Below are 230,686 nucleotides of genomic sequence, written 5' to 3' on the forward strand. Positions count from 1 at the left end.
CTTTGCTACATCGTCTTTTTTCTGTCCTTTTACGGTTTCGGCAAATTCTAATAAGCGTTCAGTAGCATCGTCTCGTTTGTCAAAAAGTACATCTTCCACGTGTTCCAGTAAATCCTTCGGAATTTCGTCATACACTTCCAACATGGTTGGATTTACGATTCCCATATTCATTCCGTGTTGAATCGCGTGATATAAAAATGCTGCGTTAATGGCTTCACGCACAATATTGTTTCCTCTAAACGAAAATGATACGTTACTTACGCCACCAGAAACGCTGGCATAAGGTAGATTTTCTTTAATCCATTTTGTAGCATTAAAAAAGTCTAAAGCATTTAAACGATGCTCTTCCATTCCGGTTGCAACAGGAAAAATATTAGGATCGAAAATGATGTCTTCTGGTGGAAATTGAACTTGATTTACCAAAATATCGTAAGAGCGTTTACAGATTTCAATCCTACGCTCGTAGGTATCGGCTTGACCATCTTCATCAAACGCCATGACAATCACAGCTGCACCATAACGTTTGATAAGTTTTGCTTGATGTATAAAAGTCGCTTCGCCTTCTTTTAAACTGATAGAATTTACAACCGATTTACCTTGTACGACTTGCAAACCAGCTTCGATAATGTCCCATTTTGAGCTATCGATCATAATGGGCAAGCGTGCAATATCTGGCTCTGATGCGATAAGATTTAAGAAGGTTACCATTGCGTGTTTCCCGTCAAGCATACCTTCATCCATATTGACATCTATGATTTGCGCGCCGCCTTCCACTTGGTCTCTCGCAACATCTAATGCTTCGGCATAGTTTTCTTCTTTTATTAATCGTAAAAATTTACGAGAACCAGTAACGTTAGTACGCTCACCAACGTTTATAAAATTACTTTCAGGCGTTATTATTAATGGTTCTAGACCTGATAATTTAAGATATCGGTTTTTGTTCTCTTTCATACATTAAAAGTTCTCGACTGCGCTCGAACCGACAGTTCTAGGTTTATATTTTGAAGCAACTTCGGCAATCGCTTTTATATGTTCTGGTGTTGTTCCGCAACAACCACCAATGATGTTTATTAAATCATCTTTTAGATAGTTTTCTATAAGCTGTTGCATTTGTTTGGCAGTTTGGTCATACTCGCCAAAAGCATTTGGTAATCCTGCGTTTGGATGTGCTGATGTATAAAAATCGGTTTCGTGAGATAAGCGTTTTAAATACGGTTGTAATTGGTCTGCACCAAGCGCACAATTAAAACCAACACTTAATAACGGAATATGTGATATTGAAATTAAAAATGCCTCAACGGTTTGCCCAGATAATGTTCTACCAGAAGCATCGGTAATGGTTCCTGATACCATAACCGGAATATCAATATTACGTTCTTCCTTAACTTCTTGAATGGCGAATAATGCTGCTTTGGCATTTAGTGTATCAAAAATAGTTTCGACTAACAAAATATCGCTTCCGCCATCAATTAAAGCTTCAACTTGTTGTTTGTAAGCAATGCGTAATTCGTCAAAGGTTACTGCGCGATATTCTGGTCTGTTTACATCTGGACTTAAGCTTGCGGTACGGTTTGTTGGACCGATGCTTCCTGCTACAAAACGTGGTTTTTCAGGATTGGCTTTTGTAAATTCTTCGGCAACTTGTTTGGCTATTTTAGCGGATTCAAAATTTAATTCGTAGACTAAATCTTCCATATGGTAATCTGCCATACCAATAGTTGTTCCAGAAAAGGTGTTAGTTTCTACAATATCTGCACCAGCTTCAAAATACTTTCTATGTACTTCGGCAATAGCTTCTGGTTGTGTTAGCGATAATAAATCGTTATTTCCTTTTAATGGATGTTTAAAATCTTTGAATCTTGAACCACGAAAATCGTCTTCAGTAAAATTATAACGCTGCAACATGGTTCCCATTGCGCCATCAAGGACAAGAATACGTTTGCGGATTTCTTCCACTACATCAGCCATTTTTTAATTAATTTAATTGGTTAGACAGTTTAATTACATCGGAAAGCAATCCTCTTGCCGTCACGGCCTTTCCTGCTCCAGCACCTTGGATAACCAAAGGGTTTTCGCCATAGGATTCGGTAAAGATTTCAAAAATAGAATCTGCTCCTCGTAACTGACCAATAGCAGATTGCTTCTTTTCAGAAACCAATTTCACTTCCAGAGTTTGGTTTACAACATCCAATTCTCCCACATATCGTAACACATCATCATTAGACAGAGTAGATATTCGGTTTTGAAAAGGATCATCTAATTCCTTAACACGTGTCTTAAACTGATGCAAGGTGGTCTTTCCGTTAAGCTTTTTGGGTACTAAAGATTCTACACTCACTTGATTGAATTCGGCTTTTAAATTAAGTTCACGTGCCAAAATCAATAGTTTTCTGGCTACATCGTTACCGGATAAATCTTCTCTGGCATCAGGTTCTGTTAGTCCGAGATTTGACGCTTCTTTCAGAACTTTGGAAAATGGTTTGGCCTTTTCAGAAAACTCATTAAAAATATAACTTAATGATCCAGAAAACACACCACGAATTTTGGTGATTTTTTCTCCCGAACCATAAAGGTTTTTAATGGTTTCAATAATGGGCAATCCTGCACCAACGTTTGTTTCATAAAGAAAGGACTTATTATGCTTCTTTAAGGTGTTTCGAAGTGTTTTATAAAAATCATAATGCAGCGTATTCGCTACCTTATTTGCTGAAACAATATGAAAGCCGTTTTCAACCAAAGGCACATAATTTTTTACAAAATCTGTACTTGCGGTCGCATCAATCGCAATCAGGTTTTGAAATTGGTGAGAATTTACAAAGTTTATAATTTCATCTAACTTATAAGGCACTGAAAACTTTTGAAAGTCACAATCCCAAGTAGGCGTTAATCCATCTTCATTGTAAAAGGCTAATTCTGAATTTGCAACCACAGGAATCCTTATAGCAACCTGCTGTTGATCCAATTGTTTTTTGGCCGCTTGTATCTGTTGTATCAAGGTACTTCCAACATTTCCAATACCAAAAACAACAAGATTTATGGTTTTACTGTTTGACATAATCTTTGGTTTTAGAAATTGCTGAAAATGCTTGGTTTAAATCATTTATTAAATCATTGGCATCTTCAATACCACATGATAAACGGATTAAGGAATCCTTAATACCAGCCTGTAATCGTTTTTCTCTGGGAATAGAGGCATGTGTCATTTGTGGTGGATGGCACAACAAACTTTTAACGCCTCCCAAACTCTCTGCCAATTTAAAATAACTGGTGTGTGTTACAAATTGATTGGCGGCTTCCTGTGTATCATTTTTCAATGTAAAAGATACAATGCCTCCAAATAAACCATTTTGTTGGCGCTTGGCTATATCATGGTTTTTATGGGTAACCAATCCTGGAAAATAGACATCCTGAACAGCGTGATGATTAGACAAAAATGCGGCCACTGCAAAAGCATTTTCACATTGCTTTTTATAGCGTAATTCCAATGTCTCAATTCCGCGAATAGTGAGAAAACAGTCCCAAGGTCCTAAAACAGCACCTGATGCATTCTGTATAAACTTGATTTTTTCTGACAGTTCTTTTGTTTTTGTCACCACCAATCCTGCCACCAAATCAGAATGGCCGCCTATATATTTAGTACCACTGTGGATGATAATATCAGCACCTAAGGATATTGGCTTTTGAGCTATAGGACTTGCAAAGGTATTGTCAACAACCAAATAAGCCCCAACACTTTTAGCAATAATACCAATAGTTTGAATGTCGGATACTTTTAAGGTTGGATTTGTTGGCGACTCAATCCAGACCAATTTGGTTTTACTGCTAATGAGATTGGCCACATTTTCAGCATCTGTAGTATCTACATAGTGTACTTTTACGCCTAATTTTTCATAGACATGTGTAAACAAACGATATGCTCCACCATAAATATCATCAACGGCTATAATTTCGTCACCTGCAGATAAGAGTTTCAATACAGCATCAATGGCTGCCAACCCAGTTGAAAAGGCAAAACCAGAATGGCCGCCTTCAAGGTTTGCCACGACATCTTCCAACACTTTTCGGGTTGGATTATTGCTTCGGGCATAATCAAAGCCCTTGTTTACACCAGGTGCTTCCTGTATAAACGTTGATGTTTGGTACACAGGTACCGAAATGGCTCCAGTAAGCGGATCGCTTGGAATGGAATGAATAATTTTTGTTGCACTCATTTTTCTAATTTTTTTGAGTTAATAAATGATTAAAACAAAAGTCAAATGCGTCTTCACAGACGTACCTAATAGAAAAATGTTAAAAAGAAATTTACGAATTACCGATAGGTAATTACGTTTGAGTTATCTATCCAATGTTTTATAAATGAATAAAACATCAAGTAGAATGTAGCACCTTCTTTGCATGGAACAAAGGGTTGCTAAGGCTTCACAGGGTCTATTCCCTCCACCTTTCTTGATAACATTTCAGTAAGTTTTTGAACTTTGTGAGCACAAATATTGCAACACAAAATTTTAAAAACCAAATTATTTTACAAAAAAAATGAAATGAGGTTGGGTTTTATTTTATTTTTTTACTTTTGCCAAACAATTAATTAGAGGAAAAATTTGTCTGATTGCAACCTCATTAAAAAATGCTAAAGCAGTACTTTTTTCACTTCTTTAGCCAGCGTGCAGTTTCACTTTTTTTCCGTATTTTCAACAATATTTAAAATTAGGATTTATGCCATATTTATTTACTTCAGAAAGTGTTTCTGAAGGCCACCCAGATAAAGTAGCCGATCAGATTAGTGATGCCCTAATCGATCATTTTTTAGCATTTGATAAAGACTCAAAAGTAGCCTGTGAAACCTTGGTTACAACTGGTCAGGTTGTGTTGGCCGGAGAGGTTAAATCTAATACGTATTTGGATGTCCAAAAAATAGCTCGTGATACTATTAATAAAATAGGTTACACCAAAGGGGCTTATATGTTTGATGGCAATTCGTGTGGTGTGTTTTCTGCTATTCACGAACAGTCTGAAGATATTAATCGTGGAGTAGATCGTGAAAGCAAAGAAGAGCAAGGTGCTGGCGACCAAGGTATGATGTTTGGTTATGCAACGCGCGAAACAGAAAACTACATGCCCTTAGCATTAGATTTGGCTCACAGAATTCTAATTGAATTGGCCGAACTACGCAGAGAAAACAAAGATATTACGTATTTAAGACCAGATTCTAAAAGCCAGGTAACGATTGAGTACAGTGATGATAATATTCCGCAACGTATAGACTCAATTGTAGTATCTACGCAACATGACGATTTTGGAACTGATGACGAGATGCTAGCTAAAATTCGCAAGGATATTGTTGAAATTTTAATTCCAAGAGTGGTTGCAAAACTTCCTGAACAAATACAAGCTTTATTTAATACAGAAATAACATACCATATAAACCCAACTGGAAAGTTTGTTATTGGAGGACCACATGGAGACACAGGTTTAACTGGACGAAAAATAATTGTTGACACTTATGGTGGTAAAGGTGCTCATGGTGGTGGCGCTTTTTCTGGAAAAGACCCAAGTAAGGTAGATAGAAGTGCAGCCTACGCGACCAGACATATTGCAAAAAACTTGGTAGCTGCTGGTGTTTGTGACGAAGTTTTAGTTCAGGTAAGTTATGCTATTGGTGTTGTAGAGCCTATGGGAATTTTTATAGATACATATGGCACGTGCCCTTTTAATATGACTGATGGTGAAATTGCTGAAAAAGTTTCTGAAATTTTTGATATGCGACCATCTGCCATCGAGGAAAGATTAAAATTACGCCAACCGATGTATAGCGAAACAGCTGCTTATGGACATATGGGACGTAACAATGAAACGGTTAGTAAAACGTTTGAGCAACCTAATGGTGACCCAATTACACTAGATGTAGAACTCTTTACTTGGGAAAAACTAGATTATGTTGATAAGGTTCGAAAAGCCTTCGATATTATGTAATGTATTAGAATAAAAAAGCCTCACAATTGTGAGGCTTCTTGTTTTATAAGTTATAAATAACCCTAAAGGTTACAAATCGTGGTTGTATAAAATATTCTGTAGCACTAACCGATAAACCACCAGCATTGGTATTCGCTTGAGACTGCGTATTTAATAAGTTAGTTGCTTTTAACTCAAACTCCCAATTAGCATCTGGATCTTTACGATATGCTAAAGATGCATCCCAAAAATCGAAACTGTTTAGAGTTCTATCTGGATCACTTAAACTTGTATATTGATATTCAGATCTTAAAGTTAATGACTTCCAAAGTAAAATGTCTATCTCTGCACGAGGAGTTCCCGTATAAAAGCGAGTAGTTTGGCTACCTTGATCGTTATTTTGAATTCTGTAATCATACCCTATTTCAAAGTTAGGTGCCTCTTTAAAATTAGAGCGTAATTCTAGTCCGTAATTTTGAGTAAAGCTTTCGTTAACAGAACGCGTAAGATTATCAGGATCGTTACTTGTTGAAATAAATTGATTAAACTTTCCGTATGTGAAACTTGCATTAGCAGATGCTCTTAATTTACCAAACGATCGCTGAAAACGTCCAAAAGCATTAAAAGTTTCATCTGCAAAATTAGAATTAAAAGGCGAGCTAACCCTTACAACACTATTTTCCTGGAAAGTAGAAGCTGTACGTATTCTATCAATATTTTTAGTATAACTAATTCGTGCAAAAACATTGGTGTAATTAAACATGTTAAAACTGAAATAGTTTAAACTTAAATTATGTGCTAATGCGCTTTCCAATTCTTGGTTTCCAGTAAAGAATGCATTATAATTATTTAAAACTAAACCTTCGGCTAATTGGTTAACATCTGTAAATTGTGTTACCATACGATAATCAAACGTAATTTGCTCACTTTTCTTAAGCTGAATTCTTGCATTAAAATCTGGTAATAGTCTTACAAAATTATCTGTAAAACTCACACCAAACTGATTATTTCTAGCACTGTACGTGTGCGCCGTAAATCCAGGGGTAAGTGTAAAAATGCCTAATTTTACACGATAATGTACACCAAGATAAACATCTGAAAATGTATAATCTATATCGTTTTCTGGGCTATTATTATTAGGTTGATTGTTAAATTCTGAACCATTATCTAAAGTTTGAAAAATACGTGAATTAAATTTTTGATTACTATAAATCGTTCCTAATGTGAAATTTATATTACTCTTGTCGTTTAATATATTCCAATAATCCACCTTGGCATCTATTTGATTTGTTTTAACACGACGTTCTTGATTAACCACATAATTAACTTGATTTGGATCTAAGCCTAAAAAGTTTCCGGCATTTTCGTAAGAATCCTTGTCTTCAATTAAAGCATTATAAAATGGGTCTTCATCAGACCATAAATGTTGTGCTTCAAATGCAAAAATATTAGTGTCATCAAGTGTGTAATAATAGTTAAAGCGTTGATTAATGCTAAACGGATTTATATTTTCATTTTGATTTGTATTTCCTAAAACAGAAGAGAAAAACTTTTGCTCTTGCGTTTCTTGAGACATACGCCCTAAAATTTCGTAATCCAATTGGTTATTAGCATTCTTTTTATAAGTTGTAGCTAATTTAATGGCACCTAAATCACTGCGTTGTGTTGTTCTGCTTTCGGTTTGTTCATCTGGTATGTCCAGTTCTGGATCTGTATAAACAATACTGTTATTTTCCTGCAGCTCAATTTTATTACCAGTATAAATTGCAAAACCAGTAATATCTAATTTATCATTAGGTGAGTAGCTAAAGTTAGCAGCACCAAATCTTGAGTTAATTTCTTTTGCTCTATCATTTTGCAGATTTAAAAATCCTAAGCCATTATTACCTAAACTAATATTAGTACCGTTATTTTGACTTGGCGCTCTATTGAAACCACCTCCGAAATTAAAATAATCTCGTCTAGAGAAAGCAATTTCACCTAAATTGTTGGCATCAGTAATGACATTGACGCTCATTTTTTTACTGTAATAAAATAATTTAGCTTGAGCGAGATATAAAGCCTGATCGGCAGCAGAAACACCACCACCTCCAGTTACATTACCAAACCAGAAATTATCTTTACCTTCTTTAAGCTTAATATTCAAGGCAATATTATCTTGATTGTTTTGAACACCACTTAACTGACCAACTTCGGCATAGTTTTTTAAAACCTGAACTTTATCAACAGCATTTGCCGGTATGTTTTTAGTAGCGAGTTTTGAATCGCCATCAAAGAAATCTTTGCCTTCAACCATAACCTTGTTAACCACTTTACCTTCTACTTCCACTTGTCCATCTGCATTAATTTCAACACCAGGCAGGTTTTTTAGAACATCTTCTAATTTTCGTTCTGTTCCTGTATTAAAAGAATCGGCATTATAGATTAGCGTATCGCCTTTAACGGTTACTGGCATTTCATATATTAACTCCACCTCATCTAAAGTATTATCGTTCTCTAAAACGAAGTCTCTAGTAACGCTTTCTTCTTTTGTTTCAACTGTAACTTCAGCGGTTTTCATACCAATATAACTAACCTGAACTTTATAACTGGTATTTTTTTCTAATGATAATTTATAGCGTCCTTGGTCGTTTGTAATACCGTAAGAATCTAACTTATTAGTTTCTTGATTTATGGCAATAACATTTGCGAGTTCTAAAGGGTTGCCTATGCTATCCTTAACTACGCCTTCAATTTTAATTTGACCATAAGTAGAAATCCCAATTAAAAGAATGATTGCTGTTAATACGTGTTTCATTTAGTTTAAAATTTGGTTTGGTTGTCTTTTTTTATTTAGAGCAAATTATTATCTGCCTCGTCTACCGCTATACATATCGCGCATTTCGGCCATTTTTGTTGTTATAATTTCCTGATACTCCATTTTGGTAACCTCTTTACCTTTATCTGGAGCTTCTATTTTATTTTTTTCTGTTGGGTTTATTACAATTTTTGAACATAACATAGTGGTATTTCCTGCATTTACTTCTAGAATTAAACCAGGTAAACCCCAATATTCTAGTGGTCCATGGCTTACAGGTATTTGAGGTGTGTACCATGCCTCTATTTGCGTCATGTTTACTTCTTGAATTTTGGAAGTATCCCCATCTGCTACTTCATTATTACTTTCATTTTTATCTTCTTCTTTATTTTGATTTCTTAATTTATCCCAAGAAAAATCATACCATGATAATTGCTCACTAGGAACCACGGCTACTGCTCTCATGCACATGTATTCACCTATTTGTTTTGTGTCTGCTGTCATATTCCATTCTAACTTTAGCAATTGGTCTTTAACTAAAAACTGTTTGCCATAAAACTCTTGATCTTGCAATAAGGTGTTAGTTTTTACATTTTTATATTGTTTTCCTGGAGTAAAATTTTTACCCCAAGAGTCTGTAGCTCCAGAAATGGCATCTAGCTTTTCATCTTCTTTAAACAAAGACTCTTCAACACTAAAGGTTAAAATATAAGTTTTCTCCAATCTGTTTTTTAAGCGTTCTTGAACTTGTTTTTTTTGTGCCTCGCTCAATCTGGATCCCCATCTACCTAAATCTAGGGTAGATTTTGAGAAATAATATGCTTGTCCTTGAAAATCTTGTGCAAACAATCCTGTATATAGAAAAAAAAGTCCAAATATTGATGATAAAATGACTCGTTTAGTTTTCATGATGGTTTATTTTTGTTTAATTTTTTGTATTCAAAATTAAACAAAATAATTATTAAGCTGACATGAGATTAAATCTTTTAAGTAAATTTTAATACTTTACTAGATATCAATTAATTAACGCCCTCTACCTCCACCGCGATTACGACCTCCATACATTTCACGCATTTCTGCCATTTTATCTTTTACAATTTGGTTATATTCCGCCCTCGTTACTTCTTTTCCTTTAGAAGGTTTTTTTATCTCGTCTTTTTCGTCTGGATTCAAAACTATTTTTGAGCACAACATGGTTGTTCTTCCTGCACTTACTTCTAAAATTAAACCTGGTAAGCCCCAGTACTCACCTGGGCCATTATTAACTGGAATCTGTGGTGTATACCAAGCTGTAACTGTTATGGTTTCAGGCACTTCAATTTCGGACATAGGATCATCAGATTTTTCGGCTGTATCTGTAGAATCTTGTTTCTTCTCATCATCTTCTTTTTTCTCTTTTCTACGCATATTGCTCCAATCAAACTCATCAACCTTTTTTACTGCTGTGGCTTTAAAACACATATACTGTCCAATTTGCTTGGTTTCTGTTCCCATTTCCCATTTTAATTCTGGAAGCGAATCTTTGACTAAAAACTGCTTACCAAAAAATTCCTGATCTTGAAGCATTTGCTTCTCCTTAATGTTTTTGTATTGTGCTCCACCAGTAAAACTACTCATCATTCCAAATCCTCTCCCTCCACCTCCAGGCGCTTCTAGTTTTTCATCTTCTTTGTACATAGATTCAGATTGCGTGAATGTTAGAATATATTGCTTTTCTAAAAAGCTTTTCATGCGTTCCTGAATTTGCTTCTTTTGCTGCTCACTCAATTGTCTTCCTCCCCAATTGTCCAAATCCATGGTAGTTTTAGTTTGGTAATAGGCTTTTCCTTGAAAGTCTTTTTGTGCAAAAGAAAATAAAGTAATCAATAAGAAAAATGCAATTAAAGGCATTTTTGTAGTTTGTAGTTTCATTGTATAGCGTCTTAAAAAGTTATAATCGAAATTTACGATTAATTCCTATATGACTAACAAACACTTGAAACGTTTAACCTTTGACTGTTAAAATTTTCACAAAAAATTAACCTCCAATACGAATCTCAACATTTTGCCCGCCATCGTCACTCCAAGACGAACGCATACGTTCTTCCATTTCTTTCATTTTCTTTTCCATAATTTTGTCGTATTCTTCTTGAGTGACTTTTTTACCCTTTGTTGGTTCTTCAATTTTTATTTTTTTGTCTGGATTTAATACAATCTTACTACAAATCATAGTTGTTGTACCATCGTTCACCTCTAATATTAAACCAGGTAAACCATGATAGTTTTCAGGCCCATTATTTACTGGAATAGAAGGTGCATACCAAGCCGTAACAGTTATTTCTTTCATTTCTGGCTCTTTGTTTTCATCTGGGCGTAAATCTTTATCGCCATTTATACTTATACCACTCTGTACAACCTCAACCTCTCTTTTCATAGTAGCCTTATAACACTCATAGTCGCCTATGAATTTTGTTTCCCCTGTCATTTCCCAATCTAGTTTCTCAAGTGAATCTTGAATTAAAAATAACTTACTAAAAGATTCATGCTGATTGGTATATCGATTTTCCTTTAAATTCTTAAATAACACATCTGATCCACCAGTATTAATCATCATAATTTCTACACCTGCTGGCTGTGGCGATTCTAAAGGTTCATCCTCTTTATAAATGGACGTTTCCTTATTGAAATTTAGAATATACGTTTTCTGAAATTGCTTTTTAAGCATCTCCAACATAAGCGTGTGTTGGTCTGAACTCATTTGAGTACTATCCAATTGAATATCTACTTTACGAGACGTTTTATAGGTTGCTTCTCCTTGAAAGTTTTGTGCAAATGCAAATTGAAGTGCCAAAATAAATAGTAAAAATGTTATTATTTTTTTCATGATTGTATGTTTTTAAGTTTCACTATCACAAATATGATATGTAAATTAAACAATAACAGTTAATGAGTGTTAACGTGTGTTAACCGATTAGCAATACTAGTTTTTTACCTATACATTTGAATTATGAATGACATGCGTTATAAATGGATTTTAAACACCATTGTGGTTGTTATTTTATGTACAATAGCTATTCAAGTATATTGGAACTACAAGAACTATTTGACCAACAAGCAACAGCTTATTAATGATGTTCAAATAAGCTTAGACAATGCTATTGATACCTATTATGCTAACATTGCGCACCATAATACGCTTGCTTTTGCATTTGAAACGGACAACATGTCTGACATAATACTTAAGCAACAAAAAATTGATAGTATTGTTCAGAATATCGATCTGATCACTAAAAATATTTCAGAAGATGATTCTTTAAGAATTCAAATTATGGAAGATATTTCTGTTATAAGTGATAATGACTCCATAAAGGGCAATATTATAAAACAGTGGACACCATCACAATTGGAAGTAAGAGCTACAAACCACACACATTTAGATTCACTAACCGAAGACTCTTTTAAATTATTGACCTCCAAAGTCATCTATTCTATGACAAATGAAAGTTTAAAAATTGATAGATTAGACTCGCTTATAGGGCTAGAGCTCGGCAGAAAAAACCTGAATGTAGATTACGCTTTGTTGTTTAAATCTCCGTTTGACACTTTACAATCTAAAAATTACAATGCACTTAAAAACAACCATTTAAAAACTGCTTCAAAATCAGCTTATTTACCGAAAGGCAGTTTACTTGAAATTCGTTTTACCAATAGTACTGCAATAATTTTAAAGCGCATTTTATCCGGTCTTTTCTTGTCGCTTTTGTTGGTTTTAGGCGTTATTGGATGTTTATTTTATTTACTTAAAGTCATCAAGCACCAAAAGCAATTGGCAGAAGTTAAAAACGATTTGATAAGCAACATTACACATGAATTTAAAACGCCAATTGCCACAATTGGTGTAGCTTTAGAGAGTATCAAGAATTTTAATATTATAAATGATAAAGAAAAGACAAAGAGCTATTTAGATATGTCTGAAGAGCAATTAAAAAAGCTAAATACCATGGTAGAAAAGCTTTTAGAAACAGCCTCGTTAGATAGCGATAATTTAGAACTTAAAAAGGAATCTGTTAATGTCTCTGAATTAATTGAAAAATTAGTTTACAAACATCAATTGCAATTACAATCCAAAACTTTAGAGCTAACAGACTTTAAGTCTGATGTCTCGGGCAGCATAGATGTTTTTCATTTTGAAAATGCCATTAACAATATAATTGACAATGCCATTAAATACGGTGGAGACACCATTAAAGTTAGCCTATCTGAAAACAGCATTGGCCTTACAGTTATGGTTTCTGATAATGAAAACAGTCTAACAGAAGCGCAAAAACATAGAATATTTGAAAAGTTCTATCGCATACCCAAGGGCAATACCCATGACATAAAAGGCTTTGGTATTGGTTTGTATTATACCAAAAAAATAATTGAAAATCATGGTGGTATTATTTCTTTAGAATTAGGAAATAATCAAAAAACCTTTAAAATAACTTTACCTAATGGCTAAAAAAACAACCATTTTATTAGCCGAAGACGAACCTGCCTTAGGCCAAATAATTAAAGAAAGTTTAGAAACACGTGATTTTAAGGTCTTACTTTGTGTAAATGGTGAAGATGCTTTTAAAATCTACAACCAAGAACATCCAGAACTTTTGGTTCTAGATGTTATGATGCCAAAAAAAGATGGTTTTACTTTGGCTAAAGAAATACGTGCCATAGATCATACCATTCCAATTATTTTTTTAACAGCCAAATCGCAAACACATGATGTTGTTGAAGGGTTTACCATAGGTGGTAATGACTATCTTAAAAAACCCTTTAGCATGGAAGAATTGATTGTTAGAATTCATAATTTATTAAACCGTTCTGCATTAGAGCAAACCAAGGAAAGCTATCAAATAGGTAATTATATGTTCGATTTTCCAAAGCAAACACTTTCCTATAAATCTGAAAACCCCATTCAATTAACGCACAGAGAAACACATTTACTATTTCATTTAATAGAAAACAAGAACCATGTTTTAGATCGTTCAGTTATACTAAACAAGCTTTGGGGAAGCGACGATTTTTTTAATGCTAGAAGCATGGATGTTTTTATTACCAAACTCCGCAAAAAACTTAAAAAAGATGAAAGCGTTCAAATATTAAATGTTCGTGGGTTTGGATATAAATTAATCTGTTGATTTCTGGATTGATTTTTGTACTTTTCAATTTCGTATGAAATGGGCATTTTACTTTTTATTTTTCTTTTCGGTGCATCTATACTCACAAGATAGCCTTAAGGCTGTTTTAGTTGAATCTTCACCATTAAAGGTACAGTCTATAATTGGAACCGATAATTTTGATGCTCAATACTATATAAACAATAATGTATTTTACAAAAAAATTGATTCTAAAACTATAAATTTTAGCGCTATTCAATTAGGAGAAATTGCATCTACCGATATTTATAATCCGCTTAAAATGATACTATTTTATAAGGATTTTAATACTGTAATTGTTTTAGACAACCGACTGGCAGATATATACAAAATAGACTTTAACGTTAGACAGCCTTACCGTAACGTTAGCCATGTTTCTGTCGGGAATGATAATACCATATGGACATTTAATCAAGATTTACAACAATTACAATTGTATGATTATTTAAACAATCAAATTAGAGCTACAGCATTGCCTGTAGTTTCAAATGTTTTGCATTTGGCCAGTAATTACAATTATGCTTGGTTACTTACTGAAAATTATATTTACAAGTACAGTTATTTTGGCAGTATGTTGTATAAAATAAAAAATGATGGCTACACAGTAGCTGAAGAACGCAATGACGATGTTATATTAAAAAAGGATAACAAGCTGTACTTTCTTAAAGACAAAACCGAAGAAATCATACCAATCATTCTACCGGAATTGTTAATAAATCAGTTTTTTGTAACGGGTGAAACCTTGTATATTTACGATTCTGAAACCCTTTACAAATTCCAACTAAAAAACTATTAAAACTATGCATGTTGCAGTAGCGGGAAATATAGGCGCTGGAAAAACAACGCTAACAAAATTATTGGCAAAACATTATAAATGGGAACCTCAACTGGAAGATGTTGTAGACAACCCATACCTTGATGATTTTTACAATCAAATGGAACGTTGGAGTTTCAACCTACAAGTCTATTTTTTAAATAGTCGTTTCAGGCAAGTCAATCAAATTAGACAAAGTGGTAAAGATATTATTCAAGATCGTACCATTTATGAAGACGCACATATTTTTGCGCCCAATTTGCATGCCATGGGCTTAATGACTAATCGGGATTTTGAAAATTATCGCTCATTATTTGACTTAATGGAGTCATTTGTTCAAGGACCAGATTTATTAATCTATTTGCGTAGCTCAATACCTAATTTAGTCAATCAAATTCACAAGCGCGGACGCGATTACGAAAACTCTATTAGTATAGATTACTTAAGTCGTTTAAACGAACGTTACGAAGCTTGGATACACGGTTATGATAAAGGCAAACTCTTAATTATAGATGTTGACAATATGGATTTTGTTTCTAACCCTGAAGATTTAGGAACTATTGTCAATAAAATTGAAGCTGAAATTCATGGCTTATTTTAAAACATTAGAACCAATTCAATACTAAAAAACCACGCATGATGCGTGGTTTTTTTAAATCTATTTAAAAGAACAAATTATTTATTCTTTTACTATTTCTTCTTCAACTTCTTTTGTGTTATCAATAACTTTTTCCTTGAACTGGGTAGCCTCACCTTTAAGTTTATCTACTTTAGCTTGCACTTCTTCAGGAGTTCCTGAAATAACAGATTCTTTAACTTGTGATTCACCATTTACAACAGTTGTAGTTTTTACCACTGCTTTAGCTACGCTTTCATTTAAGATATTCATTTCAACCAATACTTTCTTGACCTCTTGACCCTCTACAACTTCAATTTCATTTTCATTCATGGCAACGCCTTCTTCAATATTGTGACCTCCCAATATTGGAGCAATTACCAATCCTACTAAACAAGTTAGTTTAATTAAAATATTCATAGATGGCCCAGAAGTATCTTTAAATGGATCTCCAACTGTGTCACCAGTTACAGCCGCTTTGTGGGCATCTGAACCTTTATAAGTCATTTCTCCATTGATTTCAACACCAGCTTCAAAAGATTTTTTAGCATTATCCCATGCGCCACCTGCGTTGTTTTGGAAAATAGCCCACATAACACCAGACACACAAACACCAGCCATATAACCTCCCAGTGGTTCAGCACCAAATACCAATCCGATGATGATAGGAGTGATAATTGTAATTAAACCTGGTAAGATCATTTCTTTTAATGCCGCTTTGGTTGAAATATCAACACATTTTGCATATTCAGGTGTTCCTGTTCCTTCCATAATACCTGGAATCTCTCTAAACTGGCGACGTACTTCCTGAACCATTTCCATAGCCGCTTTACCAACCGATTGCATAGCCAAAGCCGAGAAGATTACCGGAATCATTCCTCCAACAAATAACATGGCCAATACATCGGCTCTAAAAATATTGATACCGTCAATTCCTGTAAAAGTTACATAGGCTGCAAATAAGGCTAAAGCCGTTAAGGCAGCAGAAGCAATCGCAAAACCTTTACCAACAGCAGCTGTAGTGTTTCCAACTGAGTCTAAAATATCTGTACGCTCACGAACGTGAGGCTCTAATTCACTCATTTCAGCAACACCTCCAGCGTTATCAGCAATTGGACCAAAAGCATCTATAGCCAATTGCATAGCAGTTGTTGCCATCATAGCAGAAGCAGCTAAAGCTACACCGTAAAAACCTGCTAATTCATAAGAACCATAAATAGCAGCAGCAAATAACACCACTGACAAAAATGTTGATTTCATACCTACAGCCAAACCTGCAATAATATTTGTTGCAGCTCCCGTAGAACTATTTTTAACTATATCTAAAACTGGTTTCTTACCTAAACTTGTATAGAATGCCGTTACCATAGAAATTAACGCACCAACAGCTAAACCAATACAAGCTGACCAAAACACATTTATTGAAGGAATGGCTTTATAACCTTCTCCAAAGAACTTCATATTCATTGTTTCTGGTAACATCATATCTATTAAGAACCAACTAGCAATTAATGTGATAATAATTGATACCCAGTTACCCATATCCAATGCTTTTTGAACTTGTGGTTCTTTTGCATCATTACTTGAAATTTTAACCAAGAATGTGCCCAGTATAGAAGCCAAGATACCAACACCAGCAATAACGATTGGCAATAAAATTGGACCCATATTGTTAAACGAATCTGTAAAAGGTGCATTTAACGACATATCTTTAATCAAATAGTTTCCAAGAACCATTGCAGCTAAAACAGTCGCCACATAAGACCCAAATAAATCGGCTCCCATACCTGCAACATCACCTACATTATCACCTACGTTATCTGCAATAGTAGCTGGGTTACGAGGATCATCTTCCGGGATACCTGCTTCAACTTTACCAACCAAATCAGCACCAACATCAGCAGCTTTTGTATAAATACCACCACCAACACGAGCAAATAAAGCAATAGACTCTGCACCTAAAGAGAAACCTGCAAGTGCTTCAAGAGCCATTGTCATATCGTTATAGAATGATGAACCACCATCTACAAACATTTTTACAAATACGAAAAAGAACAAACTCAATCCTAACACGGCCAAGCTAGCTACACCAAGTCCCATAACGGTTCCACCGCCAAATGACACTTTTAATGCTTGAGGCAAGCTTGTTTTAGCAGCTTCTGCAGTTCTAGCGTTGGCCTCAGTTGCGATTCGCATACCAATATTTCCAGCTAAAGCCGATGCAAACGCACCAACAATAAAAGCTACAATAATTATCCAATGGGTTGTATCAACCAACATTGAAATAACACCTAGTGCTATAGCTGCAATTACAACGAATATCAATAATAAGCGATATTCAGCGCCTAAAAACGCTAAAGCCCCTTCTTTAATGGCTTTAGATATACCTTGCATTTTTTCACTTCCGGCTGCCTGCTTTTTTACCCAAGCCATTTTCACCATCATAAACAGAAGACCAAGTACTGCCATTGCAATTGGCACAAAAATCATGTTTGATTCCATATTAATTAGTTTATATTTTTAATAATTAGCAGGGCAAAAGTAGTGAAATGGATTTTAATAGAAAAACCCTACTAAATGTATTGTTTAGTAGGGTTTTAAATTCACTATTTTTTATAAACTATATGGTAAAATCACCATTGGTTTTATGCTCGCTATTCTCATAACGCTCAACACATTTGTTGAATATCTCATAAGCTTCTTTAGCATTTCCCCATCCGCCAACATCTACTTTCTTTTTTTCTAAATCTTTATAAACCTGAAAAAAATGTGTGATTTCCTTTTTTCTATGTGGATTTAAATCTTCAATATCTGCATAACTGTTCCATATAGGGTCACTTACAGGAACACATACCAATTTTTCATCTGGTCCTTTTTCATCAGCCATATGGAAAACACCAATAGGTTTCACTTCCATCACGCACATAGGAAATGTAGGTTCAGTTCCCATAACCAAAACATCCAAAGGATCTCCATCCAATGCTAGGGTTTCTGGAATAAAACCATAATCTCCAGGATACATCATTGATGAAAACAACATACGATCAAAACGTATTTTATTGAGTTCAAAATCGTATTCATATTTGTTACGGCTACCCTTTGGTATTTCAATCAGTACATCAAACGTAGTTTTTCCTGTATTTATCATTATTATTTTTTTGGACTGCAAAGGTACGGAAGAGTTTAGGTTTGGGCAATAGATAAATAACTTTAAAATTATATTATCAACTTTACTAATTCTAATAATCTGCAGAAAGGCGTTTAATTGTTAAAATAAAAAACCTCATCTCATTTTTTTATATCTTGTTGTTTCATTCAAAAAATAATCAAACCAAACAGCATGAGATATTTAGTAACGGTCCTCATTATTATATTCAGCTTTTCAACTCTGCAATCACAAACCCAACCTTGGCAAGGTAAATTTGAACCCATTGATAATATGATTGCGCCACCAAACAGTTATCGTACAGCGAGTGGTGCACCAGGAAAAGCCTATTGGCAACAACGTGCTGATTACAAAATTAAAGCCACTTTAGACGAAAAAAACAATGTTCTTTCTGGAGAGGAAATTATTACCTACCACAATAATTCTCCAGACGACTTAAATTATCTTTGGATTCAACTAGAACAGAACGTCAATAGAAAAGAAAATCCAGATTTTGGCGAAGCGTTTGGTGGCATTAGTGATAATATGAGTACGCGACAAATGCAATTTCTAACTCGTACCATCGATTTTCCAGCAGGCTATACCATAGAGTATATTAAAAATAGTTCTGGTGAGAACATGAAGGCTTTGGTTAATAATACCATGATGAAAGTCATGTTAGACAAACCTTTAAAATCTGGGGAATCTATGAGTTTATCATTGGCTTGGTCCTATCCTATTACAGATAGAAGTATGTTTTTACTCTCGCGTGAGGGCTATGAGTATTTTCCTGAAGATGACAACACTGTATATCTTATAGCCCATTGGTTTCCAAGAATGGCAGTTTATAATGACACCGAAGGCTGGCAAAACCAACAGTTTCAAAGACTAGGAGAATTTGCTTTAGAATTTGGCAATTACGAAGTTGAAATTACAGTGCCTGAAGATCATATTGTAGCCTCAACAGGACAACTTCAAAATAGCGAATCGGTTCTAACCAAAACACAAAGAAAGCGCTTGGAACAAGCTGAAAATACGTTTGACAAACCCGTCATGATTGTTACAGAAGATGAAGCCAGAGCTAATGAAAAGTCTAAAGCCACAAAGCTTAAAACCTGGAAATATACTGCTAAAAATGTTCGTGATTTTGCCTTTGCATCATCCAGGAAATTTATTTGGGATGCTCAAGCCGTTCAACTGGAAACTAACAAGGTTATGGCCATGTCATTTTATCCCAAAGAAGGTTTACCTGTTTGGAGCGAAGAATCTACTAAAGCCGTTAAAGCTGCTTTGGAAGTCTATTCTGAAGCCACATTTGAATACCCTTATCCTGTGGCTATTTCAGTCAACACCTCGAATATTGGAATGGAATTCCCCATGATTAGCTTTAACGGTGGTAGACCACGCAACGGTAAAATGAGTGACAATGCTAAATCGGGAATGATTGGGACCATAATTCACGAAGTCGGTCACAATTGGTTCCCAATGATTGTCAGCTCTGATGAACGCAAATGGATGTGGATGGACGAAGGGTTAAATACTTTTTTGCATCAACGTACAGTTGCAGAACGTTATCCTGAATTTCATAGTACAGAGCCAAAAGACATTGTGCCTTTTATGCAAGGTGACAAGAATATTTTACGCCCTATTATGACTACTTCAGATAATGAGTTACTTACACAATTTGGAGCAAATTTTTACCAAAAACCGACAGTTGGGTTACAAATGTTACGCAATTCTATAATTGGACAAGAACTCTTTGATCAAGCATTTAAAGAATATGCCAATCGTTGGAAATACAAACACCCAAACCCAGGTGATTTATTCAGAACTTTGGAAGATGCCACAGCAGCTGATTTAGATTGGTTTTTTAGAGGATGGTTCTTTACAACAGACCATGTGGACATGGAATTAACCGATGTAAAATGGTACAAAGTGTATGAAGAAGATTTAAACATTGAAGACCAACAGAAAAAAGTAAAAATTGCAGCAACTGGAGAAGGTACTGAACAGAAAGCTAAAGATTTCTCAAGTGGTCCAGATATGATTAAACTTTCTGACACACCAGACCAGGCTTATGGTGGGTTTTTATCGCGTTTAGATGAAGACGAATTACGCAAACAAGTTTCTGGTAAGAACATTTACGAAGTAACTGTGAAAAATGTTGGCGGTTTGGTTATGCCTGTTAGAATAGAATGGATTTATAAAGATGGTAGTAAGGAAACTGATATGCTTCCAGCAGATATTTGGCGTAGAAATGAATATCAAATAACCAAAACATTCATTAAGGACAAAGAAGTTGAGAAAGTAAATTTAGATCCAAACTTTGAATTTGCCGACACCAATATGGCTAACAATAGTTTCCCTAAAGTTGAAGAAGCATCTCAATTTGACACTTTTAAAGAAGGAAAACAAAATTAGAATTCAAATCCAAAACTGCCTGTGATTCCAAAATCTCGGGCATTTGGGTTATCTAAATAATTTCCTCTAAAATTAAAGTCAATTCTAAAGATTTTAAAAATATTACCTATACCGAAGCTGTATTCGTAATAAATTTCATTATTTGGAGCTACCAAAGGAATGTTTGCAGGAGCACTTAATGCAATGTTTTCATCAGAAAGGCTTCCCCAAACTCCTCGAATACTAACAATTTCTCTCCAATCTAATTTTCGCAATAATGGTATTCTAGAAAACAAACGACCATTAAAATTATGCTCTAAAAACAACGCCAGATACGTATCAGTTACAAACTCATAAAAATCCAATTGCGAAAACGATTTGTAAATTGAAAAATACGATTGGTTACCAGGAACAACACTCAATAAACCAAGAGGTACTTCTCCAAAAGTCTTACCGGCTTCAATTGTAGAACGTAAACGTCCGAAGCCACCTATTTGCCATGGTTGAATATATGAAAACTGCAATTTTGTATATTCAAAATCACTATTCAACAAATCTTTTCTACCCACACTCAACTGCGCAAATATTGACGCGTAATTATCGTTAGCATTAGTACGCTCTACACCATGACCTGTCATCTTTCTGTTTGGAAAATACGATAGTGCCAACGTATTTTCCAGCTGTTTAATTTCAGATGAAACACCTGTTGGTGAATCTGGATCAACGTAATCTAAACTAAAGGTTGGTGACGCAGAGGACAAGGTTCTATAATCAGCGCCATATCTAATCAAGAAATTTTTAACCGGTTCAATTTCTAACGCAATGGTAGTTAAAAATATGTTACTTAACTTATCGTTTGGAGCTGTTGTAAATACTGCATTCGACGCCAGGCTTCTACCTAAAACATCTTGTGAGGTTGTTAAACTTGCTCCTATTTGTTCAATATCACGCCTATGCCCTGCGGATATAATAAGCCTGTTTCTTTTGTTCAATAGCCATTTTGCTGAAAGACCATATTTAAATTTATTGTCTTTAAACCCATAAGCTAGAAACCCTTGCACACGCCATAAATCATTTCGCCCAAAATAGGTTCTCCCTCCTGTGCGAAGCCTTAATCCTTCAACATCATTGTAACCAAAAGTTGATAAAATAGGCCCATAGTCAAAATTCCATTTGTCAATCTCCACATATCCTGAAGCTAAAATAGAACCATAATTATAGAGTCGTTTAAACTTTGCAACGGTTTTCAAAGTGTCTAGCATTTTATAGACTCCGCGTTCATCTTTACTCAAGGATTCCATTCTATTTTCATCCCAAAAGGCATCATCACGATTATACGCATCTTCGTTATAATTAAAAACTTCCTCTTTATAGAATTTTTCGTCTTTTAATTCATTAAACACATAGTTGTCATACAAAGTAGTTCGCTTTCCGTAAATACCTCGAGACTTTTCCTTCTTATTAAAGGTAAAATCAGACATGAAATAATCGCGTTTAATTAAAAAGAGGGTGTCATTTACAACTTCAAATTCTTGTTCAATATAAATTTCCTTAACCCAATTAATATTGGCACTTTTAGAAGCCTGCATATTAATTTCTTTGAGCGCATAAGTTGAATCGTTTACCCAGAAATCACCTTTAAATGTCAATTCATTTTTTCGCCTTGGGTAGTATATAATATTATAGCACCATTTGTTATCAATAAAAGCACTATCGGCCAACACGTAATTATAGGTGTTAATCCCTGTTGTTGAAATTGGACTTACAAAACTCTTGTCGAAAAACTTAAGGTAATTGTCGTAGACATCGTATTCTGAATAAAGATCTTTAATAAAATCAATAATAGACTCGTTGTTGCTAAAACCTGAATTTTTATTACCCTTAAGCTCAACTTTTTCTTTATTTAAAATATTATCACCATATACTTTGGCAACTTCTTCATTAATGAATATAGGCAAATAGGTTTTTCCTGTTACTTTGGAGGTATCTACCTGTTCAAAAACAAACTCCATACCCTTAAAGAGTTTACCATTAATCAAAGCGCTATCAATTGTATTTAAATCGAATTCAACTTTCTCATATCTGTCATAAGCATATTGGTTAAACTGTCGTAAACCGTTTTGACGTTTACGTTCCCATACTTTTTGCATGATAGCTATTGCTGGGTTCTCCTCTGCTTTTTTTGATTGTTTTCCAGTAACAATAACAACTTCACTTAAGGCCGCTGCTTCCTCTTTAATTACAAACTTTAAATTGTAGTTTACTTTCTTTTCTAAAGGCACTTCAATAGTTTCATACCCTACAAAAGAGACAATTAAGGTTTTCCATGTACTGTCTGATTCTAAATAGAAACGCCCTTCTTCGTTTGTAATGGTGCCCTCAAAAGACCCTTTAAATATAATATTGGCAAAGGCAACAGGCTCATCATTTTCATCATACACATAACCGCTAACTTTTGTTTGAGCAAAAGCTGAAACCAAAGTCAGGAAAAAACAAGTTATAAGTAGATTAAATTTCATATTGACAAAAAAACTTCATCAACAATGCTGCCAATGAAGTTTATAAACGTAAGAAATATTTTTTTATTTGTATAAAACCTTCTTAACTGCCTTAACAACATCGTTGCTATTAGGTAGCCATTCTTCCAATAAAACTGGTGAATAAGGCGCAGGCGTATCTGCTGTATTTATCTTTACAATAGGTGCATCTAAATAATCAAAAGCTTTAGATTGTACTTGGTAAGTAATCTCGGTAGCAACGTTACCAAATGGCCAAGCTTCTTCTAAAATTACTAATCTATTGGTTTTTTTAACCGAATTTAAAATGGCGTCATGATCCATTGGTCTTACTGTTCGTAAATCAATAATTTCGCATGATATCCCTTCTTTTTCCAATTCTTCAGCCGCTTTGTATGCTTCTTTAATAATTTTTCCAAAAGATACAATGGTTACATCTGAACCCTCACGCTTAATATCTGCTACTCCTAAAGGTATGGTATATTCTCCTTCTGGCACTTCGCCTTTATCTCCATACATTTGCTCACTCTCCATAAAAATAACAGGATCATCATCACGAATAGCCGATTTTAAAAGCCCTTTGGCATCATAAGGGTTTGAAGGCACAACTACTTTTAAACCAGGCGTATTGGCATACCAACTTTCAAAAGCCTGTGAGTGAGTTGCTGCCAACTGACCTGCAGAGGCTGTTGGACCTCGAAACACAATAGGACATTTAAACTGACCACCAGACATCTGTCTAATTTTGGCAGCATTATTAATAATTTGATCAATACCAACCAAAGAGAAATTAAAGGTCATAAACTCAACAATTGGTCTGTTGCCAGTCATGGTTGAACCTACAGCTATTCCTGCAAAACCTAATTCAGCAATTGGTGTATCAATAACTCGTTTAGGCCCAAACTCATCTAACATACCTTTACTCGCTTTGTAAGCCCCATTATATTCAGCTACTTCTTCTCCCATTAAATAAATGCTGTCATCGCGTCGCATTTCTTCGCTCATGGCTTCACAAACCGCTTCTCTAAATTGTAATGTCTTCATATTCTATTCATAATTAGGAAGAGCAAAAATAGGAAATATTAATAATAAATTTGCATAAAAAACAACTGTATATTTTGCAGTAACAACCATATATCCTACCTTTATTTTTCAACATTATCACTATGCCTAACCATAAATTATTAGTACTTACAATTTTGTTGGTTTCAGTTTTAAGTTTTTCACAAAACCCCATATTATGTCCCCAATTATCTGATACATTTAAAATTTCTGAATCAATTAATATTCCAACAATAACTGAAAATGATGATGGCACAATTATGCTCATTAGCCCTCAACAATATATTACAGATATTTTTGGCAACTATATCATTTATGGTTTTGAGAGAAGTTTCCCTACTGCAGACTCAGAACCATTGTCTCAATATTATACTATATTCTTTGAAAACAAAGATTTAATTGTCGACTTATACAACAATGTCCCTTCAGATATATTTGAATTTATCTATGATGATGAAACGGTTCCAACAAAAATACCAATTGACCAAAATATAATTGACAACCTCGATGGTAAAACTTTTTATTTAAAATCCAGGTGCTTTACTGGCGCAGGTGGATTAACTTGTGAAAACACTGAAGAAGAAATCCCAGAGGACATAATTATTTTATTAGAATTTAACTATGATAGCAGTACAGAATTACTAAACGTTTCTTCTCCTGAAATCACACCATGTGGTAATAGTTTTAATATTGATTATACCGGTAAAACACATTATCAAATTTCAATTTGGAACTCGGTGCCAGGAATTATAAATGAAAGTTATGACACTCCTTACCCAGATTGTCATGATTTTGAGGGTTCATTATACAGAATTCTTGGCGTGACGTGTGATGCTAATCTTTATGAATTTATGAACTATAGCTATAACAACGATGAGCTCACACTATCAAAAGATACAGGTTTGGAGGCAATGGAATATTTAAAATTTGAAGACTACAGCCTATCTGTACCTTCAAATAGTTTAGATAACATTCAATTAATTACCTCTGTAAACAATGAACAAATTTATTTTAAGAATTTGAAAGATTCCTTTTATCAATTTGAGATTTTTGATTTGTCTGGTAAAAATTATATTAATTCTACAATTTATGGCAAAGACAAAATATTAATAAATCAATTGCCTGACGGCCTATATTTTATCAGACTTAACAATTACAAGAACAAAAGAGTCTTTAAGTTCATTAAAAAATAACCCTACTCCATTCTTTAATTATCATTTTAAGAATTAAATACTATGCGTGCATAGTAAAAAATCGGAATAAAATAATTACCTTCGTAACCTCAAAAAAATATACTTTTTACTAAAAATTATAGATATGAAAATATTAGTGTGTATTAGTCACGTTCCTGATACGACTTCCAAAATTAATTTTGCTGATGGTGACACAAAATTTGACACCAATGGTGTACAATTTGTAATTAATCCTAATGATGAATTTGGCTTAACGCGAGCTATGTGGTTTAAAGAGAAACAAGGGGCTAATGTTACTGTTGTTAATGTAGGTGGTGCCGAGACTGAACCAACATTGCGGAAGGCTTTAGCTATTGGTGCAGATAGCGCTATTAGAGTCAATACTGAAGCCAAGGATGGCTTTCAAGTAGCTAAAGAACTAGCAAAAGTTGTGCAAGATGGTGGCTACGATTTAGTTATTGCAGGTCGTGAGTCTATTGATTACAATGGTGGAATGGTTCCTGGAATGCTTGCAGGCTTAACCAATGCAAACTTTGTAAATAATTGTATTAGTTTAGAAGTTGAAGGCACTAATGCCAAAGCTGTTAGAGAAATTGATGGTGGTAAAGAAACCATATCAACAAGCTTACCATTAATTATTGGTGGACAAAAAGGTTTAGTTGAAGAAAGTGACTTGCGTATTCCTAATATGCGAGGTATTATGATGGCGCGTCAAAAACCGTTACAAGTAACAGAACCAACAGGAGCAAATGCTGAAACTACATCAGTTAAGTTTGAAAAACCAGCTCCAAAAGGTGCTGTAAAATTAGTTGATGCCGATAATGTAGGAGAACTTGTAAACTTACTTCACAACGAAGCAAAAGTTATTTAATTAACGCTTAAAAAAAAGAAAACATGTCAGTTTTAGTATATACAGAATCAGAAGAAGGAAAATTTAAAAAAACTGCTTTAGAGGTAGCCTCTTACGCAAAGGCTGTTGCGGACCAAATGGGCACAACAGTAACCGCCATTACTTTTAATGCCAATGACACTAGTGTTCTAGGTAATCATGGTGTTGAAAAAGTATTACAGGTTAATAATAGTTCATTAGACAAGTTTAATGCCAATGCCTATGCAAGTGTTATAGCTCAAGCAGCTAAACAAGAAGGTGCAAAAGTTGTCGTTATTAGCTCAAGCGCAGACAGTAAATATTTAGCACCTCTTTTAGCTATAGATTTAGATGCAGGTTATGCTTCAAATGTTGTTGAAGCGCCTTCAAGCACATCGCCTTTTACAGTAAAACGTACTGCTTTTACAAACAAGGCTTTTAACAATACAACAATCGATACCGATGTAAAAATAGTTGGTGTTTCTAAAAATGCTTTTGGCGTTCATGAAAGTTCAGCTTCGGCTTCAGCTGAAGAATTTTCTGCCAACGTTCCAGAAATGGGCGTGCAAGTAGAATCCGTTGATAAAGTTACGGGTAAAGTTACAATAGCAGATGCAGAAATTGTTGTTTCTGGAGGTCGTGGTTTAAAAGGTCCTGAAAATTGGGGAATGATTGAAGAGTTGGCAGACGTTTTAGGTGCTGCTACTGCATGCTCAAAACCTGTAAGCGATTTAGGTTGGAGACCACATAGCGAACACGTTGGACAAACAGGAAAACCAGTTGCTTCTAACTTATATATAGCTGTTGGTATATCGGGTGCCATACAACATTTAGCAGGTATTAACGCTTCAAAAACCAAGGTTGTTATCAATACAGATCCTGAAGCTCCTTTCTTTAAAGCTGCAGATTATGGTATAGTGGGTGACGCTTTTGAGGTTGTTCCTAAATTGATTGAGAAATTAAAAGAATTTAAAGCTCAACAGTAATTTATTTTTTATAAATTGTAATTATATAAAGGGCTGTTTTAATTGGGTTTTACAAGGTTAATTAATATTTTAATGTTGTAAATTTAAAATAACAAATCTGTCTATTTTTATTTATAGAAGTTGTTAAAGTCCTAATTAAAACAGTTCTTTGTGTTTTATAAACTATGAGTTTAGTTCGACTAAATATAAAGGGAATATCATATAGCCAGACACAAAATGGCGCCTATGCTTTAATTTTAAACGAAGTGGATGGCGATAGAAAACTACCTATTGTTATTGGCGCTTTTGAAGCACAGTCCATTGCCATAGCATTAGAAAAAGAAATACGCCCTCCAAGACCCCTTACACACGACCTATTCAAAAATTTTGCAGATCGATTTGATATTGTTGTTAAGCAGGTCATTATCCACAAATTGGTTGATGGTGTATTTTACTCTAGTATAATTTGTGAACGTGATAAAATTGAAGAGATCATTGATGCCAGAACTAGTGATGCCATTGCATTAGCCTTAAGGTTTCAAGCACCAATATTTACCTATAAAAACATTTTAGATAAAGCAGGAATCTATTTAAAAATCAACCCAACTAAAGAAGAAGATGCTGAAGACGATAGTGTTTTGGTTAACGATTTAATTGCTGAAGAATTAGAGGCTGGCACTACTCAAGATGACTTAAAAGACAAAACATTGGAAGAACTACATAACATGTTAGACGAAGCTGTTTCTAACGAAGATTATGAAAAGGCCGCCAAATTGCGTGATGAAATTTCAAAACGCTAAACACACAAACAAATGAAACATTTTTTATTAGCTTTTACAGCTATTTTTTTTGGAATTACAATTAGTAATGCACAAAGCATTGAAAAAAAATGGCAGTTTCAGTCTGTAGAAAACGATTCCATATCTAATCTTTTTGAATTATCAAAGTCTGATGTTTTTATTTTAAACAAAGGTGATTTTAAGTACAATATTGAATCTAGAAACCTTGAAGCTTCAGGAGATTATATTCATCAAAATAATCTTTTGGTATTTTATTACAACCAACCAAACGATACCATTAGACGTTATAAAATAACCGAGCTCACAGACTCTACTTTAGTCTTCAATGAAAATAATACCCGTTATAGTTTTAAGTCTGTTCGTGAAATAGTAAAAGATGAATCTACTATATTAACCAATAGCGATCAAGATACTATAATACCGAGTCAAGGTTTTTCTTTTAACAGTCTTTGGCGAGGCATATTGGGTATGGTTTGTCTGATTTTTATTGCCTTTTTATTTAGTAGTAACAGACGTGCCGTAAATTGGAAAACGGTTGGTATAGGATTAGTTTTTCAACTTTTAATAGCAATAGGGGTTTTAAAGGTACCTTTTGTACAGGCTATTTTTAAATATTTAGGCAAGGCTTTTAATAAGGTTCTGACTTTTACTGAAGCTGGCACCGAATTCTTATTTAGTTCATTCATTTCTAATGAGATAGAAAGTCCCTTAATAAATTTTGCAATTACTATTTTACCGACAATTATATTCTTTTCTGCTTTAACATCTGTTTTATTTTATTTAGGGATTATTCAAAAAATAGTAAAAGCCATGGGATGGCTTCTTACAAAGCTATTAGGAATTTCTGGAGCCGAAAGTTTAAGCGTGGCTGGAAACATCTTTTTGGGGCAAACCGAGGCTCCATTAATGATTAAAGCCTATTTACAAAAAATGAATAAGTCTGAAATGCTTTTGGTTATGATTGGCGGTATGGCGACTGTAGCAGGAGGTGTATTGGCAGCTTATATACAGTTTTTAGGAGGTGATGATATGATATTAAGAGAATATTTCGCAAAGCATTTATTAGCTGCATCAGTCATGGCGGCTCCAGGCGCTATTGTTATTTCTAAAATACTCTATCCGCAAACCGAAGAAATTAACACTGATGTTACAATATCAAAGCAAAAAATAGGATCTAACATATTAGATTCTATCGCAATTGGTACCACTGAAGGATTTAAGCTAGCAGTGAATGTTGCCGCAATGTTACTAGTATTTGTTGCCTTTATTGCATTAATAAACTATGGATTAACCAAATTAGGAACAATAGGCAATATTAATGAATGGGTAAGTATTAACTCCCCTTATCCAGCTTTATCTCTTGAAGCTATTCTCGGAACAATTTTTGCTCCATTAATGTGGCTAATTGGAGTCGCAACAGATGATATAATGATGATGGGCCAACTATTAGGTATTAAATTAGCTGCAAGTGAATTCGTAGGTTATATACAGTTAGGTGAATTAAAAAATATAGCTAACACTACACATTTAAACTATGAAAAGTCCATTATTATGGCAACTTATATGCTTTGCGGATTTGCAAACTTCGCTTCAATAGGTATTCAAATTGGAGGCATTGGCTCTTTAGCACCAGGTCAGCGTAAAACGTTGTCAGAATTTGGTATGAAAGCTTTAATTGGCGGTACTATTGCGTCTTTAATTTCTGCAACTATTGCCGGTATGATAATTGGATAATTACATCAACAATTCGTTAATAACTTTTTATATAATTTAAGGGTTAAATCATTTTGGTTTGACCCTTTTTTCTATTTTTATTTCCCATAAAATCCGATTGAAGATGAAGCAATATCACGACCTTGTTAAGCATGTTTTAGAAAATGGAAATGAAAAAGCAGATCGTACTGGTACTGGAACAAAAAGTGTTTTCGGCTACCAGATGCGTTTTGATTTAAGTGAAGGTTTCCCTATGGTAACCACTAAAAAATTACATTTAAAATCTATTATTTATGAATTATTGTGGTTTTTAAAAGGTGATACCAACATCAATTACTTAACAGAAAACGGTGTTAGAATTTGGAATGAATGGGCTGACGAGAACGGTAATTTAGGCCCTGTTTATGGTCATCAGTGGCGCAATTGGAATAGCGACGATATAGATCAAATAAAAGATGTTATCCAAACACTAAAAACAAATCCTGATAGCCGTCGTATGTTGGTTTCAGCATGGAACCCTTCAGTACTGCCAAACACATCTAAATCGTTTTCAGAAAATGTGGCAAACGGGAAAGCAGCCTTACCACCTTGTCACGCATTTTTTCAGTTTTACGTGGCAGATGGCAAATTATCATGTCAATTATACCAACGTAGTGCCGATATTTTTTTAGGTGTGCCTTTCAATATTGCTTCTTATGCCTTATTTACTATGATGATGGCTCAAGTTTGTGGTTACGAAGCTGGTGAATTCATCCACACGTTTGGCGATGCACATATTTACAGCAATCATTACGAACAATTGGAACTACAACTGTCTCGCGACCCAAGACCATTGCCAAAAATGATTTTAAATCCTGAAGTAAAAGATATTTTTGATTTCACGTTTGAGGATTTTACATTAGTAGATTACAATCCACATCCACATATTAAAGGGGTTGTTGCAGTATAGTTTAGCTATTGTTTTTAATTTCCTAGAATAAAAAAGCTAAATTTACATAAGATAAGTATTTAGATATGTTCGGAAGAAAGAAAAACAAACCACAAGTAGATCCAACTGAATTAGAATTACTAAAAAATGCCCAACGACGCTTAAAACAGAAGAAAGGTGTATACACCCATTTCATTTTGTTTATTATAGGTTCTGTTTGTTTAATTATTGCTAATTTAGTTATAGGTATTGGCGAAACGGTTACCATATTTAATACCCATTGGTTTGCAACAGCAATTTCCGTTTGGTTTTTATTATTTCTTTATCACGCTTTTAAAGTATTTGTTACCGATTCGTTTATGGGAAAGCAATGGCAAGACGAACAATTAAATACATTAATTGCCAAACAAAAAGCTAAAATTGCCGAATTGCAAAAACAAGTCGAAAAAGATTATCCCTTACCTAATATAAAATCAACAGGTAAGCCATCAAAAAAATCGAATATTACACTTATTGTAGCTGCTGGCGAAGATAACGCCATAGGCAAAGACAACGATTTGATTTGGCATTTAAGTGACGACCTTAAACGCTTTAAAAGCCTTACCAACGGTCACCATATTATTATGGGTCGTAAAACCTTTGAAAGCTTCCCTAAACCGTTACCTAACAGAACGCATATTGTTATAACACGACAAGATAATTATCAAGTACCAAGTGGTGTAATTGTCGTCAACAATTTAGAAGATGCTTTCGATGCTGCCCGAAGCGATAGTAATCCTTATGTTATTGGTGGTGGTGAAATCTATAAACAAGCCATGCCTTACGCTGATAAAATAGAATTGACACGTGTACACCAAAGTTTTGAAAATGCCGACACTTTTTTCCCTGAAATAGATGAAAGTGTTTGGAAAGAAACACAAAAAACATTTCATGATAAAGATGAAAAACACCAATACGCGTTTTCATTTATTACCTATTCACGAAGCTAAAAAAGCTTAATTCGTTACAATTTAGTACATTAGTCTTATTAGAATCCCAAATCTAAGCGTTATGAAACGATTCCGTTTTAATTTTTTAGCTTTAGCATTAACGGTTACAATGCTCTTATTTTCATGCCAATCCATGAATAATTTAACCATGAGCGTTACAGAACCTGCTCCAGTTTATGTTCCAACATCAATACAAAACATTGGTATTTTAAACCGAAGTTTGGCTTCAATAAAGAACAAACCGTTAGACGATATAGACCAAATACTTTCTATTGAAGGTAAGAATTTAGATACTGAAGGTGCAAAATATACCATTCAAAGTATAAAAGAAACCTTTGAAAAAGATAGTCAGTATAACACTGTTGAAATTATAACCTCTGAAAAAATTGAGAATCCTGGTTTAGGTATTTTCCCAAGTGCTTTACCTTGGGAAACGGTTGACATGCTTTGCAAAGAAAATCAACTAGATGCTATTGTTACTTTATCTTTTTACGATACTGATGCTAAAGTATCCTATAAAACTAGAACTGTAGAACAATTAAATGCTTTTGGTATAAAAATACCAATGATAGAGCACGAAGCTACTATTTCGACTCATATTAAAGCTGGATTTAGAATTTATGACAACATCAATAAAGTTGTTCGTGATGAAATAGCATTAGATCGCTGGATAACTTCAGTGGGCAAAGGCATTAACCCAACTAAAGCCATTGAAGCAATAATAGGCAGAAAAGAGTCTTTACTGCAAGCCAGTACTGTTATTGGCCAAGATTATGTATACAGAACCTACCCGTTTAAAATTCGAGTTACTAGGCAATATTATGTAAAAGGCACAGACAATTTTGAAATAGGAAAAAGACGCGCTCAAACAGGTGATTGGGATGGTGCAGCAGAATTATGGGAACAGGAACTTAACAATCCTAAAAGAAAAATTTCAGGTCGCGCTTGTTATAACATGGCCATCATTAATGAAATTAATGGTGATCTGGAAACAGCTATGACATGGGCTTCAAAAGCCTACACTGATTACGAGGACAAAAATGCATTACGTTATTTAAACATCCTTAAAAACAGAAAAAACAAAAACGATTTGCTCGAACAACAATCTCAATAAATTAATGGTTAGATGGTTCAGTATATTAATGATTGTCCTCATTCCAAAAAACGGAATTTCTCAATCATTAATGAACATTCCAATTGAAAACGGTAATATTCATGTTACCACTTATGGAGTTGGCGATCCTATACTTATTATAAATGGTGGCCCAGGTATGAATAGTGAAGGGTTCACTTCGTTAGCCAAAGAAATTGCCAAAACCAATCTAGTTATTTTATACGATCAACGCGGAACTGGAAAATCTACAATTTCTGAAATCAATTCTGAATCCATTACAATGGAATTAATGGTTTCTGACATCGAAGCTATTCGACAGTATTTTGGATTTAAAAATTGGATAGTTTTAGGACATTCTTTTGGTGGTATGCTTGCCTCCTACTATCTGAAAAAACATCCAGAAAGAATAAAAGGTTTAGTTCTATCTGGTTCAGGCGGCTTTAACTTAAATATTACTAGAAATTTAAATTTACTATCTCGACTCACCGAAAAAGAACGCGATTCGTTTAATTATTGGAATAGACTAATTAGTCAAGGAGACACAACATATCGGGCTCGTTATAATCGCGGGAAGCACTTAGCACCTGCTTATGTTTATAATAGAAAGTACGTTCCGGTAATTGCAGAACGCTTAACCCAAAGCAACCGAACCATAAATCGTTTAGTTTGGCAAAATATGCGTGCCGTTGATTTTGATTGTAGTGATGCCTATAGAAGCTTTAAAAATCCGGTTTTAATCATTCAGGGTAAGCAAGATGTCATGGGAGATACTATTGCTAAAGAAGCGCATAAATTACTCGAGAATTCTGAATTGGTGTTTTTGGATGAATGTGTACATTATGGTTGGCTGGAACAGCCTGAAGTATATTACAGAAAGATTAATAGTTTTTTAGATAAACTTTAAAGTACTTTACCAATATGTATCAAATAATAACTAAAATTGCCTTAAATAACTCAACTCTAACTTATGATTCAAAAAGAAGTCTCATTATCTAACGAATTCAAAACCCAAACCACAAAAGCAATTACATCAATAATTATTTTTGCTTTTGTTTATTTATTAACTTTTTTTTTAGCAATTGGATTAACCGTACTTTGTGTTTATGGTGCAATTTCACTTGTAGCCGCTCACCCTAGATTTTTTACTTTGGCACTAGGTGTTGGATTAGCAAGTATTGGCTTTCTTGTTCTCTTCTTTTTGCTCAAATTTCTATTCAAAAAAAACAAAAAAGACAGAGGCCATTTGTTAGAAATTAAAAAGGTGGATCAGCCTCATCTTTTTGAAATGATAGATGAAATTGTAAATGAAGTAGGCACTCAATTTCCGAAAAAAGTTTACTTATCACACGAGGTTAATGCTTCCGTATTTTATGACTCTAATTTTTGGAGTATGATTCTTCCTGTGAAAAAGAATTTGATGATAGGCTTAGGGCTGGTAAATTGTATATCAAGAAATGAGTTAAAAGCTATTCTTTCGCATGAATTTGGTCATTTTAGTCAAAAAACAATGAAAGTTGGAAGTTTTGTTTACAATGTCAATCAAATTATTCATAACATGCTTTATGAAAATGAATCTTATGACAAAATGATTCAGAGTTGGGCTAACGCAAGTGGCTACTTTACGGTTTTTGTAATAATTGCAGTAAAAATTGTTGAAGGTATTCAATGGTTATTAAAGCTGATGTATGAGTTTGTAAATAAAAATTATTTAGGCTTATCGCGTGAAATGGAGTTTCATGCAGATGAAATTGCCGCAAATGTAACTGGCAACGAACCTTTAGAGAATTCTTTGTTGCGTATGAATCTTTCTGATTATTCTTTCAATTCAGTTTTAAGCTTTTATGAAGGAAAAATTGAGCAATGCTTAAAAAGTAAAAACGTATTTTTAGATCAATGGTTTGTTCTAAATTTCATATCAAAAGAAGATAATATTGAAATAAAAAACAGACTTCCTAATGTGACTATAGAAGAGCTTAATAAATTTAACAAATCTAAACTTGTCATAAAAGATCAATGGGCTTCGCATCCAAGTACAGAAGACAGGGTTGAAAGATTAAAAAAATTAAATCTTAAAAAAACGACTAATAACGATCAACTAGCAAACGAAATTTTTCAGAATTTAAATGCATTACAAGAAAAATTAACCGATATATTATTTTCGAACGTCATGTATAGTAAAGAACCCGATTTTACTACGCATGAAAATTTTAAAATCGAATTCAAAGAAAAATTCTTAGAAAATACATTCCCTAAAATATTCAATCAATACTATGACAATAAAAGCCCAATACAGTTTGAAGTTAGTAATGTTTCTTTAAGCAATAACCAGATTCACTTTAGAAATCTATTTAGTGATGAGAAAGTAAATTTAGTTTACCAGTCAATAGCATTACAAAATGACATAGCTACCATTAATCAAATATCAAATAATGGTTTAAAATTAAAAACTTTTGATTATGACGGTAAAAAATATTCAAAAAAAGAAGGGGCTAAATTGAGTATAAGTCTTAAAAAAGAATTAGAAACAATTAATGAAGAAATTGAACAAAATGACAAGCAAATTTTCCAGTATTTTTTAAACGCTGAAAGTGATAATTCGGGAGAGATTACCAAACTGGAAAAACTGTATAAAAATCTATTAGAGTTTGATAATTATTACGACGAAAAAATTTCAGTATATAATGAGTTAATGTCTAAATTAGATTTTATTAATTACAATACACCTTTTGATAAGATCAAAACGAACTTTGTTAACATAAAGCCTTTAGAAAATAAACTAAAAGCAAGCATTAAAGAATTATTAGAGCAGAATAAATACAATAACAATTTAAAGCTTGAAGTAAAAGAATGTTTTAATTCATTTACAGAAAAAGAATTAAAGTATTTTTTAGGAGAGCGTTATATTGACGAGAATTTGGAAATATTATTCACCTCACTTAATAATTACTATTTCCTTTTGTCTGAAGGATTCTTGATTAACAAAAGAGAATTACTTAACTATCAGGCATCATTAATTAAAGAATAGTTTTTAATTCCTATTTTTGCAAAAACAAAATTTGAAACACATGAATGCATATATATTTCCAGGTCAAGGCGCTCAATTTACAGGTATGGGACTTGATCTTTACGAAAACTCACCTTTAGCTCAAGAATTATTTGAAAAAGCTAATGAAATATTGGAGTTTTCAATTACCGACACTATGTTTGAAGGTTCAGCTGAAGACTTAAAGGAAACTAAAGTTACGCAACCTGCTATCTTTTTACATTCGGTTATTTTAGCCAAAACATTAGGCGATAGCTTTAAACCCGATATGGTTGCTGGTCACTCATTAGGTGAATTTTCTGCATTGGTTGCCAATGGCACTCTAAATTTTGAAGATGGTTTAAAATTGGTTTCACAACGTGCTATCGCCATGCAAAAAGCCTGCGAATTGCAACCAAGTACCATGGCTGCTGTTTTGGGCTTAGATGACGATATCGTTGAAAAAATCTGTGCAACAACTGAAGGCACTGTTGTTGCAGCAAACTATAACTGCCCAGGTCAATTAGTAATTTCGGGTGAAATTGAAGCTATAAATAAAGCTTGTGAATCATTAAAAGCTGAAGGCGCGCGTCGTGCATTGGTTTTACCAGTTGGTGGTGCATTTCACTCACCACTTATGGAACCAGCTCGTGAAGAACTGGCAGCAGCTATTGAGAGCACAACATTCAGCAAGCCAAACTGTCCAATATATCAGAATGTAACGGCTAACGCTGTTAATGATGAATCTGCAATAAAAGCTAACTTAATCTCTCAATTAACTGCTCCTGTAAAATGGACGCAATCTGTACAACAAATGATTGCTGATGGTGCTACTTTATTTACCGAAGTTGGCCCAGGAAATGTACTACAAGGATTAGTGCGAAAAATTAATCGCGAAGCCCAAACCGCATCAGCTACCTTTCAAACTGAAGCTTAATGAAACTATCTCGTACAGCTTTTATTTTCGTATTGATTGTTTTTAATATTGCAATCGATCAAATCTCTAAAGTTATTGTCAGAGCTAATGTTACTCCTAAAAGCGAAACCGAAATAATAGGTGATTATTTTACGTTACATAATGTTGAAAACACAGGAGCCTTTTTAGGCATGGGTAGTGATTTCAATCCAACCTTAAAGCTCATCTTACTTTTATTGGTTCCAATTGTTGTATTGGGTTATGTGTTATACTATATTCTAAAAAATAAAAACTTAGATAGGTATTCCCTTATCGGGTTTTGTTGTGTAATTGGTGGTGGTATTGCCAATGTTTATGATAGAATTGTATACAAATCAGTAACCGATTTTTTCCATATTGATTTAGGAGGTGTATTTAGAACAGGCATCTTCAATGTAGCCGATATGTCTGTCATGTTTGGCATGGGACTACTACTCTATGGTAGTTTTAAAAACACTAAAAAAGAAAAAGCCTCGAATTAATCGAGGCTTTATTATATTTTATCTTGCCAATTCGCAAGCTTCACAATCTTTTATTTCGCCATAATAGGTTTCTCTATACTTGTGTAAGGTTTTAAAAGGAATACTTAAAAATTGCTTTTTAATGTAAGTCACTTTAGTTAATAATTCACCCATTTTAGGTGTGAATCTTTTTTCGGTTTGCGTTTCGCGTTTTACTGTAATCAATTTCATAATATCATTTATCATTTGATGCAAAGTAACAAAGGATAAGACGCTTATCCAAAAAACAAACACTAAACCTTTGTTAATCAAACAATTAATATAAATCTGTTAACGATATATAGATATAGCTAAAAGATTCGTAATGATTAAGGCGAATCGTTAACAGTCTTAAAACGCTATTTTTTATAGATTTTCCCAGACTTCATAACAAAAATAACATTTTCGGTTGTCTCTATAGAATCTATAGGATTTTCATTGGTTGCGATAATATCGGCAAAAAAACCAGCTTTTAATTGACCGATTTCGTTTTCCATATTTAAGATTTCGGCATTGGTTATAGTAGCACTTTGCAGCGCTTTCATTTCTGGCATTCCTGCTTCAACCATGTAACCAAACTCTTTGGCATTCTCACCATGTAGAAATACTCCAGCGTCTGTTCCAAAAGCAATACCAACACCTTTTTTATAAGCCCTTCCAAATGTATCTTGAATTTTAGGCCCAATATCTAATGCTTTACCCACAACGACATCAGGATAATAACCTGGTATTTTAGCCTTTTCAGTAACCGATTTTCCTGCAGTAATGGTAGGCACCAAATAGGCATCATGTTCTATCATAAGCCGCATGGTTTCTTCGCTCATTAAGGTACCGTGTTCTATGGTTTTTACACCACCTAATACTGCACGTTGCATACCTTCATCACCATGCGCATGAGCAGCCACATGAAAGCCATAATCTTGAGCAGTTTCACAGATAGCCTTTATCTCTTCGATAGTAAACTGTGGGTTTTGACCACTTTTGGCGACACTCAACACACCTCCAGTTGCTGTTATTTTAATTAAGTCAGCGCCATTTTTGTATCGTTGTCTTACAGCCTTTTTGGCATCGTCAATACCATTTACAACACCGTCTTTTGGGCCTGGGTTTTCCATAAGCTCTTTTTTTATACCATTTGTTGGATCAGCATGACCGCCAGTCGTTGCTAACGCTTTTTCTGCGGTAAAAATACGTGGACCTTCTACCTTACCAGAGTTAATAGCATTGCGAAGAGATACATTAACCCCAGAACCTCCCAAGTCACGTACCGTTGTAAAACCGGCCATTAATGTTCGCTTTGCAAAATCCAAAGAATTAAAAGCTATATCTGCATCATTTAAAGTAAATCTTTCGAGATAACGTTTAGGATTGGTTTCACCTTCAATATGAACGTGCATATCAATAAAACCTGGCATAACTGTTTTACCCTTCAGGTCAACAACAATATCTTTAGACGAAGAAGGTTCTGTATAACCGTCTTCAACAGATATAATTTTATCTCCTGAAACGATAATGGTTTTAGACTCTAAAACTTGTCCGTTTTTAGTGTCAATCAATTTTCCACAATGCAAATAGGTATTCTGACCTATTAAAACGGAAGTGAATAATAGGGTTGTAAAATAAATAAGCTTTTTCATTATGTTGGTTTTATAAATTTCTAATCTGCTTTTCCCATAACCAAGCAGATTTCATGGCTTCATCAAGGGTAGATTGGGCTTTCCACCCTAATTGAGTGTTGGCTTTGGTTGTATCGGCAAAAGCTTGGGTAACATCACCTGCTCGTCTAGGAGCTATTTTATAATTTAAGGATAATCCTGATACCCGTTCAAAAGACTTTATTACTTCTAAAACCGAACTACCAACTCCTGTTCCCACATTAAAGGTTTCGTAATTAGCTTCATTTTCATTTGAAAGTAATCGTTTCAAGGCAACAACATGGGCCTTTGCCAAATCGACCACATGAATATAATCACGAATACACGTGCCATCTGGAGTTGAATAATCGTTCCCAAAAACCGACAAGTATTCTCGCAGTCCTGCGGCGGTCTGTGTAATAAAAGGTACCAAATTTTGAGGCACACCAATTGGCAATTCACCTATTTTGGCAGTTGGATGCGCACCTATAGGATTAAAGTATCGCAAGGAAATTGCTTTTAAATCAGGAGTTACCTTACAGGTGTCTTGAATAATTTCCTCTCCTATTTGCTTGGTATTTCCATAAGGGGATTCTGCTGGTTTTACTGGAGCATTTTCAGTTATCGGCATTACATCGGCTTGACCATAAACCGTGCATGATGAACTGAAAATAAAGTTTGACACTGGTAAATGGCTTAACTCTTGCAGCACATAAACCAACGTATTAATGTTGTTTTCATAATACAATAATGGTTTTTGGACAGATTCGCCTACAGCTTTGCTAGCCGCAAAGTGGATAATGCCTTTAATATCTTGATGTATTTTAAAAAAATCCTGAACTTTATATTTCTCTTTTAAGTCTAGTTTTTCAAAAATTGGTTGTTGGCCAGTTATTGCTGTAATCCCATCAAGAACATCTAGTGACGAATTTGATAGATCATCAATTACAACAACCTCAAAACCTTCGTTTTGGAGTTCTACAACCGTGTGAGAACCTATAAACCCTAGTCCTCCAGTTACCAAAATTTTATCCATTAATAAATTCTAAAACTTTCGAGGTGATGAATGCTATTTGCTCATCATCCAATTCTGTATGCATTGGCAAAGAAATGACATCCTTTACTAGCTGATTAGTTACAGTAAAGTCAGGTTCATTGTAACGTTCATCTTGGTAAGCCTTTTGCTTATGCAATGGTATTGGATAATAAACACCACAAGGAATATCATTAGCATTTAAAAATTTAACCAAGCCATCACGATCAACTCGGTTTAATTTTAAGGTATACTGATGAAATACATGACAGTTACAGTTGTTACAATTTCCAGAACAGTCATTGCTCTTTCGGTATGGTGTTTCAATTTTTGGATGATTTTTAAAGGCTTCATCATATTTTGAAGCCGCTTCTTGTCGCGCTTTGTTGTAAGCATCTAAATGAGGTAGTTTCGCATCTAACACAGCTGCTTGAATAGAATCTAACCGAGAATTCACGCCAACCACATCATGATGATATCGTTCATACATACCATGATTAACAATCCCTCTAATAGTATGAGCTAAATTGTCATCATTAGTAAAAATGGCACCTCCATCTCCATAACAACCTAAATTTTTTGATGGAAAAAATGATGTTGATGACACATGACCAATGGTTCCTGTTTTTGCTTTTTTACCATTACTATAGGTATAATCGGCTCCTATACCTTGAGCATTATCTTCAATAACATATAAATTGTACTCGTTAGCAATATCCATTATGGCTTCCATATTGGCTGCTTGACCAAATAAATGCACAGGGACAATAGCTTTGGTTTTAGGTGTGATAGCCTTTTTTATAGCTTCAACACTAATGTTAAAATCATCTGGATTAACATCAACCAAAACAGGTGTTAGCTGAAGCAAAGCAATAACCTCAACAGTGGCAGCAAAGGTAAAATCGGCTGTTATAACTTCATCTCCAGGTTTCAAACCCAATCCCATCATGGCTATTTGTAAGGCATCGGTACCATTTGCACAAGGGATAACATGCTTAACGCCTAAATAATTTTCTAAATTTTTTTGAAATTGATGAACCATGGGCCCATTAACGAATGCTGTGGTTTCTATTACTTCCTGAATAGATGGATTTACAACATCTTTTATACGATTATATTGACCTTTAAGGTCAACCATTTGGATTTTTCTCATAAGTTTCAAAATTACAAAATTAGCTGTTGCCAACCAATGAAAGATAGTTGATAAAAATCAATTTTATAAAGAAAATATTTTAAAGAAATGTATTTTAGCAATAAAGTACAGAATTTGAATATCATTTATAACATTGCAATTGGCCTAACAGAACTTTTATTGAAGTTCATTGCTTTATTTAACGCAAAAATTAAGCTTGGTGTGGATGGCCGTTCGCAAACATTTTCAATTTTAAAAAATGCTATTCTTTCTTCAGATTATTGTATTTGGTTTCACTGTGCTTCTCTAGGTGAGTACGAACAAGGTCTACCTGTTTTTAAAGACATTAAAAAGCTCTATAAAAATCACAAAATAGTTTTAACGTTTTTTTCCCCTTCAGGATATGAAATTCGTAAAAACACCGATGTTGCTGATGTTGTAGTTTATCTTCCTATTGATACGAAACAAAATGCCAAACGTTTTTTAGATATAGTTAACCCAAAATTAACCGTTTTTGTAAAGTATGACATTTGGCCCAACTATTTAAACGAGCTTAAAAAAAGGCAACAACGGGCGATTTTAATTTCGGCCCTATTTCGGGAAAACCAATCATATTTTAAATGGTATGGTAATTTTATGCGTAACAAACTATTTGCCTTTGAACATATTTTTACTCAAGATTTAAAATCTAAAGAACTACTTAAAAAAATCAATTACCATAACACAACTGTATCTGGTGATACACGTTTTGACCGTGTAGCCAGTCAGCTTGATCAAGACAATACTTTAGATTTTATTTCAAAATTTAAAAACAACCAACTCTGTTTTGTGGCAGGAAGCACCTGGCCAGAAGACGAAAAAATACTTGTTGATTATATAAATACCACTACCGAAAACATAAAATTCATTATAACACCTCATAATATAAAAACCGTCCATATTCAAAAACTAAAAGACAGTATTCTTAAAAAGTCTATTCTTTTTTCGGAAAAAGAAAGTGTTTACCTCCCTAACTTTCAGGTATTAATTATTGACACCATAGGTCTGCTTTCAAAAATATACAGTTATGCCAATATAGCTTATGTAGGTGGCGCTATGGGCTCTACCGGTTTACATAATATACTGGAACCAGCAGTTTTTGGCATACCGATAATAATTGGAAATAATCATGAAAAATTCCCCGAAGCCAATCTCATGATAAAAAATGCTGGTGTTCTAGAAATTGAAAACACAGAAGACTTTAAATTGATAATGAGCCGTTTAACACAAGACCAAGAGTTTTTGACTACATTGGGTGAAAAAAATTCAAATTTTATTAAAAAAAACACTGGAGCCGTAATCCAAATAACCAATTACTTACGTATATAGAACCGAAAGCGAAAAAGACAGATGTTAAAAAATGTTAAATTTTTTAATCTCAATTAAAAATTTGTTTTTAAATTCGCAACTATATAATTAACACTAAAACTTAAACAAATGAAAAAATTATTCTTAAGCATAGCAATGTTATTAGCTTTGAGTATTGCTTTAACTTCTTGTAGAGACGAAAAGAAAGCTGATTCTGCTGAAGAAGCTGTTGAGAACGCAGTAGACGCTACTGAAGACGCAATGGACGAAGCTGCTGATGACGCAGAAGGCGCTATGGAAGAAGCTGGAGAAGCTATTGACGATGCAGTTGATGCTGCTGGTGAGGCTGTAGACGATGCTGCAGATGCAGTTGAAGATGCTGCAAACGATGCTGCTGACGCAGTTGACGAAGCTGTTGATGATGCTGCTGAAGCCACAAACAAAGCTGTTGATAAAGCTGCTGCTAAAGTAAAAGGAGAAGACGAATAAAACCAACTTTTCCCGAAAACAAATAAAAAAGGTCTTGATTAAAATCAAGACCTTTTTTATTACATCTTATTTTATTTAGGTTACCAAAACCACTATTTGCATTCTCTTAATATGACATATAGTGTCGTAAATTATGACATGACCAAATAATATATTTGCTTCATAATTACGGACACAAAAAAGTATGTTCAAAAAAACTGATAATTTAAAACCCAGTAAACTTAAATCGAAGCTCAAGGTCAACAGATCAAATATATCTCGTATTGAAAGCGCATTACATGATTTAGGCCAACTTAATATTGAAAAGCAAAACGACTCTATCAGTAAAACCGAATACTACTTAAGGAAATCAAAAATCATTAAAAAGCTTTATTCTTCTGATTTATGATTATTAAAGAGAAATTACTCATTTTGGAATATCGGTTACTTGCAGATCTTCCAGTAGACACTACAAAAATAAAAGCCATAAAAGAGTTAAAAACGGCCTTAATGCATATTGATTTCAATACCGAAAGCATTCCTTTTAATGACGTAAAGCGGTTGATAAAACTATTTGAATCACTTCTCGATAGAAAGCTAACCAAACCTGAAAACATAATTATCAAATCTCTAATTGAAGACTAATATATCTTAAGAAATAAAATTGCACCAAACAAAAAAAGCCTTTATCACTTAGATAAAGGCTTTTGTACTGAAGGCGGGACTTGAACCCGCACGGCCATAATGGCCATTGGATTTTAAGTCCAACGTGTCTACCAATTCCACCACTTCAGCATCTTGGAATATTTTCAAGAAAGTTTTCAGAGCGAAAGACGGGATTTGAACCCGCGACCCTCACCTTGGCAAGGTGATGCTCTACCCCTGAGCTACTTTCGCAGTCTTTTAATGAACGTACAATCTCTCGATTGCGGATGCAAATTTAAAATATTTCTAGGAAAAGCAAAGCCTTTTTTAAAAAATAATATAATTTATTTTAAGCCTGTTTTTTCTTTACCAGCATACGCTTTATTTCATTAAGTTTCATAAGTGCTTCAACAGGAGTTAGTGTATTGATATCAATATGAAGAATTTCTTCTTTTATATTTTCAAGCAACGGATCGTCTAAATTAAAGAAACTCAATTGCATCTCGTCATCTTTCAATGATTTCACTTTATCAGTCAACTCTTCACTAGAATGCGATTTTTCTAATTTCTTTAATATCTTATTGGCTCTGTGAATAACTTGCTGTGGCATTCCAGCCATTTTTGCTACATGAATACCAAAACTGTGCTCACTTCCGCCCTCAACCAGTTTCCGTAAAAAAAGTACGTTATCTTTTAATTCTTTAACCGAAACATTAAAGTTTTTAATGCGTTCAAACGTTTCCGTCATTTCATTGAGTTCATGATAATGTGTGGCAAATAAGGTTTTAGCTTTAGCCGGATGCTCATGAAGATATTCACTAATGGCCCACGCTATGGAAATTCCGTCATATGTACTAGTACCACGACCAATTTCATCAAGCAAAACCAAGCTACGTTCAGAAATATTGTTTAGAATAGATGCCGTCTCATTCATCTCCACCATAAAGGTCGATTCGCCCATAGAAATATTGTCACTAGCACCTACACGAGTAAAAATTTTATCAATCAATCCTATTTTTGCTGATTTAGCAGGTACAAAGCTGCCCGTTTGCGCTAATAATACTATAAGGGCTGTTTGACGTAAAATAGCCGATTTACCAGACATGTTAGGCCCAGTAATCATGATCATTTGCTGCTTATCACGGTCTAAATATACATCGTTGGCAATATAAGCCTCACTAGGCGGCAACTGTTTCTCGATAACAGGATGACGACCATCTTTGATATCTAAATCATGTGAATCATCAATTATTGGGTAGACATAATTATTGTCATTAGCCAATTGAGCAAAACCACATAAGCAATCTAATTGCCCTATTAAATGGGCATTTTGCTGAACGGGTTTGATGTATTGGGTCATCCATTGAATCAATTCCGAAAACAATTGCTGTTCAATGGTTAAAATACGTTCTTCGGCACCCAAAATTTTGGCTTCGTATTCTTTAAGTTCTTCTGTAATATAGCGCTCTGCATTGACCAAAGTTTGCTTACGAATCCATTCTTGAGGTACTTTATCCTTATGTGCATTTCGCACCTCGATATAGTAACCAAATACATTGTTGGAAGCTATCTTTAAAGATGTGATGCCTGTTCGCTCACTTTCGCGCTCTAACATCCTATCTAAATAATCTTTTCCTGAAGTAGATAAGGCACGTAGGTCATCCAACTCTTTAGAAAAGCCTTCCGCCACTGTATTTCCTTTCAACACATTTACTGGTGGGTCTTCGTTTAAAGTTTCCTTAATTTTTTCACGAAGCACATCACAAGTCTGCAAGGTATCACCTATAATATTTAAAGCTTCATTGTCGGTATTTGAAGCCAAAGCTTTAATAGGAACAATAGCTTCCAAAGAATTTTTAAGTTGAATAACCTCTCTAGGGTTTACTTTCGCTGTCGCAATTTTGGAAATCAATCGTTCCAGATCACCAATACGCTTTGTATAATTTTGAACTTTTTGAAGAACCGTTGTATTCTTACTCAAAAAGTCAACAACCTCGTGACGTTGTTTGATTTTCTTGACATCCTTAAGTGGTAAAGCCAACCAGCGTTTGAGCATGCGTCCACCCATAGGTGAAATGGTTTTATCAATAACATTCAGCAAGGTTACTGCATTGTTATTGGTAGAATGGTAGAGCTCTAAATTCCGAATGGTAAACTTATCCATCCACACATAGTCATCTTCAGCAATGCGGCTAATAGACGTGATATGCTGCAACTTATGATGTTGCGTTTCACCTAAATAATGCAGAATAGCACCTGAAGCAATAATACCTTCATACAAATCTTCAATACCATACCCTTTTAGCGTTTTAGTATTGAAATGTTTGATAAGAGTTTCATGGGCATAATCGGTTTGATAGACCCAATCTTCCAAATAAAAGGTGTGAAAATCCTGACCGAAAGTTTCATTGAAATGCATCCGCTTTTGCTTGGAAACCAGTATTTCACTCGGGCTAAAATTCTGAAGTAACTTATCAATATATTCAGCATTTCCTTGTGATGTAAGAAATTCACCAGTAGAAATATCCAAAAAAGAAATCCCAATAAAAGTTTTACCAAAATAAACCGAACATAAAAAATTATTGGACTTTGATTTTAGAACTTCATCATTCAAAGCGACTCCAGGCGTTACCAATTCAGTTACACCACGTTTTACAATGGTTTTGGTTTGCTTTGGGTCTTCCAACTGGTCACAAATAGCCACGCGTTCACCAGCTTTAACCAATTTTGGCAAATAGGTATTTAAGGAATGGTGTGGAAAACCTGCCAATTCGGTTTCGCTCTCACTACCTGCTCCACGTTTGGTGAGAATAATATCCAATATTTTGGCTGTACGCACAGCATCTTCACCAAAAGTTTCATAAAAATCGCCTACACGAAACAGCAACAGAGCATCAGGGTACTTGGCCTTGATGGCATTGTACTGCTTCATTAATGGTGTTTCCTTCTTTCCTTTTTTTGCCAATGTTTAACTGATTTTTATATGTTACTTTTGCATAAAATGTAGGATTGCTAAAGTACTTATTAATTTAAGGTTTTTAAAACATGAAACTTATAAGTTATCTACAATTATCATAAGAAATTAACATGCGTAAATTAAAAAATAGTGAGCTAGACAGATTGAGCGTTGATGAGTTTAAAAACACCGAAAAGACACCTATAATTATTGTTTTGGACAATATCCGGAGTTTAAACAACATCGGATCGGTGTTTAGAACTAGTGATGCGTTTTTAATTGAAAAAATTTACCTCTGTGGTATTACTGCCAAACCACCTCATAAAGATATTCATAAAACAGCCTTGGGCAGTACCGAAACAGTGGCTTGGGAATATGTTGAAAACACCATAGAATTAGTTAAAAAACTTCAAGCTGAAAACATAACTGTTTGTTCTATTGAACAAGCCGAACACGCCATGATGCTTAACGACTTTAAACCAGATTCTTATCAAAAATACGCTCTAGTATTTGGCAATGAGGTTAAGGGTGTTCAACAAGATGTGGTTACGACAAGTGATGTGGTTTTGGAAATTCCGCAGTTTGGCACCAAGCACTCCTTAAATATTTCTGTTAGCTGTGGTTTAGTGGTTTGGGATGTATTTAGCAAACTACAAAGTTTGTCATCGTGAACCTGATTTAGAATCTTAGGCACTGCTTTTTTTCAATATTAAAATAAAATAGGAAAGGCAATAGATTCTTGTTTGGATGAGAGTCAAATCTTTATTTATTCTTTTTTATAAAAAATTTATTGTTTTTCAATAAATATTTGTCGTTATTTGCTTTATTATTTTAAATTATTTAAGTATGAAAACAAATACAGATCGCATTCTTTCCATCATGAAATTCTTGTTTTGGTTGGTATTTATTGGTTTATGCATTAAAACAGGTGCCATAATTTTGTCATTTATTATCAGTTTGTTTTCCCATTCGGAAGCAGCAGACGATTTATACTTGGGGCTTAATTTAGCGGAACTTTATCAAAATCATTTTTGGTATTTCATTTGTTTGGTGTCACTTATTATTGGTCTCTCAGCGATGAAAACATACATTGCCTTTTTGGTGACCAAAATTTTCACAAAAATTAATTTCGACACGCCTTTTAATAATACTACCGCTCATTTATTAACTAAAATTAGCCATGTGGCTTTAGGCGCTGGCATTTTAGCTTTGATTGCAAATGCTTACAATATGTATTTATTTAAGCGCAATTTAATTGATTTATCAGCGCAATCTTTTGTTGAGGGCAGTCGAGAGTTTTTGTTCTTGGCAGGTATTATTTTTATCATTGCTCAAATTTTTAAAAAAGGAGTCGATTTACAATCTGAAAACGAATTAACCATTTAAGCCATGCCAATCATTGTAAATTTAGACGTCATGATGGCGAAACGAAAAATGTCCCTTAATGAACTCTCGGAAAGCGTTGGTGTAACACTCTCCAATCTTTCCATACTCAAAACGGGTAAAGCCAAGGCGGTCCGTTTTAGTACTTTAGAAGCCATTTGTAAAGCTTTGGACTGCCAACCTGGTGATATTTTGGAATTTGAAGAGTAATAAAACTATTAAAAGTTAGTTTTGTTATTAATTCATCAAAAAATCATCAATTTAAATCTTCATTTATAATGGATAAATCAATTTCAATTCTTATCATTTTCTTTATTTTATTTGGATGCCATAAAGGTGCCAATAATGAATTGATGATTGACCTAGAAACAATTAAAAATGACTTCAAAGGGGAAACATATGATTTGATTGGAAATGAATTATTACCCGATACACTCAATATTCAATTTAGAGACTCAACGTTTCACTCATTTACATACGATTTAAGAATGCCTCCATGGAGGGTATCAGAATTTGAAAACAACTATTTCTTAATCCTAAACAGAAGACCAATTGCTTTAAAAAGAATATCTGAAGGACACTATAAAGGCCTGTCATTTATTTATGGCGATGAGAAATTAGTTTTAAAAAAGAGACAGATTAAATTTTCGAAAGAACAAATCCTTGGTGCTTGGATTGAAGAAAAATGGTTCGATACAAAGGTTTCAGATTTCCCACCTTTACCAAATTTATTAAACGATTCTATTTTAAGCTGGCCTCCATCCTACAAGATATCGTCTGACTCTATTATGAGCAACAAGTATTTATTGACGAAATCAGAAATAGACATAAACAACACGAATGAATTTATTTCAATGCATTTAGAAAACCCAACAAATCAAGGTTTTGAAAGCCTATGGAAAATAAAAAGTATAAGTGATAGCATAATGATTATTGATAGATATAGACAACCTTATTTTGATTCTAAATATGAATGGGAACATAATGTAAAATTATTCAGGAAAACCCGAACTAAAACTTAACTTATTCCAAAATAATTTATCAGCCTAGCAATATTTAAATTTGAAAACAATTAACAACTAATGGATTCCTGCCTACGCAGGAATGACAATTATGAGTAAGAAGCTCAAAAAACCTTGGCCAACCAAAGCAGTTATGGAGCAAATCTATGAGCAGCATCCTTGGGGCGGCAAAGACCATGATTTTTACTCGGGCGAGGGTTCACACAATACGCAAATAGTTAAACCGTATATAGATTGCGTCACAACATTTTTACAAAACCATAAAAATCCTTTAACAGTATGCCATTTAGGTTGCGGTGATTTTAATATCGGTATGCAATTAGTGCCTTTTACCAAAAGCTATGTGGGTGTTGACATTGTTGAAGCTCTCATTAAAAGAAATCAAAAGCTGTATCAGAATGACCTTATAAGCTTTGCTTGTCTGGATATTTCTAAAGATGAACTCCCTCAAGCGGATTGCATTATTTTAAGGCAAGTGTTACAGCATCTCTCCAATGCTGAAATACAAGATATTCTTTTTAAGTTAACAACTTACCAATACATTATACTCACCGAACACCTTCCAATGGGTGACTTTACTTCAAACCAAGATATCATTTCTGGGCAAGGCATTAGGTTGAAACACAACAGTGGTGTTGATATCACGCAACCGCCTTTTAATTTTAAAGTTAAATCCCAACAAATTCTGAACGAAATTGTTTTAGAAAACCAAAAAGGTAGAATAATGACGACACTTTTTAATTTAAAATAGAATGGCTGATTTAAAAGGATTAATATGTCATACTTTTTAAGACAGTCTTAAAAACAATAAAGTATGCATAAAAACCAAAGTAATAAAAATCACTTCAACCTCACAGGCACCCAAACCTGTTCTTCATTAATTGTGTTTTGCGGATTGTAGCTTTCAGGTAACTTTTCAAAATGTGGTCTGTTGTCCAGTTCATATTTAGAATTAGGTAACCAATCGGTTAAAATAGTTTGCCAGAGTTTAGGGAAATCAGCCAAGCTTCCTTTATAATCAACCACTAAAAAGTCACCGCCTTTTAAAATAAAGGGTTGCATATCTTCAGGAATGTGGTTATGATTTTCAACTTCAACAGCTACCCATTTATTAAATGTGGTTTGTGGTGTTATCTTGTTAAAATCTTGGTCAGCATAATCTTGAATAGAAAAACTATGCGTACCTACTCTATTTATAATCTCTTGTCGTCTAGGCATAAACTGTCTTGCCAACTTACCTATTTCCATAGGCATAGTCTGCAAAGCCACTTTTGCTTTCATGCCAATAACTAAAATATCGTTTTGGGTGATAATGTTATACGCCATTACAAATTTCATTTAAAATCCACAGGTAGTCTTCACGGTTTTTCACAAAATCCTTATCCGAAATGTCAATGGTTTTCACATTTAAATCCGTTTGATTTTTTAGGAATTCCAGATACCCAGCATTAATTTTATCCAAATAGTCATTATCAATATTCTGCTCATAATCACGACCGCGTTTTTTAATGTTTTCCTGTAACCGTTCCGTGTTTTGATAGAGATACACATATAGCTCGGGCTTGGCTATATCTTTATACATCAAATAAAACAAACGTCGGTACAATCTAAATTCGTCTTCGGGTAAAGTAATCTTTGAGAAAATTAAAGATTTATAAATGTCATAATCGCTCACCATGAAATCCTTAAACAAATCCAATTGCGATAAATCATCTGAAATCTGCTGGTATCTATCAGCCAAAAAACTCATTTCCAAAGTAAAGGCATAACGTTTGGCGTCTTCATAAAACTTCGGTAAAAACGGATTGTCGGCAAAACGCTCTAAAATCAGTTTAGCATTAAAATCGGTTGCGATTTTAGTTGCCAAACTGGTTTTTCCGGCACCTATATTCCCTTCGATTGCGATATAATTGAATTGCGACAGATTAATTTGCTTGCCTGGGTTTTTCAACCAAATATTTACAGGCTCTAAAACGCTGGCGTCTTCACACTGTTTGAGTAATTCAGCAATGCTGACTTTCAAAACAGGATGTTCTCCTTTAGGAGCAATTTCATATAGTGGTTGTAATACAAATTTTCGGTTGGGTATTTGCGGATGCGGAACGGTTAGGGTTTTACTGTGAATAACCTCATCATTAAACAACAATATATCCAAGTCAATAATTCGTGATTCATAACCACCCGATTTTGTGCGATTACGACCCAATTGAGATTCAATTTTTAAAAGACTGTCCAAAACGTCTTGAGCTGAAAGTTCCGTTACCACTACCAAACAGGTATTTAGAAAATCAGGTCCGTCAAAACCCAAAGCCGGTGTGTTGTACACTTTGGCAATCAGCTTTATATTTCCAATATGTTTAAAAATAGCATCTACAGCCAATTGCAGATTTTTCAATCGGTCACCTTGATTGCTTCCCAGAGATATGTAAACGGTATTTGTAGTATCCATAATAGCGCATGCCAAAATAACTAAAAGAAAATTTAATAGTTTATATTTACAAAGCCTATTTATCCACAATTTTAAATGACCGTAAAAGACAAACTTCTCGCACATCGTATTTACTTACTATTGGCAGCTTTGTTTATTACGTCGCTAGTAGTTTCCAATCTCATTTTTCAGAAATTTTTTTATTGGTATCCTGTAGATATTGAAGTTTTTGATACCAAACTTTTTGAAATTTCGGTGGGTATTCTACCCTATCCCATTACCTTTTTAATTACCGATTTAATTAGTGAGATTTATGGAAAAAAAGCAGCTAACCAAGTCGTGGTTACTGGAATTTTTGCTTCTGTGTTTTCTATGGCTATTGTTTACACGGCCAATGCTGTTCCTGCCACACCTTGGTCACCCGTAACTGATGATTTATTCACAACTGTTTTTGGCAGCACAGCTATTGCGGTTATGGCTAGTATGATGGCGTATTTATTTGCACAGTTTATAGATATTCAAATCTATCATTTTTGGAAAGGTCTCACCAAAGGCAAGCATTTATGGTTACGGAATAACTTTTCAACCTTTTTCTCACAGTTCGTTGACACCTGTACAATTTTGCTTTTGCTATGCTCGTTCGGTATTATAGCTTGGGATAAATTCACAGGGTTATTGATAGCTGGTGTACTTTTTAAGGTTATGATTGCCGCTTTAGATACGCCTTTTTTGTATCTGGGTGTGTTTTTATTCAGAAGGCGTTTTAAGCTGAAGGTGAACGAAGAAATTCATTTACCCTAATTACTAAAGTTTTATTAAAATTTTGGTTTCTGGCAACCTTTAGGTTATTCTGTACGTATATATCTACAACTAATCACATTAATACATTTTATGAAAAAAGTATTCAAAATTATTGGAATTACTTTACTTATTATATTTCTACTTCTTTTGGCTTTGCCGTTTGCTTTTCAATCCCAGATAGAACGAATTGTACAGCGTTATGCAGATGAAAATCTGAATGCCAAGGTATCGTTTAGTTCGGTTAACTTAAGTTTTATTAAAAGTTTTCCGAATGCGCAAGTAGATATTAACGATTTGAAAATTACCAATTTTAAACCTTTTGAAGGCGAGACTTTGGTGACTTCAAAATCCATTGCCTTGTCTTTACCTATAAAGGAAGTTTTTAAAAATTCAGGTGATGAACCGCTTACCATCAATACTATTGATTTAGACGAAACACTTCTGACGCTTAAAACTAACAAATTAGGTGATGTTAATTATGATATTTTAAAGGAATCGAAAGAAGATGAAGACGAAAATAATAACACCTCGAAAGGTTTCACATTTGATGTGCAAGATTACGCTATTAAAAACAGTGCTTTAACTTATATTGATGAAACATCGAACACCACATTCTTTATTACGGAGTTTAATCACAAAGGCAAGGGTACTTTTTCTGGTAATGTTTCTGAATTAGACACCGAAACCGATGCCAGATTGAGCCTAACGGTAGACAGCACCAACTACCTCAACAATAACACACTAAAACTAGACGCCTTAATTGGTCTGGATTTAGAAAATAACAAATACACCTTTAAGGAAAACAAAGGCTATATTAACGAGCTGCTATTGGAATTTGATGGCTTTGTTCAACAGGTTGAAAACGGTCAGCAATTTGATTTGACCTTTCAAAACCCAGGGGCTTCATTTAAAGATTTTCTAGCTGTTATTCCATCTAGTTATTCCAAAAGCATTGCAGATGTAGAAACGCAAGGCGACTTTAAAGTCAACGGTGTTATTAGAGGTCTGCTTTCTGATGATACCATTCCGGAATTGGATATTAGCATGGCATCTAACAATGCTTCATTTAAATACCCTGATTTACCAAAACGGGTTGAAAATATTTCAATCGATGCCGCATTAAAAAACACTTCTGGTAATCCCGACGAAACCTTTGTAAACATCAATAGGTTTAATTTCAAGATTGATGCAGATGAATTTAAATCGTCAGCAACGCTAAAGAATATTACGGAAAATATGCTGGTAAATGCCGATATTGATGGTACACTTAACCTCGCTAACATTACCAAAGCCTATCCTATTGAACTCGAAAAGGAATTGAGCGGTATACTTAAAGCTAAATTAAATACCGAGTTTGATATGAATGCCATTGAGACCAATGCTTATGGCAGAATAAAAAACAACGGAACGGCCAGTATTACCAATTTTGTGTTCTCTTCTGAAGATATTGTAAATCCTATCCATATAAAATCGGCTCAAATGAGTTTTAATCCCGGAACCGTATCCCTGAATTCTTTTGATGCCATTTCAGGAAATAGCAATATTGCTGCCACAGGAACCATTACTAATTTATTGGGCTTTCTGTTAAGTGACAAGAACCTTCAAGGAAACTTTAATGTGAATTCCAAACAATTTTTGATTAGTGATTTTATGGTAGCGGATGAAGATTCTAATGCATCCAACAAAACAACTTCTGAAGAAGAATCACTTAAAATTCCAGCCTTTTTGGATTGTACCATTAACGCCAATGCACAAACTGTGGTTTATGACAATCTCAACCTAAAAAATGTTAAAGGCAAACTTGTTATAAAAGACCAAACAGCCAGTTTGCAAAATATGACTTCCGATATTTTTGATGGTAAAATGACTATTGCTGGTGATGTAAATACCAAAGAGAAAACGCCTACATTTAATTTAAATTTGGGAGCAGATGGTTTTGATATCGCTCAATCTTTCACCGATTTAGATTTATTGCAAGCTTTAGCTCCAATAGCCAAGGTCTTTGATGGCAAGTTAAATTCAACCATCAACCTACAAGGTGCATTGAATGAATCCTTTTCTCCAGATTTGCAAACCGTTTCGGGTAATGCCTTTGCAGAGTTATTGACTACCCAATTCAATTCCGAAAATAGTGCAGTTTTAAAAGCATTGGAAGACAAGGTAAACTTTGTTGATTTTGACAAATTAACTCTAAAGGATCTGAAAACGTCTTTAACTTTTGAGGATGGTGGTGTAAACGTAAAACCATTCTATCTAAAATATCAAGACATTGATATTGCCATAGGCGGAAACCATAGATTTGATAAAACCATGGATTACGATGTGGTATTTAATGTACCCGCAAAATATTTAGGCAGTGATGTAAACAGACTAATTGGACAAATAAACGACCCTGAAGTTAACAAGATTACGATTCCGGTTACTGCCAACCTTACGGGATCTTTTACCAATCCGCAGGTTAAAACAGATTTAAGTTCGGGAGTTTCCAACTTAATGAAACAATTAGTAGAAATACAAAAACAGAAATTGTTGAATCAAGGCGAAGATACTGTTAAGGATATTTTGGGAGATATTATGACTGGTAATTCTGGGAATACTACTCCCAATGACTCAACTAGCGCACAAAGTGGCACAACAGAAACAACCACACCAAATACTGAACAAACCATAAAGAACATACTTGGCGGCTTAATAAATAAGAATAAACAAAAGAAAGATACTGTTAATTTAAAATAATAGTGTTACCTTTGTCATCCTTAAAATTTAAAACGAATTATGTTAAGAATAGAAATTAAAGAAGGGGAAAATATAGAACGTGCATTAAAACGTTACAAGCGTAAGCATAGAAACGTAAAGGTTATGCAGAATTTAAGAGACAAGCAATTTTTCACAAAACCTTCTGTTAAACGTAGACGTGAAATTCAAAAAGCAGCTTACATTCAAAGTTTAAGAGACGCTGAAGACATATAGGCTTATTAAAATATATATCAAAAAAACACGCATTAAAGCGTGTTTTTTATTTTATATCATTTTGATTGCTACAACCAACCCTTCATTAGAACGGATATTAAAAACCGTTTCATCTTCAAATATTAAATACTGTCCTTTTATACCAACCAATTTCCCAGTATAAGTTTTTGCTTTTGTAATATTTAAGCTTTTTGGTTTTTCAGGGTATTTTTCAACAGGAAAACTCAAGTTAGTTTCCATATTACTAGCTATATAATAATCGATAGCTTCTTCTGGGATATAGGGTTTTAAACGCTCGCGCCATTCAACCAAATTTTCATCTTGAATGTCATTCTTTAACATACTACGCCAATTGGTTTTATCGCTAACGTGGTCTTTAAGTGCAACCTCTGTTATTCCTGCTAGATACCTATTGGGAACCTCAACAATTTCAATAGCTTCGTGAGCACCTTGGTCAATCCACCTGGTTGGCACTTGACTCTTTCTGGTAACACCAACTTTTACATTGCTACTATTGGCCAGGTATACTATATGGGGTTGCAACTGTACTTTCTTTTCATATTCCAAATCACGGTCTTCCTTACCTAAATGTGCTGTGCTTAATTCAGGACGCATAATCCAATCGGCTGCTTGTGGAATATCATAAAAACAACTTTTGCAAAAGCCCTGTCTGTAAATAGGTTTGTTTAAACCACAGTTTAAACATTGATAACCAATAAATTCAATTTCAATTGTTTTATCCAACAGTTGATTTATATTTATAAAATCGTTTTCAAACACCAAATAGTACTGAATAGGCTCGGCTAATTCAGTTTCCATTTTTGTCAAAACACCTTGGTAGGTCATAAAAAAAAGTATTATTTTTAGTTTTTTAAATATACAGCAAATATGCCAATTCCTATAGTAAATTCTATTGCTTCATGGTTTTTAAAAAAACGGTTTCACCAAATCGATTTATTTTTAAAATATCCTAATGAGGTTCAAGAAGAATTACTTACAAACTTATTAATTAAGGCAAAGGATACCGAAATTGGCAAGACATACGATTTTGAGTCCATAACTAACTATCAAACATTTGCAGATAGAGTACCCATCTCAACATACGAAGATTACCACCAACTCATAGAACGCTCGCGGTTAGGTGAAAACAATATTTTTTGGCCACAGCCTATTAGATGGTTTGCAAAATCCAGTGGTACTACCAATGCCAAAAGCAAGTTTATTCCTGTAAGTGAAGACTCTTTGGAAGATTGCCATTATGCTGCTAGTAAAGATTTACTTTGTATGTATTTGAATAATAATGAAAATTCGCAATTATTTACTGGAAAAAGTTTGCGACTTGGCGGTAGTAAAGAACTCTATAAGGAAAACGGAACCGTTTTTGGCGATTTATCAGCAATTTTGATTGACAATATGCCATTTTGGGCCGAATTTAGTAGCACGCCAAGCAACAAGGTTTCCCTAATGAGTAACTGGGAAGAAAAGATGCAAGCCATTGTTGATGAAACTATTCAAGAGAATGTAACAAGTCTTGCTGGTGTACCATCTTGGATGCTTGTATTGCTTAATAATGTTTTGGAAACCACAGGAAAAAAGAACTTATTTGATGTTTGGCCAAACCTAGAAGTCTATTTCCATGGCGGTGTAAGTTTTTTACCTTACGTAGATCAGTACAAAAATATACTGCCTAAACCGGACTTTAGGTATTATGAAATTTACAATGCTTCTGAAGGTTTTTTTGCCATTCAAGATCAAAATAAATCGAGTGAATTATTACTGATGTTGGATTATGGCATTTTTTACGAATTTATCCCGATGGATACTTATGGTACAGTAAACGAAAAAGTTATTCCTTTAAGTGAGGTTGAAATTAATACAAACTATGCCGTAATTATTACCACTAATGCTGGCTTGTGGCGGTATAAGATTGGTGACACTATTCGTTTCACATCAATAAGCCCTTACCGCATTAAAGTTTCAGGCCGTACAAAACATCATATCAATGCATTTGGTGAAGAACTCATTATAGAAAATGCTGAAGATGCCTTAAAGAAAGTTTGTAAGAAGACCAAAGCAGAAATTGTAGACTACACAGCAGCGCCAATATTTATGAGTGGCAAAGAAAAAGGAGCACATGAGTGGTTAATAGAATTCAAAACACCACCAAATGATATTGACTACTTTAATGAATTGCTTGACAATGCACTAAAGGCACTAAATTCTGATTACGAGGCCAAACGCTATAACAACATGACCTTAAACAAACCTACTATTCACATAGCCCGTGAAAGACTTTTTTACGATTGGTTAAAAGAGAACAATAAGTTAGGTGGTCAACATAAAGTACCAAGACTATCAAATTCCAGGGATTATTTAAACGCCCTCTTAAAATTGAATTCTTAATGTGGATAATCGAATAAATTTGCAAGAAATTTTCGATAAACGAGTTTATTTGAGTCTTCATCTAAAATCATCACCCGTCGTTTTTTTCTTACATAAAAAATCATAGTTTTACAGAGCTATTAATCAAAACTAGATAATTTTTCATAATGTTAAATTATTAATTAACATCCATTAAAACGATGAAATTAACCACTCCTATTGAGAGTGGTTTTTTTTGTATTATTAACTTTATAAAAATGAAAAAGCCTTTCAAAGAAAGGCTTGTAGTAATCTCATATTCTTTTTTATTAAGAAACTGCTTTTAACTTCTTTAATGTAGTCTTGGTAATCTTTTCTTCGGCATATACTTTAGTTACCTTAAGTTCTTTTTCATTACTTCCTGGCATTTCAAACATGGCATCGGTTAAAATTTCCTCACATAATGATCGTAATCCACGAGCACCTAATTTATATTCTATAGCTTTATCAACTATAAAATCTAATGCCCCATCGGTAATGCTAAATTCAATATCATCCATTTCAAACAACTTTTTATACTGTTTAATAATAGCATTTTTGGGCTCTGTTAAGATAGCTCGAAGTGTTTTGGCGTCTAACGGATCCATGTATGTTAATACAGGCAGTCTACCAATAATTTCAGGAATCAAACCAAAATCCTTTAAGTCTTTTGGAATAATATATTGCAACAAATTGGCTTGATCCACACGTTCATCTGACATGGATGCGCTATACCCAACAGCTTGCATGTTTAAGCGTTTTGATATGACTTTTTCAATACCATCAAAAGCTCCTCCAGCAATAAACAATATGTTTTCGGTATTGACTTCAATAAACTTTTGGTCTGGGTGCTTTCTACCTCCTTTTGGCGGTACATTTACGGTAGTTCCTTCCAGTAATTTTAGCAAAGCCTGTTGCACACCTTCTCCAGACACATCTCGTGTGATTGAAGGGTTATCGCTCTTTCTTGCTATTTTATCTATCTCATCAATAAATACAATACCTTTTTCAGCTTTCTCTAAATTATAGTCGGCTGCTTGCAATAAACGTGTTAAGATACTTTCAACATCTTCACCAACATAACCAGCTTCCGTTAGAACTGTGGCATCAACAATAGCTAAAGGCACATTTAACATTTTAGCAATTGTTTTAGCCATTAAGGTTTTACCTGTTCCGGTTTGACCAACCATAATGATATTACTTTTTTGAATTTCAATATCATCATCTGATGGTGCTTGTAATAAACGTTTGTAATGATTGTAAACAGCAACAGACATCACCTTCTTGGTTGTCTCCTGCCCAATGATATACTCATCTAAAAACGATTTGATTTTTTGTGGCTTACGCAGCATTAATTCTGCCGAAAGATCACTGTTATCAGATTGTTTAGACTCTTCTAAAACAATACCATGAGCTTGTTCGATACACTTATCACAAATGTGTGCATCTAAACCTGCAATTAACAGATTGGTTTCTGGCTTTTTCCTACCACAAAATGAACATTCTAAATCTTCTTTTGCCATAATATAGCTTTCTATTCTTGTTATTAACGATTAACTACGTACCAATATTTCGTCAATCATTCCGTATTCCTTAGCCTTATCAGCCTTCATCCAGTAATCACGATCACTATCGGCATATACTTTGTCGTAATCCTGACCTGAATGCTTACTTATTATTTTATACAATTCTTCTTTCAAAATAAGGATTTCTCTAGCCGTAATTTCAATATCACTGGCTTGACCTTGTGCACCACCTAACGGTTGGTGAATCATTACTCGCGAATGTGTTAAGCCACTTCTTTTTCCTTTTTCTCCCGCACATAACAATACAGCTCCCATAGAAGCTGCCATTCCTGTACAAATAGTCGCTACATCTGGCTTAATAAACTGCATCGTATCATAAATGCCCAATCCGGCATATACACTTCCTCCTGGTGAATTAATATAAATCTGTATATCTTTAGAGGAATCTGTACTCTCCAAAAACAGTAATTGAGCTTGTATAATGTTTGCCACCTGATCGTTTATTCCAGTCCCTAGAAAGATTATACGATCCATCATTAAACGTGAAAACACATCAAAAATAGCGATGTTCATTTGGCGTTCTTCTATAATATTAGGTGTTAAATTAGTAGGATACATACTACTTATAATCTTGTTATAATATGTACTACTAATACCTTGATCTTTTATTGCGAATTTTTCGAATTCTTTTGCGTAATCCATAGTTGTTTTTAAATTTTTTTGTAAAAAATTAGGCGCTGATTTTTTGTGTTTCAGCGCCTAAATATAAGGATTTATTCTTTATAAGTCTGTAACTTATTTATCGCCATAAACTTCTTTAACGAAGTCGTCATAAGTGATTTCTTTAGTTTTAATATTGGCTTTCTCTTTATAAAGCGCCAATAATCTCTGACTAATAATTTGTTCAGACATTCGACGTGCTTCTTCTTGGTTTGACAATACACGTGCAGCAATATCTTCTAATTCTTTATCTGAAGGATTCATCTGACCAAATTGTGCCATTTGTGCTTTAATCATGTTTTTAGCATGATCTTTAATATCGTCCATAGTTACCTTAATGTCATTATCAGTAATTAATTTACCTTCAATTAATTGGTAACGTAAGCTTTTTTCAGATTTTTCGTATTCTTCTTTAGCCTGGTCTTCAGTCAACTCATTTTCACCAGCTGTTTGCATCCATTTTTGTAAAAAGGCAGTTGGCAAATCAAATTTGGTGTTATCTACTAAATATTCAGTAACATCATTCAACAATTTCTGATCAGATTGCTGCGTGAATTGCTTTTCAGCATCTTCTTTAATCTTTTCTTTTAATTCTGTTACAGAAGTAACGTTTCCTTTGCCAAATAATTTATCGAATAACTCTTGGTCTAAATCAGCCAACTCACGTGTGTTTATTTCTGTAATCTCAAAAGTTACTGGAATATCTAAACCGTGAACATCATCATGGGTTAATTTTAAAGCATGCATTAATTCATGTTCATCATCGTAGAGCCCTTTGGTTTTTAACTCAATGACATCACCTACTTTAGAACCAATGAATTTTTTTTCAGTGGCCTTACCTTTAAATTTGTCTAAAGTTAAGGTTACTGTGTTTTCAATTTCACGTTCTTCATTCTTAAATACACCTGTAATTTCACTCTCTTTAGCTACTTCTTTTTCAGAAATTAGCTTACCATATTGCTTCTGGATGTTTTCAACTTGATCGTTGATCATTTTATCTCCAGCTACAATATTATAATGTATAAAAGCTTTTTTTGGCTTTAAATTTACCTCGAATTCTGGTGCTAAACCTAATTCGAATTCAAAAGATAATTTATCAGCATCCCAATCCAAATCATCTTGTGGCTTTGGTAATGGATTTCCTAAAACGTCTAGCTTTTCTTCAGTTAAATATTTGTTTAACGCATCTTGAAGTAATTTATTTACCTCATCAACCAATACAGCTTTACCATATTGTTTCTTAACCATTCCCATTGGTACATGTCCTTTTCTAAATCCTGGAATGTTAGCTGTTTTACGATAATCAGACAAGATTTTTTCAACTTTGTCGTTATAATCTTCTTTAGCAATATCTACTTTTACTACAGCATTCAATGCATCAATGTTTTCTCTTGTAATATTCATTTTCTAACTATAAAAATTGGAGTGCAAAAGTAGTACTTTTTTACACTCCAACAAAGTATTTTAACGTATTGTATTTCAGTCTATTTTCTCGTCTCCTAAAACCGAATAAAATATAGATTGCAATATGGTTAAAAGGATACTAAATAGCAAAGCAGTCCAGAAACTACTCACTGTAAATCCACCAACTAAATTATCGGCAAGAAGAATGATGCAGGCATTAATAACAAAAAGGAATAAGCCTAATGTTAAAATTGTTGCAGGCAGAGTGAACAAAACCAGTAATGGTTTTACAAAAATATTGAGTAACCCCAAAACAGCTGCTACAATTACAGCAGTCGTATAGCTGTCGACCGAAACCCCTGATAGAAATTTGGACAATAGCACTACTGCTACTGCCGTGAGTAAGACCTTTAGAATAATTCTCATGGTATATTGTTTTTTGTTTCTAAAAAGGTACGAATTATTTTAATTCAGAAATGACATTACAGCACTATAAAAATCTTCGGGATTTTCTGCATGCAACCAATGCCCAGCATTTGCAATGGTTACGATTTTGGAATTAGGGAAATGACCGCTAATAATTGCTTCATCTTGATGACCAATATATTCTGATTTGTCTCCTCGTAAAAACAATGTATCTCCTTCAAACTTAGTGTGAATTGGAAGTGATTCACCAACTTCAGCCACATGCTCCTTTAGCACCTCTAAATTCATACGAAGGGCTAATAGACCTTTTTCTTTCCAATACAAGTTTTTAAGCAAAAATTGGCGTGTTCCAAAATCTGAAACAAATAGCGCTAATTGCTTATCCGCTGCTCCTCTGCTTTTTAGCAACGAAAAATTTAAGCTGCTTAACCCATTCAAAATAGTTTCATGATGAATAGGATAATAACGTGGTGAAATATCTGCAACCATTAACTTGTTAACCATTTTAGGATATTGCGTAGCAAACAACATAGCTGTTTTTCCTCCCATGGAGTGACCTAAAAGTACAATATTATCTAGATTTTTATCATCCAAATAGAACTTTAAATCTGCTACCATATCCTCATAACTGAAATTTTCATCGTGAAAACTTCTTCCATGATTCCGCTGGTCAACCAAATGAACTTCATAACCCTGTTCGCTAAATTGTTGGCCAAGTGTTTTCCAATTATCACCCATTCCCAGAAATCCATGTAAGATTATGAATGGCTTCCCTGTTCCTAAAACATTAGCATGTAAAAGCATTATTTTAATTTTTGTAAATACATTTGAACAACATTTTCAGCTCCCAAATAAAGGCTTTCAGCGATTAAGGCGTGACCAATTGAAACCTCTAATAAATTTGGAATATTCTGTTTGAAAAAAGCAATATTCTCCAAAGACAAGTCATGGCCTGCGTTGACACCAATATCCAGACTGTCAGCCAAAATAGCACATTCTGTGTAGGGTTGAATTGCTTTTTTATTCCCTAAACTATACTGATGCGCAAAGGCTTCTGTGTATAGCTCTATTCTATCGGTTCCGGTTTCTTTGGCTCCTTCAATTTGTTTTAAAACAGGATCCACAAAAATGGATGTACGAATTCCATTACTTTTAAATTCCTTAATGGTTTCCTGCAAAAAGCCTTTGTTTACAATAGTATCCCAACCTGCGTTACTGGTAATAGCATCAATAGCATCTGGTACTAAAGTAACTTGTGTTGGTTTTATCTCTAAAACCATCTCAACAAATTTTTCAATAGGATTCCCTTCAATATTATATTCGGTGTAGACTTCAGGTTTTAAATCGTAAGCATCTTGATAACGTATATGACGTTCGTCTGGTCTTGGGTGAATTGTCACCCCTTCTGCACCAAAACGTTGTACATCTTGCGCAAACCTTACTACATTAGGCTCGTTTCCGCCTCTTGAATTTCTTAAGGTCGCTATCTTATTTATATTAACACTTAATTTGGTCATTTTTTAGTTTTTTGAAATACAAAAATACAAACTCATTAAGGCTTAATGTAGTATTTTTTAATTAATTTGCAAGTTCAATTTATCTATTAAAATGAATCTTTCAGATTACATCATAAACGACATAAAACCTTTAAAAAACACTGATTTGGTTGGAGACATTCAAGGATTGTTCAATCAGTTAACCTATTCGCATATTCCTATTAAAAATGAATACAACGCCTATTTAGGTTGTATATCTGAAACCGATGCCCATTGTTTTGATGGAGGAAAACCCATTAATGAATATGCACACGCTATAGAAGGTTTTTTTGTTCGCGAGAATACCAACTGGTTGGATGTGCTTGAAGCTTTCGCCATGAATTCTGCTAATATAATGCCTGTTTTGAGTTCTAAAAATGTTTATTTAGGGTATTACGAACTAAACGATATTATAGGGCTTTTTAATGAAACGCCATTTTTTGCAGAAGCTGGAGGCATATTAATTGTTGAAAAAGGTTTAGTTGATTATTCATTTAGCGAGGTATGTCAAATTGTCGAATCTAATGACGGAAAACTTTTAGGTGCTTTCATTTCAAAAATAGAAAACGACATGGTCCAAATTACCTTAAAAATTGGAAACACCGGATTAAATGATATTATGCAAACCTTTAGGCGTTACAGTTATAATGTGGTATCTGGACATGAAGAGGACAGCTATTTACAAAGCCTGAAGGAGCGCTCGGAATATTTGAATAAATATTTAAACATGTAATATGAAAATAGCCGTTTTTGGTCAATCTTTCCATAAAAGCAATGAAGAATCCCTTCATATGCTATTAGACTGTTTAAAAACGAAAAATGTTACCGTTTTTATTGAACGCCATTTTTTTAACACCACCAAAAACCTTTTTAATAATCTATTAGATGTTGGGAACTTTAGTACGTTTGATATTTTAGATTCCAGCTTTGATTTGCTTATTAGTATTGGTGGTGACGGCACTATTCTTCGGGCCATTACATTTGTTAGAGATTTAGAAATACCTATAATAGGGATCAACACAGGTCGTTTAGGATTTTTGGCCACCATTCAGAATGACGATATTGCCACAGCTATTGAAGCTATCCTTAACAATGAATACAAAATATCTGAACGCAATCTCTTGTCAATATCAACTGACCCTGAACATGAAGATTTTAATATTCTAGATTTTGCTTTAAATGAAATAGCTGTTAGTCGTAAAAACACCACATCTATGATTACAGTTGAAACCCGATTAAATGGCGAATACCTCACATCGTATTGGAGTGATGGTTTAATAATTTCAACGCCAACTGGATCAACAGGGTATTCATTAAGTTGTGGCGGACCTGTTATAACACCCGACACCAATAGCTTTGTAATTACTCCTATTGCTCCACATAATTTAAGTGCAAGGCCATTGGTAATCACCGACTCAACCGAAATTCAATTAAAAGTTAGTGGTAGAGAAGACAACTTTTTAGTCTCATTGGATTCCAGAATTGCAACACTTTCCAACGACACCATTGTAACTATTAAAAAAGCACCATTTACTATAAAAATGGTTGAATTACTTAACGAAAGCTTTTTAGACACACTTCGGAAAAAGTTACTTTGGGGAGAAGACAAACGTAATTAGACAATAATTTTGATTAAAAACAGTTTAAATCGCATACAATTCGATTCAAATTGTTATAGGCTAATCTTATTTATTATATTTGCAAACTTTTGAACATTTATGAGGTATTTAACCGTATTAATATTATTTTTTTCAGGAACTGTTTTTAGTCTGGCGCAGACTTATGAAGTTGGTGTTTTACTAGGTGGAAGCAATTTTATTGGTGATGTTGGGGCAACTAATTATATAGCGCCAAGCAAGCCTGCATTTGGAGCACTTTTTAAGTGGAATAGAAGTTCTAGACATTCATTTAGATTCTCACTTATGTATACAGAACTGGAAGGAAAAGACTCTAAATCTGACGATCCAAGACGTGTTGAACGCAATTATAGTTTTACTAACCAGATTATAGAAGGGTCATTAGGTTTGGAATTCACATTTTTTGAATGGGATTTGCACGATGAAAAAATTCATGCAACACCTTACCTGTACACAGGTATAACAGCCGCATATCATGACAACTTTTTCTTTTCGAGACAAGGTATTTTAAAATCCGAAAACACCTCGAGTATTGCCTATGGAATCCCAATGGTTTTGGGCTTTAAAACCAATGTTATAGGCAACATTATTATAGCAGCAGAAATTGGTGCTAGATATACATTTTCTGATGAATTGGATGGTAGTGTTCCAGATTCTAAGGACCGCCAAGATGCTTTAAGTTTTGGAAATATAAACAATAACGATTGGTATATGTTTACAGGTATAACCCTGACCTATACCTTTGGTGACAAACCTTGTTTTTGCGTTTTTTAGTGAGTTTATTAAAACAAATACATACCGACTATTTACCAAAACATATTGCCATTATTATGGATGGCAACGGTCGTTGGGCTAAACAAAAAGGGCTCTTAAGAACTGTAGGGCATGAAAATGGCACTAAATCCGTTCGTCAAACTGTTGAAGCTTCTGCCGAATTAGGCATTAAAAACTTAACGCTCTATGCTTTTTCAACAGAAAACTGGAACAGACCTAAATTAGAAGTTCAAACCTTAATGAAATTATTGGTTTCCTCGCTTAAAAAAGAAATTAAAACCTTACAAAAAAACGATATTAAACTAAACGCCATTGGGTGCTTAAATGAACTTCCTCAAAAAGCACAAAAGGAGTTGTTAGAGGTTATTGAGAAAACAAAAAACAATAATCGTATGTGCTTAACCCTTGCATTAAGTTATGGTTCCAGAGAAGAATTGATAAATACCGTTAAAAAAATAAGTATTAAAGTTAAAAATAATATAATTTCGCCCGAAAATATTGATGAATCGGTTATAAATGAGCATCTTTACACGCAAAATTTACCAGACGTTGATTTGCTTATTAGAACAAGTGGCGAACAGCGAATAAGTAATTTCCTTTTATGGCAAATTGCTTATGCGGAATTATATTTTACAAAGGTACTTTGGCCAGATTTTACCAAGGAGCATTTGTATGAAGCTATTATAGAATATCAAAAAAGAGAACGACGATTTGGGAAGACAAGTGAACAAATTAACTAATTTAACATCATTGAAAACATATATAGGTCTACTTATTACTTTTGTAGTATTATTTTCAACTTTAAATATTCAAGCACAGACCATAACTAATCCTGATGCCAAAAAATACGTTCTTGGTGATATTACTGTTTCTGGAAGTACACACTTTAGTGCACAGACTATTGTTACATACTCTGGACTGAGAAAAGGACAAGAAGTTTTTATTCCAGGTGAAGAAATTAGTAATGCTATTAAAAAACTTTGGAAATCCAATTTATTTAATGACATCAACATTTATTTAGTCAAAACTGAAGGTGATATCGCATACCTTGAAATAAGGCTTTTTGATTTACCCGAATTACATGACATTAAAATTAATGGTGTAAAAAAATCAAAAAGGAAAGAAATTATTGAGGAGAATAATTTAGCTGCCGGTGTTAAAGTAACCGAGAATCTGGTTACTACTACCAAAAACTATTTAACCAATAAATACAAAAAAGATGGTTTTGTAAACACTAAAGTTTATATAAATACCATTGAACGTAATGATACTATTGGCGGTAGACCGCAAATAGATATGGTAGTTAATATAGACAAAGGCAAAAAAGTAAAAGTTAAAGAAATTAACTTTATTGGAAACGACGTAATCCCTTCAAAAAAATTAAGAAGGGCTATGAAAAACACGAAACAAAAAAGTATTACCCATCTCTTTAAGCGTTCAAAATATATAGAGGCTGATTACAAAGAGGACCTTGTTAGTGTTATTGATAAATATAAAGAAAACGGATATCGCGATGCGCGTATTATATCCGATTCCCTCTCTCATATCGATAAAAAGAATGTTGCCTTAAACATACGTGTTGAGGAAGGTGAACAGTACCGTTTTGGCGACATTACATTTATTGGTAATACAGTTTATACAGACCAACAATTACGTAACATTTTGCGTATAAACAAAGGTGATATTTATAATGGTGTATTATTAGAAAAACGTATAGCCGACGATTCTAGCCCAGATGCACAAGACATTACAAACGCCTACCAAAACAACGGATACTTATTCTCAACTATAAATCCTGTTGAAGTCAATACAGATGGCAATGTAATAGATATGGAAATTCGTATTACCGAAGGAAAACCTGTTTACTTTAACACTGTTTCTGTTTCTGGTAACGATGTTACCAACGACCATGTTATTTATCGTGAACTACATACGCGACCAGGTCAATTATACAGTAAGGAAAATGTGGTTAGAACCATTCGTGAACTAAGCCAATTAGGTTTTTTCGATCCTGAACAAATAGCAACAAACTTTTCTAATCCAAATCCAAATGAAGGTACAATTGATTTAGATTATGGTTTAGTAGAAACAGGTTCAAGCCAAATTGAATTGCAAGGTGGTTATGGTGGCGGTGGCTTTATTGGTACTTTAGGTTTGTCTTTCAACAACTTCTCACTTAAAAATATTTTTAATCTTGACGCATACAAACCTGTTCCTCGAGGTGATGGTCAAAAACTATCCTTGCGTTTGCAGGTAAGCCAGTTTTTTAGAACCTATAGTTTTTCGTTTGTTGAACCATGGTTAGGAGGTAAAAAACCGGTTCAATTCTCTACATCGTTCTCTCATTCTCAACAGTTTTTGTATGACCCTACCACTGGTAGAGCAGATAAAGACAAACGTTTCAATATTACTGGCGTAACGGTTGGATGGGCTAAACGTTTAACTAAACCCGATAACTTTTTTACATTATCACAAGCTTTATCGTTTCAGCATTATAATTTAAAAAATTATAACACGGGCTTATTTACATTTGGCGATGGTTATTCCAACAATCTTGCTTATACTATTGGTTTGAGTAGAAATAATACCTACACAGACCCTATTTTTCCAATGGGAGGTTCTAGCTGGAACGTTACTGCAAAATTATCACCACCGTATTCATTGTTTAATGGTGTGGATTACAAAGCTTTAATCGATGAACGTAACGAGCTTGTTGATATTCAAAATGATCCAGAAAACACATTAGTTATCAGAAATAGAGCTTCTGAAGGTATTTCTGAAATAGATCAAGAACGCTATAAATGGTTAGAGTTTTATAAAATTAAACTTAAAGGGGATTGGTACACCAGAGTTGTAGATAAGCTTGTATTGAAATCGGCTTTGGAGTTTGGATTTTTAGGAGCCTATAACCAATATAGAGGTGTTATTCCTTTTGAAAGATTCTTTTTAGGTGGTGATGGTTTAGGAAACTTTAGTTTAGATGGCCGAGAGGCCATAGCACTCCGTGGATATCCTAATCAATCTTTACAACCTATATTAGACAATGGACGCGTAACTAATGATGGTGGAACTATATACAACAAGTTCTCTTTAGAGTTACGCTACCCAATAAGTTTAAAACAACAAGCTAAAATATATGTATTAGGATTTATGGAAGGTGGTGTATCTTATTTAGAATTTCAAGATTACAATCCTTTCTCACTATATAGATCATCTGGTGCAGGTTTAAGAATTTTTATGCCAGCATTCGGGTTGTTGGGTATTGATTTTGGTTACGGATTTGATCCATTACCAGGTCAAAATAAACCAAATGGTTGGGAGACACATTTTATAATTGGACAGCAATTTTAATTTTGGCACGATATTTTCTGTTAACAGATTAATTATTTAAATCTTGAATTAAATTATTTAAAATTAATTTTCCTTAATTTTGAGTGATTAATTCAAAATGAACAGAATAATTATAAAGCTCTGTCGTTTTAGAATTTATGTGTCAATAAATTATAAAAAATGAAACAGATGAAATTAAAAGTTCTTTTTTTAGTGACTATTGCTTGTATGCTTAGTGTAGCTAGCTACTCACAACGAGGTGTGAGAATTGGCTATATAGATACTGAATATATTTTAGAAAATATTCCTGAGTATCAAGAGGCAACAGCACAATTAGCATCTAAAGTTCAAAAATGGAAAGGTGAAATTGAAACGCAGTTAAGTGGTATTGAACAAAAGCGCAAAGATTTAAGTAATGAAAAAGCACTTTTAACAAAAGAACTAATAGAAGAGCGTGAAGAGGATATTGCTTTTGAAGAAAAAGAAATATTAGATTATCAGCAAAAACGTTTTGGTCCCAATGGGGATTTAATGATTCAGAAAAAACAACTGATTCAACCTATACAAGATCAAATTTTTGCAGCGGTTCAAGATATTGCAGAAAAGCAAAAGTATGATTTTGTTTTCGACAAATCCGCCGACGTTGTAATGCTGTATTCAGCAGATCGTTACGATTTTAGCGAGCAGGTAATACGCAGTATAACCAGAAGTGCCAAGCGTACACAAGCTACTAATAAAAAAGAGCGTAAAGCTGCTGAAGAAGAAGATGTGGTTGTTGAAATAAATGAGGAACTTGAAGCTAAACAAGCAGCGGACGATGCCAGAAAAAAAGCCGTTTTAGATGAGCGTGAAGCAAGAAAGTTAGCGGCTCAAAAACGTAGAGACAGCATAATAGCAGCGCGAGAAGCAGCAAGGCAGGAAAAATTGAACGCTAGAAATAAAGATACTGAAGCGGTAGATGATATACAGCAGCAATCCAGTGACGAGGCTGAAAGCACAGAAGCAACAACTGAAGAGGAAGCGAAAACACCAGAACAGATTGCAGAAGAACGCAGACAAGCTAAAATAGCAGATCGTGAACGTAGAAAACAAGAATTAGAAGAACGAAAAAGACAAATTTTAGAAGATAGGCAAAGAGCGAAAGAAGAGCGAGAAGCTCAAAGAAACAATAATAATAACGAAGAAGACGAACAACCTACCGACGATGACGAAGGAGGCAATTAATTAACAATTATAATACATATTAACACTTTTTGAAAATGAAACAATTTAAAACCCTTTTATTTGCTGCAGCACTATTTATTGGAGCCACAAGTTTTACACAAGCCCAAAGCAAAGTAGCACATATTAACACTCAAGAATTAATCCAAGCCATGCCAGAAATGGCTACAGCTCAAGCTGAAATGGAAAAATTGGGGAAAACTTACGAAGCTGATATTAAAGCTATGGCTACAGAGTACCAAAACAAAATGAAGCAGTATGAAGCTGAAGCTCCTACAAAAACGGATGAGGAAAACCAAAAGCGTTTAGTAGAGGTACAAACTATGCAACAAAATATTCAGCAGTATCAAGGGCAAGCACAACAAGAAATGCAGAAAAAAGAAATAGACTTGTTAAAGCCTATTACAGAAAAAGCTAAAGCTGCTATTTTAAAGGTTGCAAGAGCTCAAGGATTTGATTATGTATTAGATTCTACTCAAGGTGGAGGCGTTATCATGGCAGACGGTAAAAATCTTCTAGATGATGTTAAAAAAGAAATGGGAATCTAATTCTTTTAAAAATATATAATTAAAAGCCACTTCTATAAAGTGGCTTTTTTTATTTTTGAAATTATGAGTAATAAACCTATTGGCATTTTCGATTCTGGTGTTGGTGGCACTTCCATTTGGCAAGAACTTCATTTTAGGCTTCCACATGAAAACACCATTTATATAGCCGATAGCAAACATGCGCCCTATGGCACCAAATCTAAAAATGAAATAATAGATTTAAGTATTAAAAACACCCAACTCCTTATACAAAAAGGGTGTAAAATCATAGTAGTTGCATGTAATACAGCCACAACAAATGCCATAAAAACGCTTCGAAACACTTTTGATATTCCATTTATAGGTATAGAACCCGCTATTAAACCTGCAGCTCTTAATACACAAACAAAGGCTATTGGTATTCTTGCAACAAAGGGCACGCTTTCAAGCGAACTATTTCATCAAACTACCGATTTGTATAGTAATGGTATTCAAGTTATAGAACAAGAAGGCGAAGGTATTGTACCTTTAATAGAATCTGGGCAATTAGACTCAGATGAGATGAGAACGCTTTTAAATGCGTACATGCAACCTATGATTGATGCCAATATTGATTATCTGGTCTTAGGTTGTACACATTATCCGTATTTAATTCCTCAATTATTAGATATTCTCCCTAAACACATTAAAATAATTGATTCTGGAGCTGCTGTTGCCAAGCAAACACAAATGGTACTTGAGCAACACAAACTTTTAAATACGAGTTTACAGAAACCCGAATTAAAATTTTATTCCAATGCAAATCCTGAAGTTATGGCTTCACTTTTAGGAGGTAAGTATCAGGTTGAAAAACTAGATTTTTAGTGGTCCTTAAACCAGCTTGAATACTTTACGTAATTATTGGCAATTCTATCAATCTCACCAGAAACCAATTCTGGACTAATGTTCTTTACCTTTTTTGCTGGCACACCAGCATAAATTGAACCGGCTTCAACATGTGTGTTTTGAGTTACAACCGCACCGGCAGCTATAATACTGTTACTCTCAACAACGCAATCGTCCATAACAATGCTTCCCATACCAATTAATACATTATCATGTATAGTACAACCGTGTACAATGGCATTGTGACCTATAGACACATTATTACCTATTGTAGTTGGCGACTTTTGGTACGTAGCGTGAATAACAGCACCATCTTGAACATTAACCTTATTTCCCATTTTTATAAAATGGACATCACCTCTTATTACGGCATTAAACCATACACTACATTGCGTTCCCATCGTAACCTCGCCAACAATTGTAGCATTTTCAGCTACATAACAGTCTTCTGGTATTTCAGGATGTTTTCCGTTTACAGGTTTTATTATAGGCATATAAAATTAAATTTTTGTTGAGATTTCTCACTAGTTCGAAATGACATATTACTTAAAAAAAGATAATAAATCAGATTTTTTTGAAGCCGATACCATAAGCTGTTTTCCATTACTTAAAACCACGCTTCCGCCTTTTCCCTTTAAATATTTTACAACCTCATTTACATTAACCAAATAGGACTTATGTATTCTGGCAAAATTACCATCGTTTAAAGCGTCTTCAAAGTATTTAAGTGTTTTACTCACTAGCTTCTTTTTGTTACTATTTAGATATATTTCGGTGTAGTTATCATCGGCTTTACAATATAGAATATCTGCTGTATTAATAACCTCAAAGCCGTCTTGTTGCGGAATAGTTATTTTACCCGAAACACTATTGGTTTTAGGCACCAAAACCTGGTCTTGCAGTGCATCTTCCTTACTTTTAATTTCTGTAACATAATCTACAGCCTTAATGAGTTCATCTATAGAAATAGGTTTCATTAAATAATAAGAAGCATGAGCGTTTAAGGCTTCCATGGCGTAATGGTTATATGCTGTTACAAAAACCGTTTCAAAATTAATATCGCCTACTTTTTCCAATAAATCAAATGCATTACCATAAGGCATTTCCACATCTAAAAACACCAAATCCAGATCATTATTACGAATAAGAACCAATGCTTGTTCTATATTTTCTGCTTCACCCAATACATTTACGTTTGGGCAGTATTTTGAAAGATAATTCTTTAAAATATCACGACTGGTTTGCTCGTCTTCTACTATAATGGCGTTTAGTTTCATATTAATCTTTTTTTAAAGTTACGACCACTTGGGTTCCTGTATCGCCTTCGGTTTGGTAATCCTCAATAAACACATCAACTTTATCTTTATGCATGTTATTCAAGATAGATACGCGCTTTTTAATATTGCTCATCCCTTTTGAATTGTGCTTCTTTTGGTTATCTGTTTTAGAAGCTTTAGAACGTGCTCTTCCAATGCCATCATCAATAATGGTTATGGTGATTTCAGAAGCACTCTTTTTGGCAACTGTTATTTCTAATTTACCTTTTTCAGTTTTATAACGTAAGCCATGCCAAACCGCGTTTTCTATATAAGGCTGTAATAGCATAGGTGGAATTTGATAAGCCGAAACATTAACATCTTCATTAACCGTTATGTGATAATCAAACTTATCTTGAAAACGAAAATGCTCTAATTTGGTATACAACTGTAACAATTCTAATTCTTTTTCTAGCGGAATAAAATCTTCTTCGCTGTTTTCTAAAACCGCTCGCATAAGAAATGAAAAATCTGACAAATATTTATTCGCCGTACGCTCATCGCTTGAAGCAATAAAACTATTAACCGAATTAAGCGCATTAAAAATGAAATGCGGATTCATTTGGCTTCGCAACGATTTTAGGGCTAGTAAATTATTGGCCAATCGTTGCTGTTTGATGTATTTATACATAAAATAAGCCGTTACCAACAACAATATTAAACCACCAATTAGCGAATAAATAACCAACTGTTGCCGTTTATTGCGTTCGGTTGTAAGTTGGTATTTACTTTGTGATAATTGCCTATCGGTTTCTAAACTGGTTATTCTATTCTGCTGATTACTTATATCACGACTCAATTTAGCAGCTCTAACAATTTCTTGTTCCTTTTTAACGTATAATGCTTCAACCAACTCGGTATACTCCTTATACGTTTCTAAAGCTTTGTTATAATCGCCAGCACTACTGTAAACTTCAGATAGCTTACGTTTGGCATCTTTTTCAACAACTAAATCATTCTTGGTATTCGCTTCTTCTATACTTTTTTCCAAATAGGTAATAGCATTGTCATAATCCTTTTTTAAATAATAAGCGTTACCAATTTTATAGTTTTGTTTTTGGACCGTTAAAGCACTTTCTATTCCAATTACAGAATCGAGTTCAATATCTTTAATATCCTTGATGGCTTCTTTACGTAATTCAATTTCATCTGTAAAATCACTTTTTTTGTTCTTGAAATCGGCGACTTTAACTTTTTCTTCTAAAGCCCGTTTTTCATTTTCTTGAGAAGCCAGGTTTAACGAGCTTTCATAAAAACCTTCTGCTGCATCCTGTTCGCCTTGCGCATCATAAGTTTGGGCTATTTTAGAATTTAGATCGGTAACTTTTGGTTTTATTAAATGCTCTGTTGCAATGTCTAACCCTTTTTTATAATTGTCTAGTGCTTTATCAAATTCTTTTATACTATAATTAGTATCACCTAAACCTTCGTGCAGGACAACTTTTTGCCAGTTAGAAAGGCCATCCTTAGGAATATTTTTATAAACCGAAATACTCTCTTGATAATTTTTATTTAAAGCATAGGCATGACCTAATTTTAGTTGCACATCATTAGAGTTTACGCTCTGCAAGCTTATACGGTAATTTGTTACAGCAATGTCATATTGATTCCAATGCAAATAAATATCGCCTAGTGTTTCATAGACTTCAGCATTTTCTTTTCCTGAACGGCTTTCTGCCAAAGCATCGGTAACAAATTGAATACTTTTTTCTAAATCGGTTTTTTTATAAACTAACGCCGAGTCTATCAACGAATTAAATGCTATATCTGGCTCATCATTAACTTTCGCTCTGTTAGAATAGCGATAAGGGCGAACCTCAACACGTATACGTTCCTGATTTTTAATAGTATAGTAAACCGTTTCAAAATCCTTATGTTTTATAACAAGTTCATCACCATACTTTACCTTTATTCTAAACTCACCAGCACCATTTGTAGTTGTATAGGCGCCACCATTTACTTCTATGTTAGCATTTGAAACTGGTTTTTGCAATTCACTATCATAAATAAACCCTCTTACGGTAAACGCAGGATCTCCACCTAGTTTCTGCCCAAGAATTATTTGGCTACTAATAACCAATATTAAAATAAATGCTCTTTGTATAAAAGTTGTCATCAGCAAATTTATAATTGTATAAACATACACACTTTAGACCTTATAATAAAATGCCTTATATAGATTTTCAACCTAAAACCGTTTAAAATTAATGCGTTTACACAATCAAAAATCCGGTTTACTCATTCAAACCATTCACTTACTCATTGTTGATTTTTTAATAGGAAAGTTGTTCGTTTTTTTACAGCATACTATTCCAACCCTTATTCATTAATCTAAATTATTATTTATGAAAACTATTTTAAAAGTGCTTATTATTTGTGCATGTATGGTTGGAATACTGACTAGTAAAGCAAACCCAAACGTTAAGACTGAAAAACTTAAAAGTTTAAAGTCAATTACTAAAACTAAAAAGCAAACCATTAAAGTGGCTTTACTTTTAGACACCAGTAATAGTATGGATGGTTTGATTGATCAAGCTAAAGCACAACTCTGGGAAATTGTTAATGAGTTATCCTATGCTAAATGCGAAGAAGTTAGACCTAATTTACAAATTGCTCTATATGAATATGGCAATGACAATTTAAACAGCCTAGAAGGTTATATTAGACAAATTATTCCATTTACTTCAGATTTAGATGAGATTTCCAAAGCCTTATTTTCTCTGACTACTAATGGCGGTAATGAGTTTTGTGGTCATGTAATAGACACCTCTATAAAGCAATTAAATTGGGGAACAAACCAAAATGATTTAAAACTAATTTTTATTGCTGGAAACGAACCTTTCACGCAAGGTCCAGTAAGCTATAAAGATGCCATTACCAATGCTTTGGAAAAAGATGTTAGTGTCAACACTATTTTCTGTGGCGATTATAACCAAGGTATATCCAGTTATTGGAAAGAGGGCGCCGATTTGGCTAAAGGAAATTATATGGCCATAAATCATAATCAAGCTACTGTGCATATTGCATCACCTTATGACGATAAAATATTAAACCTCAACAAGCAATTAAACCAAACCTATATTGCTTATGGAAAATCTGGAAGACAAAAAATGGCTTTACAGGTAGAACAAGACAGCAATGCCAGAGGTTATAGCGAAGCAAATGCGGTTAGTAGAACAGTAAGTAAAAGCTCACATTTATACAATAATGCTACATGGGATTTAGTAGATGCCGAAAAAGAAGGTGTTTTTAATTATGACACATTCAAACAAACCGATTTGCCAATCGAGCTTCAAGGAAAATCAAAAAAAGAAATTAAAGCATATTTAGCTGAAAAACGCCAAGAACGTGAAACCATACAAAATGAGATTCAAGAGCTTAACCTAAAGCGTAAAATGTTTATAGCTGAACAATCTCGTGACAAAGAAAACCTATTAGAGAATGCTATGATTGAAGCTGTAAAAAAACAAGCTTCACTGAAAAATTATCAATGGGAATAATTGCTGAAAAAGAAACAAGCGCCTTAATTATAAGGCGCTTGTTTTATATGAAATATGCTCTTGATTAATTAACCGCAGGGCAGTTACAGTGGTAACGTTCCTTTCTACAGCTAAAGTTATAACCTAATGTAATTTGATGAAAACCACCATTTGTAAATGTTACAGAATTAGCTTGGTAGGCATACGTATATGCAAACATAAAATTGTTAAAGTTAACACCTACTAAAGGAGATACATATTGTAATTTTTGTGTGGTTACACTTCCTCCATCTACATATTCAGCACCATCTAAACTTCTTCGGTAAGATAATCCAGCCCAAAGTTTTCCAAAATCCATTTCTTTGTAAACTTTGGCATTAACATCAAAAAATGATTCTTGAGTCCCATCTCTATATTGAAACATGACCGATGGCTCATAACTCCATTCACTACCTTGCTTACCAAAAACAATACCTGTTAAAAATAAAAAGCGTCTTAAATTACTTGTAATTTCAATATCATTATTAATTCCATCATTCTTTAATAAATTCTTTACGGCAGCATGTGCATAGAAATTATATAAGAAATAAGAAAAGCCAAAATCCATATTAAAATTTGTAGAACTTTGCTCAATACCAGCAATAATTCTATCTGGTAATTCATTTAAAAATGCTGTTTCATCCAATTTATATTGAATGGCTCCTACACTCAATCCAAACGATAACATATTTAAATCGGTCTCACTACGTGAAAACATTAAATGATGCGCATAGGTAACGTAAGCACCGTTTTGAGAGTGATACCCATTTTTGTCGGCATAAAAAATGGCCCCAATTCCAGAATTAGATTCTCCAATTCGGCCATTGCCACTAATTGTTAATAATTTTGGGGCATCCTCATCACCAAACCATTGTTGTCTACCTGTCATTCTAATCTTAGCACAATTTGCAGCACCAGCCATTGATGGAAATAACAAGTAATAATTATCAGTCAGATAATCTGTGTAGATAGGAAGTCCTTCCTGTGAATTTGCTTGTTGAAAAAACAAGGCAACTAAAGCTATTAAAAAAAACCTTTTTATTCTCATAGTATGTATTTCAAGGTAGATAGGCACGCTAAAAATCTTATTCCTTACCCTATATAAACTCTGATTTTATAATAAAATTATAAATCTGCGACCAAATATATAAAATTTACTTTTTATCACTCAATTTATATAGTTAAAGCTTGCAAAATATCAAATTAAAAAGGATTAAAAAAATCCTTTTTAAAATAGTTTAAATAGATTGTGTAAATAGTTGAACTCTCTAGTAATCTTTTAGTATTTTTGCACAAAGTATTTAGCTATGAAAACCTATACTGTTTCTATTCAAGAAACCTCAAATAATACCATAATTAAATTTGAGCTCAATGCGTTTATTACCAACCACCAAAGCTTTGAATTTAATAATATAGACGAAGCAAAAAACTCGCCTTTAGCACAACAATTATTCTATTTACCTTTTGTAAAAAAAGTATATATCTCCAGTAATTTTGTTGCAATTGAACGCTATAACATTGTAGAATGGAAAGATGTTCAGGAAGAAGTGGCACAACAAATTGAAGACTACCTAAATAATAATGGCATTGTTATAACCGAAGCGGAATCCGTTAAAAAAGTACCTGTAACGTTATATGCCGAAAGCACTCCAAACCCATCGGTTTTAAAGTTTGTAGCTAATAAAAAACTAGTAACGGCGACATACGAATTTAATTCTATTGAAGAGGCTAAACTTTCGCCACTTGCAACAGAATTGTTTCATTTCCCGTTTGTTAAAAGTGTTTTTATTGAAGACAATTATTTATCTGTCAGCAAATATGATATTGCTGAATGGGATACCGTAACCATGGAAGTTCGCGAACATATTAGAAACTTTATTGCACAAGGAAAAGACATCGTTGACCCTCAAGCTCAACAAATCTTAAAAAAAACATCCGAAGAACTCGACAAAACTTTTGAAGCGTACGACGATATATCAAAAGAAATCATAAACATTTTAGAAGAATACGTAAAACCTGCTGTAGCAAGTGATGGTGGAAATATTATGTTTCAATCTTACGACCCCAACGACAAATCTGTAAAAGTTGTGCTTCAAGGTGCCTGTAGCGGTTGTCCTTCATCAACATTTACATTAAAGAATGGTATTGAAAACATGTTAAAGGAAATGCTAAAAGGTAAAGTTGAAACTGTTGAAGCCATAAACGGTTAACTCGCTTTTCTTTATTATTTTTCATATCTTATTGCTATTATTTAATCTTAAAAAAATTAAAACTATGGCAGTATTAAAAGTTATTGAAATTTTATCTAATTCTGATAAAAGCTGGGAGGATGCCACCAGAAAAGCAGTGAAAGAAGCATCAAAAACCATAAATAATATTAAATCGGTTTACGTAAAAGAACAAAGCGCTATTGTCAATGGTGATGATGTAACCGAATTTAGAGTTAATCTTAAAATTACATTCGAAGTCAAATAATTAATTCCAAACGCTCTTGAATGAGCGTTTTTTATTATGAAATATCTTGTAATCATACTAATAATACTAGTAGCAATTGAACATTTTTATTTTATGTATTTAGAAATGTTTTTATGGACAAAACCTAAAGGTATTAAGGCTTTTGGATTGAAATCTAAAGATTTTGCTGAAGAAACTAAAGTGCTGGCTGCCAATCAAGGATTATATAATGGCTTCTTGGCCGTTGGTTTAATATTTTCTATTCTTATTAAAAGTAAAATCGTTTGTATATTTTTTTTGAGCTGCATTGTTATTGCAGGCATCTATGGTGCTTTTTCAACACAAAAAATTAAACTTTTTTATATTCAATCTGTACCTGCAATAATTACATTACTCTCCATAATATTTTACAATTTTATTTTTTAAAATAGAAATCAATTTAGTTTCTATTCTCTTTATTACCTTTGTTAATCAATTAATTAACCAAAAATATAAATATGGAAAATCTTGATTTAGAAAAATGGACTGAAGTAGCCATGGATTTCATTACTACATACGGCTTAAAAGTTATTGGCGCAATAGTTATTTGGATTATTGGTTCTTGGCTTATAAAAAAGATCATTGGAGCTACTAGAAAAATAATGGCCAAAGCCAATTATGATGAAAGTCTTCAAAAATTCTTACTAAACTTATGCACTTGGGCCCTAAAAATTTTATTAATAATAACCCTTCTTGGAACTCTAGGTGTTCCTACTACTTCATTTGCCGCTGTAATTGCTGCAGCTGGCTTAGCTGTTGGTTTAGCTCTGCAAGGCTCTTTAGGTAATTTTGCGGGTGGTGTTTTATTAATGATTTTCAAGCCTATTAAAATTGGTGATTTAATTGAGGCTCAAGGCGAAATAGGTGTTGTAAAAGAAATTGAAATTTTTACAACTAAACTTACTGGTTTATCTAATAAAGAAATTATTATTCCAAATGGTGCTTTATCTAATGGTAACATTGTAAATTATACTACAGAAGGTACAAGACGTGTAGATTTGGTATTTGGTGTGGGTTATGATTCTGATATTAAGAAAACAAAAGAAGTACTTATGAATGTCTTAACATCACATCCTAAAGTACTAAAAGAGCCTACTCCTGCTGTAACGGTAATGGAATTAGCAGATAGCTCAATTAATTTTGCAACAAGACCTTGGTGTAAAACCGAAGACTATTGGGATGTTTACTTTGATGTTACAGAACAAACAAAAGAAGCGCTTGATGCTGCTGGTATAGAAATACCTTATCCACATCAAGTAGAAATTCACAAAGAATAATTGTTATTATCACGATTTAGGCTTTGGCTTTAAAGCCACAAAATCTTTTAAATAATACGGTTCAAAATAAGCGACATCTTCGATGTCGTTTTTTTTGTATTTATTATAAGCTATTGCACTTATTTCGTTTGCGGATGGCAGTTTCCCCTCTACAAAAAAGGCATTGTCGTGTTTGATAATCTCTTTGGCTTTTTCTACACCGTTTCCAATAAAGTACACATGAGATTCCTTTAAATAATTTAGATAAATTTCTTCAGTTAAAACTTCGGCTCTTGTATTACGAATGGTATTGTAATCTGCTTGATAAACTGCCGAATACACTTCCATGCGTCTAGCATCCAATAACGGAATAATAATGCCTTCTTTAATAACTACCTGATGAGCTAAAGATTCTAAAGTAGGAACTGCTATTAAAGGTATTCCTAAAGCAAAACACAAGCCTTTAGCCGCAGAAACTCCTATGCGCAATCCAGTGTATGAACCTGGGCCTTTACTAACAGCTATGGCTGCTAAATCAGATTTTAGAATATTATTTTCTTGAAGAATTTGTTCAATAAACACATGTAATCTTTCGGCGTGAGAGTAATTGTTATTATAATCTTCTAGTAATGCAAAAGTCTCTCCTTCTTTTGAAAGAGAGACTGAACAATTTGTTGTTGCTGTTTCTATACTTAATAGTATTGACACGTACTTATTGGGTTATAGGTTTTCCTAAATAGAAATCTAACACTTTTGTTTTAAACACAAAATCATATTTCGCATTTATTAAACGTGATTGAGCATTTATGAGCTGAATTCTAGATTGTTCTAAATTAAAAGAATTCATATCACCAAGTGAATAGCGCTCTTGAGAATTTTCAAAGGCCAATTTTTGAGCTGCCACTGATTTTTTAGCAGCTTCGTAGGCCTTTAAAGCCGCCTGTGCATCTGTAAAAGCTCTTTGTATATTACTTTCCAAATCTAGTTTAGCTTGTTCTAAATTCAACTTAGCATTATCCTCACGAATTTGCGCTTGTGCAACAGCTGTTTTGTTTTGAAATTGAGAAAAAATTGGAACCCTTAAACTCAAACCAAAGCTTTGTGATTTATTATCGTTTAACTGATCAACAAATGATGCTTCGTCATCTCTTAAGTTGGTATAAAACACATTTGTACCAAATCCATAATTAAATGACACAATAGGAAGGAAGCCGCTTTTTGAAATTTCAGTACTCAACTCTGCACTTTCAATGTCCTTTTCAGCCACCTTAATTTCATAACGATTATCAAATGCATAATCTAAAATCTGATTAATGTCATTATACATTAATGCTGCAGACGGGCTATCAATCTCAATAATTTCAACTTCAAATCCTTCATAAGGTAATTGCAATAACTGAGATAAAGATAAAATAGCCAAATTATAGTTGTTTTCAGCTACTGTTAGATTCTGCTCATCGCTACTTAAAGTAGCCTCCACGTCATAAACATTTACTCTGGGTTGTGAGCCCGCATCCACCAACTCTTTAGTTTGCTCAAGCTGTTTTTTAGTGAATTCTAATTGAGCACGCGCAACTTCTAAATTCTCTTTATTGAACAATACGTTTAGATATGAATTTACTACGTTTAAAGAAATATTATCTCTAATTCTATTTAACTCCAATTGGTTACGCTCTAGAGTTAATTGGGATTGCTTATACAAGTTTGTTAACCTAAAACCGTTAAAAATAGTTTGATTTACATTAATCCCTAGACTGGTACTATTAGCTGTTCGATCAACAAATTGTCCAGGAAATATTTCTTGGTTTCCTAATGTTAAACCTTGTCTTCCACTAAAATCTAATGAAGGTAATCTGCTTCCGTTTCTAGCAATTACATCTTGCTCATTAATTAACAAGGTATTCTCACCTTGTTGCACTGAAATGTTATTTTCTATAGCGTAATTCACACACTCTTCTAATGTCCATACTTTTTGTTCTTGGGCAAAAGAGTTTAGGCAGGATGATACTATAGTAACAAAAAATATTACAATTCTTATGTTATTCATCTTCATTATCTTTTGATGCTTTATTCCACACTTTAATTTTATCGCCTTCACTTACACCTTCTTTTATTTCAATGTTTATACCATCTGAAATTCCAGTTTCAACATATTTCTCTTCGTAAGTGCCATCTTCTTTTAATATCTCTACATAAGGTTTTTCGGTGATTCTGTTAAATTGTAACAATGACTCTTTTACAACCAAAATACTGTCTTTGCTTTCTAAATCTATTTCAGCATTTGCACTATATCCTGCTCTTATTTTAGTTGACTGTTCTACCTGAACATCAGCCTTAATGGTAAATTGCACTGCTCCATTCTCTTCAATTCCTTTTGGTGCTACAAAGGTTAATTTAGCAGGAAACTCTTGTTGGTTGATAGCGCCTAAAACCACAATAATTTCTTTCCCTTCTTCTAGCTTTCCAACTTCGGCCTCATCAACTTTTCCTTCGAAAATCATTTTACTCATATCTGCAACAGTAGCAATAGTTGTTCCTGCATTAAAGTTGTTACTTTCAATTACTTGGTCTCCTTCACGAATTGGAATTTCTAAAACTGTTCCAGGTATTTGCGCAACGATGTTTGTATTTGCTGAACTGCCACCAGATAATGATCCTTGCTTAATTATTTGAAAGTCATTTTGAGCTTGTCTCAAAGTTTCTTTGGCTTGATTAAACGACAGTTCACTATTTTCAAAATCTTGTTTTGAAATCACGCCTTTTTCAAATAATGCTTTATTTCTATCGTAAAGTATTTTGGCATTATCATAAGACAATTGTGCTGTGTTAATACGGCTACGAGCACTAACTAAAGTCTGCTCGTTTGGTACCACACGAATTTTTGCAATAAGATCTCCTTTCTTTACAATATCACCTTCTTCCACTAAAATTTTGTCGACTATTCCAGAAATTTGAGGCTTTAATTCAATTTCTTCTTCAGGATTTAATTTTCCTGTGGCTACCACTTTGGTATTAATAGATGTGTAAAAAGGTTCTTCTACTTTAAACTCTTCAATTTCTTTGGAATTTGAGTCTTTAAAATATTTTATTACCCATACAAATAGCACTAAAAGTACTATACCAATGATTATTTTTACTGTTTTGTTCATTTTAAAATTATGATTGATTATTCTATTCTTCTCTTAAGGCTTCTATTGGTTTAATACTCGTCGCTTTAAACGCAGGTATTAAACCTATTAATGTTCCTAGTATTACCAATATGACAACGGCTACAAAAACAACAGCTATTGATACGGATGCATTTACAATTGTAGCGTCGTCTCCTTGACCAAAAGCCGAATCTAAAGCAATTAAAATCCAGCCACCACTTATTATTCCAAAGAAACCAGCAATTAGTGTTAAGCTAACGGCTTCTACAACAATTTGTCTTTTAATCTCAAACGGTGTAGCACCTAGAGCCCGTCTAACACCAATTTCTTTAGTTCGCTCTTTAACGGTAATAAGAAGGATGTTTCCAATGGCAAAAACTCCTGCAATAAGTGTTGCAATACCAACAAACCAAGTTAAAAATTGCATGCCTGTTAAAAATCCTGTCATTTTAGCAAACTCATTTCCTAGGTTAAAACTGCCAAAAGCACGTTTGTCCTTTGGGTGAATCTTATTTAAGTTTTTAAGCATTAATTTGGAGTCTTCTTCAATTTGCCTAATATCATATTCAGGTTTTCCAGTAATCATCATCCATCCAATTTGGTCACCCTGATTGTAGATTTGCTGAAACGTTGTAAACGGAATATGAATCTCGGTTCGTGGTCCCATATTAATATTGGAATCTTCAAACAAACCAATAACCATGAAGTTCATGCCATTAATTTGAATTAACTCTCCTATAGCTTCTTCGTCTTTTTCAAAAACCTGTTTGTAAATACTTTCAGAAATTACGGCGACCTTTTTATTATTATCAATATCATTTTGATTGATAAATCGGCCATGCATTAAGTTTACTTTCTGTACTTTATCTAACAATGGATAATCTCCATTAATACCAAAAGTCCCTGACAATTCGCGTCGCACTACTAAAGCTTGGTTTTGATTTCTTGGGATGACAAATTCAATGCCTTCAATATTTTCCTCTATTTTTTTGGCATCAGTTAATGACAATCTAACACGCTTACCTTCTTGAAAACCTTTAAAAGGTTTACTTGTACTTTGCCCCCAAATGAAAACACTATTTGTTGCAAAACTTCCAAAAAGCCTATTAAATGAATTTTCTAAACCACGTGCAGAACCCAATAAAGCTATCAGTAACAAAATTCCCCACCAAACACCTACCATAGTTAATATGGAACGCAATTTGTTTTTGCTAAGACTATCAAATACTTCTTGCCAAGTATCTCTTTCAAATAAAAACTTAAACATACTAATCGTCTCTTAAGGCTACTATTGGTTTAATACGCGAGGCTTTTTTAGCTGGTAAATATCCTGCAATTCCTCCCGCTACAATTAAGGTTATGGTAGCACTAACAATAAGTGTAGTACTAACTCCAGGGTCTTTAATAAAATAGGTTTCCAGCATAGGTTCGGCTAATTTTAAGACACCAACTCCCATTAACAATCCTACATATCCTGCTATTGCTGTAATTAAAATTGACTCCAATAAAATAATGGATACTATGGACCGTGGTGATGCACCCAATGCCTTACGAATACCAAGCTCTTTTGTTCTGTCTTTTACAATAAATATCATGATATTGCTAATACCAACTATTCCAGCTATTAAAGTTCCAAATCCTATTACTAAAATTATAATTCCTAAAGCAAATGTCATTTGCCCGACTGCTTTAGTTCCTTCAGCCATATTTTGAATACGAATGGCTCTTTGATCATCATCAGCAACATCAAAACGATCTTTCATTTTATCGGTAATAAGTCGACCAAAGGAAATGGCCTCATCAAAGTTCATTTCAGGGTTATAAGTCAGGTTTATTTGATCAACATAATCATTGTTACCATAAATGCGTTGAGCAGTTGACACAGGCATATAGATTAAACGTTCTTCATTATCGCCTCCATCATCTGTAAAAATACCTACGACCTTAAATTGAATGCCATTCATATTAAGATACTTACCAAGAGCTGTTGTTTTTAAGAATAAATCTTCTTCTACTAAACGACCGATTACTACAACTTTGGTTTCATTATCAATATCCAATTGATTGATATAGCGACCTTCCTTCATTAAGGTTTTCTCAAGGTACTGATGGTCGGGATGCACTGCTCGCACCGAATAATTGTCCTTTTCGTTTCTGAAAGAAGCTGTTACATTTCGGTAAATTCGCGAGGTAATATACTGTACATCGTCTCCAAAATCTTCCTTTAAATAGTCGTAATCTTCATTCTTAAATTGAATACGCCTACCAGCCTGAAGCCCTTTATGTGCTTTTGTAGTCCGCCCGGAATAAATAAAAATAGAATTGTTTGCATCGTCAACAAATGCATCGGCAAACGTATTTTCTAAACCTTTAGCCAAGCCAAACAATATGGCAAACAATAATATGGCAAATGCAACAGTAAAACCAGACAGTAAACTTCTAGTTCTGTTTTTATTAATACTTTGAAATATTTCCCGCCAAAGGTCTCTATCAAACATACTGCTCTGCTCTAACTTGATCTACTTTAACATCTTCCATTATCACACCATCTTTTAGGCGCACAATACGTTTGCACATATTAGCGATATCTTCTTCGTGGGTTACAATTAAAAGTGTCTTCCCTTCATCATTTAACTGTTGTAGGAAAGCCATAATATCGTAGGAGGTTTTGGTATCTAATGCTCCTGTAGGCTCATCGGCCAAAAGTAATTTAGGATTTGCAGCCAGAGCACGGGCTATAGCCACACGCTGCTTTTGCCCACCAGACAATTCACTGGGATGATGGTCTGCCCAATCGCGCAGTCCAACTTTTTCTAAATGAAAAAGAGATTTTTCTTGTCGCTCTTTACGTTTTAACCCTTGATAATATAGTGGCAAGGACACATTTTCTTGAGCCGTTTTATAATTGATAAGGTTAAACGATTGAAAAATAAATCCTAAAAATTTATTTCTGTAAATAGCTGCTTTCTTTTCAGTTAGGTTCTTAATGGTAACACCATCTAAAATATATTCACCTTCATCGGCCTCATCAAGCATTCCAATAATATTCAGTAAGGTTGATTTACCAGATCCTGATGATCCCATAATGGCAACCATTTCGCCTTCTTCTACTGAAAGATCTATTCCTTTTAAAACATGTAAACTTCTATCGCCAATTGGATAAGACTTGTGCAGTTTTTTTATGGTTAGCATAATTTACTTTTGGTTTATTTCCCTTTTTGTTATTAGTTAGACTACTTAAAGGAAAAAATGTTACAACAAAAGTAAATATTAATTAAGGTCTGCCTTTTTTAGCCTTGTTAAACTTTTTATAAATTAAGAAGCCCAAACCGCCTATAAGTATGTAAGGCACAGCCATTAAGTAAATAATTCCATCGTTTATTCCTTTAGCTACACCTTGACCTTCTTCGCTTTCTAAAACGGCTCGACACATAGCGCATTGTGCTTCAGCAGGTGTGCTGAAAAGAAATACGATAAATACTATAAAGAGAAGTTTTTTCAATACTTTAATAATAAGGTGAAATCATGATATAGACTACAACACCAGAAATAGCTACAAATAACCATAACGGAAATGTGTATCGTGCTATTTTTTTATGTCTTTCTATATCGTTTGTAATGGCTCTAACATAGGTTATTAAAACAAACGGTATAATTATAATGGACATTAAAATATGAGAAATTAATACCGAAAAATATATATAACGCATAATACCATCGCCTCCATATTGTGTTGAATCGCTAGTCATGTGATAGGCCACATACATTACCAAAAACAAAACTGACAAAATAATGGCAAACTTCATTAACTTTTCATGTAACTTACGCTTCCCGTTGATAATAGAAATAAATCCGAGCACCAAAACCAAAGCGGTAATGGCATTAATTGTGGCATAAATTGGCGGTAAAAATACAGGTAATTCCATATCTAATCTTACACCAAATAAAGCGGCCACTACCAGTGGGATTACAATAGATAACACTACAATCCACTTATTATACTTTTTACTTTCTGCACTTACTTTATTCATTACTATTACTCTTTTAATAGTTTGGCAATGTCTTCTTTTAACATACTTATTTCTTCTTTCATGCCATCATCATCAACTTGCTCTGCTTCACTTATTATACCAGCATAAAAAATCTTTGGATTCCCAAACTCATCCTTTCTTGATCGAATGAACCCATTTTTATCTATCAGGGCAAAATTTCCAGAATGTTCAAAACCTACTTCTACACTTTCATCTCTCCCAACATAAATATTAAAACCTACATTGGCTAACTCATATATTTTTTCTTCCTCTCCTGTCATTAAATGCCAATTTGAATTCGTTATGCCGTATTTTTCAGCATAGGCTTTCAATACTTCTGGTGTATCAATTTCTGGAGTTATGGTAAATGATGCTACTCCAAAATCTTCGAAATCTTTAAACTCATCTTGAATTTCTACCAAATTTTTATTCATTCTAGGGCAAATAGTAGGACAGGTTGTAAAAAAGAATTCAACAACATACACTTTACCTAAATAGTCTTTATCTGTAATAATTTTACCATCCTGGTTTGTAAAACTAAATTCTGGCACTTTTTTTGGCGCACCATTTATATTTAAAAAAACTAAATCTGATGCTGTATTACTTTCTTCAACTGTACTTACATTTTGACTTCTACTATCATTACGAACGGTGTCCCTATTTGATATACGATCAACAATTCTAGGAATAAAAATTATTCCGAATACCAATACTATAAAGGCAATACCTACAAATGAATAGTTTTGTTTTTTACTCATTACTTTCGTTTAAATCGTTAGCTCTTCTAGATGTTGAATCAAAATTTCCTTTTCGCTTTTGTCTGTACTCTGTAAACAAAACACGTAAATCTTCTGAACCCATTTTATTCTTAATTACTGCAACTTCTATACAATTATAGGAATTTAAGCCATAAATGGGTTTGCCTTTTGCTTTTTCATTATCTGTTCTATCATCTATTCTTCCGCGTTGGTTTAAATCTGTGTCAATAATAAACACATTATCTGTGGATAAATTGGAATCTAATTCGAAATCTGTTTTTAACCCCTTATAGGTTTTAATAATCTCATTTTCATTTGCATAAACAAAATGCCAAAACCTTAAATCTTCATAAGTTGCAATTTCCCTATAAAGCTCTTCTGCATCTTTGTGGGCTTCTGAAGTTACAACAGCTACTATTTGAAATTTTTTAAAACCTTTAAATTTATCGTAAACAAGCTCCTTCAGATTGGATGCTGCTATAACTTTATCTAAAGGTTTTTTTCCCAAAAAAGCTAAAACGGTAATATGCCCTTCAAGTTGAATATTAGAGTCGTTTTCAGGCAACTCAACAACTTTTTCCTTAACAACATCTAATGTGTTATAATTGTCCTTTGATAGAGATAAAATTAAAACAAACATAACTGGAAGTAAGAACAATACACCAAGTATGACGTTTCTTTTTATGAGCTTTTTATTCATACTGCAAAAATAAAAAAAGGCGGTTTAAAAACCGCCTTAATCTCTTTATAATATTGTGTTAATTAAAAGTCTCTCTTAACAAATCCTGAAGAGTAAACACCTTCAATATACCCTCCTTCTTGTAGTAGTATAAATACTAAATAGCAGATTAAGAATACAGCAGTCCAAACTACCATACGTCTTAAAGCTTTGGTTTCATCACGCATATGCATAAAATCCCATGTAATGTAATAAGCCTTTACAATTGTAAGTATAATGAATATCCAGTTTAGCAACTTCATACTAAGAACTTGCGTCATTAAAGCTTCAGGTTTGTAAATACCCAACACAACCTCTACAGCCGTTACTATTGACAATAATATTAGTACGCCCCAAATTTTTTGAGTGTTTGATTTAAACTTAATTAAACCTCTTAATATTTCTAATTTATGTTCGTGTCCCATTTTTAAAAGTATTATCTCAAATTAAACTAGGTAGAAGAATGTAAATACAAATACCCAAACTAAATCTACAAAGTGCCAATAAAGACCGACCTTTTCAACCATTTCATAACTTTTACGTTTTTCGTAAGTTCCTAATATGACATTAAAGAAAATAATAATATTAATGACAACTCCAGAAAATACATGGAAACCGTGAAAACCAGTTATAAAGAAAAAGAAATCGGCAAATAATGGTGAACCATACTCATTCACATAAAGATTAGCACCTTCTACAACAGCTTTACCATTTTCTTTAATTTGTTTTAAAGATTCTGCTCGAGAAAGTACTGTTTTTTCGCCTTCTTCATTAATTATTTGAGTTCTAACCAACACATTTTCATGAGACTCTAAACCTTTTATAACTTCATCTACTGTATAAGTTGGCAAAGTTCCTTCATCTACAAACCATAATCCATTTTTGCGCTCATGGGCAGTTCTATCTTTGTGCTCAGCAACCACAAAATCACCAAGAGCAACACGATGACCATCGGTATCAACAAACTGTAAGATGTTTCCGCCTTTTGTCTGGACAGCACCATAATCGCCTTTTATAAACGTAGCCCACTCCCAAGCTTGAGAGCCAACGAAAATTAAACCGCCAATAATAGTTAAGAACATATACCAAGTTACTTTAGTCTTGTTCATTTTATGACCAGCATCAACAGCCAATACCATTGTTACCGACGACATAATAAGAATAAAGGTCATAAACGCCACATAAATCATTGGCAATTCTTGACCATGTAAAAAAGGTACGTGGGTAAAAACTTCATCTGCTATTGGCCAGGATTCAATAAATTTAAATCTTGAAAATCCGTAGGCTGCTAAAAACCCTGAAAACGTTAAGGCATCTGATACGATAAAAAACCACATCATCATTTTACCGTAACTTGCTTTTAGCGGTTCGTTTCCGCCTCCCCAAGTTTTACCTTCTGTTCCAGTATTTACAACTGTAGTACTCATATTTAAGGTTTAGTTTATAAAAGTTGCACAAAAATAATCAATTTATTTATCTAAAGAAATATAAAAACAAAAAGAGATACACCCAAAGTAAATCTACAAAGTGCCAAAAGGTTGCTGCCAGTTCAAAACCAAGCATTTTCGAAGTATTATACTTTTGTTTAAAATGATTATAAATTACCACTAACAAGCAGATTAGCCCAACAACCACGTGCAAAATATGCATTATCGCTATTAAATATATATAGGACATGGTTACATTACTTGTAGGTCCTGTAAAATTGTAACCTAAATCAATAATTTCCTGAAAACCTTTAAATTGATTGTAAATAAAAATTAACCCTAAAACAAAGGTTATAATTAACCACAATGAAGTTGTTTTGGCATCACCATTTTTTAAGCTTCTCTTTGCCAGTAAAAATGTTAAACTACTTATTATAATAACTACTGTACTTATAATAAAGGCCTGTGGCAATTCAAAATCTGAAAGCCAATCTGGCCTGCTACTACTAACAACAAAGGCACTGGTCCATCCAGCAAATGACATGATGAGTGAAATAATACCAAACCAAAGCATCATTTTTTTTGCTCTGTTATTTTTCTCTTCTTGGGTTCCTTGGGTTAAATCCATGGTTATCTAATAAATTTATCTAAAACGTAAACTATTTGAAGTAGCGTGATATATGAAACACTAGCCAACATTAATTGCTTGGCCGCTTGAACGGTCATTTTCTTGTAAAGCTGAATGGCATAATACAACATTCCTATGCCCAATAAACCAACGACAATAGCCGAAATAGGCGTTAAATATAAACGGCCTGTAATACCAAAAGCCGGAATTAACGATACTAACAAAGTCCAAACGGTATACATTATAGTTTGAACAGCTGTTGCTTTATCTTGTTTTCCTGTTGGCAACATAAAGAAGCCACCTTTTTTATAATCTTCAAATAAAAACCAACCTATTGCCCAAAAATGTGGGAATTGCCAAAAGAATTGAATAGCAAACAAGGTTCCTGGTTCGATACCAAAATCATCGGTTGCTGCAACCCAACCTAACATAAATGGAATGGCTCCTGGAATGGCACCCACAAAAACCGACAAAGGCGTTTTGGTTTTTAATGGTGTATACACACAGGTGTATAGAAAAATTGAAATAGCCCCAAACATAGCTGTTTGCGGATTAATTATATATAGAATGATTATTCCTAGAAGCGTAAAAACTGATGCAATAATAAAAGCCGTGGTTACAGACATACGACCTGCAGGGACTGGCCTATTTTTGGTTCTGTCCATTAAGGCATCTAAATCTTTTTCAATTATTTGGTTGAACGCGTTTGACGCTCCTACCATGAAATAACCACCAAAAGTCAAAAGCACCAACGTTTTAACTTCAATAGTTTCGGCTCCTAAAAGATAACCAGCTAAAGAAGAAAACACCACGCTTAATGCCAAACGCATCTTCGTGATTTCTTTAAAATCTGTTATCCATGAAACAGAAGTTACTGTCTGGTTTTTAGTAGTCAATTGCTCTTTTATTTATCGCAGTTTATTGCGACCGCAAAGATACCTTGAAAAGTGTAATACTACAAATCAAAATACCAATTAAATAAGTCCGTTCGAATACCAATGTTAAACCAAATTGTGTTACTACTTCTAGTAGCTGTGTTTTCAACTTCTGGGTTAAAATCCCTAAAGGTTACATCAGCAAAAAGTTTCAGATTAGTTGCTGGATTTATAAGATATCCTGCTTGTATGTTGGCAAACAAACTGGTTGTGTTGTTTCCTTGACCTACTGTTACGCCTGTATCAAAAGGTCTGTCGTTGTAATTTCTGTAAATATCACCTCCATAACTGAAATTATCAGTACCATCATTAAAATCTAAACCGCGTTCACCAACAATTAACTTGGCATTTCCAAACCAACGCTTATAATGATAGCGACCAATAACAACAAGTTCGCTAAAATTTGATCCCCAAAGATGCGCCATAGATTGGTTACTATGCCCATAATTCAATACAATGGTGTTGTGCGAGTATGTATACGGACGAACACGATTATACTCCAATTGCAACATTAGGTTCTTAACCTTGAAGGCATTGTAATATTTATACCCTAATTGGTAGCCAAATTTGTTTTTCCAGCTTTTTTCTCCACCAGAAACATCGCTAGTTGAAAATTCATCAACAATTAACTGCCCATAAATATTCATGTTATCGTTTAACTTAAATTTAGACGACAACCCTAGCAAGGCGTTACCAGCTCCTTGACCAGTTTCAAACTCAATAGCCCTAAAGAAAATTATTGGGTTTAAGTAGTTAACGTCAAAGCCACGATTATTGGCATTGTTCCAAATAACTGATTCAAACAATCCTACATTTAATCGTTTAGATACATTCCAACTCAAATAATGTGTAGCCATATATTTTGGTAAATACGCACCATCTTCTTCAACCTCTGGCCTAACATCACGAAGCCATGTCCAAGTGCTAGTGTATTTTATTTTCCAAAAATTGACGTTTAGTTTTAAAAATGGATAAGGCGTAGCCGCATCACTTATAAACAAAGACCTATAACCATCTCCAATAAAATTCTTGCCATGACCAAATTGTATATTCAAAAAATCGGCTGGTGTGTAAGACAAATATGCTTCAGCAACCGGATAATCGTAACCATTATCTTTAAAGGCTTTTGCAATTCCACGTCCTGGAATTATAGCAGCCTCATCAGCAGCTTTTATAGATTCGGCATACTGATTGTAATATTGCGCAAAACGTCCTTGGCTTTCAAAAAATGAAGTATAAAAACTAAATCGCTTGCCTAATCCGCCTTGAATATTAATCCCTCTAGTGTTATTATAGGTATTATTAAAATCGGCTTCGGTGTCTTTTCCCAATTCAAAATCAAAAATAGGGTCAATGGTAAACCAATACCCCTTACCTTCTACCCTAACCAAACGCTCGTTCCATAGTTTTCTTCCCGCAAACGAAGATTTGTCTTTCATTAAAGCCTGCTTTTGTGCTTCAAAATCATAATATTTAGCAATATCCTCATAAATAAACGGTTTAGAACCTGTATGGCTATTTGTGCCCACTAAATTTACACTACGTTCAAATTGTGCATAATAGCTATGTGTAAACGGAATATTTAATTGACTGGTATACTCGCGATTAGAAAAAGGCTTGAGGCTTTGGTTGACTTGGTCGTACTCTGTTTTTGCCCCTTGTTCCAATTCGGTCAGCTCATCATCTTCTGACAGATCTTTGGTTTTTACCGATTGGTCTATTAACGGAATTGGAATAGGCATAGAGTATTGCTTAAAAGTTGCATTACCATTATACGTAGCTGGCTCTATTTTAGGAAACTCATTAAAAACACGTCTAGTTTCATCTTTAAGCTCATTGTACATGGCGTCCACATAAATTACTCGAAACTCACCCTCTTTATCCACTTCAAACAATACAACCACCTCTCCTTTATAGTTGTTTTCTGAAACCACATCTGGAACCTTGAAATTATTAAAGATGTGTTTAAAAACTTGTGAATCGAAACATTGCTGTAAAGAATCTGTAGAAACTGTCAAGCAATCAGGAAAAACTGGTGGTTTCTCGTTAAATAAATTATTTTGTGCAACACTGGTGAAACCTATTAAAAAAAGTAATACGCAAAATGTTTTTTTAATCATGTAAAACGCGTTTATTCGTGCTGAAAGATACTATTTTTTTGATTAGCTACATAGCAAAAAGCCGTTATCATGATACTACAATAACGGCTTTAAAATATTGAAATTGTTTTATTTAATTCTTAATCTGAAAAATAATTGGAATGGTGTATAGTACATCAACTTTTTTATTTCCATGCTGACCAGGAATCATACTTGGTAATTTGTTAATTACCCTGTTGGCTTCTTTAGCCAAATTATCATGTGGAGCACTGGTTTCCAAAATTTCAATATCACCAAACTTGTTGATTTTGAAGTTTACATAAATTTTTTGAACGCCGGACAAACCTAGATTGGTTCCTTTTCGGGTATCAAATTTCTTCTGAATAAACTTACCCATTTTATCAGACATGCATTGCCTACGAGCATAATTTGAAACTGCTTCTTCACATCCAGGGAAAATAGGGACTTGTTCTACCAACATAATATTCAATGGATCCTCTGGCTTATCAACAGGGTTTATGTCATCTGGATTAAGAACCTTATCTGTTTTTGGAGTGTCTTCAGTGAATACTTGATCAGCAGTTTCTTGCGCTTCTGAATCATTATTTCTCACATCAAACTCTTCTGGATTTTTAGGTTCTTTTTTTGGAGTTTCAACAACCTTTTCAACAGGTTCCTTATAAATTTCATACTTATCCATTATGAATTCGGTTTGTGGTTCTTCAACCATTGTGAATTCTGGAATTACAATTTCGGATTTATAAAACTTCATTTCTAATAATCCGTAGGCACATAATAGACACAGAATTAATCCTACCTGAAAATAAAGGGCAGAGTTTTTTTGTAAATTTGCATCATGCTTGTGAGGTTTTTTCACGACTTTATCATTTTGCCGAATGATGTCGTGATTTTTCTTTGAAAAAATCATAATACTATAGTTTAAATTGTTAATATTATGATAAAAACACAATAAGCATACCAAAAAAGAAATCCCGTTACAGAAATTGTAACGGGATTTTATATGTAACCTTTTTAAGGTATTTTTAATCTTGTACCTGGAACTTAATTGGTAAGAAATATGGAACTCTTACAGCTTTACCTCTTTGCATTCCTGGTTTCATTTTTGGCAATAAGCCTACAACACGTTTAGCTTCTTTTTCTAAACTTGGGTGTGGCGCTCTAGATTGAATATCTACTATATTTCCATTTTTGTCAATCTTAAAGAACACATTAATTTTTTGAATACCAGATAATCCTAATTCTTGTGCTAGTTCTGTATTAAACTTTTTTGCAATAAACTTATTTATCTTTTCGTTCATACAAGCTTTTTTTGCATTGTTATCACCTTTTTCACATCCTGGAAAAACCGGAACGTTCTCGATAACTGCAAAAGGAACTTCTATGTCTTCTTCTACTTCTTCTACTTCTACTTCTTCTACTTCAACAATTTCTTCTTCCTGACTTGTCTCGGTAGATTCAATTACAGTTTCCTCAACTTCTTCTTCATCTTCCACAACTTCAATGACTTCTGGAGCTGCAGGAGGTGGTGGTGGTGGTGGAGGTGTAGCAATTTGTTCTGTAATTGGAACTTCTTCCTCTAGCTCTTCATCTAAATTTAACTTACCAATGTCGATTGCAGTTTTGTCGTAAGTTTTGAAGTTAATGGCATAATTTGTTAAAAAAAGCATTAACACTAATCCAATAGCAAAATACAGCGAACTGTTTCTTCCAACATTAGCTTTAGGGTTTTTTTTCGGTTCCATGAGTATAAATTTATTACTGTTCGCTAAAATAACCAATTAAATGGAAATTAAACAAATGATTAATATTTTTTAACGTCTCTTTTTATGTTAAATAATAAAACTAATACAGTTAGTAATACACCTAGTACATTTGCGGCTATATCTTCAACATCAAAATAACGTGTATTGGTAAATACTTTTTGAAATACTTCAATAATTATACCAAAAAGTATGGCGCTTACAGAAATATAAGCAATGGCTTTACTTTTTTGTACATTAAATTGTGTACTTAAAGTATAAAACCAAGTAAAGGTTAATAGCGCATAAGCACAAAAGTGAAATATTTTATCTCCAAAAGAAGGCGCAAACGACTCTATTCCGCCTAAATCAATAGTAATTAAGCTGAATATTAATAGTGCAATTGTATAAAGGGTTGAAAATAGTAATGCTTGTTTTTTAAGCACCAATAAGTTCTTTATATTCATCGGCAGACATTAAGCCATCTACATCAGAGGTGTCAGCGCATTTTACTTTTACCATCCAACCTTCACCATAAGGATCACTGTTTACTTTTTCTGGTTCATCCTCTAAAGCTTCATTAAATTCTATGATTTCTCCAGAAACTGGTAAAAACAAATCTGAAACTGTTTTAACAGCCTCTACAGTTCCAAAAACCTCATCAGCTTCTAATGTTTCATCAACTGTTTCAACTTCTACATAAACAATATCACCCAATTCACTTTGAGCAAAATCGGTAATACCAACTACGGCAACATCGCCTTCTAATCTCACCCATTCGTGATCTTTGGTGTATTTTAAATCTGATGGAATATTCATAATGTTTTTATTAAAAGAGTTTCGCAAATGTATTTAATAGGTTTCTAAAATCAAACAAATCATAATTAATTACCAAAATTATAACGCAAGGTTATTCCTGAACGAATAGTTGTTTGTGGAAATGCAGTAGAAATTGCATATTCTGCAAAAGCATAATCAAAATAAAATATACCTGTAAGATTTTTGCTAAACGCATAATCTGCAGTAAACTTTGTTGACCAAATTGTTTGCCCAGACGTAACCTGATTATTATTTAAGTCTAGATATCTAATTATAGTTAAATTGTCTCTAACAGCAACATCGGCTTTTAAATTTAAATCACTTACTATCATTTTTTTAGGTCCTGCAAGTTTAGATTTAATTCTAACATCCTTCACTCTGTAACCCAGACCCACAATATATTCTTTACCTTGAATCTCGGTCATTAAATTATTGTCGAAACTTAATGAAAGTAACCTGTCCTTCTTCATTTCCAATAGAATTTTTATGGAGTTTTTCATTTCCATATCAATCCTGAATAATGGACTAAACATTTCTGTTAAGTTTATATTACTATACAGTTTTTCATTTTTGAAGTTACCACCTTGGTCTAATTCAGTTGGGTTATCTGCATCGTAATCCAAATTGGTTCTGAATTGATTAATACTATAAGTTGATCTGTAACCATGAACTATTGAAAAGCGCTTAAATTTATCTTTAAACCATTTGAAGTTCATGAAGCCAGTATATTTTAAATCCCAATTTGGAATAGGGAAACTTCTGAAGGCAGAAAGCGAAATTTTATCAGAACTTTTTCCTGTATATGCCGATAAAAACGAGGGTAATAATACAGCTTGGTTATTTTTTCCAAAACCAACAGGGTAACCTTCAGCATCTACCGGAAAGTTTGTGGTTCCATAAAAATTTTCTGCCAATCTGTTAGCTATTGTTAGTCTGTTGTCTCTAAAAGTCTCAAAAGCTTTAGATTGAAATTCATCGCTTTTACTAAATGCTGTTTTAATTAATACGGTTGATATTAAAAAGTTTCCAAAAGTATTTGGCGTAAGCGACTCGTATTCTAAATCGTCACCTATTTGATTAACGCGATAATTCTCGGTATAATTTTGAGCATAGGTTCTGTTACCTACCAAATCAATTTTAAGATCTCTTGTTGGTTCTAAATTTGCCGAATAATCAAATTGCTCTATGTGGTTTGTTGTATACTGCTCATTAAAATCAGGATATAGAGTAAGCCACCCATTTCTTGCTGCTTTTTCGCGCACATCGCGTTGGCTACCAAATGTAAATCCAGCAGTAGGCTTTAAGGTACCTATAAACCCTGGAGATTGTAAATATCCTGGCAAATATGTACCGTTTGTTTCAGAATAATTTAAGGTTACACGTTTAATACTTGTTAAAATATCTACACCAACGTTTAATAATTTTGTACCCGTATCATTTTTAATCTTCTGTTGCTTATTCGGTTTTTCATCATCATTTTTACCAGCTTGTTGTTTCGCAGCAGCCTCTCTTGATAATGGTTGACTTTTAGCCGTTGCTGTACGCCTAACAGGTTTTTTCTTTAAACCAATATAATCGTACAACTTGTTCATATTTAAAGTTGTATTTAAATTATGTTGATTGGCGTTTGACACCACATTACCTAAATCATACGTTTGCCCATTTACCTCTAGTTCTCTAAACAAATCAGACCCTTTTTGCCATTGGAAATCTCCCGTGTAGGAATACGTGGCATCAATAAATGCAAACGTCGGTATTTTGTTAAGAGGTATTTGATAATTTACCCCTAGCTGTTGGAATTGGGTATTTGGATCACCAAAATCAAATAGGCCATCCCATATATCTAAAGTCGGGTCTTGTTCTCCATTAATAATGCCATCTTTAAAATAATTCCTGACGATGTTAACATTGGAAGCCGTAAAATTAAAACTCAATGATTTAGTTAAGTTATAATTTATAGCATATTGAAAATCGAATGTATAATTACGCTTATATAATTCCTCTAATCCAATATTAGCACCTCCTAAATCAATTTCCCTAAACTTCTGTCTGTTGTATTGTCTGTTAATGTTTGTATTAACAGTAAAACTTGCTGGCAAAGGATTAACATTAAAATCTTTTAGTAATTTCCAATATCTACTTCTAAATATCGAATCGTTATTCTTAAATGGTTCAATTACTAAAGGATCAAAATTGAATGCGTAATTAACACCTGTACGTAATATTTTATCTTCAGAACTCTCAATTTCAAAATCACGGTGCTCAACCTTATTGAATGAATAGTTGAAAGTTAAATTCTCGACGTCATAAAATTGCGGTTTAGACTCACCTGTTCTTATTTTTCTTACTCCAATAAAATTGATACTCTTTCTCTTGGTGTAATTTTCATTAACATTTAAAATGGAATCCTTGTTATTAGTATTATCTAATTGTGTTTGCAATTCAATATCGCGATAATACTCATCAAACTTTGGAGTTATTTTTTCTTCGCCTACACCGTAATTAAATGGAATTTGAAGACCCCATTTTTCTGGGAACAATTGTCCTACATTTACATTAGTAACAACATCATATTGCTGCACATCTTCTCGGCTACGTTGTTCTGGACCTTGTTCTATGGTTCCAAATCCAGAGGTGCTTTTTCGTCCTGCAGCACTTACGTTAACAAAATCGGCCACATTAGCATCTAAACTTAAAGTAGCAGCCCAACCTCCTTCACTGTCCATATCAGATAATCTCAATTCATTAAACCACAATACGGCACACTTATCCATGGTTGAACGGTTTTTTACACCAACCATTAAAACTCTTACATCCCCAAAGTTTGGGTTTCCAATTATACCCACACGATGATATTCGTCTCCCGAGCCAATTCCACTAGGTATAGGGTCGTATGCCATAACTGGATTTTCACTTATCTGTTCTCTAATTACATCGTAGAAAGTTGGATCTGTAGCTGTAATAGTTCCTTGAGCAATGGATTTAGACTTCATTTGCTGTAAGACTTCCAAAGGTAAGTTAATTTCGTTTTCAATAGGCCACAATTGCTCTCTTGATGTGCCTTGTGAAACCTTAAGCGGCACTAAAATTTCATAGTAGTTTTGGGTTAAATCGTTACCCAATCTAATAAAACCAAAAAGGTCATCGTCTGTTAAACCTGGAACATCACCAGGTTCTGCATGCATGAACATACGCAAGCGATTAAACTGACGCATATCTACATTTACATTCTTGAAAACGGCACGACCGTCTTCTGGTTCCAAATCACAGACATTAACCAATAATGATTGTTCATTTTGTCTAATAACCGTATTGTTATTGAATAATTCTTGAGGCTCAACTCCTGGAGGTGATTGATAAATATTATCATTCTGTATGGTTCCAATTACTCCAACTGTAAATTCGGTGTTATCCAGACTTGGGTCTCCACCATCTGAATCTAAAGTTTGAGAGTATCGTCTCCATTCACTTCTTACTAAATCTAATGTTCCAAATCTGAAAACTGTTTTTTCAGAAAACTCCTTAAGGTACATTCTGGCAAAACGAATTGAACGCAAGTCCGTTATCCCACCAATAGCATCACTATATTCTTCAACAGGAATTCTAAACTGATACCATTTTGGAACAACCGATTGCCCATTAGGTAACTGTCTAGTTTCATCTTCTTTTATATCAACAATGTAAGGGTTATTAAGGTTAAGTGTAGAAGGCGTTAAATCTAATTCATATTCAAAATAACTATCAATAGTATTCATAGTGTTATCTCTATTGATATCTTCTACATCGGGTTGTGTAGTAGAACCACGATTTGTATTTGAAAACGTATCGGGCGAGTTACCTTCAACACCATTGTATTGCAAATAACGTTCAAAAATATCCCCTTCTCTATTTAAGTAATACACATAGTTATCTGCCGCTGGATCTTCTAAACCGCTATAATCAACAAATTTTAATCTTTCATCGTTATCATTATATCCATCGTAACCAACATCTTGATTTGTACGCTCGTCACCAGTTGTATCAAAAGCATAAATAAGCGATTGGTCTTGAGGATAAACCGTATTCCAAGAAGGCGACTCTGGCAAGACACCTACCACATTACCATCGGCTGGCAACCCATTCTCATAAAGTTTTCGTCCATCCTTTATAATATCTTCTGAAATGTTACCAAGGTTAAATACTAATTTACCTCCTGGATTTGCCTGATTGTCTTGAAAAGGGTCTTGTAACCAAAATTCAATATACTCAACATTAGCCTGTTCAAAATCTGTTGATGTTAATTGTCTGGAAATACCTGCCCAGCTATCTTCAGGGTTTAATAGTGTATTAGTGCTTATATCTACACCTGTTGTTTGAAAGTTATATGGCCCTCTTCTATCTGGATAAAAAGTTAAATCCAATGTATTTAATACGGCTGTTTGCCCTTGGGCTATATCCTGTTGTGGGAATAGTTCATTGATAAAAACTCGACTGGTATACAAATCGGATATATCATCATCTGAAATTCCAGAAGGCGCTTGATTACCATAGAAAATAGGGTCAATAAAATACCAATTTAACAGAGCTCTGTTGTAACCTTGTTCAATTCCGTTTTGATCATCATTATTATTATTGATGTTTTTTGGTCTACTAGATAAAAACCAAGATTGAGGCGATTTTAAATCTATGTTGTTCTGCGACCCTTCAAAATCATCAACATAAGATGTAGCTTCATTGTTAAAATCTGTTCCACTTGGTGCTCCAGGCAATAAATATGCAAACTCACCTCTTAGAGCAACATTAGAAGGCACGTCGGTATCAATAGTTGGTATTTTGTTTGCTAAACGTGTTAAAAAAGGGACTTCGGTAGAATAGCTCCCATTAAAACCAAACATTTGATTGTTTATGGGCTCTTGGCTATAGATTGCCTTTTGGGTTATTGGTCTTTCCTTTAAATGTAACCATGTTCCTCCAATAACAAAATTTTCATTAAACGCATGCTCTACATTTATTCCTGTATAACGTTTTGTTTGCTGGCCAAAGACCGCGTTGTTTTCTGTAGAAACCTGAATGGGAGTATTAGATGATTTTAAAGCTTCATCTAAAATTTGAACTGTACCTAATTGATAATTAACGGTATAGTCGATACCTTCTACCAGAACACGTCCACCAGCTGTAACCGTAACCGAACCACGAGGCACATTAAATGCTCCAATTGGAATTCCGTCACCACCAGATGATTTGTATCTACCTTTTAATAAAAATTTATTTTTTTCAGCTTCTTCTAAAGCTGCTGTTTTTGTTTCCTTGTATAATATGTCGTAAACATATTTACTTTGGTTATCATTATAGCTTAAAGGGTTATTATAATCTTCACCTCCTAATGCTAACGTGTTAAATAAATACTCCCCAAATGGTTCAGCCTTTGTAAAAACAATTTTACCATTTGAAGGAACAACTGTTATACCTGGAACAAAATCAAAAAAACCATCTCCATTTTGTTGAGGGTCATTATTAAAGTTCAACCTATCAAAATTGAATAGCTTTAAAAGAGTTGTTTCTTGAATTGGGTTTCCGTTAAAATCTGGAAAAGGTGTACCATCAACAGGAGTTATAAAGTTCAATGGAGAAGCTTCGTTATAAAATATATTAATTACAAAGTCATCTCTTTCCAATTGGTATGCTCCTGTATCATAAATGTTTTTCATCATTAAATCCCAGATTGGTTGCTCAACATTAGTAACTGGGCTTTTTAACATTTTAAGAACCAGGGCATTATTTGTCACCATTGTAATACCGCTGTTATCATCTACATCGGTTGCATTAACTCCATCATTAGCAAATTCACCTACTTGATAAACCTGACCTCCAACTGTAAACTGGTAAGCTACCGCCAAAACCTCATCGTTATTCAAACGCTGATTTAAGGAAATATAACCTAATTGCGTATCTACGGTATACTCCTGCCCTTGCTGTAATTTTCTGGCATTTTCTAGTTTGGCATAATCTGAACCTTCATTAACTTGTGTTGACAAACTACCAAAACCTTGTTGGGCAGTAGCAATATCTCGTATCATTTCATTTAATACAGATCCTGAACCAATTGCCGTTGGATCAAAATCATTATTACCATTATCTGGATACGCATTTGGCCCTACATTAATAAATCCAGGCGGAATGGGATTTAAATAGATATTGTTCTCATTAGGATTGGGATTAGATTCACCCAAATCTTGTAAGGCTACAACATTCCTAACGTTTTCTGTTCTGTTTGCTCTATTGGTAACCCAAACCTCAATTCTTGTAATTTGAACATTGGTGTTTATAAACGGGTAGTTTTCAAGAACTCTATCGTAATTATCCCTAAAATAATGGCCTAAGAAAAAGTGCCTGTTTTCATCGTAATCTCTTGCAAAAAAATCAAATTCTTCAATAGTTCCACCGCCTTGTGCAACTACTGTACGCATATCAGATTTTTGCTCCGAAAAAACCCCTGTAATTGTTGTCTTTCCAAATTGAAGTTCTGTTTTTACACCAAATAAACTTTGCGCTCCAGTAATTAAAGAGCTATTTAAAGGCATACTTACATTACCGACTTCAATTTTTTGAATGATGTCATCTTCTGTTGGAGTATACTCCAATTTAATGATATTTTGAAAATCGAAAGTTGATTCCGTATCGTAATTTGCAGTTACTTGTAACCTAGTCCCTATTTTACCCAATAAACTCAAGCTAATACGCTGATCAAAATCAAACGTAAAACTACTTCGGTTTTGGGGCGAAAATGCAGGGTTATCTTGCTTTGTGTATAGTATTCCTAAATCTATTTCTACAGAACCTTGCGGTATAATTTCTATAGTATTACTACCAAAAATAGATTCAAAAAAACCTGAATTTACATAAAACTCTGGCAATAAATTTCTCTGTTCTTCTTCAGACCCTTCCTTTTTTCCATCAAAAGCATCTATTTGCTGCTTGTAATAGGATTTAATGTTTTCTTTTATAACCAGTTCTTGAAACTCTTCTGGAGTTAAAATAATAGGATAATTAATATTAAAGCTACCAACTGTTTCAGTATAAATATAACGATCTGTAATAGGGTCGTAAGTATATTTAGATTCGATACTATTGGGATTGGGCATTTGCATATTACCAAAACTAAACCCAGTAGCTGTAGAATCTTGGTCTGTAGCAGGCTCTTGAGACCATGCTAAAACAGAACACAGCAACATAAAAGCTGTAAATAGAAAATGTTTATTTATTTTAAATAAATTATGGTTGGTTGTATTCAAAATCTATTATAAATTTTTTAGCGCTAGTTTAATTATCGTTTCTACATCAGCTTCTGGTTGTTGCGATAGAATTTTATCGACCACGCGCTCTGACTGTTTCTTTAAAAACCCTAAAACTTCTAAAGCAGATAACGCTTCATCTTTGTTAGTATTGCTTTTAACAGTGGAATTTTCATCAATATCGTATACTTTCAAAATTTTATCTTTTAAATCCAAAATTACTCGTTGAGCGGTTTTCGCTCCAATTCCTTTGATGGATTGGATTAAAGCCACATCGCCTACTGCAATTCCTTCACGAACTTGTACTGGTGTTAGCGACGACAACATGGTTCGTGCCGTACTCGCACCAATACCGCTAACAGATATTAAAAGTCTGAAAATTTCACGCTCTTCGATTGAAGTGAAACCAAATAAAGTATGAGAATCTTCTTTTATTTGAAGATGTGTAAAAAGTTTTAAATTTTCTTGATCAGGAATTTGTGAAAAAGTATGTAACGAGATATTTAAATGATAGCCTACTCCACCACAATCAATAACTACATTTGTTGGTTTTTTTTCTACAAGTTTTCCTTGAATATGTGAAATCATTAAATAGGAATCTATTAACTCTCAAATGTAATAAAATTATTTACAAAACAAAGTTGTTTACAGTCCTATTCCTGCATTTAATTCTTGCTCTTTTTTTTCTTTTTGTTGTGCATCAATAACAGCAATAGCGGTCATGTTTACAATTTCATCTACACTGGCATCTAACTGTAGAATATGAACAGGTTTTCGCATACCCATCATAATTGGCCCAATAGAATCTGCTTTATTTAACTCTTTAAGCAATTTATAAGTGATATTGGCCGATTCTAAATTTGGAAAGATAAGTGTGTTTACTTTTCGTCCTGCTAATTTAGAAAATGGAAAAATATCTTGAAGCATTTCACTATTTAAGGCAAAGTCGGTTTGCAACTCTCCATCAACCAATAAATTTGGGTGTCTCTTATGCAAATATGTTACGGCCTCACCAACTTTTGTTGCTGTTTGATTTTTTGAAGATCCGAAATTTGAATATGAAATCATAGCCATTACAGGTTCCATACCAAACATCTTAACCACTCCTGCCGTCATTTGTGCAATCTTGGTTAAGTCGCTAGCAGAAGGATTAATATTAATAGACGTATCACTTAAAAACATAGGGCCACGTTGGGTCATCATTACATTAGTAGTTGCAACCCTAGTAGAACCAGGTGCCAAGCCTATTAACTCGAGCATAGGTTTAACCACTGATGGATAGCTTCGAGAATATCCAGATATCATCGCATCGGCATCACCTTCATTCACCATCATTGCTGCAAAATAATTACGCTCTCGCATAATTTTTTGAGCCGAATAACGTGTAACTCCTTTTCGCTTACGCTGATTCCAGTACACATCAGCATACTTGTTTTTGCGTTCGGTTTCTTCATCAGATTTAGGGTCGATAATTGGAACTTCAGCATCAAACTCGATTTCTTCCATTAATTTTTCAATAACATCTCGCCTACCCAATAATATGGGATGTGCAATTCCTTCATCATAAGCTATTTGAGCTGCTTTCAATACATCTAAATGATCTGCTTCGGCATAAACTACACGTTTAGGATTAATTCTTGCACGGTTTAAAAGTAATCTGACTATCTTATTATCTGAACCTGATCGCTCTAATAATTCATCTTCATACTTTTGCCAGTCGGTTATAGGTTGTTGTGCAACACCACTTTCCATTGCTGCTTTAGCAACAGCAGGTGGTACTTTAGCAATTAATCTTGGGTCAAATGGTTTTGGTATAATGTATTCTTTACCAAATGTTAATCGCGTTTCTCCGTAAGCTATATTAACTTGTTCAGGAACAGGATCTTTGGCCAAGTCTGCCAATGCCATTACAGCTGCCATTTTCATTTCCTCATTGATTTTTGTAGCACGCACATCTAAAGCGCCTCTAAAAATAAATGGAAACCCTAGTACATTATTTACTTGGTTAGGATGGTCACTTCGTCCTGTGGCCATTATAATATCATCTCTAGTATCAATTGCTAAATCATAAGCTATCTCCGGATTCGGGTTTGCCATGGCAAAAACAATAGGGTTAGCAGCCATTGTTTTAAGCATATCTGGCGTTACAATATCTGCCATAGATAAGCCAATAAAAACATCAGCGTCTTGCATGGCCTCTTCCAAAGTATCTATTTTTCTATCTGTAGCAAATTCCGCCTTTTCTTTAGTAAGGTTTTCTCTATCCTGCCTAATGACTCCCTTACTATCCAGCATCACCATATTTTTTCTTACGGCTCCACAAGCTTGGTATAATCGTGAACATGAAATGGCTGCAGCTCCTGCTCCACTAATCACTATTTTTACATCTTCAATATTTTTATTTGCCAATTCTAAAGCATTAATCAATGCTGCTGCAGAAATGATTGCTGTACCATGTTGGTCATCATGCATAACCGGAATATCTAATTCCTCTTTTAAACGACGTTCAATTTCAAAGGCTTCAGGTGCCTTAATATCTTCAAGGTTTATCCCACCAAACGTTGGTGCAATATTTTTAACAGTAGCGATAAACTCTTCAATATCTTCGGTATCAACCTCAATATCAAAAACATCAATATCAGCAAATATTTTAAACAATAAACCCTTACCTTCCATAACAGGTTTAGAAGCTTCTGGTCCAATATTACCCAATCCTAAAACTGCAGTACCATTTGAAATTACAGCAACTAAATTCCCCTTTGTAGTATATTTATAAACATTATTTTTGTCTTTTTCTATTTCAAGACATGGTTCTGCCACACCTGGCGAGTAGGCCAATGACAAATCTCTTTGACTAGCATATTTTTTTGTTGGAACTACTTTTATCTTTCCTGGTGTAGGCTTGGCATGATAAACCAAGGCCTCTCTTCTTCTGCTTTGCTTGCTCATAAATAGTTTTTTATATCACTTACAAATGTACTAAACCTAATGCTTAAATAACTATTGTTTTAAGAAATTGATATTGCGTTTCAACCCAGAAAACTTGGTGCGTTTTACTGCTGATTTTTTAAATACCTTTTTGAATGTGTCTTCGGTAATCTCTTCCCAATCTTTTTTAGTCATTCCCAAAAGTTCGGGATGAGGGTTGAATAAAGGTTCGTTATGTGGTTTTGAGAATCTATTCCATGGACAAACATCCTGACACACATCGCAACCAAACATCCAGTTATCCATTTTACCTTTAAATTCCATAGGGATATTGTCTTTTAATTCAATGGTTAAATAGGAAATGCATTTACTGCCATCTACTACATAAGGTTCAATAATGGCTTCTGTTGGACATGCATCAATACAAGCTGTGCATGTTCCACAATGGTCTGTTGTAGGCATATCATAATCCAACTCTAAATCAATAATCAATTCGGCTATAAAATAAAAGGATCCAACTTGTTGAGTTAAAAGATTACTGTGCTTACCAATCCAGCCCAATCCAGATTTTGCAGCCCATGCCTTATCCAATACTGGAGCTGAATCTACAAAAGCGCGACCATTTACTGCCCCTATTTCATCTTGGATAAAATGAAGTAGGGATTTTAACTTATCCTTAATGACGAAATGATAATCTGTTCCGTAAGCGTACTTGGACAATTTAAAACTTTTAGAGGTTTGCGTGTCTGAAGGGAAGTAATTTAATAACAGCGACACGACGCTTTTAGATCCCTCTACTAATTTGGTTGGATCGATGCGCTTATCAAAATGGTTTTCCATATATCGCATGTCGCCATGCCTGTTATGGTTTAACCAGTTTTCCAACCGAGGTGCCTCTTCTTCTAAAAATTCTGCTTTACTAACACCACAAGACAAAAATCCTAGGCGTTTGGCTTCGGTTTTAATTAGTTGTGTAAATTTAGTTTTGTTGTCAATCATTTAATGATATTCTGAAAACAATGCAGAATGACAAGCTGTGTTAAAACAAACCGCCTTGAGTTGGCCCTTTAACTTTACCTAAATGCTTGTACGCCTGTTCAGTTACTTCGCGTCCTCTAGGAGTTCGCATGATAAATCCTTGTTGAATTAAAAAAGGTTCGTAAACTTCTTCAATGGTTTCAGCACTTTCGCTAACGGCTGTAGCTAATGTTGTAATACCTACAGGTCCTCCTTTAAATTTGTCGATGATGGTCGATAGAATTTTATTATCCATTTCATCCAAACCATGAGCATCCACATTTAAGGCTTCCAAAGCAAAACGAGAAATTTTAATGTCAATTTTTCCATCACCTTTAATTTGTGCAAAGTCACGAACGCGGCGCAATAAGGCATTAGCTATACGTGGTGTACCACGACTACGCCCTGCAATTTCAACCGCTGCTTCCATGGTAATCGGGACATTTAGAATACTAGCACTTCGTTGAACAATGGTAGTCAACAATTCAGTGTTGTAATACTGCAACCGACTTTGGATACCAAAACGTGCACGCATAGGAGCTGTAAGCAATCCCGAACGTGTTGTAGCACCAACTAGTGTAAAGGGATTTAAATTAATTTGAACTGTTCTAGCATTAGGTCCAGACTCAATCATAATATCGATCTTGTAGTCTTCCATGGCAGAATACAAATACTCTTCTACAATTGGGCTTAATCTATGAATTTCGTCAATAAACAAAACATCGCGATCTTCAAGATTAGTGAGTAATCCAGCCAAATCTCCTGGTTTATCCAAAACGGGGCCAGATGTTACTTTGATACCAACGTTTAATTCACTTGCTAAAATATGCGCTAAAGTTGTTTTTCCCAGTCCTGGAGGGCCATGAAATAAGGTATGGTCTAAAGCCTCCTCACGACCATTAGCAGCTTGAACAAAAATTTGAAGATTTTCTAAAACTTGTTCTTGACCTGTAAAATCATCAAAAGATAATGGTCTTAATTTTTTTTCTACGTCAAGTTCTTCAGGAGAAAAATGCTCGTTAGTTGGATCTAAATTTTCGTTCATACAAAACAAATATAAAGAAAAAGCCTCTCTAAAAATAGAAAGGCTTTTTAATATTATAGTATAATTACACTAATGTTGTAATTCTTCTTCTCCTTCTTTTAACGGAACGTTTTGAGGCACAAAATCTTCATCATGACCGGGTTTGCTATAATCGTAAGACCAACGGTAAACATGAGGAATTTCTCCCTCCCAGTTACCGTGAATATGCTTAACAGGTGCTGTCCATTCTAATGTTGTAGATTTCCATGGGTTTTGAACTGTTTTCTCTCCAGTAAAAATACTAGCAAAGAAATTATATAGATAAACCAATTGGAAAACTCCTCCTACCAAAGCAAAAATGGTAATAATAACATTTACATCTGCTAAATCATCAAATAATGGGAAGTTAGAGTTAGTATAATAACGTCTTGGTAAGCCGGCCATGCCTATAAAGTGCATAGGGAAGAATACACCATATGCACAAATTGCAGTTACCCAGAAGTGAATATAACCCAATTTCTTGTTCAACATACGACCAAACATTTTAGGGAACCAATGATAAATACCCGCAAACATTCCATACAATGCAGATATACCCATCACTAAATGGAAGTGAGCTACAACGAAATACGTATCATGTACATTAATATCTAAAGCACTATCACCTAAAATAATACCTGTTAAACCACCTGTAATGAATGTTGAAACAAAACCAATAGAGAATAACATGGCTGGGTTCATTTGTAAGTTTCCTTTCCAAATTGTCGTTATCCAGTTAAAGGCCTTAACGGCAGATGGTATAGCAATTAATAAGGTTGTGAATGTAAATACAGATCCTAAAAATGGATTCATCCCCGAAACGAACATGTGGTGACCCCAAACTATTGTAGATAAAAACGCAATAGCTAAAATAGACATAATCATGGCGCGATAACCAAATATAGGTTTACGTGAATTTGATGCCATAATTTCAGACACTAATCCCATTGCTGGTAATATTACAATATATACTTCAGGGTGTCCTAAAAACCAGAATAAATGCTCAAATAATACTGGTGAACCACCTTGGTAATGTAATACTTCACCTTGTATAAATATATCGGATAAGAAGAATGATGTTCCAAAACTTCTATCCATTATTAACAATAATGCTGCCGATAATAATACTGGGAATGATACAACACCAATAATAGCTGTTACAAAAAACGCCCAAATAGTTAAAGGTAGGCGTGTCATTGACATTCCTTTTGTACGTAAATTTATTACAGTTACAATATAGTTCAGAGAACCTAATAATGATGACGCGATAAATATGGCCATTGATACCAACCATAAAGTCATACCCATTCCTGAACCACCTTGAGCCATTGGCAAGGCAGATAGCGGCGGATAAATTGTCCATCCAGCTGCAGCTGGACCAGCTTCAACAAATAATGAGATTACCATTATAACACTAGATAAAAAGAACAACCAATAAGAAACCATATTAAGGAATCCTGAAGCCATATCTCTTGCTCCAATTTGTAATGGAATTAATAAGTTACTAAACGTACCACTCAATCCTGCTGTTAATACAAAGAATACCATTATGGTACCATGTATGGTTACCAATGCTAGATAGATGTCAGCATCCATTACACCGTCAGGAGCCCATTTACCTAATAAAGCCTCAAATAACACATTTGGTTCTTCTGGCCATGCAATTTGCATTCTAAACATTAGAGACATTAAAACACCTATAACACCCATTATAGTACCTGTAATAAGATACTGCTTGGCAATCATTTTATGATCCTGACTAAAAATATATTTAGTCACGAATGTTTCTTTATGATGATGTCCGTGATCGTCGTGTTCGTGAGTATCTGCGTGTGTTGACATAATCTTCTATATACTTTTTAAAACCTATTTATAAATTACTTAATTAAAGAATTTTTGAATTCTTTTTGTTCAGCCATCCAAGCGTCATATTCTTCTTGAGTCTCAACTACTATTTTCATTTGCATATTGTAGTGTGATTTACCACAAATTTTATTACAAATCAAAAGATAATCAAACACATATGGCTCGAGTGCCTCTTCTCCATTGGCTACTAATTCTTTACTCTTCTCTTTACGAATGTTGTTAATGTTTGCAACTTTATCAACAATTGCTTCACGTTGTCTCATATCAGCAGTTGTAACTGTTGGCGTAAATCCAAATTGTGTAATCATACCAGGAACACAGTTCATTTGTGCTCTAAAGTGTGGCATGTAAGCAGAATGCAATACATCTTGCGAACGCATTTTAAACAATACAGGTCTGCCAACTGGTAAGTGTAATTCTGTAGTAATTACATCATCCTGCGCATTTGGATCTGATTCGTCAAGACCTAGTATGTTGGCATTGTCTAAATTAATTAAGCGTACATTAGCTTTTCCTAACGTATTATCATTTCCACCATAGCGTGCCTTCCAGTTAAACTGTTGTGCATATAATTCAACTACTAAAGGATCATCATCTTCGTTAACGTTCATAATAGTAGTCCAGGTAAACAATCCGTAAATAATTAAGCCTGCCAAAACAATAACAGGGATTATTGTCCAAATAGCCTCTAAAGTATTATTGTCGGCGTAGAACAATGCCTTTTTACCTTTTTCACCTCTGTATTTGTAAGCAAAATAATGTAATAAAAACTGTGTGATTGTTTGAACAATAAAAATGATGACCATAGATATGATCATTAAATTATCAATTCCAGGTCCATGTTCAGAAGCTGAATTTGACATTAACGGTAAATCACCCCAATTCACAAAACACACAATAGTAATTGCGTAAATGAAAATTAAAAATCCAATCATTAAATAAGCATTAAGCTTATTGTCTTGATCGTTTGCAACTTGACTATTTGATGCACCAACCTGGGCTAAATCAAATATTTTTATCATTTGCCAAATTGCAACGGCAATAAAAACTAAAATTATAACTGTTAAAAAAGCTGTCATTGTCTTTTCTCTTCTTTAATTAATTTTTAATAATGAAAATGCTCACTTTCTTTAATAAATGGATTTCCTTTAGCTAATAATGGTGCTTTAGTTAAGGCTGTAAATACAATAAATATAAACAGTCCTGCAAATAACATTATGGCACCTATTTCTGGTATTCCAATAAACCATCTATCACCAACCGTTGCAGGCATTATCATGTTGAACACATCAATATAATGTCCACATAGAATTACAATACCAGCCATTACAACAAACCAAGGAATACGCTTATAATCACTATTCATTAATACTAATAATGGGAATACAAAATTCATGACTACCATGCCAAGGAATGGTAATTTATAATCTGCAAAACGCGTCACAAAATACGTAACCTCTTCTGGAATGTTTGAATACCAAATAAGCATGAATTGAGAGAACCATAGATAGGTCCAGAAAATACTGATGGCAAACATGAATTTGGCTAAATCATGTAAGTGACTATCATTTACAAATGGTAATAAATCTTTAGACTTTAAGTACATTGTTATTAAAGCAATAACCGTAATACCACTTACAAACATACTAGCAAAAACATACCAACCGAATAAGGTACTAAACCAGTGTGGGTCAACACTCATAATCCAATCCCAAGACATCATAGATTCTGTATAGATATAGAATACTAAAAATCCTGCTGCAATTCTAAATGACTTCTTAAAGTTGCTATTATCATTTACATCGGCATTATCTTGCGCGATTGAAAACTTACGGGCAAAATGTCTATATAAACTCCATCCTGCAATAAATATTAAACCACGGATAATAAACCAAGGTAAGTTTAAGAAACTAGATTTACCAGCTACTAATTTATCATAATCTTGATGTTCAGGATTAGTCATGTTTTCATTCATCCAAACAAAAATGCTATTATGCCCCAAAAAATGTGAAGCTACAGCAATAGCCAAAACAATTAGTGCACCTGGTAACACATAAGCTGTTATACCTTCCATTACTCTAAATAATACAGGAGACCATCCTGCTTGCGCTGCAAATTGAATAGCATAAAATGCCAAAACACCTAACGCAATCATAAAGAAAAAGAATGCAGCTACATAAACAGCAGACCATGGTCTGTTTGCGATTTGGTGTTGTACATGTTCAACATGTTTAGTATGTTCATCAACAGTGTCGGCATGACCGCCTTCTGTATGAGCATCTTCTGAAGTATGTTCATCATGACTCGGAGCAGCATGAGCTACGTCTTCACCATGACCTCCACCATGATGTGAAGCTTCTTCTGCAAGCATGGTTTCAACCTCGTCAAAAGATTTATGCGATGTCATGAAACCATACACAACACCCAACGCTCCAATTATCATTAGTGCGATAGAAACGGTCTTTAATTTTTTTGAGAATGTGTACATATCTATATATAAACTTTATCTATCTTATTTTTCTAATTTAGCTTTTAGGTCTAACACATAAGCTGTTACTTGCCAACGTTCCTCTTCGTTTAATTGATTGGCGTATGAACCCATGGCATTTTTACCATAATAAATTGTATGGTATATACTTCCAGCTGTAATGGCTCTACCAACATCATCGTAACTAGGAATACCTAATATCTTTTCACGTTTTACTAAAGTACCTTGACCATCTCCCTTATTGCCATGACAGATACCACAGTAAATATCATATAACTCTTTTCCTCTTGCTAAATCTACTTTTGCTGAATCTAACGGACTCATTAAAGAATCTTTAGCAAAATTGTACCCTTCGGTAGTGTTAGCAATATCGAATGGAGTAAATCCTCTAGGTATGGTTCCTTCTGCAGGTAATTGTGCTTCCCAACCACTTCTAAATGCATCCGATTCTGCATAGGTTTCATATGGTACAGGTTCGTACATGTTAGGCATGAATTGATAGTTTGGTTTTGTATCTTTTTTACAGGATACAACAACTACTAATACTAATGCTATAACTACTATTTTAAATAAGCCTTTCATATTAATGTGCTTCTTCTTTATCAACTAAATTAACTTCAACAGCTCCAGTTTCTTTTAACAAACTTTCTAATTCTTGTTCATTGCCATGAACAGCAATTTCCATTAAGAAATGATCATCCGTTGTTCTTGGATCCGGATTTTCAGCTTTTTTAAATGGCCACATTCTACTACGCAGGTAAAATGTAATTACCATTAAATGCGCAGCAAAAAATACCGTTAACTCAAACATAATAGGAACAAAGGCTGGCATGTTTTCCAAATAACTAAAACTTGGTTTACCACCAATATTTTGAGGCCAATCTTCAATCATGATAAAATTCATCATAACGATAGCAACCGTTAAACCTATACATCCATAAATAAATGAGGCTATTGCTATACGAGTTGGCTCCAAGCCCATGGCTTTATCTAGCCCATGAACTGGAAATGGTGTATATATTTCCTCGATATGATGTTTTTCTGACTTAACCTTTTTAACGGCTGACATCAACACATCATCATCTGTATAAATAGCGTGAATTACTTTTGAAGCTTCCATATGCTACTTTCTAATTTTTTGATTCTTTATTATTCTCTCCTGATGTTCTTACATCTGAACCTGTTCCAACTAAACTATCGCCACGCTCTCTTATTTTCTTATAACGCTCTCCTGATGATTTTAAAATAGTCTTAACTTCAGCCTGCGCAATAACAGGGAATGTTCTAGCATATAATAAAAACAATACAAAGAAGAAACCGATAGTTCCAATGAAAATTCCAATATCCACAAATGTTGGTGAGAACATAGTCCAAGATGATGGTAAATAGTCTCTGTGTAATGAGGTCACGATAATAACGAAACGCTCGAACCACATTCCAATGTTTACAACAATAGAGATAAAGAATGAGAACATGATACTGGTACGTAGTTTCTTAAACCACATAAACTGTGGAGAGAATACGTTACAAGTCATCATAGCCCAATATGCCCACCAATAAGGGCCTGTTGCTCTGTTTAAGAATGCGTATTGTTCATATTCTACTCCAGAATACCAAGCAATAAACAACTCTGTAATATAAGCCACACCAACAATAGAACCTGTAATCATAATAACTATGTTCATCAATTCTATGTGCTGAACTGTTATATAATCTTCAAGACTACATACTTTTCTCATGATAATTAATAAGGTATTTACCATGGCAAAACCAGAGAAAATCGCACCAGCAACAAAGTAAGGTGGGAAAATAGTTGTATGCCAACCTGGTATAACAGACGTTGCGAAGTCAAACGATACAATGGTATGTACCGAAAGTACAAGAGGTGTAGCTAAACCAGCCAATACCAATGATACCTCTTCAAAACGTTGCCAATCTTTAGCTCGCCCTGACCAACCAAAACTCAACAAAGAATAAATTTTCTTTTGGAAAGGCTTTACAGCTCTATCTCGAATCATGGCAAAATCAGGTAATAAACCAGTCCACCAGAATACTAATGATACCGATAAATACGTTGAAATTGCAAATACGTCCCAAAGTAACGGTGAGTTAAAGTTTACCCATAGCGATCCAAATTGGTTTGGAATAGGTAATACCCAATATCCTAACCATGGACGACCCATGTGAATGATTGGGAACAAACCGGCTTGAACTACCGAGAAAATTGTCATTGCTTCTGCAGAACGGTTAATTGCCATTCTCCATTTTTGACGGAATAGTAATAGTACGGCAGAAATAAGTGTTCCTGCGTGACCAATACCAACCCACCAAACGAAGTTAGTAATATCCCAAGCCCAACCTACGGTTTTATTTAAACCCCAAGTTCCAATACCTGTTGAAATTGTATAAATAATACAGCCTATTCCCCAAAGGAAGGCTACAAGTGATATAGAAAATACAATCCACCAAGATTTGTTTGCTTTACCTTCAACAGGTGCTGCTACATCCACAGATACATCATGGTATGATTTTTCGCCTGTAACTAAAGGTCTTCTAATAGGTGCTTCGTAATGAGACGCCATAATCCTTTTATAATTGTTTCTTAATTAATTTATTATGCTTCGGTTGTATTTCTCACTTTTGTTTGATACATCACGTTTGGTTTTGTTCCAACATGTTCTAACAAGTGATACATACGGTTATCTTCTTTAAGGTGAGCCACCTTACTTTCTTTATCGTTAATGTCTCCAAAAATCATAGCTCCACTGCTACAAGCTGCAGAACATGCTGTTTGGAATTCTCCATCTTTAATTTCACGTCCATCTCGTTTGGCATCAAGAATTGTTTTTTGCGTCATTTGAATACACATTGAACATTTCTCCATTACACCACGAGAACGAACCGTTACATCTGGATTCAATACCATACGTCCTAAATCATCATTCATATGGTAATCAAACTCATCGTTCTGAGCATATAAGAACCAATTGAAACGACGTACTTTATACGGACAGTTATTTGCACAATAACGCGTACCTACACAACGGTTATAAGCCATGTGGTTTTGACCTTGACGACCATGTGAAGTTGCCGCAACTGGACAAACTGTTTCACAAGGTGCATGGTTACAGTGCTGACACATTACAGGTTGGAAAGCAACTTGTGGATTATCTGAAGGACTTTCCATTCTTTCAAATGTAGATAAAGATCCATCTCCTTCTCTGTCTCCAAAAACATAATTTCCTAAACCTAAACCATCAGCACTTTCTTTTTCTTTATTATCTCCTTCAAATGTTTCGTCGGACGAATAATATCTATCTATACGTAACCAGTGCATATCACGGCTACGACGTACTTCAGTTTTACCAACTACAGGCACATTATTTTCAGCATGACAAGCAATAACACATGCGCCACATCCTGTACAGGCATTTAAATCGATTGACAAGTTGAAATGATGACCAATTGAACGGTCAAACTCATCCCATAAATCAACCTCTGGCGACGTTACTGGTGTTTCTTCATGATTAAGAGAAACTACTGGAACTTTATTCCACCCGTGTTTATGATCCTCTTTATCGTATGTGTTAAATATTTCTAATGTGGTTTCCTTAATAATATCACCACGACCCATTAACGTATTATGCAACTGAACACATGCAAACTCATGCTCTCCAGGCAATACAGTTATATTGGCGTCTGATTGAACAGCATTAAACCCGTTATAGAATGGATAAGCATTTATACCGGTTTGCATTTCAGATTTTAACCCATCTTTACGACCATAGCCCAATGCTAACCCAACAGAACCTTTAGCTTGTCCTGGTTGAATAAGTGCAGGAATGGTAACCGAAACACCGTTTACAGTTAATTCAACTAAACTTCCGTTTAATCCACCATTAGCTACATTCCAGTTTTTAATTCCTAATTCATCAGCATCTGCTTGAGAAACTGTTAAATAGTTATCCCAAGTTGTTCTTGTGATTGGGTCTGGTAATTCTTGTAACCACGGATTATTGGCTTGTTGGCCATCTCCCATTGATACTTTAGTATACAATACTAACTCAAATTTTTGAGAGGCTTTAGCTCCTGCTAAAGTTCTTGCAGCAGCTCCAACACCAGATACAGTTGCAGTATCTTTTTCTGGATCAATATCGCCTTCTAAAACATCTAAATCATCAGATTCCGCAGTGTCATTCACAAAGAAACCATCGTGTAGCGCTTTGTTAAATGAGCTTCCTTGAAGAATATCTTCTGACCAGATTTGCTTAATGTAATCATTATAAGACTGGCTATTATTGGTCCATTTAAGTAAGCAATCTTGGAATTGTTTTGTATCAAATAACGGACGAATAGCTGGTTGCATTAAACTATAATGACCTGTTTTTATTTCAACATCACCCCAAGACTCCAAATAATGTGGTGCTGCAGCTATATATTGACATTTTGTTGATGTTTCATCAGCTTTCATAGAAAACGCAATAGATAATTCTGTTTTTTCTAATCCAGCAGCAAACTCATCTGTATTTGGTAAAGTGTATAATGGATTTACTCCACTCATAATAATAGCACCTACCTTCCCGGCATTCATATCTGCCACTAATCGAGCTACTTCATTATCATTACCTTGTCTTGTTTTTATAGTAGTTTCACTATCAAAAGCAGCACTATTTAGGTGTTCGTTAATACCTAAAACAACCGTTTGGGCATCAACATCTTGAATACCTGTAACAACAACTGCTTTACTTCCTGCTTTCTTTAATTCTGTTGCAGCTTGACTTACAGCTTGAGCGATATGCTCTGGTAAATCAACTGACACTGAACCACCAACAACTTCACTATATAATTTGGCTAAAGCTAATTTTTGTTGCGTTGGTGTCATTGGCACACGCTTATCAGCATTTGCACCAGTAAGTGACATATTAGATTCAAACTGAATATGACGAGACATTTTGCCGTGATCTGGCACTCTGTTTTTTGAGTATCCAGAATCAAAACCACCGCCTTGCCAGTCACCTAAAAAGTCTGCACTAACAGAGACAATTGTCATAGCCTTTGAAAAATCGTAATCGGCTAATCCTCTTTTATTATATCGTTTTTGGAATGCTTCCAAAGCAGCTGATTCTGAAACAGCATCATAAACTACATGGCGTACATTTCCATACTCTTCTCTAAAATCTGCTATTAAGTTTCTTGTAGATGGGCTTGCATACGTTTGTGTTAACAACACAATATCTTTACCAGAACCTTTTAAACTTTCAAGCACTCGAGTTGTTTCAACTTCAAAATCGCTCCAAGAAATGGCTTCACCCTCTCTCATTGGACCTTGCACTCTTAAACTATCGTACAACCCTAAAACAGAAGCATTAACTCTAGCATTTGCGCTACCGTGAGTAGCAGCTAAAGTATTGTTTTCAATTTTAATTGGACGACCCTCGCGAGTTTTAACTAAAACACTTGCAAAATCAAATCCGTCCGCAATAGTTGTAGCATAATAATTTGCTACTCCAGGCACAATCTCTTCAGGTTGCACTACATAAGGAATTGATTTAATAACTGGCCCTTCACAGGCAGCTAAAGATGCTGCAGCTGTACTAAAACCAACATATTTTAAGAAATCACGACGTGTTGTTTTAGAACTCTCTAATGAATCTTTATCTCCTAAAAATTCATCAGTAGGAATTTCTTCAACAAATTCGTTTTGTTTTAGCGTCTCAACAATAGAACTATTCTCGTTTAGCTCTTCAACACTTTTCCAGTATTTCTTGTTTGATGACATATTATATAATTGAATTACTTCTTATTAAATTAATAATGACACTTACCACATTCCAAACCACCCATTTGAGCAGCTGTTAATTGGTCTACACCATACTTTTTAGATAATTCAGCATGAATTTTCTCGTAGTATGCGTTGTCTTTAACGTTTACATTTGTTTCTCTGTGACAGTTAATACACCACCCCATTGTAAGTGGTGCATACTGATACATAATTTCCATTTCCTCTACTGGACCGTGACATGTTTGACACTCAATACCTGCAACAGAAACGTGTTGAGAGTGATTGAAATAGGCGAAATCTGGTAAATTGTGTATTCTTACCCATTTAACCGGCTGCGTTTCTCCTGTATATTTTTGCTCGGCATCATCCCATCCAACTGCAGCGTAAAGTTTTTTAATCTCTCCATCGTAAAATTCCTTGCTGTATTCTGCCGAAGCTGTTTCTGGAGCAACCTCATAAATAGATTTATGGCAATTCATACATACATTAAGCGAAGGAATACCTGAAGTTTTACTCACTCTTGCAGAAGAGTGACAATACTTACAATCTATACCATTATCGCCTGCGTGAATCTTGTGTGAATAATGAATAGGCTGAACAGGCTGATATCCTTGGTCAACACCTACTTGCATTAAATAACCATAAACAAAATAACCACTAGCCAACAATAAGAAAATAGCAGTAACCAATACCAAAAATTGGTTTTGCACAAATGCTTTCCATATTGGTGTGCCTTTTGTTTCAGAAATGTCTACGCCTTTAGCTTCAGCAAAACGGTTAAGCGTCTGTCTAACCAAGACTAGCGCCATGGCTAATAGTGCAAATAAAACGGCTAAAGCACCAAGAATCATTTTATTTGAAATTCCGCCTTCCTGGCTTCCACTTCCATCTTGACCTCCTGTTACCTGCGCTACTACTGGCTCGGGCACATCTTCAGCTGTATAAGCTAGTATATGACTTATATCTTCATCTGTCAACTGTGGCATAGCAGTCATAGCCGCTCCACCATATTCGTCATAAATTTTGTTTGCGTAAGCATCTCCAGACTTAATTACAGCAGCACTGTTTCTAATCCAAGCAGCAATCCACTCTCTATCCAAGCCTTGTTCATCTGAAAGTCTTTGCTCTACTTTACGCAGTGCAGGACCTGTCATCTTCTTGTCTAATTTATGACAAGCAGCACAGTTGGCATTAAATAAAGATTTTCCTTTTGCTGGATCGCCTTCTTGAGCAGAAAGTGAGGTTGAAAACGCTAGTAAAATAATTAAACTTAAACGGAGAATGTTTTTGCCTAATTTTCGGTGATTCACCTGTTTCATATTATTAGTTGAATTAACTTCTAAACTTTGGTATGATTTTTTCATTTAATAAAAGAAAAAAATACAATAATAAAATCTCACGCAAAAGTAACATTTAAAGTCGATTTTAGAAATGTTACAGAACTGTTAATTGCTAATTTAGAGAAATTCTAAATAATAAAATAGGCTGAGTTTTAGTTATTATAATTTACTTTTGTATTAAATACTATTGAAAATGAATTTATTGAAACCTAAAAATATGGTGTTTCTAGCCTCATGTCTAATTTTAACTATGCAAATTAGCTTTGCACAAGAGGGCAGTTTAAACATTAATCAAGACCCAAAAATTGACAAATTGCTGGCTGTTAAAACATCTATGAACACATCTGAAACAGATTCTGAACGCTATAAAATTCAAGTCTTTTCTGGAAATCGTCAAGCAGAAGCCGAAAAGGCAAAGTCTATAGTTAAAACCAAAATGAGCGAATTACCTGTAATTACTGTATTTGAAACTCCAAATTACAAAGTTTGGGTTGGAAATTTCAGAAGTCGCCTTGAGGCAGATAGGGCACTATTGAAAGTTCAAAAAGAGTTTAAAAGTGCTTTTGTTTTTAAACCCAAAAAAGAAAAAGATTAAAACAAAAAAAGCGACCAATTGGTCGCTTTTTTTTAAGTATGTTTTCAAAGCTTATTTTAACTTCTTTTTTACTTCTACTTCTTGGAATGCTTCAATTATATCGCCTTCTTTAATATCGTTATAATTTTTGATTTGCATACCACAATCGTATCCTTTAGAAACTTCTTTTACATCGTCTTTAAAACGTTTTAACGAAGCCAGTTCGCCTGTGTAAACCACAACACCATCACGAATTAAACGTACACCTGAATTTCTGTAAATCTTACCGTTTGTTACCATACAACCAGCGATACTTCCAATTTTAGATACCTTAAATATTTCTCTAATTTCAGCTGTACCAGTTATCTCTTCTTTTAATTCAGGAGACAACATCCCTTCCATAGCATCCTTAAGATCATTAATAGCATCATAGATAATAGAATACATTCTGATATCGATTTCTTCTTTATCTGCTATTTGGCGTGCATTACCCATTGGTCTTACGTTAAATCCGATAATAACAGCATCTGAAGCAGAGGCCAACAACACATCACTTTCTGTAATTGGACCAACACCTTTATGGATAATGTTTACTTGAATTTCTTCAGTAGATAACTTTTGGAACGAATCTGTTAAGGCTTCAACGGAACCGTCCACATCACCTTTCAATATAATATTCAATTCTTGGAAATCACCTAATGCAATACGACGACCAATTTCGTCTAAAGTAATATGACGTTGCGTTCTAACCGATTGCTCGCGCTGTAATTGTGTACGTTTGGTGGCAATACTTTTCGCTTCCCGTTCGTCCTCAAATACATTGAACTTATCTCCTGCTTGAGGCGCTCCATCAAGACCTAAAATTGAAACTGGTGTAGATGGGCCAGCAGCTTTTACTTCTTTACCGCGCTCATCGTGCATAGCTTTTACTTTACCACTGTTTTTACCAGCAAGTACGTAATCGCCAACTTTTAATGTTCCCGCCTGCACCAAAATTGTTGAAACATAACCTCTACCTTTATCTAAAAAGGCTTCGACTACGGTACCTTGTGCCAGTTTATCTGGATTAGCTTTAAGCTCTAATAATTCGGCTTCAAGCAATACTTTTTCTAATAATTCTTTAACACCATCACCTGTTTTTGCAGAAATATCGTGGGATTGAATTTTTCCTCCCCAATCTTCAACCAACAGGTTCATGTTAGCCAATCCTTCTTTAATTTTATCTGGATTTGCCGTTGGCCTATCTATTTTATTAATTGCAAAAACAATTGGTACTCCTGCTGCTTGAGCGTGAGAAATGGCTTCTTTAGTTTGCGGCATGATATCATCATCTGCTGCAATTACAATAATAGCTATATCGGTAACTTGAGCACCACGAGCACGCATTGCCGTAAAGGCTTCGTGACCTGGTGTATCTAAAAACGCTATTTTTTGTCCGTTTTCCAATTGTACCCCATAAGCCCCAATATGCTGTGTAATACCTCCTGACTCACCTGCTATTACATTCTCTTCACGAATATAATCTAGTAACGATGTTTTACCGTGATCTACGTGACCCATAACGGTTACAATTGGAGCACGTGGTTTTAAATCTTCAGGTTTATCTTCAACTTCTTCAATAGATTCTTCTATATCAGCAGTTACAAACTCTACCTCATAACCAAACTCTTCAGCAACAATAGATAATGTTTCAGCATCTAAACGTTGGTTCATGGTTACCATCATACCAAGAGACATACAAGCCGAAATAATTTCAGTAACCGAAACATTCATCATGGTAGCCACTTCGCTTGCGGTTACAAACTCGGTAACTTTAAGGATTTTACTTTCTGCAGCTTCTGCCTGTAAATCTTTTTCTGTTTGTTCTCTATGTTGGTCCCGTTTTTCACGACGGTATTTGGCACCTTTACCTTTATTGGACTTTCCTTGAAGCTTTTCTAAAGTTTCACGTACTTGTTTTTGTACTTCTTCTTCACTAGGTTCTTCTTTAACAACATTTCGTCTACCTTTACCTTTTCCTTTAAAACGATCGTTTCCTCCTCGATTACCTGCGTTACCTCCTGCTCCTGGAGCTCCTGCCTTACTAATTCTACGACGTCTTTTCTTGCCAGGCTCAGAATTTTTAGAATCTGCTTTCTTTTCTTCTTTCTTCTTTTTAGGTTTATTAAACTGACTTAAATCAATTTTGTCACCAGCAATTTTAGGCCCTGAAAGTTTTTGGTATTGCGTTTCTACTTTCTCATCAACATCTGCTACTTCAGAAGTTTCAGCTTCTTTAGCTTTAGATTTTTCAGTAGATGTTTTAGGCTTTTTTGCTGTTTCTTTTTTAGGCGAATCCTCAACTTTTGGTTTGGTTGCAGCAGTTTCTTTTACTTTAGGTTTTTCTTCTACAGCTTCAGCTTTAGGCTCAACAGGCTTAACCTCTTTAGTTTTAGGTGCTTTCTTCTTGTCTGCATCCAAATCTATTTTGCCAACCTGTTTAGGTCCTGAAAGGGTAGTTTTAGCCTTTACGACCTCTTCCTCTTTTATGGTTGCAGCTTCTTTTGCCTTGGCTTGTTCTTTCTCTTCTAATTCTTTTTCGCGTTGTATTCTTAAAGCTTCTTTTTCTTTTTGCTTAGCTTCACTAACCTCTTGCGACTTCGCCTTTTTATTGGCATCTGTTTCAAACTCATCGTGTAAAAGTTGATGAACCTCTTCAGATATCTTTGTAGTCGGTCGCTTCTCTATTTCAATGCCCTTGGAATCTAAATACTCCACAGCACGATCTAGAGAAATATTAAGCTCTCGTAATACTTTATTTAATCTAATTGTGTCAGCCATAAATTGCCTTTAATATAACCTAAATATATGTTAATCTTCAAATTCCTCTTTAAGAATTCTAATAACATCAATAATTGTTTCTTCTTCTAAATCTGTTCGTTTAACTAAATCCTGAACATCTTGTTCTAAAATACTTTTAGCAGTATCTAGACCTACCTTATTAAATTCTTCGATGATCCATGATTCTATTTCATCAGAGAATTCTCTTAATTCAACATCTTCTTCTGCGCCTTCTCTAAACACATCAATCTCGTAACCTGTTAGTTGGCCTGCCAATCGAATGTTATGTCCACCTCTACCAATGGCTTTACTTACCTCTTCTGGTTTTAAAATGGCTTCGGCACGTTTATTTTCTTCATCAATCTTTATTGATGTTACACGTGCTGGGCTTAATGCTCTGGTAATGTACAGCTGTAAGTTATTCGTATAATTAATTACATCTATGTTTTCGTTTCCTAATTCGCGGACGATACCGTGAATTCTAGATCCTTTCATCCCAACACATGCTCCTACAGGGTCAATTCTGTCATCATAAGAATCTACAGCTACTTTAGCTTTTTCCCCTGGAATTCGCACGACATTTTTAATGGTAATTAAGCCATCAAAAACTTCAGGGATTTCCTGCTCGAATAATTTTTCTAAAAATTCTGGAGCAGTTCTAGACATAATGATAGCTGGCTTGTTGCCTTTAAGCTCAACACTCTCAATAATACCGCGAACGTTATCACCTTTTCTAAAGAAATCTGAAGGAATTTGTTTCTCTTTTGGTAAGATTATCTCATTCCCTTCATCATCCAATAAAATGACTGCTCTATGACGTATATGATGAACCTCTGCAGTATATATGTCTCCAACTAAATCTTTAAACTGCTTATAAATGTTAGTATTATCGTGCTCATGAATTTTTGAAATTAAATTCTGGCGCAAGGCCAAGATTGAACGACGCCCTAAATCTATAAGTTTAACTTCTTCAGAAACATCTTCTCCTACTTCAAAATCTGGTTCAATTTTACGTGCTTCTGTTAAAGAAATCTCTTGGTTTGGATCTTCAACTTCACCATCAGCGACAACTATTCGGTTTCTCCATATTTCTAAATCTCCTTTATCTGGATTTATAATAATATCAAAATTATCATCATCACCAAACTTCTTCTTTAATGCATTTCTAAATACATCTTCTAAAATCGCCATTAACGTTACACGATCGATTAATTTATCGTCTTTGAATTCTGAAAAAGATTCAATTAACGCAAGATTTTCCATATCTCTATTTGAATTAAAATTTTATCATAACTTTTGCTTCCACTATCCTATCTATAGGAATATTAGCTTCTTTTTGAACCGTTACTTTTCCTTTACCTACTGGTTTTGGTTCGCGTGCTTTCCATTGCACTGTAATATCATTCTCGGTTGCCTTTACTAGGTTTCCCTTTACAACATCGTTTGACGTTTTTATCTCTAAATCCCTACCAATGTTTTTTACATACTGTCTTTTGTGCCTCAACGGTTCTGTTGCGCCAGCAGAAGCTACCTCTAGAGAAAAATCCAGTTCTTCTCGATCTAAATTATGCTCAATAGCTCTACTTACAAAAACGCAATCGTCTACCGTTACACCATTATCGCCATCTAAAATGACCTTAATAGCATTATCATTGCCAACAGATAAATCTATGAGAAATAAATCTTCACGTTCATCTAAAGCCTTTTCCAACAAATTTTCGACAGTTGTTCTAAACATTTTTTGGTATAAAAAGAGGGGACTTTCCGTCCCCTCATTTATTCTTTATTCTTTCAACGATGCAAATATACAATAATTAAATTGATTTGCATAATGATTAAAATATCAATTTTTATTCTTAATTTTAAACTGACTAATTAAACTAAAAACTCCTCTTAAATGAAAAGAATACTCGTTCCTACAGATTTTTCAAAACAAGCCGAAAATGCATTGCAAGTTGCTGCTCAATTAGCAAGAAAACATGATAGCGAAATTTATTTATTGCATATGCTGGAGCTGCCTTTGCACCAAGTAGATGCCTTAAGCAACCATAGCGAATTGCCTGAAGCTGTATTTTTCATGAAATTGGCACATAAAAAGTTTGAACAGACCATGAGCCAAGATTACCTAAAGGATGTTACTGTTCATGAAACTGTAGACTTTAATAATACACTTACTGGTATTTCAAACACCTGTAAAGAGCACAATATTGATTTGATTATCATGGGATCTCATGGTGCAAGCGGATTTAAAGAAATGTTTATTGGCTCGAACACCGAAAAAGTTGTAAGAACAGCAGAAGTTCCCGTATTAGTTATTAAGAACCACCATGATCAATTCAGAATAGATAATTTTGTTTTTGCTTCTGACTTTAAAAACGACAACAAAGAAACTTTTAAGCAAGCAGCTACTTTAGCTAAAGCTTTTGATGCAAAAATTCATTTATTATTTGTAAATACTGCCAGTAATTTTACAACAACGGCTACTGCAAAAGCACGTATTTTAGATTTTATAAAAGATGCTGACTTTGACAATTACACCATATCTATATACAATGATGAAACAGTAGAAAAAGGTATTTTGAATTTTTCACACATTATAGGAGCCGATTTAATTGGAATCAGTACTCATGGAAGACAGGGCATAGCACACTTCTTTAATGGCAGTATAAGTGAAGATTTAGTAAACCACGCCAAAAGACCAGTGGTTACTTTTAAAATCTAATTAACACAAGAGTAAAAAGTAAAAAAGTCTTTCAAATAACTTGAAAGACATTTTTGTTGGCCTACTAGGGCTTACCTCGACTTCGCTCGGTATAAACTTCTCGCCTAATTATTTTACTAAATAAAAAAATCCCGACTCAAATCATGAATCGGGAAGCAAAATTACTTGTTGGCCTACTAGGGCTCGAACCTAGACTCTTCTGGACCAAAACCAGACGTGTTGCCAGTTACACCATAGGCCATTGTGTAAATGAGGATGCAAATTTATAACAAAGTTTTGTTTGCACAAACATTTTTTAAATAAAATAATATCTAAAATACTTAACGTTTCCTTAAAACTAGTCTTCATTTGATAATTATTGTTAAATTCGCCTAGTCTAACAAACATCAATTTCATGGCACATATTAGCTTTAAAAAATGGAACAATTTATTAGCTTGGTTTTCATTTTTAGTTGCTTTAATCACATATAGTCTAACTGTTGAACCTACTGTAAGCTTCTGGGATGCAGGAGAGTACATATTAACCTCTTCAAAACTGCAAGTAGGGCATCCACCTGGAGCTCCATTATTTCAAATGTTTGGTGCCTTTTTCTCAACCTTCACTTTTGGGAATAATGAATTGATAGGTTATATGATGAATATGATGAGTGCCGTAGCCAGTGCATTTACCATTCTATTTATGTTTTGGACCATAAGCATGCTGTTGCAAAAATTGGTTGGCACTCCAAAAAACTTAAGTAGTACACAAAAAATTGCTGTTTTAGGAAGTGCCTTAGTAGGTAGTTTAGCATTTACATTTACCGATTCTTTTTGGTTTAATGCTGTTGAAACCGAAGTTTATGCCATGGCTACCTTAATCATGTCTGTGTTATTTTATTTAGCACTACGTTGGGAACGTGACATGGATAAACCTCGCGGCAACCGATGGTTAATATTAATAGCCTTTGTCATAGGGCTTTCCTTCGGTGTCCATTTTATGGGCTTGCTAACCATTCCAGCTATTGGATTAATTTATTATTTTAAAAATTACAAAGAGATTACCTTAAAGAATTTTATAATTGCTAACGTAGTTTCAGTTGCCATTTTATTATTCATCTTTAAATTGTTAGCACCTAATATCTTAAGGTATTTTAGTGCTATGGAAATTTTCTTTGTGAACTCTATTGGCCTGCCATTTAATTCTGGATCAATTATAGCTGGCCTCCTTTTGGTTGGTTTAGTTTATTTTGGATTAAAATATACACGTGAAAAACAATACAAACATTTAAACACAGGCATACTTTGCTTAACCTTTGTAATTATAGGATTTTCATCGTGGCTCATGCTGCCAATTCGTGCTAATGCAGATGTGGTTATTAATGAAAATGACCCTTCTGATGCTAGAGAATTATTGGCTTACTACAATCTTGAGCAGTATCCTGAAACGCATTTGTTTTATGGCCCACAGTTTACCGATCAATACTCTGGTTTAGATGAAAACGAACCTTATATAGATGACAAACCCAATTATGAAAAAGACGAAAAAACAGGCAAATATGTCATTATAAACGATTGGGAAAAAGCGAGACAAAACTATAATGCTAATCACGCCTCCATTTTACCGCGAATGTGGAGTGGTGAAAACGCTGAAAACTATATGATTTTTACTGGTTATTTAGATTTTAAATTAAAACCTGAATACCAAATGGAGAATGAACTTCGTGGTGCCATAAGTAATTTTAAAAACGAGGTTGCACGCGGCATGGTTGATTATGAAGACTACCATAATTTTTTATTGCAGTTTAGAGAATATATTGACGTTAAAAAGCCGTCTTTAGGAAACAACATAGCCTATATGATGGAATACCAATTAGGGTATATGTACTGGCGCTATTTTATGTGGAATTTTGTTGGGAGACAGAATGATGTACAAGGAAAACTTGACGATTTTAACGGCAATTGGTTGAGTGGTATAAACCTTATTGATGAGTGGCATTTAGGATTACCTCAAGACAATTTACCGAGTGATGTTAAAAATAACAAAGCCAGAAACACCTATTATTTCTTACCTTTAATTTTAGGCTTGATTGGCTTGTTCTTTTTATACAATAAAGACAGAAAACTATTTTGGGTTATGTTGGTGTTTTTCCTGTTTACAGGTTTAGCCATTCAAGTATATACCAACGTAAGACCATTTGAGCCACGCGAACGTGATTATTCTGTTGTAGGTTCCTTTTATGTGTTTGCCCTTTGGATAGGATTTGGTGTCTATGCCATAATTGATGCCTTAAAAGCTAAAATTCAATCTAAATTACTGGCTCCAGCCGTAACGGTTTTATGTTTGGTATTGGTTCCTGGAATTTTGGCTGCCAACAATTGGGACGATCATGATCGTTCAGGTAAATACACAGCAAAAGCTATGGCCAAAAAATATCTTGATTCTTGTGCCGAAAATGGCATTCTCTTTTCAATTGGTGATAATGACACCTTTGCATTGTGGTATGCCCAAGAAATTGAAGGATATAGAACAGATGTACGTGTTGTTAACACCAGCTTATTCCAAACCGATTGGTACATAGACCAAATGAAACGTAAAGCTTATGAGAGCGACCCCATACCTTCTAAATTAACCCATGAGCAATACCGCTATGGAACTAGAGATTACGTCATGAAAAAACTATATGTTTATGATGAAAAAGGCAGACCTAAACGCCTACTTAATAAGGATACCCTATTAATCGATGACTTTTTAGATTTTGTGACAAGCGATAATCCTAAAACAAAATTCAAATATATTTTACAGCAACAAGGTGAAGACCCCAGTTACTATCCCTCACAGTTAGTCAATTCTAATTATTTCCCAGTTGAATACGTGCAAATTCCAGTAAACAAAGAAAATGCTCTTAAATATGGTATTGTTAAAGAAAAAGACTCCGCAGATATTGTGGACTATATTACAATTAAGATTACTGATGGTGCCTTATACAAAAACCGTTTATTAATGTTGGACGTTGTTGCCAATAATGATTGGAAACGCCCTATTTATTTTACGGGTGGCGCATTTGGTAATGACGATTACATTTGGATGAAAGACTACTTACAACTTGATGGCATGACCTATAAACTGGTGCCCATTAAAACACCTGTAGATAAAGCCAATCCGTTTGATATGGGCCGTGTGGATAGTGACCTAATGTATAATAAGGTTGTAAATTGGGATTGGGGCAATAGTGGTAGTCCAGATATTTATTACGATACGGAAACACGTCGAAATTCAATTACCTATAGAGGTAATCTAGCGCGTTTAGTTGAACAGCTAATTAATGAAGAGAAGTTTGATAAAGCCGAAGAAATAGCTGACATTGCTATGGAGAAAATGCCTGTAGATTACTTTGGCTTCTACACATTGCTAGAACCTTATATTAGTGCTTACTATGAAGTTGATGCGAAAGAAAAGGCACAAAAGCTATTTAAAGATGTCGCTACCAAATATCAAGAGAATTTAACGTATTATAGCAAATTAGATCCATTGCAGCAACAACAGGTATTTGAAGAAATATATACCGACATTGAACGCTACAAAAGCATTGTAGATGTGCTTTTGGAATACGATCCTGATTTTGCAGAAGCAGAAGTGAAAACGTTTACCAGCTATCTAAATCTCTTCAGGCATTTCTATGGTGATGATGAACCAGAACCCGAAGAACCAGAACCACTTGATATTGATATTTTACAGACTGACACTACCATTGCTCCAGAAGAGTAACCTCACTCCTAAAAGCAATGCGCATTGTACCAGTTAAAACGCCAACAGTAGTAAAAAAACTCCTCCCAGATTATATTTGGGAGGTTTCTACTACTGATAAAGTAATTTACTTAACCTTTGACGATGGACCCACTCCAGAAATCACCAATTGGACACTTAATACATTAAAAGAATATAATGCTCAAGCTACGTTTTTTTGTATTGGCAACAACATTAAAAAGTATCCTGAAATATTCCATAATATACTTGATCAAGATCATGCCATTGGCAACCATTCCAATACACATTTAAAAGGTTGGCAAACCAATAAAAAAGAATATGTATCAGATATTCAAAACTGCCAAAACATAATAAATTCGGAAATTGAAGGAAGAAATTTAACAGAGCCCAAAATGTTTAGACCGCCTTATGGGCAAATTAAACCCAAACAAGGTAAAGCACTATTAGAATTAAATTATAAAATAATCATGTGGAATGTATTATCATTCGATTGGGACAACTCCATTAATCCAGAAACATGTTTAAACAATGTAACTGCTAAAACAGAACCAGGCAGTATCATTGTATTTCACGACAGCCTTAAAGCTTCTAAAAATTTGAAATACACACTCCCAAAAATTTTGGAATATTTTGGTAAAAAGGGATATTCGTTTAAATCTCTAAATATCTAAACGTACTCTTGAATAATACCTATTAAGGTATTGGCATCTTGTTCGCCACTATGGCGCCATTTCATTTCGCCGTTTTTGTAGATAATCAATGTTGGCAACCCTTTTACACGAAGCGCTTCGGCTAACTCCTTATTTTTATCAACATCAATTTTAATGACTTTGGCTTTATCGCCAAGGGCAGCTGCAACATCTCTTAAGACGGCATGCATAGCTGTTGACTGTTCATTCCATTCCGTGAAAAAATCCAACAAAACTGGAATGTTTACATCTATTAGTTCCCCAAATTTTGACATACATTAAAGTTTTAAGTCAAATGCTGTTATACAAATATAACATTTCCTTGCAATTAAGCATTATTTACACCCTTTTTAAGTTCAATAACGGTTATTTCGGGCCATATTCCTACACGCCCAGGAAATGCATGATAGCCGAATCCACGATTGACATTAATAAACCTACCGAATTCACTGTATAAACCTGCCCATTGCTTATACACATACTGCGAAGGACTCCATCTAAAGAAACCAGGGATTTCAATACCCATTTGTAAACCATGAGTATGGCCACTTAAGGTTAGATGGTAGTTGAAATCGTCTTGCTTGACTTTATATTCCCAATGGGAAGGATCATGTGTCATGAGGATTTTAAAATCATCTTTATTGACTTGGGAAGAAGCCTTATCTAGATTACCAGCTTGATTAAACCCTTTACCCCAATTCTCTACACCAATTAAAGCAAGTTTTTGACCATCTTTTTCTATGTAGCGATGTTCATCCAATAATAGATCAAAACCAATTTTGGGATGAATATCCTTAACCGCTTGAAAATTACTCACTTTATCTTCAGGTTTTTCCCATTTTACATAATCGCCATAATCATGATTACCTAGAATAGAATATTTTCCAAATGGCGCTTTTAGCTCTTTAAAAATATCTATCCAATCATTCATTTCTTCTGCTTTATTGTTTACAATATCACCAGTAAACAACATTAAATCAGATTGTTGTTCATTAATTAAATCGACACCATACTTTATCTTTTCCTTATTGGTAAAACTACCTGAATGGATATCAGAAATTTGAGTGATTTTAAATCCATCAAACGCATCTGGTAAATCATTAAAAGTCAATTGATATTTTAGAACTTTGTAATTATAACGCCCTTGCCAAATACCATATAGAAATGAAGCGAATGGAATAGCGGCAATACCAAGTGCAACTTTAGAAATAAATGCTCTTCTGCCAGCAAAATCATTGGTTTCTCCAGGAGATAAATATGAGAATGTTTTAACCAATACTCTAACAACATCTTCGCCAAAAAGTATTAGCATTAAAACTATTTTAGGAATTAAAAAAGTAATTAATAAACCTGATGCAAATTGAAAACCAACCGTCTGACCTGCGCTTCTTGGGGTTGAAAAAATTGTATAAGCAAAATTAATATAGACAGCTAAAGAAATAATTATCCAAATCCAACGAATTATACGACTTTTAGTAAGCGTTCTAATGGCTTGAAAGGCATAAATCTCAATAAGTAAAAATACTATAGAAAATATAATAATAGTAATTATCCAGCGCGACATACAGTTCTTTAATTAAAGTATTACAAATATACTCTCAATAAAATCATGAAATTTTAATATCGTGTTAATTTTTAATCTGGTTTAAGGTTTTAATTTTCAAGTCGTTAATTGAATTTGTTTTGGTTATAAATGTTATGATTTTTATTTGATTTGGAAGTAAATCAAAATAATTGTCGGAAAAGTGCCCCTTTTCATTACAATAAATAAACACATCTTTTTGAAGCGTTTTACTTGAGAGTTCTATTTCAAATCCTCTATCTGTTTTAGTAATTGTTTTTTGAATAGTTTGCGGTTTAAGTTTGAGATCTTTTGGTTTAGCAAAATAATGCAAGTTTGAATAACCATTACCTTCAATCCACAAAGTAGTTGATTCCTTATCAAAATCAATATCATTTAAATCCAAACTAAAAATTTGTTTACTTCGATTTCCAGGAACCTTATCATAAACCTGTTTATGTAAAATACGCTTACCATTAAAATCTATTAAACTAACATTAAGATTTAATGAAATATCTTCCAAACTATCATTTACAGCATAAGTTTTTAAAACATTGTTTTTAACTTTTGATGAAATCAAGACATTTTCAAAACTATGTTTAGCTTTATAATGCAAGGCTTTCCAATTGCCAAAAAAGTCAATACTAGACCACGATATAGCAGGCCAACAATCATTAAGTTGCCAATATAGGGTTCCCATATTGTATGGTTTTGCTCTTCGGTGAGCTTCAATGCCTTTTGTTATACCATAAGCCTGTAGCAGCTGGCTTATATAAACATAATCTTCAGTATTGTTGGGTACCGGAAAATCTCGAGCCATATACTCATCAATTAACTGAAAACCTCGTACATGTTTTTGATGGTTTTTAAAGCCTTCTGATGTAATATCAAGTGAATCATTCTGATTGATATAGTTAATCACTTCATAACTTGAAAAACTTTGAAAGCCAAACTCACTCATAAATCGTGGTACATGTTCTTCCAAATGCTCAAACGAATAGGCATCATGCCAAATCCACCAATCGTGCGCATCGCCTTCAAATTCATACTTTGGGTTTCCACGACCATATTTTGGAGAACTTTCCCAATAATCCGTATCTGAATATTGCCCGACTGTTCTTGGCAAAATAGAATCAAAAACCTTTAAATAATTATTCCAAATTTCATTTTTTTCAGCTTCACTTCTACCATTTTGCCAACCCCAACGATGCCAGCCTTCAGAGTTTTCATTATTACCACACCATAAGGCTATAGATGGATGATTACGTAAACGCTTAACATTATCAATCGCTTCTTGTTTTACATTTTCTATAAATGCGTTATCACCAGGATACATGGCACAAGCAAACATAAAATCTTGCCAGACCAAAATGCCTTTTTCATCACATAAATCGTAAAATATGTCATTTTCATAAATACCGCCTCCCCAAACACGCAGCATATTCATGTTGGCATTAACCACATCATTTAGCAATTTTTCATAATGATCCTCTGTGACTTGATTTTGAAAACTATTTTGTGGAATGTAATTGGCTCCTTTGGCGTATACAGGAACATCATTGACTTTAAAATAAAACGATTCGCCAACACTATCTTTTTCAGTAACGAGCTCAATAGTTCGTAATCCTATTTTTTTAGATATACTATCCAAAACCGTTTCCCCATCTTTTACCACAACTTTAATATCGTACAAATAGGGCTCGCCTAAATTATGAGGCCACCAGCGTTTTGGATTATTGATTTCGAAATTAATTTCTGATTTCTGATTTTTGGTTTCTAATCGTTCAATGAATAATGAATCATCTACATAAACGCTGTAGGTCAATTCTTTATCTAACAGTGTTTTATTTTGAAGTTGTATTTGAAGTTTGGCGTTTTCATCTGAAAGTTGGAGTTGATTTATATAAATATCCTCAATCTTAAAATCATCCCAAGCATTTAACGTAATTGGTCGCCAAATACCACTTGTTTTTAATTTTGGACCCCAATCCCAGCCATATTGAAATTGGGCTTTTCTAGTAAAAATCCGGTTACCTTCTGGTAAGGTGTAATTAAGATTTGCTTTAGCTTGTTCTTCATGCTTTGATGTGTTTTCAAAAACAATTCGCAATTCATTTTCTGCTTTCAAAAGTGATTTAATATCTACCAAAAACTTACGAAATGCGTTATTTGTTTTCAGAACTAAACTATCATTTAAAAACACCCTAGCATAAGAATCTAGTCCTTCAAAATTCAGCTCAATATGGTTTCTTTTTAATGTTTTAGCATCAACTTGAAAGTTTGTTTTATACTCCCAATCTGTTTTGGAAACCCATTGCACCTTATCTTCATTATTACCTATAAAAGGGTCTGGTATTTTACTATGGTCTAACAAATCTGAAAATACATTTCCTGGAACAGTTGCTGTTTCCCAAATAGAATCGGTTACGGCTTTAAACTGCCAATTATCGTGCAATTCTATGCTTGTTGGAACATTGTTTTTTTTGCTACAACCAAAACAACAAAGCACTATTAAAATGATGTAACTAAACCTCATCTTGAATTATTTTTAATATGCTATTTATTTTATCTACATCTGAAACAGTTTGTGCTGTATTTCCAAAGTATATAGAAGATTCGTCATTTATAACTTTTGATGCTGACGCATGGATTTCTTCAAAACCAGCTTTTTTAAATTGATATACATTTTCTGAATTTATACCACTCCCAACCAAAATTTTGATTTTATTTTTTGCTTGTTCTTTTAACTCCTTCAATAAGTTAATACCTTCCATAGCATTTGGTTTTTGCCCAGAAGTTAAAACACGCTCAACTCCTAATTGAATTAATTGTTCCAATGACTCTTGAGGGTTTGGTACGCAATCAAAGGCACGATGAAAGGTAAACTGCAAGGGTTTAGATAATTCAACGAGTTCTTGAGTTCGTTTTATGTCAATGGCATTATCAATATTCAAAACACCTGAAACAATTCCGTGACATCCCAAATCTTTACATATTTGAATATCTTGTTTTATAATTTCGAATTCAGCAGAAGTATAGTAAAAATTGCCACTACGAGGGCGAATCAATACAAACACAGGAATAGTTAAAGCTTCAACTACTTGTTTTATCAATCCATAACTTGGTGTGATACCTCCAACAGATAATTCGCTGCACAACTCAATACGATGTGCTCCTGTTTCTTGAGCATTTATTGCAGATTGATAGGAATTGGTACAGATTTCTAGAAGCATTTTAATTAATAATTATTTCATCTATAAATGTCCAAGCATTGTTTCCTGAACCTTGCTTCCCTTCTGGAATGATCCCGTAATTCGGAATTTTTAATTTTATAAATCGTGTTGAAATGTTCTTATCTAATGAAATATTTACTAAAACATCTTTCGTGTCTGGAATATGTAACGTTTCTGTTTCGTCATCAAATTCTATCTTAATTTCTTTAGGTGCATAAATCCATTGACCTTGTCCGTTATGAAATCGCGTTTCAATAGAGCTAATCTCTTTTGTTTCGCCTAAATCTATAGTAATTTCAATATCATCTCCCCAAAACCCTAACCATTCCTTATCACCATAACGACTATCACTTCCAGAAACACCATTTATTAATCCTTTTGCTCCACTACCTGAATAGGCTTTATGTGGCTCTTTATTAATGCTTATCTTCTTACCAACTGCTTTGTGAAGATTTATGGTTTCTGAAAAGTTACTACCTAATTTTTCGTCTTTATTAAATACTGCTGCTTTAATAATCATTGACATATTTATCTTGATAGGTTTGACGTAAACATTCGACTTGTTATTTGGTTCCGAACCATCAATGGTATAACGAATTTGCTTTCCTTGAGTTAAGGTATTTAATTGATATGATAAGTTTTCATCTGAAATCAATTTCCCTTCAACTTCATATAAATGATTGGCATAATTAATACCTAAAGCATCTAATCGTTTATTAAAATGCTCAACACGATTTACAAAATCTGAATAATTCTTTTGTTCAGGATTAGACCAAACCACCTCACTCATTGCCAACATACGTGGAAATGCCATATACTCGACTTGTTCTTGAGTTGGCATATATTCGGTCCAAATATTGCCTTGCGCACCTAATACAAACTTCGACTCTTCAGTAGAAAGTTCTTCTGGAATTGGATTGAAATTGTAAACTTTTTCCAATGGCAGATAACCACCAATTGCCAATGGCTCATTATCGTTTTCAGATTGGTAATAATCAAAATAACAATGTGATGTTGGCGTCATTACCACATTATGGCGCTGTTTAGCAGCTTCTACTGCGCCATTTATACCACGCCATGACATAACCGTTGCGTTTGGCGCCAAACCGCCTTCTAGAATTTCATCCCAGCCTATAATCTGCCTACCTTTAGAATTCAAATATTTTTCAATTCTCGTAATGAAATAGTTTTGCAATTCATGTTCATCTTTTAACCCTTCTTCCTTGATGCGTTGTTGACAATCTTTACAGGTTTTCCAATGTGTTTTTGGTGCTTCGTCGCCTCCAATATGTATATATTCACTTGGAAATAAAGTTATAACCTCATCCAATACATTTTCTAAAAATTGAAAAGTTTCGTCTTTCGTGCAATATACCTCTTCAAAAACGCCCCATTTTTTAGCCACTTCAACTTGTTCTCCAGTGCAACCTAATTCTGGATAGGCTGCAATAGCTGCTTGGCTATGTCCTGGCATTTCTATTTCTGGAATAATGGTAATATTACGGGTATTTGCATAAGCAACAATATCTTTTATCTCATTTTGTGTGTAAAACCCACCATACTTTTTACCATCAAATTGATGTGGTTGATCGCTGTAATGACCTACTAGAGTTTCATCTCTGTAAGCTGCTATTTCTTGAAGTTTTGGATATTTCTTAATCTCTATTCGCCAACCTTGGTCTTCGGTTAAATGCCAATGGAATGTGTTCATCTTTAGCATAGCTAACGCATCGATGTATTTTTTAATAAAAGCGACCGAATACATATGGCGACCAACATCTAAATGCATACCACGATATTTGAATCTGGGTTCATCTTCAATTTTAATGCATGGAATGCTTACTTCTTCTTTATTGAATGAACCATCTTCGAATGCGACTGGCAGTAGTTGTCTTATAGTTTGAATAGCATAAAAAGCACCTCTGTCTGTTTTGGCATGTATCTCAATATTTGAAGGTGTAATATGTAACTTATAACCCTCATCATTATTTATTGTTTCATCTTTTATTAGAGCAATCGCATTATTTTCTTTCAAAATAATACTGCTACTATGCTCAATAAATGACTTTAAAAAATTGGCAGAAATATTAAACGCTTTATCATATTCAATGCCTGTATTACTATTCAAAACAAACTGTCCTTCAACAGTTTCTTGATTTTGAGGAATTGGAATAATTTGCGATGTAACAATTTCATGAGGTTTGTTTTTACAATTGAAAATAACACCTATAAAAACAAAGTAAACGATTAATTTCTTGATTGGCATTTTAGTATATTAGATGCTTTAAATTTAGCAATCCTTTTTTTAATGAAACTTCATATCTCTTTCTTTTTTATTTTCGTTTTGCTAGCATCAAGCTGTCAGCAAGAAAAAACTATTGAGCCAGCTGAAAAAGATGGCAAACTTATTTCCTTTGTCAACCCTTTTATTGGAACAGGAGGTCATGGCCATACCTATCCTGGAGCAACCATGCCGTTTGGTATGATGCAATTATCACCAGACACACGTTTAGATGGTTGGGATGGCTGTTCTGGGTATCATTATTCAGACAATTACATCTATGGTTTTTCGCATACCCATTTAAGTGGAACGGGTGTTTCTGATTATGGTGATATTTTATTGATGCCAACCAATGAAATTAATTTCCATAATGGAGCAGATGGTAAAAAAGGGTATCGCGCACATTTTTCTCATGACAATGAAATTGCAGAACCTGGTTACTACAAAGTACATTTAGATTCAACAAATATTGATGTTGAGTTGACCGTTTCAAAACGTAGCGGAATGCATAAATACCGATTTCCATCTTCAGAAAATCAAGTGGTGATTTTGGATTTAGAACATCGGGATGAATTAATTGGGGGATCTGTTCAAATAATATCTGAAACAGAAGCTTTGGGTATGAGAAAATCTAAAGCTTGGGCTACTAATCAAATATTATTTTTTCATATAAAGTTTTCACATAAAATAAAAGATTGGAACAGAAGGTATGAAGTATATCCTACAAAAGAAAAATTTGTTTTTGACAACCCAAACAACGATCCTGTTTATATCAAAATTGGTATTTCAGCCGTTGATGAAGAAGGTGCACGAAAGAATTTAGAAACTGAAATAGTTAACAAAAGCTTTGAAGAAGTAAAACAAGAAGCCCAAGATGCCTGGGAAGCCCAACTCAACAAAATTGTAGTTGAAAGTACCAATACCGATTACAAAACCAATTTTTATAGCTCTTTATATCACACCATGATTGCTCCAAACTTATATCAAGATGTTGATGGTCGCTATCGTGGCATGGATTTGGAAATCCATCAAACTACAGATTTTGAGTATTACACCGTGTTCTCACTTTGGGACACCTATCGTGCGGCACATCCACTTTACACCATTATTGAAGAAGACCGAACCAATGATTTTATCAATACCTTTTTAGCCAAATATGAAGAAGGCGGCATTATGCCTATCTGGGATTTATCAGCTTGCTATACAGGTTGTATGATTGGGTATCATGCAGTACCAGTTATTGCTGATGCCTATTTAAAAGGCATTCGCGGTTATGATACTGAAAAAGCTTTTCAAGCCATGAAACATTCGGCAACACGAGATAAATTGGGTTTAAAAAGTTATAAGAAGTTTGGTTTTATTCCTGTTGAAGAGGAAAGCGAGTCGGTATCAAAAACTTTGGAATATGCTTATGACGACTGGACTATTGCACAAATGGCAAAAGCCATGAATAAAACTGACGACTATAAAACATATAGCGAACGCGCACAATATTACAAAAACGTGTTTGACCCAGAAACACAGTTTATGAGAGGTCGTTTTAGAAATACCTGGTTCTCTCCTTTTGACCCTTATGAAGTCAATTTCAATTATACAGAAGCCAACTCTTGGCAATACAGTTATTATGTACCACAGGATGTATCAGGATTTATAAATCTGTTAGGCGGAAAAGATAAATTGGAATCCCATTTAGATAAATTATTTACTGCTGAAGCAGAAACTTCAGGACGTGACCAAGCTGATATTACTGGATTAATTGGACAATATGCGCATGGCAACGAACCAAGTCATCACATGGCATATTTGTATAATTTCGTTGGAAAACCTCATAAAACCCAAGAAAAAGTCCATCAAATATTAACAGAATTGTATACCAACGAACCAGACGGTATTTCAGGTAATGAAGATTGCGGGCAAATGAGTGCCTGGTATGTGTTTTCATCATTGGGATTCTATCCGGTTACACCAGGAAGTAATCAGTATATTATTGGAACACCTTTGTTTGAAAAAGCGACTATTAATTTAGAAAATGGTAAGCAATTTACTGTGATAGCTGATAATTTGAGTGATACAAATATCTATATTGAATATGCTTATCTTAACGGAAAAGCTTTAGAACACTCCTACATTAGTCATAATGATATCATGAATGGTGGTCTTTTAGAATTTAAAATGACAGACAATCCTGCCATTTGGGGAAGTCGTGAAAATGAAGAACCTAAAACAAGTATTGATGAACACATTATTGTTCCAGTGCCATTTATTGCCAAAGGTGATGTGGCCTTTAAGGGTGAAACCAAAGTTGTTTTAGAAAACGTAGATAAGGAAGCTCAAATTTTATATCGATTAAATGATACCGAATTTGAGGTTTATAAAAACCCCATTACTATTTCAGAGCCAACGACTCTTGAAGTTTATGCTAAAGAAGGAACAAAAGAAAGTGCACGTATATCTACTAAATTCTATAAAATCGATCCAAACATCTCCATAAAGCTAGACACCGAATACGCTAACCAATATAATGGTGGTGGACAAAACGCTTTGATTGATGGCATCTACGGTACACAAGATTTTAGAACAGGAACTTGGCAAGGCTATTTTGATGAAGATTTAATAGCAACGGTTGATTTAGGAAGTTTAAAAACTATAAATCAGATTTCCGTTAATTTTCTTCAAGATCAAAAGTCTTGGATTTTTCTTCCTACCCATGTTGATTTTTTAATTTCAACAGATGGAAAAAGCTTTAAATCTATATATTCAAAAACTTTCAATGAGCCAAAACCTATAGAAGGTTCAAAAATTGAAACGCTGAACTTTGAATTAAATAATGAAAAAGCTCGTTATATAAAAATCATCGCCAAAAAATTAGGCAAACTCCCTAAGTGGCATTTAGGTTATGAACATGATGGTAGAAGCTGGTTGTTTGTTGATGAAATAACCATTAAGTAAGTAATTTAAGTTTTTTATATTTAAAAGGATTTTAAAACCAATTCATTATGGGAATGATTCACTATTATAATGTTGAAGATGGCGAATTTTTTGTTTTTGACGAATTTTTAATTTGTCAAATTGCTGAAGGCGTTAGTGTAACTCCTGGTCATTCAGAAATTTTAAACGAAGTCATTAAAAAGCATTTTCTTGGAAAGGATTTAGTTTATATTTCTAATCGTGTGAATTCCTATTCAGTAGATCCGCTAACTTACGTAGAAGTAGAACATATCCCTAATCTTATTGCCATAGCTATGGTTCCAGATGATGATGTTATGCGAAAAAATGCTGAATACGAACGTAACTTTTACGATAAACCTTACGAAATTTTCAACAACTTAAGTCAAGCAATAGAATGGTCCCACAGAATGATTAACGACCATGTTTTAGGTTAAAACAATATGTCAAATTTCAAAACCCTATTATTGAAATAGTCTTATGAAACGAAGAAACTTTATTAAAAATGCAGCATTATCAGGTGCAAGTGTTGCAGTTGGCAGTACGCTATTAAGTTGTGCTGAAAATGATAAAAACAAAAAAAAAGAAACCATAACACCTGTTGCTAATTCAAAAGTATCATTACCATTAGTAATTGCGACTTGGCATGTTATTGATGCTACTGCTAAAGCCATGGAAATTTTACAAGCAGGAGGAACTGCTTTAGATGCCGTTGAACAAGGTTGTATGGTGGAAGAAGCTAACGAAAAAGGGCAATCAGTTGGGAAAGGTGGTTTACCAGATCGTGAGGGCAATGTGACTTTAGACGCTTGTATTATGGATAAACATGGTAATTGTGGCTCTGTAGTTTATTTGCAAAACATAACCCATGCCGTTTCAGTAGCCCGAAAAGTTATGGAAGATACACCGCATGTGATGCTTGCTGGAAAAGGAGCTGAACAGTTTGCTTTAGAGCAAGGGTTCAAAAAGGAAAATTTATTAACGGAAGCTTCAAAAAAAGCATGGGAAGAATGGAAAGTAGAATCTAAATATAAACCCATCATCAATATTGAAAACCACGATACCATTGGCATGCTTGCCATTGATAAAAATGGTGATATTTCCGGAGCTTGTACAACGAGTGGTTTGGCCTATAAAATGGCAGGTCGTGTTGGAGATTCGCCAATAATTGGGTCTGGTCTATTTGTCGATAACGAAATAGGTGCTTGTGTTGCTACTGGATTGGGCGAAGAAGTAGTAAAAACTGTGGGTAGCTTTTTAGTGGTAGAATTGATGCGTCAAGGTAAAAGCCCTCAAGAAGCTTGTGAAGAAGCCATTGGCAGAATAGTAAATAAACCTAATAGTGATTACAAAAACTTTCAAGTTGGCTATATCGCTGTTAACAAAAAGGGAGAAACGGGAAGCTATTCCATTCACCAATGGTTTAGTATGACTAAATATCAAGATGGTGTGAATGAGCAAATTCAGTCAGATTTTTTTAATAAATCTTAAAACCATTTTATAGTCAAATCCACTATTTTTTGTTTCCAATTACTATATGGCGGTTTTAATAAATCAACTGCCCCAAAGGTATGTTGTTTTAATAGCGATCGTTGGTTGGTAAACTCCAAAAAACCAAAATAGCCATGGGATTTCCCAATGCCGCTATTGTTAGAGCCGCCAAATGGTAAATTATGATTTAAGTATTGTAATAAATTATGATTGATGCAGGTTCCTCCAGCACGTGTGTTGTCTAAAATATAATTGATATTCTTTTTCTTCTTGCTATATATATACAAGGCCAAAGGCTTTTCTTTTGAATTAATGTAGTCTACAGCTCCTTCAAGTGTCTTATACGTTTTCAAAGGTAAGATTGGACCAAAGATTTCTTCATTCATGAGTTTACTATCCTCATTCAAATCTGAAATCAACGTTGGTTCTATATAATTGTCTTCATCATTTGACTGACCTCCCGAGTCTATTCTGGCGTTTTTGGTTTTTGCCTCTTCCAGTCCTTCGTTCAGGCGACTGAAATGCTTTTTGTTTACAATTCTACTCAACGCTTTGGAGGACTCTGGTTTTTCAGAATAAAATGTGGTTATCTGTTTTTTGAAACTCGATATAAATGAATCTTTCATACGTTCATCAATCAGCACATAATCTGGTGCTATACAGGTTTGTCCTGCGTTCATAAATTTTCCAAAGATTAATTTACCTACAACTCTATCAATATCAACAGAATCATCAATAATTGTTGGGGACTTCCCTCCTAATTCCAAAGTCACCGAAGTGAGATGCTTTGAAGCTGCCTTCATCACAATTTTACCTACTGCTGGAGAACCTGTGAAGAAAATATGATTGAATGGTAATTCCAATAAAGCTTGTGACGTTTCCACTTCACCTTCAACTAACGCTATTTCGTTTTCATCAAACAAATCAGATACTATTCTAGCCATCAAGCTAGAAGTATTTTGTGTCATTTCCGAAGGCTTCAAGATAACTGTGTTACCTCCAGCAATTGCAGATACCAACGGCCCAAATGTTAAGTTTATAGGATAGTTCCAAGGCGAAATAATCAAACATACACCTTTAGGTTCGTTGATAATATAAGAACTGCTTCCCAACATGGCCAATGGTGTGTCTACCTGCTCTTTTTTTAACCAAGATTTTAACTGACTAGAAACATATTTTATCTCATCTATTACAGGATAAATTTCAGTTAAATCAACTTCCAATTGAGGTTTTTTAAAATCAGCATAAAGTGCATCTCGAATATCTTGCTTGTAAGTATACTCTAACGCATGTTTGAGTTTCTTAAGTTTTTTTATGCGTTCCTTATAAGTTGTATTGCCAATATTGAATTGGTTTGCTTTTTGTTTATCAAATAAACTTGCAAACTTATTTTCAGAATAGCTCATAAAATCATTAGGCCATAAATGGCTCGCCTTTTAAATCTTGTTCTTTAAATTTCTTTACCAACTCTAAAGCATCAGGGATGACATCACTACATAAAATAATTAACGACCCTTTTTCTGCATTTTTTACCGCATGGGTTATAGCCTCTCTTTCTGAAGGAATAATGGTAGTTTTCTTATTAGGGTCTTTCATTTGAATACCATCGTTCAAGAGTTTAATAAGTTCCTCTTCTGTACGTCCTCTTAATCGTTTGTCCTGACGGATAATGATTTCATCAAACATTTCTGCAGCGATACTCCCGACTTGATTAGTATCCTCATCACGCCTATCACCTACACCAGCAATAATACCCACCTTAACCGTAGCCTCTAATTCATCAGTAAATTTCTTTAATGCTAGCATACCAGCTGGATTGTGCGCATAATCAAGAAGAATGGTGAAATCTTTAAATTCGAATAAATTCAATCGCCCTGGTGTTTGCGAAGCAGAAGGAATAAAAGTTTCCAAAGCAGCTTTAATATCTTCAATGCTGATTCCTTGTACATGCGCTGCCAAAACTGCAGCTAGTACATTTTGAATCATAAAGGAAGCTTTACCTCCATAAGTCAATGGAATATTTTCGGCTCTCATAATACGCATTTTCCAAACACCCCTGCAAATAGTGACATAACCATTTTCATAAACAGCTGTAATTCCATTTAATCGTTGTAAAGCTTTTACTCTTGGATTGTTTTCGTCCATTGAGAACAAGGCCACGTTACACTCCACCGAACGACGCATATCGTAAACCAAATCATCATCGGCATTTAAAATAGCATAACCATCTGGTAAAACAGTTTCAGGAATTACGCCTTTAACTTTTGCCAACTGTTCAATGGTATGAATCCCTTTTAATCCCAAATGGTCTGCAGCTACGTTGGTCACAATTCCTACATCACATTTTTTAAAGCCCAAACCAGCACGTAATAAACCTCCTCTTGCACATTCCAAAACAGCGAAATTGACGGTTGGATCTTTTAAAACAAATTCTGCACTCGCTGGACCAGTACAATCGCCTTTCATCAACAAACGGTTTTGAATATAAACACCATCACTTGTGGTGTAGCCCACTCTGTATCCTTTCATTTTGGCAATGTGTGCCATTAAACGTGAGGTTGTAGTTTTCCCATTTGTTCCAGTAATGGCAACAATAGGAATGCGTCCTGTGTCGCCTTTTTGAGGAAATAATTTGTCAATCACAGGTGCCGCAACATTTCGAGGCAAACCAGATGTTGGAGCCAAGTGCATTCTAAATCCAGGTCCTGCATTAACCTCTAAAACGGCTCCACCAGTTTCCGATAGCGGTTGCGATATATCAGTCGTCATAATATCAATACCACATATATCCAAATCAATGATTTTTGAAATACGCTCTGCCATACTTACATTGGCAGGATGCACAATGTCGGTAACATCTTCAGCTGTTCCGCCTGTACTCAAATTGGCCGTGTCTTTCAGAATTAATCGTTCACCTTTAGCTATCACAGAATCTAAACTATAACCAGCATCCTTGATAATGGTTTTGGTCAAATCATTAACCGTAATTTGAGTAAGTACATTCTCATGTCCATAACCACGACGCGGATCTTTATTAACCTCATCTATCAATTCCTGGACGGTAGACTTGCCATCACCTGTCACATGAGCAGGTGTTCGCTTGGCTGCTGCAACCAATTTATTATTGATAACCAACAATCTATAATCTTCACCCACAATAAATTTTTCAACTATTATCGCTCCGCTTCTAGAACTTTCTTTGGCTTGCCTAAACGCTTCTAGAGCTTCCTCGTAGCTTTGAATATTCACAGTAATACCACGACCATGATTGCCATCAATAGGTTTTATAACCAATGGAAATCCTACATAGTCACAGGCTTCTTCTAGGCTACGTTCCCTACGAATAATATCGCCACGTGGCACTTCAACTTCAGCTTGTTCCAATAAATATTTGGTATCCTCTTTATCACAAGCCAACTCAACTCCTATACTACTGGTTTCACTAGTCACTGTCGCTTGGATACGTTTTTGATTCGCTCCGTAACCCAATTGGCACAGAGAATATTTATTTAAACGGATCCAAGGAATGCCTCTTGCTTCAGCTTCTTCAACAATAGAACCTGTACTAGGTCCTAGACGATCATCCTCACGTAATTCACGCATTTTCTGAATATCATCAGTCATATCATAATCTTCGCCTTCAATCAATGCTTCGCATATTCTAACAGCTGCCTTTGCGGCATAACGTCCAACCGATTCCTCCATATAAGCAAATACCACGCTATAAACACCTTCTTCGCCATATCCACGTGTACGACCAAATCCAACGTCCATGCCTGCCAAGGTCTGTATTTCCAAAGCAATATGCTCAATAATGTGACCCATCCAAGTCCCTTCTTCTACGCGTTGAAAAAAGCCTCCTGGTTCACCAACTGAACAACGATGCTCATACATGGTTGGGAACATGGTGGTGAGTCGTTCGTAAAATCCATCAATAGTATTAGAAGGCCTCTCTTCCATTTCTTCAAGATCAAGAACCATTACTATTAATTTATGACGACGTACAGACCAGTAATTTGGTCCTCTCATGGCATTTATTTCTCGTATTCTCATGTGGCTAGACTTGTTAATTTTTTAGTGAAAGATTATAAATATATACATTTTTCTAATAAAAAATTAGTTTATTTTTGCCCAATAATTTTGAACGTGATTAGATGAAGTTAATAAAGGGGACACTAATTCCAATTGGAGGAAATGAAGACAAAGGATATAGTGAAGATGATTATAACAAAGTTGATTATATTGAGGAAGGCATTCTATCGCATGTGGTCCGTGAAGCTGGAGGTGTAGATGCAAACATTGTCGTTATTCCTACTGCGTCAAGTATTCCTATTGAGGTTGGCAAAAATTACATTGAAGCTTTTAAAACACTGGGTTGTGATAACGTAACTGTTTTAGATATTAGAAATCAAAAAGATGCTGAAAAGCCTGAAGCTATTGCATCAATAAAATCAGCAAATTGCATCATGTTTTCTGGAGGCGACCAATCTAAAATCACTAAAAAAATAGGTGGTTCAACCATTCACAATATTATGTTGGATCGTTTTAAAAACGAAAAAGGTTTTGTAATTGCTGGAACAAGCGCTGGTGCCATGGCTATGGCAAAAGAAATGATTGCTGGCGGTAGCGCTTCCGAAGCTTTTGTAAAAGGCGCTGTAAAAATGAGTAATGGACTTGGTTTAATTCCGCAATTAACTATAGACACACATTTTATTCGTAGAGGCCGTTTTGGGCGTTTGGCTGAAGCTGTTGCCAAATATCCTAAATTGATTGGGATTGGATTAGCCGAGGACACAGGTTTAATCATTAAAAATAATGTTGTTCGTGTTATTGGTTCTGGAATGGTTATCGTTTTTGACCCAAGAAAATTGAAACACAATAACGAAAAAATCCTAAAAGGAGGTACGCCTATGTCTCTAACTAATTTAAAGACACATGTTTTGGCTAATGGTGACCGATTTAATGTAAAAAAGAAAAAAGTTAAAGTCTTACCTGTTGCAGAACCATTTATTTAGCTTTCTACTTTACAGAAATTTTATTTATATATAGATACTTCTTCAACACCAGAAGAAGATTTACTAGCGCGATACATCCCTTCTGTATTAAAAGGCATGGCTATGTTTCCTTTAGAATCTACAGCTATTAAACCACCATCACCTCCAATTTCAAGAATCCGCTTATTTATGACTTCGTTTGAGGCATCCTCTAATGACATTCCTCTATGCTCCATTAAACAAGACACATCATAAGCTACTACACCTCTAATAAAAAACTCACCACTACCAGTACAACTTACAGCACATGTTTTGTTATTGGCATAATTACCTGCACCAATCATTGGGCTGTCTCCAACACGGCCCCATTTTTTATTGGTCATACCACCTGTGGATGTGGCTGCTGCGATATTTCCTTCTTGGTCGCATGCTACCGCTCCAACAGTTCCAAATTTCGAATCTTTTTTTAATGAATGATCGAGTTGAAAGCTATCAGTATCTTTTATTTCTAACCATTGCTTGTGTCGTAAATCATCATAAAAATAATTAGCATCTTCCAATATATAATTTAGCTCTTTAGCAAATGTCATAGCGCCTTCACCAGCTAAAAACACATGCTCACTTTTTTCCATCACATCACGTGCTAAACTAATTGGATTTTTAATACCTGTTATCAAACTAACAGCTCCTGCATTTAGAGTCTGGCCATCCATTATTGAAGCATCCATTTCGTGAGTTTCTTCGGCTGTAAAGACACTACCCCTTCCTGCATTGAACAATGGTGAATCCTCTAGGTGTTTAACCGCTATTTCAACAGCATCAATGGCTGTTCCACCGTTTTGCAAAATATTATAACCAGTATCTAATGCTTGTTTTAAAGCTTCTCTGTATTTAGTTTCCAGCTCTGGTGTCATCATCCCCTTCACCAAAGTTCCTGCTCCGCCATGTATGGCTATTGAAAATGTTCCCATCTGTAATTTTTTGTGGTTGTGAAATTACAAATTGCAAACCAATTCGCATTCATGAAAGCATAACTTTTTGTAGCTTTGAGATTCTTACAAAAACAATTCTATGTCTGAACAAAAACGCCTTTTTCTTGTTGATGCCTACGCTCTTATTTTCAGAGGTTATTACGCTTTTATTAAAAATCCAAGAATAAACAGTAAAGGCATTGACACATCGGCCATTATGGGCTTTATGAATTCATTATTAGACGTCATTAAGCGTGAAAGACCGGATCATTTAGCCGTCTGTTTTGACAAAGGTGGTAGTACCGATCGATTGGAAATGTTCGAGGCCTATAAAGCCAATCGTGACGAAACTCCAGAAGCTATTAAAGTAGCCGTTCCTTACATTCAAGAAATTTTGAAAGCTATGCACATACCTATTATGGTAAAGGAAGGTTATGAAGCGGATGATGTTATAGGAACTTTATCAGTACAAGCAGAAAAGCAAGGATATCAAACGTTTATGGTCACACCAGATAAAGACTTTGCGCAATTGGTGACAGAAAATGTGTTTATGTACCGACCTAAATCCTTTGGTGGTGGTTATGAAACTTGGGGCATTGAAGAAGTCAAGAAAAAATTTGAAGTCGAAAGACCAGAGCAAGTTATCGACTTTTTAGGCATGATGGGTGATTCCAGTGATAACATTCCCGGATTACCTGGTGTAGGTGAAAAAACCGCCAAAAAGTTTATTCAGGCTTATGGCAGTATTGAAGGCTTGTTTGAAAACGTCCACGAACTAAAAGGTAAAATGAAGGAAAAGGTAGAGGCTAACCAAGAACTCGGTCTTCTGTCCAAAAAATTAGCGACTATCATGTTGGATGTTCCTGTGGTATTCGATGAAAAAGACTTTGAACTAAACACACCAGACATAGAGAAAGTAAAAGAAATATTTCAGGAGCTTGAGTTTAGACGTCTAACCGAGAATTTCCTTAAAACCTTCGCAACCGAAGGAGCTGTTACCACAACTGCTCCCGAAGTAGCCAAAACAGAGGAAAAACCCAAGCCAAAAGCTAAATCGACGGCTGGAGCTGGACAATTTTCACTGTTTAATTCAGATGGTGATACACCAACGGACACTACAACTTCTTACACCAGAAAAACTGCTGAAACCGCAAGTCATTTCTATCAAAGTGTCGCAACGGGTATGGCTACCAAGTTGTTCATTAAAAATTTAATGAGTCAAACCAGTGTCTGTTTTGATACCGAAACAACAAGCATCAATCCCATTGAAGCCGAATTGGTTGGTATTGCCTTTTCATGGGAAGCCGGCAAAGGTTTTTATGTGCCTTTTCCTGAAGACAAAACACAAGCTCAAGAACTCATAGAGCAATTGCGCCCGTTTTTTGAAAATGAAAATATTGAGAAAATTGGTCAGAATTTAAAATACGATATTAAGGTTTTGGCTAAATACAACCTTCAGGTTAAAGGCAAACTATTTGACACGATGTTAGCACATTATTTAATCAACCCTGATATGCGTCATAATATGGATGTACTGGCAGAAACCTATTTGAATTACACGCCTATCTCTATTGAAACACTAATTGGCAAGAAAGGTAAAAACCAATTGTCTATGCGTGACGTTCCTTTGGATAAACAGACTGAATATGCTGTAGAAGATGCCGATATTACCCTGCAATTAAAAGAACATTTTCAAAATGAATTAGGTGAGGCCAATACTCAAAAATTGTTTGATGAGATTGAAATTCCGCTTTTGCGCGTTTTGGCTTCTATGGAATTGGAAGGCATTAATCTGGATAAAGACTTTTTAGGTTCGCTTTCGGAGGCATTAACCAATGATATTGCTGCTCTAGAAAAAAGTATCTATCAAGCAGCTGGTGAAGAATTCAATATTGCATCACCTAAACAATTGGGTGTTATTTTGTTTGAAAAAATGAAACTGGTTGATAAGCCTAAAAAGACCAAAACAGGACAATATTCAACGGCTGAAGACGTCTTGAGCTATTTGGCAAAAGATCATGAAATTATTCAGAATATTTTAGATTTTAGAGGCTTATCGAAGCTAAAAAGCACCTATGTAGATGCACTGCCTCTACAGGTTGAACCAACAACCGGACGTGTACATACAGACTATATGCAAACGGTTGCAGCTACTGGTAGATTGAGTAGTAACAATCCGAATTTACAGAATATTCCCATTCGTACCGAACGCGGTCGTCAAGTACGGAAAGCCTTTATTCCACGAAACGAAGATTACACCCTACTAGCTGCCGATTATTCTCAAATAGAACTCCGCATTATTGCTGCTTTGAGTGAAGAAGAAACGATGATTGAAGCCTTTAAAAATGGTGAAGACATTCATGCTTCAACTGCTTCAAAAGTATTTAATGTGCCGCTTACTGAAGTGACTCGCGAACAACGCAGCAATGCTAAAACGGTTAACTTCGGAATTATTTATGGTGTATCAGCTTTTGGGTTGAGTAATCAGACCAATTTATCACGAAGTGAATCCAAAGAGTTGATAGACACTTATTACGAAACCTATCCGAAGCTTAAAAACTACATCAGTAAGCAAGTAGATTTTGCCAGAGACCATGGTTATGTACAAACTGTTTTGGGTCGTCGTCGCTATTTAAAGGATATTAATTCTAGAAATGCAGTAGTTCGTGGTGCTGCTGAACGCAACGCCGTAAATGCACCAATACAAGGTAGTGCAGCAGATATCATTAAAATAGCTATGATTAATATTCATAAGAAATTAACTGAAGGGAATTTTAAAACCAAAATGTTGTTACAAGTACATGACGAATTGGTTTTTGATGTGTACAAACCTGAACTGGATACCATTAAAACACTTATTAAAACCGAAATGGAAAATGCTTATAAATTATCCGTGCCTTTGGATGTTGACTTGGATATTGGTGATAATTGGTTAGAAGCGCATTAAAGTTTTGTAATTGCCTTTTCTAAAATATCTTTTATCTGAAGTTTTAAACTTTCAGGTTCAATTATTTTAGCATAATCGGAAAACACGATGTACCATCTTGAAAAGCCATGCTCAACATAAGATGTCATGAATGTCATTTCTACTTGATTTCCTTTTACTTTTTCAGAGACAAAACCATATTGCATTTTACTATTGTTTATATACCTTACGACACTTTTTTCAACAGAAATAATAACTTTTGTTTTTGGTGTATTTTCATACTGACTACGATATTCATCTAACGTAATGTGTTCTCTAGTAAAACTATGTTGAGTAGATTTTATAGCTAGCATTCTATCGGTTCTAAATTGTCTGTAATCACTTCTTAAATTACAAAAAGCTAATACATACCAAAATCCTGATTCGTGATAAATACCCACAGGTTCCACAAAACGTTCAGTAGGTGTTTCTCTATTCAACGCTTGGTATTTTAAAAACACCTGTCTTTTCTCTGCAATACATTCAAACAAGGTTTCAAGTGCGTTTGGTAAGCTATCATTAAATAATTTATGCGCAGGATCAACTAATATTTGTGATTCTAAAGCGGAAATCCAATCTTTTTCACGACCTCGCAACACTGATTTTAGCTTCATCATAGCAGACTCGTAGTAATTCCCTAATGATTTATCTACAAACTTCTGCATTAGTTTTTCGGCAGCCACAAAACTCCCTACCTCCTCTCTAGTAAACATAACAGGATGCAAACGGTATCCCTCCATAATTGAATAGCCCACACCTGCCTCACTTATAATTGGTACACCGGAAGCCTCAAGAGTTCGTATATCACGATAAATGGTACGTAGGCTCACCTCAAATCTATCGGCTAATTCTTTTGCCTTTACAATACGTTTAGATTGTAACTGAATAAGAATGGCTACAATTCTATCAAAACGTTTTACCGTGTCTAAACTCATAATGCTATAACATATTTCCCAAAGATATGATTTCAGGCTGAAGTATTTTTCGAATTTTAGCTTCAACATAATAACTATACTTTAAATACAAATAAACGTACAGCAAGTGACAACCGCTTGTCAATAGTCATTTTTAATTTTTTCTTTTTTACTACTGACATAAAGCTGTCACCACCACATATTAATTTTGGTTTCAAATAATAAAAATTACAATTATGGAATCAACAACAAACGCATTATTAGAACAAGTAATTACTCCCTCTCAATTATTAGCACATTGGCAAGGGCATAGAGGTTTAACCCGAAGAACTATTGAAGCTTTTCCAGAAGAAGATTTTTTTAATTACTCTATAGGAAGCATGCGCTCTTTTGCCGATATGGTAATGGAACTTTTAGGTATAGCTAGTCCAGGTATTAAAGAAATTGCTAGTGGAGAAATTCAGAAATTAATTGAACAAGTAGACCATGACAACAAAAAAGCAAAAATTCTTGAATTTTGGGATGAAGCTACTGATGAAATAAACACCTATTGGGCAAAGATAAAACCAGAGCAGTTTCAACAAAACATTAAGATCTTTGGTCAATATGAAGGTACGGTTTGGTCATCAATCTTTTATTTTATTGATAATGAAATCCATCATCGCGGACAAGCGTATGTATATTTGCGCGCTTTAGGTATTGAACCTCCATATTTTTATGAACGTTAATCAAACTAAAATGAAAACAGTTTTGGTATTTAAGACATCCATTACAAAAAAAAGAGAAGTCCGTTTTGTAAAGCCTTTTTTAAATAAACTGTTGACCAAAACCGATTATTGGAATTTTGACCTGGAGGATTGCGACAATATCCTTCGGGTTGAAACCCAAAACGCAAAAGCCATTTCTATCGCATCATTATTCCATCATTTAGGCTTTTATTGTGAAGAGTTACAATAATATATTATAAGGCCTTATAAACAGCTAACAAAAAATAGCCTTAGACTATTTGGTAATCAAATATATAATCGTAAATTTGCAAACTCTTTTTGGGAGAGGAATGTTTAATAAGAAAAAATTAATACGTGTGGACACATTAAGCTACAAAACGATTTCAGCAAACAAAGCTACTGTTAATAAAGAGTGGGTTTTGGTTGATGCTGAAGGTCAGACGCTTGGTCGTTTAGCTTCTAAAGTTGCAAAACTTTTAAGAGGTAAACACAAGCCAAACTTCACACCTCATGTTGATTGTGGCGATAACGTAATTGTTATCAATGCCGAGAAAATCAACTTAACTGGAAACAAATGGACAGATAAATCTTATATCCGTCACACAGGTTATCCAGGTGGTCAAAGAAGTTTATCTGCTACTGAATTGTTTGGAAAAGACCCAGCAAGATTAGTAGAAAAATCAGTTAAAGGAATGTTACCTAAAAACAAATTAGGTGCAGATCTATTCCGTAACCTTAACGTTGTTGTTGGTTCAGAACATGCTCATGAAGCGCAAAAGCCAAAAACAATTAATTTAAACGAATTTAATTAATGGAAGTAATTCACAAAATTGGCCGTAGAAAGACGGCTGTTGCTCGTGTATACGTTGCCAAAGGAAAAGGTAACATTACGGTGAACAAAAAAGACATGGCGGTTTATTTTCCTACTGCAACATTGCAGTACAAAGTAAACCAACCTTTAGCTATGACTAACAATGATAGCAACTTTGATATTACAGTAAATGTATATGGAGGTGGCATTACAGGTCAAGCTGAAGCTATCCGTTTGGCATTATCTCGTGCTATGTGCGAAGTTGATGCAGAAAACAGATCAATTTTAAAACCAGAAGGTTTATTAACAAGAGATCCAAGAATGGTTGAGCGTAAGAAATTCGGTCAGAAGAAAGCGCGTAAGAAATTCCAGTTCTCTAAACGTTAATATTATCCTCAACTTGATTGGGAATCTTATTAAAAGCTTTCCAATTAAGTTGAACTTAAAACAATTTTTTAACCCAGTTATTGTTGTCCATGACATTCCGAAAGTTATCGGAAGTCAGGATTTAGTTTAGCATCTAAATGGTTAAGGCGATTTAAAATAAAGACCACTTAATCATTGCTAATTCAACAGAACGTAAACTATTACAAAAATGGCAGTAGAAGTAAAAGAACTACTAGAAGCAGGTGTACACTTCGGACACTTGACACGTAAGTGGGACCCAAACATGGCTCCTTACGTTTATATGGAGCGTAACGGCATCCATATTATTAACCTTTACAAAACAGCAGCTAAAATGGAAGAGGCTGGAGCAGCATTAAGTAAAATTGCAGCTTCAGGTCGTAAAATTTTATTTGTAGCTACTAAAAAACAAGCAAAAGATATCGTTGCAGAAAAAGCTGGCGCTATCAACATGCCATACATCACAGAAAGATGGCCAGGTGGTATGTTAACCAACTTTGTTACTATTAGAAAAGCCGTTAAGAAAATGGCTGCTATTGATAGAATGAAAAAAGATGGTACGTTTAATTCTTTATCTAAAAAAGAGCGTTTACAAGTAGATCGTCAACGTGCAAAATTAGAAAAGAATTTAGGTTCTATTTCAGATATGACACGTTTACCAGGTGCTCTATTTGTTGTTGATATCAAGCGTGAGCATATTGCAATTAAAGAAGCTCAAAAATTAAACATTCCAATCTTTGCAATGGTTGACACAAACTCTGACCCACGTCAAGTTGATTTTGTTATTCCAGCAAACGACGATGCTTCTAAATCAATAGACAAAGTATTATCATACGTTGCAGATTCAATCGCTCAAGGATTATCTGAACGCAAAGCTGAAAAAGATGGTGCTAAAGCTGAAAAAGCTGCACCTAAAGCAAAAGCTGCTGCTAAAAAAGCAGTTGCTGCAACAGAAGAGGAAGAATAAACAAATAAACAAAACTATTAAAGTCGTTTAATACGTTTCTTCCTAAAGAAATAACATTATACGACTTTTTTAAATTAAAAAATATTATGGAAGCTATAAAAATAACAGCAGCAGAAGTAAATAAATTAAGACAAGCTACAGGAGCCGGAATGATGGACTGTAAAAAAGCTTTAGTTGAAGCTGAAGGTGATTTTGACAAAGCTATTGAAGTACTTCGTAAGAAGGGTCAGAAAGTAGCTGAAAAAAGAGCAGATAGAGACTCATCTGAAGGTGCTGCAATTGCTAAAATTAACGATGACAACACAGCTGGTGTTGCTATCGTTTTAGGTTGTGAAACAGATTTCGTTGGTAAAAACGAAAACTTTGTGGCATTAGCTAACGATTTAGCCGAAGCTGCATTAAATTACAACTCTAAAGAAGAATTTTTAGCAGCAGATTTCGGTGGCATGACCGTTGCTGAAAAATTAACTGAACAAACTGGCGTAATTGGAGAAAAGTTAGACATTACAGCTTTTGAAAAATTAGAAGCACCTTATGTTGGACAGTACGTTCACATCAACAAAATTGCTGCTTTAGTTGGTTTATCTTCAAAAGTTGATAATGCTGAAACTTTAGTTAAAGATGTCGCTATGCAAGTTGCATCAATGGGAGCAACTTCATTATCATACAAAGATTTTGATCCTGCTTACATTGCAGCAGAAACTGAAGCAAGAATTGCCGTTATTGAAAAAGAAAATATCGAATTAGGTCGTTTAGGAAAAACCCTAAAAAATGTACCGCAATATATTTCTATGGCACAATTAACTCCTGAAGTTTTAGCACAAGCTGAAGAAGCTGCTAAAGCCGAGTTAAAAGCTGAAGGTAAGCCAGAACAAATTTGGGATAGAATTCTTCCTGGTAAAATGGAGCGTTATATTTCTGATAACACGACATTAGACCAAGAGCAATGTCTTTTAGACCAAAAGTTCATTAAAGATGAAAAGCAAACTGTTGCGCAATATGTTGCATCTTATGGTAATGTTGAAATTACTGGGTTCAAACGTGCTACAGTAGGATAATTATTTATCATATAATTTACTAAAGCCTCTCATGAAATTGGGAGGCTTTTTTATTGCAATTCCGTTTAAAAAATCTCAATTCAAAAACAAAAAAATTGTGTAGTTTTGCTAAACGCTCAAAAGTAACCATGAAATACAAAAGAATACTCTTAAAACTTTCAGGAGAAGCCTTAATGGGAAATCGCCAATATGGTATAGATCCTGACCGTTTAGCTGAATATGCAAATGATATTAAAACCATAACAGATCAAGGCGTAGAAGTTGCCATTGTAATCGGTGGTGGTAATATTTTTAGAGGTGTTGCTGGTGCGAGCAATGGTATGGATCGTGTTCAAGGAGATCACATGGGTATGCTAGCAACTGTAATAAATGGTTTGGCTTTGCAAAGTGCATTGGAAAATGCAGGTGTACCAACCCGATTACAGACAGCCATAAAAATTAATGAAGTTGCCGAACCCTTTATACGTAGAAAGGCTATGCGCCATTTAGAAAAAGGCCGTGTGGTAATATTTGGAGGAGGAACTGGTAATCCATATTTTACAACCGATTCAGCTGCTGTATTGCGTGCCATAGAAATTGAAGCTGATGTTATTTTAAAAGGCACTCGTGTTGATGGCATTTATACATCAGATCCTGAAAAAGATGCCAACGCTATTAAATTTGACCACATAACCTTTGATGATGTGCTGCGCAAAGGTTTAAAAGTTATGGATACGACTGCTTTTACCTTAAGTCAAGAAAACGAATTACCCATTATTGTTTTTGATATGAATAAAAAAGGGAATTTGCTTAAAGTCGTATCTGGAGAAAACATAGGAACCAAAGTTAATTTATAATTGTGGCGTATTTTTTGAGTACGTTATTTTAAATTTAATTTTTAAGAAATGGAAGACATACAATTTATATTAGACACTGCTAAAGAAGCCATGGATGCTGCTATTAAGCATTTAGAAAAACAATTGGTCAATATACGAGCTGGTAAGGCAAGTCCAGCTATGTTGGGAAGCGTTATGGTTGACTATTACGGTTCTCAAACACCATTAAACCAAGTTGCCAATGTAAACACTCCTGACGGTAGAACTATTACTGTACAGCCTTGGGAAAAAGCCATGCTTCAAGAAATTGAACGAGGCATTATGCATGCTAATTTAGGATTCAACCCTATGAATAATGGTGAATCTATAATTATAAATGTTCCGCCTTTAACAGAGGAGCGCAGATCTTCTCTAGCCAAGCAAGCAAAAGCCGAAGCCGAAGATGCTAAAGTTGGTGTTAGAAATGCTAGAAAAGAGGCTAATCATGAAATTAAAAAACTAGAAGACGCTTCAGAAGATCTAAAAGGAAATGCAGAAATAGATGTTCAAACAATGACCGATAAATATGTTGAAAAAATTGATCATATTTTCGAGAACAAGGAAAAGGAAATTATGACCGTATAATTTTTAAAAGCAACTTTTTTTAGAAGTTGCTTTTTTTATATTCTCATCGTATATATTATCTATTAAGCATTCAACAAATACATAGGTTTTTGCTACCTTTGCCGTTCGTTTGAAACCTTATGTTTAAATTACTTACAAAGAATTTTTGGGACGTTGTTGCTAGACTAATTTTAAGAAATAAAATTGGTATTCTAGTTGTTATTTTAATAACCACTATTTTTTTTAGCAGACAATGGGACAACATGCGTTTCACCTATACTGAAGCCAATTTACTACCAGACGACCATCCTGTAACTGTAACGTATAACGAATTTTTTGAAATCTTTGGCGAAGAAGGCAACCTAGTGGTATTAGGTGTTAAGGATTCGTCGTTATTTACGGTTGAAAAACTTAATGCATGGAATAATTTTTCGGAGCAATTCAAAGCATTTGATGAAGTTGAAGCCGTAATTTCATTAAAAGATTTAAAAAAACTTAAAAAAGACACCGAAAAGGAACGTTTTGTTTTGGAGTCGTTTATAACCGATTCTGTTTCGAGCGCAGCTGAAATTTCAAAACTTAAGGAAGACTTATTTGAAAAATATCCGTTTTACGATAATTTTCTCTTTAACAAAGAGACACAAACCATTCGTACAGCCATTTATCTAAAGAAGGATATTGTTAACACCGCTGTTCGTAAAGACTTTGTGTTTAATGATTTAATTCCGCTTATTGAAGAATTTGAGAACACTTATAACTTGGATGTTCGTGCTTCTGGCATGCCGTATGTAAGAACCCTAAATGCTCAAAATATTGTTGACGAAATAGGTGTTTTTATTGGTGCTGCCTTATTGGTTACGTCTCTTATTTTCTTTTTCTTTTTCCGTTCGTTTAGGGCTACATTAATTTCCATGTTTGTGGTGTGTTTAGGTGTTATGTGGACCTTTGGCATTATAGGTTTATTGGAATATGAGATAACCGTTTTAACAGCTTTAATTCCGCCATTAATTATAGTAATTGGGATACCAAATTGTATTTTCTTAATTAATAAATATCAGCATGAGGTAAAACTTCATGGTAATAAAGTTAAGTCGTTACAACGTGTTATTACAAAAATTGGTAATGCCACATTAATGACCAATGTTACAACAGCTTCCGGTTTTGCTACGTTTATGCTAACTGAAAGCACATTGCTTAAAGAGTTTGGTTTAGTAGCATCCTTAAGTATTTTGGCCATATTTATATTATGTCTTCTTATTATTCCCATTATATACACGTTTTTGCCGTTTCCAAAAGATCGCCATTTAGAGCATTTAAATAAGCGATGGATAGGTGGTTTCGTCAATTGGATGGAACGCATGGTAAAACAAAGACGTATTACCATCTATATTGCTTCAATCGTGCTTTTGGTGGTAAGTATGATTGGAATGAACCAAATTAGAATTTCTGGTAGCCTTATTGAGGATATGTCTAAAACCTCTAGTTTTTTTGAAGACATTCGATTTTTTGAAGAAGAGTTCAATGGTATTATGCCTTTGGAAATTCTAGTGGATACTAAACGTAAAAAGGGCGTTACTAAATTATCAACTTTAAAACGTATGGATGAGTTAGAGGAACTTATAATAGAAACTCCAGAGTTATCCAAACCCATTTCTGTTGTTGGCCTTGTGAAATATGCCAAACAAGCCTACACTAATGGCAACCCAAAATACTACCAGTTACCTACCAGTCAGGAAAATTTATTTATCTCTTCTTACATAAAAAATTCAACTTCAGAGGTTGACTTGTTAAAGGATTTTGTTGATAGCACGGGCCAATATGCCCGAATTACCACATTTATGAAGGATGTAGGAACTGACAAAATGGAGCGTATTGAAGAGAACATACAGACCGAAATCGACAAAGTTTTTCCTGAAGAAAAATACGACATAACCATAACTGGCAAAGCTTTGGTTTTTCAAAAAGGGACCAAATATCTGGTTAAAAACCTAGCTATATCACTGACTTTAGCCATATTTTTGATATCCTTATTTATGGCCTATATGTTTCGTTCCTTTAGAATGATAATTATATCCCTAATCCCAAACTTACTTCCGCTGGTTATTACAGCTGGGCTTATGGGGTTTTTAGGTGTTCCTATAAAACCTTCAACAATTTTAGTATTTAGTATTGCCTTTGGTATCTCGGTTGATGATACCATTCATTTTCTAGCAAAATACAGACAAGAGCTACAAGCCAACCATTGGAAAATTAGAGTTTCCGTTTATGCGGCCTTACGTGAAACTGGTGTAAGTATGTTTTATACATCCATCGTTTTGTTTTTCGGTTTTTCGGTGTTTACAATATCCAGTTTTGGCGGCACAGTGGCATTAGGAGCTTTAGTTTCTGCCACCTTGTTATTTGCCATGTTATCTAACTTGTTATTGCTTCCTTCTTTGTTATTGTCATTAGAACGCAGTATCGCTAATAAACAAGTATTAAAAGAGCCAAGCATTAATATTATTCCTGACGATGATGATGACAATGATATAATTGAAAACAACTAAAAATTATATACTTTTGGCTTGAATAAATATTATGGTCAGGCTTGAAAGCCATTAGGCTTTTTTTATATTTGCAATCAAAATTTTAGTCACATGAAAACGTACACAGTTGCGGAATTGCTTGAGAAGAATCTTGTTTTACAAGAAGTAGAAGTTAAAGGTTGGGTTCGTACATTTAGAGCCAACAGATTTATTGCCTTAAATGATGGCTCTACTTTAAATAACATTCAATGTGTTGTAGATTTTGAAAATCTTGACGAGTCGGTTTTAAAACGTATCACAACCGGTGCTGCTGTTCATATTATAGGCGAGTTAACCGAAAGTCAAGGGAAAGGACAAAATGTAGAAATTCAGGTGTCTAAAATTGATGTTTTAGGTGATTCAGATCCTGAAACCTACCCTATTCAACCCAAAAAACATTCTTTTGAATTTTTAAGAGAAAATGCTCATTTGCGTACAAGAACCAATACGTTTAGCGCCGTTATGCGACTGCGCTCTTCGTTATCGTTTGCCATACACCAATATTTTAATGAGAATGGTTTCTACTACATGCATACGCCAATTATTACAGGTAGCGATGCCGAAGGTGCCGGTGAAATGTTTAGGGTAAGTGCATTGAATGCTAAAAATCCACCTTTAACAGAAGATGGTGAAGTAAATTATAAAGAAGACTTTTTTGGAAAGGAAACCAACTTAACAGTTTCAGGACAGTTGGAAGCCGAAACCTACGCTATGTCATTGGGTAAAGTCTATACATTTGGACCTACTTTTAGAGCCGAAAACTCAAACACATCACGACATTTAGCAGAGTTTTGGATGATTGAGCCTGAAGTAGCATTTATGGATTTGGATGGCAATATGGATTTGGCTGAAGATTTCATGAAGTATGTTTTAAAGTATGTATTAGAACATAATTCAGATGATTTAGCCTTTTTAGAAAAACGTCTTTTGGACGAGGAAAAAACTAAACCTCAAGCCGAGCGTTCTGAAATGAGCCTTATTGAAAAAATTAAATTTGTTGTCGACAACAATTTCAAGCGTGTAAGTTATACTGAAGCGATAGAAATTTTAAGAAATAGTAAACCTAACAAGAAGAAAAAATTCAAATATATAATTGAAGAATGGGGAGCCGATTTACAAAGTGAGCATGAACGCTATCTTGTTGAGAAACACTTTAAGTGCCCTGTGATTTTATTTGATTACCCAGCTAACATTAAAGCGTTTTACATGCGTTTAAATGAAGACGGAAAAACTGTTCGCGCCATGGATATCCTATTCCCAGGAATTGGTGAAATGGTAGGTGGCTCACAACGTGAAGAACGTTTGGATGTTTTAAAAGATAAAATGGCTGCTTTAGATATTGATGAACAAGAATTATGGTGGTATTTAGACTTGCGCAAGTATGGAACCGCTGTTCATTCTGGCTTTGGTTTAGGCTTTGAGCGTTTGGTTATGTTCGCCACAGGAATGGGTAATATTCGTGATGTGATTCCATATCCAAGAACACCGCAAAATGCTGATTTTTAACTTACAGTTGGCTTTTATTATCAGAATAAAAGTCAAAAAATCAAAATGTAAACAACGCGGTCAACAAAACCTGTGATGGTCTAATAACATAAAGGCTTTGTAAATTATAATATTCATTATTTTGAGTGTTTACATAATTTCTTGTGTTTAAAATATTATTCCAAGAGAGACTTATATCTATCGGGTGTTTTTCAAATGAGTATTGATATTTTATATTCATAATAACTGCATTCTGGCTATTTTGAAGATTATTGTAATAATGCTCTATAGCACCATTTAAATATTGTTTTTTATCTAAATAAAAAAATGCATTCACAGAATTGACCCAGTTTTCCACCCTATTAAAACTAAAATCTTGCGACTTAAGTTGAGAAGTATTGAACGTAGAATTTACTTTTATACCAAACCACTTTTCAGCATCAATATCTGCTTTAAACTCATACAATTGCCCGTAGGTTTTATATCGATCAAAAGCATTATTTACAATTTGGTCTTGTTCTACTAAATAAAAACTTCCGCCCCCGCTTAATGTAGTTTTCCAACTGTCTAAATACTTACTGAAATTAAATGAAATATTTTTCTGGATTTGATTATTGTTTTGTTCAATACTTTTAATGGCTAAACCACCTTCTGGAGACACTTGATAGTCAAAAATTAAATTATTTTTGTTTTTTATTATAGAAAAATTAAGTGAGCCAAATACTGCTTTTAAAGCATTTCTGTATCTAAGTCCAGTAGAAGCATTATATTGTGTTTGCCTGCTTAATATTGGATCATATCGCACTAAACTTCTATAATTTTTTAATATAAAACCGTTATGAAGATTTTCTGCTTCGCCAAACGAATTAGATATTTGACCTGATAATCGTACTTCCCAAAAAGGAGTAAGCTTTTTTGACACAAAAATACGGGGTTCAAAGGTCAGAGGTTTAGAAGAAATACTATATTCAGGTAATTTAAAGCTTCTAACAAACAAAGGAGTTTGTAATGTAATTTGCCAGATTTTATCTTTATACTCAAGCTTATTTGAAATGAAAAAGGTAGTACTTTTTAAAGAATAATTGTTACTGGTATTGGGAAATGTATTCGTTATTGTTGTAATTATTTCAGATTCAAACTGTTCTTTTCTAAAAGAAAGACCAACTGTTGGCGCAAGTGTAAACTTTCCTAGCTTTTTAGCTAACCCAACTGTATTATCAGTATAAAAAGCTCGGTATTCTAAATATTGATGTATTTGATCATAACTCTCACCATTGTTAAAGAAATCAACGAAAGTTCCAGGTGCTACTATTAGTTCTTGATTAGTACTTACATAACCTGTTTTCGAATTGAATTCGATTAATTGTTTCCCAATCGGCATTAAAATATGAAAATGATTTTTTAAGTTCCAATAGGGACTTGAAAGTTGTTGAGAAATCTCAGATGCGTTGTTATTTATTAAACCTTGACTACTATCCCAATATGATTGGGATGAAAGTTCATTTTTAAAATAATTTTTGCTCGTGTTCTTCTCTAATGTAATTTTAGAATCCAAGGAATGTAAATAATATTTATTATTTATACTTTCTAAATAATTTAGGCTATCTGAAGAACTTATATAGGTACTTTTTTGCGAGCCCATTTCCAAACGACTTCCATTGAGATAAGATAAATTAATTTTTAAATCCATTTCTTTTTTTAATCTTTCCAAATGGTTTATCGTACCGTAATGATCACTATTATCCAACCATCGTTCTGGAGTAAAAGGCGGTTTTTGTAATTGTTGCACTTCCAAAAGGCCTTTCTTTGAAGTGTTGAATTCAGGAAGCAGAGATTGTGATGAAGAAAAACTCTTAAAATTAGAAGCCAAATCTTCACCTGCATTATTGTACTGATAACTTACTAAAGTTTGTCGCTTTTTAGAAAGCAACAACGGAGTAATGGTTGTTTTAATTAAACCTGGCGAGAAACCTGCACCTAATTCAGCTTTACCACTTAAGCTCACATTATTTTTTAATTTTATATTGATGGAAGTGCGATCTGACCCCACCAAACTATCTAAAACTTTAATTGGTTGATGGTTCTCCAATACTTCTACACGAGCAACATCATCAGCAGAAATACTTTCATTGGCCAATTTATATTTTCCTTCCATTAAGTCTAGACCTTCAATATAGTATTTTTCTATAGGCTCACCCATATATGTAATTTGTCCAGATGGGAGCACATTCATTCCAGGCATTTTTTCAATTACATCTGCAATTGTACGATCGCTTTTATTTTTAAAAGCGGATACAGCGTATGCAAGTGTATCACCTCGCTGTCTTATTGGATCTGCTTTTAAAATCACCTCTCTTAATTCTTCTACTGATTCTTGTAATTTAATTTCAAAATGGGTTTTCTGTGCTTCAAGTATATTTTTCCATGTCATAAACCCAAGAGACTGTATCTCCATCTCCAACCCCTTTACAACAGAGTCTATTTGAATTGAAAAACCTCCTAATTCATCAGTGACTGTATAAGCAATAATTACTTGAGTGTTTGTTTTTTTTATTATTACTGTGGCCCTTTCTACAGGGTTGTCGGAACTATCTTTTACAATGCCTGATAGTTGTGTTTGGGAATTGCCAACAAAACCTAATATCCCCAAGATAATAAACAGCCATAATTTCATAGGTTATTCTCTTTCAAGGGGGTTATTTTCTTTTTCTAATATTTCGGCAAAAGATTCTATATACTTTTTATGGACTTCTGGTGAAATAGTTAGATTAGGGTTTTTTTGATAACAAAAAGGATCTCTCCTATAACGTAGTTCCGTTTCAAGAAATGTTTTTCTATCTGTATGAATATAGTATTTCAGATTAGTTTTGAATGCCGGTTTTGGGTCTAACTTTTCAAAGCCAATTAATTCAAAATGATAGTGGTTTTGAGTATCATACAATTCAATTATCAACCCAGGTAGACCGCTGAACTTGTATGGACCATCCGACACTGGTACTTCTGGTGTAAACCAACCAACATAATCTCTACCTGAAAAAATTGTTGTGGCTTTCTGTGCTTTATAACCATTTAAAGTTTTGGTTTCACCTATTAATTTCCAAGAGCACAATCTTTTAGGCTGCTCATAATAAAAAAAATCTTCTTTGATTTGACGGGTATAGTATATGAAATCTCTTTTGTAATCTTTTAACACTATATAGTGTAAATCGGTAACGGCATTTATAGATGTGTGTCCAGAATTACCGCGCACTGATGGCTTATTTTCCAAAGATTTGGATCGGCTGGAAAAAGCCGAAATATTTTCACCTATTAGCAAGACCATTACCTCACTTTTTGGAAATGAAGTTGCAGTAGAATCTAAAATATAAGTAAGTTTGTAAATTGCCTTATATTGGAAATTATCTTTCAAGTTTTGAGCATAAAGACTTATTGAAATAAAAGCAAAAAACCAAAAAAAAGTATTTTTCATAACATAATAGATTTCATATTATTTTAAAAAATTAGTTTAATGAGAAGAAATATATAAAACTACATAATTTAATATTAAAATAGATTTTGTAGGATTTTTTTTCAAACGAAAAACTATCTTCGTTATTCTGTTCACAGAGTAGATTGTTTTTTTTATTTTTATAAAAACCCAAATAACAGCATGCTAAAGCAGTATTTACAATTTAAATTATCACAAAAATTATCCCCTCAACAGATTCAGTTAATGAAACTGATTCAACTACCTACACAAGCTTTTGAGCAGCGTTTAAAACAAGAACTTGAGGAGAACCCAGCTTTAGAAGGTGGTAAAGAATCGCTAGACGATGATTTTGATGACAATTTTGATAATAGTACTGACGACTATGACGATAATGAGTCTATTAACTCTGAAGATATTAACGTTGATGAATATTTGAGTGATGATGAAATACCAGATTATCGCACCCAAGCTAATAATTATAGTGCCGACGATGATGAAAAGTCTGTACCTTATGCTGCCGGAACGTCGTTTACACAACATTTAATCAATCAGCTTAACACATTTCGTCTAGATGATGAAGAGCGTGATATTGCTGAATTTTTAGTAGGTAGTGTAGACGAAAGTGGTTATATACGTCGCGAAGTAAGTGACATTATGGACGACTTGGCATTTACGCAGAATGTTTATACAACAGAAGATAAAATTGAAGCGGTTTTTAAAATTGTACATCAGTTAGATCCTGCGGGTGTTGGTGCAAGAAATCTTCAAGAATGTTTAAGTATTCAATTACACCGAAAAGAAAAAACTGCAGATACTGAACTTGCTATACAAATTATTGATAATGCCTTTGAGCAATTTAGTAAAAAGCATTATAAAAAACTGCTTCAGAAATTTGATATAACAGAAACCCAATTAAAAGATGCCATACATGTTATTGAGCACTTAAATCCTAAACCAGGAGGTTCTTATGCGGGTAATAATCGTATAGTTGAACATGTTGTACCAGATTTTGCCATTAAAATTGTTGATGGTGAATTAGAACTAACCCTAAACGGAAGAAATGCTCCTGAGTTACATGTTTCCCGAGAGTATAATAACATGCTAAAGGGCTATAAAGATTCCAAAGAAAAGTCGAAGTCGCAGAAAGATGCCGTACAATTCATAAAGCAAAAATTAGATGCTGCCAAGTGGTTTATTGAAGCCATTAAGCAAAGACAACAAACTTTATTTGTAACCATGAGTGCCATTATGCACTACCAAAAAGACTATTTTTTAACTGGTGACGAGCGTAAATTAAGACCCATGATCCTCAAAGACATTGCCGATGAAATTGACATGGATGTCTCGACTGTTTCGCGTGTGGCTAATAGCAAGTATGTTGACACCCCTTATGGCACAAAACTCATTAAGGATTTCTTTTCAGAATCTATGACAAACGACCAAGGCGAAGAGGTTTCTACCCGAGAGATTAAAAAAATTCTTGAAACGGTTATAGAAGAAGAAAACAAGAAGAAACCGCTTACCGATGAGGCTCTAGCTAAAATTCTTAAAGAAAAAGGATACCCTATAGCAAGACGAACAGTGGCCAAATATAGAGAACAATTGGATATTCCAGTTGCCAGATTGCGTAAAAAAATATAATGCATCACATACTAAAAGGTATATCGTTTGTTTTTCACCCTATAATAATGCCGCTATTAGGTGTTGTATTTTACTTTTCTAAATCGCCACGCTATATTCCTTATCAAATAGTTCAAGCTAAACTTATTTCGTTATTTATTTTAACGGTTTTATTACCAATACTGTTATACTATTTACTTAAAACTTTAGGTAAAGCCACTTCCATTTATTTATCAAATACGAAGGAGCGTATTATTCCATTAATTTTAAATTCAGTTATAACTGTTTTGATTTTAATTCGTGTGCTCCCAAAAGATGAAATTATAGAACTTCATTACTTTTTTGTTGGTATTCTATTTTCAAACCTCACCTGTTTGTTTTTAGCTATTTTAAAGTTTAAAGCCAGTATACACATGATTGCTGTTGGTGGTATATTTATGTTTTTTGTGGCTTTAAGTATTCATTTTAGCATTAACATAAATGGAACATTGGCCTTAATGGCCATTATTATTGGAGCTGTTGCAACTTCGCGTTTAGATTTACTTGCACATGACTTTAAAGAGTTGTTAGTTGGCTTCTTTATTGGTGTATTACCACAACTTATTTTAGTGAATTATTGGTTACAGTAAATAAAATATTAAGCCTACTTTAAGCACATTCATATCGGTACTAAAGTTACTGCTACTATTTATATCTCCTAAAATAGGATTAAGTCCGTAATAAAAGTAAATATTCCATGTATTATATCCCGCACTTATAGTCAAGCCGTATTGAAAATCGCTAATGCTTTTAATGTTATTGTTTTTTATTGTTCCTAATTCGCCCTTATATTTAGAACTGCTAGCAAAAACATATTCAATGTTTAAACCTGCATAAATACGCCAAAATTTATATTCAGATTGAGTTGAGGTACGCCATCGGATTTGTATGGGCAAATTGACAGTATAAGTCGTGAATTTATTTTTAGTATATTCAATATCCTCTTCATCTAATAAGATATAATCGAAGTTCCCGTTAGCATCTTTAGTAATTAGAAGATTATTATTATAGGAATCTGCTGAAACGCCTAAACCAACACCAAATCCAAAGTTTCTTTTTTTATTTAACGGAATATCCCGAATATAACCCAAATGAAATCCGCTAGAAAATCCGCTTTGAGAAAGTCCGTTGGGCTTTTTACCTAGAATATTATAGGTGATGGCGGCGTAAAATTGGTCTTCCAAATATCGTGGGTCTTCAATTTTAGGAACCGTATCTTGTTCTTTTTGGGCCATTGATTGTTGGAACCAAAGCATTCCAACAAGGAATAAAAAAATATGCTTCATGATAGTAACTAACAAGATGAATTTAATAAAAAAAGACGTATTGATTTCTCAATACGTCTTTAAATTATAAAATTAAGAGTAAATTATTGGTTAAGGCTTGCTAAAGCATCGCCTTGTCTTGTTTTGTAATTAATTTTAAGGGCGTTTACTTTACGTAATTCCTGTTTAATATCGGAAACTAGCCCCATATTTGTTTCTTTATCCACACTTAAAACAGTGGTTAAAAACGGGACCTCTTCTTCACGTTTACTAGCACGTTCTGCCGCAATAAATGCTGCAATTTCAGACACATCGGCAAACTTATCATTTAATTGAATTCTAGCAACTGTACCCATATCTTTATAGGCACTACTAGGTTTACCTGCATAAATATACATTAACAAATTACGCTTGGCTAGCTTTTCAACCTGATCTGCAGCTGGTAACCTATTTTCAATTTTTAATGTGTTCTGACGCATAACTGTTGCAACCATAAAGAAGAATAACAGCATAAATACAATATCAGGCAATGATGCTGTAGAGATTGCCGGTAAATCGCCTCCTTTTTTCTTTTTAAATTTAGACATAAATTATACGTTTTTTATCTAATTAGACTTTCTTGGTTCTGCTTCAGAGAATTTCTGTGGAATTAAAAGCTTTATAGCTTCTAATTTATCCTTTAAGAACGCTTTCTCTTCAGGAGTTGTCCTAGCATCGTTATACTTCTTTTCCGCTTCAACGTAACTCATATTCAAGTTTGGATAATCTGCCACAAACTCTCTATTACGCAATTCGTTATAAGCTGCTATAATTTCGTTCTGAACCGCTATGTAAGTTTCATAACTTGTAAACCTATCATTTTGTAAAGAAATAATAGCTTTATCAAAATTATCTGAAGAACTTGGATTACGTTTTCCTTTACAACGTTTACATGCATCTTCACCTGTTCCTCCTCCGTTATCCAAAAAAGCAACAGCTTCCTTACGTAAATCTTTCAATTCAATAATTTTACCATCGTTGCCATTGGCTTTTAAAAGCAATTGGTTTTTTCCATTTACAGTTAATTGAAAAATGTTTCTTTGCTTGATAATAGGCGGTTCGGTTTCTTCTATTGGCGGCAACTTTCGGTTTAGACCAGAGTCTATTTCAATGGTAGTTGTTACCAAGAAGAATATTAGTAATAAGAAAGCAATGTCAGCCATTGAGCCAGCATTAACTTCCGGTGCTGATCGTTTTGCCATAATAGTTTATTTATTCATCATTTTTTTGACACCTGAAAACAACATAGCTCCTCCTGCAATAAGCACTAAAAAGTAAAACATATACAATCCAGCACCTACCATTTTAGAGCCGTTTGCAGATAAAACTTCTCCATCACGTAAAGGTGTTTCAACGCCTTGAGCAAAAGCGAAATAACAGATTAATGCCAATATAACGAAGGCTCCCACACCTACTAAAGTGTTTTTAAGCGTGGCAGTATTTGTAAACAGATTTTTTAAAACAAAAACCAATACAAACAACAGTGTAATCCCCATGATTATGTAAGCTACGATTGCCATTGGCTCAACAATGGCTGTATCGCCCATTTCAGCTGCTGCTTTAATAGCTTCATCACCTTCATTAATAATTCGAATTAAAAAGATAATTCCTGCAAGTCCTAAAACAGCTGCTACTATTTTTAAAATTTTGTGTAAATTCATAATTTAAAAATTATTGCTGTTAGTAATTACTTCTTGTTTCTAATCAATAAATCCATTAATGTTATAGAAGCGTCTTCCATATCATTTACGATACTATCAATTTTAGCAATAATATAGTTATAGAAAATTTGAAGAATAATAGCTACAATTAAACCAAATACGGTTGTTAAAAGAGCTACTTTAATACCACCAGCAACAAGTGATGGTTGCATATCTCCAGCAGCTTGAATTTTATCGAATGCTTGGATCATACCAATTACAGTTCCCATGAAGCCTAACATTGGTGCCAAAGCGATAAATAATGAAATCCAAGATACATTTTTCTCTAATTGACCCATTTGAACACCACCATAAGCAATAACCGCTTTTTCGGCAGCTTCGATACCTTCGTCTGTTCTATCTAATCCTTGGTAGAAAATAGAAGCAACAGGTCCTTTTGTATTTCTACAAACTTCTTTAGCTGCATCTACACCACCAGATTGCAGTGCATCTTCAACATCTTGAGTTAATTTTTTAGTATTTGTAGTAGAAAGGTTTAAAAAGATAATTCTCTCTATGGCTATGGCTAAACCAAGAATTAAACATAAAAGCACAATACCCATAAATCCTGGTCCACCTTCAATAAAACGTTTTTTAAGTTCTTGGTGAAATCCTAATTCCTCTGCAGCCGCATCATCAGCAGCATCATCTTGAATTGTAGTAACAACTGTACTTGCATTTGTGTTTGCATTTGTAGTTGCATTAGCTGTTCCGAATGCCATAAAACATAAAATGGCTAGGATAGAAAATAATCTTTTCATTGTTCTTGTTCTTAATTTTATTAGTTAAAGTGTTAAAGATATAAAAAAATTGTAATTAAAAAATTAAAATTACAGCAGAGAGGAAGGGATTCGAACCCTCGATACGCTTTTGGCGTATACACACTTTCCAGGCGTGCGCCTTCGACCACTCGGCCACCTCTCTGTAATTAATTTTATTACAGTGTGCCAAATAACAAAAAAACTAGCAAAGCTGAAAATTTTGTAAGTTAATTTATTGCCATTTTTTAGGTTAACTCTCCTCTTAACGATGTTTCAAAAACTGTTTTAAAGGTTTTGGAAGAAATTTCTTCGCCTAACAAATACATTAGTTTTGTAATAGCTGCTTCTGTGGTAATATCTTTTCCTGAAATTACGCCTATATTTTTTAGTTGAGAACTTGTTTCGTACTGCCCCATATTAACACTTCCACCAGAACACTGGGTTACATTTATAATATGAATATTATTTTTTATAGCTTCTTTTAAGGGTTGGATGAACCAATCTTCATTTGAGGCATTACCAGCACCGTATGTTTCTAATACTACGCCTTTAAGGTTGGGCGTCTTTAAAAGACTTTCTAAAATAGCTCCTGAAATTCCTGGAAACAACTTTATTAGAGCGATATTTGTATCAAATGCTTTATGGACTACTAATTTTTTTCTGGTATTAGGACTAAAAAGTGCTTCACTATTTAGTTTAATATGTACACCCGATTCGGCTAAATGTGGATAGTTTAGAGATTCAAAGGCTTCAAAATGTTCTGCATTGATTTTGGTAGTTCTGTTCCCTCGATATAATTTATATTCAAAATACAAACACACCTCTCTTATTACAGGCCTGTTTCTATATAGTAACGATGCCATTTGAATAGAAGTTATTAAATTCTCTTTAGCATCAGTTCGTAAATCTCCAATTGGTAATTGAGACCCTGTTAGTATAACAGGTTTGGCCAAATTTTCTAGCATAAAACTTAAAGCCGAAGCTGTGTAACTCATGGTATCACTACCATGCAACACCACAAAACCATCATAGTTGTTGTAGTTGTCTTCAATAATGGTGACTAATTGTACCCAATAATTTGGGTTCATATTAGAAGAGTCTATTGGCTCATCAAAAGCTACTGTTTCAATATTACAGGTAAGTAATTTTAATTCCGGAATACGCTTTAGAAGGTTGTTAAAATCAAATGATTTTAATGCACCAGTATTGGGATTCTTAACCATTCCAATAGTACCCCCTGTATAAATCAATAGAATGTTCGGGTTATTGCTTTCCATGAATTAAATATTAAAAACGTCTTTTGAGTTTTGAGTCGTAATTTCGGTAATTTTTTCTTGAGGTAACTGGTATAATTCTGAAAGTTTTTCCAAAACCTTAATAATATAACTGCTTTCATTTCGCTTTCCTCTGTAAGGCTTTGGAGCCAAATATGGCGAATCGGTTTCAAGAACAATATGCTTTAAATCTATTTCACTAATAAATTGGTCTATTTTTCCATTTTTAAAGGTAACTACTCCGCCAATGCCCAATTTCATATTGAAGGAAATAGCTCGTTTGGCTTGCTCTTTTGTTCCAGTAAAGCAGTGAAAAATTCCAAACAAGTCATCTGATTTTTCGGTTTTCAAAACTTCGAAAATCTCGTCAAAAGCATCGCGACAATGGATAACTATGGGCAATTTATATTTTTTAGCCAATTGAATTTGATGCTTAAATGCTTTCTTTTGAATCTCCAATGTTGATGTATCCCAATACAAGTCAATTCCAATCTCACCAATGGCAAAAAATGGTCTTTTAGCCAACATGGCTTCAACATGGGCTAATTCTTCTTTATAATTTTCTTTTACAGAAGTGGGATGTAAACCCATCATTAAAAAAACATGATTTGGATAGTGTTGCTCTAATTGCAACATGGAATCTGTATATGAAGAATCAATAGCTGGAATAAAAAAGCGCTTAACGTTATTATCTAAAGCACGCTTTATCATTTCGGATCTGTCCTCATCAAAAGCTTCGCTATATAAATGTGTATGGGTATCGGTAATTATCATGAGACAAAAATATATCTTTTTACATTACTATCTTTGCTATAAACTATTAGTTATGGAAAGCATTCAAGATTTTCTTCTCAATAAAGGCTACACCAAGGTTAAATTAAAGCTAACCAAAACCAACCATTTTGAAATTAAAGCTACCATTAATGGTATAAAGGGACGTTTTATTTTAGATACTGGCGCATCTAACTCTTGTGTTGGATTTGATGCCGTAGATAATTTTAAATTAAAGGCTAAAGACTCTGAAGTTAAAGCTGCTGGTGCTGGAGCCATTGATATGCTTACTCAAATTTCTAAAAGGAATAAGTTAAAAATAGGTAAATGGAAACATGACAAGGTTGCGCTTATTCTATTCAATTTGTCACATGTAAACACAGCACTTACCAATCATGATGCCGAACCTGTTGATGGTATTATTGGTGCGGATATTTTAAAGAAATCAAAGGCCATCATTGATTACGAAAAGAAATATTTGTATCTAAAAATGTAGTGCAATTCTTATAATTTGTTATTTTTATAGCACAATCCAAATCAGTCTTATATACATGACACCTTCCATAATTATTGCTGATGATCACCCACTGATGTTAAGAGGCTTGAATGACTTTCTAGAATCAAAAGGCTACAACATTATTGGAAGTGCCAGTGATGGTCAAGAAGCATACAACCTTATAATAAAGTTAAAGCCACAGATAGCCATTTTAGATATTAGAATGCCTTATAAAACAGGATTGGAAGTAGCAGAAGAGTGTCAAAAAAATAATATTGAAACCAAAATTATTTTAATAACCTTTGATAAAGGTGAAGCTCTTTACGATAGGGCTAAAGATTTAAATGTATATGGTTACATATTAAAAGAGTTTGCCATTGAAGAAATAGAAAAGTGCATTGAAAATGTTAAAAAAGGGAATCCTTACTTTAGTGATGAAATAGCCACTTACCTAACCGAATCTATTCCTTTAGCTAAACCTGTGGACATTAAAGGTTTAACTAAATCTGAATTAAAAATACTTAAGTATATATCAGATAATTATACTAGCCAAGATATTGCTAATACACTTAAAATATCTATTAGAACGGTGACAACCCACAGAAGCAATATCGTACACAAATTAAAACTAGAGAACCGCCCTTCATCTTTATTTCTTTGGGCTACAAAAAACAAAAACTTATTGTAAAAAATACGTACAAGTACGTATTTTTTAATACCTCATTATTATGTAATTTTACATTGCTATTAATCAAGTTCTATATTTAGGGAGAACTTAAAGGCTTTGAAGCAAATTGTTTTGAAGCCTTTTTTTATGAAAAAATACGTATAAGTACGTATTTTTTTTAGGTGTAATTCACCGTACATTTACACTGCTATTAATTATTACAGGGAATTGTTAGAAGCTCATTACTATTGAAAAGGTTTTGAGCTTCTTTTTTTATAAAAAATACGTATAAGTACGTATTTTTTATACAATAAATACATCATAAATTTACATTCCCAAAATTCATAGAAGAATGCCTGAACTACCAGAAGACAATTATATTATGGAAACAAATAGCAACAAAAACACGTTCTTTATAATTGGATTAGTAATAGTTGTGATTACTGTAATTTCAATAAATATTCTTGTTAGTTTTTTTTAGTTAGTTAGTTACAAGAAAAAAGCGCCAACTAAATAGTTGGCGCTTTTTATTTTTTTGTTTAAATGTTATAATTCCAACGCTTTTTTAATGTTGTTATCCATTAACAACTCGGTTGGATTTTCTAAAGCTTCCTTAACGGCAACTAAAAATCCTACAGATTCTTTACCATCAATAATTCTATGATCATAAGACAATGCCACATACATGATTGGTCTAATCTCAACCTTACCATCGATTGCAACTGGCCTTTCAACAATATTGTGCATACCTAAAATGCCACTCTGTGGAGGATTAATAATTGGAGTAGATAACATACTACCAAAAACACCACCATTAGAAATAGTAAATGTTCCTCCTGTCATTTCATCTACTGTAATTTGACCATCACGAGCACGAATGGCCAATCGTTTTACTTCGGCCTCCACACCTCTAAACGTTAATTTTTCAGCATTTCGAATAACAGGCACCATAAGTCCTTTTGGCCCAGAAACCGCAATAGAAACATCAACAAAATCATAACTAATCATTTCCTTACCGTCTATCATTGAATTCACTGCAGGATACATTTTTAACGCTCTAACAACAGCCAAAGTAAAGAATGACATAAAGCCTAAACTCACACCATGTTTTTCTTTGAACGCTTCTTTATATTCTTTACGTAAGGCAAAAATAGGAGACATATCTACCTCATTAAAAGTAGTCAACATTGCCGTTGTATTTTTAGCTTCCACTAAACGCTCTGCTACTTTACGTCGAAGCATAGACATTTTACTTCTTGATGTACCTCTTCCTTCTACATTTACTTCTTTGCCCATTGAAGGAACAGCTTTAACGGCATCTTCTTTAGTAATTCGGCCATCTTTACCTGTGCCAACAACATTTGATGCTGTTATATCTTTTTCAGCTAATATCTTCTTTGCAGCCGGACTAGCGGTGCCTGTCGCATAATTATTGCTCTTATTACTTACAACTGCAGTTTGAGTTGGTGCTTCTGAAGCCTTATCCTTATTATCTGAAGTAACAGAAGCTTGACCTTCTGGTTTTTCAGCACTAGTATCAATAAGACACACTACCTGACCTACAGCAACGGCATCACCTTCTTCAGCTTTTAATGTAATTGTCCCACTTGCTTCTGCCGGAAGTTCTAATGTAGCTTTATCGCTATCTACTTCTGCAATGGCCTGATCTTTTTCTACGTAATCACCATCTTCTACTAACCAAGTAGCAATTTCAACTTCTGTTATAGATTCCCCAGGTGAGGGAACTTTCATTTCTAAAATCATTCTGTTTCCTATTTTAGTATTCTTTTAATTATCGTTGGTTGTTTTTTGTTTTATCAAAAACATAATCTATCACCTCTTGATGTCTTTTTTTAGAACGCACTGCACTACCTGCTGCTGGTGCACTATATGCTCGTCTTGTAGCCGCTCTAAAAGTTTTGGTTTCATCCAAGTGCATAAGCATATGACTGTAAGCACCCATATTTCTTGGCTCTTCTTGTGCCCAAACTATATCATCGGCTCCTTTGTACTTGCTTAAAATATTTCGTATTTCGTCGATTGGCAATGGGAACAATTGCTCTATTCTCACCAAGGCCACATCATCACGCTCCAATTTTTCACGTTCTTCTAATAAATCATAGTAGAACTTACCTGTCATAAAAACTAATGTTTTTATTTTGGAAGCTTCAGCTTGCTTATCATCAATAAGCATTTGGAAACTTCCATTTGCAAACTCATCAACTGTTGAAATAACACGTGGATGCCTCAATAAACTTTTAGGCGTAAAAACAATAAGTGGTTTTCTAAAATTGGCCTTCATTTGTCTACGCAACAAATGATACATATTGGCTGGAGTTGTACAATCAGCAACATACATATTGTCTTTAGCGCACAACTGCAAATAGCGCTCCATACGTGCTGATGAATGCTCTGCTCCTTGTCCTTCATATCCATGAGGCAGTAGCATGACCAAACCATTCTGTAATTTCCACTTATCTTCTGCAGCAGAAATATATTGGTCCAACATGATTTGGGCGCCATTACTAAAGTCTCCAAACTGTGCTTCCCAAATAGTTAAGGTTTTAGGGCTAGCCATTGCATAACCGTAATCAAAACCTACTACACCGTATTCTGATAATAACGAATTATAGATAAAGAACTTACCCTGATTGTCACTTATATTGTTTAACAAAACAACTTCTTCTTCGCTATCTTCCACTTTAACAACTGCATGACGATGCGAAAATGTCCCACGTTCAACATCTTGACCTGAAATTCTAACATCGTGTCCTTCTTCTAAAAGTGTTCCATAAGCTAAATGTTCGGCCATGGCCCAATCTAGCTTATCTTCATCGAACATAGTGCGTCTAGACTCAACCAATCGTGATATTTTACGAATAAATTTTCTATCCTTTGGTAAAGTTGAAATAACATCCGCAATTTTAGACAAACCTTCTTTAGAATAGGTTGTATCTATTCTTTTCATCATTTCATCTTCTTGAACAGGTGTATAATTTTCCCATTCATTCTGCATAAATGCGGTTATAACGGTCTTATCCTCTTTTCTAGAGTCTTCTAAATTTTCTTCTAATTTTGCTTTGTAATTTTCTTCCAGTTGCTTTACAAAGGCTTGATCGACAATGCCTTCAGACATTAATCGAGCTGCATATATATCTCGTGGGTTTTGATGCTTAGCAATGGCCTTGTATAATAATGGCTGTGTAAAACGTGGTTCGTCACCTTCGTTATGACCATATTTTCTATACCCCAATAAGTCTATAAATACATCACGTTTAAATGTCATTCTAAAATCTAAGGCAAACAACATGGCATGTACAACAGCTTCGGCATCATCTGCATTAACATGTAAAACTGGTGAAAGGGTTACTTTACCAACATCTGTACAGTAGGTACTAGATCGAGCATCTAAATAGTTTGTGGTAAAACCTATTTGGTTGTTTACTACAATATGAATGGTTCCATTTGTTTTATAACCATCTAGCTGTGCCATTTGTACAACTTCATAAACTAATCCTTGACCAGCAATTGCAGCATCACCGTGAACAACAATTGGTAAAACCTGCGACGGATTTTCTGGGTACTTATCGTCTTGTTTAGCTCTAACGATACCTTCTACCACTGCTCCAACGGTTTCTAAATGAGAAGGATTTGGCGCTATGTTGAGATTGATTTTTTTACCTGAATCGGTAATACGATCACTGGTCCAGCCTAAATGGTATTTTACATCACCATCAAAAACCTCTTGTTCATAATCCTTACCATCAAACTCGCTAAAAATATCTTTTGCCGATTTCCCAAAAATATTTGTAAGCGTACTTAAACGACCTCTATGCGCCATACCCATTACAAACTCCTTAACATCATATTTTGACGCTTTCTCAATTAATGTATCTAGAGCAGGAATTAGAGTTTCACCACCTTCTAATGAAAATCGTTTTTGGCCTACATATTTAGTATGCAAAAAGGTTTCAAACGAAACCGCTTCGTTCAGTTTTTTCAGGATATGCTTTTTCTCATCAGCTGTAAAGTTTGGCTGATTGTCATTTATATTCAATTTATTTTGAATCCACTCAATCTCTTCTGGCTTTCTAATATACATGTACTCTACACCAATAGAATCACAATATATTTTTTCTAAATGGTCAATTATTACATTTAGACTTTGAGCACCAATTCCTAGAATTTCACCTGCATTAAAAACGGTTTCTAAATCGTTTTGCGATAATCCAAAATTTTCAATTTCAAGTGTTGGTGCATATTTTCTTCGGGCACGAACAGGATTTGTTTTGGTAAACAAATGTCCGCGAGTCCTGTAACCGTCTATTAATTTAAGAACCTGAAACTCCTTCTGAACGTGTTCTGGAATTTGTGTTGAAACACCCTCGACAATTTCGCCATCCATTCCATAATTCTCACTACCAAAATCATAACCTTGAAAAAAGGCTCTCCAACTTGGTTCAACAGAATCAGGATTTTCTAAATATTGTTCGTATAAATCAGCGAAATAGGCTGTATGAGCGGCGTTTAAAAAGGAATATTTATCCATAAAATAGGTTAAAACTAAATCGTTCTAATAAATTTGTACAAAAGTACAACTTTTAGGAAAATTAGGTATGCTTTTATTATTTTTATAACATTGATTTAAAATATTTAAAATGAAAAAGAAAACTCAAAGTAACCCATTAAAAAAAACAAGTATTTTTCTTGCGCTTTTTTTCGGATTGATATTTTCTGTACAGTCGCAAAGTAAAAGTGAATTTTGGCAACATGTTGCTTTTGGAGGTAGTGTTGGATTAAGTTTTGGCGATGGCTTTTTTGGTGGCACTATTGCACCAAGTGCTATCTACCGATTTAATCCAAGATTTGCCATGGGTATAGGTGCCAACTACACGTATAATGAAGAAAAGAACTTTTACAGATCATCAATTATTGGAGGTAGCTTAATCGGTTTATTCAACCCCATACCACAGTTACAACTTTCAGCAGAATTTGAACAATTAAATGTGAATAGGAATTATAATAACTCCACGCCTTTTTTAGACGAAAACTACTGGTACCCGGCTTTGTTTCTAGGTGTTGGTTATAATGCTGGGCCTGTAGCTATGGGAATACGCTTTGATGTTCTTTATAATAGAGACAAGAGTATTTATGCTAACTCTTGGGCGCCTTTTGTAAGGGTTTACTTTTAGTACTTGTTCCTAAACCAAACTTTTTGCCATTCGCGCTGAAGTATCATGAAGGCCACTTTTTCAGACATTTCTAGAGTATCAACACCATCCAGCGTTTTTATTTTCTTTTCTGAAACATCTATAATATATAGTAAATTAAGGTAATCCATAAATCGTTCTTGTATTAATTTATAGATCATTTCGTGCAATAATAATTTTAGGCTCGTAGGTAGAACATCTTCACAAAAGCTTAAATCTATATTAGCCAATGCCAAGTCCTTATTAAGTTGCTTAACCAACTGCTCATAAAGCTTAAGACCTTCGGCTTCAGCAACTAACTCATTAAATGTTTGCGGCAATTGCATTAAACAGATCGATCCATTAATTGTTCTCCAAAAGCTTTTAACACGACTTTTTTAGAATCTGAAATATTTAGATTGTCTAATACACTAAAAGCTTTATTAGTATATAACATAATTTCTTTTTTTGTGGCCGCAGCAGCACCAGAGGACTCAAAAATTGATTTTATGGTTTCTATTTTATCAGTTTGATCGTTAGGTTTTAAACTGTATAGATGTTCTATTTGTTTCTTATCGTCTTCTGAACCCAGTTCTTGGGTTTTTAAGTACAAAATGGTTTTCTTGTTTTCTATGATGTCTCCACCCATTTGCTTACCAAAGGTTTCAGGGTTTCCAAAAGCATCAAGGTAATCATCTTGCAGCTGGAAGGCTATGCCTAAATTTTTTCCGAACTCATAAATATTATTCTGGTCTTGCTTATTGGCTTTGGCAACAATTGCTCCCATTTTCATTGCAGCACCTACCAAAACAGCTGTTTTGTATTCAATCATTTTTAGATATTCAGGTATTACCACATCATCTCTAGTCTCAAAATCAACATCGTATTGCTGTCCTTCACAAACCTCCAAAGCTGTTTTACTAAACAATTTAGCCAATGACTGAAATATTTCACCTTCATAGTTTTCAAATAATTGGTAAGCCATGATAAGCATAGCATCTCCAGATAATATACCTGTGTTAATATCCCATTTTTCATGAACAGTTTCTTGTCCTCTGCGCAAAGGTGCATCGTCCATAATATCATCATGGACTAAAGAAAAATTATGAAACACTTCAATGCTTAAAGCCGCATCAAGTGCTTTTTTATAATCTTCATCAAAAACTTCTGCTGCCATTAAAGTTAAAACAGGCCTTAAACGCTTTCCTCCTAGTTTGAGAATATAATTTATGGGATTATATAAACTGGCTGGCTCTCGTGCCTTTAAAAACTCCTTTAAATGATTGGTAAAAGCCTCTTGATAAAATGAAATATTCTGCATTATGCAAAAGTAAAGTAATTGATAGGATTAAAACAACTTCTGGTTTGTAATGTTAAAAAATCATTAAAACTTTGGAAACTTTTTTTGTTTTTAAAGTTTCCTTAAGTACTTTTGCCAACAATTATGAAAGAAGATATTTTAAAAACAGCCGTTGATTTATTCTTAACCTATGGTTTTAAAAGTGTGACTATGGACGATATTGCCAATAATTTGGGCATATCTAAAAAAACCATTTATCAATACTTTGAAAACAAAACCATCTTGGTAGAAGAATCTGTTATGTACTTGTTCCAATTTATTTCAAGTGGTATAGAAGATATTAGGGACATGGAAAAAAACCCTATTGAGGAGATTTACGAGATCAAAAAATTCTTGATGCACAATCTTAAAGATGAAAAGTCATCACCACAATACCAGTTGGAAAAATATTATCCTAAAATATTTAAAGACATAAAAGAGAAGCAATATTGCGTTATGGATGATTGTGTGAGTTGCAATTTAGAAAGAGGAAAAAAAATCGGCTTGTATAGGGAGAACCTCAATGTAAACTTTATTTCTAAAATCTATTTTAATTGCATGATGTCATTAAAAGACAAAGGCCTTTTCCCTCTTGAGAATTTTTCAATGAAAACCCTTATGGATAACTATCTTGAATATCACTTGCGTGGTATTTGCACGCCTAAAGGTCTTGAACTGTTAAATGAATATTTAAAAGTCAATCAATCAAATTAAAACCCTACAGAAAAAAAACTATTCATGAAACACATTATTTATTTAATAGGTTTTCTTTTTACCTCATTAACATTTGGTCAGGAAAACTCATATAGCTTTACATTACAAGAAGCAATAGATTTTGCTCTTGAAAATAATAGAAATGCAAAAAATGCCATTCGCGATGTTGAAATTGCAGAAAAGGAAAAATGGGAAACCACTGCAACAGGTTTACCACAAATAAATGGTAATATAGATTATCAAAACTGGATTAAACAACAGATTTCGTTATTGCCTGGCGAAATTGCCGGTGGAGAACCAGGTACTTTTGTGCCGGTAACATTTGGAACACAACAAAGTATGGTTGCAGGTGCGACTTTAACACAATTACTTTTTGATGGCTCTTATCTAGTTGGACTTCAAGCAGCTAAAGTATATTTGTTAATCTCTGAAAACTCTAAAGTAAAAACAGATTTAGAAGTGAGAAAAGCTGTAATTAATGCCTATGGCAATGTATTACTTGCTGACGAAAGTTTAACAATTGTAGAAAACAATATAGCTGTTTTAGAAAAGAACCTTAATGAAACTACAAAAATTTATGAAAATGGGTTGGGCGAAGAAGAAAGTGTCGAGCAGCTTCAAATAACTTTATCGAGTTTAAAGAGCTACTTAAACAATAATATTCGCTTGAGAGATTTAGCCTATAAAATGTTCAATATTACATTAGGCCTAGATGTAAATTCCAACACCACTTTATCTGATGATTTGGAAACGTTAACCCTTCAAAATATTTCGCTTGATTTATTAAATACAGATGATAGTGTAGAAAACGCTATCGATTATCGTATAGCCTCAAATTATATGGAAACGCAAGAGCTTTTATTAAAACTTGAAAAAAGCGCATACTTACCACGTTTAAATGGTTTTGTATCTGCTGGCTACAATGGTTTTAGTGAAGAATTCACTTTTGCCAATAATAATCAAAATTGGTTTGGTCAAGCACAATTTGGTGTATCCATGAATATCCCAATCTTTAGTTCTGGATTAAGACGTGCTTCAGTGCAGCGTGCTAAAATTGAAGTGGCCAAAGCAGAAGAAGAGTTAACAGAAGTGGAACAACAGTTGCAATTTCAAATTGCAAGCGCCAAGAGTGATTATCAATTTGCCATAGAAGAATATGACAATAAAAAAGAGAATTTAGACCTTGCAGAACGTATCGAATCTAAAAACGAAACCAAGTTTTTTGAAGGTATTGCTTCCAGTTTTGACTTGAGACAAGCACAAACACAATTATATACTGCCCAGCAAGAATACTTGCAAGCCATGTTTAATGTCATTGCTAAAAAGGCAGAATTAGAAACCATATTAAACACCGTTAAATTTTAAGCTATTACAATACAAACAAACATGAAAAATATACTTTCACTAATATTAATTACTATTTTACTTGCTTCATGTGGAGGCGAAAAGAAAAAAACTGTAGAAGACGTCATTGCAACTCAAGATTTATCTCAAATTAGAGCTAAAAAAGACGAAATATCCAATAAGCAACTTGAACTTGCCGAACAAATAAAATTACTGGATGAAGAAATTTCAAAACTAGATACCAATAAAAAAGTATCTTTAATTACAACCTTTACAGCCAAAGAAGAAGTTTTTGATCATTATTTAGAACTTCAAGGTAACGTAACTACCAAAACCCTTTTGACTATAACACCTGAATACAATGGCATATTAACTCATGTTTATGTAAAAGAAGGTCAAAAAGTAAGTAAAGGACAGACACTTGCTAAAATTGATGATGGTGGTTTAAGCCAACAATTGGCCCAAATGCAAATACAAACCGAATTGGCTAAAACAACTTATGAACGCCAAAAGCGCTTATGGGATCAAAACATTGGTAGTGAAATTCAATATCTGCAAGCAAAATCCAATTACGAAGCTCAAGAAAAAGCCATCAGTCAACTAAACCAACAAATAGCCAAAACTGTTGTAAAAGCACCATTTTCTGGAACTATTGATGATATAATAACCGAAGAAGGAAACGTAGTTGCTGCCGGAACATCACCTTTAATGAGGTTAGTAAACCTTAACGACATGTACGTTGAAACTGAAGTACCCGAAAGCCATTTAACCACAGTTACAAAAGGCAAGAAAGTGTTGGTTGAGTTACCTGTTTTAGGAGAAACAATAGACACTAAAATTCGTCAAGCAAGTGATTTCATTAATCCAGCTAACCGAACTTTTAAAATTGAAGTTCCTGTTCCTAATAAGGATAAAACTATTAAGCCAAACTTGACTGCCAAGTTAAAAATCAACGATTACACTAATCCAAAAGCAATATTGATTCCTCAAAGTATTATTTCAGAAAATGCTCATGGCGAACAATATATTTATGTGGTCAAAGACAAAAAAGATAACATTGGAACTACCCAACGTGTCATTATTAAAACAGGTAAAACCCAAGGTGATTTTATCGAAATTTTGGACGGTTTAAAAGTTAATGATGAAATAATTCAAGAAGGTGCTCGTAGCGTTAAAGAAGGGCAATCTGTAGAAGTCATCAATCTTGAAGAAAACGAATAGAAATCCTCCTCTTTAAAAAGACTAAAGACATTTCCCATGACCGAACAACAAAAAAAAGTAAATAAAGAGTTTAGATTATCCTCTTGGGCCATAGAGAACAAAACCACTATGTATGTGTTGATTGTTCTCTTCTTATTACTTGGTATTAGTGCCTTTTTCAGTATGCCAAGAGAGAATTTCCCAGAGGTTAACGAAACCAAAATATATGTGAGTTCTATGTACTTTGGCAACACTGCTGAAGATATAGAAAAGTTAATCACTGATCCTTTAGAAGATAAGTTAAAAACCGTAAGTAATGTAGTAGAAATTACCTCAACATCTCAAGAGGATTTTTCTATGATTGTTGTGGAGTTTGATGAAAACATAACAGTTGATGCTGCGAAACAAAAGGTAAAAGATCAAATTGATACTGAAACATCTTCTGAAGATTGGCCAACCTTTAATGGAGCCAAAGTTGAGCCCAATGTTTTTGAGTTGAGCATGTCTGAAGAAATGCCAATCATGAACATTAATATTTCTGGGGACTATCCTGTAGATAAATTAAAGGAATACGGTGAATATCTTGAAGATGAAATTGAAAATCTACTGGAAATTAAGCAAGTAGATATTCGTGGGGCACAGGAAAAAGAAGTAGAAGTAGCCGTTGATATTTACAAAATGATGGCTGCCCAAGTGAGTTTTGATGATATTACAGGAGCCATTCAAGGTGGCAACATGACCATGTCCGCAGGTAATTTAATAACCAGTGGACAGCGACGTACCATCCGTATTTTAGGTGAAATAGAAAAGCCTTCAGATCTTAAGAATTTTGTAGTCAAATCTGAACATAATAACCCTATTTACCTAAAAGACATTGCCACTATTTCTTTTAAAGAAAAAGATAGAACCACCTACGCACGCGATTTTGGAAAACGTGTTGTCATGCTCGACGTAAAAAAGCGGGCTGGCATGAATATGGTTGATGCAACGACCCAAGTAAGAGAAATAGTAAAAAATGCCGAGGAGAATGTTTTTCCCAAAGACTTAAACATTTCAATTACCAACGATCAGTCCAACGTAACTATTACTATGGTTGACGACTTGGTTAACAACATTATTTTTGGGGTTATTCTAGTGGTAACGGTACTTATGTTCTTTTTAGGTTTCAAAAATGCACTTTTTGTTGGCTTTGCAATACCTATGTCTATGTTTATGTCCATATTTCTATTAAGTACTTTGGGTTACACTCTAAATGTTATGATTCTTTTTGGACTCATCATGGGACTAGGTATGCTAGTAGACAATGGAATTGTGGTAGTAGAAAATGTCTATAGACTTATGGATGAAGAAGGCATGAGTCGTATTCAAGCTGCCAAAAAAGGAATTGGCGAAATAGCATTTCCTATTATTATTTCCACTGCAACTACTGTAGCCGCATTTATCCCGCTTGGTTTGTGGCCAGGAATTATGGGAGAATTTATGATTCTTTTACCTATAACACTTTCAACAGTATTAGGTTCTTCATTGCTTGTCGCTATATTTTTCAACTCTGTTTTGGTTTCACAATTTATGAGTGTTGAGGATTTCAATATTACATTCAAGAAAAGAGTAACTACAACTATCATCATGGTAGTACTTGGAATATTGATTTTTGTATTTGGAGGAATTTACAAAGGCCTTGGAACACTTTTAATATTTGTGGCCATTATGCTATGGATATATAGACTCGTATTAAGAGGGTGGATAGATTTTTTCCAAACAAAAGTCCTTACACGATTGGAAAATTGGTATGAAAAACAATTACGCAGTGCTTTAACAGGTTGGAAAGGCTGGAAGCCTTATGTGTTAATTGTTGGAACTTTTCTGTTGCTTTTTATAGCATTTGGAGCTTTTGGATGGTCTTTGGGAATTCAACGTACCGAAGTACAATTTTTCCCAGATAACAAACCAAACCAAATTATAGTTTACATTGAATATCCTGAAGGTACTGATATTGAAAAAACTAATGAGATTACCAAGTCCATTGAAAAACGGGTCTATAATATTTTAAATGATGCTGTTTACATGGATGGCGACCATAATTTCATGGTAGAAAGTGCTGTATCACAAGTTGGTGAAGGTGCTGGAAATCCACAAACAGATATTGGCACAACCGAAATGCCTCACCGAGGAAAAATTACAGCTTCTATGAGGGAGTTTAAATTTAGACGTGGGCTAGACAGTCAAGATTTGCTTGAAAAAGTCCAAAAAGATTTGGTTGGCATCTATCCTGGAGTTTTAATTTCTGTTGAAAAAAATGCAGATGGACCACCTGTTGGACATCCAATTAATATAGAGCTTCAAGGTCAAGATTATGATGAATTAATCGTGACTGCGGAGAAAATGAGAAACTATATTAACTCAAAAAGTATTGCTGGTATAGATGAACTTAAAATAGATGTGAACAAAGACAAACCTGCAATGCAAGTTGTTATTGACAGAAAAAAAGCAGGAGAGCTAGGTGTCAATGCTTCTCAAGTAGGAAACCAGCTGCGTAACTCTATTTTTGGTGTAAAAGCAGGTATTTACAAAGAACATGGCGAGGATTACGATGTGTACGTAAGATTCAATGAAGAAAACAGATATAATACCAGTGCTTTATTCAATCAAAAAATCACCTTTAGAGACATGGCATCTGGGCAGATAAAAGAGATTCCTGTATCTGCTGTTGCCCAACAAACCAATAACTCTGGGTTTAGTTCTATAAAACATAAGAATACCAAAAGAGTCGTAACTGTTTATTCGGCTTTGGCTCCCGGTTACACTGATGCAACTGCGGTTGTTAGTAAAATTCAGCATGAAATGCAAAGCTTTACCGAGCTTCCAAATAATATTTCAATAGATTATACAGGACAAATAGAGGAACAGAATAAAGAAATGACTTTTCTGGTTAGCGCTTTTTTTATTGGTCTTTTCCTCATATTTTTCATCTTAATTTTTCAATTTAATTCTGTTTCCAAACCTGGCATCATCATGATAGCTATCTTTTTAAGCTTCATTGGAGTATTTGGAGGTATGGTTATATTTAAGCAACCCTTTGTTATTATGATGACCATGATGGGAATTATTTCTCTTGCTGGAATTGTGGTTAATAATGGTGTTGTACTTCTCGATTATGCACAACTATTAATTGACAGAAAAAAAGTAGATAATAATCTTGAAAAAGAAGATTACTTAAACAATGTTGATTTGTTTGAATCAATTGTTAAAGCTGGAAAAGCACGTTTGCGTCCAGTTCTTTTAACAGCCATTACTACTATTTTTGGTTTAATACCGCTAGCGATAGGGTTCAATATTAACTTCTTCACTTTAATGAGTGAATTTGACCCAAAAATTTATTTTGGTGGAGACAATGTTGTTTTCTGGAGTCCATTGGCATGGGCAGTAATATATGGCTTGTTTATAGCAACCTTCTTAACCTTAATTGTAGTTCCTATACTGTTTTTCCTAATCATGAAATTCAAAATGTGGTTAAATGTAAAACGCAAAGGTAATTTACAAATTGAAAGAGAATCATTATCCCTTAAATAAAGGATGGATTAATAGCAGAAAGAGCCTTAACAATTGTTGAGGCTTTTTCATTTAATAATCATTTAACTTCATTAAATTTGCAGCTCTAAATTTTGGTTATGTATAGAAGTCATAATTGTGGTGAATTAAGGTCATCACACATCAACAAAGAAGTTACATTAGCAGGATGGGTTCAAAAATCTCGTGATAAAGGGTTTATTGTTTGGGTAGACTTACGAGACCGGTATGGTATTACCCAATTGGTTTTTGACGAAGAACGCACATCAAAAGACATGATGGAAAAAGCCCAAGACTTAGGGCGTGAATTTGTTATCCAAGTCACTGGTAAAGTCATTGAACGAGCTTCAAAAAACCCTAACATGCCTACTGGTGACATTGAAATATTGGTTTCAGAATTAACCATTTTAAATGAGGCTAAACTTCCGCCTTTTACTATTGAAGACAAAACTGATGGCGGTGAAGATTTACGTATGAAATATCGCTATTTAGACATTCGCCGTAACCCAGTTAAAAACAGTTTGATTTTTAGACATAAAGTCACTCAAGAAGTCCGAAATTACTTATCGAAAGAAGGTTTTATTGAAGTAGAAACGCCTTATTTAATTAAATCTACTCCTGAAGGTGCTCGTGATTTTGTAGTACCTAGTAGAATGAATGAGGGACAGTTTTACGCACTTCCGCAATCACCACAAACGTTTAAGCAATTGCTTATGGTTGGTGGTATGGATAAGTATTTTCAAATTGTTAAATGCTTTAGAGATGAAGATTTACGTGCAGATAGACAGCCAGAATTTACGCAGATTGACTGTGAAATGGCTTTTATTGAGCAAGAAGATATTTTAAATGCTTTTGAAGGTTTAACACGTCATTTGTTAAAAGAAATTAATGGCGTTGTAGTTGACAAGTTCCCAAGAATGCTTTATGATGATGCTATGCGTTTATACGGAAATGACAAGCCAGATATCCGTTTCGGGATGGAGTTTGGTGAATTAAACGAGGTAGCACAACATAAAGATTTCAACGTATTTAATTCAGCGGAATTGGTTGTGGGAATTGCTGTCCCTGCAGGAAATGCTTACACCAGAAAAGAAATCGACAAGTTGATTGATTGGGTTAAGCGCCCACAAGTTGGTGCTTTAGGTATGGTATATTGTCGTTGTAATGATGATGGTTCCTTTAAATCTTCAGTTGATAAGTTCTACAATCAAGATGATTTAGCCAAATGGGCAGAAGTAACCGGAGCTAAACCTGGCGATTTAATTTGTGTGCTTTCTGGTGACACCAACAAAGTAAGAACGCAATTGAGTGCCTTACGCATGGAGTTAGCCGAGCGTTTAGGGTTAAGAAAACCTGATGAATTTGCACCACTTTGGGTCATGGATTTCCCTCTATTGGAATGGGATGAAGATACCGAACGCTATCATGCTATGCACCACCCATTTACATCACCAAAACCCGGACAAATTGAATTATTGAAAACCGATCCTGGTGCTGTAAAAGCCAATGCTTATGATTTAGTTTTAAACGGAAACGAGATTGGTGGAGGCTCTATAAGAATCCACGATAAAGAAACCCAAGCCTTAATGTTTGATTATTTAGGTTTCACTGAAGAGGAAGCTAAAGCGCAATTTGGGTTCTTAATGGATGCGTTTCAATATGGTGCACCTCCACATGGTGGTTTAGCTTTTGGATTAGATAGGTTGGTAGCCATTTTAGGTGGCCAGGAAACCATTCGTGATTTCATTGCATTTCCAAAAAACAATGCAGGACGTGATGTTATGATTGATGCGCCTGCTCCTATAGATGACGAGCAATTAAAAGAACTCAATTTAAAACTCAATTTAAATTCGTAACAATAAAATCCCGCTAAAGCGGGATTTTTTAGTAGATTTAATTGATGGCTAAACAGAATTATATTAAGCGATTTTTGATTTGGAAGTATAGAAATATTTCTCAAAAAAACTTTGTTTATATATTAAGTGTAGTTGTTGGTTTACTTGCAGGAGTTGCAGCTGTAACTTTAAAGAATATTACTTTTACAATTCAATCTGCATTAGAGCATGGTATAGTATTTTCGCAAAATCAGCTCTATTTTATTTTACCAATTATAGGGTTGCTATTAGTTTATATTTTAAAGAAATTCTTTTTTAATAAACCCCTGGAGCCTTCGGTTCCAAAATTCGTGAAAAGAGCAATTCCTTCTTTACTTTACTCTTTATTGCGCCAAAAAGGGCTATTGTCCTACAAACTCATATATCATCCTTTAATTATGGCTCCACTTACAGTGGGTTTTGGTGGTTCGGTTGGACTTTTAGGACCTTCAATAACTTCAGGTTCCGCCATCAGTTCTAATTTAAGCCGGATGTTACATGTTGATAAAAAAACACGAACATTATTAATTGCTTGTGCTACAGCTGGTGCTGTAGCTTCCATGTTTAAATCACCTATAGCCGCTATTGTATTTGCTGTAGAAGTCTTTAGCCTTGATTTGACATTTGCTTCATTATTGCCATTGCTTATTGCTTCCATTTCTTCTGTTTTAACATCCTATTTCTTTTTAGGAGATGAAGTACTTTTTAATTTTAATGTTTCTGATAAGTTTACCTTGTATGATACTGCATTTTACATCATTTTAGGTATTGGCACAGGTATAGCATCCATTTATTTTACTAAAATTTATTTTGCTATTTATGCCTTTTTTGACCGTTTTAAAACACGTTTTTCCAAATTACTAGTTGGTGGATTGGCTATTGGTGTTATGCTTTATTTTATTCCACCTTTATATGGTGAAGGGTTAAGCTTTACCAGAGATTTATTTGATGGAAATCATTTACACGCATTAGGTTCAACGTTATTTGATGACTATCTCGGGAATATATGGGTCGTCATTTTTCTATTAATTGGATTTACTTTTTTCAAGGCTATTGCAATGACCACAACTTTTGCTGCAGGTGGAGTTGGTGGTGTAATTGTACCTACTATGGTTATGGGTAGTGCATTGGGTAATGTTGTCGCTAAAATTATAAACAATATAGGTTTAGGGCATCAAGTATCTGAAGCAAATTTCACATTAATTGGAATGGCTGGATTAATAGCTGGTGTAATTCATGCTCCATTAACCGCAATTTTTTTAATTGCGGAAATTACAGGTGGATACGAATTGTTTTTACCGCTTATGATTACGGTAGCTATTTCATATATGATTACAAAAAATTATATGGAACACACCATCTATACACGTGAATTGGCAGAGCGCGGTGATTTAATAACCCACAATAAAGATCAAAATGTATTGACATTAATGACTATTGACAGTGTAATAGAAACCGATTTTATTACCTTAAATCCTGAAATGTCGCTAGGTGAAATGCTTCATTTTGGTGTAGCCAAATCAAATAGAAACCTGTTTCCCGTAATAGATGACAATAACCGTCTAGTAGGCATTATTTTATTGGATGATATACGAAATATTATGTTTGACCAAGAACTATACAAATCAACATCTGTTGAAACTTTTATGCAAATACCTCCAGGTGTTATTGATTATGAGAAAGATACTATGCGAACTGTTATGCAGAAATTTCAAGATTTAAATGTTTGGAATTTACCCGTAGTCAAAAACGGATGCTATCTAGGTTTTGTATCAAAATCTAAACTATTAACAGCATATAGGCGTGAATTAATTAATTTTACATCGTAAATATAGTTGTAATGAAATATATTATTGCCTTTCTCTTTATCATAGTTCTTGGAAGCATCACTATGGGATTTGTTTTAGATGTACCTTATTCAGAAAAACTTATAGGAGGAGGCATAGCTGGTTTGGTATTTATTGTATTTCCTTTATTTTCTTGGTATCGTTGGAAAGACAGAAATGTTAAGGATTATTTATTGACTAAAGAAAATTTAGATAAAATGCGTGAGTTTAATGACGGTGATTAATTTAGATTTCGCTTTTCAATAAAAAAACGCTTTAATAAGTCTGAAGACTCTTTTGCCAATATGCCACCTTCAATTTTTGTTTTTGGATGCAATTTGGTTTTTAAATTAATGCACCCTCTTTCTTCATCTCTAGCTCCATATACAATTTGGCTAATTTGGCTCCAATACAAAGCTCCTGCACACATTTGGCAAGGCTCTAAAGTAACATATAAGGTACAATTCAATAAATATTTTCCTCCTAAATAATTTGAGGCAGCTGTTATAGCTTGCATTTCTGCATGGGCTGTAACATCATTTAAAAGCTCGGTTAGGTTGTGTCCTCTAGCAATGACTTTATTATCAATAACTATAACAGCACCTACAGGTATTTCGCCTTTGTCGAAAGCAATTTCTGCTTCCTGTAAGGCTTTCTTCATAAAATAATTATGGTCAAAGATGCTTTCCATTTATGTAAAAATAAAAAAGGCAACTAAAATTTAGTTGCCTTTTTTCAATTATTTTATAACACGTTAGTTTTTAATAATCTTATTGTTTGAGTTAATGCTTTGTCCATTGATATTTAAAATATAAATACCTGATTGCAATTGACTCATATTAATCTCAACTTGATTGTATAACTCTGTTTGGGTTGAGTAAACCTGTCTTCCATTTAAGTCTGTTAACGTAATTCTTACCTCACCTAAACTTCTGTTAGTTTTAATGTAAACGTTACCGTTTGTTGGATTAGGGTACACTTTATAATCATTTTGATTAAATTCATCAACACTTAAACTTGTACAATTTGCTAACGAAGGGTCAGAGTCAGGTGGCATTGTAAAATCTTCAACCTGGTCAGTTCTACTAAATGGAGTACCTTCAGAAGCATTTAGTCCTAAACCTCTATTGGCAAACACTTCCCAAATTAAACATTGGTCTTCTCCTCCAGTTAAAGCATTATCAGCGGCAAGAATAGCGTCTCTTCCATCAACAAAACCTGGGTTACATTGTTGGAGTTTTAATCCATCCATAACAATTTGCATCACTTTATTATTCCCTCCAGTTCCATTTAAAAAATCTTCATCAAAGCCATACTTATCTACATATGCCCATGTTAAATCCCATAATACAGTTGCCCAAATAGTACCGACACCATGAGGAATTGAATTTGAGGTGTCATTGGTGTCACCATAAGTAAATGGGTTAATTGCAAAATCAGTACTGTAAGGATAACGTCTTATACCAACATCTTCTGGGTTTTGCCCTACTGAATATGTAGCCATACCCTTTGGATCTTCTGGAAGATCTGTTGTTTTCATTGTTAGCATTAAGGCAAACCAGTCAGACCAACCTTCTCCCATTTGGGTTATGTTTGTTAAACAATTTGTAGTATTTGCACCACCTGTTAATCTGTTGGAAATACCATGGCCATATTCATGCGCCACAATAAGGTTATCCAAACTTCCATCTTTTTGGTAAGGCCCTGCATCCAATAAAGACGCATTAATTGTATCGCCATTTAATAATGCGGCAATAAGTGCCTCACCATCAATATTATTAATCATTATTGAAGGGATAGTTACATTAGCGCCAACAGCTCCACCACCCATTGTAATAGGATCTCCAGCAACATTATTAACCATTATAACAGCAACTGCACCTTCATTTTCTGCAGCTAATATTTTAAAACCAAATTCGCAAACACCACGACGAATAACAACTATCTTACCATTTAAATCAGCACCATTAGTAATATTGTTACAACCATCTTGTGGATCTGTTGAACTCATTCCTCCAATGTTATTATCTACAACCAATGCTAAATCAGCAGTAATTGGTGTTGAAGATAATGTGCCTCCAAAGTTTGCTGGTAAACCAGCATAGTCTCCAGATAAAGAACCATTGTTAATCGTTAATGGATCACCTGCGGGACCTGATGCTGACCATAAGAACATTGTCATTCCTGGATTACCACCATCTGGAGGTGTTCCAAAAGTTGCATTATTTAATCCAGCACCATCTTGACCATCTGCAAAAACAAAATCGTTCCCAATACCTCCATTGCCATAGTTGTTTTCTTGAAAATTACCACTAGCTTCATCAAAACCATACTCATACCATACATCATGCATCATATTATTCATATAGAATAAATTTGTTAATGATACATCTTCATATAGGGCTGGTGCTTGATTTAAATTCAGAGGAAAATCAAAATTTAAAGAAGCCGTTCCGTCAGGCATATAACCATTATCATCATTATTGGCATCTCTATCTTCCTGTGCCCAAACATTATTACCTCTAGTAACAGTATATTCAGGTCCACTAACTCCGTTTGTATCATGCCATCCAAAAGGTGACGCGTTTGGATTTGCAGGTTCGCTTACTAGTGTTCTGTCTCCATCATTTGGACCTCCAACTGGTATGGCATAAATATTATATTGAGATCCATCTACACGACGGTAATCATCTCTAAATAAAGAGAAATTATTAGATCCTACATTATGTTTTTCAACATGGTTATGAGAAATATGATTAGCGTCTCCAAAATTACAAGTTAAAATCCAATCGTTTTGGCTTAATACTTCCCCATTTAATGCATCGATACGAACACTTGGCCAAGTGGTACCATCTAAAGAATAAATACTGACATCCCAAGCTAATTTTAATTCTCCATTACTATTATAATAAACTAATTCAACTGGAATATTAACTTTAGAAATGTTACCATTAGTGTAAACATATCTCTTTTCAGCGGTTTCTAATAAAGTTAAATTTTGAGCACTTCCTAAATTTAACTCCGAAGCTGCTCTTTGTATGGCTTGTTCAGGTGATAATTGCGGAGCTATTGCGTTAACACGTTGAGCAATATTACCCATAAAATTATTGGCGTAATAAAACACAACATTATCTTTAATAGCTATACTTGAAATAGCATTAAAGATATTGATGCCTTGATATCGTTGGTTAACATAGACATGTGTTAATTTTGATTTTGTGGAAAAGAATTCTTTACTCACATATAAATCTGCTATGTCTGAGCTAACTAGATTTAAGGACTCTTTTTTTTGGTCTAAATACGATTGGATAACCGAACCATATTCTGAATTAGTCAAATTACTTTGTGCAAAACCTAGATTGGTAAGTAAAGCAATTACTAAAAACAAAACAGAATTGATGTAATTGTTTTTCATCTTTAAAATATTAGTAATTCTTATTTTTTTTGATAATTTCACAAAGATAGGCAAGTGTCACAGATAAATTAACATATTATTAAATAAATATTTAAAACAACTTTTTTTCGGTCTATTTTGATAATTTTATACCATAATTGGTATTAATGGATTCTCACCTACTAAACACAATAAATTCACCAAAAGACCTTCGAAAATTAAAGGTTAAACAGCTACTGGATCTTACAAAAGAGTTACGGCAATTTATTGTTGATATTGTTGCAACAAAAGAAGGCCATTTAGGTGCAAGTTTAGGAACAGTAGAACTTACAATTGCTCTACACTATGTTTTTAATACACCTGATGACATATTGGTCTGGGATGTAGGTCATCAAGCCTATGGTCATAAAATACTTACTGGAAGGCGAGATCAATTTATCACCAATAGGCAACTTAATGGCATTAGTGGTTTCCCAAAAAGATCTGAAAGTATCTATGACACTTTTGGTGTAGGCCATTCATCCACATCTATTTCAGCAGCTTTAGGTATGGCAATTGCCTCTCAATTAAAAGGGGAAGAAAAACACCATATTGCAGTAATAGGCGATGCTTCAATTGCTAGTGGTATGGCATTCGAAGGACTTAATCACGCTGGTGTAACCGATGCTAATTTATTAGTAATTTTAAACGACAATGCTATTGGTATTGATCCAAGCGTTGGGGCTTTAAAGCAATATTTAACTAATGTTAAAAAGGGCAAGGATGATCAAGATAATATTTTTGAGGCCTTAAACTTTAGTTATTCAGGCCCAGTTAATGGTCATGACATTGAAGCATTAATTACAGAATTCAACAGGTTAAAGCTTTTAAAAGGCCCGAAATTATTACATGTAGTTACTACTAAAGGAAAAGGCTTAAAGCTTGCCGAAGAAAACCAAGTTACCTACCATGCTCCTGGTAAATTTGATTCTACAACTGGAGAGCTTACTCCAAAAAGCAGTATAATGCAACCTCCAAAATATCAAGATGTTTTTGGACATACTATTTTAGAATTAGCAAAAAAGAACAAAAAAATTATTGGTATTACACCCGCCATGCCAACAGGAAGTTCACTAAAATACATGATTGAAGAACTTCCTAATCGTGCTTTTGATGTTGGTATTGCAGAACAACATGCCGTAACTTTTTCTGCTGGAATGGCTACTCAAGGCTTTATTCCGTTTTGCAATATTTACTCAACATTTTTACAACGTGCTTACGACCAAATCATTCACGATGTAGCCTTGCAGAATCTCCCTGTTGTTTTTTGTTTGGATCGTTCAGGCTTGGTCGGCGAAGATGGCTCTACCCATCATGGTGTTTTTGATTTAGCGTATTTACGATGCATTCCTAATCTAATAATTTTTGCTCCTAGAAATGAAGTTGAATTGCGTAATATACTCTATACAGCTCAATTGCAAAAAGCTAAAAACCCTATCGCTATTCGATACCCAAGAGGCTCGGGTGTTACTTTAAATTGGAATCAAGAATTTCAAGAAATTGAAATTGGTAAAGGCTTTGAATTACATAAAGGAAAATCTATAGCTGTTTTAAGCATTGGGACCATTTCAAAAAATGTGAGCGAAGCCATTCAAAATATGCCTTCAGTAGGCCATTATGACTTACGTTTTGTAAAACCTTTAGATAAAAAATTATTGCATAAAGTTTTTTCCAACTATTCTAAAATAATAACAATCGAAGATGGTTCTATAGTTGGAGGGTTTGGCAGCGCTATTTTAGAGTTTGCCAATAAAAACAATTATAAAAACGAAATTTATGTTTTAGGTATTCCAGATGAGTTTATAGAACATGGCACAATACAAGAACTCCAAACTAGTATTGGTCTTGACTCTAAAAGTTTAAGTAAATTCATTTATAAATTACTTAAGTAGTAATACTAATCTTCAGCGTAAAACTCTGTACCCTCAAAATCTGGAGCGTTCTCTGTATTCGATACTTCTTTAATTACTAATAAAAAAGCAAAGGTTACAAAGAAAATAACAATTGCTCCAAGCAAGTTTTTTTTCATGATAATTACACATTATGATTGGGGAAATAAACATATACAAAATACCGATTAAAAGCAAATTTAATCGATGAAATGCGTTTTTTATACTTACAAACCTATACCTTCAATGCTTTTATATTCTAATATAGCACGACTATCAGATAACGAAGCCACATAATTACTAACATTTAACAGCCTATCATAAATAGTATCATTTGCTTTTCTCACAATACCTTTTGGCAATGTTTTTAAGATGAGTTTATCGTAATTTGACTCTTGATTATTATAACTATTATTAATTGCCGTTATATAGGTCTCAAGCAACTTATTGATTACTTTATATCCAATAATTTCTTTATTTATAACCTCATCAGATTGATAAACATTTTCAATACTAATCTTTATTATGTCGTTTATTTGAGCTTCATACTTACTTTTATCCAGTAGAGCAGTTTTAAAATTTCCTTTGAGAATAGCTTCCTCATTAGACACAAAAATCTCTACGGCTTCATTTATTAATGTATTTATGGCAAGTGCCCTTAAATAACTAATTCTATCTTGGGTGCTACTTAACTGATTGTATTTTTTAGTATGAATAGTGTCCCTAACAAGATTTATTAAATACTCTAAAGCAAATTCTTCTTGAATGAGTCCTAAATTTATACCATCTTCAAAATCAATAATAGTATAACATATGTCATCTGCCGCTTCAACTAAAAATGCTAAAGGGTGCCTTGAAAAGCTTATGTCTTCATTAGAACCCGTTTTAATTAAGCCTAATTCATCAACAACATCTTGAAAGGCTAATTTTTCACTTTGAAAAAATCCATACTTCTTATCTGCTATATGATTGGTTGGTTTTTTAGGCAACGACTCTTTTGGATACTTTATAAAAGCGCCGAGAGTGGCATAGCTTAAACGTAAGCCGCCTTCTCTACCCGTTCTACTTTCGGTTAAAATTTTAAATCCGTTGGCATTGCCTTCAAAATCACATAAATCTTGGTATTGCTTTTTTGTTAATTTATCTTTAAAACCAAACCCTTTTCCCGTTTTAAAATATTCACCTATAGCTTTCTCTCCCGAATGTCCAAAAGGCGGATTACCAATATCATGAGCAATAGCGGCAGCTGCAACTATAGCGCCAAAGTCATTGGCCCGATATCCATGTATACTTTGTAAGTGTGGGTATTTTTCCAATAATTTTATTCCTACTCGTCTACCTAACGTTCTACCAACAACACTTACCTCTAAACTATGTGTTAATCGCGTATGCACAAAATCGGTTTGAGATAATGGAATAACTTGGGTTTTATCTTGAAGGCTTCTAAACTCGGTAGAAAAAATAATTCTGTCAAAATCTACTTCAAAGCCCAATCGTGTTTCATCCTGCTCTTTTCGCAGGCGTTTATTGGTATCGCCAAATCGTTTTAAAGAAAGTAATTGTTCCCAATTCATAATGCTAAAATTGGTTTGCAAGATACATTTTTTCAATGTTAAGAAATTGTTTTTAAAAGCGATTTTTTTGTGCCTGACGGTAACGTTTAGGTAACAGTTTTATGATTTAGGTTTAACCTGCAATTAACCTTGACTTTACATTTATCCGGTTTCTTTGCGACATCAAAATTCAAGAAAATATAATGAGACATATATTACTATTTATTCTACTTATTTCGGCTTCATTTATTCAAGGTCAAAGTTCGGGAGAGCTTGTTGGTAAATTAACTGATAAAGATTTCAACGACGAACCTTTAGCATTCGCTAATATTTTATTAAAAGGAACTATTAAAGGAACTACCTCTGATTTAGATGGACTATACAGTATAACAAATATTGAACCAGGAGTATATACTGTTGAATACAGTTTTATTGGATATGAAACTCAAGAAATTGAAGTTACCATTGAGGCGGATAAAGTAACTGAAATTAACATTTCAATGTCGGCTTCTGCGGCTTCTTTAGATGAAGTTGTAATTAAAACAACTACTAGACGTGATAGTGAGGTTGCTCTACTTTTGGAACAGAAAAAAGCAGTGGAAATTAAACAAAGTATAGGCGCTGAAGAACTATCAAGAAAAGGAGTTAGTGATGCAGCTGGTGCTGTTGCTAAAATTTCAGGTGTTTCAAAGCAAGAAGGTTCTAGTAACGTTTATGTACGTGGTTTAGGTGATCGCTATTTAAATACAACTATGAATGGCTTATCGTTACCATCAAATGATGTTAATAAAAAGAATATCGATTTAGATTTATTTTCATCAGATATTATTGAAAATGTATCTATTAGTAAAGCTTATTCTACTAATTTCTATGGGGATTTTTCAGCGGGAAATGTAGATATAAGTTCAAAAAATTTCAAAGGTGATTTTTATGTAGATGCTTTTGTTAGTTCAGGTTTTAACACCAATGCCATTGATAAAAACTTTGTTAGAAGTGAAGGTACGGGATATTGGGGATATTATGGTCGTTATGAGCACAATCCTTTTGCTGTAATATTATCACATGGTGTAGACCCTGTTGATGCTGGATCACCAATTAATATTGGTTATGGTGCTTCAATTGGCAAAAGCTTTGATTTCAAAAATGATTCGCGCTTAAGTATTTTTATTACTGGTTCTTTTGAAAACGGTTTTGAATATAGAAAAGGAACCAATACAGATTTCACATTGGTTGAAAAGAAAGCCTATATAGATAGTGCTGAAGAATTTGATTACGGCACCACATCTACTGCAATGGCCAATTTAAACTACAGAATTGATGACAACAACACTTTAAAATTCAACTCGTTGTTTATCAATAGTTCTAGTGATGTGGTAGGATATTTTGGTATAGATGGTAAAGGTAGAAACCGAGACGCTATTTTAAATACCGACGAAGGTTTTTATCAAATGAACGTACAGTTTGATCAAACTAGAATGTTTGTTAATCAGTTATTAGGAAATCACAAATCTGGAGATTTTGAAGTAGATTGGGGGTTTGGTTATAATTCGGTTTTTTCAGACCAACCAGATAGAAGACGTGTAAGTATTGAAAATTACCAATATGCACTAGACAACGACCCACTTACTAACCCTACATTTTACAACAATATTGATTTTGACAACCAGCGATACTTTCAAAATATTGAAGACGAAGAGTACAATGGTAGGTTAAATATATCTTACGAGCCAAGTGAAACCATAAAAATAAATTTAGGGTATAACGGCAAAACCAAAGAACGTAACTTTGAGAACATTCGTTATGGGTACGAAATAGTTGATACAGACTACCAAATTACAGATGTTAACAATTTAAATAGCATCTTCAACTTATCAAACTTAAATATAAGTGAAGGTAGCGACGGTATTTACCAAATTAAAGTTATAAACAGCTATCCAGGACAATCTAACACCAACCGTCCAGGTTTACCAGAAAACACCTACACAGGTAATTTAGATATTTATGCTGGTTATTTAAATGCTGAAATTAAAGCTGGTGAAAAATGGTTATTCGTTCCTGGTGTAAGATTAGAATCTGTAAATCAAAAAATTGCTTATGATGTTATTAATTTAGGTAACAACGGAAAAGCAGAAATTGGATTCTACGACAACTTCTTCTTACCAAGCTTGAATGTGAAATATGCTTTAAATGAAGATCAAAACCTTCGCTTTTCAGCAAGTCAAACTATTTCAATTCCTGAATTCAAGGAAGTAGCACCTTTTGTTTACGAAAATATTTCTACTAGAATTGGTGGTAACCCAGATTTATTAGACAAAGGAGTATCTAAAATATTCAATATTGACTTAAAGTACGAATGGTTCTTTAGCAGCAGTGAAATTTTCTCTGTTGGTTTATTTGCCAAGCAAATTAACGATCCTGTAAATTTAGTTGTAGCAGCAGACGCAACCGGAACACAACGTTTTTTCCGAACTGGAGATAAAGCCGAAGTTTTCGGTGTTGAAGTTGAAGTTAGAAAAGACTTGCTTAAGAATACTGATGATGACACGATATTGTCAGCAGGTTTAAATGCAACATACATGCACACCAATCAAGATTTGTATGACGAAATCAATGGTACATTTAGTGTAAGCTTCGATTCAGATGAAGATGAACTTCAAGGTGCATCACCGTTTTTAATAAATGCAGATGTTAGCTTCTCTCCTACTTTCAATAATTATAAGCCAGTAGCTAATTTAGTGTTCTCATATTTTTCAGACAGAATTGATGCTTTAGGCGGTGGCCAGCTAGGTAATATTATTGAATATGGCGTACCTACTTTAGATTTTATTTGGAAAAATACAATAAAGGAGAACTTCCAAGTTAATTTAAGCTTACAAAACCTTTTAAATCCAACCATAAAATATGTTCGTGAAACTACTTTAGGTGAAGTTGTAGTAAACTCCGCTAATGGTAATGGCGTTTCTGATTACAAACGCGGCATGAACATAGGATTACAATTAAAATATAATTTTTAGAAACCATAATAATAAATAAAGACAATAATTAAACTCAAAAACAATGAAGAATAATTTAATTTTAGGATTAGCAATTGTATCAATGCTTTTCTCTTGTACTACAGATGATACTGCTGATGTTGTTATTAATGACAACAGTGTGATTAACAATAATGGAAATGGTGGTGGACCAACTGATCCAGAAACGATTTTCTTATCAGGAACTTATACTGAAGATTTAACTTTAGACGCCAACAACACTTATAAAGTTAACGGTCCTTTAATCATGGCTGCCGGAACTACATTAACTATTCCAGCTGGAATGACTATTGAGGCTTTGGCTGCTGGAGCTAATGTTTATATTGCTATTGCTCAAGATGCCACAATTATAGCAAACGGTACTGCCGACAACCCAATTGTTTTAACTTCAGATGCTTCTAACCCATCTGCTGGAGATTGGGGTGGTTTAATTGTTTTGGGAAGAGCTCCAATAAACTCTGTAACAGGAACAGCAACTGCAACTTCTGAAATCGCAGCTTTACCATTCGGTGGTCAAGATGGTGATGATGATTCAGGGATAATTCGTTATGTGCGTGTTGAGTATTCAGGTGGTGCTGCTGATGGTCAATCTGAAAACAATGGAATCTCATTTTACGGTGTAGGTCGTGGAACTATTGTAGAATATATTCAAGCTTACGAAGGTAAAGATGACGGCGTAGAATTTTTTGGTGGAACTGTAAATGTTAACTACATGTCTGTTGTGAATTGTCAAGATGATTCAATTGACTGGACAGAAGGTTATACAGGTACAATTACAAATGCTTATGTTAAACATGGTGCTAGCCACGATAAAGGTATTGAGGCTGACGGTTATAATACAGATTTCAGTAATGCTGCTGGATACTTTTCAAAACCAACTGTTACTAATTTAACTATAATTGGAAATGGATCTGCAACAGGAAATGAGGCCATCCGTTTAAGAGCTGGTACGCAAGGTATTTTCAACAATGTTTGGATAGAAGGTTTTGAAGAAGGCTTTGATTTAGATGGTGACTCTGGCGATAACCCAACAGGTGCTGGTGTTTTAAATGGAGACACAAGTGTAACTGATGTCACGTTTATGGATGTAACTTTAAACATGAAAAACGACACAGGTGAAGTATTTACTGAAGCCGATTTTATTTCGGGAATCGGAAATGGAACTGGTACAGATTACGCTACTTGGGGAGCTAACTGGACTGTTGAATAAGAAAGCTTTTATCTCAAAAAAAAAGCGTCCAAAAACTAATTTGGACGCTTTTTTATTACACTACATTGCTATTTAATCTCTTATGGCAAGTTTAGACTTATTAGTCCATTCACTTACACTTGCAATAGCATTATTACTATAATCTACTTCTTTTAAAGTTTTATCTGTCCAATAAAACCACTTGCCGACTTTTTTCCCATTATCATAATTCGCAGAAACTAGTTTACTGCCTTCAGCGTTAAAAGACAACCACTCACCTTGAAGTTTTCCATCTAAAGTGTAATAGCCTGTTTGGCTTACTACTCCATTGTCATGATAGTATGTAACCTCAATTAAATTGGTATCCTTATTAAGCTTTAATTCACGCTCTTGTTGCGCAAATGAAACCGCTGTAATTAAAAAGGCAATAAAGAAAACAAACTTCTTCATAATTATTTGGGTTTAATATTATATTTCAAATATAGTAATTAGTTAATATTTAAGCAACATTTACATAACATTAATTTAACATTAGAGATTCAATATGTTGTGTTTCAATATTTTACACATAATGCATTATTTAAATTTCCTTAATAATTAATTAATATTGGCGTTACATTAAAGTGTTATTTAATGATGACATTTGCTCTGTCTTAAGACGACAATTTAGTTATTTCATATAATCTATTAGTTTTTGTCGACTATATTATCATGAATTCTAGATGGCTGCCTCTGGCCAAGGCGGCCTTTTTTGTTCCTAATATTAATGATTACGTAACATTAAGTTAACATTAGAGTTGGTTATTTGCAGCGACAAAAACTAATATCTGACAAATGAAATTTAAAATGGCTTTTGCTATATTGCTGTTCACAGTAATAGCATCGTCTTACTCTCAAGAATTAAAATCCCCTAAATTTGGCAAAGGCTTATTTAACCTAGTCGGAAAAGATAGCTCATGGACCATGAAAATCGGCACAAGGTTTCAGTTTTTAGCAAGCAACCTGATGAGCGAAGGTCAAAGCCCAGAAACAAATTTCCTTATTCGTCGCGCACGTTTAAAATTTGATGGCTTTGCTGTTTCTCCTAAATTAAAATATAAAATTGAGCTTGGGCTTTCTAACAGGGACATGTCTGGAGTTACACCTTTTACCAGAAATACACCGCGTTATGTAATGGACGCTGTTATTAAATATAATTTTTATGGTAATTTTGTACTTTGGGTTGGGCAAACTAAATTGCCAGGCAACAGAGAACGTGTAATATCATCTGCTAACATGCAACAAGTAGACCGTTCTGTATTGAATGCTAGATTTAATATTGATCGTGATATTGGGTTTCAATTAAGACATCATTTCACCCTATTCAATAATTTTGAAGTAAGGGAAATTTTTGCGCTGTCTCAAGGTGAAGGTAGAAATGTAGTAACCGGTAATTTAGGTGGGCATCAATATACGGGTAGAATAGAGCTCCTACCTTTTGGAAAGTTTGAAGGCAAAGGAGATTATTTTGGTTCTGATTTAAAAAGAGAGCAAACCCCAAAATTAGCTATAGGAGTCACATACGATCATAATAACAATGCTGTAAAAACACGAAGTAACATGGGCTCTTGGATGGAAACTGACACAGGGTTTTATGAAACCAACATTAACACGCTCTTTATTGATGCCATGTTTAAATATAAGGGGTTTAGTTTAATGACAGAATATGCCGATCGAGATGCCCCAGACCCTATAGCTAAAAATTCAGATGGTACCGAAACAGGCGATATTGTTCAAGTGGGTACAGGTATAAATATACAAAGTGGCTATCTTTTTAAAAATAATTGGGAAGTTTCAGGTAGGTACTCATATGTTAAATTAGATGAAATTACTGGAAAAGCACCAGATAAACAATATACGCTTGGTTTTTCAAAATATATTGTCGGGCATAGCCTAAAAGTTCAAACTGACTTTAGCTTTATTGATTTTAATGATAGAACAGACCAATATTTATATCGTCTGCAATTTGACATTCATTTTTAAACATAATAATAACAATAACATAACACTATAGTGATTTTCACTATAGATATTTGCAAACAATTTTAATAAGCTTTATGGATAATATTTATTTGTTTATGTTAATTGCCATTACAGTATTAGCAGTTGTTGATATTGTAGTTGGTGTAAGTAACGATGCTATTAACTTTTTGAATTCTGCCATTGGTTCTAAAGTTATTTCTTTAAGAACAATAATGATTGTAGCAAGTTTAGGTATTTTTATTGGTGCCGTTTTCTCAAGTGGTATGATGGAGGTTGCCAGAAAAGGAATTTTTGTACCTGAACAATTTGAATTTGGTGAAATCATGCTCATTTTCATGGCAGTAATGATTACTGATATATTATTATTGGATTTCTTTAACACACTTGGTTTACCTACCTCTACCACAGTTTCAATTGTATTTAACTTACTGGGTGCTGCAGTTGTAATGTCACTAATAAAGATAAGTCATTCAAGTACTGAAACATTTGCTGATTTAGGCAAGTATATCAATCAAGAAAAAGCACTAACCATAATAAGTGGAATTTTACTTTCGGTTTTTATAGCTTTTAGTGTAGGAGCTCTAGTTCAATGGATTTCTCGTCTTATTTTTACTTTTAACTACGAAAAGAAAGTCAAGAATTTTGGAATTGTTTTTGGTGGCGTTGCATTAACGGCCATTACGTATTTCATTTTTCTAAAAGGACTTAAAGGGACACCTTATTACAATGAATTAAAAGGGCTATTGGAAGGTAATGAAATTCTAATCATTTTCGGAAGTTTTATTTTCTGGACATTATTCTCTTTTATCTTTGAAAAGTTAACAAAAAGAACCGTTCTTATAGCCGTTATTGCCGTTGGAACATTTGGATTAGCATTAGCTTTTTCGGGTAATGACTTGGTAAACTTTATTGGTGTTCCAATGGCTGCTTACCATTCTTATGAAGCTTGGATTGCAAACGGCATGGATACTGCAATGTCCATGGCTGTTTTAGATAAAAAAGTGCCAGCTGAACCACTATTACTTTTTATAGCTGGTGGCATTATGGTATTAACCTTATGGTTGTCAAAAAAAGCTAAAACGGTTGCTGAAACAGAAATTAGCTTATCACGCCAAAGTGATACCCATGAAAAATTTAAACCTAATATGCTTTCAAGAGCTTTGGTTAAAGGATCGTCTGATTTAGCAACATATTTTAGTGCAATAGTACCAATGTCATTGCAGGAAAACATTAATAACAGCTTTAAAAAGCCCGACGAAAAGTATCTGTCAAAAGACCAGAGTATTGACGCGCCCGCTTTTGATATGATTCGTGCCTCTGTTAACTTAATGGTCGCTGGTGTTTTAATTGCCATTGCTACTTCAATGAAGTTACCACTTTCAACAACCTATGTAACCTTTATGGTTGCTATGGGTACTTCATTGGCTGATAGAGCTTGGGGTGCAGAAAGTGCTGTTTATAGAGTAGCTGGTGTACTAAATGTTATTGGAGGTTGGTTTGGAACTGCTATTGGAGCTTTTATTGCCTCTGGAACAGTAGTTTATTTAATTAATTGGAATCCAAAAGTAATCATCCCTATTTTACTTCTTATAACAGCATTTTTGTTGTACAGAAATTACATGTCACACAAAAACAAAACTACCAAAAGTGTTGACGAAGATAGTCTAAAAATGGCTGAAAGTAGTTCCATTCAAGGGGTTATACATGAAAGTGCTGGCAACATTGCAAAAGTTGTAAAAAGAACAAACAAAATTTATTCAAATGCTATAGTTGGTTTAGCGAGGCAAAACACCGACCTGCTTAAGAAGAGTAAAAAGGATGTTGTTAAGCTATCTGATGAGGTTGATAAATTACGTGACAATATATTTTATTTTATAAAAAATTTAGATGAGTCTAGTATTGGAGCAAGTAACTTTTATATAAACGTATTGGGTTATCTGCAAGATATGACCCAATCTTTAGAGTACATTTCTAAAGTAAGTTATAAGCATATCAACAATAATCACAAAAAACTAAAGTTCAACCAAATAAAAGAACTAAAAGAAATTGACGATAAACTTGAAATATTATTTAGCGATACTGAAAAAGCTTTCAAAACAGAGTCTTTTGAACAAATTCAGTTTATCTTAAATGAAAAGAAGGAAGTTTATGATTTAGTTAAGGATAAAATACATAAGCAAGTAAAACGCACTCGAACTGAAGAGTCGAGTCCAAAAAACACAACCTTGTATTTTAGTATTTTACTGGAAACAAAAGACTTATTAAATGCAACTATGAATTTGTTACAAGAATATCATGATTCACATGATAGTTCTGTAGCACCTGCAAAACTCCCAGAAGATATTGAGAATGTTGAAGATATAGTAGATACAGAATCTGAATAGTATTTAGACCATTAAATAAAAAAACACCTGGCCTAACTAGGTGTTTTTTTATGTCCATTTTCTAACAATGTGTCTCTATTACCGTATAATAATTCGGCAACATTAATAAGCTTCTTAATCATATCGTTAACATTATCATTATCGTTAACAAGTGATGAGGCCATATCTACGGTTATCAGGTCTTTTCTAATTAAAGTATCAATCTCTAAATTCCCTTTATGAATATTATCTCTAGCCTCTTCTTTTAGTGCCATTAAGGTTTTATAATATGTATCTCTTTCTTTTTCTGTTCTAAACAAATGAATGGTACGCAATACTTTGGCTACGCGTTTCCTTAATTTGTCGTACTCCTTTTTTATGTACTTGTTTTCAGAGTTGAGGTATAATGTAATATTTCTACTTAATTCACTCACATCTCTAATAATCTCAACCATTTTACGGTTAGCTACTTTTATCTCGCTAATCTGTCTGTTTTGAGCTTCTGTTAAATCTAATTGGCTTTGGGCTTTGGTTGCATAATTTATTATTTGCCCATAAACACTCTTTATTTTAGTAATGTACTGTTCCCTAATATCCAACTCAAATAACACATTAGATTTTTTTATAACTTTCTTTAATTTCAATTCAGATTTTATGTCTTTTCTATGAATATTTAAAGCATGTGCAACAATCTCAAATATGCTCTTTTTATACAGATACTTTGATTCTCTTAATAGTGCAGCAATTGCTGTTTCTGGATATTTTAATATTGACTTTTTAAGAAATTTAGGTTCATTAACAGGCTTTTCGGGTTCTAATTTTTCTGTTACTAAACGCTCTACCAATTTTGAAATTGGGTTAACAAACCAAATTAATAAAAAGGTATTAATAATATTAAAAGCAGTGTGAAACAATGAAATAGCAACAGGAATTGCAGCAGCAGATAAATACGGTGAATCTGATCCGAATGCTTGGCTCAACCAGTCAATAAACCGTAAAAAAGGATAAAATAAAACGAGCATCCACAATACACCCAATATATTAAAAACCAAATGTGCCCTTGCTGTACGTTTGGCTTTGTAGTTAGCTACCAATGCCGCCAGATTAGCTGTTATGGTCGTTCCAATATTTTCACCTAAAACCATTGCGGCTGCCAGTTCAAAAGGAATCCAACCTTCAGCTGTCATTATTAATGTTAATGCCATGGTTGCACTAGATGATTGTATAACTACCGTTAAAACGGTTCCTATTAATAAAAAAAGTAAAATAGAAATATACCCCAAATTGGTGTAATGCGATAGAAAAGCTAAAATCTCTGGATTACTTTTTATATCTGGCATGGCTTCTTTAAGAAACTGAAGCCCTATAAACAGTAGCGCAAATCCTATAATGAAGTTTCCCCAATCGCTTGCTTTTTTACGTTTTGAAAACGTAAATAAAAACCCAAAACCTACTAATGGAAGAGCTATTGTACTCATGCTTACTTTAAATCCTAAAATGGTTATTAGCCAGGCGGTAACAGTTGTCCCAATATTAGCTCCCATAATTACACTTATAGACTCGGTTAAAGTAAGAAGCCCGGCATTAGAAAAGCTTACTACCATTAACGTTGTTGCCGAAGAAGATTGAATAACGGCTGTAATTAAAAACCCAGTAATAACGCCAAAAACCCTATTCGATGTCATAGACGCCAAAATGGACCGTAGTTTATTACCAGCCAGTTTTAACAAGGCATCACTCATAACCTTCATCCCAAAAAGGAATAAGCCTAATGCACCTATTAATTGCAAAATGTCATAAAATCCGTAAGACATAGTTTAGATTGTCGACTATATGCATTTGTAAGATTGTATTAAAGTACTGCTATCTTTTTAAAAAACAAAAAAGCACCTCTCTCGAGATGCTTTTTCTAACACTTAAATTTAATTTAATTAAGAACCGCACATCAGGCAATCGTCACCTTCTGCTTCTTTAGCTTGAGCAATTAAAGCTTTCATCTCTTCAGCAGTCATAGGCTCAACTTCTTCAGTGGCTTGACTTTTTGCAAACTTTTCTGCTGTTTTTGCAGCTTGTTGTTTTTGCTGTGTAACCACCGTTTGGTCTACAGCTACAGTTTCTGCAACAGGCTCTTCTTTTTTATCTTTGGACAACGTGAATTTAATAGCATCTACAGCACTCTTGGTTCTTAAATAATACATACCTGTCTTTAAACCGCTCTTCCATGCATAGAAGTGCATAGAGGTTAATTTAGCCATTGTTGCGCCTTCCATAAATAAGTTCAACGATTGAGATTGGTCAATGAAATATCCGCGTTGCCGCGACATATCAATAATATCTTTCATGCTCAATTCCCAAACCGTTTTATATAGTTCTTTAATGTCTTGAGGAATAATATCTATATTTTGAATAGAACCATTGGCTCTCATAATATCCTGTTTCAGGCTTTCATTCCATAAACCAAGCTCTACTAAATCTTCTAATAAATGCTTGTTTACTACAATAAACTCTCCTGATAACACACGACGCGTGTAGATATTAGATGTATAAGGTTCAAAACATTCATTGTTTCCAAGTATTTGTGAAGTGCTTGCTGTTGGCATTGGTGCTACCAATAATGAATTTCTAACACCATGTTTTTTAACATCTTTACGCAACTTGTCCCAATTCCAACGTCCGCTTAACTCTTCATCTTTTATGTTCCATAAGTTATGTTGGAATTCACCTTTACTAATAGGCGAACCTTTATAAGTTTTATAAGGCCCATCTGCTTTTGCCTCTTCCATACTTGCTGTAACAGCAGCAAAATAAAGTGTTTCAAAAATATCTTGGTTTAAAGCTTTGGCTTCATCACTGGTAAATGGCATACGTAATTTAATGAACGTATCGGCCAAACCTTGAACGCCTAAACCAATTGGTCTGTGACGGAAATTAGAATTCTCTGCTTCTTTAACAGGATAGTAGTTTCTATCAATTACCTTATTCAAGTTTTTGGTAACGCGCTTTGTAATACGGAACAGTTCTTTATGGTCAAATTCACCATTTTTAATAAACATTGGTAAAGCTATAGATGCCAAATTACAAACTGCTACTTCATCTGGTGATGTATATTCTAAAATCTCTGTACACAAGTTAGACGAACGGATAGTTCCTAAATTTTGTTGGTTTGATTTACGGTTGGCAGCATCTTTATACAACATATAAGGCGTACCCGTTTCTATTTGGGACTCTAATATTTTCTCCCAAAGCTCACGTGCCTTTATGGTTTTACGGCCTTTACCTTCTGACTCGTATTTTAAATATAATTCTTCAAAAGCTTCACTATGTGTTTCATCTAATCCAGGGCATTCATTAGGGCACATTAAGGTCCAAGGACCATCTTCCTGCACACGCTTCATGAATAAATCAGAAATCCACATAGCATAGAACAAATCACGCGCACGCATTTCTTCTTTACCATGATTCTTTTTTAAATCTAAAAAGTCAAAAATATCAGCATGCCATGTTTCAATATAAATTGCGAAACTCCCTTTACGCTTTCCACCACCTTGATCAACATATCTAGCTGTATCATTAAATACTTTTAACATAGGAACGATACCATTAGACGTTCCATTAGTACCAGCTATATAACTGCCAGTAGCACGAATATTATGAATAGCCAAACCAATACCTCCCGCAGACTGCGAAATTTTAGCAGTTTGTTTTAATGTATCGTAAATGCCATCAATGCTATCTTCTTTCATTGTTAATAAGAAACAAGAAGACATTTGTGGTTTTGGTGTTCCAGAATTAAATAGTGTTGGTGTAGCGTGTGTAAAATATTTTTTAGACATTAACTCATAGGTTTCAATAGCAGCATCTAAATCATTTAAATGAATACCAATTGAAACACGCATAAGCATGTGTTGTGGACGCTCGGCAATTTGTCCGTTAAGTTTCAACAAATAAGATCGCTCTAATGTTTTAAACCCAAAATAATCGTAACCAAAATCGCGATTATAAATAATTGTAGAATCTAACTTTTCCTTATTCTCTTGAATAACTTTAAAAACTTCATCAGATAAAAGCGGTGCCTTTTTACCTGTTCTAGGGTTTACGTAGTTATATAAATCGCTCATTACCTCGCTGAACGATTTCTTGGTGTTTTTATGTAAGTTAGAAACAGAGATTCGTGCAGCCAATCGTGCATAATCTGGATGAGCGGTTGTCATGGTTGCAGCAATTTCTGCAGCCAAGTTATCTAACTCACTTGTTGTTACACCATCATACAAGCCTTCAATGACTCGCATGGCTACTTTTACAGGATCTACTAATTCATTCAACCCATAACACAACTTTCTTACGCGAGCTGTTATTTTGTCGAACATCATTGGTTCTTTTCTGCCGTCTCTTTTTACTACATACATATTTTTTAATGGTTTTTATTTTCCTGATACACCTGTCAGGATTTGGATTAATTAGTTGGTTTAGCCGTCCATTTTCTATTGTGAAAACAGACAAAAAAATTTATAATTAAGTAATAACAGGATATTATAGATGAAAATCTATCACGAATTGCTATTAACCAATTATAATAAGGATCTATTTAAAAATCAGCATCAAAACTGAACTTGTCTTTTTCTTCTTCTTTATTAAGCACACCTGCTTTTTGGTATTCAGACACACGCTTTTCAAAGAAATTGGTTTTTCCCTGTAGCGAAATCATATCCATAAAGTCAAATGGATTTGACACATTATACTCTTTCTCACAACCAAGTTCTCCCAATAATCTATCGGTTACAAACTCCAAATATTGGGTCATAAGTTTAGCATTCATACCTATTAAACTCACCGGAAGTGACTCTGTAATAAACTCGCGTTCTATATTTAAGGCGTCAACAAGGATTTCTCTAATACGTTCTTTTGGCACTTTGTTTACCAAATGTTCGTTGTGTAAGTGTACTGCAAAATCACAGTGCACACCTTCATCTCTTGATATTAATTCATTAGAGAACGTTAAACCTGGCATTAGTCCACGTTTTTTTAGCCAAAAAATTGAGCAAAATGCACCAGAAAAGAAAATACCCTCAACTGCGGCAAAAGCAATTAAACGTTCAGCGAAACTTGGTGATTCTATCCATTTTAAAGCCCAATCGGCTTTTTTCTTAATGGCTGGAAAATTTTCAATGGCTTTAAACAAAACATCTTTCTCCTTTTCATCCTTAACATAGGTATCTATAAGTAACGAATAGGTTTCACTGTGAATGTTCTCCATCATGATTTGGAAACCATAGAAGAATTTTGCCTCGCTATATTGTACTTCGTTAACAAAATTTTCTGCCAAATTTTCATTCACAATGCCATCACTTGCTGCAAAGAAGGCTAAAATGTGCTTTATAAAATAACGCTCATCATCATTTAACTTTGATGACCAGTCTGTTAAATCTTGGTGCAAATCAATTTCTTCTGCAGTCCAGAAACTAGCTTCAGACTTTTTATACCACTCCCAAATATCATGATGTTGAATAGGAAAAATTACAAATCTATCTTTGTTTTCTTGTAAAATGGGTTCTGTAGCCTGAGACATGTTTCTTTTGTTTTTTATTAAATTTTAATGAATAATTTAGTGTGATTTGGGACTAACAAAGATTGAAAAATGTGTTTGAAAATGAAAGGCTAAGTTATAAACATTGTCAACAAGTTTTTAACAAAAACCCTGTAACAAGACACAGCATTAGGCTGAAAAAATAAAGTTTAACTATTTGTATATCAGGCAATTGTAATTAATATTTGATTTCAATAATTCGTAAGATTTTACGCATTAAAACTATCCTAACGCATTATAAACAGTACAATTATTACTCGAGAAATTCTAATGAAAACAAAAGAAAAAGAGCGGCCAAAAACAACCGCTCTTTTTCTACTAACTAACTAACTAATAAATTTAATGAAATTCTAAATAAAAAGCTAGACGAGTCTAGCTTTTTACAGATCAATAGCAAATACCCTTTAATAAATGTATAAATCCTTAAATAATTTAATAGCAATGCTAATATCTAAAATATTTCGATAGTTGACGTATATAAATGTATAGTTGGTAATGAAATTTGTATAATTGGTATTAAGAAAAAATAAACTGCTTCAACATATTATATTAGTATATTTGGAATATGATAAGAGCCGTAATTGTAGACGATGAGCAAAAAGCTATAGATAGCTTATCTTGGGAATTAACCACCTTTAGTAATGCTATTGAGATAGCAAAAACCTTTAGCAATCCAGAAGAAGCCATTCATTACCTCAACACTAATTCTTTGGATTGTTTGTTTTTAGATATTAACATGCCTACTATGGATGGTTTTCAGTTTCTCGACAAACTGGCCAAACGCGATTTTGCAGTTGTAATTACTACAGCTTATAATGAATATGCTTTAAAAGCGCTAAAACATGAAGCAATAGATTATCTTCTAAAGCCAATTGATTCTGATGATTTAAAAAATACCATTAACAAAATAAAAAAACACAACTCAAATAATATTCCTATATCCAAAATCGAGGAAGTGTTAATTAATTTCAATAAGAATTTTAATCAAAAGCGTATTTCTATTAATACAGATGGTAAGCTAGTGTTTTTAGAAACCGACGACATAATCTATATAGAGTCTGAAGGCAATTACAGCACTTTTGTTATGAACGACAATCAAAAAATTGTTGTTACTAAAAAATTAAAGGAAGTAAATGCCATCTTGCCTGAAAGTTATTTTTTCAGAATTCACAACTCCTATATTGTAAACCTTAATAAAATAAAAGAGTTTATAAAAAATGATGGCTATGTTATTATGCAGTCTAACTACAAAATACCTGTTGCTAGACAACGAAAATCTGACTTTTTAGATAAATTATAGTTTAATCATGCTTCAGCGCCATAAATATCAACTTGTTCTAAAAATTGTTTTATTTTCTTTTAGCTTCTTATTAAGCTTCAAGGGGTTTACACAGCCTCAAAGTATAAATAAATTTATCACTTTGGTGGATAGTGTGGTAGGAGTTAAAACAAGTGGCTATAGAGAAATTAACACGGTTTTTAGAGGCACAACAAAAGATACCGTTAAAATGAATTATCTTCTAAAAAGAAGTTTAGAAGCTAATTATAATGAGGGCGCATCTTATGCTTTAAACAAATTAGGCGAAACCTATAGAAATATCTCTAATTACCAAAAAGCAATTGAGTCCCACAAACAGGCTTTTGATTATGCCAAAAACTCAAACAGCATTGAACTGGAAGTACGAAGTTTAAATATGCTTGGCGTAGTTTATAGACGAATGGACGCCATTCGTTCGGCATTGGACTACCACAAAGAAGCTTTAGACATAGCAGAGTCTCAAAAAAACCCATCTTTAGAAATCAAGTATAATATTGCCGTTTCCCAAAATAGTATAGGCAATATTTATTTGGCTCTCAAACAATACAATTTAGCTCTTGACCAATTTAACAAATCGCTTCAAATAGAATTGGAACTGGGCAACAAACTTGGTTTAGCCATTAACAACCAAAACATTGGCTATGCCAAAGAAAAACTGGGCAGTTTAAATGAAGCTTTAAGTTATTATGAAAAATCGTTGAAATACAATAACGAAATTAATTCAAAAATAGGTCAAGTAATTTGTTACAACAGTATTGGTAAAGTTTATATACAAAAGGAAGAGTTTAAAAAAAGTGAGGCTTTTATTAAGGATGCCTTGAGCAAAGCTCTTGAGGTAAATGATCAATATTATATTTCAACTTCATATTTAAATTTGGGGCTATTACAATTAAAACAACAAGATTATGACAATGCCGAAGAAAATCTTAACCAAGCACTTGAAATCTCAAAAGACTTTAATTTAAAGTCAACCGAAATAGAAACCTATCTATACCTCTCGGAGTTATATGATAAAATAGGAGATTCTAAAAAAGCTTTTACATTGTACAAAAAACATGTTGTGCTTGATGAAACCCTTACCAACGAAAGAAACTTGCAATATGTTAACGATTTGATTATTAAATATGAAAGTGAAAAGAAAAACAGCCAGATAAAAGCTTTAGCTAATGAAAATGAAATAGTAAAATTAAAACTAGCCCAAAATAACCGCACACTAATTTTAAGTTTATTAGGTGGCTGTTTAGCTCTTATTATATTATTTATACTTCATAGGCAACGTCAACTTAAAAACGATAAAAAAATAATTACTCTCGAACAAGAGATGTTGCGAAACCAAATGAACCCACACTTTATTTTTAATTCTTTGAATTCAATTAAACTGTATATTATTAATAATGAAAAAGAAAATGCTGTTTACTATCTCAACAAGTTTTCAAAACTTATTAGAAAAATTTTAGTGGCTTCAACAGAAAAAGAAATCTCGCTAGAGGACGAGCTAGAAACCATGTCTTTATACATTAACATTGAAAACATAAGGTTTTCCAATGATATTGATTACAAGGTTATAATTGATGAAGGTATCAATCCAGCTCTTATTAAAGTGCCCTCATTAATATTTCAACCTTTTTTAGAAAATGCCATATGGCATGGATTATCTTCTAAAACCGAAGACAAAAAAATTAGCCTTCATGTAAAAAGTGACAATCCCAACTATGTAACCGTTATAATTACCGATAATGGTATTGGCAGAGTGGCGTCTAACAAAATAAAAGAAACCAAAAAACTAAAAAGAAAATCCCTTGGTATACAGATTACCCATGCACGATTAGAGAACTTCTCTAAAAACTACACTTACGATTATGAATTAAAAATTAATGACCTCTACGAATCTGGCCATGCTATTGGAACGCAAGTAGTGGTTAATATTCCAACTAAAATAAATTCGTTAAAAATTGCCTAATTACTTATAGTTTTCTGCAACCTTCTCCAGTTCCATGTACCAATCTTCCCCAAACTTTCTAATTAAGGCTTCTTTTACAAACTTATAAATAGGAACCTGAAGTTCTTTCCCCAAAGTGCAGGCGTCATCACAAATGTGCCATTTGTTATAGTTTACAGCAGAAAATTCGCTATAATCATTTATTCGAATGGGATATAAATGACAAGAAACCGGTTTTTTCCAAGACACTTCTCCTTGGTTATAGGCCTCCTCTATGGCACATAATGCTGTTCCCTTATTGTCAAAAATTACATAAGCACAATCAGCACCATCTATTAAAGGGGTTTCAAATTCATTATCTTCAGTAATTATAGATGTCCCTTGTTCCTCAATGGCTTTAATGCCCTCTTCACGTAAAAAAGGTTTTACTTTCGGGTAGATATCTTCAAGTATTTTAACTTCTTCTTTATCTAGCGGAGCACCTGCATCACCGTCAATACAACAAGCACCCTTGCAGGCTGTTAGATTACAAACAAAATCTTTTTGAATTATATCTTCTGAAACTATTGTTTTTCCTAGTTGAAACATGCAGCAAAAATAGCTAAACTTTACTGTAATTTATATGGAATATCATTTATAATAAGCTAATTTTGCGAAAATTTTAAAGTCCAAGTCAATGGAACTCAATTTAAAAGAAATATTCACGGCATTTATGGTTTTATTTGCTGTGATTGATATAATTGGAAATATTCCCATTATAATAGACTTAAGAAAAAAAGCTGGTCACATACAGAGCGAAAAAGCCTCTATTATTGCTGGAGTTATATTGATTTTATTCCTGTTTGTGGGTAAAAATATTTTATCCTTAATTGGCATAGGTGTAAATAGTTTTGCAGTAGCTGGTGCTTTTATTCTTTTCTTTATTGCGTTAGAAATGATTTTAGGTATAACGCTTTATAAAGAAGATGAAAATTCTGCAATGACCGCATCGGTTTTTCCATTGGCATTCCCTTTAATAGCTGGACCTGGTAGTTTAACAACATTACTTTCTCTACGTGCAGAGTTTCGTGTAGAAAACATAATTGTTGCCGTAATATTAAATGTAATTATTATCTATGTAGTGCTAAAAACATCAGCTAGAATAGAACGCTTAATTGGTCAAAATGGCATTAACATAATTCGTAAGATATTTGGTGTTATTTTACTAGCCATAGCTGTAAAACTTTTTGCGCATAACATTAAAGCATTATTTGTATAATATGAAGATTTTAAACATAATTTTAGTTGTTATTGCTTTAACATTAATTGGCTACAACATTACTCAAATAAATTTTGAAAAACCATTTCAAGGCGAAAGTTTAATTGCCTTGATTACCATTTTAGCAGCATTATGTGCTATTTTATTACTTCGTATCTTAGTAATTTCGAAAAAAATCGAGAAATCTATTAAGTCTAAAAAATAATGTTTGACGCTTTAATTATTGGTGGCAGTGCAGCTGGATTAAGTTGCGCCCTTGTTTTGGGTTCGGCTCATGAGAAGCCCTTTGCTGCCAATAAAAAGATTGGAATAATAGTACACCAAAAAACATCTCACCTGCAAAATGCTTTATTCAATAATGTTTTAGGATTAAGCCCTAAAACAACTGGAGCGTCAATTTTAGAAAGCGGCAAAAAACAACTAGCTGCTCTCTACCCTCATGTTAAGCAGGTTGAAAGCGAAAAAGTTTTAGAAATTGTTAAAAGTGATAATGATTACATTGTTACAACCAATAAAAATACCTATCAATCTAAAATAGCGGTTATAGCAGTTGGCTACACTAACTTAATGACCATTAAGGGACTAGAGCATTACATAGAACCTCACCCAAGAGCCAAAGCAGAAAAGCAACGAATTTGGTTAAAAAATGAAAATCATCTTATAGAAAATGGATTGTATGTAGCAGGAACACTTGCCGGTTGGCGCAGTCAATTTGCTATTGCATCGGGTAGTGGTGCTCATGTAGCCACAGACATTCTAACCCTTTGGAACAATGGAGAACATGTAAAGGTGCACGATAAAGTTTAGTTTTTAAATTGCTGCTCTTTATCTAACTGAATTACCTCTTCAATCATTATATCTTTTTGGTTTAGTACTTCTTCAAAAGCACCTCCTCCATATATTTGATTGGCCAATGTGGCCTTAATATATTGTTTAACCTCTTCTTTGTAAGCCACAAATGTAATATTGGCTTTAGTTTTAGTATTTAAAAAATCTTGAAAAGCTGTAACCATATCATCTGAAACTTCAAAATGGGCAATAAAATCTTGACGTGGTATGTCTCGGTATAGATTTCGGTCTTTCTCTAACTCTTCAAACACAAAATTGCTAATAAACCCTCTACGTTGCAGAAACGTCAAAGTTTCATTTTGCATATTTAAATCCAATGGTACAAAAACATCAGGAATTATGCCACCACCACCATAAACTACTTTCCCTTTTGGTGTGGTGAATTTAAGTGAATCGGCCACCTCAATTTTTTCAGGATCCAAAAACTCACCACTTTTCAATCTATCAAAATAATCATCATAATAATCTTTATTACCATTGGCATAAGATCGTTGTATGGATCGTCCTGTTGGTGTATAATATCTTGAAACGGTTAATCGTACAGCACTTCCATCGCCTAATTCCATTTCACGTTGTACCAACCCTTTTCCGTAAGACCGTCTCCCAACAATAAGGCCTTTGTCATTATCCTGTAAAGCTCCAGCTATAATCTCACTTGCAGATGCTGAATTCTCATCGATTAAAACATATACCTGACTGTTTTCAAAATCGCCTTTTTTAGTGGCATAGCTTTTATCAATTTTACCACTTTTGTTTTTTGTAAATAAGATGAGCTTATCGTCTTCTAAAAACTCGTCAACTATTTGTTCGGCAATTCCCAAAAATCCGCCTGGATTACCACGTAAATCCAATACAATATCTTTTACATTTTCGTCTTTTAACTTCTTTAATTGAACCTTAAATTCCTTATACGTTGATTCTGCAAAACGATTAATCTTTATGTAGCCTAATGTTTCTGTAAGCATGTAAGCAGCATCAACACTTTTGATAGGAATATTATCTCTCTTTACGGTAAATTTTAGCAGTTTGGGCTCTCCTGGACGTAAAACTTCTAATTCAACCTTCGAATTTATTGGGCCTTTCAGCTTTTTAAGAATGTCCGAATTACTTAAATCCTTACCAAAAATGGAGTCGCCATTTGCTGTGATAATACGATCGCCTCCAACAATTCCAGCTTTATCACTTGGGCTACCTTCAATAGCTCTTATAACCGTAATGGTATCTTTATAGGTATAAAAGCTAATTCCTATTCCCACAAAATCGCCTTTCATATTTTCAGAAACACGCTGCATATCTTCCTTTGGAATATACACTGAATGCGGATCTAAATTCTCCAGTATTCCGTTAACGGTCACATCAACAATGCTATCGGTGTTTACATCGTCAACATACTCATAATCAATAAAATCTATTAATCTATTAAGTTTGTCCTTTTTACTGTTGGATGAGAATAATTTATCTGAATTATCAGCAAAATTTAATTTACCTCCAAGGAAAATACCAAGAGCAATGGCTATTCCTATAATTAAAGGCAAATATTTTCTTTGAATTCGCATTATTCAGTTTCTAAATTTTCAATTAATGTTAAATCTACTCCAGCTTTCCTTAAAAATCGTAAACCAGAGTCATCTTTGTAAGCTTCTCCATAAACCACACGAACTATACCAGCTTGATGAATAAGTTTACTACACTCCTTGCATGGCGACAGTGTTATGTAAAGTGTAGCACCTTTACAGGATTGTGTTGAAGACGCTACTTTTAGAATAGCGTTAGCTTCAGCATGTAACACATACCATTTGGTATAACCTTCGTCATCTTCGCAGTAGTTTTCAAAACCAGTTGGTGTTCCATTATACCCATCGGATATTATCATTCTGTCTTTAACAATTATCGCGCCAACCTGCTTTCGTTTACAATAAGAGAGCTTTCCCCATTCTTTTGCCATTCTCAAATACGCTTTATCGTATTTAAGCTGTTTCTGTTCTTTCATACACTTGAATGCTTATAACGAATATAGTGGGTTCGTATTTTAATTACAACCAGAAGATTAAAGATTTATGAAAACTTTAGGTTATAGAATTCAATTAATCAAGATAAAAAATCACTACCTAAAATCATGGGTATGACCAATCCTACCACAATAGCAGAAATAACCATAATCCAATCGCGCTTTGAAAAACGGAAGACCGTTTGCATAATATAACCCAGAAAAAGTACAACAAATACAATAATAATTTGAGCAATTTCAATACCTAGTGCAAACTCAAGAAGTGTGACTAATTTGTTATCAGACTTACCTACTAAAATTCGAAATTCTCTTGCAAAACCTAACCCATGGACCAATCCAAAAAACAGCGTAGAGAAAAATAATACACCTACTCGCTCTTTTTGGGCTCCTTTTCCTGCAGTGAACACGTTAAACAAAGCTACTAGCATAATGGTAATTGGTATTAAAAACTCAACCAGTTGACCATTTACGCTAACCACGCCATAGGCCGCTAAAATTAATGATAGCGTATGACCTAGCGTAAATACAGAAACTAACAATAGAACCCGTTTCCAATCTTTAAATAAATAAGGAACAGTTAATACAATAAGAAATAAAACATGGTCATAACCATTAATATCCAATACATGGTTAATACCATACTCCACATTGAACCAAAAATCTTCGAGCATAGTTTATGTAGTTTTTAGGGTGCGCCCAAATATACAATTAAAAACTAATAGTTTGTGGGTTTTGTGGGTTTTGGATATCTTGTTAAAGTTTTTTAATCCTCATTGGTTGATGATAAACAATATTAAAAAAAATCTAATATTATCTTTTCTGTTTGCAAGCTTCTTAGGCTTTTCGCAAGAAGAGAAAAGTAATCCTGAAGAATTTCATCGTCATTCTATTTCAATTTTAATAGGGCATACGACTATTTTTCAAGGTTTTGAAAACGGCAAAAGAAAAATAGAATCTGAACCATCGTGGGCCATAAACTACAATTATGCCTTTAACGAAAAATGGGCTATAGGCATACATAGCGATATTATAATTGAAAATTTTGTAGTTGAAAAAACTTCAGGCGATGAAATTCTCGAACGAAATACACCTATTACTTCGCTCATAGTTGGTACATGTAAAATATTTGATGGCTTTGGTGTTGAACTCGGTGGGGGCTTAGAGTTTGATAAAAACGAAAGCTTTGGAGTTGCAAGGATTGGAGCTGAATACGGCATAGAGATAATTAAACACAATCTAGAGGTTCTTTTGTCTCTTGATTATGATATCGTAATAGATGCATATGATGGTCTAAACATTGGAATAGGAATTGCTAAACTTTTTTAAACAAAAAAAGACTTTACATTAATTGCAAAGCCTTTTGTACTCAAGGTGGGAATCGAACCCACACTCCCGAAAGAACCGGATTTTGAATCCGGCGCGTCTACCAATTCCGCCACTTGAGCAATTGAGATTGCAAAATTATAAAATAAATTAGGACTAACAATTAAAAATAGTCGCTTTTATGCTTTTGCAGTTGAAATAAATTCATAAATTTGCACCTCATTTACAAAAAGCGCTATAATTCGCTTTAAAACAAAAGATTATCGATGTCAAATTTCGCCACAGAAGCCAAAATTTTTACTTGTACACAAAGTAAAGTATTAGCACAAAAAATTGCTGATGCTTATGGTATTAGTATGGGCAATGTAATCACATCAACCTATAGTGATGGCGAGTTTCAACCATCGTACGAAGAATCTATTCGTGGCACTCGAATTTTTATTGTAGGCTCTACACATCCTGGCCCAGAAAATTTAATGGAAATGCTATTAATGATTGATGCTGCAAAGCGTGCATCTGCCAGGCATATTACAGCTGTTTTACCATACTTCGGTTGGGCAAGACAAGATAGAAAAGACAAACCTAGAGTTCCTATTGCTGCTAAATTGGTAGCTAAAATGCTTGAAGCAGCTGGTGCAACCCGAATTATCACCATGGATTTGCATGCTGATCAAATTCAAGGATTCTTTGAAAAACCTGTTGACCATTTATTTGCATCAACTATATTTTTACCATACCTAAAAAGTTTAAACCTAGACAATTTAACCATAGCATCGCCAGATATGGGTGGTTCTAAAAGAGCCTATGCATATTCTAAAGCACTAGAAAGTGATGTGGTTATTTGTTATAAGCAACGTGCCAAAGCCAATGTTATTTCGCATATGGAATTAATTGGCGATGTAACTGGAAAAAATGTTGTTTTGGTTGACGATATGGTGGATACTGCAGGAACCCTAACCAAAGCTGCCGATTTAATGATGGAGCGTGGTGCTTTGAGTGTTCGTGCTATTTGTACACACCCTATTTTATCTGGTAACGCTTATGAGCGTCTAGAAAATTCAAAACTAGAGGAGTTAATTGTAACCGATTCAATTCCTTTAAAACAAGAAAGCAGCAAAATACGAGTATTAAGCTGCGCAGATCTATTTGCCGAAGTGATGCATAATGTACATCACAACGAATCAATTAGTTCTAAATTTATCATGTAAATTAATAATTAATATAAATTAAAATGAAGTCAATTACAATTAACGGATCTCAAAGAGAAAGCGTGGGCAAAAAGTCAACAAAAGCCTTACGTAATGCTGGACAGGTACCTTGCGTATTATACGGAGGTGACAAACCAGTGCATTTTTCTGCAGATGAAATTGCATTTTCAAAACTGGTTTATACGCCTAACGCGCATACAGTTGTGATTACTATGGACAATGGTGAAAGCTATAACGCTATCATGCAGGACATTCAATTTCATCCAGTAACAGATAGAATCTTACACATAGATTTCTATCAATTACATGAAGGTAAGCCTATTACAATGGAAGTTCCTGTGCACTTTGTAGGAAATTCTAAAGGTGTTAAAGCAGGTGGTGTTTTACGTAAAAACTCACGTAGATTACGTGTTAAAGCTTTACCTAAAAACTTACCAGATTTTATTGAAGTAGATATTACTCCTATGAAAATTGGTAATAAATTATACGTTACTGCTTTAGAAAACGATCTTTATAAAATCATGCATACTGAAAACACTGTTGTTTGTCAAATTAAGCGTGCTAGAGCTGCTATGGCATTGGCATCGCTTGAAGATGATGAAGATGAAACAGAAGAAGGTGCAGAAGGAGCTGAAGCAACTGCTGAAGGTGCAGAGGCACCAGCGGCTGAAGCAAGTGAAGCTCAAGAATAAATTTCAATTTTTTGAAACCTATAAAAAGCATTCTGAAATATCAGGATGCTTTTTTTATTTTTACATAAACTCCTTTTATGTTTCGTTTCATTTGTAATGTATTTAAAAAGAAAAAAAGTATTCAAGTTTATCAAGAAAACGATGTTATGAAAAAATTCTTAATAGTTGGTTTGGGCAACATAGGAGAGAAATATGCCAACACCAGACACAATATAGGTTTTAGCATATTAGACTTTTTAGCCGAAAAAGAAGATTTAAAATTTGAAACACAAAAACTAGGCGATATAACTACCTATAAATTTAAAGGAAGAACATTTATTTTATTAAAGCCAAGTACATATATGAATTTGAGTGGTAAAGCTGTTCAGTACTGGCTAACAAAAGAAAAAATTCCTTTAGAGAATCTTTTGGTTATTACCGATGATTTAAATCTCCCTTTTGGAAGTATTCGCTTAAAAACAAAAGGGAGTGATGGTGGTCATAATGGTCTTAAAGATATTCAGGACAAATTACAAACCACAACATATAACCGCTTTCGATTTGGTATTAGCGATGAGTTTAGTAAAGGTAGACAGGTAGATTATGTTTTAGGAGAATGGAATGATGACGAATCTTTAAAACTCCCTGAACGATTAGAAAAATCTGTTGAACTCATAAAATCATTTGGTACTGCAGGTGTCAACAATACCATGAATACTTTTAATGGAAAATAAAAGGGAAGCTTACAAGCTTCCCTTTTTATTATGAAATAATAATAGCATTATTCTATTAAAATCTTTTTAATAGTTTGCTTATCACCATCTGTTACTTTAACCAAATACATACCAGATTGAGCATTTTCTAAATTAATAACTTGATTAAATGCACCTGTATTTTGAAATGAATTGTTAAGCACAGAACGTCCTTGAATATCATAAACCGATAGATTAATCTCTGGATTAGAAGAATTAAGACTAATTGTAAACTGTCCATTATTTGGGTTAGGATACAATGCAAATCCATCTACAGCAAATTCATCTACAGATAGACCTGCTTCACCACAAATATAAATTGACCAATCATTTAAAGTGCCTAAATCTGCACTCCAAAAATCACGTATAGAAATAGTCCAATCTCCGGCACTATTTAAACCAGAAAAGGCAGAAAGTGGATTGGCTGGGTTATAAGTTCCTACTGTAGGCTCTGCACATGCAATAGCATCTGCACCATCTTCAAATGTTACATCTATATTATTTTCATTGGCACAATTTCTATCCCAAACAACTACTGCTGTGGTACCATCTGGATGGGTAATTGTAATCTCTAAATCATTAATATATGTATGTGCTATGTCTGTATTTACCGTAACAAAATCAATAACAGTATCATCACCCATTGGAACAGTTATGGTGTGTGTTAGTGGTGAACCTGGAGAATTAGACCCTACACCATCGGGAATAGAAAGTCCTAAATTAGGAGCAGAATCATATGATATACAAGAAGGGCAGGCATCGCCAGATACAACTGTAATATAATCTGTAAGAGTTAAAGAACTTGTGCCATGAGAATTAGTTGCCTCTAAAGTTACATCGTAAACCCCTTCAGTAGCATAGGTTACAACAGGGTTTTGGTCTGTTGATGTTCCAGGCGTACCGCCTTCAAAGGTCCATAACCAAGACGTCCCAGCAGGAGCAGACTCATCAGTAAAGCTCACTGTGTTCCCAGAATCTAAACAAAGTATCTCCATATCGGCACTAAAAGCTATAATTGGTGGGCCATCTAAAGGTGGTAATGTATATCCACAAGCCGTCAATCCTGAATGGATTGCTTGAATTTCAACATCTGTATAACTTAAATTTAAAGCGGCCTGATAAACCGCGTTTGCAGCATCGTTTTGATTCGTAGAGCCATTGGTCATTCCTAATCCTTCGTAAAAGATCTTGTCCATTCTTTCTTGACCTATTTCGTCCCAAACCGTCATTAAACAACTAGCCCAAATTTGACCGTCGGTATGAATTTGACCTACTAGTCCGCCAGGATATACCGCTCCATACCCTGTTGTCCTTCCTGGCCAACATGTGTTATGTCCATCCCAATTAAACACATAGTTCCAAGCTGGGTCAGCAGAAGTCCAATATCCATTAGCAATATTTACACCTCTATTGTAAGATTGTGCAACATAATCACCACAACCTTCACTTAAGCCATCTACTTGTGATAGGCCTCCAGAAGTTACCCAGTCATGTAATCCATGACCTAATTCATGATGTATAACATCAGAATCTTCAGCATCGTCAACGCAACCTTCTCCAAATGCTAATCGCCCTGCTCCTCCAGTATAATACGAATTATCTGCACCTCCTGCTCCATGCGGATCATATTGTACGCCTCCATTATATTGATACGGCAATACATTACAACCTAAATCATCATTAATGTATCCCATTAAATAATCTATATGATAATATACATTAACAGGTTCAAAACCTTGATCTTGTCTATTAAATTCAAACACAGATGAACTTTGAGTAAATAAGCCTGTGCTCGGCGAATCAAAATCTATAATTTCTGCACGAGGCCCAACTAAAGAATATGTACTTCCGTTTTGAGTAATATCTCTTAAAGTTACATTAAATCGAGCAGCATCTAAGGCTGCATTAGTTGCATCGTTGCCATCTACATATTGCCCACCATAAGCAACCGCATTTGATGTTAATGGGTCTGGGTCAAATACAAAACCAGAACCATCTACTCTTCTGTAATATTCTCGCGGCATTGGGTAAATCACTTCAACATTATCCGAATCGTTGTTATCATAATCATGATAATAATGATTCATATCAACTACTTTAAAAATTTCACCATTTAAAGCATCTACAAAAACATGCCACTCTCCTAACGGTTCGGTAGCAGATATAACAACTTCATGAGCCAGTTTTTTTATTTTAGTGTTTTTATAAACCAATAAGTTTGTATTGGAATAGCTAATATCACTTTGAACATTTAAGTAATTTATAGCAGCTGAATAGGCATCATTAGCTGATATTCTGGGCTGAACATTAGCCATATCAATATTACTTTCATAACTATTCATTACATAAACCACCTTGTTTTCTGGCGAAATAGTTATGGTAACCTCATTCCTGTTTACTGGATAATTACCCGAATATTGACGGTATCTTACAACATGGCCTGCATCTGTAGAACGCGTAGCATGATATCTTAAATTCGCAATTTCATGAGTAGGAATTCCTAATTTTTTAGCTTCGTTTTCTATATAAAACATAGCCATAGATTCTGGCGTACCTTGTGGAACGCTAAAATCCAATCCATAAAGCGCAATTGGTTTGCCAGTATTGACATTAAATCGACCGTTTGCTCTAATTTCTGTTTCAATTTTTTCATCAGCTTCTAATGAAATTTCAAAAGTTCTTTCTGGCATAGCTTTTTGAGCCACCACCATTTGTACAAAAAATAACATGGTTAAAGCCGCTAGGCAAAAACCATAATAATTGCACCTGTCTTTAGTAGTTTTTTGCATTGTAAGTAGTTTTTATTTAGTTAATTAAGGGATTGAATTTACTAAATAATAAATGATGTATTAACTATTGATTCTCTTTTTTTTAAAAAACCCACGTTTTTAAGTTAAAAAAATAGGAATAACCTATTTTTTAAAGCTAGTTTTTGTATTTTTAGAGCTTAAAACTCTCTTTATTTTGAACACAAATACATTATTATGAAAAAAATTACTCTGTCCAAAATACTTTTTATACTACTATGTATGCCAGGTTTTTTGATGGCTCAAGAAAAGAATTCACGTGCAAACACTAAATGTCTTACCGACATTTATAATGCCGAACTAATTGCCACTAACCCAGATATGATGGGTAGTGAAACATTCAAACAACAATTACAATCTAAAATTCAAGAAATGCAAAACACTCCTCAACGTAGGGTTGTTATTTCTATTCCTCTTGTTGTTCACGTATTACACAATGGTGAGCCTGTAGGTACTGGTCCAAACATATCTGATGCCCAAGTACTTTCTCAAGTTACTGTTATGAATGAGGACTTTAGAATGATGATGGGCACTCCTGGTGAAAGTACTGAAGGTGGTGTAGATGTTGAAGTTGAATTTGTAATGGCTCAACGTACTCCAGATGGTTGCCCTACAAATGGTATTAACCGTGTAAACATCTGTCAGGATGGTACTAACCAATCTGATGTTCAATTCTGGAAAACACAAACATCTTGGGACCCAAGTAAGTATATGAATATGTGGTCTTCTAAATATGTTGGTGATTTAGCCGGCATACTTGGATTTGCACAATTCCCTGGTGGTCCAGGCAATACTGATGGTGTTAGTGCTGGTCATACTTTTTTCGGAAGTTCAGATTATGACGACGGGTCTTTTGAGTTAAGTCCGCCATATGACAAAGGTAGAACCATGACGCACGAAGTGGGTCACTATTTAGGCTTATACCATACTTTCCAAGGTGGATGTACAGCTCCTGGTGATGAAGTAGATGATACACCTGCTGTTCAATCACCAAACTTTGGATGCCCTCCTAACAATATTTCTTGTGGCTCTAGAGACATGGTTGAAAACTATATGGATTATACTGATGATACCTGTATGAACACTTTTACTCAAGGGCAAAAAGATAGAGTTCAAGCTGTTTTAGCTACTTTTGCAAACCGCTCTACGTTAGCAGCATCTGATGGTGCAGACCCATTACCTGGTGTTTCTGATGATGGTGCTATTCAAGTTGCCGCTGTCAACCCATCGACTTGTGGGCCAGAATTTACACCTTCGGTTACTATTACAAATTATGGTACTTCAACAATGACATCAGCAACTATTTCTTATGATGTAGATGGTGGTTCTTCAACAGATTATAACTGGTCAGGTTCATTAGCTGCAGGTGCTTCTGTTGATGTTGACTTACCTACAATTGCTTCTACAGCTGGAGACCACACATTAAATGTTAGTATATCTAACCCAGGGAATGCACGTACATGTAATGATGACGCAAGTGCTTGTGTTACATTAAACCCTTCACCTAGCATGGTTTCCACTACTCAAGTTCATTTAGAATTAACTACAGATAATTACTGTGAAGAAACATCATGGGAATTCCGTGATGTAGATGGTAATGTGTTATACAATGGTGGTCCTTATGCTCAAAATGCTGAAGACAACACAACATTTAACTATGATTTTGATGTAGACCCAGGTGAGTGCTACTCATTTGTAATATTTGATGCTTATGGCGATGGTATTTGCTGTGGATTTGGAAATGGATCTTACGAACTAACAACTGATGATGATACCGTTATTTTTAGTGGTGGCGAATTTGGATCTGATGAAACAACTAATATGGCTGTACAGTCTTTAAGTGTTGATGAGTATACTTTAAATAGTATTCGTATTTACCCTAACCCAACAACTTCTGAACTAAATATTAAGTTGAGTAACACAAATGATTTGCCTAATGGTTATAAAATTTATAACATGTTGGGGCAATTAGTTACTGAAAAAACAATTGATAGCAATTTAGATCTTACTATTAATACTTCTGCTATGAGCAATGGTATGTATTTTATTAAAATTGCAAAAGGTAATAGCGCTTTAACCCTTCCTTTTATTAAGGAGTAATTAGACGCTTTAATAACTTCAAAAGAGGATTGACTGTTATGTCAATCCTCTTTTTTATTTTTGTAAAAACACGTTTCTCAACTTGAAAATTATACAATCGTCTAAAAGCGAGACCTTACAAAATTCTGTAGTTACCATTGGCACCTTTGATGGTGTTCATATTGGTCATCAGAAAATAATAAAACGCCTTATTGATACAGCAAAAAAAGAAGGTTTAACGTCAGTTGTACTAACCTTTTTTCCACATCCTAGAATGGTTTTGCAAAATGATGCTGATATTAAACTTATAAACACCATAAAAGAACGCCAAGACATTCTGGATGCATTGGGCCTTGATTATCTTTTTTTAAAACAATTTACCAAAGATTTTTCCAGATGGTCTGCAGAAGATTTTGTTCAAAAACTTTTGGTAAATCAGCTAAACGCCAAAAAAGTAATTATTGGTTATGACCATCATTTCGGTAGAAATCGATCTGCAAATATTGACGATTTAAAAGCGTTTGGTGAACAGTACAATTTTGAAGTTGAAGAAATTAGTGCACAAGATGTTAATGATGTTTCCGTCAGTTCTACCAAAATACGTAAGGCTCTATTAGAAGGTGATATAGCAACCGCCAATAGTTATTTAGGTTATAATTTTATGCTAAATGGTATAGTTGTAAAAGGGAAAGGATTAGGGAAAAATATTGGCTATCCTACTGCTAATTTATATATTGAAGAAACTTATAAACTAATACCGAAACAGGGTGTTTATATTGTTCAATCAACAATAAGTAACAAACGTGTTTATGGTATGATGAACATTGGTCAAAATCCCACAGTGAATGCTAGCCAAAATCAAAATATTGAAATTCATTTCTTTGATTTTAATCGCTCTATTTATAATTTAGAATTAAAAATTGAGCTACTTGTTAGAATACGTGATGAAAAAAAATTCGATTCAATCGAAACTCTATCGCAACAATTGGAACAAGATAAAATAACATCATTAGCTTATATAAAAAATCTAGATGGCAACAAATTTTCTTTTTAAACAAATTGATAACAGCCCCTTAATAGTGTTCCGCATCATTTTCGGATTGCTTTGTTTTTTAGAATCGGTTGGAGCCATTTTTACAGGTTGGGTAAGAAAAACACTCGTAGATCCTGATTTTACATTCTCTTTTATTGGTTTTGAATGGATACAACCACTACCAGGATATGGTATGTATGTGTATTATATTATTATGGGTGTTTTTGGTTTGTTTATCATGCTTGGCTACAAATATCGGTTTGGTGCCATTATGTTCACCACCATGTGGTTGGGCACATACCTCATGCAAAAATCATCGTATAATAATCACTATTATCTGCTAATTTTATTAAGCACAATAATGGCCATATTACCGGCTAATCGTTATGCCTCTCTAGATGTAAAAAAGAATCCCTCGCTTAAACGTATTTCAATGCCAAATTGGTGTAAATGGATTCTTATTTTACAAATGTTTATTGTTTATACCTACGGATCAATAGCCAAAATATATCCCGATTGGTTAGATGCCAGTGTGCTTGGTATCTTGATGAAAAGCAAACAACATTATGTTTTAATTGGAGACTTTTTGCAACAAAACTGGCTACACTATTTTTTAGCTTATGGTGGTATTTTATTTGATGGCCTCATTATTCCACTCCTATTGTTTAAACCAACAAGAAAGTTGGCTTTTTTTGCATCAATATTTTTTCATTTATTTAATTCCATTGTATTTCAAGTTGGTATTTTTCCATATCTATCTTTAGCATTTACTTTATTTTTCTTTGAGGCTAAAACAATTCAAAGGATATTCTTAAAAAGCAAACCTTATTATGAAGGCAATGACATAGAAATTCCATCATATAAAAAACCTATGTTATTGGTGTTTTCAGTTTATTTTATAATTCAAATTCTTTTACCAATACGTCATCATTTTATTGAAGGCAATGTATTTTGGACAGAAGAAGGGCATCGTATGTCCTGGCGTATGATGTTACGTTCTAAATACGGATTTGCCATTTATCAAGTTGTTGATAAAGACACCAACGAAAAGACAACCATTAATTTAAACGATTATCTAACCAAAAAACAACAGCGCCATGTAGCTACAAAGCCAGATTTTATCTGGCAATTTGCACAACGCCTAAAACAAGATTACGCTAAAAAAGGTAAGGACATTTCAGTTTTTGTTGATTGCAGAACAAGTTTAAATGGTAAACCGCATAAAACCCTAATAAATCCTGAAACAGACCTTGCTGCAATAGAATGGTCTGCTTTTAAGCATAGCCCTTGGATTTTACCTTTAAAACAAGAATAAATCTGTTTGTAATTCCTTAAATTTGTGCCTTAAATTTTAAAGCACATGTTACAAGTACCTTTTATTAGAGAAAATAAAACGTTAGTTATCGCGCGTTTAGCAAAACGAAATATTGAAGCTACTCAAATAATTGAGGAGGTTTTAGCATTAGATGAAGAGCGAAGAGGTATTCAAACTCA

General features: G+C 34.1%; 191 protein-coding genes, 5 tRNA genes, 1 pseudogene and 1 riboswitch (2 of these 198 running past the window's edge). Of the genes and pseudogenes, 92 read left to right on the forward strand and 105 right to left on the reverse strand.

Going from position 1 to position 230,686, the window contains the following annotated elements; translation table 11 throughout:
• The 4 genes in view from metH to MTX13_RS10905 are tightly spaced (at most 7 nt apart) and all read right to left on the reverse strand, a layout consistent with a single transcriptional unit that may run on beyond the window.
• Window positions 1-951 carry the 5' portion of a methionine synthase gene (metH, locus tag MTX13_RS10890; protein ID WP_250434935.1) on the reverse strand. The gene continues 1,734 nt to the left of window position 1, outside the view, so only the first 951 of its 2,685 coding nucleotides appear in the window; it begins with the start codon at window positions 949-951; its stop codon lies beyond the left edge, outside the window.
• A 3-nt stretch (window positions 952-954) separates the two neighbouring features.
• Window positions 955-1,968 carry a homocysteine S-methyltransferase family protein gene (locus tag MTX13_RS10895; RefSeq protein ID WP_250434938.1) on the reverse strand — a complete coding sequence of 338 codons (1,014 nt, stop codon included), beginning with the start codon at window positions 1,966-1,968 and terminating at the stop codon, window positions 955-957.
• Between the two features lie 7 nt (window positions 1,969-1,975).
• On the reverse strand, window positions 1,976-3,055 hold the full coding sequence (locus MTX13_RS10900) for a homoserine dehydrogenase family protein (RefSeq protein ID WP_250434940.1): 1,080 nt from the start codon (window positions 3,053-3,055) through the stop codon (window positions 1,976-1,978).
• Window positions 3,042-4,211, reverse strand: coding sequence for a trans-sulfuration enzyme family protein (locus MTX13_RS10905; protein WP_250434942.1), 1,170 nt, complete (start codon window positions 4,209-4,211; stop codon window positions 3,042-3,044). Before MTX13_RS10905 ends, MTX13_RS10900 begins: the two co-directional genes overlap by 14 nt.
• A 120-nt stretch (window positions 4,212-4,331) precedes the next feature.
• A riboswitch (SAM riboswitch) is annotated at window positions 4,332-4,456 on the reverse strand.
• A 257-nt stretch (window positions 4,457-4,713) separates the two neighbouring features.
• On the opposite strand from MTX13_RS10905, the gene metK reads away from it, so the two are divergent.
• Window positions 4,714-5,970, forward strand: coding sequence for a methionine adenosyltransferase (metK, locus tag MTX13_RS10910; RefSeq protein WP_250434944.1), 1,257 nt, complete (start codon window positions 4,714-4,716; stop codon window positions 5,968-5,970).
• Window positions 5,971-6,013: 43 nt separating this feature from the next.
• Here metK and MTX13_RS10915 read toward each other — a convergent pair whose 3' ends face one another.
• The 4 genes from MTX13_RS10915 to MTX13_RS10930 form a co-directional block, all read right to left on the reverse strand.
• Window positions 6,014-8,746, reverse strand: a complete 2,733-nt coding sequence (locus MTX13_RS10915; protein ID WP_250434954.1) for a carboxypeptidase regulatory-like domain-containing protein — start codon at window positions 8,744-8,746, stop codon at window positions 6,014-6,016.
• A 48-nt stretch (window positions 8,747-8,794) separates the two neighbouring features.
• Window positions 8,795-9,655 (reverse strand): GLPGLI family protein, encoded by an 861-nt coding sequence (locus tag MTX13_RS10920; protein WP_250434956.1) that lies wholly within the window; start codon window positions 9,653-9,655, stop codon window positions 8,795-8,797.
• A 114-nt stretch (window positions 9,656-9,769) separates the two neighbouring features.
• Window positions 9,770-10,657, reverse strand: a complete 888-nt coding sequence (locus MTX13_RS10925; RefSeq protein ID WP_250434958.1) for a GLPGLI family protein — start codon at window positions 10,655-10,657, stop codon at window positions 9,770-9,772.
• Window positions 10,658-10,763: 106 nt separating this feature from the next.
• The gene (locus MTX13_RS10930) at window positions 10,764-11,609 is read right to left on the reverse strand and encodes a GLPGLI family protein (RefSeq protein WP_250434960.1); all 846 of its coding nucleotides are present in this window, start codon (window positions 11,607-11,609) and stop codon (window positions 10,764-10,766) included.
• 123 nt (window positions 11,610-11,732) lie between these two features.
• On the opposite strand from MTX13_RS10930, the gene MTX13_RS10935 reads away from it, so the two are divergent.
• The 4 genes from MTX13_RS10935 to MTX13_RS10950 are packed head-to-tail and all read left to right on the forward strand — an operon-like array spanning window position 11,733 to window position 15,335.
• Window positions 11,733-13,226, forward strand: a complete 1,494-nt coding sequence (locus tag MTX13_RS10935) for a sensor histidine kinase (RefSeq protein ID WP_250434968.1) — start codon at window positions 11,733-11,735, stop codon at window positions 13,224-13,226.
• Window positions 13,219-13,902 (forward strand): response regulator transcription factor, encoded by a 684-nt coding sequence (locus MTX13_RS10940; protein WP_250434970.1) that lies wholly within the window; start codon window positions 13,219-13,221, stop codon window positions 13,900-13,902. The genes MTX13_RS10935 and MTX13_RS10940 overlap by 8 nt, the downstream gene beginning before the upstream one ends.
• 34 nt (window positions 13,903-13,936) lie before the next feature.
• Window positions 13,937-14,716, forward strand: a complete 780-nt coding sequence (locus MTX13_RS10945) for a hypothetical protein (protein WP_250434972.1) — start codon at window positions 13,937-13,939, stop codon at window positions 14,714-14,716.
• Between the two features lie 4 nt (window positions 14,717-14,720).
• The gene (locus MTX13_RS10950) at window positions 14,721-15,335 is read left to right on the forward strand and encodes a deoxynucleoside kinase (RefSeq protein WP_250434981.1); all 615 of its coding nucleotides are present in this window, start codon (window positions 14,721-14,723) and stop codon (window positions 15,333-15,335) included.
• Window positions 15,336-15,413: 78 nt separating this feature from the next.
• Here MTX13_RS10950 and MTX13_RS10955 read toward each other — a convergent pair whose 3' ends face one another.
• Both MTX13_RS10955 and MTX13_RS10960 read right to left on the reverse strand, forming a co-directional pair.
• On the reverse strand, window positions 15,414-17,852 hold the full coding sequence (locus MTX13_RS10955; protein ID WP_250434984.1) for a sodium-translocating pyrophosphatase: 2,439 nt from the start codon (window positions 17,850-17,852) through the stop codon (window positions 15,414-15,416).
• 118 nt (window positions 17,853-17,970) lie between these two features.
• Window positions 17,971-18,498 (reverse strand): inorganic diphosphatase, encoded by a 528-nt coding sequence (locus MTX13_RS10960; protein WP_250434986.1) that lies wholly within the window; start codon window positions 18,496-18,498, stop codon window positions 17,971-17,973.
• A gap of 192 nt (window positions 18,499-18,690) precedes the next feature.
• Between MTX13_RS10960 and MTX13_RS10965 the strand changes: the two genes are divergently transcribed.
• Window positions 18,691-20,916, forward strand: coding sequence for a M1 family metallopeptidase (locus MTX13_RS10965; protein ID WP_250434987.1), 2,226 nt, complete (start codon window positions 18,691-18,693; stop codon window positions 20,914-20,916).
• On the opposite strand, the gene MTX13_RS10970 is transcribed toward MTX13_RS10965, so the two are convergent.
• Window positions 20,913-23,414: a DUF5686 and carboxypeptidase-like regulatory domain-containing protein gene (locus MTX13_RS10970; RefSeq protein ID WP_250434989.1), complete on the reverse strand. Its 2,502-nt coding sequence runs from the start codon at window positions 23,412-23,414 to the stop codon at window positions 20,913-20,915. The two genes, MTX13_RS10965 and MTX13_RS10970, sit on opposite strands and share 4 nt — an antisense overlap.
• 63 nt (window positions 23,415-23,477) lie before the next feature.
• The gene (locus tag MTX13_RS10975; protein WP_250434997.1) at window positions 23,478-24,455 is read right to left on the reverse strand and encodes a pyruvate dehydrogenase complex E1 component subunit beta; all 978 of its coding nucleotides are present in this window, start codon (window positions 24,453-24,455) and stop codon (window positions 23,478-23,480) included.
• 122 nt (window positions 24,456-24,577) lie between these two features.
• On the opposite strand from MTX13_RS10975, the gene MTX13_RS10980 reads away from it, so the two are divergent.
• The 12 genes from MTX13_RS10980 to lspA all read left to right on the forward strand — a co-directional run bounded on the left by MTX13_RS10980 (window position 24,578) and on the right by lspA (window position 37,502).
• Window positions 24,578-25,666, forward strand: a complete 1,089-nt coding sequence (locus tag MTX13_RS10980) for a T9SS type A sorting domain-containing protein (protein WP_250434998.1) — start codon at window positions 24,578-24,580, stop codon at window positions 25,664-25,666.
• A gap of 124 nt (window positions 25,667-25,790) precedes the next feature.
• Entirely contained in the window at window positions 25,791-26,537 is a 747-nt protein-coding gene (locus MTX13_RS10985) for an electron transfer flavoprotein subunit beta/FixA family protein (RefSeq protein ID WP_250434999.1), read from the forward strand.
• A 23-nt stretch (window positions 26,538-26,560) separates the two neighbouring features.
• Window positions 26,561-27,520, forward strand: coding sequence for an electron transfer flavoprotein subunit alpha/FixB family protein (locus MTX13_RS10990; RefSeq protein WP_250435015.1), 960 nt, complete (start codon window positions 26,561-26,563; stop codon window positions 27,518-27,520).
• Between the two features lie 164 nt (window positions 27,521-27,684).
• On the forward strand, window positions 27,685-28,299 hold the full coding sequence (locus MTX13_RS10995) for a bifunctional nuclease family protein (protein WP_250435017.1): 615 nt from the start codon (window positions 27,685-27,687) through the stop codon (window positions 28,297-28,299).
• A gap of 12 nt (window positions 28,300-28,311) precedes the next feature.
• The gene (locus tag MTX13_RS11000) at window positions 28,312-30,033 is read left to right on the forward strand and encodes a NupC/NupG family nucleoside CNT transporter (protein WP_250435027.1); all 1,722 of its coding nucleotides are present in this window, start codon (window positions 28,312-28,314) and stop codon (window positions 30,031-30,033) included.
• Window positions 30,034-30,136: 103 nt separating this feature from the next.
• Complete coding sequence (locus tag MTX13_RS11005) at window positions 30,137-30,961, forward strand: thymidylate synthase (protein ID WP_250435029.1); 825 nt, start codon at window positions 30,137-30,139, stop codon at window positions 30,959-30,961.
• A 65-nt stretch (window positions 30,962-31,026) separates the two neighbouring features.
• A complete protein-coding gene (locus MTX13_RS11010; RefSeq protein WP_250435031.1) occupies window positions 31,027-31,929 on the forward strand; it encodes a dihydrofolate reductase in 903 nt (300 codons plus the stop codon).
• Between the two features lie 61 nt (window positions 31,930-31,990).
• Complete coding sequence (locus MTX13_RS11015; RefSeq protein ID WP_250435040.1) at window positions 31,991-33,043, forward strand: DUF6340 family protein; 1,053 nt, start codon at window positions 31,991-31,993, stop codon at window positions 33,041-33,043.
• Window positions 33,044-33,047: 4 nt separating this feature from the next.
• Window positions 33,048-33,947, forward strand: coding sequence for an alpha/beta fold hydrolase (locus MTX13_RS11020; protein WP_250435042.1), 900 nt, complete (start codon window positions 33,048-33,050; stop codon window positions 33,945-33,947).
• Between the two features lie 63 nt (window positions 33,948-34,010).
• The gene (locus tag MTX13_RS11025) at window positions 34,011-36,068 is read left to right on the forward strand and encodes a M48 family metallopeptidase (protein WP_250435044.1); all 2,058 of its coding nucleotides are present in this window, start codon (window positions 34,011-34,013) and stop codon (window positions 36,066-36,068) included.
• Window positions 36,069-36,108: 40 nt separating this feature from the next.
• Window positions 36,109-37,002, forward strand: a complete 894-nt coding sequence (gene fabD / locus MTX13_RS11030; protein WP_250435054.1) for an ACP S-malonyltransferase — start codon at window positions 36,109-36,111, stop codon at window positions 37,000-37,002.
• Window positions 37,002-37,502, forward strand: coding sequence for a signal peptidase II (gene lspA, locus MTX13_RS11035; RefSeq protein ID WP_250435068.1), 501 nt, complete (start codon window positions 37,002-37,004; stop codon window positions 37,500-37,502). The genes fabD and lspA overlap by 1 nt, the downstream gene beginning before the upstream one ends.
• Before the next feature lie 18 nt (window positions 37,503-37,520).
• Here lspA and MTX13_RS11040 read toward each other — a convergent pair whose 3' ends face one another.
• The 4 genes from MTX13_RS11040 to MTX13_RS11055 all read right to left on the reverse strand — a co-directional run bounded on the left by MTX13_RS11040 (window position 37,521) and on the right by MTX13_RS11055 (window position 41,340).
• Window positions 37,521-37,712 (reverse strand): hypothetical protein, encoded by a 192-nt coding sequence (locus MTX13_RS11040; RefSeq protein ID WP_223034775.1) that lies wholly within the window; start codon window positions 37,710-37,712, stop codon window positions 37,521-37,523.
• A 167-nt stretch (window positions 37,713-37,879) separates the two neighbouring features.
• Window positions 37,880-39,157 carry a metal-dependent hydrolase family protein gene (locus MTX13_RS11045; RefSeq protein ID WP_250435069.1) on the reverse strand — a complete coding sequence of 426 codons (1,278 nt, stop codon included), beginning with the start codon at window positions 39,155-39,157 and terminating at the stop codon, window positions 37,880-37,882.
• 10 nt (window positions 39,158-39,167) lie between these two features.
• The gene (galE, locus tag MTX13_RS11050) at window positions 39,168-40,190 is read right to left on the reverse strand and encodes a UDP-glucose 4-epimerase GalE (RefSeq protein WP_250435070.1); all 1,023 of its coding nucleotides are present in this window, start codon (window positions 40,188-40,190) and stop codon (window positions 39,168-39,170) included.
• Window positions 40,183-41,340 (reverse strand): DegT/DnrJ/EryC1/StrS family aminotransferase, encoded by a 1,158-nt coding sequence (locus MTX13_RS11055; protein ID WP_250435080.1) that lies wholly within the window; start codon window positions 41,338-41,340, stop codon window positions 40,183-40,185. The genes galE and MTX13_RS11055 overlap by 8 nt, the downstream gene beginning before the upstream one ends.
• Before the next feature lie 87 nt (window positions 41,341-41,427).
• Between MTX13_RS11055 and MTX13_RS11060 the strand changes: the two genes are divergently transcribed.
• The 3 genes from MTX13_RS11060 to MTX13_RS11070 all read left to right on the forward strand — a co-directional run bounded on the left by MTX13_RS11060 (window position 41,428) and on the right by MTX13_RS11070 (window position 43,779).
• Window positions 41,428-42,687 carry a 3-deoxy-D-manno-octulosonic acid transferase gene (locus MTX13_RS11060; RefSeq protein ID WP_250435082.1) on the forward strand — a complete coding sequence of 420 codons (1,260 nt, stop codon included), beginning with the start codon at window positions 41,428-41,430 and terminating at the stop codon, window positions 42,685-42,687.
• Between the two features lie 108 nt (window positions 42,688-42,795).
• Window positions 42,796-43,155 (forward strand): hypothetical protein, encoded by a 360-nt coding sequence (locus MTX13_RS11065; protein ID WP_250435084.1) that lies wholly within the window; start codon window positions 42,796-42,798, stop codon window positions 43,153-43,155.
• A 384-nt stretch (window positions 43,156-43,539) separates the two neighbouring features.
• Window positions 43,540-43,779: a hypothetical protein gene (locus MTX13_RS11070; RefSeq protein ID WP_250435089.1), complete on the forward strand. Its 240-nt coding sequence runs from the start codon at window positions 43,540-43,542 to the stop codon at window positions 43,777-43,779.
• A gap of 65 nt (window positions 43,780-43,844) precedes the next feature.
• Here the strand turns inward: MTX13_RS11070 and MTX13_RS11075 are convergent.
• The 3 genes from MTX13_RS11075 to mutS form a co-directional block, all read right to left on the reverse strand.
• Window positions 43,845-43,929 (reverse strand) — tRNA-Leu (locus MTX13_RS11075).
• Between the two features lie 30 nt (window positions 43,930-43,959).
• Window positions 43,960-44,031: transfer RNA gene (locus tag MTX13_RS11080), tRNA-Gly, on the reverse strand.
• Window positions 44,032-44,128: 97 nt separating this feature from the next.
• On the reverse strand, window positions 44,129-46,744 hold the full coding sequence (gene mutS / locus MTX13_RS11085; RefSeq protein ID WP_250435091.1) for a DNA mismatch repair protein MutS: 2,616 nt from the start codon (window positions 46,742-46,744) through the stop codon (window positions 44,129-44,131).
• Window positions 46,745-46,866: 122 nt separating this feature from the next.
• Between mutS and MTX13_RS11090 the strand changes: the two genes are divergently transcribed.
• The 5 genes from MTX13_RS11090 (at window position 46,867) to MTX13_RS11110 (ending at window position 49,891) form a co-directional block, all read left to right on the forward strand.
• Entirely contained in the window at window positions 46,867-47,406 is a 540-nt protein-coding gene (locus MTX13_RS11090; protein ID WP_250435093.1) for an RNA methyltransferase, read from the forward strand.
• A gap of 175 nt (window positions 47,407-47,581) precedes the next feature.
• On the forward strand, window positions 47,582-48,121 hold the full coding sequence (locus MTX13_RS11095; RefSeq protein ID WP_250435095.1) for a DUF2975 domain-containing protein: 540 nt from the start codon (window positions 47,582-47,584) through the stop codon (window positions 48,119-48,121).
• Between the two features lie 3 nt (window positions 48,122-48,124).
• A complete protein-coding gene (locus MTX13_RS11100) occupies window positions 48,125-48,328 on the forward strand; it encodes a helix-turn-helix domain-containing protein (RefSeq protein WP_250435097.1) in 204 nt (67 codons plus the stop codon).
• 68 nt (window positions 48,329-48,396) lie between these two features.
• Window positions 48,397-49,140 carry a hypothetical protein gene (locus MTX13_RS11105; protein ID WP_250435099.1) on the forward strand — a complete coding sequence of 248 codons (744 nt, stop codon included), beginning with the start codon at window positions 48,397-48,399 and terminating at the stop codon, window positions 49,138-49,140.
• A 91-nt stretch (window positions 49,141-49,231) separates the two neighbouring features.
• Window positions 49,232-49,891 (forward strand): class I SAM-dependent methyltransferase, encoded by a 660-nt coding sequence (locus tag MTX13_RS11110; protein ID WP_250435101.1) that lies wholly within the window; start codon window positions 49,232-49,234, stop codon window positions 49,889-49,891.
• Between the two features lie 89 nt (window positions 49,892-49,980).
• Here MTX13_RS11110 and MTX13_RS11115 read toward each other — a convergent pair whose 3' ends face one another.
• Together MTX13_RS11115 and folK are read right to left on the reverse strand one after the other, a co-directional pair.
• Window positions 49,981-50,466: a GyrI-like domain-containing protein gene (locus MTX13_RS11115; protein ID WP_250435103.1), complete on the reverse strand. Its 486-nt coding sequence runs from the start codon at window positions 50,464-50,466 to the stop codon at window positions 49,981-49,983.
• A complete protein-coding gene (folK, locus tag MTX13_RS11120; RefSeq protein ID WP_250435725.1) occupies window positions 50,456-51,589 on the reverse strand; it encodes a 2-amino-4-hydroxy-6-hydroxymethyldihydropteridine diphosphokinase in 1,134 nt (377 codons plus the stop codon). The genes MTX13_RS11115 and folK overlap by 11 nt, the downstream gene beginning before the upstream one ends.
• Before the next feature lie 75 nt (window positions 51,590-51,664).
• Between folK and MTX13_RS11125 the strand changes: the two genes are divergently transcribed.
• The 3 genes from MTX13_RS11125 (at window position 51,665) to rpsU (ending at window position 55,339) form a co-directional block, all read left to right on the forward strand.
• Window positions 51,665-52,369: a queuosine precursor transporter gene (locus MTX13_RS11125; protein WP_250435105.1), complete on the forward strand. Its 705-nt coding sequence runs from the start codon at window positions 51,665-51,667 to the stop codon at window positions 52,367-52,369.
• Window positions 52,370-52,459: 90 nt separating this feature from the next.
• Window positions 52,460-55,105 carry an AsmA-like C-terminal region-containing protein gene (locus tag MTX13_RS11130; protein WP_250435107.1) on the forward strand — a complete coding sequence of 882 codons (2,646 nt, stop codon included), beginning with the start codon at window positions 52,460-52,462 and terminating at the stop codon, window positions 55,103-55,105.
• A 39-nt stretch (window positions 55,106-55,144) separates the two neighbouring features.
• The gene (rpsU, locus tag MTX13_RS11135) at window positions 55,145-55,339 is read left to right on the forward strand and encodes a 30S ribosomal protein S21 (RefSeq protein ID WP_250435109.1); all 195 of its coding nucleotides are present in this window, start codon (window positions 55,145-55,147) and stop codon (window positions 55,337-55,339) included.
• A gap of 51 nt (window positions 55,340-55,390) precedes the next feature.
• Here the strand turns inward: rpsU and MTX13_RS11140 are convergent, their stop codons facing one another.
• Entirely contained in the window at window positions 55,391-56,185 is a 795-nt protein-coding gene (locus MTX13_RS11140; RefSeq protein ID WP_250435111.1) for a DUF2797 domain-containing protein, read from the reverse strand.
• Window positions 56,186-56,227: 42 nt separating this feature from the next.
• Between MTX13_RS11140 and MTX13_RS11145 the strand changes: the two genes are divergently transcribed.
• Window positions 56,228-57,742, forward strand: coding sequence for a GH3 auxin-responsive promoter family protein (locus MTX13_RS11145; protein WP_250435113.1), 1,515 nt, complete (start codon window positions 56,228-56,230; stop codon window positions 57,740-57,742).
• Between the two features lie 287 nt (window positions 57,743-58,029).
• Here MTX13_RS11145 and clpX read toward each other — a convergent pair whose 3' ends face one another.
• The 6 genes from clpX to MTX13_RS11175 form a co-directional block, all read right to left on the reverse strand.
• Window positions 58,030-59,262 carry an ATP-dependent Clp protease ATP-binding subunit ClpX gene (gene clpX / locus MTX13_RS11150; protein ID WP_250435115.1) on the reverse strand — a complete coding sequence of 411 codons (1,233 nt, stop codon included), beginning with the start codon at window positions 59,260-59,262 and terminating at the stop codon, window positions 58,030-58,032.
• 30 nt (window positions 59,263-59,292) lie between these two features.
• Entirely contained in the window at window positions 59,293-59,967 is a 675-nt protein-coding gene (gene clpP, locus MTX13_RS11155; protein ID WP_223034755.1) for an ATP-dependent Clp endopeptidase proteolytic subunit ClpP, read from the reverse strand.
• Window positions 59,968-60,060: 93 nt separating this feature from the next.
• On the reverse strand, window positions 60,061-61,389 hold the full coding sequence (tig, locus tag MTX13_RS11160; RefSeq protein WP_250435117.1) for a trigger factor: 1,329 nt from the start codon (window positions 61,387-61,389) through the stop codon (window positions 60,061-60,063).
• A gap of 75 nt (window positions 61,390-61,464) precedes the next feature.
• Complete coding sequence (locus tag MTX13_RS11165) at window positions 61,465-61,815, reverse strand: phage holin family protein (protein WP_250435119.1); 351 nt, start codon at window positions 61,813-61,815, stop codon at window positions 61,465-61,467.
• A 39-nt stretch (window positions 61,816-61,854) separates the two neighbouring features.
• Window positions 61,855-62,619, reverse strand: coding sequence for an alpha/beta fold hydrolase (locus MTX13_RS11170; RefSeq protein WP_250435120.1), 765 nt, complete (start codon window positions 62,617-62,619; stop codon window positions 61,855-61,857).
• Complete coding sequence (locus MTX13_RS11175) at window positions 62,619-63,332, reverse strand: pyridoxine 5'-phosphate synthase (RefSeq protein ID WP_250435122.1); 714 nt, start codon at window positions 63,330-63,332, stop codon at window positions 62,619-62,621. Before MTX13_RS11175 ends, MTX13_RS11170 begins: the two co-directional genes overlap by 1 nt.
• 91 nt (window positions 63,333-63,423) lie before the next feature.
• Between MTX13_RS11175 and MTX13_RS11180 the strand changes: the two genes are divergently transcribed.
• The 8 genes from MTX13_RS11180 (at window position 63,424) to murI (ending at window position 71,703) form a co-directional block, all read left to right on the forward strand.
• Complete coding sequence (locus tag MTX13_RS11180) at window positions 63,424-64,083, forward strand: CBS domain-containing protein (RefSeq protein WP_250435123.1); 660 nt, start codon at window positions 63,424-63,426, stop codon at window positions 64,081-64,083.
• A gap of 1 nt (window position 64,084) precedes the next feature.
• A complete protein-coding gene (locus tag MTX13_RS11185) occupies window positions 64,085-64,969 on the forward strand; it encodes an NAD kinase (protein ID WP_250435125.1) in 885 nt (294 codons plus the stop codon).
• 99 nt (window positions 64,970-65,068) lie between these two features.
• Window positions 65,069-65,761, forward strand: a complete 693-nt coding sequence (gene porG, locus MTX13_RS11190; protein WP_250435127.1) for a type IX secretion system protein PorG — start codon at window positions 65,069-65,071, stop codon at window positions 65,759-65,761.
• Between the two features lie 56 nt (window positions 65,762-65,817).
• Window positions 65,818-66,501 carry an isoprenyl transferase gene (locus MTX13_RS11195; protein WP_262920487.1) on the forward strand — a complete coding sequence of 228 codons (684 nt, stop codon included), beginning with the start codon at window positions 65,818-65,820 and terminating at the stop codon, window positions 66,499-66,501.
• The gene (bamA, locus tag MTX13_RS11200) at window positions 66,473-69,112 is read left to right on the forward strand and encodes an outer membrane protein assembly factor BamA (RefSeq protein WP_394801248.1); all 2,640 of its coding nucleotides are present in this window, start codon (window positions 66,473-66,475) and stop codon (window positions 69,110-69,112) included. Before MTX13_RS11195 ends, bamA begins: the two co-directional genes overlap by 29 nt.
• Before the next feature lie 168 nt (window positions 69,113-69,280).
• Entirely contained in the window at window positions 69,281-70,315 is a 1,035-nt protein-coding gene (locus MTX13_RS11205) for an OmpH family outer membrane protein (RefSeq protein WP_250435131.1), read from the forward strand.
• A gap of 35 nt (window positions 70,316-70,350) precedes the next feature.
• Window positions 70,351-70,860 (forward strand): OmpH family outer membrane protein, encoded by a 510-nt coding sequence (locus MTX13_RS11210; RefSeq protein ID WP_250435134.1) that lies wholly within the window; start codon window positions 70,351-70,353, stop codon window positions 70,858-70,860.
• Between the two features lie 63 nt (window positions 70,861-70,923).
• Window positions 70,924-71,703 (forward strand): glutamate racemase, encoded by a 780-nt coding sequence (gene murI, locus MTX13_RS11215; RefSeq protein WP_250435136.1) that lies wholly within the window; start codon window positions 70,924-70,926, stop codon window positions 71,701-71,703.
• Here the strand turns inward: murI and MTX13_RS11220 are convergent.
• Genes MTX13_RS11220 through MTX13_RS11230 form a run of 3 tightly spaced genes read right to left on the reverse strand, consistent with a single transcriptional unit; the run spans window position 71,700 to window position 75,156 of the window.
• Entirely contained in the window at window positions 71,700-72,218 is a 519-nt protein-coding gene (locus tag MTX13_RS11220; RefSeq protein ID WP_250435138.1) for a gamma carbonic anhydrase family protein, read from the reverse strand. The genes murI and MTX13_RS11220 overlap by 4 nt on opposite strands.
• 48 nt (window positions 72,219-72,266) lie before the next feature.
• Window positions 72,267-73,001, reverse strand: a complete 735-nt coding sequence (locus MTX13_RS11225) for a LytR/AlgR family response regulator transcription factor (RefSeq protein ID WP_250435139.1) — start codon at window positions 72,999-73,001, stop codon at window positions 72,267-72,269.
• Window position 73,002: 1 nt separating this feature from the next.
• Window positions 73,003-75,156: a histidine kinase gene (locus MTX13_RS11230; protein ID WP_250435141.1), complete on the reverse strand. Its 2,154-nt coding sequence runs from the start codon at window positions 75,154-75,156 to the stop codon at window positions 73,003-73,005.
• 229 nt (window positions 75,157-75,385) lie between these two features.
• Here MTX13_RS11230 and MTX13_RS11235 point away from each other — a divergent pair, with 229 nt between their 5' ends.
• A complete protein-coding gene (locus MTX13_RS11235) occupies window positions 75,386-76,540 on the forward strand; it encodes a vWA domain-containing protein (RefSeq protein ID WP_250435143.1) in 1,155 nt (384 codons plus the stop codon).
• Between the two features lie 64 nt (window positions 76,541-76,604).
• Here MTX13_RS11235 and MTX13_RS11240 read toward each other — a convergent pair whose 3' ends face one another.
• Entirely contained in the window at window positions 76,605-77,606 is a 1,002-nt protein-coding gene (locus MTX13_RS11240) for a PorP/SprF family type IX secretion system membrane protein (RefSeq protein ID WP_250435145.1), read from the reverse strand.
• Between the two features lie 259 nt (window positions 77,607-77,865).
• On the opposite strand from MTX13_RS11240, the gene MTX13_RS11245 reads away from it, so the two are divergent.
• The 4 genes from MTX13_RS11245 (at window position 77,866) to MTX13_RS11260 (ending at window position 80,328) form a co-directional block, all read left to right on the forward strand.
• Window positions 77,866-78,768, forward strand: coding sequence for a NifU family protein (locus tag MTX13_RS11245; RefSeq protein ID WP_250435147.1), 903 nt, complete (start codon window positions 77,866-77,868; stop codon window positions 78,766-78,768).
• Window positions 78,769-78,832: 64 nt separating this feature from the next.
• Window positions 78,833-79,033 carry a dodecin family protein gene (locus tag MTX13_RS11250; RefSeq protein ID WP_223034735.1) on the forward strand — a complete coding sequence of 67 codons (201 nt, stop codon included), beginning with the start codon at window positions 78,833-78,835 and terminating at the stop codon, window positions 79,031-79,033.
• A gap of 36 nt (window positions 79,034-79,069) precedes the next feature.
• Complete coding sequence (locus tag MTX13_RS11255; protein ID WP_250435157.1) at window positions 79,070-79,438, forward strand: DUF1304 domain-containing protein; 369 nt, start codon at window positions 79,070-79,072, stop codon at window positions 79,436-79,438.
• A 71-nt stretch (window positions 79,439-79,509) separates the two neighbouring features.
• Window positions 79,510-80,328: a mechanosensitive ion channel family protein gene (locus tag MTX13_RS11260; RefSeq protein ID WP_250435159.1), complete on the forward strand. Its 819-nt coding sequence runs from the start codon at window positions 79,510-79,512 to the stop codon at window positions 80,326-80,328.
• Between the two features lie 9 nt (window positions 80,329-80,337).
• Here MTX13_RS11260 and tsaB read toward each other — a convergent pair whose 3' ends face one another.
• The 32 genes and pseudogenes from tsaB to MTX13_RS11420 all read right to left on the reverse strand — a co-directional run bounded on the left by tsaB (window position 80,338) and on the right by MTX13_RS11420 (window position 120,365).
• Entirely contained in the window at window positions 80,338-81,015 is a 678-nt protein-coding gene (tsaB, locus tag MTX13_RS11265) for a tRNA (adenosine(37)-N6)-threonylcarbamoyltransferase complex dimerization subunit type 1 TsaB (protein WP_250435161.1), read from the reverse strand.
• A 4-nt stretch (window positions 81,016-81,019) separates the two neighbouring features.
• Window positions 81,020-82,354 carry a TolC family protein gene (locus MTX13_RS11270; protein ID WP_250435163.1) on the reverse strand — a complete coding sequence of 445 codons (1,335 nt, stop codon included), beginning with the start codon at window positions 82,352-82,354 and terminating at the stop codon, window positions 81,020-81,022.
• The gene (locus MTX13_RS11275) at window positions 82,347-83,456 is read right to left on the reverse strand and encodes an efflux RND transporter periplasmic adaptor subunit (RefSeq protein ID WP_250435165.1); all 1,110 of its coding nucleotides are present in this window, start codon (window positions 83,454-83,456) and stop codon (window positions 82,347-82,349) included. The genes MTX13_RS11270 and MTX13_RS11275 overlap by 8 nt, the downstream gene beginning before the upstream one ends.
• Before the next feature lie 22 nt (window positions 83,457-83,478).
• Window positions 83,479-84,723: an ABC transporter permease gene (locus tag MTX13_RS11280; RefSeq protein WP_250435166.1), complete on the reverse strand. Its 1,245-nt coding sequence runs from the start codon at window positions 84,721-84,723 to the stop codon at window positions 83,479-83,481.
• Between the two features lies 1 nt (window position 84,724).
• A complete protein-coding gene (locus MTX13_RS11285) occupies window positions 84,725-85,954 on the reverse strand; it encodes an ABC transporter permease (RefSeq protein WP_250435168.1) in 1,230 nt (409 codons plus the stop codon).
• Window positions 85,947-86,648, reverse strand: a complete 702-nt coding sequence (locus MTX13_RS11290; protein ID WP_250435170.1) for an ABC transporter ATP-binding protein — start codon at window positions 86,646-86,648, stop codon at window positions 85,947-85,949. Before MTX13_RS11290 ends, MTX13_RS11285 begins: the two co-directional genes overlap by 8 nt.
• An 82-nt stretch (window positions 86,649-86,730) precedes the next feature.
• A complete protein-coding gene (locus MTX13_RS11295; protein WP_250435172.1) occupies window positions 86,731-86,958 on the reverse strand; it encodes a hypothetical protein in 228 nt (75 codons plus the stop codon).
• A gap of 4 nt (window positions 86,959-86,962) precedes the next feature.
• Window positions 86,963-87,487, reverse strand: coding sequence for a DUF420 domain-containing protein (locus MTX13_RS11300; RefSeq protein ID WP_250435174.1), 525 nt, complete (start codon window positions 87,485-87,487; stop codon window positions 86,963-86,965).
• A 5-nt stretch (window positions 87,488-87,492) separates the two neighbouring features.
• The gene (locus tag MTX13_RS11305; RefSeq protein WP_250435176.1) at window positions 87,493-88,245 is read right to left on the reverse strand and encodes an SCO family protein; all 753 of its coding nucleotides are present in this window, start codon (window positions 88,243-88,245) and stop codon (window positions 87,493-87,495) included.
• Window positions 88,238-88,945, reverse strand: a complete 708-nt coding sequence (locus tag MTX13_RS11310) for a hypothetical protein (RefSeq protein WP_250435178.1) — start codon at window positions 88,943-88,945, stop codon at window positions 88,238-88,240. The genes MTX13_RS11305 and MTX13_RS11310 overlap by 8 nt, the downstream gene beginning before the upstream one ends.
• Before the next feature lie 62 nt (window positions 88,946-89,007).
• On the reverse strand, window positions 89,008-89,388 hold the full coding sequence (locus tag MTX13_RS11315) for a cytochrome C oxidase subunit IV family protein (protein ID WP_250435179.1): 381 nt from the start codon (window positions 89,386-89,388) through the stop codon (window positions 89,008-89,010).
• A gap of 21 nt (window positions 89,389-89,409) precedes the next feature.
• A complete protein-coding gene (locus tag MTX13_RS11320; protein ID WP_250435181.1) occupies window positions 89,410-90,390 on the reverse strand; it encodes a cytochrome c oxidase subunit 3 in 981 nt (326 codons plus the stop codon).
• A gap of 46 nt (window positions 90,391-90,436) precedes the next feature.
• Complete coding sequence (locus tag MTX13_RS11325) at window positions 90,437-91,018, reverse strand: cytochrome c oxidase subunit 3 (protein ID WP_250435183.1); 582 nt, start codon at window positions 91,016-91,018, stop codon at window positions 90,437-90,439.
• Between the two features lie 2 nt (window positions 91,019-91,020).
• Window positions 91,021-91,914 (reverse strand): heme o synthase, encoded by an 894-nt coding sequence (gene cyoE / locus MTX13_RS11330; RefSeq protein ID WP_262920479.1) that lies wholly within the window; start codon window positions 91,912-91,914, stop codon window positions 91,021-91,023.
• A gap of 59 nt (window positions 91,915-91,973) precedes the next feature.
• Entirely contained in the window at window positions 91,974-94,073 is a 2,100-nt protein-coding gene (locus tag MTX13_RS11335; RefSeq protein WP_250435185.1) for a gliding motility protein RemB, read from the reverse strand.
• Window positions 94,074-94,185: 112 nt separating this feature from the next.
• Window positions 94,186-94,980, reverse strand: coding sequence for an energy transducer TonB (locus tag MTX13_RS11340; RefSeq protein WP_250435186.1), 795 nt, complete (start codon window positions 94,978-94,980; stop codon window positions 94,186-94,188).
• A gap of 115 nt (window positions 94,981-95,095) precedes the next feature.
• The gene (locus MTX13_RS11345) at window positions 95,096-95,815 is read right to left on the reverse strand and encodes an energy transducer TonB (RefSeq protein WP_250435188.1); all 720 of its coding nucleotides are present in this window, start codon (window positions 95,813-95,815) and stop codon (window positions 95,096-95,098) included.
• 59 nt (window positions 95,816-95,874) lie between these two features.
• A complete protein-coding gene (locus MTX13_RS11350) occupies window positions 95,875-96,279 on the reverse strand; it encodes a VanZ family protein (protein ID WP_250435190.1) in 405 nt (134 codons plus the stop codon).
• Window positions 96,251-96,631, reverse strand: coding sequence for a glycine cleavage system protein GcvH (gcvH, locus tag MTX13_RS11355; protein ID WP_250435192.1), 381 nt, complete (start codon window positions 96,629-96,631; stop codon window positions 96,251-96,253). Before gcvH ends, MTX13_RS11350 begins: the two co-directional genes overlap by 29 nt.
• 65 nt (window positions 96,632-96,696) lie before the next feature.
• A complete protein-coding gene (sov, locus tag MTX13_RS11360; protein ID WP_250435202.1) occupies window positions 96,697-103,902 on the reverse strand; it encodes a T9SS outer membrane translocon Sov/SprA in 7,206 nt (2,401 codons plus the stop codon).
• 6 nt (window positions 103,903-103,908) lie between these two features.
• Complete coding sequence (gene ruvA, locus MTX13_RS11365) at window positions 103,909-104,490, reverse strand: Holliday junction branch migration protein RuvA (RefSeq protein WP_250435204.1); 582 nt, start codon at window positions 104,488-104,490, stop codon at window positions 103,909-103,911.
• A gap of 57 nt (window positions 104,491-104,547) precedes the next feature.
• Window positions 104,548-106,851, reverse strand: a complete 2,304-nt coding sequence (locus MTX13_RS11370) for an NADP-dependent malic enzyme (protein WP_250435207.1) — start codon at window positions 106,849-106,851, stop codon at window positions 104,548-104,550.
• 51 nt (window positions 106,852-106,902) lie between these two features.
• On the reverse strand, window positions 106,903-107,829 hold the full coding sequence (gene queG, locus MTX13_RS11375) for a tRNA epoxyqueuosine(34) reductase QueG (RefSeq protein WP_250435214.1): 927 nt from the start codon (window positions 107,827-107,829) through the stop codon (window positions 106,903-106,905).
• Between the two features lie 40 nt (window positions 107,830-107,869).
• Complete coding sequence (gene ruvB, locus MTX13_RS11380; protein ID WP_250435215.1) at window positions 107,870-108,892, reverse strand: Holliday junction branch migration DNA helicase RuvB; 1,023 nt, start codon at window positions 108,890-108,892, stop codon at window positions 107,870-107,872.
• A 69-nt stretch (window positions 108,893-108,961) separates the two neighbouring features.
• Window positions 108,962-110,752 carry a cytochrome c oxidase subunit I gene (locus tag MTX13_RS11385; protein ID WP_250435217.1) on the reverse strand — a complete coding sequence of 597 codons (1,791 nt, stop codon included), beginning with the start codon at window positions 110,750-110,752 and terminating at the stop codon, window positions 108,962-108,964.
• A gap of 35 nt (window positions 110,753-110,787) precedes the next feature.
• Window positions 110,788-111,855 carry a cytochrome c oxidase subunit II gene (locus MTX13_RS11390; protein ID WP_250435219.1) on the reverse strand — a complete coding sequence of 356 codons (1,068 nt, stop codon included), beginning with the start codon at window positions 111,853-111,855 and terminating at the stop codon, window positions 110,788-110,790.
• A gap of 26 nt (window positions 111,856-111,881) precedes the next feature.
• Window positions 111,882-113,264 (reverse strand): quinol:cytochrome C oxidoreductase, encoded by a 1,383-nt coding sequence (locus MTX13_RS11395; protein WP_250435220.1) that lies wholly within the window; start codon window positions 113,262-113,264, stop codon window positions 111,882-111,884.
• 24 nt (window positions 113,265-113,288) lie between these two features.
• Window positions 113,289-113,846 (reverse strand): c-type cytochrome, encoded by a 558-nt coding sequence (locus MTX13_RS11400; RefSeq protein ID WP_250435221.1) that lies wholly within the window; start codon window positions 113,844-113,846, stop codon window positions 113,289-113,291.
• Between the two features lies 1 nt (window position 113,847).
• The gene (locus MTX13_RS11405; RefSeq protein ID WP_223034702.1) at window positions 113,848-114,384 is read right to left on the reverse strand and encodes a DUF3341 domain-containing protein; all 537 of its coding nucleotides are present in this window, start codon (window positions 114,382-114,384) and stop codon (window positions 113,848-113,850) included.
• Window positions 114,385-114,424: 40 nt separating this feature from the next.
• Window positions 114,425-115,846 (reverse strand): annotated as a pseudogene (gene nrfD, locus MTX13_RS11410) (NrfD/PsrC family molybdoenzyme membrane anchor subunit); the annotation flags it as partial.
• A 32-nt stretch (window positions 115,847-115,878) separates the two neighbouring features.
• On the reverse strand, window positions 115,879-119,043 hold the full coding sequence (locus MTX13_RS11415; RefSeq protein WP_250435230.1) for a TAT-variant-translocated molybdopterin oxidoreductase: 3,165 nt from the start codon (window positions 119,041-119,043) through the stop codon (window positions 115,879-115,881).
• A gap of 29 nt (window positions 119,044-119,072) precedes the next feature.
• Window positions 119,073-120,365: a c-type cytochrome gene (locus MTX13_RS11420; RefSeq protein ID WP_250435739.1), complete on the reverse strand. Its 1,293-nt coding sequence runs from the start codon at window positions 120,363-120,365 to the stop codon at window positions 119,073-119,075.
• A 214-nt stretch (window positions 120,366-120,579) separates the two neighbouring features.
• Here MTX13_RS11420 and MTX13_RS11425 point away from each other — a divergent pair, with 214 nt between their 5' ends.
• The gene (locus tag MTX13_RS11425; RefSeq protein WP_250435232.1) at window positions 120,580-120,981 is read left to right on the forward strand and encodes an SPOR domain-containing protein; all 402 of its coding nucleotides are present in this window, start codon (window positions 120,580-120,582) and stop codon (window positions 120,979-120,981) included.
• A gap of 51 nt (window positions 120,982-121,032) precedes the next feature.
• Here the strand turns inward: MTX13_RS11425 and infB are convergent, their stop codons facing one another.
• Genes infB through rimP form a run of 3 tightly spaced genes read right to left on the reverse strand, consistent with a single transcriptional unit; the run spans window position 121,033 to window position 125,518 of the window.
• On the reverse strand, window positions 121,033-123,780 hold the full coding sequence (gene infB, locus MTX13_RS11430) for a translation initiation factor IF-2 (RefSeq protein ID WP_250435240.1): 2,748 nt from the start codon (window positions 123,778-123,780) through the stop codon (window positions 121,033-121,035).
• Between the two features lie 30 nt (window positions 123,781-123,810).
• The gene (gene nusA / locus MTX13_RS11435; protein ID WP_250435244.1) at window positions 123,811-125,043 is read right to left on the reverse strand and encodes a transcription termination factor NusA; all 1,233 of its coding nucleotides are present in this window, start codon (window positions 125,041-125,043) and stop codon (window positions 123,811-123,813) included.
• Window positions 125,044-125,056: 13 nt separating this feature from the next.
• A complete protein-coding gene (rimP, locus tag MTX13_RS11440) occupies window positions 125,057-125,518 on the reverse strand; it encodes a ribosome assembly cofactor RimP (protein ID WP_250435245.1) in 462 nt (153 codons plus the stop codon).
• 159 nt (window positions 125,519-125,677) lie between these two features.
• On the opposite strand from rimP, the gene MTX13_RS11445 reads away from it, so the two are divergent.
• Window positions 125,678-126,502: a universal stress protein gene (locus MTX13_RS11445; RefSeq protein WP_250435247.1), complete on the forward strand. Its 825-nt coding sequence runs from the start codon at window positions 125,678-125,680 to the stop codon at window positions 126,500-126,502.
• A 168-nt stretch (window positions 126,503-126,670) separates the two neighbouring features.
• On the opposite strand, the gene MTX13_RS11450 is transcribed toward MTX13_RS11445, so the two are convergent.
• Window positions 126,671-126,743 (reverse strand) — tRNA-Gln (locus MTX13_RS11450).
• Between the two features lie 153 nt (window positions 126,744-126,896).
• Here MTX13_RS11450 and MTX13_RS11455 point away from each other — a divergent pair.
• Complete coding sequence (locus MTX13_RS11455; RefSeq protein WP_250435254.1) at window positions 126,897-130,247, forward strand: glycosyltransferase family 117 protein; 3,351 nt, start codon at window positions 126,897-126,899, stop codon at window positions 130,245-130,247.
• A 17-nt stretch (window positions 130,248-130,264) separates the two neighbouring features.
• A complete protein-coding gene (locus tag MTX13_RS11460) occupies window positions 130,265-130,918 on the forward strand; it encodes a polysaccharide deacetylase family protein (RefSeq protein WP_250435256.1) in 654 nt (217 codons plus the stop codon).
• Here the strand turns inward: MTX13_RS11460 and MTX13_RS11465 are convergent.
• From MTX13_RS11465 to MTX13_RS11485, 5 genes are all read right to left on the reverse strand, one after another.
• Complete coding sequence (locus MTX13_RS11465) at window positions 130,915-131,211, reverse strand: thioredoxin family protein (RefSeq protein WP_103051734.1); 297 nt, start codon at window positions 131,209-131,211, stop codon at window positions 130,915-130,917. The two genes, MTX13_RS11460 and MTX13_RS11465, sit on opposite strands and share 4 nt — an antisense overlap.
• A gap of 53 nt (window positions 131,212-131,264) precedes the next feature.
• The gene (locus tag MTX13_RS11470; protein ID WP_250435265.1) at window positions 131,265-132,500 is read right to left on the reverse strand and encodes a metallophosphoesterase; all 1,236 of its coding nucleotides are present in this window, start codon (window positions 132,498-132,500) and stop codon (window positions 131,265-131,267) included.
• A 64-nt stretch (window positions 132,501-132,564) separates the two neighbouring features.
• A complete protein-coding gene (locus MTX13_RS11475) occupies window positions 132,565-135,033 on the reverse strand; it encodes a beta-mannosidase (RefSeq protein ID WP_250435267.1) in 2,469 nt (822 codons plus the stop codon).
• Window positions 135,023-135,730, reverse strand: a complete 708-nt coding sequence (locus tag MTX13_RS11480; RefSeq protein ID WP_250435272.1) for a copper homeostasis protein CutC — start codon at window positions 135,728-135,730, stop codon at window positions 135,023-135,025. Before MTX13_RS11480 ends, MTX13_RS11475 begins: the two co-directional genes overlap by 11 nt.
• 1 nt (window position 135,731) lies before the next feature.
• Window positions 135,732-137,996 carry a glycoside hydrolase family 20 protein gene (locus MTX13_RS11485; protein WP_250435274.1) on the reverse strand — a complete coding sequence of 755 codons (2,265 nt, stop codon included), beginning with the start codon at window positions 137,994-137,996 and terminating at the stop codon, window positions 135,732-135,734.
• Between the two features lie 42 nt (window positions 137,997-138,038).
• On the opposite strand from MTX13_RS11485, the gene MTX13_RS11490 reads away from it, so the two are divergent.
• The 3 genes from MTX13_RS11490 to MTX13_RS11500 are packed head-to-tail and all read left to right on the forward strand — an operon-like array spanning window position 138,039 to window position 142,448.
• Entirely contained in the window at window positions 138,039-140,960 is a 2,922-nt protein-coding gene (locus MTX13_RS11490) for a GH92 family glycosyl hydrolase (RefSeq protein WP_250435281.1), read from the forward strand.
• A gap of 47 nt (window positions 140,961-141,007) precedes the next feature.
• On the forward strand, window positions 141,008-141,394 hold the full coding sequence (locus tag MTX13_RS11495; protein WP_250435282.1) for a hypothetical protein: 387 nt from the start codon (window positions 141,008-141,010) through the stop codon (window positions 141,392-141,394).
• Between the two features lie 43 nt (window positions 141,395-141,437).
• On the forward strand, window positions 141,438-142,448 hold the full coding sequence (locus MTX13_RS11500; protein ID WP_250435283.1) for an isoaspartyl peptidase/L-asparaginase family protein: 1,011 nt from the start codon (window positions 141,438-141,440) through the stop codon (window positions 142,446-142,448).
• Here the strand turns inward: MTX13_RS11500 and MTX13_RS11505 are convergent.
• Both MTX13_RS11505 and cphA read right to left on the reverse strand, forming a co-directional pair.
• A complete protein-coding gene (locus tag MTX13_RS11505; RefSeq protein WP_250435284.1) occupies window positions 142,445-143,854 on the reverse strand; it encodes an aldehyde dehydrogenase family protein in 1,410 nt (469 codons plus the stop codon). The genes MTX13_RS11500 and MTX13_RS11505 overlap by 4 nt on opposite strands.
• Before the next feature lie 7 nt (window positions 143,855-143,861).
• Window positions 143,862-146,501 carry a cyanophycin synthetase gene (gene cphA / locus MTX13_RS11510; RefSeq protein ID WP_250435295.1) on the reverse strand — a complete coding sequence of 880 codons (2,640 nt, stop codon included), beginning with the start codon at window positions 146,499-146,501 and terminating at the stop codon, window positions 143,862-143,864.
• Between the two features lie 101 nt (window positions 146,502-146,602).
• Here cphA and MTX13_RS11515 point away from each other — a divergent pair, with 101 nt between their 5' ends.
• Window positions 146,603-147,463 carry a cyanophycinase gene (locus MTX13_RS11515; RefSeq protein ID WP_250435297.1) on the forward strand — a complete coding sequence of 287 codons (861 nt, stop codon included), beginning with the start codon at window positions 146,603-146,605 and terminating at the stop codon, window positions 147,461-147,463.
• A gap of 20 nt (window positions 147,464-147,483) precedes the next feature.
• On the opposite strand, the gene MTX13_RS11520 is transcribed toward MTX13_RS11515, so the two are convergent.
• Window positions 147,484-148,413 carry an isoaspartyl peptidase/L-asparaginase family protein gene (locus MTX13_RS11520; protein WP_250435299.1) on the reverse strand — a complete coding sequence of 310 codons (930 nt, stop codon included), beginning with the start codon at window positions 148,411-148,413 and terminating at the stop codon, window positions 147,484-147,486.
• A gap of 100 nt (window positions 148,414-148,513) precedes the next feature.
• On the opposite strand from MTX13_RS11520, the gene polA reads away from it, so the two are divergent.
• Window positions 148,514-151,360 (forward strand): DNA polymerase I, encoded by a 2,847-nt coding sequence (gene polA / locus MTX13_RS11525; RefSeq protein WP_250435301.1) that lies wholly within the window; start codon window positions 148,514-148,516, stop codon window positions 151,358-151,360.
• On the opposite strand, the gene MTX13_RS11530 is transcribed toward polA, so the two are convergent.
• Window positions 151,357-152,313: a helix-turn-helix transcriptional regulator gene (locus MTX13_RS11530; protein WP_250435303.1), complete on the reverse strand. Its 957-nt coding sequence runs from the start codon at window positions 152,311-152,313 to the stop codon at window positions 151,357-151,359. The genes polA and MTX13_RS11530 overlap by 4 nt on opposite strands.
• A gap of 215 nt (window positions 152,314-152,528) precedes the next feature.
• Here MTX13_RS11530 and MTX13_RS11535 point away from each other — a divergent pair, with 215 nt between their 5' ends.
• From MTX13_RS11535 to asnS, 10 genes are all read left to right on the forward strand, one after another.
• Window positions 152,529-153,020 carry a DinB family protein gene (locus MTX13_RS11535; protein ID WP_250435314.1) on the forward strand — a complete coding sequence of 164 codons (492 nt, stop codon included), beginning with the start codon at window positions 152,529-152,531 and terminating at the stop codon, window positions 153,018-153,020.
• A gap of 10 nt (window positions 153,021-153,030) precedes the next feature.
• A complete protein-coding gene (locus MTX13_RS11540) occupies window positions 153,031-153,249 on the forward strand; it encodes a hypothetical protein (RefSeq protein WP_250435317.1) in 219 nt (72 codons plus the stop codon).
• Between the two features lie 127 nt (window positions 153,250-153,376).
• Window positions 153,377-153,832, forward strand: a complete 456-nt coding sequence (gene rplM / locus MTX13_RS11545; protein WP_250435328.1) for a 50S ribosomal protein L13 — start codon at window positions 153,377-153,379, stop codon at window positions 153,830-153,832.
• Window positions 153,832-154,218 carry a 30S ribosomal protein S9 gene (gene rpsI / locus MTX13_RS11550; RefSeq protein ID WP_250435330.1) on the forward strand — a complete coding sequence of 129 codons (387 nt, stop codon included), beginning with the start codon at window positions 153,832-153,834 and terminating at the stop codon, window positions 154,216-154,218. Before rplM ends, rpsI begins: the two co-directional genes overlap by 1 nt.
• 208 nt (window positions 154,219-154,426) lie before the next feature.
• Complete coding sequence (gene rpsB, locus MTX13_RS11555; protein WP_250435332.1) at window positions 154,427-155,203, forward strand: 30S ribosomal protein S2; 777 nt, start codon at window positions 154,427-154,429, stop codon at window positions 155,201-155,203.
• 86 nt (window positions 155,204-155,289) lie between these two features.
• Window positions 155,290-156,261 (forward strand): translation elongation factor Ts, encoded by a 972-nt coding sequence (tsf, locus tag MTX13_RS11560; protein ID WP_250435333.1) that lies wholly within the window; start codon window positions 155,290-155,292, stop codon window positions 156,259-156,261.
• A 128-nt stretch (window positions 156,262-156,389) separates the two neighbouring features.
• The gene (gene pyrH / locus MTX13_RS11565) at window positions 156,390-157,097 is read left to right on the forward strand and encodes a UMP kinase (RefSeq protein ID WP_250435334.1); all 708 of its coding nucleotides are present in this window, start codon (window positions 156,390-156,392) and stop codon (window positions 157,095-157,097) included.
• 48 nt (window positions 157,098-157,145) lie between these two features.
• Entirely contained in the window at window positions 157,146-157,700 is a 555-nt protein-coding gene (gene frr / locus MTX13_RS11570; RefSeq protein ID WP_250435336.1) for a ribosome recycling factor, read from the forward strand.
• Between the two features lie 119 nt (window positions 157,701-157,819).
• Window positions 157,820-160,225, forward strand: coding sequence for an efflux RND transporter permease subunit (locus MTX13_RS11575; protein ID WP_250435344.1), 2,406 nt, complete (start codon window positions 157,820-157,822; stop codon window positions 160,223-160,225).
• A gap of 90 nt (window positions 160,226-160,315) precedes the next feature.
• Entirely contained in the window at window positions 160,316-161,749 is a 1,434-nt protein-coding gene (gene asnS / locus MTX13_RS11580) for an asparagine--tRNA ligase (RefSeq protein ID WP_250435346.1), read from the forward strand.
• A gap of 40 nt (window positions 161,750-161,789) precedes the next feature.
• On the opposite strand, the gene MTX13_RS11585 is transcribed toward asnS, so the two are convergent.
• Together MTX13_RS11585 and MTX13_RS11590 are read right to left on the reverse strand one after the other, a co-directional pair.
• Entirely contained in the window at window positions 161,790-164,402 is a 2,613-nt protein-coding gene (locus MTX13_RS11585) for a carboxypeptidase-like regulatory domain-containing protein (protein WP_250435348.1), read from the reverse strand.
• Window positions 164,403-164,405: 3 nt separating this feature from the next.
• Window positions 164,406-165,197: a GLPGLI family protein gene (locus tag MTX13_RS11590; RefSeq protein WP_250435350.1), complete on the reverse strand. Its 792-nt coding sequence runs from the start codon at window positions 165,195-165,197 to the stop codon at window positions 164,406-164,408.
• A gap of 180 nt (window positions 165,198-165,377) precedes the next feature.
• Here MTX13_RS11590 and rpoN point away from each other — a divergent pair, with 180 nt between their 5' ends.
• Window positions 165,378-166,838 carry an RNA polymerase factor sigma-54 gene (gene rpoN, locus MTX13_RS11595; RefSeq protein WP_250435352.1) on the forward strand — a complete coding sequence of 487 codons (1,461 nt, stop codon included), beginning with the start codon at window positions 165,378-165,380 and terminating at the stop codon, window positions 166,836-166,838.
• Entirely contained in the window at window positions 166,838-167,446 is a 609-nt protein-coding gene (locus MTX13_RS11600) for a hypothetical protein (protein ID WP_250435360.1), read from the forward strand. The genes rpoN and MTX13_RS11600 overlap by 1 nt, the downstream gene beginning before the upstream one ends.
• Here MTX13_RS11600 and MTX13_RS11605 read toward each other — a convergent pair.
• From MTX13_RS11605 to MTX13_RS11640, 8 genes are all read right to left on the reverse strand, one after another.
• Window positions 167,438-168,142, reverse strand: a complete 705-nt coding sequence (locus MTX13_RS11605) for a porin family protein (RefSeq protein WP_250435362.1) — start codon at window positions 168,140-168,142, stop codon at window positions 167,438-167,440. The genes MTX13_RS11600 and MTX13_RS11605 overlap by 9 nt on opposite strands.
• Before the next feature lie 83 nt (window positions 168,143-168,225).
• Window positions 168,226-168,708 (reverse strand): ExbD/TolR family protein, encoded by a 483-nt coding sequence (locus tag MTX13_RS11610; protein ID WP_250435364.1) that lies wholly within the window; start codon window positions 168,706-168,708, stop codon window positions 168,226-168,228.
• A gap of 18 nt (window positions 168,709-168,726) precedes the next feature.
• Window positions 168,727-169,362 (reverse strand): ExbD/TolR family protein, encoded by a 636-nt coding sequence (locus MTX13_RS11615; protein WP_250435366.1) that lies wholly within the window; start codon window positions 169,360-169,362, stop codon window positions 168,727-168,729.
• Between the two features lie 6 nt (window positions 169,363-169,368).
• Complete coding sequence (locus MTX13_RS11620) at window positions 169,369-169,821, reverse strand: hypothetical protein (protein ID WP_250435368.1); 453 nt, start codon at window positions 169,819-169,821, stop codon at window positions 169,369-169,371.
• 26 nt (window positions 169,822-169,847) lie between these two features.
• Entirely contained in the window at window positions 169,848-170,621 is a 774-nt protein-coding gene (locus tag MTX13_RS11625; protein WP_250435370.1) for a MotA/TolQ/ExbB proton channel family protein, read from the reverse strand.
• A gap of 75 nt (window positions 170,622-170,696) precedes the next feature.
• Window positions 170,697-170,784, reverse strand: a tRNA-Ser gene (locus tag MTX13_RS11630).
• Between the two features lie 82 nt (window positions 170,785-170,866).
• A complete protein-coding gene (locus MTX13_RS11635) occupies window positions 170,867-171,898 on the reverse strand; it encodes an asparaginase (protein WP_250435397.1) in 1,032 nt (343 codons plus the stop codon).
• A gap of 3 nt (window positions 171,899-171,901) precedes the next feature.
• Window positions 171,902-172,669: a TatD family hydrolase gene (locus MTX13_RS11640; RefSeq protein WP_250435399.1), complete on the reverse strand. Its 768-nt coding sequence runs from the start codon at window positions 172,667-172,669 to the stop codon at window positions 171,902-171,904.
• A 52-nt stretch (window positions 172,670-172,721) separates the two neighbouring features.
• Here MTX13_RS11640 and MTX13_RS11645 point away from each other — a divergent pair, with 52 nt between their 5' ends.
• Together MTX13_RS11645 and MTX13_RS11650 are read left to right on the forward strand one after the other, a co-directional pair.
• Window positions 172,722-173,162: a retropepsin-like aspartic protease gene (locus MTX13_RS11645; protein WP_250435400.1), complete on the forward strand. Its 441-nt coding sequence runs from the start codon at window positions 172,722-172,724 to the stop codon at window positions 173,160-173,162.
• A 55-nt stretch (window positions 173,163-173,217) separates the two neighbouring features.
• Window positions 173,218-173,850, forward strand: coding sequence for a response regulator transcription factor (locus MTX13_RS11650; RefSeq protein WP_250435402.1), 633 nt, complete (start codon window positions 173,218-173,220; stop codon window positions 173,848-173,850).
• Between the two features lie 525 nt (window positions 173,851-174,375).
• Here MTX13_RS11650 and odhB read toward each other — a convergent pair.
• Both odhB and MTX13_RS11660 read right to left on the reverse strand, forming a co-directional pair.
• Window positions 174,376-175,593 carry a 2-oxoglutarate dehydrogenase complex dihydrolipoyllysine-residue succinyltransferase gene (gene odhB, locus MTX13_RS11655; protein WP_250435410.1) on the reverse strand — a complete coding sequence of 406 codons (1,218 nt, stop codon included), beginning with the start codon at window positions 175,591-175,593 and terminating at the stop codon, window positions 174,376-174,378.
• A 28-nt stretch (window positions 175,594-175,621) separates the two neighbouring features.
• Window positions 175,622-178,378 carry a 2-oxoglutarate dehydrogenase E1 component gene (locus MTX13_RS11660; RefSeq protein ID WP_250435412.1) on the reverse strand — a complete coding sequence of 919 codons (2,757 nt, stop codon included), beginning with the start codon at window positions 178,376-178,378 and terminating at the stop codon, window positions 175,622-175,624.
• A 109-nt stretch (window positions 178,379-178,487) separates the two neighbouring features.
• On the opposite strand from MTX13_RS11660, the gene MTX13_RS11665 reads away from it, so the two are divergent.
• Window positions 178,488-179,021 (forward strand): alpha-ketoglutarate decarboxylase, encoded by a 534-nt coding sequence (locus MTX13_RS11665; protein ID WP_250435414.1) that lies wholly within the window; start codon window positions 178,488-178,490, stop codon window positions 179,019-179,021.
• On the opposite strand, the gene MTX13_RS11670 is transcribed toward MTX13_RS11665, so the two are convergent.
• The gene (locus tag MTX13_RS11670; RefSeq protein WP_250435416.1) at window positions 179,018-179,365 is read right to left on the reverse strand and encodes a hypothetical protein; all 348 of its coding nucleotides are present in this window, start codon (window positions 179,363-179,365) and stop codon (window positions 179,018-179,020) included. The genes MTX13_RS11665 and MTX13_RS11670 overlap by 4 nt on opposite strands.
• Entirely contained in the window at window positions 179,365-180,339 is a 975-nt protein-coding gene (locus MTX13_RS11675; RefSeq protein ID WP_250435418.1) for a polyprenyl synthetase family protein, read from the reverse strand. Before MTX13_RS11675 ends, MTX13_RS11670 begins: the two co-directional genes overlap by 1 nt.
• Before the next feature lie 123 nt (window positions 180,340-180,462).
• Here MTX13_RS11675 and MTX13_RS11680 point away from each other — a divergent pair, with 123 nt between their 5' ends.
• From MTX13_RS11680 to MTX13_RS11710, 7 genes are all read left to right on the forward strand, one after another.
• The gene (locus MTX13_RS11680; protein WP_250435420.1) at window positions 180,463-181,071 is read left to right on the forward strand and encodes a TetR/AcrR family transcriptional regulator; all 609 of its coding nucleotides are present in this window, start codon (window positions 180,463-180,465) and stop codon (window positions 181,069-181,071) included.
• Window positions 181,072-181,095: 24 nt separating this feature from the next.
• Window positions 181,096-182,436 (forward strand): TolC family protein, encoded by a 1,341-nt coding sequence (locus MTX13_RS11685; RefSeq protein WP_250435430.1) that lies wholly within the window; start codon window positions 181,096-181,098, stop codon window positions 182,434-182,436.
• A gap of 21 nt (window positions 182,437-182,457) precedes the next feature.
• On the forward strand, window positions 182,458-183,636 hold the full coding sequence (locus MTX13_RS11690; protein ID WP_250435432.1) for an efflux RND transporter periplasmic adaptor subunit: 1,179 nt from the start codon (window positions 182,458-182,460) through the stop codon (window positions 183,634-183,636).
• A 36-nt stretch (window positions 183,637-183,672) separates the two neighbouring features.
• On the forward strand, window positions 183,673-187,185 hold the full coding sequence (locus MTX13_RS11695; protein ID WP_250435433.1) for an efflux RND transporter permease subunit: 3,513 nt from the start codon (window positions 183,673-183,675) through the stop codon (window positions 187,183-187,185).
• A gap of 98 nt (window positions 187,186-187,283) precedes the next feature.
• The gene (aspS, locus tag MTX13_RS11700; protein WP_250435435.1) at window positions 187,284-189,038 is read left to right on the forward strand and encodes an aspartate--tRNA ligase; all 1,755 of its coding nucleotides are present in this window, start codon (window positions 187,284-187,286) and stop codon (window positions 189,036-189,038) included.
• A gap of 44 nt (window positions 189,039-189,082) precedes the next feature.
• The gene (locus MTX13_RS11705) at window positions 189,083-190,885 is read left to right on the forward strand and encodes a chloride channel protein (protein ID WP_250435437.1); all 1,803 of its coding nucleotides are present in this window, start codon (window positions 189,083-189,085) and stop codon (window positions 190,883-190,885) included.
• Window positions 190,886-190,896: 11 nt separating this feature from the next.
• Entirely contained in the window at window positions 190,897-191,127 is a 231-nt protein-coding gene (locus tag MTX13_RS11710) for a hypothetical protein (protein WP_250435443.1), read from the forward strand.
• Here MTX13_RS11710 and MTX13_RS11715 read toward each other — a convergent pair.
• Both MTX13_RS11715 and MTX13_RS11720 read right to left on the reverse strand, forming a co-directional pair.
• Window positions 191,124-191,573 (reverse strand): nucleoside deaminase, encoded by a 450-nt coding sequence (locus MTX13_RS11715; RefSeq protein ID WP_250435445.1) that lies wholly within the window; start codon window positions 191,571-191,573, stop codon window positions 191,124-191,126. The two genes, MTX13_RS11710 and MTX13_RS11715, sit on opposite strands and share 4 nt — an antisense overlap.
• 63 nt (window positions 191,574-191,636) lie before the next feature.
• A complete protein-coding gene (locus tag MTX13_RS11720) occupies window positions 191,637-194,297 on the reverse strand; it encodes a T9SS-dependent M36 family metallopeptidase (RefSeq protein WP_250435448.1) in 2,661 nt (886 codons plus the stop codon).
• Between the two features lie 146 nt (window positions 194,298-194,443).
• Between MTX13_RS11720 and dxs the strand changes: the two genes are divergently transcribed.
• Window positions 194,444-196,207, forward strand: coding sequence for a 1-deoxy-D-xylulose-5-phosphate synthase (gene dxs, locus MTX13_RS11725; RefSeq protein WP_250435458.1), 1,764 nt, complete (start codon window positions 194,444-194,446; stop codon window positions 196,205-196,207).
• Window positions 196,208-196,212: 5 nt separating this feature from the next.
• On the opposite strand, the gene MTX13_RS14405 is transcribed toward dxs, so the two are convergent.
• Window positions 196,213-196,344, reverse strand: coding sequence for a hypothetical protein (locus MTX13_RS14405; protein ID WP_262920482.1), 132 nt, complete (start codon window positions 196,342-196,344; stop codon window positions 196,213-196,215).
• Between the two features lie 87 nt (window positions 196,345-196,431).
• A complete protein-coding gene (locus MTX13_RS11730) occupies window positions 196,432-197,778 on the reverse strand; it encodes a deoxyguanosinetriphosphate triphosphohydrolase (RefSeq protein WP_250435460.1) in 1,347 nt (448 codons plus the stop codon).
• Window positions 197,779-197,960: 182 nt separating this feature from the next.
• Here MTX13_RS11730 and MTX13_RS11735 point away from each other — a divergent pair, with 182 nt between their 5' ends.
• The gene (locus MTX13_RS11735) at window positions 197,961-200,771 is read left to right on the forward strand and encodes a TonB-dependent receptor (RefSeq protein ID WP_250435463.1); all 2,811 of its coding nucleotides are present in this window, start codon (window positions 197,961-197,963) and stop codon (window positions 200,769-200,771) included.
• Window positions 200,772-200,814: 43 nt separating this feature from the next.
• Window positions 200,815-201,999, forward strand: coding sequence for a multidrug transporter (locus MTX13_RS11740; RefSeq protein WP_250435465.1), 1,185 nt, complete (start codon window positions 200,815-200,817; stop codon window positions 201,997-201,999).
• Between the two features lie 72 nt (window positions 202,000-202,071).
• Here the strand turns inward: MTX13_RS11740 and MTX13_RS11745 are convergent, their stop codons facing one another.
• Window positions 202,072-202,428 (reverse strand): toxin-antitoxin system YwqK family antitoxin, encoded by a 357-nt coding sequence (locus MTX13_RS11745; protein WP_250435467.1) that lies wholly within the window; start codon window positions 202,426-202,428, stop codon window positions 202,072-202,074.
• A 384-nt stretch (window positions 202,429-202,812) separates the two neighbouring features.
• Here MTX13_RS11745 and MTX13_RS11750 point away from each other — a divergent pair, with 384 nt between their 5' ends.
• Entirely contained in the window at window positions 202,813-204,000 is a 1,188-nt protein-coding gene (locus tag MTX13_RS11750) for a porin (protein ID WP_250435474.1), read from the forward strand.
• 74 nt (window positions 204,001-204,074) lie between these two features.
• The gene (locus tag MTX13_RS11755) at window positions 204,075-206,384 is read left to right on the forward strand and encodes an inorganic phosphate transporter (protein WP_250435483.1); all 2,310 of its coding nucleotides are present in this window, start codon (window positions 204,075-204,077) and stop codon (window positions 206,382-206,384) included.
• A gap of 32 nt (window positions 206,385-206,416) precedes the next feature.
• Here MTX13_RS11755 and MTX13_RS11760 read toward each other — a convergent pair whose 3' ends face one another.
• The 3 genes from MTX13_RS11760 to MTX13_RS11770 form a co-directional block, all read right to left on the reverse strand.
• Window positions 206,417-208,177 carry a Na/Pi cotransporter family protein gene (locus tag MTX13_RS11760; protein WP_250435485.1) on the reverse strand — a complete coding sequence of 587 codons (1,761 nt, stop codon included), beginning with the start codon at window positions 208,175-208,177 and terminating at the stop codon, window positions 206,417-206,419.
• A 117-nt stretch (window positions 208,178-208,294) separates the two neighbouring features.
• Window positions 208,295-210,769: a ribonucleoside-diphosphate reductase subunit alpha gene (locus MTX13_RS11765; RefSeq protein WP_250435495.1), complete on the reverse strand. Its 2,475-nt coding sequence runs from the start codon at window positions 210,767-210,769 to the stop codon at window positions 208,295-208,297.
• A 179-nt stretch (window positions 210,770-210,948) separates the two neighbouring features.
• Complete coding sequence (locus MTX13_RS11770) at window positions 210,949-211,929, reverse strand: ribonucleotide-diphosphate reductase subunit beta (protein WP_223034633.1); 981 nt, start codon at window positions 211,927-211,929, stop codon at window positions 210,949-210,951.
• Window positions 211,930-212,512: 583 nt separating this feature from the next.
• On the opposite strand from MTX13_RS11770, the gene MTX13_RS11775 reads away from it, so the two are divergent.
• Both MTX13_RS11775 and MTX13_RS11780 read left to right on the forward strand, forming a co-directional pair.
• On the forward strand, window positions 212,513-213,247 hold the full coding sequence (locus tag MTX13_RS11775) for a LytR/AlgR family response regulator transcription factor (protein WP_250435505.1): 735 nt from the start codon (window positions 212,513-212,515) through the stop codon (window positions 213,245-213,247).
• Window positions 213,248-213,254: 7 nt separating this feature from the next.
• The gene (locus MTX13_RS11780; protein ID WP_250435507.1) at window positions 213,255-215,225 is read left to right on the forward strand and encodes a tetratricopeptide repeat-containing sensor histidine kinase; all 1,971 of its coding nucleotides are present in this window, start codon (window positions 213,255-213,257) and stop codon (window positions 215,223-215,225) included.
• Here the strand turns inward: MTX13_RS11780 and MTX13_RS11785 are convergent, their stop codons facing one another.
• A complete protein-coding gene (locus tag MTX13_RS11785; protein WP_250435520.1) occupies window positions 215,226-215,792 on the reverse strand; it encodes a DUF3109 family protein in 567 nt (188 codons plus the stop codon). It lies immediately after the preceding gene.
• 88 nt (window positions 215,793-215,880) lie between these two features.
• Between MTX13_RS11785 and MTX13_RS11790 the strand changes: the two genes are divergently transcribed.
• The 3 genes from MTX13_RS11790 to MTX13_RS11800 are packed head-to-tail and all read left to right on the forward strand — an operon-like array spanning window position 215,881 to window position 217,269.
• Window positions 215,881-216,462 carry a MarC family protein gene (locus MTX13_RS11790; protein ID WP_250435523.1) on the forward strand — a complete coding sequence of 194 codons (582 nt, stop codon included), beginning with the start codon at window positions 215,881-215,883 and terminating at the stop codon, window positions 216,460-216,462.
• 1 nt (window position 216,463) lies between these two features.
• On the forward strand, window positions 216,464-216,667 hold the full coding sequence (locus tag MTX13_RS11795; RefSeq protein WP_250435525.1) for a hypothetical protein: 204 nt from the start codon (window positions 216,464-216,466) through the stop codon (window positions 216,665-216,667).
• Window positions 216,667-217,269, forward strand: coding sequence for an FAD-dependent oxidoreductase (locus MTX13_RS11800; RefSeq protein WP_250435527.1), 603 nt, complete (start codon window positions 216,667-216,669; stop codon window positions 217,267-217,269). The genes MTX13_RS11795 and MTX13_RS11800 overlap by 1 nt, the downstream gene beginning before the upstream one ends.
• Here MTX13_RS11800 and MTX13_RS11805 read toward each other — a convergent pair.
• The 3 genes from MTX13_RS11805 to MTX13_RS11815 all read right to left on the reverse strand — a co-directional run bounded on the left by MTX13_RS11805 (window position 217,266) and on the right by MTX13_RS11815 (window position 219,990).
• Window positions 217,266-218,867, reverse strand: coding sequence for a S41 family peptidase (locus MTX13_RS11805; protein WP_250435529.1), 1,602 nt, complete (start codon window positions 218,865-218,867; stop codon window positions 217,266-217,268). The genes MTX13_RS11800 and MTX13_RS11805 overlap by 4 nt on opposite strands.
• On the reverse strand, window positions 218,867-219,301 hold the full coding sequence (locus MTX13_RS11810; RefSeq protein WP_250435531.1) for a deoxycytidylate deaminase: 435 nt from the start codon (window positions 219,299-219,301) through the stop codon (window positions 218,867-218,869). Before MTX13_RS11810 ends, MTX13_RS11805 begins: the two co-directional genes overlap by 1 nt.
• 98 nt (window positions 219,302-219,399) lie before the next feature.
• Window positions 219,400-219,990 carry a HupE/UreJ family protein gene (locus MTX13_RS11815; protein WP_250435533.1) on the reverse strand — a complete coding sequence of 197 codons (591 nt, stop codon included), beginning with the start codon at window positions 219,988-219,990 and terminating at the stop codon, window positions 219,400-219,402.
• A gap of 109 nt (window positions 219,991-220,099) precedes the next feature.
• Here MTX13_RS11815 and MTX13_RS11820 point away from each other — a divergent pair, with 109 nt between their 5' ends.
• Window positions 220,100-220,645, forward strand: a complete 546-nt coding sequence (locus tag MTX13_RS11820) for a hypothetical protein (RefSeq protein WP_250435535.1) — start codon at window positions 220,100-220,102, stop codon at window positions 220,643-220,645.
• Between the two features lie 37 nt (window positions 220,646-220,682).
• Here MTX13_RS11820 and MTX13_RS11825 read toward each other — a convergent pair.
• A tRNA-Leu gene (locus MTX13_RS11825) sits at window positions 220,683-220,764 on the reverse strand.
• A gap of 144 nt (window positions 220,765-220,908) precedes the next feature.
• Between MTX13_RS11825 and MTX13_RS11830 the strand changes: the two genes are divergently transcribed.
• From MTX13_RS11830 to pth, 3 genes are all read left to right on the forward strand, one after another.
• A complete protein-coding gene (locus MTX13_RS11830; protein ID WP_250435537.1) occupies window positions 220,909-221,850 on the forward strand; it encodes a ribose-phosphate pyrophosphokinase in 942 nt (313 codons plus the stop codon).
• Window positions 221,851-221,873: 23 nt separating this feature from the next.
• A complete protein-coding gene (locus tag MTX13_RS11835; RefSeq protein WP_250435539.1) occupies window positions 221,874-222,542 on the forward strand; it encodes a 50S ribosomal protein L25/general stress protein Ctc in 669 nt (222 codons plus the stop codon).
• A 146-nt stretch (window positions 222,543-222,688) separates the two neighbouring features.
• A complete protein-coding gene (gene pth / locus MTX13_RS11840; RefSeq protein ID WP_394801249.1) occupies window positions 222,689-223,255 on the forward strand; it encodes an aminoacyl-tRNA hydrolase in 567 nt (188 codons plus the stop codon).
• Between the two features lie 47 nt (window positions 223,256-223,302).
• On the opposite strand, the gene MTX13_RS11845 is transcribed toward pth, so the two are convergent.
• The gene (locus MTX13_RS11845) at window positions 223,303-226,062 is read right to left on the reverse strand and encodes a T9SS type A sorting domain-containing protein (protein ID WP_250435558.1); all 2,760 of its coding nucleotides are present in this window, start codon (window positions 226,060-226,062) and stop codon (window positions 223,303-223,305) included.
• 195 nt (window positions 226,063-226,257) lie between these two features.
• Here MTX13_RS11845 and MTX13_RS11850 point away from each other — a divergent pair, with 195 nt between their 5' ends.
• From MTX13_RS11850 to serS, 4 genes are all read left to right on the forward strand, one after another.
• Complete coding sequence (locus tag MTX13_RS11850) at window positions 226,258-228,180, forward strand: M43 family zinc metalloprotease (RefSeq protein ID WP_250435574.1); 1,923 nt, start codon at window positions 226,258-226,260, stop codon at window positions 228,178-228,180.
• Window positions 228,181-228,262: 82 nt separating this feature from the next.
• Complete coding sequence (locus MTX13_RS11855; RefSeq protein WP_250435577.1) at window positions 228,263-229,213, forward strand: bifunctional riboflavin kinase/FAD synthetase; 951 nt, start codon at window positions 228,263-228,265, stop codon at window positions 229,211-229,213.
• Window positions 229,191-230,507 (forward strand): HTTM domain-containing protein, encoded by a 1,317-nt coding sequence (locus MTX13_RS11860; protein ID WP_250435579.1) that lies wholly within the window; start codon window positions 229,191-229,193, stop codon window positions 230,505-230,507. The genes MTX13_RS11855 and MTX13_RS11860 overlap by 23 nt, the downstream gene beginning before the upstream one ends.
• A gap of 45 nt (window positions 230,508-230,552) precedes the next feature.
• Window positions 230,553-230,686, forward strand: the 5' end (the start) of a protein-coding gene (serS, locus tag MTX13_RS11865; RefSeq protein WP_250435581.1) for a serine--tRNA ligase. 1,138 nt of this gene lie beyond the right edge of the window; only the first 134 of its 1,272 coding nucleotides appear in the window; the start codon lies at window positions 230,553-230,555; the stop codon falls past the right edge of the window.

This window comes from Hanstruepera flava (assembly GCF_023634025.1).
GTDB classification, from domain to species: domain Bacteria; phylum Bacteroidota; class Bacteroidia; order Flavobacteriales; family Flavobacteriaceae; genus Hanstruepera; species Hanstruepera flava.

What these genes read in the sequence shown, in the direction of transcription:
- MTX13_RS10895 (WP_250434938.1), bottom strand. Translation starts at nt 1,968, where the DNA reads ATGGCTGATGTAGTGGAAGAAATCCGCAAACGTATTCTTGTCCTTGAT.
- MTX13_RS10900 (WP_250434940.1), bottom strand. Translation starts at nt 3,055, where the DNA reads ATGTCAAACAGTAAAACCATAAATCTTGTTGTTTTTGGTATTGGAAAT.
- MTX13_RS10905 (WP_250434942.1), bottom strand. Translation starts at nt 4,211, where the DNA reads ATGAGTGCAACAAAAATTATTCATTCCATTCCAAGCGATCCGCTTACT.
- metK (WP_250434944.1), top strand. Translation starts at nt 4,714, where the DNA reads ATGCCATATTTATTTACTTCAGAAAGTGTTTCTGAAGGCCACCCAGAT.
- MTX13_RS10915 (WP_250434954.1), bottom strand. Translation starts at nt 8,746, where the DNA reads ATGAAACACGTATTAACAGCAATCATTCTTTTAATTGGGATTTCTACT.
- MTX13_RS10920 (WP_250434956.1), bottom strand. Translation starts at nt 9,655, where the DNA reads ATGAAAACTAAACGAGTCATTTTATCATCAATATTTGGACTTTTTTTT.
- MTX13_RS10925 (WP_250434958.1), bottom strand. Translation starts at nt 10,657, where the DNA reads ATGAAACTACAAACTACAAAAATGCCTTTAATTGCATTTTTCTTATTG.
- MTX13_RS10930 (WP_250434960.1), bottom strand. Translation starts at nt 11,609, where the DNA reads ATGAAAAAAATAATAACATTTTTACTATTTATTTTGGCACTTCAATTT.
- MTX13_RS10935 (WP_250434968.1), top strand. Translation starts at nt 11,733, where the DNA reads ATGAATGACATGCGTTATAAATGGATTTTAAACACCATTGTGGTTGTT.
- MTX13_RS10940 (WP_250434970.1), top strand. Translation starts at nt 13,219, where the DNA reads ATGGCTAAAAAAACAACCATTTTATTAGCCGAAGACGAACCTGCCTTA.
- MTX13_RS10945 (WP_250434972.1), top strand. Translation starts at nt 13,937, where the DNA reads ATGAAATGGGCATTTTACTTTTTATTTTTCTTTTCGGTGCATCTATAC.
- MTX13_RS10950 (WP_250434981.1), top strand. Translation starts at nt 14,721, where the DNA reads ATGCATGTTGCAGTAGCGGGAAATATAGGCGCTGGAAAAACAACGCTA.
- MTX13_RS10955 (WP_250434984.1), bottom strand. Translation starts at nt 17,852, where the DNA reads ATGGAATCAAACATGATTTTTGTGCCAATTGCAATGGCAGTACTTGGT.
- MTX13_RS10960 (WP_250434986.1), bottom strand. Translation starts at nt 18,498, where the DNA reads ATGATAAATACAGGAAAAACTACGTTTGATGTACTGATTGAAATACCA.
- MTX13_RS10965 (WP_250434987.1), top strand. Translation starts at nt 18,691, where the DNA reads ATGAGATATTTAGTAACGGTCCTCATTATTATATTCAGCTTTTCAACT.
- MTX13_RS10970 (WP_250434989.1), bottom strand. Translation starts at nt 23,414, where the DNA reads ATGAAATTTAATCTACTTATAACTTGTTTTTTCCTGACTTTGGTTTCA.
- MTX13_RS10975 (WP_250434997.1), bottom strand. Translation starts at nt 24,455, where the DNA reads ATGAAGACATTACAATTTAGAGAAGCGGTTTGTGAAGCCATGAGCGAA.
- MTX13_RS10980 (WP_250434998.1), top strand. Translation starts at nt 24,578, where the DNA reads ATGCCTAACCATAAATTATTAGTACTTACAATTTTGTTGGTTTCAGTT.
- MTX13_RS10985 (WP_250434999.1), top strand. Translation starts at nt 25,791, where the DNA reads ATGAAAATATTAGTGTGTATTAGTCACGTTCCTGATACGACTTCCAAA.
- MTX13_RS10990 (WP_250435015.1), top strand. Translation starts at nt 26,561, where the DNA reads ATGTCAGTTTTAGTATATACAGAATCAGAAGAAGGAAAATTTAAAAAA.
- MTX13_RS10995 (WP_250435017.1), top strand. Translation starts at nt 27,685, where the DNA reads ATGAGTTTAGTTCGACTAAATATAAAGGGAATATCATATAGCCAGACA.
- MTX13_RS11000 (WP_250435027.1), top strand. Translation starts at nt 28,312, where the DNA reads ATGAAACATTTTTTATTAGCTTTTACAGCTATTTTTTTTGGAATTACA.
- MTX13_RS11005 (WP_250435029.1), top strand. Translation starts at nt 30,137, where the DNA reads ATGAAGCAATATCACGACCTTGTTAAGCATGTTTTAGAAAATGGAAAT.
- MTX13_RS11010 (WP_250435031.1), top strand. Translation starts at nt 31,027, where the DNA reads ATGTTCGGAAGAAAGAAAAACAAACCACAAGTAGATCCAACTGAATTA.
- MTX13_RS11015 (WP_250435040.1), top strand. Translation starts at nt 31,991, where the DNA reads ATGAAACGATTCCGTTTTAATTTTTTAGCTTTAGCATTAACGGTTACA.
- MTX13_RS11020 (WP_250435042.1), top strand. Translation starts at nt 33,048, where the DNA reads ATGGTTAGATGGTTCAGTATATTAATGATTGTCCTCATTCCAAAAAAC.
- MTX13_RS11025 (WP_250435044.1), top strand. Translation starts at nt 34,011, where the DNA reads ATGATTCAAAAAGAAGTCTCATTATCTAACGAATTCAAAACCCAAACC.
- fabD (WP_250435054.1), top strand. Translation starts at nt 36,109, where the DNA reads ATGAATGCATATATATTTCCAGGTCAAGGCGCTCAATTTACAGGTATG.
- lspA (WP_250435068.1), top strand. Translation starts at nt 37,002, where the DNA reads ATGAAACTATCTCGTACAGCTTTTATTTTCGTATTGATTGTTTTTAAT.
- MTX13_RS11040 (WP_223034775.1), bottom strand. Translation starts at nt 37,712, where the DNA reads ATGAAATTGATTACAGTAAAACGCGAAACGCAAACCGAAAAAAGATTC.
- MTX13_RS11045 (WP_250435069.1), bottom strand. Translation starts at nt 39,157, where the DNA reads ATGAAAAAGCTTATTTATTTTACAACCCTATTATTCACTTCCGTTTTA.
- galE (WP_250435070.1), bottom strand. Translation starts at nt 40,190, where the DNA reads ATGGATAAAATTTTGGTAACTGGAGGACTAGGGTTTATAGGTTCTCAC.
- MTX13_RS11055 (WP_250435080.1), bottom strand. Translation starts at nt 41,340, where the DNA reads ATGAGAAAAATCCAAATGGTTGACCTTAAAGGTCAATATAATCGTATA.
- MTX13_RS11060 (WP_250435082.1), top strand. Translation starts at nt 41,428, where the DNA reads ATGTATTTTAGCAATAAAGTACAGAATTTGAATATCATTTATAACATT.
- MTX13_RS11065 (WP_250435084.1), top strand. Translation starts at nt 42,796, where the DNA reads ATGAAAAAATTATTCTTAAGCATAGCAATGTTATTAGCTTTGAGTATT.
- MTX13_RS11070 (WP_250435089.1), top strand. Translation starts at nt 43,540, where the DNA reads ATGATTATTAAAGAGAAATTACTCATTTTGGAATATCGGTTACTTGCA.
- MTX13_RS11090 (WP_250435093.1), top strand. Translation starts at nt 46,867, where the DNA reads ATGCGTAAATTAAAAAATAGTGAGCTAGACAGATTGAGCGTTGATGAG.
- MTX13_RS11095 (WP_250435095.1), top strand. Translation starts at nt 47,582, where the DNA reads ATGAAAACAAATACAGATCGCATTCTTTCCATCATGAAATTCTTGTTT.
- MTX13_RS11100 (WP_250435097.1), top strand. Translation starts at nt 48,125, where the DNA reads ATGCCAATCATTGTAAATTTAGACGTCATGATGGCGAAACGAAAAATG.
- MTX13_RS11105 (WP_250435099.1), top strand. Translation starts at nt 48,397, where the DNA reads ATGGATAAATCAATTTCAATTCTTATCATTTTCTTTATTTTATTTGGA.
- MTX13_RS11110 (WP_250435101.1), top strand. Translation starts at nt 49,232, where the DNA reads ATGAGTAAGAAGCTCAAAAAACCTTGGCCAACCAAAGCAGTTATGGAG.
- MTX13_RS11115 (WP_250435103.1), bottom strand. Translation starts at nt 50,466, where the DNA reads ATGGCGTATAACATTATCACCCAAAACGATATTTTAGTTATTGGCATG.
- folK (WP_250435725.1), bottom strand. Translation starts at nt 51,589, where the DNA reads ATGGATACTACAAATACCGTTTACATATCTCTGGGAAGCAATCAAGGT.
- MTX13_RS11125 (WP_250435105.1), top strand. Translation starts at nt 51,665, where the DNA reads ATGACCGTAAAAGACAAACTTCTCGCACATCGTATTTACTTACTATTG.
- MTX13_RS11130 (WP_250435107.1), top strand. Translation starts at nt 52,460, where the DNA reads ATGAAAAAAGTATTCAAAATTATTGGAATTACTTTACTTATTATATTT.
- rpsU (WP_250435109.1), top strand. Translation starts at nt 55,145, where the DNA reads ATGTTAAGAATAGAAATTAAAGAAGGGGAAAATATAGAACGTGCATTA.
- MTX13_RS11140 (WP_250435111.1), bottom strand. Translation starts at nt 56,185, where the DNA reads ATGACCTACCAAGGTGTTTTGACAAAAATGGAAACTGAATTAGCCGAG.
- MTX13_RS11145 (WP_250435113.1), top strand. Translation starts at nt 56,228, where the DNA reads ATGCCAATTCCTATAGTAAATTCTATTGCTTCATGGTTTTTAAAAAAA.
- clpX (WP_250435115.1), bottom strand. Translation starts at nt 59,262, where the DNA reads ATGGCAAAAGAAGATTTAGAATGTTCATTTTGTGGTAGGAAAAAGCCA.
- clpP (WP_223034755.1), bottom strand. Translation starts at nt 59,967, where the DNA reads ATGGATTACGCAAAAGAATTCGAAAAATTCGCAATAAAAGATCAAGGT.
- tig (WP_250435117.1), bottom strand. Translation starts at nt 61,389, where the DNA reads ATGAATATTACAAGAGAAAACATTGATGCATTGAATGCTGTAGTAAAA.
- MTX13_RS11165 (WP_250435119.1), bottom strand. Translation starts at nt 61,815, where the DNA reads ATGAGAATTATTCTAAAGGTCTTACTCACGGCAGTAGCAGTAGTGCTA.
- MTX13_RS11170 (WP_250435120.1), bottom strand. Translation starts at nt 62,619, where the DNA reads ATGCTTTTACATGCTAATGTTTTAGGAACAGGGAAGCCATTCATAATC.
- MTX13_RS11175 (WP_250435122.1), bottom strand. Translation starts at nt 63,332, where the DNA reads ATGACCAAATTAAGTGTTAATATAAATAAGATAGCGACCTTAAGAAAT.
- MTX13_RS11180 (WP_250435123.1), top strand. Translation starts at nt 63,424, where the DNA reads ATGAATCTTTCAGATTACATCATAAACGACATAAAACCTTTAAAAAAC.
- MTX13_RS11185 (WP_250435125.1), top strand. Translation starts at nt 64,085, where the DNA reads ATGAAAATAGCCGTTTTTGGTCAATCTTTCCATAAAAGCAATGAAGAA.
- porG (WP_250435127.1), top strand. Translation starts at nt 65,069, where the DNA reads ATGAGGTATTTAACCGTATTAATATTATTTTTTTCAGGAACTGTTTTT.
- MTX13_RS11195 (WP_262920487.1), top strand. Translation starts at nt 65,818, where the DNA reads ATGGATGGCAACGGTCGTTGGGCTAAACAAAAAGGGCTCTTAAGAACT.
- MTX13_RS11205 (WP_250435131.1), top strand. Translation starts at nt 69,281, where the DNA reads ATGAAATTAAAAGTTCTTTTTTTAGTGACTATTGCTTGTATGCTTAGT.
- MTX13_RS11210 (WP_250435134.1), top strand. Translation starts at nt 70,351, where the DNA reads ATGAAACAATTTAAAACCCTTTTATTTGCTGCAGCACTATTTATTGGA.
- murI (WP_250435136.1), top strand. Translation starts at nt 70,924, where the DNA reads ATGAGTAATAAACCTATTGGCATTTTCGATTCTGGTGTTGGTGGCACT.
- MTX13_RS11220 (WP_250435138.1), bottom strand. Translation starts at nt 72,218, where the DNA reads ATGCCTATAATAAAACCTGTAAACGGAAAACATCCTGAAATACCAGAA.
- MTX13_RS11225 (WP_250435139.1), bottom strand. Translation starts at nt 73,001, where the DNA reads ATGAAACTAAACGCCATTATAGTAGAAGACGAGCAAACCAGTCGTGAT.
- MTX13_RS11230 (WP_250435141.1), bottom strand. Translation starts at nt 75,156, where the DNA reads ATGACAACTTTTATACAAAGAGCATTTATTTTAATATTGGTTATTAGT.
- MTX13_RS11235 (WP_250435143.1), top strand. Translation starts at nt 75,386, where the DNA reads ATGAAAACTATTTTAAAAGTGCTTATTATTTGTGCATGTATGGTTGGA.
- MTX13_RS11240 (WP_250435145.1), bottom strand. Translation starts at nt 77,606, where the DNA reads ATGAGAATAAAAAGGTTTTTTTTAATAGCTTTAGTTGCCTTGTTTTTT.
- MTX13_RS11245 (WP_250435147.1), top strand. Translation starts at nt 77,866, where the DNA reads ATGAAAACCTATACTGTTTCTATTCAAGAAACCTCAAATAATACCATA.
- MTX13_RS11250 (WP_223034735.1), top strand. Translation starts at nt 78,833, where the DNA reads ATGGCAGTATTAAAAGTTATTGAAATTTTATCTAATTCTGATAAAAGC.
- MTX13_RS11255 (WP_250435157.1), top strand. Translation starts at nt 79,070, where the DNA reads ATGAAATATCTTGTAATCATACTAATAATACTAGTAGCAATTGAACAT.
- MTX13_RS11260 (WP_250435159.1), top strand. Translation starts at nt 79,510, where the DNA reads ATGGAAAATCTTGATTTAGAAAAATGGACTGAAGTAGCCATGGATTTC.
- MTX13_RS11270 (WP_250435163.1), bottom strand. Translation starts at nt 82,354, where the DNA reads ATGAATAACATAAGAATTGTAATATTTTTTGTTACTATAGTATCATCC.
- MTX13_RS11275 (WP_250435165.1), bottom strand. Translation starts at nt 83,456, where the DNA reads ATGAACAAAACAGTAAAAATAATCATTGGTATAGTACTTTTAGTGCTA.
- MTX13_RS11280 (WP_250435166.1), bottom strand. Translation starts at nt 84,723, where the DNA reads ATGTTTAAGTTTTTATTTGAAAGAGATACTTGGCAAGAAGTATTTGAT.
- MTX13_RS11285 (WP_250435168.1), bottom strand. Translation starts at nt 85,954, where the DNA reads ATGTTTGATAGAGACCTTTGGCGGGAAATATTTCAAAGTATTAATAAA.
- MTX13_RS11290 (WP_250435170.1), bottom strand. Translation starts at nt 86,648, where the DNA reads ATGCTAACCATAAAAAAACTGCACAAGTCTTATCCAATTGGCGATAGA.
- MTX13_RS11300 (WP_250435174.1), bottom strand. Translation starts at nt 87,487, where the DNA reads ATGAATAAAGTAAGTGCAGAAAGTAAAAAGTATAATAAGTGGATTGTA.
- MTX13_RS11305 (WP_250435176.1), bottom strand. Translation starts at nt 88,245, where the DNA reads ATGAGTAAAAAACAAAACTATTCATTTGTAGGTATTGCCTTTATAGTA.
- MTX13_RS11310 (WP_250435178.1), bottom strand. Translation starts at nt 88,945, where the DNA reads ATGAATAAAAAGCTCATAAAAAGAAACGTCATACTTGGTGTATTGTTC.
- MTX13_RS11315 (WP_250435179.1), bottom strand. Translation starts at nt 89,388, where the DNA reads ATGGGACACGAACATAAATTAGAAATATTAAGAGGTTTAATTAAGTTT.
- MTX13_RS11320 (WP_250435181.1), bottom strand. Translation starts at nt 90,390, where the DNA reads ATGAGTACTACAGTTGTAAATACTGGAACAGAAGGTAAAACTTGGGGA.
- MTX13_RS11325 (WP_250435183.1), bottom strand. Translation starts at nt 91,018, where the DNA reads ATGGATTTAACCCAAGGAACCCAAGAAGAGAAAAATAACAGAGCAAAA.
- MTX13_RS11335 (WP_250435185.1), bottom strand. Translation starts at nt 94,073, where the DNA reads ATGATTAAAAAAACATTTTGCGTATTACTTTTTTTAATAGGTTTCACC.
- MTX13_RS11340 (WP_250435186.1), bottom strand. Translation starts at nt 94,980, where the DNA reads ATGATTTTTTCAAAGAAAAATCACGACATCATTCGGCAAAATGATAAA.
- MTX13_RS11345 (WP_250435188.1), bottom strand. Translation starts at nt 95,815, where the DNA reads ATGGAACCGAAAAAAAACCCTAAAGCTAATGTTGGAAGAAACAGTTCG.
- MTX13_RS11350 (WP_250435190.1), bottom strand. Translation starts at nt 96,279, where the DNA reads ATGAATATAAAGAACTTATTGGTGCTTAAAAAACAAGCATTACTATTT.
- gcvH (WP_250435192.1), bottom strand. Translation starts at nt 96,631, where the DNA reads ATGAATATTCCATCAGATTTAAAATACACCAAAGATCACGAATGGGTG.
- ruvA (WP_250435204.1), bottom strand. Translation starts at nt 104,490, where the DNA reads ATGATTTCACATATTCAAGGAAAACTTGTAGAAAAAAAACCAACAAAT.
- MTX13_RS11370 (WP_250435207.1), bottom strand. Translation starts at nt 106,851, where the DNA reads ATGAGCAAGCAAAGCAGAAGAAGAGAGGCCTTGGTTTATCATGCCAAG.
- queG (WP_250435214.1), bottom strand. Translation starts at nt 107,829, where the DNA reads ATGATTGACAACAAAACTAAATTTACACAACTAATTAAAACCGAAGCC.
- ruvB (WP_250435215.1), bottom strand. Translation starts at nt 108,892, where the DNA reads ATGAACGAAAATTTAGATCCAACTAACGAGCATTTTTCTCCTGAAGAA.
- MTX13_RS11385 (WP_250435217.1), bottom strand. Translation starts at nt 110,752, where the DNA reads ATGTCAACACACGCAGATACTCACGAACACGACGATCACGGACATCAT.
- MTX13_RS11390 (WP_250435219.1), bottom strand. Translation starts at nt 111,855, where the DNA reads ATGACAGCTTTTTTAACAGTTATAATTTTAGTTTTTATTGCCGTTGCA.
- MTX13_RS11395 (WP_250435220.1), bottom strand. Translation starts at nt 113,264, where the DNA reads ATGTACACATTCTCAAAAAAATTAAAGACCGTTTCTATCGCACTAATG.
- MTX13_RS11400 (WP_250435221.1), bottom strand. Translation starts at nt 113,846, where the DNA reads ATGAAAGGCTTATTTAAAATAGTAGTTATAGCATTAGTATTAGTAGTT.
- MTX13_RS11405 (WP_223034702.1), bottom strand. Translation starts at nt 114,384, where the DNA reads ATGGAAGCTTCAAAAGTAATTCACGCTATTTATACAGATGATGATGTG.
- MTX13_RS11415 (WP_250435230.1), bottom strand. Translation starts at nt 119,043, where the DNA reads ATGTCATCAAACAAGAAATACTGGAAAAGTGTTGAAGAGCTAAACGAG.
- MTX13_RS11420 (WP_250435739.1), bottom strand. Translation starts at nt 120,365, where the DNA reads ATGAAACAGGTGAATCACCGAAAATTAGGCAAAAACATTCTCCGTTTA.
- MTX13_RS11425 (WP_250435232.1), top strand. Translation starts at nt 120,580, where the DNA reads ATGAATTTATTGAAACCTAAAAATATGGTGTTTCTAGCCTCATGTCTA.
- infB (WP_250435240.1), bottom strand. Translation starts at nt 123,780, where the DNA reads ATGGCTGACACAATTAGATTAAATAAAGTATTACGAGAGCTTAATATT.
- nusA (WP_250435244.1), bottom strand. Translation starts at nt 125,043, where the DNA reads ATGGAAAATCTTGCGTTAATTGAATCTTTTTCAGAATTCAAAGACGAT.
- rimP (WP_250435245.1), bottom strand. Translation starts at nt 125,518, where the DNA reads ATGTTTAGAACAACTGTCGAAAATTTGTTGGAAAAGGCTTTAGATGAA.
- MTX13_RS11445 (WP_250435247.1), top strand. Translation starts at nt 125,678, where the DNA reads ATGAAAAGAATACTCGTTCCTACAGATTTTTCAAAACAAGCCGAAAAT.
- MTX13_RS11455 (WP_250435254.1), top strand. Translation starts at nt 126,897, where the DNA reads ATGGCACATATTAGCTTTAAAAAATGGAACAATTTATTAGCTTGGTTT.
- MTX13_RS11460 (WP_250435256.1), top strand. Translation starts at nt 130,265, where the DNA reads ATGCGCATTGTACCAGTTAAAACGCCAACAGTAGTAAAAAAACTCCTC.
- MTX13_RS11465 (WP_103051734.1), bottom strand. Translation starts at nt 131,211, where the DNA reads ATGTCAAAATTTGGGGAACTAATAGATGTAAACATTCCAGTTTTGTTG.
- MTX13_RS11470 (WP_250435265.1), bottom strand. Translation starts at nt 132,500, where the DNA reads ATGTCGCGCTGGATAATTACTATTATTATATTTTCTATAGTATTTTTA.
- MTX13_RS11475 (WP_250435267.1), bottom strand. Translation starts at nt 135,033, where the DNA reads ATGAGGTTTAGTTACATCATTTTAATAGTGCTTTGTTGTTTTGGTTGT.
- MTX13_RS11480 (WP_250435272.1), bottom strand. Translation starts at nt 135,730, where the DNA reads ATGCTTCTAGAAATCTGTACCAATTCCTATCAATCTGCAATAAATGCT.
- MTX13_RS11485 (WP_250435274.1), bottom strand. Translation starts at nt 137,996, where the DNA reads ATGCCAATCAAGAAATTAATCGTTTACTTTGTTTTTATAGGTGTTATT.
- MTX13_RS11490 (WP_250435281.1), top strand. Translation starts at nt 138,039, where the DNA reads ATGAAACTTCATATCTCTTTCTTTTTTATTTTCGTTTTGCTAGCATCA.
- MTX13_RS11495 (WP_250435282.1), top strand. Translation starts at nt 141,008, where the DNA reads ATGGGAATGATTCACTATTATAATGTTGAAGATGGCGAATTTTTTGTT.
- MTX13_RS11500 (WP_250435283.1), top strand. Translation starts at nt 141,438, where the DNA reads ATGAAACGAAGAAACTTTATTAAAAATGCAGCATTATCAGGTGCAAGT.
- MTX13_RS11505 (WP_250435284.1), bottom strand. Translation starts at nt 143,854, where the DNA reads ATGAGCTATTCTGAAAATAAGTTTGCAAGTTTATTTGATAAACAAAAA.
- cphA (WP_250435295.1), bottom strand. Translation starts at nt 146,501, where the DNA reads ATGAGAATACGAGAAATAAATGCCATGAGAGGACCAAATTACTGGTCT.
- MTX13_RS11515 (WP_250435297.1), top strand. Translation starts at nt 146,603, where the DNA reads ATGAAGTTAATAAAGGGGACACTAATTCCAATTGGAGGAAATGAAGAC.
- MTX13_RS11520 (WP_250435299.1), bottom strand. Translation starts at nt 148,413, where the DNA reads ATGGGAACATTTTCAATAGCCATACATGGCGGAGCAGGAACTTTGGTG.
- polA (WP_250435301.1), top strand. Translation starts at nt 148,514, where the DNA reads ATGTCTGAACAAAAACGCCTTTTTCTTGTTGATGCCTACGCTCTTATT.
- MTX13_RS11530 (WP_250435303.1), bottom strand. Translation starts at nt 152,313, where the DNA reads ATGAGTTTAGACACGGTAAAACGTTTTGATAGAATTGTAGCCATTCTT.
- MTX13_RS11535 (WP_250435314.1), top strand. Translation starts at nt 152,529, where the DNA reads ATGGAATCAACAACAAACGCATTATTAGAACAAGTAATTACTCCCTCT.
- MTX13_RS11540 (WP_250435317.1), top strand. Translation starts at nt 153,031, where the DNA reads ATGAAAACAGTTTTGGTATTTAAGACATCCATTACAAAAAAAAGAGAA.
- rpsI (WP_250435330.1), top strand. Translation starts at nt 153,832, where the DNA reads ATGGAAGTAATTCACAAAATTGGCCGTAGAAAGACGGCTGTTGCTCGT.
- rpsB (WP_250435332.1), top strand. Translation starts at nt 154,427, where the DNA reads ATGGCAGTAGAAGTAAAAGAACTACTAGAAGCAGGTGTACACTTCGGA.
- tsf (WP_250435333.1), top strand. Translation starts at nt 155,290, where the DNA reads ATGGAAGCTATAAAAATAACAGCAGCAGAAGTAAATAAATTAAGACAA.
- pyrH (WP_250435334.1), top strand. Translation starts at nt 156,390, where the DNA reads ATGAAATACAAAAGAATACTCTTAAAACTTTCAGGAGAAGCCTTAATG.
- frr (WP_250435336.1), top strand. Translation starts at nt 157,146, where the DNA reads ATGGAAGACATACAATTTATATTAGACACTGCTAAAGAAGCCATGGAT.
- MTX13_RS11575 (WP_250435344.1), top strand. Translation starts at nt 157,820, where the DNA reads ATGTTTAAATTACTTACAAAGAATTTTTGGGACGTTGTTGCTAGACTA.
- asnS (WP_250435346.1), top strand. Translation starts at nt 160,316, where the DNA reads ATGAAAACGTACACAGTTGCGGAATTGCTTGAGAAGAATCTTGTTTTA.
- MTX13_RS11585 (WP_250435348.1), bottom strand. Translation starts at nt 164,402, where the DNA reads ATGAAATTATGGCTGTTTATTATCTTGGGGATATTAGGTTTTGTTGGC.
- MTX13_RS11590 (WP_250435350.1), bottom strand. Translation starts at nt 165,197, where the DNA reads ATGAAAAATACTTTTTTTTGGTTTTTTGCTTTTATTTCAATAAGTCTT.
- rpoN (WP_250435352.1), top strand. Translation starts at nt 165,378, where the DNA reads ATGCTAAAGCAGTATTTACAATTTAAATTATCACAAAAATTATCCCCT.
- MTX13_RS11600 (WP_250435360.1), top strand. Translation starts at nt 166,838, where the DNA reads ATGCATCACATACTAAAAGGTATATCGTTTGTTTTTCACCCTATAATA.
- MTX13_RS11605 (WP_250435362.1), bottom strand. Translation starts at nt 168,142, where the DNA reads ATGAAGCATATTTTTTTATTCCTTGTTGGAATGCTTTGGTTCCAACAA.
- MTX13_RS11610 (WP_250435364.1), bottom strand. Translation starts at nt 168,708, where the DNA reads ATGTCTAAATTTAAAAAGAAAAAAGGAGGCGATTTACCGGCAATCTCT.
- MTX13_RS11615 (WP_250435366.1), bottom strand. Translation starts at nt 169,362, where the DNA reads ATGGCAAAACGATCAGCACCGGAAGTTAATGCTGGCTCAATGGCTGAC.
- MTX13_RS11620 (WP_250435368.1), bottom strand. Translation starts at nt 169,821, where the DNA reads ATGAATTTACACAAAATTTTAAAAATAGTAGCAGCTGTTTTAGGACTT.
- MTX13_RS11625 (WP_250435370.1), bottom strand. Translation starts at nt 170,621, where the DNA reads ATGAAAAGATTATTTTCTATCCTAGCCATTTTATGTTTTATGGCATTC.
- MTX13_RS11635 (WP_250435397.1), bottom strand. Translation starts at nt 171,898, where the DNA reads ATGGAAAGCAATAACCCGAACATTCTATTGATTTATACAGGGGGTACT.
- MTX13_RS11640 (WP_250435399.1), bottom strand. Translation starts at nt 172,669, where the DNA reads ATGATAATTACCGATACCCATACACATTTATATAGCGAAGCTTTTGAT.
- MTX13_RS11645 (WP_250435400.1), top strand. Translation starts at nt 172,722, where the DNA reads ATGGAAAGCATTCAAGATTTTCTTCTCAATAAAGGCTACACCAAGGTT.
- MTX13_RS11650 (WP_250435402.1), top strand. Translation starts at nt 173,218, where the DNA reads ATGACACCTTCCATAATTATTGCTGATGATCACCCACTGATGTTAAGA.
- odhB (WP_250435410.1), bottom strand. Translation starts at nt 175,593, where the DNA reads ATGATTTTAGAAATGAAAGTTCCCTCACCTGGGGAATCTATAACAGAA.
- MTX13_RS11660 (WP_250435412.1), bottom strand. Translation starts at nt 178,378, where the DNA reads ATGGATAAATATTCCTTTTTAAACGCCGCTCATACAGCCTATTTCGCT.
- MTX13_RS11665 (WP_250435414.1), top strand. Translation starts at nt 178,488, where the DNA reads ATGAAAAAGAAAACTCAAAGTAACCCATTAAAAAAAACAAGTATTTTT.
- MTX13_RS11670 (WP_250435416.1), bottom strand. Translation starts at nt 179,365, where the DNA reads ATGCAATTGCCGCAAACATTTAATGAGTTAGTTGCTGAAGCCGAAGGT.
- MTX13_RS11675 (WP_250435418.1), bottom strand. Translation starts at nt 180,339, where the DNA reads ATGCAGAATATTTCATTTTATCAAGAGGCTTTTACCAATCATTTAAAG.
- MTX13_RS11680 (WP_250435420.1), top strand. Translation starts at nt 180,463, where the DNA reads ATGAAAGAAGATATTTTAAAAACAGCCGTTGATTTATTCTTAACCTAT.
- MTX13_RS11685 (WP_250435430.1), top strand. Translation starts at nt 181,096, where the DNA reads ATGAAACACATTATTTATTTAATAGGTTTTCTTTTTACCTCATTAACA.
- MTX13_RS11690 (WP_250435432.1), top strand. Translation starts at nt 182,458, where the DNA reads ATGAAAAATATACTTTCACTAATATTAATTACTATTTTACTTGCTTCA.
- MTX13_RS11695 (WP_250435433.1), top strand. Translation starts at nt 183,673, where the DNA reads ATGACCGAACAACAAAAAAAAGTAAATAAAGAGTTTAGATTATCCTCT.
- aspS (WP_250435435.1), top strand. Translation starts at nt 187,284, where the DNA reads ATGTATAGAAGTCATAATTGTGGTGAATTAAGGTCATCACACATCAAC.
- MTX13_RS11705 (WP_250435437.1), top strand. Translation starts at nt 189,083, where the DNA reads ATGGCTAAACAGAATTATATTAAGCGATTTTTGATTTGGAAGTATAGA.
- MTX13_RS11710 (WP_250435443.1), top strand. Translation starts at nt 190,897, where the DNA reads ATGAAATATATTATTGCCTTTCTCTTTATCATAGTTCTTGGAAGCATC.
- MTX13_RS11715 (WP_250435445.1), bottom strand. Translation starts at nt 191,573, where the DNA reads ATGGAAAGCATCTTTGACCATAATTATTTTATGAAGAAAGCCTTACAG.
- MTX13_RS11720 (WP_250435448.1), bottom strand. Translation starts at nt 194,297, where the DNA reads ATGAAAAACAATTACATCAATTCTGTTTTGTTTTTAGTAATTGCTTTA.
- dxs (WP_250435458.1), top strand. Translation starts at nt 194,444, where the DNA reads ATGGATTCTCACCTACTAAACACAATAAATTCACCAAAAGACCTTCGA.
- MTX13_RS14405 (WP_262920482.1), bottom strand. Translation starts at nt 196,344, where the DNA reads ATGAAAAAAAACTTGCTTGGAGCAATTGTTATTTTCTTTGTAACCTTT.
- MTX13_RS11730 (WP_250435460.1), bottom strand. Translation starts at nt 197,778, where the DNA reads ATGAATTGGGAACAATTACTTTCTTTAAAACGATTTGGCGATACCAAT.
- MTX13_RS11735 (WP_250435463.1), top strand. Translation starts at nt 197,961, where the DNA reads ATGAGACATATATTACTATTTATTCTACTTATTTCGGCTTCATTTATT.
- MTX13_RS11740 (WP_250435465.1), top strand. Translation starts at nt 200,815, where the DNA reads ATGAAGAATAATTTAATTTTAGGATTAGCAATTGTATCAATGCTTTTC.
- MTX13_RS11745 (WP_250435467.1), bottom strand. Translation starts at nt 202,428, where the DNA reads ATGAAGAAGTTTGTTTTCTTTATTGCCTTTTTAATTACAGCGGTTTCA.
- MTX13_RS11750 (WP_250435474.1), top strand. Translation starts at nt 202,813, where the DNA reads ATGAAATTTAAAATGGCTTTTGCTATATTGCTGTTCACAGTAATAGCA.
- MTX13_RS11755 (WP_250435483.1), top strand. Translation starts at nt 204,075, where the DNA reads ATGGATAATATTTATTTGTTTATGTTAATTGCCATTACAGTATTAGCA.
- MTX13_RS11760 (WP_250435485.1), bottom strand. Translation starts at nt 208,177, where the DNA reads ATGTCTTACGGATTTTATGACATTTTGCAATTAATAGGTGCATTAGGC.
- MTX13_RS11765 (WP_250435495.1), bottom strand. Translation starts at nt 210,769, where the DNA reads ATGTATGTAGTAAAAAGAGACGGCAGAAAAGAACCAATGATGTTCGAC.
- MTX13_RS11770 (WP_223034633.1), bottom strand. Translation starts at nt 211,929, where the DNA reads ATGTCTCAGGCTACAGAACCCATTTTACAAGAAAACAAAGATAGATTT.
- MTX13_RS11775 (WP_250435505.1), top strand. Translation starts at nt 212,513, where the DNA reads ATGATAAGAGCCGTAATTGTAGACGATGAGCAAAAAGCTATAGATAGC.
- MTX13_RS11780 (WP_250435507.1), top strand. Translation starts at nt 213,255, where the DNA reads ATGCTTCAGCGCCATAAATATCAACTTGTTCTAAAAATTGTTTTATTT.
- MTX13_RS11785 (WP_250435520.1), bottom strand. Translation starts at nt 215,792, where the DNA reads ATGTTTCAACTAGGAAAAACAATAGTTTCAGAAGATATAATTCAAAAA.
- MTX13_RS11790 (WP_250435523.1), top strand. Translation starts at nt 215,881, where the DNA reads ATGGAACTCAATTTAAAAGAAATATTCACGGCATTTATGGTTTTATTT.
- MTX13_RS11795 (WP_250435525.1), top strand. Translation starts at nt 216,464, where the DNA reads ATGAAGATTTTAAACATAATTTTAGTTGTTATTGCTTTAACATTAATT.
- MTX13_RS11800 (WP_250435527.1), top strand. Translation starts at nt 216,667, where the DNA reads ATGTTTGACGCTTTAATTATTGGTGGCAGTGCAGCTGGATTAAGTTGC.
- MTX13_RS11805 (WP_250435529.1), bottom strand. Translation starts at nt 218,867, where the DNA reads ATGCGAATTCAAAGAAAATATTTGCCTTTAATTATAGGAATAGCCATT.
- MTX13_RS11810 (WP_250435531.1), bottom strand. Translation starts at nt 219,301, where the DNA reads ATGAAAGAACAGAAACAGCTTAAATACGATAAAGCGTATTTGAGAATG.
- MTX13_RS11815 (WP_250435533.1), bottom strand. Translation starts at nt 219,990, where the DNA reads ATGCTCGAAGATTTTTGGTTCAATGTGGAGTATGGTATTAACCATGTA.
- MTX13_RS11820 (WP_250435535.1), top strand. Translation starts at nt 220,100, where the DNA reads ATGATAAACAATATTAAAAAAAATCTAATATTATCTTTTCTGTTTGCA.
- MTX13_RS11830 (WP_250435537.1), top strand. Translation starts at nt 220,909, where the DNA reads ATGTCAAATTTCGCCACAGAAGCCAAAATTTTTACTTGTACACAAAGT.
- MTX13_RS11835 (WP_250435539.1), top strand. Translation starts at nt 221,874, where the DNA reads ATGAAGTCAATTACAATTAACGGATCTCAAAGAGAAAGCGTGGGCAAA.
- pth (WP_394801249.1), top strand. Translation starts at nt 222,689, where the DNA reads ATGAAAAAATTCTTAATAGTTGGTTTGGGCAACATAGGAGAGAAATAT.
- MTX13_RS11845 (WP_250435558.1), bottom strand. Translation starts at nt 226,062, where the DNA reads ATGCAAAAAACTACTAAAGACAGGTGCAATTATTATGGTTTTTGCCTA.
- MTX13_RS11850 (WP_250435574.1), top strand. Translation starts at nt 226,258, where the DNA reads ATGAAAAAAATTACTCTGTCCAAAATACTTTTTATACTACTATGTATG.
- MTX13_RS11860 (WP_250435579.1), top strand. Translation starts at nt 229,191, where the DNA reads ATGGCAACAAATTTTCTTTTTAAACAAATTGATAACAGCCCCTTAATA.